The organism is Paenibacillus sp. FSL H7-689 (assembly GCF_000517905.1).
Lineage (GTDB): Bacteria > Bacillota > Bacilli > Paenibacillales > Paenibacillaceae > Paenibacillus > Paenibacillus amylolyticus.
The window spans coordinates 692058-870407 of sequence record NZ_ASPU01000015.1; the positions used below are offsets into that span (position 1 = coordinate 692058).

At 45.8% G+C, this 178350-nt stretch carries 174 protein-coding genes, 5 tRNA genes, 2 pseudogenes and 2 riboswitches (1 of these 183 cut by a window edge); of the genes and pseudogenes, 58 read left to right on the forward strand and 123 right to left on the reverse strand.

The annotated features are described in order from the left end of the window. Window positions 1-135, reverse strand: partial view of a carbohydrate ABC transporter permease gene (locus C170_RS14170; RefSeq protein WP_036610522.1) — the start only. The gene continues 738 nt to the left of window position 1, outside the view; 135 of the gene's 873 nt are visible here — the first part of the coding sequence; it begins with the start codon at window positions 133-135; its stop codon lies beyond the left edge, outside the window. A 16-nt stretch (window positions 136-151) separates the two neighbouring features. Next, window positions 152-1009, reverse strand: coding sequence for an ABC transporter permease (locus C170_RS14175; RefSeq protein ID WP_179086446.1), 858 nt, complete (start codon window positions 1007-1009; stop codon window positions 152-154). 276 nt (window positions 1010-1285) lie between these two features. On the opposite strand from C170_RS14175, the gene C170_RS14180 reads away from it, so the two are divergent. The 3 genes from C170_RS14180 to C170_RS14190 all read left to right on the forward strand — a co-directional run bounded on the left by C170_RS14180 (window position 1286) and on the right by C170_RS14190 (window position 6750). After that, window positions 1286-3097, forward strand: a complete 1812-nt coding sequence (locus C170_RS14180) for a sensor histidine kinase (protein ID WP_051447170.1) — start codon at window positions 1286-1288, stop codon at window positions 3095-3097. Between the two features lie 228 nt (window positions 3098-3325). Next, a complete protein-coding gene (locus C170_RS14185; RefSeq protein ID WP_036610525.1) occupies window positions 3326-4936 on the forward strand; it encodes a response regulator transcription factor in 1611 nt (536 codons plus the stop codon). Between the two features lie 134 nt (window positions 4937-5070). Then, on the forward strand, window positions 5071-6750 hold the full coding sequence (locus tag C170_RS14190) for an ABC transporter substrate-binding protein (RefSeq protein ID WP_036610528.1): 1680 nt from the start codon (window positions 5071-5073) through the stop codon (window positions 6748-6750). 105 nt (window positions 6751-6855) lie between these two features. Here the strand turns inward: C170_RS14190 and C170_RS14195 are convergent, their stop codons facing one another. The 3 genes from C170_RS14195 to C170_RS14205 form a co-directional block, all read right to left on the reverse strand. Next, on the reverse strand, window positions 6856-7455 hold the full coding sequence (locus tag C170_RS14195) for a hypothetical protein (protein WP_155985069.1): 600 nt from the start codon (window positions 7453-7455) through the stop codon (window positions 6856-6858). Between the two features lie 192 nt (window positions 7456-7647). Further along, complete coding sequence (locus C170_RS14200; protein ID WP_036610534.1) at window positions 7648-7956, reverse strand: hypothetical protein; 309 nt, start codon at window positions 7954-7956, stop codon at window positions 7648-7650. A 31-nt stretch (window positions 7957-7987) separates the two neighbouring features. After that, window positions 7988-8173 carry a hypothetical protein gene (locus tag C170_RS14205; RefSeq protein ID WP_036610538.1) on the reverse strand — a complete coding sequence of 62 codons (186 nt, stop codon included), beginning with the start codon at window positions 8171-8173 and terminating at the stop codon, window positions 7988-7990. 164 nt (window positions 8174-8337) lie between these two features. Between C170_RS14205 and C170_RS14210 the strand changes: the two genes are divergently transcribed. Beyond that, window positions 8338-8589, forward strand: a complete 252-nt coding sequence (locus C170_RS14210) for a helix-turn-helix domain-containing protein (RefSeq protein ID WP_036610541.1) — start codon at window positions 8338-8340, stop codon at window positions 8587-8589. A gap of 1258 nt (window positions 8590-9847) precedes the next feature. Here C170_RS14210 and C170_RS14215 read toward each other — a convergent pair. The 7 genes from C170_RS14215 to C170_RS14245 form a co-directional block, all read right to left on the reverse strand. Continuing rightward, on the reverse strand, window positions 9848-11602 hold the full coding sequence (locus C170_RS14215; RefSeq protein WP_036610544.1) for a hypothetical protein: 1755 nt from the start codon (window positions 11600-11602) through the stop codon (window positions 9848-9850). A 320-nt stretch (window positions 11603-11922) separates the two neighbouring features. Further along, window positions 11923-15015, reverse strand: a complete 3093-nt coding sequence (locus C170_RS14220) for a type III restriction-modification system endonuclease (RefSeq protein WP_036610546.1) — start codon at window positions 15013-15015, stop codon at window positions 11923-11925. Window positions 15016-15028: 13 nt separating this feature from the next. Beyond that, complete coding sequence (locus C170_RS14225; RefSeq protein WP_036610549.1) at window positions 15029-15706, reverse strand: DUF4145 domain-containing protein; 678 nt, start codon at window positions 15704-15706, stop codon at window positions 15029-15031. A gap of 2 nt (window positions 15707-15708) precedes the next feature. Then, window positions 15709-17592 carry a site-specific DNA-methyltransferase gene (locus C170_RS14230; RefSeq protein ID WP_200868502.1) on the reverse strand — a complete coding sequence of 628 codons (1884 nt, stop codon included), beginning with the start codon at window positions 17590-17592 and terminating at the stop codon, window positions 15709-15711. After that, window positions 17592-18206, reverse strand: coding sequence for a DUF4391 domain-containing protein (locus tag C170_RS14235; RefSeq protein ID WP_036610552.1), 615 nt, complete (start codon window positions 18204-18206; stop codon window positions 17592-17594). The genes C170_RS14230 and C170_RS14235 overlap by 1 nt, the downstream gene beginning before the upstream one ends. Then, window positions 18203-21433: a helicase-related protein gene (locus C170_RS14240; RefSeq protein ID WP_036610555.1), complete on the reverse strand. Its 3231-nt coding sequence runs from the start codon at window positions 21431-21433 to the stop codon at window positions 18203-18205. Before C170_RS14240 ends, C170_RS14235 begins: the two co-directional genes overlap by 4 nt. Window positions 21434-22104: 671 nt before the next feature. Continuing rightward, window positions 22105-22356, reverse strand: coding sequence for a hypothetical protein (locus tag C170_RS14245; protein ID WP_036610558.1), 252 nt, complete (start codon window positions 22354-22356; stop codon window positions 22105-22107). A gap of 205 nt (window positions 22357-22561) precedes the next feature. Here C170_RS14245 and C170_RS14250 point away from each other — a divergent pair, with 205 nt between their 5' ends. Then, on the forward strand, window positions 22562-23509 hold the full coding sequence (locus C170_RS14250; protein WP_036610561.1) for a hypothetical protein: 948 nt from the start codon (window positions 22562-22564) through the stop codon (window positions 23507-23509). Between the two features lie 87 nt (window positions 23510-23596). Further along, entirely contained in the window at window positions 23597-23974 is a 378-nt protein-coding gene (locus C170_RS14255) for a hypothetical protein (RefSeq protein WP_036610564.1), read from the forward strand. A gap of 970 nt (window positions 23975-24944) precedes the next feature. On the opposite strand, the gene C170_RS14260 is transcribed toward C170_RS14255, so the two are convergent. From C170_RS14260 to C170_RS14305, 10 genes and pseudogenes are all read right to left on the reverse strand, one after another. Further along, on the reverse strand, window positions 24945-25280 hold the full coding sequence (locus tag C170_RS14260; RefSeq protein WP_036610568.1) for a hypothetical protein: 336 nt from the start codon (window positions 25278-25280) through the stop codon (window positions 24945-24947). Between the two features lie 104 nt (window positions 25281-25384). Continuing rightward, window positions 25385-26020: an AAA family ATPase gene (locus C170_RS14265; protein WP_036610570.1), complete on the reverse strand. Its 636-nt coding sequence runs from the start codon at window positions 26018-26020 to the stop codon at window positions 25385-25387. 80 nt (window positions 26021-26100) lie between these two features. After that, window positions 26101-26331 (reverse strand): hypothetical protein, encoded by a 231-nt coding sequence (locus C170_RS14270; RefSeq protein ID WP_036610572.1) that lies wholly within the window; start codon window positions 26329-26331, stop codon window positions 26101-26103. 171 nt (window positions 26332-26502) lie between these two features. Next, window positions 26503-26904 (reverse strand): annotated as a pseudogene (locus C170_RS14275) (DUF4279 domain-containing protein). 134 nt (window positions 26905-27038) lie between these two features. Next, the gene (locus tag C170_RS14280; RefSeq protein ID WP_155985072.1) at window positions 27039-27368 is read right to left on the reverse strand and encodes a hypothetical protein; all 330 of its coding nucleotides are present in this window, start codon (window positions 27366-27368) and stop codon (window positions 27039-27041) included. Between the two features lie 262 nt (window positions 27369-27630). Continuing rightward, window positions 27631-27939, reverse strand: a complete 309-nt coding sequence (locus C170_RS14285) for a hypothetical protein (RefSeq protein WP_036610576.1) — start codon at window positions 27937-27939, stop codon at window positions 27631-27633. A 131-nt stretch (window positions 27940-28070) separates the two neighbouring features. Further along, a complete protein-coding gene (locus C170_RS14290) occupies window positions 28071-28757 on the reverse strand; it encodes a hypothetical protein (protein WP_036610579.1) in 687 nt (228 codons plus the stop codon). Between the two features lie 278 nt (window positions 28758-29035). Then, window positions 29036-29527, reverse strand: a complete 492-nt coding sequence (locus C170_RS14295; RefSeq protein ID WP_036610581.1) for a GNAT family N-acetyltransferase — start codon at window positions 29525-29527, stop codon at window positions 29036-29038. 145 nt (window positions 29528-29672) lie between these two features. Beyond that, window positions 29673-30278: a hypothetical protein gene (locus C170_RS14300; RefSeq protein WP_036610583.1), complete on the reverse strand. Its 606-nt coding sequence runs from the start codon at window positions 30276-30278 to the stop codon at window positions 29673-29675. Window positions 30279-30607: 329 nt separating this feature from the next. Then, window positions 30608-32329 (reverse strand): helix-turn-helix domain-containing protein, encoded by a 1722-nt coding sequence (locus C170_RS14305; RefSeq protein WP_036610586.1) that lies wholly within the window; start codon window positions 32327-32329, stop codon window positions 30608-30610. Window positions 32330-32632: 303 nt separating this feature from the next. Between C170_RS14305 and C170_RS14310 the strand changes: the two genes are divergently transcribed. From C170_RS14310 to C170_RS14325, 4 genes are all read left to right on the forward strand, one after another. Beyond that, window positions 32633-32761, forward strand: coding sequence for an epipeptide YydF family RiPP (locus tag C170_RS14310; protein WP_036610589.1), 129 nt, complete (start codon window positions 32633-32635; stop codon window positions 32759-32761). A 271-nt stretch (window positions 32762-33032) separates the two neighbouring features. Next, complete coding sequence (locus tag C170_RS14315) at window positions 33033-33980, forward strand: YydG family radical SAM peptide epimerase (RefSeq protein WP_036611077.1); 948 nt, start codon at window positions 33033-33035, stop codon at window positions 33978-33980. After that, a complete protein-coding gene (locus tag C170_RS14320; RefSeq protein WP_036610592.1) occupies window positions 33977-34723 on the forward strand; it encodes a hypothetical protein in 747 nt (248 codons plus the stop codon). The genes C170_RS14315 and C170_RS14320 overlap by 4 nt, the downstream gene beginning before the upstream one ends. A 19-nt stretch (window positions 34724-34742) precedes the next feature. Next, a complete protein-coding gene (locus C170_RS14325; protein ID WP_036610595.1) occupies window positions 34743-35378 on the forward strand; it encodes an ATP-binding cassette domain-containing protein in 636 nt (211 codons plus the stop codon). A gap of 774 nt (window positions 35379-36152) precedes the next feature. On the opposite strand, the gene C170_RS14335 is transcribed toward C170_RS14325, so the two are convergent. From C170_RS14335 to C170_RS14350, 4 genes are all read right to left on the reverse strand, one after another. Continuing rightward, window positions 36153-36479: a hypothetical protein gene (locus C170_RS14335; RefSeq protein ID WP_036610600.1), complete on the reverse strand. Its 327-nt coding sequence runs from the start codon at window positions 36477-36479 to the stop codon at window positions 36153-36155. A gap of 45 nt (window positions 36480-36524) precedes the next feature. Next, complete coding sequence (locus tag C170_RS14340) at window positions 36525-37301, reverse strand: IucA/IucC family C-terminal-domain containing protein (protein ID WP_036610604.1); 777 nt, start codon at window positions 37299-37301, stop codon at window positions 36525-36527. 1 nt (window position 37302) lies between these two features. Then, entirely contained in the window at window positions 37303-38343 is a 1041-nt protein-coding gene (locus C170_RS14345; protein WP_036610608.1) for an ABC transporter substrate-binding protein, read from the reverse strand. 136 nt (window positions 38344-38479) lie between these two features. Continuing rightward, complete coding sequence (locus C170_RS14350) at window positions 38480-38773, reverse strand: hypothetical protein (protein WP_036610612.1); 294 nt, start codon at window positions 38771-38773, stop codon at window positions 38480-38482. Between the two features lie 158 nt (window positions 38774-38931). Here C170_RS14350 and C170_RS14355 point away from each other — a divergent pair, with 158 nt between their 5' ends. Next, on the forward strand, window positions 38932-39303 hold the full coding sequence (locus tag C170_RS14355) for a hypothetical protein (RefSeq protein WP_036610614.1): 372 nt from the start codon (window positions 38932-38934) through the stop codon (window positions 39301-39303). Between the two features lie 51 nt (window positions 39304-39354). On the opposite strand, the gene C170_RS14360 is transcribed toward C170_RS14355, so the two are convergent. The 11 genes from C170_RS14360 to C170_RS14410 form a co-directional block, all read right to left on the reverse strand. Beyond that, window positions 39355-39939, reverse strand: coding sequence for a chloramphenicol phosphotransferase CPT family protein (locus tag C170_RS14360; protein ID WP_036610616.1), 585 nt, complete (start codon window positions 39937-39939; stop codon window positions 39355-39357). A gap of 47 nt (window positions 39940-39986) precedes the next feature. After that, entirely contained in the window at window positions 39987-40337 is a 351-nt protein-coding gene (locus tag C170_RS14365; protein ID WP_036610618.1) for a hypothetical protein, read from the reverse strand. A gap of 88 nt (window positions 40338-40425) precedes the next feature. After that, window positions 40426-40992, reverse strand: a complete 567-nt coding sequence (locus tag C170_RS14370) for a histidine phosphatase family protein (protein ID WP_036610621.1) — start codon at window positions 40990-40992, stop codon at window positions 40426-40428. Window positions 40993-41040: 48 nt separating this feature from the next. Next, window positions 41041-41520, reverse strand: coding sequence for a hypothetical protein (locus C170_RS14375; protein ID WP_036610624.1), 480 nt, complete (start codon window positions 41518-41520; stop codon window positions 41041-41043). 115 nt (window positions 41521-41635) lie between these two features. Then, window positions 41636-42280: a DUF3885 domain-containing protein gene (locus C170_RS14380; RefSeq protein ID WP_036610627.1), complete on the reverse strand. Its 645-nt coding sequence runs from the start codon at window positions 42278-42280 to the stop codon at window positions 41636-41638. A 138-nt stretch (window positions 42281-42418) separates the two neighbouring features. Continuing rightward, window positions 42419-42748 (reverse strand): DUF3024 domain-containing protein, encoded by a 330-nt coding sequence (locus tag C170_RS31335; protein WP_051447171.1) that lies wholly within the window; start codon window positions 42746-42748, stop codon window positions 42419-42421. A gap of 306 nt (window positions 42749-43054) precedes the next feature. Then, complete coding sequence (locus C170_RS14390) at window positions 43055-45097, reverse strand: B12-binding domain-containing radical SAM protein (RefSeq protein ID WP_036610630.1); 2043 nt, start codon at window positions 45095-45097, stop codon at window positions 43055-43057. Window positions 45098-45699: 602 nt separating this feature from the next. Continuing rightward, on the reverse strand, window positions 45700-47580 hold the full coding sequence (recQ, locus tag C170_RS14395) for a DNA helicase RecQ (RefSeq protein ID WP_036610632.1): 1881 nt from the start codon (window positions 47578-47580) through the stop codon (window positions 45700-45702). Window positions 47581-47936: 356 nt separating this feature from the next. Then, window positions 47937-48230, reverse strand: coding sequence for a hypothetical protein (locus tag C170_RS14400; protein WP_036610634.1), 294 nt, complete (start codon window positions 48228-48230; stop codon window positions 47937-47939). After that, entirely contained in the window at window positions 48227-50173 is a 1947-nt protein-coding gene (locus C170_RS14405) for an ABC transporter ATP-binding protein (protein ID WP_036610636.1), read from the reverse strand. The genes C170_RS14400 and C170_RS14405 overlap by 4 nt, the downstream gene beginning before the upstream one ends. Continuing rightward, on the reverse strand, window positions 50166-51986 hold the full coding sequence (locus tag C170_RS14410; RefSeq protein WP_036610639.1) for an ABC transporter ATP-binding protein: 1821 nt from the start codon (window positions 51984-51986) through the stop codon (window positions 50166-50168). The genes C170_RS14405 and C170_RS14410 overlap by 8 nt, the downstream gene beginning before the upstream one ends. Before the next feature lie 114 nt (window positions 51987-52100). Here C170_RS14410 and C170_RS14415 point away from each other — a divergent pair, with 114 nt between their 5' ends. Beyond that, entirely contained in the window at window positions 52101-52994 is an 894-nt protein-coding gene (locus C170_RS14415; protein WP_036610642.1) for an AraC family transcriptional regulator, read from the forward strand. 23 nt (window positions 52995-53017) lie between these two features. Further along, the gene (locus tag C170_RS31030) at window positions 53018-53542 is read left to right on the forward strand and encodes a DUF5412 family protein (RefSeq protein WP_051447172.1); all 525 of its coding nucleotides are present in this window, start codon (window positions 53018-53020) and stop codon (window positions 53540-53542) included. A 350-nt stretch (window positions 53543-53892) separates the two neighbouring features. Here the strand turns inward: C170_RS31030 and C170_RS31490 are convergent, their stop codons facing one another. The 6 genes from C170_RS31490 to C170_RS14445 all read right to left on the reverse strand — a co-directional run bounded on the left by C170_RS31490 (window position 53893) and on the right by C170_RS14445 (window position 59655). Beyond that, window positions 53893-54015: a hypothetical protein gene (locus C170_RS31490; protein ID WP_256721311.1), complete on the reverse strand. Its 123-nt coding sequence runs from the start codon at window positions 54013-54015 to the stop codon at window positions 53893-53895. A gap of 148 nt (window positions 54016-54163) precedes the next feature. Next, window positions 54164-55294, reverse strand: coding sequence for a glycosyltransferase family 2 protein (locus tag C170_RS14425; protein WP_036610646.1), 1131 nt, complete (start codon window positions 55292-55294; stop codon window positions 54164-54166). 451 nt (window positions 55295-55745) lie between these two features. Continuing rightward, complete coding sequence (locus C170_RS14430; RefSeq protein ID WP_036610649.1) at window positions 55746-56492, reverse strand: class I SAM-dependent methyltransferase; 747 nt, start codon at window positions 56490-56492, stop codon at window positions 55746-55748. Further along, entirely contained in the window at window positions 56479-57882 is a 1404-nt protein-coding gene (locus C170_RS14435) for a nucleotide sugar dehydrogenase (protein ID WP_051447173.1), read from the reverse strand. The genes C170_RS14430 and C170_RS14435 overlap by 14 nt, the downstream gene beginning before the upstream one ends. A 75-nt stretch (window positions 57883-57957) precedes the next feature. Then, window positions 57958-58947, reverse strand: a complete 990-nt coding sequence (locus C170_RS14440) for an SDR family NAD(P)-dependent oxidoreductase (RefSeq protein ID WP_036610652.1) — start codon at window positions 58945-58947, stop codon at window positions 57958-57960. A gap of 18 nt (window positions 58948-58965) precedes the next feature. After that, window positions 58966-59655, reverse strand: a complete 690-nt coding sequence (locus C170_RS14445; protein WP_036610656.1) for a glycosyltransferase — start codon at window positions 59653-59655, stop codon at window positions 58966-58968. 312 nt (window positions 59656-59967) lie between these two features. Between C170_RS14445 and C170_RS14450 the strand changes: the two genes are divergently transcribed. After that, a complete protein-coding gene (locus tag C170_RS14450; protein ID WP_036610658.1) occupies window positions 59968-60678 on the forward strand; it encodes a GT-D fold domain-containing glycosyltransferase in 711 nt (236 codons plus the stop codon). A 217-nt stretch (window positions 60679-60895) separates the two neighbouring features. Here C170_RS14450 and C170_RS14455 read toward each other — a convergent pair whose 3' ends face one another. Then, on the reverse strand, window positions 60896-61303 hold the full coding sequence (locus C170_RS14455) for a hypothetical protein (RefSeq protein WP_036610660.1): 408 nt from the start codon (window positions 61301-61303) through the stop codon (window positions 60896-60898). 190 nt (window positions 61304-61493) lie between these two features. Between C170_RS14455 and C170_RS14460 the strand changes: the two genes are divergently transcribed. The 14 genes and pseudogenes from C170_RS14460 to C170_RS14525 all read left to right on the forward strand — a co-directional run bounded on the left by C170_RS14460 (window position 61494) and on the right by C170_RS14525 (window position 72869). Further along, window positions 61494-62642, forward strand: coding sequence for an RluA family pseudouridine synthase (locus tag C170_RS14460; RefSeq protein ID WP_143781089.1), 1149 nt, complete (start codon window positions 61494-61496; stop codon window positions 62640-62642). Window positions 62643-62714: 72 nt separating this feature from the next. Then, window positions 62715-63293 (forward strand): DUF1273 domain-containing protein, encoded by a 579-nt coding sequence (locus tag C170_RS14465; protein ID WP_026081201.1) that lies wholly within the window; start codon window positions 62715-62717, stop codon window positions 63291-63293. Between the two features lie 167 nt (window positions 63294-63460). Further along, entirely contained in the window at window positions 63461-64276 is an 816-nt protein-coding gene (gene speD / locus C170_RS14470; RefSeq protein ID WP_036610662.1) for an adenosylmethionine decarboxylase, read from the forward strand. Between the two features lie 182 nt (window positions 64277-64458). Beyond that, window positions 64459-64869, forward strand: a complete 411-nt coding sequence (gene flgB, locus C170_RS14475) for a flagellar basal body rod protein FlgB (protein ID WP_036610664.1) — start codon at window positions 64459-64461, stop codon at window positions 64867-64869. A gap of 148 nt (window positions 64870-65017) precedes the next feature. Next, a pseudogene (locus C170_RS14480) lies at window positions 65018-65506 on the forward strand (GNAT family N-acetyltransferase); the annotation flags it as partial. A 159-nt stretch (window positions 65507-65665) separates the two neighbouring features. Next, complete coding sequence (locus C170_RS14485) at window positions 65666-66118, forward strand: NUDIX domain-containing protein (RefSeq protein WP_036611088.1); 453 nt, start codon at window positions 65666-65668, stop codon at window positions 66116-66118. 18 nt (window positions 66119-66136) lie between these two features. Then, a complete protein-coding gene (locus C170_RS14490) occupies window positions 66137-67000 on the forward strand; it encodes a helix-turn-helix domain-containing protein (RefSeq protein ID WP_235200765.1) in 864 nt (287 codons plus the stop codon). A 69-nt stretch (window positions 67001-67069) separates the two neighbouring features. Continuing rightward, a complete protein-coding gene (locus C170_RS14495; protein WP_036610665.1) occupies window positions 67070-67597 on the forward strand; it encodes an ankyrin repeat domain-containing protein in 528 nt (175 codons plus the stop codon). Between the two features lie 439 nt (window positions 67598-68036). Beyond that, on the forward strand, window positions 68037-68552 hold the full coding sequence (locus C170_RS14500; protein ID WP_036610667.1) for a sigma-70 family RNA polymerase sigma factor: 516 nt from the start codon (window positions 68037-68039) through the stop codon (window positions 68550-68552). Continuing rightward, the gene (locus C170_RS14505; protein ID WP_036610669.1) at window positions 68549-69883 is read left to right on the forward strand and encodes a DUF4179 domain-containing protein; all 1335 of its coding nucleotides are present in this window, start codon (window positions 68549-68551) and stop codon (window positions 69881-69883) included. The genes C170_RS14500 and C170_RS14505 overlap by 4 nt, the downstream gene beginning before the upstream one ends. Window positions 69884-69980: 97 nt before the next feature. Next, the gene (locus tag C170_RS14510; RefSeq protein ID WP_036610671.1) at window positions 69981-71024 is read left to right on the forward strand and encodes a S66 family peptidase; all 1044 of its coding nucleotides are present in this window, start codon (window positions 69981-69983) and stop codon (window positions 71022-71024) included. Window positions 71025-71089: 65 nt separating this feature from the next. Beyond that, window positions 71090-71395 (forward strand): hypothetical protein, encoded by a 306-nt coding sequence (locus C170_RS14515; protein ID WP_036610673.1) that lies wholly within the window; start codon window positions 71090-71092, stop codon window positions 71393-71395. Window positions 71396-71630: 235 nt separating this feature from the next. After that, window positions 71631-72392 (forward strand): threonine/serine exporter family protein, encoded by a 762-nt coding sequence (locus tag C170_RS14520; RefSeq protein WP_036611092.1) that lies wholly within the window; start codon window positions 71631-71633, stop codon window positions 72390-72392. Window positions 72393-72410: 18 nt separating this feature from the next. After that, window positions 72411-72869 carry a threonine/serine exporter family protein gene (locus tag C170_RS14525; protein WP_036610676.1) on the forward strand — a complete coding sequence of 153 codons (459 nt, stop codon included), beginning with the start codon at window positions 72411-72413 and terminating at the stop codon, window positions 72867-72869. Between the two features lie 130 nt (window positions 72870-72999). Here C170_RS14525 and C170_RS14530 read toward each other — a convergent pair whose 3' ends face one another. The 10 genes from C170_RS14530 to C170_RS14575 form a co-directional block, all read right to left on the reverse strand. Next, window positions 73000-73545 (reverse strand): DUF2569 domain-containing protein, encoded by a 546-nt coding sequence (locus tag C170_RS14530; RefSeq protein ID WP_036610678.1) that lies wholly within the window; start codon window positions 73543-73545, stop codon window positions 73000-73002. 111 nt (window positions 73546-73656) lie between these two features. After that, window positions 73657-75525 carry a transglycosylase domain-containing protein gene (locus C170_RS14535; protein ID WP_036610681.1) on the reverse strand — a complete coding sequence of 623 codons (1869 nt, stop codon included), beginning with the start codon at window positions 75523-75525 and terminating at the stop codon, window positions 73657-73659. Beyond that, complete coding sequence (locus tag C170_RS14540; RefSeq protein WP_036610683.1) at window positions 75519-76259, reverse strand: hypothetical protein; 741 nt, start codon at window positions 76257-76259, stop codon at window positions 75519-75521. Before C170_RS14540 ends, C170_RS14535 begins: the two co-directional genes overlap by 7 nt. A 99-nt stretch (window positions 76260-76358) precedes the next feature. Beyond that, window positions 76359-77492: a sensor histidine kinase gene (locus tag C170_RS14545; RefSeq protein WP_036610685.1), complete on the reverse strand. Its 1134-nt coding sequence runs from the start codon at window positions 77490-77492 to the stop codon at window positions 76359-76361. Window positions 77493-77547: 55 nt separating this feature from the next. Next, entirely contained in the window at window positions 77548-78252 is a 705-nt protein-coding gene (locus tag C170_RS14550) for a response regulator transcription factor (protein WP_026081203.1), read from the reverse strand. Between the two features lie 29 nt (window positions 78253-78281). Further along, the gene (locus C170_RS14555; protein WP_081745937.1) at window positions 78282-79235 is read right to left on the reverse strand and encodes an aminoglycoside phosphotransferase family protein; all 954 of its coding nucleotides are present in this window, start codon (window positions 79233-79235) and stop codon (window positions 78282-78284) included. Between the two features lie 107 nt (window positions 79236-79342). Continuing rightward, the gene (locus tag C170_RS14560; RefSeq protein ID WP_051447174.1) at window positions 79343-79801 is read right to left on the reverse strand and encodes a DinB family protein; all 459 of its coding nucleotides are present in this window, start codon (window positions 79799-79801) and stop codon (window positions 79343-79345) included. A gap of 277 nt (window positions 79802-80078) precedes the next feature. Beyond that, entirely contained in the window at window positions 80079-81020 is a 942-nt protein-coding gene (locus C170_RS14565; protein WP_036610690.1) for a YwqG family protein, read from the reverse strand. 149 nt (window positions 81021-81169) lie between these two features. Further along, window positions 81170-82459, reverse strand: a complete 1290-nt coding sequence (locus C170_RS14570) for an ammonium transporter (protein ID WP_036610695.1) — start codon at window positions 82457-82459, stop codon at window positions 81170-81172. Further along, window positions 82456-82875, reverse strand: coding sequence for a hypothetical protein (locus C170_RS14575; protein ID WP_036610699.1), 420 nt, complete (start codon window positions 82873-82875; stop codon window positions 82456-82458). The genes C170_RS14570 and C170_RS14575 overlap by 4 nt, the downstream gene beginning before the upstream one ends. Before the next feature lie 286 nt (window positions 82876-83161). Here C170_RS14575 and C170_RS14580 point away from each other — a divergent pair, with 286 nt between their 5' ends. Continuing rightward, on the forward strand, window positions 83162-83653 hold the full coding sequence (locus tag C170_RS14580) for a DinB family protein (RefSeq protein WP_036610702.1): 492 nt from the start codon (window positions 83162-83164) through the stop codon (window positions 83651-83653). A 116-nt stretch (window positions 83654-83769) separates the two neighbouring features. Here C170_RS14580 and C170_RS14585 read toward each other — a convergent pair whose 3' ends face one another. After that, the gene (locus C170_RS14585; protein ID WP_036610704.1) at window positions 83770-84273 is read right to left on the reverse strand and encodes a GNAT family N-acetyltransferase; all 504 of its coding nucleotides are present in this window, start codon (window positions 84271-84273) and stop codon (window positions 83770-83772) included. A 337-nt stretch (window positions 84274-84610) separates the two neighbouring features. Then, on the reverse strand, window positions 84611-85711 hold the full coding sequence (locus tag C170_RS14590; protein WP_051447175.1) for a peptidoglycan DD-metalloendopeptidase family protein: 1101 nt from the start codon (window positions 85709-85711) through the stop codon (window positions 84611-84613). Between the two features lie 220 nt (window positions 85712-85931). Here C170_RS14590 and C170_RS14595 point away from each other — a divergent pair, with 220 nt between their 5' ends. The 3 genes from C170_RS14595 to thrS all read left to right on the forward strand — a co-directional run bounded on the left by C170_RS14595 (window position 85932) and on the right by thrS (window position 90923). Next, a complete protein-coding gene (locus C170_RS14595; protein WP_036610705.1) occupies window positions 85932-86693 on the forward strand; it encodes a response regulator transcription factor in 762 nt (253 codons plus the stop codon). Beyond that, window positions 86690-88450: a sensor histidine kinase gene (locus tag C170_RS14600; protein ID WP_036610706.1), complete on the forward strand. Its 1761-nt coding sequence runs from the start codon at window positions 86690-86692 to the stop codon at window positions 88448-88450. The genes C170_RS14595 and C170_RS14600 overlap by 4 nt, the downstream gene beginning before the upstream one ends. 472 nt (window positions 88451-88922) lie before the next feature. Next, window positions 88923-90923, forward strand: coding sequence for a threonine--tRNA ligase (thrS, locus tag C170_RS14605; RefSeq protein ID WP_235200766.1), 2001 nt, complete (start codon window positions 88923-88925; stop codon window positions 90921-90923). A gap of 12 nt (window positions 90924-90935) precedes the next feature. Here the strand turns inward: thrS and C170_RS14610 are convergent, their stop codons facing one another. Beyond that, window positions 90936-91799, reverse strand: a complete 864-nt coding sequence (locus C170_RS14610; RefSeq protein ID WP_036610707.1) for an SDR family oxidoreductase — start codon at window positions 91797-91799, stop codon at window positions 90936-90938. A gap of 104 nt (window positions 91800-91903) precedes the next feature. Here C170_RS14610 and C170_RS14615 point away from each other — a divergent pair, with 104 nt between their 5' ends. Together C170_RS14615 and C170_RS14620 are read left to right on the forward strand one after the other, a co-directional pair. Further along, window positions 91904-92446 (forward strand): hypothetical protein, encoded by a 543-nt coding sequence (locus tag C170_RS14615; RefSeq protein WP_036610708.1) that lies wholly within the window; start codon window positions 91904-91906, stop codon window positions 92444-92446. 56 nt (window positions 92447-92502) lie between these two features. Then, window positions 92503-93234, forward strand: coding sequence for an MBL fold metallo-hydrolase (locus C170_RS14620; protein WP_051447176.1), 732 nt, complete (start codon window positions 92503-92505; stop codon window positions 93232-93234). 577 nt (window positions 93235-93811) lie between these two features. Here the strand turns inward: C170_RS14620 and C170_RS14625 are convergent. Continuing rightward, window positions 93812-95023, reverse strand: a complete 1212-nt coding sequence (locus tag C170_RS14625) for a PQQ-dependent sugar dehydrogenase (protein ID WP_036610713.1) — start codon at window positions 95021-95023, stop codon at window positions 93812-93814. 261 nt (window positions 95024-95284) lie between these two features. Here C170_RS14625 and C170_RS14630 point away from each other — a divergent pair, with 261 nt between their 5' ends. Further along, window positions 95285-96373 (forward strand): M24 family metallopeptidase, encoded by a 1089-nt coding sequence (locus C170_RS14630; RefSeq protein ID WP_036610714.1) that lies wholly within the window; start codon window positions 95285-95287, stop codon window positions 96371-96373. 290 nt (window positions 96374-96663) lie between these two features. Here the strand turns inward: C170_RS14630 and C170_RS14635 are convergent, their stop codons facing one another. From C170_RS14635 to C170_RS14645, 3 genes are all read right to left on the reverse strand, one after another. After that, window positions 96664-97017, reverse strand: a complete 354-nt coding sequence (locus tag C170_RS14635) for a hypothetical protein (protein WP_036610715.1) — start codon at window positions 97015-97017, stop codon at window positions 96664-96666. 203 nt (window positions 97018-97220) lie between these two features. After that, complete coding sequence (locus tag C170_RS14640) at window positions 97221-97904, reverse strand: queuosine precursor transporter (protein WP_036610716.1); 684 nt, start codon at window positions 97902-97904, stop codon at window positions 97221-97223. Window positions 97905-98278: 374 nt separating this feature from the next. Continuing rightward, the gene (locus tag C170_RS14645; RefSeq protein WP_036610718.1) at window positions 98279-99676 is read right to left on the reverse strand and encodes an L-cystine transporter; all 1398 of its coding nucleotides are present in this window, start codon (window positions 99674-99676) and stop codon (window positions 98279-98281) included. Between the two features lie 352 nt (window positions 99677-100028). Between C170_RS14645 and C170_RS14650 the strand changes: the two genes are divergently transcribed. Beyond that, window positions 100029-101729 carry a methyl-accepting chemotaxis protein gene (locus tag C170_RS14650; RefSeq protein ID WP_036610720.1) on the forward strand — a complete coding sequence of 567 codons (1701 nt, stop codon included), beginning with the start codon at window positions 100029-100031 and terminating at the stop codon, window positions 101727-101729. Between the two features lie 126 nt (window positions 101730-101855). On the opposite strand, the gene C170_RS14655 is transcribed toward C170_RS14650, so the two are convergent. From C170_RS14655 to cobD, 11 genes are all read right to left on the reverse strand, one after another. Beyond that, a complete protein-coding gene (locus C170_RS14655) occupies window positions 101856-103400 on the reverse strand; it encodes a cobyric acid synthase (protein WP_051447203.1) in 1545 nt (514 codons plus the stop codon). 125 nt (window positions 103401-103525) lie between these two features. Further along, the gene (cobS, locus tag C170_RS14660) at window positions 103526-104416 is read right to left on the reverse strand and encodes an adenosylcobinamide-GDP ribazoletransferase (protein ID WP_036610726.1); all 891 of its coding nucleotides are present in this window, start codon (window positions 104414-104416) and stop codon (window positions 103526-103528) included. Next, window positions 104413-104973 (reverse strand): bifunctional adenosylcobinamide kinase/adenosylcobinamide-phosphate guanylyltransferase, encoded by a 561-nt coding sequence (cobU, locus tag C170_RS14665; protein WP_036610730.1) that lies wholly within the window; start codon window positions 104971-104973, stop codon window positions 104413-104415. Before cobU ends, cobS begins: the two co-directional genes overlap by 4 nt. Next, complete coding sequence (gene cobT / locus C170_RS14670) at window positions 104970-106091, reverse strand: nicotinate-nucleotide--dimethylbenzimidazole phosphoribosyltransferase (RefSeq protein WP_051447204.1); 1122 nt, start codon at window positions 106089-106091, stop codon at window positions 104970-104972. Before cobT ends, cobU begins: the two co-directional genes overlap by 4 nt. Before the next feature lie 45 nt (window positions 106092-106136). Continuing rightward, on the reverse strand, window positions 106137-106949 hold the full coding sequence (locus tag C170_RS14675) for an ABC transporter ATP-binding protein (protein ID WP_036610732.1): 813 nt from the start codon (window positions 106947-106949) through the stop codon (window positions 106137-106139). Then, window positions 106946-107992 carry a FecCD family ABC transporter permease gene (locus C170_RS14680; RefSeq protein WP_036610733.1) on the reverse strand — a complete coding sequence of 349 codons (1047 nt, stop codon included), beginning with the start codon at window positions 107990-107992 and terminating at the stop codon, window positions 106946-106948. Before C170_RS14680 ends, C170_RS14675 begins: the two co-directional genes overlap by 4 nt. Continuing rightward, window positions 107989-108987 carry an ABC transporter substrate-binding protein gene (locus tag C170_RS14685; RefSeq protein WP_036610734.1) on the reverse strand — a complete coding sequence of 333 codons (999 nt, stop codon included), beginning with the start codon at window positions 108985-108987 and terminating at the stop codon, window positions 107989-107991. The genes C170_RS14680 and C170_RS14685 overlap by 4 nt, the downstream gene beginning before the upstream one ends. A gap of 412 nt (window positions 108988-109399) precedes the next feature. Continuing rightward, window positions 109400-109549, reverse strand: a riboswitch (cobalamin riboswitch). A 146-nt stretch (window positions 109550-109695) separates the two neighbouring features. After that, a complete protein-coding gene (locus C170_RS14690; protein WP_051447177.1) occupies window positions 109696-110382 on the reverse strand; it encodes a histidine phosphatase family protein in 687 nt (228 codons plus the stop codon). After that, window positions 110373-111353 (reverse strand): adenosylcobinamide-phosphate synthase CbiB, encoded by a 981-nt coding sequence (cbiB, locus tag C170_RS14695; RefSeq protein WP_036611103.1) that lies wholly within the window; start codon window positions 111351-111353, stop codon window positions 110373-110375. The genes C170_RS14690 and cbiB overlap by 10 nt, the downstream gene beginning before the upstream one ends. A 37-nt stretch (window positions 111354-111390) precedes the next feature. Continuing rightward, window positions 111391-112233: an adenosylcobinamide amidohydrolase gene (locus C170_RS14700; protein WP_036610736.1), complete on the reverse strand. Its 843-nt coding sequence runs from the start codon at window positions 112231-112233 to the stop codon at window positions 111391-111393. Continuing rightward, window positions 112230-113381: a threonine-phosphate decarboxylase CobD gene (cobD, locus tag C170_RS14705; protein ID WP_036610738.1), complete on the reverse strand. Its 1152-nt coding sequence runs from the start codon at window positions 113379-113381 to the stop codon at window positions 112230-112232. Before cobD ends, C170_RS14700 begins: the two co-directional genes overlap by 4 nt. Before the next feature lie 189 nt (window positions 113382-113570). On the opposite strand from cobD, the gene C170_RS14710 reads away from it, so the two are divergent. Together C170_RS14710 and C170_RS14715 are read left to right on the forward strand one after the other, a co-directional pair. Further along, window positions 113571-114575, forward strand: a complete 1005-nt coding sequence (locus C170_RS14710; RefSeq protein WP_036610740.1) for a lipoate--protein ligase — start codon at window positions 113571-113573, stop codon at window positions 114573-114575. 241 nt (window positions 114576-114816) lie between these two features. Then, window positions 114817-115620, forward strand: a complete 804-nt coding sequence (locus C170_RS14715; protein ID WP_036610742.1) for a Cof-type HAD-IIB family hydrolase — start codon at window positions 114817-114819, stop codon at window positions 115618-115620. A 327-nt stretch (window positions 115621-115947) separates the two neighbouring features. Here C170_RS14715 and C170_RS14720 read toward each other — a convergent pair whose 3' ends face one another. Continuing rightward, a complete protein-coding gene (locus C170_RS14720) occupies window positions 115948-117474 on the reverse strand; it encodes an NAD(P)/FAD-dependent oxidoreductase (RefSeq protein ID WP_036610744.1) in 1527 nt (508 codons plus the stop codon). Window positions 117475-117630: 156 nt separating this feature from the next. Between C170_RS14720 and C170_RS14725 the strand changes: the two genes are divergently transcribed. Further along, window positions 117631-118200: a TetR/AcrR family transcriptional regulator gene (locus C170_RS14725; protein WP_036610746.1), complete on the forward strand. Its 570-nt coding sequence runs from the start codon at window positions 117631-117633 to the stop codon at window positions 118198-118200. Between the two features lie 64 nt (window positions 118201-118264). Here C170_RS14725 and C170_RS14730 read toward each other — a convergent pair whose 3' ends face one another. Beyond that, window positions 118265-119203, reverse strand: a complete 939-nt coding sequence (locus tag C170_RS14730) for a DMT family transporter (RefSeq protein ID WP_036610747.1) — start codon at window positions 119201-119203, stop codon at window positions 118265-118267. 120 nt (window positions 119204-119323) lie between these two features. Here C170_RS14730 and C170_RS14735 point away from each other — a divergent pair, with 120 nt between their 5' ends. Continuing rightward, complete coding sequence (locus C170_RS14735) at window positions 119324-120745, forward strand: aminotransferase-like domain-containing protein (RefSeq protein ID WP_235193757.1); 1422 nt, start codon at window positions 119324-119326, stop codon at window positions 120743-120745. Window positions 120746-120894: 149 nt separating this feature from the next. Here C170_RS14735 and C170_RS14740 read toward each other — a convergent pair whose 3' ends face one another. The 11 genes from C170_RS14740 to cysT form a co-directional block, all read right to left on the reverse strand. Further along, window positions 120895-121521 carry an ABC-2 transporter permease gene (locus C170_RS14740; RefSeq protein WP_036610749.1) on the reverse strand — a complete coding sequence of 209 codons (627 nt, stop codon included), beginning with the start codon at window positions 121519-121521 and terminating at the stop codon, window positions 120895-120897. Beyond that, window positions 121514-122380 carry an ABC transporter ATP-binding protein gene (locus C170_RS14745; RefSeq protein ID WP_036610757.1) on the reverse strand — a complete coding sequence of 289 codons (867 nt, stop codon included), beginning with the start codon at window positions 122378-122380 and terminating at the stop codon, window positions 121514-121516. The genes C170_RS14740 and C170_RS14745 overlap by 8 nt, the downstream gene beginning before the upstream one ends. Before the next feature lie 5 nt (window positions 122381-122385). Continuing rightward, window positions 122386-122760, reverse strand: coding sequence for a GntR family transcriptional regulator (locus C170_RS14750; RefSeq protein WP_036610760.1), 375 nt, complete (start codon window positions 122758-122760; stop codon window positions 122386-122388). Window positions 122761-122987: 227 nt separating this feature from the next. Continuing rightward, a complete protein-coding gene (gene clpP / locus C170_RS14755; protein ID WP_036610761.1) occupies window positions 122988-123569 on the reverse strand; it encodes an ATP-dependent Clp endopeptidase proteolytic subunit ClpP in 582 nt (193 codons plus the stop codon). Between the two features lie 18 nt (window positions 123570-123587). Further along, complete coding sequence (locus tag C170_RS14760) at window positions 123588-124460, reverse strand: RNA polymerase sigma factor (protein WP_036610763.1); 873 nt, start codon at window positions 124458-124460, stop codon at window positions 123588-123590. A 118-nt stretch (window positions 124461-124578) separates the two neighbouring features. After that, window positions 124579-125385 carry an MBL fold metallo-hydrolase gene (locus tag C170_RS14765; RefSeq protein ID WP_036610765.1) on the reverse strand — a complete coding sequence of 269 codons (807 nt, stop codon included), beginning with the start codon at window positions 125383-125385 and terminating at the stop codon, window positions 124579-124581. Between the two features lie 283 nt (window positions 125386-125668). Beyond that, window positions 125669-126115 (reverse strand): hypothetical protein, encoded by a 447-nt coding sequence (locus C170_RS14770; protein ID WP_036610767.1) that lies wholly within the window; start codon window positions 126113-126115, stop codon window positions 125669-125671. 157 nt (window positions 126116-126272) lie between these two features. Continuing rightward, the gene (locus C170_RS14775) at window positions 126273-127337 is read right to left on the reverse strand and encodes a sulfate ABC transporter substrate-binding protein (RefSeq protein ID WP_036610768.1); all 1065 of its coding nucleotides are present in this window, start codon (window positions 127335-127337) and stop codon (window positions 126273-126275) included. Window positions 127338-127362: 25 nt separating this feature from the next. After that, entirely contained in the window at window positions 127363-128427 is a 1065-nt protein-coding gene (locus C170_RS14780) for a sulfate/molybdate ABC transporter ATP-binding protein (protein WP_036610770.1), read from the reverse strand. A gap of 1 nt (window position 128428) precedes the next feature. Then, on the reverse strand, window positions 128429-129226 hold the full coding sequence (locus tag C170_RS14785) for a sulfate ABC transporter permease subunit (RefSeq protein ID WP_036610772.1): 798 nt from the start codon (window positions 129224-129226) through the stop codon (window positions 128429-128431). Beyond that, window positions 129223-130038, reverse strand: a complete 816-nt coding sequence (gene cysT, locus C170_RS14790) for a sulfate ABC transporter permease subunit CysT (protein ID WP_017689978.1) — start codon at window positions 130036-130038, stop codon at window positions 129223-129225. The genes C170_RS14785 and cysT overlap by 4 nt, the downstream gene beginning before the upstream one ends. Window positions 130039-130383: 345 nt before the next feature. Between cysT and C170_RS14795 the strand changes: the two genes are divergently transcribed. Beyond that, window positions 130384-130785, forward strand: a complete 402-nt coding sequence (locus C170_RS14795) for a secondary thiamine-phosphate synthase enzyme YjbQ (RefSeq protein WP_036610775.1) — start codon at window positions 130384-130386, stop codon at window positions 130783-130785. Window positions 130786-130975: 190 nt separating this feature from the next. Here C170_RS14795 and C170_RS14800 read toward each other — a convergent pair whose 3' ends face one another. From C170_RS14800 to tkt, 5 genes are all read right to left on the reverse strand, one after another. Continuing rightward, window positions 130976-131578 (reverse strand): TetR/AcrR family transcriptional regulator, encoded by a 603-nt coding sequence (locus C170_RS14800; protein WP_036610783.1) that lies wholly within the window; start codon window positions 131576-131578, stop codon window positions 130976-130978. Window positions 131579-131583: 5 nt separating this feature from the next. Beyond that, window positions 131584-132216, reverse strand: coding sequence for a YigZ family protein (locus tag C170_RS14805; protein WP_036610785.1), 633 nt, complete (start codon window positions 132214-132216; stop codon window positions 131584-131586). 175 nt (window positions 132217-132391) lie between these two features. Then, a complete protein-coding gene (locus C170_RS14810; RefSeq protein WP_017689982.1) occupies window positions 132392-133747 on the reverse strand; it encodes a glucose-6-phosphate isomerase in 1356 nt (451 codons plus the stop codon). A gap of 236 nt (window positions 133748-133983) precedes the next feature. Further along, window positions 133984-134301, reverse strand: a complete 318-nt coding sequence (gene ppnP / locus C170_RS14815) for a pyrimidine/purine nucleoside phosphorylase (protein WP_017689983.1) — start codon at window positions 134299-134301, stop codon at window positions 133984-133986. A gap of 372 nt (window positions 134302-134673) precedes the next feature. Beyond that, window positions 134674-136716 carry a transketolase gene (gene tkt, locus C170_RS14820; protein WP_036610788.1) on the reverse strand — a complete coding sequence of 681 codons (2043 nt, stop codon included), beginning with the start codon at window positions 136714-136716 and terminating at the stop codon, window positions 134674-134676. A 437-nt stretch (window positions 136717-137153) separates the two neighbouring features. On the opposite strand from tkt, the gene C170_RS14825 reads away from it, so the two are divergent. Then, window positions 137154-137633, forward strand: coding sequence for a hypothetical protein (locus C170_RS14825; RefSeq protein ID WP_051447178.1), 480 nt, complete (start codon window positions 137154-137156; stop codon window positions 137631-137633). Window positions 137634-137707: 74 nt separating this feature from the next. Here the strand turns inward: C170_RS14825 and purU are convergent, their stop codons facing one another. Then, the gene (gene purU / locus C170_RS14830; protein ID WP_017689986.1) at window positions 137708-138601 is read right to left on the reverse strand and encodes a formyltetrahydrofolate deformylase; all 894 of its coding nucleotides are present in this window, start codon (window positions 138599-138601) and stop codon (window positions 137708-137710) included. A 42-nt stretch (window positions 138602-138643) separates the two neighbouring features. After that, window positions 138644-139750, reverse strand: a complete 1107-nt coding sequence (locus C170_RS14835) for a deoxyribonuclease IV (RefSeq protein ID WP_036610791.1) — start codon at window positions 139748-139750, stop codon at window positions 138644-138646. Window positions 139751-139920: 170 nt separating this feature from the next. Here C170_RS14835 and C170_RS14840 point away from each other — a divergent pair, with 170 nt between their 5' ends. Both C170_RS14840 and C170_RS14845 read left to right on the forward strand, forming a co-directional pair. Beyond that, window positions 139921-140388, forward strand: coding sequence for a DUF2621 domain-containing protein (locus C170_RS14840; protein WP_036610792.1), 468 nt, complete (start codon window positions 139921-139923; stop codon window positions 140386-140388). 159 nt (window positions 140389-140547) lie between these two features. Beyond that, complete coding sequence (locus tag C170_RS14845; protein ID WP_036610794.1) at window positions 140548-141459, forward strand: TIGR01777 family oxidoreductase; 912 nt, start codon at window positions 140548-140550, stop codon at window positions 141457-141459. A 12-nt stretch (window positions 141460-141471) separates the two neighbouring features. Here C170_RS14845 and C170_RS14850 read toward each other — a convergent pair whose 3' ends face one another. From C170_RS14850 to C170_RS14925, 16 genes are all read right to left on the reverse strand, one after another. Further along, window positions 141472-143199 (reverse strand): DUF6382 domain-containing protein, encoded by a 1728-nt coding sequence (locus C170_RS14850; protein ID WP_162158973.1) that lies wholly within the window; start codon window positions 143197-143199, stop codon window positions 141472-141474. A gap of 94 nt (window positions 143200-143293) precedes the next feature. Continuing rightward, a complete protein-coding gene (locus tag C170_RS14855; protein WP_036610798.1) occupies window positions 143294-143809 on the reverse strand; it encodes an A24 family peptidase in 516 nt (171 codons plus the stop codon). An 11-nt stretch (window positions 143810-143820) separates the two neighbouring features. Continuing rightward, a complete protein-coding gene (locus tag C170_RS14860; RefSeq protein ID WP_051447179.1) occupies window positions 143821-144852 on the reverse strand; it encodes a hypothetical protein in 1032 nt (343 codons plus the stop codon). A 29-nt stretch (window positions 144853-144881) separates the two neighbouring features. Then, the gene (locus tag C170_RS14865) at window positions 144882-146999 is read right to left on the reverse strand and encodes a hypothetical protein (protein WP_051447180.1); all 2118 of its coding nucleotides are present in this window, start codon (window positions 146997-146999) and stop codon (window positions 144882-144884) included. A 91-nt stretch (window positions 147000-147090) separates the two neighbouring features. Beyond that, on the reverse strand, window positions 147091-147765 hold the full coding sequence (locus tag C170_RS14870) for a TadE/TadG family type IV pilus assembly protein (RefSeq protein ID WP_036610800.1): 675 nt from the start codon (window positions 147763-147765) through the stop codon (window positions 147091-147093). Continuing rightward, a complete protein-coding gene (locus C170_RS14875) occupies window positions 147749-147937 on the reverse strand; it encodes a Flp1 family type IVb pilin (protein ID WP_036610802.1) in 189 nt (62 codons plus the stop codon). The genes C170_RS14870 and C170_RS14875 overlap by 17 nt, the downstream gene beginning before the upstream one ends. A gap of 11 nt (window positions 147938-147948) precedes the next feature. Next, complete coding sequence (locus C170_RS14880; protein ID WP_051447181.1) at window positions 147949-148818, reverse strand: type II secretion system F family protein; 870 nt, start codon at window positions 148816-148818, stop codon at window positions 147949-147951. A gap of 12 nt (window positions 148819-148830) precedes the next feature. Further along, window positions 148831-149574 (reverse strand): type II secretion system F family protein, encoded by a 744-nt coding sequence (locus C170_RS14885; RefSeq protein WP_051447205.1) that lies wholly within the window; start codon window positions 149572-149574, stop codon window positions 148831-148833. Window positions 149575-149614: 40 nt separating this feature from the next. Further along, entirely contained in the window at window positions 149615-150919 is a 1305-nt protein-coding gene (locus C170_RS14890; protein WP_036610807.1) for a CpaF family protein, read from the reverse strand. Further along, window positions 150916-152133 (reverse strand): nucleotide-binding protein, encoded by a 1218-nt coding sequence (locus tag C170_RS14895; RefSeq protein WP_051447182.1) that lies wholly within the window; start codon window positions 152131-152133, stop codon window positions 150916-150918. Before C170_RS14895 ends, C170_RS14890 begins: the two co-directional genes overlap by 4 nt. 160 nt (window positions 152134-152293) lie before the next feature. Continuing rightward, a complete protein-coding gene (locus C170_RS14900) occupies window positions 152294-152677 on the reverse strand; it encodes a VOC family protein (protein ID WP_036610809.1) in 384 nt (127 codons plus the stop codon). A gap of 145 nt (window positions 152678-152822) precedes the next feature. Beyond that, a complete protein-coding gene (locus C170_RS14905) occupies window positions 152823-153686 on the reverse strand; it encodes a DUF6612 family protein (protein ID WP_036610810.1) in 864 nt (287 codons plus the stop codon). 99 nt (window positions 153687-153785) lie between these two features. After that, a complete protein-coding gene (locus C170_RS14910) occupies window positions 153786-154208 on the reverse strand; it encodes a thiol-disulfide oxidoreductase DCC family protein (RefSeq protein ID WP_036610812.1) in 423 nt (140 codons plus the stop codon). Window positions 154209-154395: 187 nt separating this feature from the next. Beyond that, window positions 154396-154674, reverse strand: coding sequence for a hypothetical protein (locus C170_RS14915; protein ID WP_036610814.1), 279 nt, complete (start codon window positions 154672-154674; stop codon window positions 154396-154398). Window positions 154675-154773: 99 nt separating this feature from the next. Then, a complete protein-coding gene (locus C170_RS14920; protein WP_036610816.1) occupies window positions 154774-155019 on the reverse strand; it encodes a zinc ribbon domain-containing protein in 246 nt (81 codons plus the stop codon). Between the two features lie 210 nt (window positions 155020-155229). Continuing rightward, window positions 155230-155649, reverse strand: coding sequence for an organic hydroperoxide resistance protein (locus tag C170_RS14925; protein WP_036610819.1), 420 nt, complete (start codon window positions 155647-155649; stop codon window positions 155230-155232). Between the two features lie 400 nt (window positions 155650-156049). On the opposite strand from C170_RS14925, the gene C170_RS14930 reads away from it, so the two are divergent. Continuing rightward, window positions 156050-157345, forward strand: a complete 1296-nt coding sequence (locus C170_RS14930) for an Nramp family divalent metal transporter (RefSeq protein WP_036611122.1) — start codon at window positions 156050-156052, stop codon at window positions 157343-157345. Between the two features lie 104 nt (window positions 157346-157449). Here the strand turns inward: C170_RS14930 and C170_RS14935 are convergent, their stop codons facing one another. After that, a complete protein-coding gene (locus C170_RS14935) occupies window positions 157450-158133 on the reverse strand; it encodes an HAD family hydrolase (protein ID WP_036610821.1) in 684 nt (227 codons plus the stop codon). Window positions 158134-158373: 240 nt separating this feature from the next. Next, window positions 158374-158772 (reverse strand): hypothetical protein, encoded by a 399-nt coding sequence (locus tag C170_RS14940; protein ID WP_235193755.1) that lies wholly within the window; start codon window positions 158770-158772, stop codon window positions 158374-158376. A 115-nt stretch (window positions 158773-158887) separates the two neighbouring features. Then, a riboswitch (cyclic di-AMP (ydaO/yuaA leader) is annotated at window positions 158888-159063 on the reverse strand. Window positions 159064-159434: 371 nt separating this feature from the next. On the opposite strand from C170_RS14940, the gene C170_RS14945 reads away from it, so the two are divergent. After that, the gene (locus tag C170_RS14945; protein WP_036610823.1) at window positions 159435-159914 is read left to right on the forward strand and encodes a glutathione peroxidase; all 480 of its coding nucleotides are present in this window, start codon (window positions 159435-159437) and stop codon (window positions 159912-159914) included. A 147-nt stretch (window positions 159915-160061) separates the two neighbouring features. Here the strand turns inward: C170_RS14945 and C170_RS14950 are convergent. Beyond that, window positions 160062-160144: transfer RNA gene (locus C170_RS14950), tRNA-Leu, on the reverse strand. A gap of 443 nt (window positions 160145-160587) precedes the next feature. Here C170_RS14950 and C170_RS14955 point away from each other — a divergent pair. From C170_RS14955 to C170_RS30080, 3 genes are all read left to right on the forward strand, one after another. Further along, the gene (locus C170_RS14955) at window positions 160588-161289 is read left to right on the forward strand and encodes an urease accessory protein UreF (protein ID WP_162158974.1); all 702 of its coding nucleotides are present in this window, start codon (window positions 160588-160590) and stop codon (window positions 161287-161289) included. Window positions 161290-161555: 266 nt separating this feature from the next. Continuing rightward, the gene (locus tag C170_RS14960; RefSeq protein ID WP_017690011.1) at window positions 161556-161759 is read left to right on the forward strand and encodes a hypothetical protein; all 204 of its coding nucleotides are present in this window, start codon (window positions 161556-161558) and stop codon (window positions 161757-161759) included. A gap of 27 nt (window positions 161760-161786) precedes the next feature. Then, the gene (locus C170_RS30080; RefSeq protein WP_051447184.1) at window positions 161787-162422 is read left to right on the forward strand and encodes a hypothetical protein; all 636 of its coding nucleotides are present in this window, start codon (window positions 161787-161789) and stop codon (window positions 162420-162422) included. Between the two features lie 30 nt (window positions 162423-162452). Here C170_RS30080 and urtE read toward each other — a convergent pair whose 3' ends face one another. The 5 genes from urtE to urtA all read right to left on the reverse strand — a co-directional run bounded on the left by urtE (window position 162453) and on the right by urtA (window position 167349). Next, the gene (gene urtE, locus C170_RS14970) at window positions 162453-163148 is read right to left on the reverse strand and encodes an urea ABC transporter ATP-binding subunit UrtE (RefSeq protein ID WP_036610826.1); all 696 of its coding nucleotides are present in this window, start codon (window positions 163146-163148) and stop codon (window positions 162453-162455) included. Beyond that, entirely contained in the window at window positions 163126-163935 is an 810-nt protein-coding gene (urtD, locus tag C170_RS14975) for an urea ABC transporter ATP-binding protein UrtD (protein WP_036610827.1), read from the reverse strand. Before urtD ends, urtE begins: the two co-directional genes overlap by 23 nt. After that, window positions 163898-164989 (reverse strand): urea ABC transporter permease subunit UrtC, encoded by a 1092-nt coding sequence (gene urtC / locus C170_RS14980; RefSeq protein WP_051447185.1) that lies wholly within the window; start codon window positions 164987-164989, stop codon window positions 163898-163900. The genes urtD and urtC overlap by 38 nt, the downstream gene beginning before the upstream one ends. 21 nt (window positions 164990-165010) lie before the next feature. Beyond that, on the reverse strand, window positions 165011-165916 hold the full coding sequence (urtB, locus tag C170_RS14985) for an urea ABC transporter permease subunit UrtB (RefSeq protein ID WP_036610830.1): 906 nt from the start codon (window positions 165914-165916) through the stop codon (window positions 165011-165013). Window positions 165917-166098: 182 nt separating this feature from the next. Continuing rightward, the gene (urtA, locus tag C170_RS14990; protein ID WP_036610839.1) at window positions 166099-167349 is read right to left on the reverse strand and encodes an urea ABC transporter substrate-binding protein; all 1251 of its coding nucleotides are present in this window, start codon (window positions 167347-167349) and stop codon (window positions 166099-166101) included. Window positions 167350-167610: 261 nt separating this feature from the next. Here urtA and C170_RS14995 point away from each other — a divergent pair, with 261 nt between their 5' ends. From C170_RS14995 to C170_RS15020, 6 genes are read left to right on the forward strand one after another with little or no spacing between them, the layout of a single operon-like run. Further along, the gene (locus C170_RS14995; protein WP_036610841.1) at window positions 167611-167913 is read left to right on the forward strand and encodes an urease subunit gamma; all 303 of its coding nucleotides are present in this window, start codon (window positions 167611-167613) and stop codon (window positions 167911-167913) included. Between the two features lie 17 nt (window positions 167914-167930). Then, window positions 167931-168320, forward strand: coding sequence for an urease subunit beta (locus C170_RS15000; RefSeq protein ID WP_036610844.1), 390 nt, complete (start codon window positions 167931-167933; stop codon window positions 168318-168320). Next, window positions 168317-170035, forward strand: a complete 1719-nt coding sequence (gene ureC, locus C170_RS15005) for an urease subunit alpha (RefSeq protein WP_036610857.1) — start codon at window positions 168317-168319, stop codon at window positions 170033-170035. The genes C170_RS15000 and ureC overlap by 4 nt, the downstream gene beginning before the upstream one ends. A 33-nt stretch (window positions 170036-170068) precedes the next feature. Continuing rightward, a complete protein-coding gene (locus C170_RS15010) occupies window positions 170069-170764 on the forward strand; it encodes an urease accessory protein UreF (protein WP_081745939.1) in 696 nt (231 codons plus the stop codon). A 33-nt stretch (window positions 170765-170797) separates the two neighbouring features. Continuing rightward, entirely contained in the window at window positions 170798-171517 is a 720-nt protein-coding gene (ureG, locus tag C170_RS15015; RefSeq protein WP_017690021.1) for an urease accessory protein UreG, read from the forward strand. Further along, window positions 171423-172394, forward strand: a complete 972-nt coding sequence (locus C170_RS15020; RefSeq protein ID WP_162158975.1) for an urease accessory protein UreD — start codon at window positions 171423-171425, stop codon at window positions 172392-172394. The genes ureG and C170_RS15020 overlap by 95 nt, the downstream gene beginning before the upstream one ends. Before the next feature lie 108 nt (window positions 172395-172502). Here C170_RS15020 and C170_RS15025 read toward each other — a convergent pair whose 3' ends face one another. The 4 genes from C170_RS15025 to C170_RS15040 form a co-directional block, all read right to left on the reverse strand. After that, entirely contained in the window at window positions 172503-172928 is a 426-nt protein-coding gene (locus C170_RS15025; RefSeq protein WP_036610863.1) for a helix-turn-helix domain-containing protein, read from the reverse strand. A 169-nt stretch (window positions 172929-173097) separates the two neighbouring features. Continuing rightward, a tRNA-Leu gene (locus tag C170_RS15030) sits at window positions 173098-173180 on the reverse strand. Window positions 173181-173197: 17 nt separating this feature from the next. Next, a tRNA-Lys gene (locus C170_RS15035) sits at window positions 173198-173273 on the reverse strand. Between the two features lie 106 nt (window positions 173274-173379). Beyond that, a tRNA-Glu gene (locus C170_RS15040) sits at window positions 173380-173451 on the reverse strand. A 306-nt stretch (window positions 173452-173757) separates the two neighbouring features. On the opposite strand from C170_RS15040, the gene C170_RS15045 reads away from it, so the two are divergent. Together C170_RS15045 and C170_RS15050 are read left to right on the forward strand one after the other, a co-directional pair. Continuing rightward, entirely contained in the window at window positions 173758-174534 is a 777-nt protein-coding gene (locus C170_RS15045) for a DeoR/GlpR family DNA-binding transcription regulator (RefSeq protein WP_017690024.1), read from the forward strand. 4 nt (window positions 174535-174538) lie between these two features. After that, window positions 174539-175435, forward strand: a complete 897-nt coding sequence (locus C170_RS15050) for a Cof-type HAD-IIB family hydrolase (protein WP_036610865.1) — start codon at window positions 174539-174541, stop codon at window positions 175433-175435. Window positions 175436-175499: 64 nt separating this feature from the next. Here the strand turns inward: C170_RS15050 and C170_RS15055 are convergent, their stop codons facing one another. Together C170_RS15055 and C170_RS15060 are read right to left on the reverse strand one after the other, a co-directional pair. Beyond that, window positions 175500-176171: an MgtC/SapB family protein gene (locus C170_RS15055; protein ID WP_051447186.1), complete on the reverse strand. Its 672-nt coding sequence runs from the start codon at window positions 176169-176171 to the stop codon at window positions 175500-175502. Window positions 176172-176493: 322 nt separating this feature from the next. Next, window positions 176494-177153, reverse strand: a complete 660-nt coding sequence (locus C170_RS15060; RefSeq protein WP_051447187.1) for a flavin reductase family protein — start codon at window positions 177151-177153, stop codon at window positions 176494-176496. Between the two features lie 107 nt (window positions 177154-177260). Here C170_RS15060 and C170_RS15065 point away from each other — a divergent pair, with 107 nt between their 5' ends. Continuing rightward, a complete protein-coding gene (locus C170_RS15065; RefSeq protein WP_036610871.1) occupies window positions 177261-177959 on the forward strand; it encodes an ArsR/SmtB family transcription factor in 699 nt (232 codons plus the stop codon). Between the two features lie 221 nt (window positions 177960-178180). On the opposite strand, the gene C170_RS15070 is transcribed toward C170_RS15065, so the two are convergent. Further along, window positions 178181-178269, reverse strand: a tRNA-Ser gene (locus C170_RS15070). Between the last annotated feature and the right edge of the window lie 81 nt (window positions 178270-178350).

The following is a 178350-nucleotide window of genomic DNA, read 5'->3' on the forward strand; positions in this document are numbered from 1 at the left end:
ATTTGCAGGTGCGGATGCGCTAAGTGATACCATGAGCAAGTGATACAAAGGCAGCAAGCAGAGCAGTGAAAGGATGGTCAGGAACACATTGTTGAATATGCTGAATATGCGGTAAGGCATCGTTTTATGATACATTCGTTTGTCATCCTTTCTAGAAAATTCGATATCCGGCGAATCGGTAAGCCAGTCGGTACGAGATCACAATCAGGATCAGGCTGATGACCGATTTGAACAGATTCACAGCGGTAGCGAAACTGAACTGCCCACTAAGCAGACCTTCTCTATACACAAACGTATCGATAATATCTCCTTGTTGATAAATTAACGGACTATATAAGTTAAAGATCTGGTCAAAGTTGGCGTTAAGCACATTACCCAGTGCCAGCGTTGCGATTACGATTCCAATGGGAATCAGTGCCGGGATGGTAATATACATCGTTTGCTTCCAGCGTCCTGCACCGTCCACCTCAGCCGCTTCATACAGAGCCGGGTTAATGCCGGACAATGCCGCGAGGAAGATGATTGTGTTGAAACCAAACTCTTTCCAGACATCACTCGCAATAATCGTGAACCGGAACCAGCTGCCATCCCCCAGGAAGAAGATCGGCTTGATACCAAATACGGATACCAGGAACTGATTGACAATACCCGTCTGGGCCAGAATATCGATCAGGATACCGGATAACGTTACCCATGACAGAAAGTGTGGTAGATACACGAGCGTTTGAATCGTTCTTTTCAGCGCCATCTTCCGTACCTCGTTTAGCAATAAGGCGAAGACAAACGGAATGATCAGATTCATGACAATCTTCGTGCAGGCAAAAAATAGCGTGTTCCACGTAATTTGCAGGAAGTAATCATTTTCCCACATGTACCTGAAGTGCTTTAGTCCTACCCATTCGGAATTGAAAAATCCCAGTGCAGGTTTATAATCCTGAAATGCCATCAAAATCCCGGACATCGGAATGTATGAAAATATAAAGACCATAATGGCCGCCGGCAACACCATGAAGTGCAGAATCCATGGCTGTTTATAGCGTTTTTTTCTCTTTTTATCCAGCTTGTTCCCAACGTTTGCCTGCGGAACCCGCTTACCCTCCAATTTAGCCTCCATAGCACTGCTCCTGTTCCCAAAAAAAGTTTTTGTGTGTGATGGGGTTCTCTGATATAAATAGTATCAAGCCATACTGAGGTCTGCTATATAACATTGTTAGGCTTGATAGTGTTTTGTTAGGGCCATCCTAGGAAGAGGTTAATTTACACACGAATTTAAAGGAGACTTTTCATGTATATATGGAAGCGCTTAATGCCTTTTCAAAATAAAACCAGATCCCGATTCAGTCTATTCGCCAAAATAAACTTGTTAATTGTGGTCTTATTCATCCCCATTCTGATCATGTACACCTACTCGAATAACGTCACCTATGATGTCGTCAGCAAAGAATTGCAGATCTCCAACACAAAACAGCTCACGTTTCTGTCCAGTCAGATCGACTCCCGTATCAATCAGATGATGGATTTCAGCCTGATTCTCTCCCGAGATCCGAATGTCAGAGCCTTCAACGGCCTGAACATGTGGGATGATCGATATGACCGGATGCAGACCCGTTATGTGATTCAGGAGAAAATGACGCTTCAGACGAGCGTTACCGATATATGGCCTACCCGATATGCGGTGTATTCACAGCAGAATGAGGATGTCATCGCCAACTACAATCGAACTACCGGATATGATGAGGCGTATTTGAAAAAAAATATGAGCGGACAATGGACCTATGGGGACCAAAGTGCCGAATCACAAGATGAGATGAAATCCTTCTACTGGTTCTTTACGGACTCCCTTGCCCAACCAGGAATGCTCACTGGAAGCAATCTGGTGATTGAAGCCAGCTTCAGCTATGAGAACATTCAGAATATGCTGGATACGTATAAAGCCGGCGGACAAGGTGATCCTTTCTTATATCACAAAGGAAATGCACCCATTCTGAATCGCAGCGCGGACAAACAGTTATCCGCAGCACTCACTCAGTATCTGGATACGCACTCGCCAGAGGATACCACACAGGACGTGGTCGAACTGAACGGAAAGAAATATCTGGTTAGCTCCGTGAAGTCCACCTATCTGGATTGGCATCTGGTTGACGTCATCCCGCTGTATCAGATTTTGAAACCCATCTCGCTCAGTCAGAATCTGTTCTACACCTGTATGATTTTGCTGCTGGTGGTGGGTATCTCTGCGTCAATCCTGCTGTACCGAAATGTTCAATATCCGATCAAAAAGCTGATCAAAGGTTTACGCCGTGTAGAGCAAGGGGATTATTCTGTCCGACTGTATAGCAAAAACCAGAATGAGTTCTCATTCCTGTTCCGCCGATTCAACGATATGTCCCATCAGATTCAAGATCTGATCGAAAATGTATTCCATGAGAAAATTAGAGCCAGGGAAGCTACGCTGAAGCAATTACAGGCGCAGATCAATCCGCATTTCCTATATAATTGTCTTGGTTATATCATCAACATGGCCCAAATGAAGGACGAGCAAGCCGTCGTCTCCATGGCGCATAACCTAAGTGCGTATTATCGCTACACCACCCGTATGGAACGGGAGACGTCGTCGCTACAAGAAGAGATCAAGCTGCTGATCAACTATCTGGATATCCAGAAGCTGCGCAATGGTCGCATTGAGTATCACATCGATATCCCTGAAGATATGCTTGCCCAGTCGGTGCCACGATTAATGCTTCAACCGATGGTCGAGAATTCCGTCATACACGGCGTGGCGAAGTCCTATTCATCCGGGGAAATCCGAATTACCGGGGAGCGCTTGAATGGTTTTGGCCGAATATACATCGACGACGATGGTCCAGGCCTAAGCCCGGAACAGTACGAAGCGCTAAACTTGAAGATGCAGGAACCTTTACAAGAAGAAATGGGCTGCGGCCTTTGGAATACGCACCAACGAATCACGCACCTGTTCGGCAGTCATTCCTACCTCCTATTCGGCCCATCCCCACTTGGCGGATTCCGAACCGAAATCATCTGGGAGATACCAAAAGAGGACACAGATTCCGATAAAGGTAGTACAGATATGAATTGATATCGATACTAACGATAAGTTGACATTTGATTTTGAACAAACCATTTACACGTGAACGCAGAGGACAGAAAAAACCTGAAGAAACGAAGTGTTCGCCTTTACCCCCAGATTTAAACCTTATAAAATTCATTCAATAAATCTGGGGATAACAGCGATCGGAAGGTTATTCTGTCATCGGAGTGGCAAGTGTAAATATGCCTTAGTTCAACCACCAAGGGAGACATTATAATGCAAATGATGATCGTAGACGATGAAGCACACTGGGTCGATAACCTGTCCATGACCAAGCCATGGCACACGCTGGGGATCGAACATGTGCATAAAGCATACTCGGCACACGAAGCACTACAAATGATCGACACCCACCCCATCGATATCGTGATCTCGGACATCCAGATGCCCGAAATGACAGGCATAGAACTAATCGAACGCATCCGCATCCGGGACAAAAAAATAAAATGTATTCTGTTATCCGGGTATTCCGAATTTGATTACGCCAAAAAAGCCATCCAGTTCGAAGCCGTAGACTATCTGCTGAAGCCGCCCACTGACGATGAATTAATGGGTGCTGTGCAGAAAGCCATCGATCAATTGAACAACGAATGGGAACTGGTCAGCTCACTGACACGAACGCAGTTTACATTGCGCGAGAATCTCCCCCATTTGCGAGGACGACTGCTCCTTGGGACTTTGCAAGGACAACGAATCGCCGCTGCCGAATGGGAGCGGAAACTCGCCAATTATGATCTCCCTTTTCACACCGGGGATGCCGCGTTAATGTTGGTTCGTTTGGAAGAAGAATTCGGACACTATGACAGCAATGATCAGACCCTGATCGAATATGCGATCATCAATATGGCGGAAGAGATTATGGGTGAGTTTATAGAGGTGTGGGGCGTCAAGGAGGAGCACGGATATCTGGTGTTTTTGCTTCAGTTGAAAGAACGGAAAGGCGATATTGGCAAAGAAACCATTCTGGAGAAGCTGTCCATTCAGCTTCAATCCAAAGTAAAACAATTTCTGAAAGGCTCCCTCTCCATCGTTATCACCGAGTGGTTCACCTTTCCGGATCAGCTCTACGATCGTTTCCGTCAGGCTTCCGCTTACTTCCGGCAGATCGTTGGCGATGAACGCGAATTTGTCATGCGTGTCAGCGATGTCGAGACACCTGCGGCACAAGGTCCCTTGGATGTACTGTACACCCCACCCACCTTTATTAGTTTGCTAGAGAGCGGACAGTGGGATGCCGCCGAAGAGAAAATACGCGCGGTCTGCGCGGAACTGGATGAGAAATGGTCGGAATCATGGGAGCATTGCATGGAGGCAGGTTTTCTTATTACGGCTTCATTCACCAATATTGCCCACCGGAACAAGCTGACTCTGACCACTTTAATGGGAAATGATGTCGAGGGTTTGCAAAGTGGGGAAGTTTTCGCTACCATCAGCAAATTGCGGAAATGGTCGCTCAGTGTGCTGGGCAAACTCAAGGAAGGTACGTCCAACGAGATCAAGGACATTCGTTCCGAGTATGTGAAGAAGATTCAGGATTTTACAGATAAGAACCTGCATCTGGATGTGTCTTTGCGTGTACTGGCTGACCATGTCAATCTGCACCCGACGCATTTGTCCAAGATCTATAAGATCGAAACGGGCGAAGGTATCAGTGATTATATCTCGCGCCTGCGTATGGATCGGGCCTGCCACAAGCTGGTGACGACCACCAAAAAAGTGTACGAAATCAGCATGGAAATTGGCTATATGGACCCGGCTTATTTTATCAAAGTGTTCAAGCGTCAATTCGGCGTTACGCCGCAAGAATATAGAGACCAGCATAAATAACATGACTGAAAACCGAATTTTTTGAACTTTCACTAATAGAGTCCTATCAAAACTAAAAAACTCATATAGATGCACTCCCGCACAAATTGGTACAGTTACACTGTAAAGATCATACACCGTAGGGGGATTGAACAATGATCAAATTCAAAAAAACATGGTGGTCACTGCTCATGGTTATCGCGCTCATCACGATCACTGCGTGCGGCAGTGGCGAGACAGCCAGTGACAATGGTAATAATACGCCGGGAACTGTCGGCTCAGCTGAAGCAGAAGCTGCTTTTGCTAAAGGAAAATATGACCCACCCATCGAGTTCAGTTCGGTATTAATGCCGAAGAAATACGTGCAAGGAGATACCAAAGAAAATAACGTGCACGATCGCTGGATGCTCGAAACGCTGGGTATGAAACATAAAGATACCTGGTATCCGGCCAATGACGATCAATACAGACAAAAGCTGCAACTGGCAATCGCCTCTGGTGAGAAACTGCCTGATTTCGTTACCGTACCCACCAATGCGGTACTGACGAATCAGCTGATCGACTCCGGTCAATTCATCGCTATCGATGAGTTGTTCGACAAGTACGCGAGTCAGACTCTGAAAGATCACGCAGCAGCACATCCTGAACTGTGGTATCCGTTCACCAAGGACGGCAAGAAATACAATATGCCGATCATGGAGTACACCGATAACGACGATACACTGCTCTGGCTCCGCGAGGACTGGATGGAGAAGCTGAACCTGGAAGCTCCGAAAACCATCGCAGACCTTGAGAACATCATGGACAAATTCAAGAACGAGAACCCGGACGGTCTGTCTCCAGACAAAGTATTCCCGCTGGCGATCTCGCTGAAAAATAACACCAACACCTGGATGGGTCAGCTCGACTGGTTGTTCGGTGCATACGGTACAATCGAGGAGCAATGGAACAAAGACGCAAACGGCAATCTCGAGTACGGCTCCGTTAACCCGGGTGCCAAACAAGCTCTTGCCAAGCTGGCTGAATGGATGGATAAAGGTTATATCCACGCTGACTCCGCTCTGTGGGACGAAGGAAAATCCGCTGAAAGCTGGACAGCTGGCAAAGCGGGCATTCTGCCTGGCGCAAACTGGGTACCGGACTGGCCTGCACCTGACCTGCTGAAGAATGTACCGGGCTCTAAGTATAAAGCTTACCCTGTTCCAGCTGGCCCAGACGGCAAGATCGGTACGAAGTGGCAGAACTCTGGTGTCAACGCAAGTATCATGATCAACAAGGATGCGAAGCATCCAGAAGCAATCTTCTTGTACTACAACTACTTGCTCGATAACCTGGCTAATCCGGCTGCGGGCAGTGAGTATGAATACGGCTTCGCCAAAGGTTACGACTGGGATATCATTGACGGAGAACCGACCAGTGACAAAGAGAAGATCAAAGACTTCTCCAACGAATTCCCTTTCCTGACCGGCCCGGCACGTATCCCGGATCTGTACATGAAAACACTCGTGAAGCTAGCCAACGGCGAGAAGCCTGAAACACCGTACGAGAAACAAATGGCCGAATTCCGTAAACCGGAAAACTGGTATGCAGGTAAAGTCGTTATGTCCCAGATCGACGTCCGTAAACAAAACTACTTTACTGGCGCTGCAACACCAACCATGGTATCCAAATGGAACCTGCTCCGCCAGTCCGAGATGGAAACCTTCAATAAAATCATCTACGGCAATCTGCCAATTGATGCCTTTGACCAATTCGTCGCCAACTGGAAATCCAATGGCGGAGATCAGATCACACAAGAAGTGAATGAATGGTTTAAGTCGGTGAGTGCGAAGTAAGAGTTGAAAAAGTTACACATGTCAAAATAAAAGAATTAAAAAACAAGCCGAAGCGTGCATTGCCATCGCTTCGGCTTGTTTTCTATATCTAGTTAACCCAACACTTCAAAATACAGCAACTTTAACAGAATCCGTACCCATAATTCGGTTTCCATTTTTCTCTTCTGATCCGACCTCAATACCAATTTTTAATGACTCAGAGGGGAACATTCCCTTTTGATCTGGACTTAACTCGATCACAATCGTTCCAGTGCCTCCGCCATTTGCTATGTAATTTCGTTCTCTCCCAATCTCAATCATCGTGCGCCATGAAGACTCATCAGAAGAATTCATCCAGGTGGATACATACTCAGCGGGCTTTAACTTCGATTGATGTTCAGGGTAACTGCTGGTGATGCTGGAGACACTCCATTGATCTGGGATATAAAATGCAACACCACCCCAGTCAGCGGGGTCAATCTCTACATGTGCTACTATTTTGATATGATCAATTTGCTCGTTCTTACCTTCAACAAATATCGATCCTTCTGTCATTGTCTTTAATTTCGTTGATTTAGCATCCAGATCAAAGTTTTTGACGTGAATGATATTGCCATTAACCACTGGCTCATTGGCTTCATTTATATTGGTATTCAAAAAAAGTAGAACAAACACAATCGCAATAAACATAAAAAGCAAGATTAAGTATTTAGATCTTTTTTTCATATAACCCATACCTCACTTCTGCCTTTGTTTGTTTAAGCTTAACACATACTCAAAACCATCCTTTCCTTAATTTAGAATTTGGAAAAGTAGAGCATTAAAACCGGAGCCAAAGCGATGGATTCACGCTTCGGCTTCGGTTTTTAAGTTAAAATCTAGGCAGCTTCCCCTGACTTATGGGTTCGCCTTAGTGGATCAAGCCTCTGTATCGGTCTCCTCTGACATCGACTTCGACTGACCCAGCAAGGATACTGTGATCTGAATGCCATCTCGTAGTCCCTGCATATACAACCGCTCATTTTCTATGCCTTTGCTGACAATATAGCGATTCTCCCACTCGATATATTCAGGTGTCTGCTCAACATCTTTACCTGCAAACAAAACTTCAAACGCTTCGTCTGTTCTCCCACGTACTCGACTCAGTTCAGGATCATGTTCTATCCGGACAGTCACCTCATCCAACCTTGCTTGAATCGCTCGTTGCACCCACGGTGGAAAATTCATTGCTTCTCCTCCCCTATATGTACCGTACTCATCACCGTACCACTCGACTATGCTTCGCCCTCATTTCACTAACTCGTGCCACCAGTTCGTCCACCCTTCGGCTCTGTTCCTGAACCTCAGGGTTCTCCCACAACGGAATCGCTTGCTTCAAGGATGCCTCACCAAGCTGATTAAGCTTGCGCCGTTCCTCTTCCAATAAGTCAAGCAACCGGCTCATACATCCACCTCTCTGATGGGTCTAAACTGCATCATGTTCTGTTAATGCTAGACGTGAGCAGTCATTTTTAATGCGAATATCGGTTTATTTTATTTTAATTCGATATCCGCATTAAAACAACCATTATTTCTCATACAATTTGGTTGAAATGAGGGGTGTACATAATGAAGCATAGACAAGAACCACCTGGCGACAAAAATATTATCGGTTCCCGAGTCGTAGCTATCCGTAAAAGTAAAGGAATCAAACAAAGAGAATTCCTAGCCAAATTGCAAACATTGGGCTTGGATATCAGTCAGACCAGTCTTTCACGATTGGAGGGGCAATATCGTCTCGTTCAAGATTATGAAGTGGTGATGATTTCTAAGGCTTTAGAAGTATCTGTGGGGTATTTGCTTGGGGAAGAAAGTGATTAAGAAACAACTAGACTAAGATCACCTTAATCTTGTCTGTATCCTTACGCTTGCAATGGAAGTTCGCATGTTAATATATCGCCTTGATTAGTAATAACAATTTAATTTTATTAGAATTATCTTTACATCAAATTTAGATTAACGATATTCGATATTTGTTTTCAAACAAAAAAGATATCTCCTAGATTTTATTCACATAACAAACGAAAGTAAAAACACCCCGAAGGATGCTAAACAAATTTTAAATGATTTAAGATAGTTGGCTCTATAATGGTTTAATTTCTTCCTTTTCCTTAGCGATGTTATTCTCAATTTCCTTGTTGGACAAGCCCGGATAGCCTCTTATACGTTCGAGTTCTTAAACACGATATTTCTTAGAAGCAATATTTGAGACCAACACTTGTCTTCCGTTAGAATGGCTTACCATTTTGCACCCCTCTCTACAAACATAGTTCGGCAAAAATATATTTTATCCTTTATGTGAGTCATGCTAGGTGTCAGATGCTTACTATTCTAAAATGTAAGATTTTTTGAAACGAAGCTCTCAAGAATATAATAATCAACTTACAAGTTATTTTGAAAACTTTGAGAGAACTCTTGGCGGGCCACCGTGAACAGATGCACTAGCAATTCCACCAGCAAGAGCTCCTTTAAAATCAAACGGTTGGGCTATGGGAGGCTACTGTTGGAAACCTTAGGAGGATATAGTTGTCAAAGGAGTGAGTCTACTCTCAGCTCTTGGCACTTTCAGTAGGAGGAACAGCAGCCGCAGCGTCGTTTGTCGCAGCAATCGGTGGGCCAATAACAATCGGAATTGCACTTGCGGCCCTAACATGGCTAGCTGTTAGTTCACTTATTGGAGACGGCTGAAAAAAAGATTGGCCAAGCAGGTTTGTTAAACTCTTCTCAGATAAAGAAATAGCTTCACAATATACGGAGGGAATAAACAATTACTGAAACGATACAAAACGCGCTATTGAAGAAGCTACCTCCTCAATTATTAAGGAACTAAAAGATTACTTGGACGAACAGGAGGCACTGCTTAACTCCTCTGATCCAGTTCTTTTAGAACAACGTAAGAATAAGGTAATAGACTACAAGTTTTTTCATACCTTAGGAGGATGATCTTTAGAACACTCATAAAGTTAAAAGAAACCACACAGCGTCACTGAAGTGCTCTGCCGAGTGGTTTCTTTTAACTTGGATATATCTTTATTTCTCTTAGAATTTCACTCTTCTAAGATCGGTTAGAATATGTCACCTAATTCGTAAACAGTCTTCTAACATCGGAGCTTTCAAGGATATTGCAGAACTCATCGAGTATAAACGATACCGCGGTCTCCAAAGGTATACTTGTAGGCACTCCTAGCTCTCTTGTACTGTATATCGCTTTCTTTGCAGAGCCTCTTGGCACAATCACATAGTTCTGGACTGTTGCATAAATGTCAACGAAATTTCGATATAATATAAAATTCAAAGCCTTTTTAATAAGACTAGTTTGCTTATCTAATGATATATTGTTTAACGATGATGTAATGATGTTTATCTCAGATACTTTTTCAATGAGGTGGTCAATTGCTCTTTTTGATGATACAGCTAGAACAGCAGTAGGCGCATAACGCAAAACACCATTTCTAGGAGTTGTGATTCCGCCTCTTGGTCCCAGAACTTCATAGTTTGAGTCAACTATTAAATCACATAAATGTTTGCTAGTATACGCCTCTAACTGTGGCCTTACAATTCCAGTATCTACACCATCTAAATCATATTTCCCTAAATCTTGAGTGATCAAATTTATTATATATTGTTTATTAGACTGTATATATTTAGTAATACCATCACTTACTACTCGATCCATAAACTTATGGAGTTCAGTAATCATCTCCAACACCTGACTCATGCACGCCATACTAAACAATTTATATAAATTGTAATCTTCAGAAAATATATCAAATACAGTATCATTGACTGTACTAGCCGAAGTTAAAGAAGCTGAATCAGGTACTAAAAACTCCATTCTTTTCTGATCAAAATACGAGTCCTTAAACATATATTGATTCTGCTTCAAATAAGTAATATTTAAATCATTCAATAACTTCAAAGTTGTCTGAAAGTTATCCAATTCATAGTTTGGAAATAAATTGTTTTTACCATTCTGAATTGTTTGAATAAGCTCTACCGTTTCTTCGACATTGGTAGGTGTACCTTGGACCTTACAAGCTAGAGGAAGAACTTCACTTCTTCTAATAAGAAAAATGGGGACTGACTTAAAAACATTCTTAAGCGTATCTTCATAAATTTGAAGAATATTATTTGTATAACCGTCACGACTACAAAAAAATAATACTCCACTTAATCCATCAAGCCCTAAATCACTTAACGATCTAATGTTGGTAATCTTGGTTCCATCTTCTTGCTTTTTAAGCGCTAAATCCATAAGACCTCTAGTATCTCTCATGTATAAGTCAATCTCTAGCTCGTCAAGGACATTAGCAAGATTTTCAGCCGCCTCAACTAAAACAGTAATCTTTTTTATATATTCATCAATGCCTTCAGTATTTAATATTTTCGCTAAATCCTTTGGAGTTATGCTCTCTTGAAAACGGTCTAACATTTCTCGTAGCTTTACTTCAAAGTTTTCATTTTCATTAATGGCCTGCAAGTTCAGTATTTTATATATTGGATTTTTCTGAACCTCATCATTAAATTGTTCGAAACTTGAAAAATCATTTGATTTTGCTATAGCAGAGATTCGAAATTGAATATCTTCAATCATTAAATCTTGCTCTTCTGAGGTTAAGGAGGAGATCAAATGATAATCTACAGTAACTTTTGTCCTATTCTTGTCCCCCAGAAACAGTGTAATAATCTTTTCAAGTTTTTTTACTAACGATGTAATAAACGATGTTTTTCCAGCTTTCGTCAAACCAAGTGCTGCAATTATCAATTTCCGTCTCTTTCTTCGCTCCTGACGATTCATAGCTACGTTCTCAAATTGCGGGACCACTTTATTCATTTCCTTACATACCTCCATGAAATAAAGTCAGCACCTGGCTAAACAAAAAAGACCTTGCCATAAAACGACAACGTCAAGATTCCTGTCATTTCGCCTGCACATAAGTATCAATTTCTTATATGCCACATTTCTCAAATAGTCCATGTGGGGCACCGCTATCCTCACCATACCAAATAAAACCAAAATTAGCAAGGAGCTATTGTAAATAAAGAATCCATACAACAGCAAAGGAGAAACGAACGAAAGAAATTCCCGTTTCTCCTCCCTCACCCAACATATAGTACATAATATAGACACCAATTATAGAAGGGTAAATTACATTATTGTATTTTTTCCATAATGTTCAGTAGGCTTTGATAGCTGTCTATATCGTGGTATTTAACATTCTCGGATGATATTTCATTAAATAGCTGCTTAGCACAAGCAATCTTAGCTTGCTCGATAGGACGGAGATTCAGGCTATCCATCGTCCCTTTTGTTTCAGCGATGAAGAAGATATGCTTTACAGTACCAGCATTAAATGCAATAGCCCAATCCGGCGAATAATTACCTACGGGAGTAGGAATTGAAAAGCCTTTTGGAAGCTTAGCATAAACGCATACTTCCTCCGCTCTTTCCATATCCTCAGCAAATTTACGCTCAATACTTTTTTCTGCAGATCCATCTGTAAACACATAGTCCTGAATATGTTTTCGTGCACGCAACGCCTTGGTAAAATCCCCACCCTTCTCAGATGTAAAGATTGAACTGTCATAGCAATCTTCTGTGCGATTATAGGTAATATGTTCCACAATCATAGTCGCCTTTTGCTCTTTTATCAGTCTGACTGCTTTTGAGATAAACTCTTCTGGGTTATAACGGAACATCGCAAATATGGGTTTTTCCAGACCAGCCAAAATAGCGGCAGTAGTACGCCGCGTCAACGTAGCACCTTCTGCAATTTTTCCTATCAAATCATACTTGATTTGACTAACTTGAGCATTTTTAAGTGTTTCTGTTCGACTTCTTTCGCCAGTAAAGCTGTCACCACGTTCTACTGCATTTTCATCTATGTCTCGCGTCTGACGACCAACAGTCACAGTATACTGAAGACGGGTCACAAACATTTTATCATTTACATGTTTAACTGCTTTTTCAACTAGTTCCGAACTGTCAAACTGCACGGTATACGCATACTGATGATTAATATAACCCCACAACGTTTGAAACTCTTTTTTGTAGAAGTTATCGTTTAACGGATTTTCCAGGATTTTCGTTTGATTACCGTTAGTTATCATATCTTTTAACACGCTATCATCAAACACACTTTGCACGAGCAGATGGATTCCCTCTGTCATTAGCACAAGTGCCTCTGGCAACGATGCCAAACAGTGATTCTGCTGATCAGCACGGTAGATATCGGTTACGTTATCTTCATCATCAATATAATCGTTTTTTAGCAAATAACGATAAATATCTTTAGCCTGCTTTGCATCCAATACCACCGGCTGCTCGCCAAACATGATAGTTTTCCCAATAAAAAACTCTTGTGTTGCCTTAGATGGACGGTCGTAGAGATCTTCTCTGATCTTCTTTTGCAAATCAGTAACAAACTGACGATAACTTTCACTTGCAATAACAGTTAGCATATTGATGTCATGCACGCTTGCACCACAAAACTGTTCGTCCATGCGATCACCATTCTGATTTACCGCAAGACGTAAACCGCGCCCCACCTCCTGCCGCTTTTGCGTAGTGCTGTCACTGTGTTTCAGAGTGCATATCTGAAACACATTGGGATTGTCCCAACCTTCACGAAGTGCAGAGTGAGAAAAGATGAATCGCACTGGCTCATTAAAGCTCAACAGTTGTTCCTTGTTTCTAAGGATTAAATCATAAGCAGATGTATCATCGCTTTCATCGCTTCCACGTTTAACACCGCTATCTATCTTACGTCCTTTTTTATCAATACTGAAATAGCCAGCATGAACCTTGGCTTCGTTACTACATTTTTCCTTTAGATATCGTATATAAGGCGTATCTTCAATAGTAATGTAATCATTCAGAATAGAAAGGTACTCGTGCTCAAAAATTGAGCCATATTCCGAATTGATTTCGTGTCCTTCTCCATCGTAAATACGATATTTTGCTACTTCATCAATAAAAAATAAAGATAAGGTTTTGATGCCAAGCTCAAAATTACGTTTTTCTTTTTCAAAATGCGATATAATTGTCTCACGAATTTGAATGCGACGCATGTCCCTCTCGGAAACATCACCAACTACCTCACCGCGGGCAATACTTTCTCCGTTTGTAAAGGTAACGATACCACGAACAGGATCAACTTCATTAATTAGAAATCCTTTGTATTGCTCCATATTGTTAGAAACTTCATATAAATCATCATCCACACCAAGAATTCTGGTTTCACGATTTATAGATTTTTGATATTTAATTTCCAACTCTAGTTTTACCATAGGCGGCTTTTTAGGTGAGATTATTATATTTTCAAGAAAAAGATACTTGTCTGTTCCACGAAAGTTTTTCACCTCAAAACCTTTTACCTCAATTTTTTTCACCAACCTTTTATTGTAAGCATCCAGTGCATCCAACACGTAAACCAAGTTATGATGTTGAAGATGAGTGGCCGAATAGTTGAGACAAAAAAGAGGATTAAATTCACCTAGCGCTGCCTGCGTCTTGTCCCCCCCCATCTTTTGCGGCTCATCTAAAATTACGATCGGTCGGTTGGCTTTAATAACATCAATGGGCTTACGAGAACCAAATTCGTCCAAATTTTCATATATACGGCGTGCATCTGCACCGCGGGCATTAAATGCTTGCACGTTGATAATCATCACATTAATTCCAGCGTTAGAACTGAAGTTATCCAGCTCAATCAGGTTTTTACTATTATAAATGAAAAAACGGGCTTTTTTGCCGTAATACTCCATGAAGTGCTCCTGTGTAATCTCAAATGACTTTTTCACACCCTCACGAATAGCAATAGAGGGAACAACAACGATAAATTTACTCCATCCATATAGCTTATTCAGCTCAAACATTGTTTTGATATATACATAAGTTTTGCCCGTGCCGGTCTCCATTTCGACATCGAGAGAGCAGCGCCCCATATGCTTTACTAAAGATTCCGACTGTTTAATATTATTACGTACCTGCATATTACGAATGTTGAGCAAAAGCTGCTCGTCCGATAGTTGAAGACGGGCGTTCTCAAAACCGCGCCCAATTTCATCTTCCGTTACAATTTCAGATTCTGCAAAAAGATTAATTTGTTGTGGTTTCTCATTCTTAGATATACCAAGATCACGAACATAGCGAACCCTTTCTTGATAAGGTTGGCCTGAAAAAATGTTAACCACACTGTTCACTGCATCAGTTTGGTAGGGTTGTATCTTAAATTGAAATTGCAAATAATTCACCTTCTCACTTTTTCGGTGTAACACTTTGTATGTTCTTTTCCATTTGCTCTTCCTTCTTAGGCTGCACAAAAATATGTTCAAATACCAGCTCTAATGCTTCCAATAATTTGTCACAATCTTTACGATTAATTCTAATTAAATCATCATTTTCATTCTTCTTGTGATGAGCAACTGCATTTCCTGCGCCAACAATATAACGCATCGCTTTTTCTGTTAAGTTAGGTACAAATCCATTATTTATATATTCTTCAACCTTTTGCGACAAATTAAATTTTGTACATCCACATTCATTTTGTAAAATCATTTCCAATATTCTTCTGCATACAAGGGCGCAAGATTTAGGACTAATCTCCTTTACCCACGATGCCTCGTTATACTCATTCATATACTTAGCTGGAACATACTTGATCTTTTTTGGAGGTTCATCTAAAGGGTAGATATATTTATCAGCTATTCTATTTTTAACCGCAGTGGTTTCTTTTCCATCGGAACCATAATGCTTTGATGTTAAAAAAATACTAACTTTTCCACATTCGTTACATACATAGCTTTCGATCTCAGCTCCTTGACTAAACACACTTATGTTTAGACGCTCGCCTTCATGAACATGAGAAAATCCATCAACATACACGAGCTTTCCACAAAAACGGCATGTAAACTTTTTCCTTACATACTTCTCCACATTTACAGTACCTTCCTTATAGTTGTAGGGCTATAACTAGCAAAAATCTGCTCGAAATTTGTAGCGGTGCTATCAGAAGAAAGGGAGCTGTCTCGCATAACGAAGTAGTAGGGCTTCCGTTTGGCAATTTCAGTGACCACTTCATCAGTTACGTTATCATCAAAACATGCCAATAAATAGCCATCCGCAACGAAAAACACTTTTTTACTACCAATTACAGCTTCTTCTATTTTGGATGAGAGAAGTACACCCAAATCTAACATCACCTGAAACAGCAGGTCTTCTGGGGTTCTATCTGGCTTGATGTTGTCTGCTAAATCCCACAGTGCAGCCTGCTCGATCTTAGTAGGATTATAGTACACATCCTCCATATTTGTAGAATCAACTTTTAGTGTGCGAAAACCTCCATCAAATTTGACCTCAGGATTTTTTTTGCGAATTTTATTTGCAGCGCGGCGGATACGCTCCTTTCCGATTTCGCAAATATTTTTATAGCCTGCTTTGTAGGCTTCGCTTTTTTCCTCTGTTTCTTCCGGTAATTGAACCATGATAAACTTACGATTGCCATCGTCTTCAGCGTTAAGCTGCATGACTGCATCGGCTGTGGTAGCAGAACCAGAGAAGAAATCAAGGACGATAGAATCTCTTTTTAAATTAGCAATTGTTAATATTCGGTTTAGTAGTTTAGTCGGTTTAGGCCCATCAAAGTATCCTTTATCATCAAATAGTTTTTTGACTTCTTGTCGCCCTTCTTGATTATGTCCCACTTCTTCATACTTCCAAAGCGTCATTGGAACTATGCCATCTTGAACCTCTGTCAAAAACTTTTTTACTGCTGGAACATTATGACCTTTTTCTCCAAACCAAATTCTATTATCAGCAACTAATTTTTCGAAATTTTCTTTAGATGTATTCCAGCACCTCCCTTGAGAAGGAGTTACAACCCTTCCACTAGGGGTTGTTATAGGATAATCATAAGCTGAAGAGTAAGACTTCACTGTCATATCAGCAGCTTTCCATACACCACGAGGGTCATTATCTCGGTTAGTATATCTGCTATTCATTTCATCACTACGAGCTAACAATTGCGGACGCCATATACTTTTGCACTTTGCATATAACAGAATATGATCATGATTGTCGCTCAACCATTTTGCATCATTGGCAGGCGCATACTTCTTTTCCCAAATAATATTTGCTACAAAATTATCCGTACCAAATATCTCATCAGCGGCTTTTCTCAAGTTTTCCACTTCATTATCATCAATACTAATAAAGATAACCCCGTCATCGATTAGCAAGTCCTTCGCAAGCTTGAGCCTTGGATAAATCATATTTAGCCAGTCAGTGTGAAAGCGGCCATTAGTACTCGTATTTTTAACAAGACGGTTACCTTCATCATCATAATCACCACTGTGCTCCATGTACTTTTCAGCACTTTCTGAAAAATCATCTTCATATATAAAATCATTGCCAGTGTTATAAGGTGGGTCAATGTAAATCAATTTAACCTTACCCAAATAGGTTTCTTGCAGTAGCTTGAGGGCATCCAAATTATCGCCTTCGATATAGAGATTCTCAGTGTTATCAAAATCTACACTCTCCTCCCGACAGGGGCGTAGGGTTTTGGCAATCGGAGCGTTGGCTGCCAGAATGCTCTTTCGCTTTTCCGGCCAAGTAAACTGATAACGTTCAGTAGGCCCTTCCACCACTACATCAGATAGCTCTTGACGCAGCATGTCAAAATCAATAGTGTACTCGATAATGGGAGTTCCGTCTTCGCGGTGTCCCTTAACCACTTCTGTCTTACAGTTAGGAAATAAGGCTGCAATTTTTTCTATATTTTCATTCACTTTATTAGAACTATGCATTTTCAACTTGTCCATTATGTGATGTCCTCCAATTCCTTCTTCAACTTCAGCAATCGCTGATACAGCTCAAATTTCCTTTTGGACTGTTTCTCTGCTCGAGTCAGGCGCTCGATTTTCTCGATTTTCCGTTGTAGACGTTGCTGTGTTTCTTGACGTCTTAGGCGCATATCAATATTTCCCGACGTTTGGGTGGGCTTGATTTGCAATGCAATCTGTTCAAGAAACCCCTCCCAAACCACCTCTAGATTTATGCCACGGGCTTGCAGGGTTAGCTCCTCTTCTGGCTGCCATTGGGTTTGATAGAGCTTACTGTAATAGATGGAAAGGCGTACCTGTCCTGCATAACGCAGAAGAAAGATCATTCGATGAGAATTCTGGCGAGCAATAACCTCGAATAATCGAGGATCAGCATCACGCTTTTTTAATTCTACAATAAGCAGTAAAATTTCGTCCACCGCTTCACAAAGCTCCAAATTGAGCGTTTGCGCTGTAAGAGAATACTCCAAAGTAACTCGCTGGAGGTCAGATACAAATTTTCCTTTTAATTCACCAGATAGATTTAGATGTTTATAAAATGCTTCTTTAGGAAGAATACGATTTACTTTCGCAGAAGAAGGAAACGAGATCACGAAATCACCACCATAAAACAAATCAGCTCAAAATCGTGTAGACCTGTCACACTACCAGAAAGAAAAGTTGTCTGTCCTTTCCCAAAGAAACTATCAAGGTCAACTTCCTCTTTAACATTTATAATATAGGAAATGGCTTGCTCCAATAGTTGAGATACACTTTGCATATCTCGACCATCCTTTGTGAGATGATTAAAAGTGTTACAGACATCTAATTCTGGAGTAGTTTTCTCACGTGAAAGGTGCCTCATGATGTCTAATGTATCCTTTGGTTGCAAGTGATTACAAATCACCTCACCATCATTACCCATATACACCATATAAAACGGATGTAACCGATTTTGACTTTCACTATTAACTCCATGGTTTATATTCTTGAGTACAAAAATGACGCCAGGTTTATCTCCCCGTACTACAGCATGAATACCAAACGGTGTGTGGTCGATGTCTGGATTCCCTCTCAGATATGCCAACAAATCCATGCGGAATTCGTTAAGGCCCAAATCCAAAATCGAGAGGCTAGAGTTCATTTCCTCCAAATCTACAACTTCGTTCTGCAGCTTTTCCAACTGTTGTCGTCGATACTGTAGATCTCCTTTCTCTTCCTGATTGATATAGTCATCATCGCCAGTAGAAGTCATGATAGATATTTTCATTCGTGCTTCTACTCTCTCTTTCAAATTTATATACTCATCCAACGTTAAATCCGGCCAGAAATTAACAAGCTGAATTAGCCTATTTTTACTGCCTATACGGTCAATGCGCCCAAAGCGCTGAATGATGCGCACGGGATTCCAATGAATATCGTAATTAATTACATAATCGCAATCCTGAAGATTCTGTCCTTCAGAAATACAGTCGGTAGCAATTAGTACATCAATCTCATCGCTATTGTTTGGCATAACCAACGCCTTTTCCTTAGACACAGGAGAAAAGCAGGTCAGTATGCTATTAAGGTCTGCTGGAAAACGTGGGAGGGTCGTCTTCCCATCCACACTCCCATTAATCAGTGCGGTATTAATTCCATATTCTTCTTTTACAAATTTACTAACATTCTCATAAAGATATTGAGCCGTATCAGAGAAAGCTGTGAAAATAATTATTTTTCGGTTACCTTTATTGATCGGATGATCAATTTTCCTCTGCACAACACCAAAAAGCTCGTTAAGCTTATAGTCGTATTGAGTCGTAATATCCTCAATCATGAGAATTAAAAGCTCAAGTATGTCAAGATCGGCTTTTAAATCTCTCTGCCATGAAAGATAATCCATGTCACGTAGATCAATCTTAAACTTTTTGCCCACATTGAACATATCATTATTTTGATCATCAAGGTCAAAATCTTTCCCTTCTGCAACATCCTGAACCGTAATTTGGGAGCCTGGTATGAAAGCTTCTATCTGCTGTAGAGTATCAGAATACAGGTTATGAATACGTTGTATAGTAAGTTTGAAAGAATGCACAGAACTTTCCATACGTTTCAATAAGTTAATACTCATTAAGCGACGGATTCCTTGTTCACGTCCAGTTTGAGAAATAGTCCGTGCATGCTCAGAGTCTGGGTCTATGTATTTACTCAGCTTGCTGGCAAGAATATATGTTGATGGTGTATATATGGACAAATTTAATTCCGCAATCTGTAAATAGACTTCCTGATAATTGATAGCATTGACCTTATCCGTTAATTTAGGACGTACAGAGATTGGCTTATTTCGCTCTGGAAAGCTACCAATCTCACTCGTATCATAATAACGCTGGATATGTTTACGTGAACGAGCAATAGTTACACTGTCAAGCACCTCGAAAAAATCAAAATCAAGGCGTGATAATAGCTCATTTGTTGTGCGTTTTTCTATCGGCAACCGACTCCAAGCATTATAGATTTTTTGTGCATTTCGGAAAATAAGGTCTATGTCCGACTTGGTATTAAGTTTATCATTAATTTGTTCAGAATAGCCTTCATAGGCGAGGGCTAATTGATTACGCAGATCATAAAAACGATTATTAACCGGAGTAGCCGAAAGCATAAGAACCTTGGTTTGCACACCGCTACGTATTACTTTGTTGAGCAGTCGCAAGTAGCGATTCTCCTTCTCGTTATTTTTGCCGCTCAGTTCGCCACCATTACGGAAATTATGACTTTCATCAATGACAACTAGATCATAGGCACCCCAATTTATAAGATCAATAGGCAAACCAATCGCAGTATCGCCTCTCTCACGTGATAAATCCGTGTGATAGAGAACATCATATCGGAGTCGATCCTTTGCCAAAGGATTGGTAATCAATTGTCCACGATAAGTCATCCAATTGTCTTTCAACTTTTTCGGACAAAGAACAAGTACACTTTTATTACGACTTTCATAGTATTTGATTACTGCCAAGGCAGTGAAAGTTTTTCCTAACCCTACGCTATCAGCTAGAATACATCCATTGTATTGTTCCAATTTATGAATAATTGCAAGAGCTGCGTCCTTCTGAAAATTATATAACTTCCCCCAAACAATGCTCTGTTTAAATCCAATAGCCTCATTTGGCAATACTTCCTCCGAAATATCATCAAGAAATTCACTGAAAATATTATAAAGTGTCATGAAATAAATTAACTCTGCGGGATTTTCCTGATAAACAGCAGAAATGCTCTCAATGACTTCTTCAGTGACATCTCTTAGCTTCCCATTGTCATTCCATACCTGATTAAATAACTCAAGAAATTCTCCGCTACCAGGATGTTCTGTGCGAATGACCATATTGCTAATGTTATTTCCACGTTCACTACCAAGATCTACAGTAGTAAAACTATTTACTGGTGCATAAGCAAACTTCTCTGATTCATTCTCTACACTTACAAAGTTATTCATACTGTCCTTTGTAACGTTAGACCGAAATTTCACTTTATTACGAATCCATGTTGCACATTCTTTCGCAATAGCCTTCTGTTTTAACTCATTACGCAATTTTATTTCAAATTCAGTACCATAAAGACTTTTTTCTCGACCAAGGCGCGGAATATAAAACTCTCGCTTTTCCTTTTGAGTTTTCTCTGCTATAAAAGTAGGCGAAGTAAAGATGAACCTCAACTCTTCAACAGATTGCAGTTCCTTCTTCAGCTCCTGGTATGCATAAATTGAAAAACAGGCTGCCGCAACAGAAATGCGACTGCCAGGAATAATGGTTTTAATCAAGTCATCTTTTACGATTTCCGTTGTATTGTTTAGTATTTTCACAGCTATACCTCCGCAAAGTACATGTGAGAAATTATCTTGCAAAACCTCTTCTGTTGGAAATTGCTACACACTTTCCATTATATCATAGGACCAAGTAATCAATCATAATTAATGCAAATAAGTCTGTCATCCAATAGATCGAAGAACTTAGTAGCGCATTAGAGAGGACGCCCATAAATCACCTGCTTATCCCCATTAAACCAATTCCGATAAACCACCTGCCCACGGCTGTAAGAGGCATCGACTACCTTGCCATCCCCTGATAAATACCTACATGCGTTATATCCATAAAACGACCATTGCGTTCATAGCTCCAAAAAAACAAATCACCCGGAGCTAAATTTTCATATTGAATTGCAGGATTATGAGCTACAATATAACGTGCCTGTTCTGCCGCAGTACATGGCAACTGAATATTTAATTTAATTGCTTATAAACCCACTGTACAAGGTAGCTATAATCTGTTTAGCGATTCATCCCAGCCTTGGGCAAGCTATGTGGGTCACCCAATTGGGTCAATGCCATTTTGACAGCCTCTACTCCATGCTCCCCCTCTGGCAAATTTCGATAAACCAAAGCAAACTGCTCTTGAGATAAGCCTGTATCACTGTCCTAGTCTAAAATGCAAACATAAAAGGTCTAAACTCCTTTGAAAGCAGTTCCTCCATAAGTTAATTTTGATCGTTTGCAAATGAATATTCTGCTGCTTGCTCCTCAGCTGTCCGGCTTGTAATCGTAATATAGAAAACAGTTTCATACGTTGTAACCGTTTTATTTTTTAAGCTTCCATCCTCATACTTAATCTTTTCTAAATGGTATTCAATTTGATTCATATCCCCAAAGACAGAGCGAATCACCTCTTCAAGGTCTGCATCAATTGTGACCAAATCCATCCCATTATCACCGTCCAGCGCAATCTTCACTGCAAAGACTGCTATGCCCCAAGATAGTTCAGTTCTTCATGATCATTTTTTGGAATAATAATCCTTTTTTTTGGTTTTTTATATTAAATACATCATGATTCTATGTTATGCTTTTTATGTTAATCAACAGATAAATTGGAATTTTTTTTGTAGTTAAAGCTACGTATTTATAGCGAGCGACCAAAATAGAGGGAGATGACAAGCAGTGAAAATCAAAGAAGTAAAACAAGCTATAGCCAAATCAATTGATAAGATAGTAACCGACAAAGTATTATTTAATGGATACATTAGCCAAACTGACTTAATTGCACAAATTGTGTTTGAAAAACTAATCGGTCATTACCGCAATAAGTTGCCCACAGCAGCGTTGTATCATCACGCTGTACAATCGAAACCGGACTATGAAGATATCGAACCAGTATATGAGCGAAAAAAGAGAATGAATAATAAGATGCTTAAAGAACGTGAAAGACTGCATAAAGATTTAGGTTTGGAATTTGAACGAAATGTTATACCACAGGAGGGGTATCAGTACACCTCGTTGCAGATGCAGCAAATAAATAATTACGGATCTTTGTCAATCGTTGTGGCGCTTCAGGAAGGCCGTATGGCCGACAGCAGAAAGATAAGCAGAGCAAGATTTAGAGAGATTTTCTGTGACTACGACAATTATGTGCAAGATCTAATGAAGAGGTCAGGACTATCACCTGAGCAGACAATTCGCAACGCGATTGATTTCTATGATATTCAAAATCGCATGAAAATAGAAATGACATATGATCTGGTTGTGACAATGCAAAAGTATGGATTCGAAGAGTATCCCTGGCTGCCAGCATCATACTTTGTGCAAGGTTTTCGCAACGAGACAATGTTCCTCCAAAATCGTCTCCTTCTTAAACAAAGGGATTGGATCCCTTATGTATTCGGAGATATGATAGAGGAATCCGAGAAGGCAAGAGATATTCTGTATACTATTCTATTGGTAAAGAAGATTACCATGAATGACTTAGACGAATTCGAGTTCGAGCTTGACGAAATGGCTTCCTTCGTTCAGGAAGAATACAACCCCTTCACAGTTTTTACAGAACAGAAAGACTGGAGCGACGGGCGGATTGACTTAGCTAGGAAGATACTTAAGGCTTTTTGGGGATAGTAACAACTAGCATCCGGTTTTTCGTTCTATGGGATTCGAATGCCTCTATAATATAATTCAAGCAAATACTAAAGGAGGTTTCATCCCATGAGTAAGCAAAAGAAACATAAACAGTGTACAGTGAAAAGAATTGAGTATGTGCCGTCGGAGCAAAAAGAGGTGCAAGGAAAATGGCAGTCAATACAAAAATACCTCAAACAAGACTTCTATGTAAAAGAGGACCGAAATGGATACTGGCTCCTCATAAAGGCCTCGAAGGTGATTGTTACGATCAGCAGTCCGGCAGGTGTCGAGAACTTGAATATGAAAGGACATATACTAGATTTTTACAAAAAACAGCGACTCACCGATAAAAGGGTCGAGCAATTCACCCAGGAAATTCGTGATGAGAAAATAGCGATTTTCCTAGACTCAGACGACAATTCATACTTGATTAAGAAAACCAGTACTTCCATTGCAACATAAAAGGTTATATATAAATTCATTCTTCAAGAAACTTCAGTTCTTTGGACCAACTATCTACATTCGTGAAGCCGTCAGCCCATTTGGGCTCACGGCTTGGTTAATTTTATCTGGTGCAGATAAGAAACGCGAAAATTTTCCAAAAGGTGGAACCAAGAAAGCATTAACGGTTCAATGAGCGATTCATATGGAGTTGCACTGTAAATACTTTGCATCTTTCGCTACTTCTAATGCTAGAAATCACACACTTGAATACCATTTAAATATGAATTTGCTTTAAATCTCAGCTTCGTATAAATAAAAAAAACATGTTCGTGCATCTCGTTTTTCACTTATCTATTTTCAGCATCTGGTTCGCATATCTTAGCTGAGAAAATTCAAGTTATGCGAAGACAGAGCCACAAAAACGAAGTGGAGAAAGCGGGGGAATTCTTGCACATCAGGAGATTCGGGAATTTCTGAGGGAGCAAAAAATGGTTCGCATAATATTATGTTATAGGATGTATCTGGCCTCTTCGAATCTTATCTTCAAGTGTGGTTCTCCCTTGGTCTCTTCTATTTACGATTTTGTTTATTAATTTCGCTCTAATTTATTACCCTTCTCATTCACTTTACTATTTCAGCTGCTCTATCAGCATTATCTTCAAAATCTATTTTTTTCAAAAACCCTTGATATAATTTCATAATTATTTATCAAGTAATCTGCAATCCAGATTCTTCCTTGTTTAGATGTATAATAAACATTATTGTCTATCTCACAGACACAGTTCTGAGCCCATTTAATAACAAAGTTAGGTTCTTCAATTCCAAGAAAATATAAAGGCTTTAATGCATCTTCATCAATTGAATTTTAAGATCAGGCCTGTGTAACAATGATGCAAAATAATAGAGAAATATCCCGTAGCAGCTCATTCACAGTTGTAGCTAGGCAGGAATTTATCTACACACTAAATTATTTCTTCGCTAGAGGAATTTAGGGGTTTTCTTTATCTTTCAAGAGACTCCAATCAATCATTTCACCTATCCATTTTGGCGTGATGATCTCATCGCTCCATTTCGGTGTTAATACTCTCCTGTATCCTATATATTCTGTTGTCCAGCCTTCAAATTCTTCTCCGATGATGACTATAAATGGGGGCTTGTTCTTAATACTGTGTTGTCCCACTTCATAAGTGACGATTAACTTCTTATCCTCAGAAACGATATGTAATTTGATTATTCCTTCATCGTCAATATCCGGTTCAACATACCAATAAAATAATCGATTGGAGCGAACGATTTTACGTTTATATTTTTTTCTTACGCCCATAACGCACCTCGTATATTTCTTTTTCTTTGATCGCAGTATTTGGTCAGTTATCCAAGACACAGCTAGAATAGCTTTGAGATCTGATATCAAAAGCCACACTAAGATTAAGGAGTAGTACTCTTGTAAAAATCAATTACTCTATCAAAGATTTCGATCTCGCGTTTTTTTATGTCCGGTAATGTCTCGCTATGCTTTACAATATGATGTATATTATCTGCTACAGTCTCTGCTTTATGAATCCCTACATATCCTGGTACCAGTTCATTAAGATAATGGAAATATCTCATTTGAGGTTCAATCATGCGTAGATGTTTATCAAAATTTCTTCTAGATCTTGTCTGATCCATCTCCTTTCGCTTGCGCAGCTCATCTTCTTCAGCCCAGAATAGTACATAAGCATCCGGTAATGATATTTCATTCTTCAATAACTTCTCTCTAAAAAAGTTCGCTGTTTCATCTAAAGATAGGTGCTCATAACCATATATCCAGCTGTACCAAATCTTAAATACATCGCCATCCAAAATCACATACTCATGTTGTTGATTCTTCTCATATGCTATATGCCATCTATCGATTTGTCTCTCCAGCAACCACATCATAAGTTCCTTACCGTCAAGTTGAGGAGATTCAAAAAGAAGCCCTGTTTCTGGAACAATAAATGCATCATATTGTGTAGCGAACTGCTGACAAGTGGTACTTTTACCTACAGAACTGGCACCTTCCAGACAAATTATCGTCATTCAATTACCTCCAGATATTACTCACCAATGATTAATCAACCTTCACTGGCTCTTAAGCGATCATGTTGAATTTCATTAGACTATGTACTGTAGATTTCTTTGATCTTTAGCCAAGTTTCATACCAGAATGTTTTTCGTTTAAGAGGTTTTATTACCTTAATCTCGACTTCTTTTCGTTTCAAATAAACCGTGCCATCCACTTCAATGAGTCTATCGCCAAATGAAAATACAATATCCTTGCAGTCTTTGTGATAATGGGTCTCTCTTGTTTCTGACCACTCCGCTTTTTCAATAGAATGTCGTTTTCTCATTATTTAAAATCCTCCTTTAAGAGAAATACCACTATTTACAACAAAAAGGAAGCCTCTCCCACATCATAAACACTTTGTTATCCGATATTGATGAGCCCTAAGGTTCGTTTATTCCTACATAATGTTATCTGATGTCCATTCCTTGGAAGCGTGTCTTACAAACTTTATTTCTTATTCTAATTCTTCATTATATGGATTTGCATATAAATCAACATCAATTTCAGCATGAATCATATTAACAAATTCAATAAAATCAGAATCGAAATAAAGAGCAGGCGTTTTCCCCTCTTCTATTCTAATTACAATGAAAAATTTTATTCTTAATTGATGTTCAATCCGAATCGAGTTGATCTCTTTTACTTTGTTTCTTAACATATCGACTACTTTTATTAATTGGTGATTTACATCTAATGATTCTTCATAATCCGTACCTAATGTCCATTATGTTTCTTTTATTCGATGCTTTTTGTTAATTATGTCGCCTTTGTAAGCCGTATTGGTAGGTTCGATTCTAAGTATTGAAGTTACATGATTCGGATCGAATTCATCCCCAAATAAACAAAAATAGGCCATCACTTTGGTTTTGTCTTTCAGGAGTTTCACCTCTTTAAGAATTGATGTAAGGATCTCGCCTACTCCAACTCTTCTAATACAATTGCATATAACCTTTGGTGTTTACGAGCCCGAGAACCCTAACTGACCAGTAATTATTCTTTCATCCATTGATGTGATTCGTGTAGTTTACCAGTTTCATAAAAATACTTTAGCACTTCAAGCATGGGTATTAATTCTATACAAATGTTATCGCAATAATTTCCTAACTGACCACCAATAACTAGAGAAATTTCACTATTTCCCTGCTTATCATTCATAAGCGTATATATATGTTCATCAATTGTAATAGACACTACAAAATATTCCGGTCCGCCTCCAACTAGTGCTGAACCTGTGTCTGTTACCTCAAAAAAAACTAATGTAAATTTATCTCCATCGAGTTTTCTCAAAAAACGTAAACTGTCTGCCCATGTAGGTTTCATAACTATCTCTTCATTAAATGTGGTCCCATTCCGTTCATCAATACTAATAGAGTTTATCATTTTTTCTTTTTATCCTTTTAGATCATTTTATTGGTTTATATCCTCCAACTTAAATGCTTCACTATAGATGCTACGCAGCTCAGTTGAGTTATCAAGACACTGAATGGGCTTACCATTGATGATCTGCACCAACACATCCAGACACTTATGCCACCCAGCGGCGGTATTCACTGCCTATGAATCTCACACCCTCGTTCATTCATCACATATATCCATCTTCAGGTTCACCAACATCAAAACCCAACACTTTTGTCGCTTCCAACTTAAATGTTTCTATCCAGGCATTCCAATCATTATCATCCATCTGTGCATAAAATGATAATCCACTAGGCTCAACGGATGCTTCAATGAAGACATCATCCTCTTCAGTTCCAAACCAATATGGAATTCCACTTTTATAACCAATCCACCCTGGCATAGTCTCATATACTTTAGAAACTTTATCCCACACCTCATCAGGCAGATCATACCTTATATTTAGGTTGCAATTATGAGAGTTTATGTTGTTCATTTACATTCTCTCCTTCTACCTTAGAAGTATATTAAAATTCATCCTCTATTTTTATGTAAAGTACTACAACTCTTTCACCACTTGCTCAAAGTTGTATCTCTTGGTCTTTATATACTATTTTCGTTTATCGTTTACCAAATATCTTCTCCCTTTAAGATTTCTTTTGTGGGCTGGTCTACAGCTAACCAAGTAGAAATATCCTCTTCTATTTTTCTCTTCCAAGCTATTAAAAAATGTCCTTGGCATATCTGGTGGGAATCAATCTCTGTCATAGATACTTCAATGCCTTGATCAGAATGTAAGACAAAACTACACTTCTCAAAAGCAAAGTTCAAAGCAAGAGATTTAGGAGTCCTATCACCTTGGTTTCTTTTTCCCATTATCAGTGGTTCTTCTTGTGTTCCTATGTGTAAGCGGTACTGTTCATTCTCATATTCGACAGCTTCAAGATTTTCTCCCGTGTCAGATCCGTAATCTTCCCAGCTATATCCCTCTTTCCACAAAGCAGAAAAGCTACAAGTGCTTATCTGATGATATGCATTGGGTTTGATTCTAAATACGGCTCCCCAGCATTCGTCTACTTCCTGAGGTGAAGAAAGATTATGGTTCAGATTACAGAGCACTAACTCGCAATCAAACGAGTCGTAGTAATACTGGTAGAGTGATCCGCCATGTTTGAGCTGAGAACAGTGAGTAGGAAGATAACATTCGCCAGAGGCAGCAAGTGAAAGTTTAATTGTTCCAAGAGGCGTATATATTGAAGGTTTTATAAGATCAGTACCTTGATTTAAGGCTTCTTTTCCACGAAAAAGCTTCATTATGTCCCTCCTTGTAGTCTTTCACTTAAGCGTCCAGAACTAAACATAAGCGGTTTTAGGAAAAAAACTCTTTTTGAATTTTGATTTATTAATTTCTGGAATGTTCCAGCATCACGACGGCCCCTTTAGATAGCACTTATCTTAGGGATGGATGTGCCTGCTTATCCATTCCACAGAAATATTACGGGCAGATCAAGGGGCACAAGCCCCTGCGTGGGAATATGATATTATACGAAACTACTATTAATATAATTTGAACTTGTATATTCTGAAATTTTTCAAGTGGCCCTCTTGCTATCGCATAAGACTACAGAGGTCTCAATTTGTCTTTCTGGAACATTCCAATAGGTATTTAATAGCTTTTTCTTCTCATCGGGTGATACCAGTTTAAAACCATTCTTTAAGTAAAATTTCTTAGCCCATTCAGCTGAGTCCCATGTCCCTATTAAGATCGGTTTATTTGTTAAAGCCACCATATGAGATAAAAGCTTCGTACCTATTCCGCTATTCCGTTGGTCTGTTCGTACATATGCGTGTCTAATTAAACATACATCACCCTTATCTTGAATTCCCATAACTCCTAATAATAGATTTTTTTCTTCAAACCCCCAAAATACTACACCATCGTTCATTTCGCACTTTAGCTCTTCCAATGTCATATAAGGCTCATGATACCTATCGTCAGGAATTACTCCTTTGTATGCCTTTGCTGCATCATTAATAATCTGATACATTACATCCGTATCCATGCTTTTACACAATCTAATCACGAAATTGGCCTCCTTATGGTTTGATGTCGTTTCGTAGATGCTAACCCACCACCGGCTTAAAAGCACCTGAAAGGGTGCGGCTACATGAGCACAGTTAGTTGGTGGCGGGGTTATCCGCCTATATCCATAGTCTCTCACGAACTCATTATAGATTATATTTCGTTTTCATTCTTTCATATAACTTATAATCCGTATTTCGATTTACAATCTCTCCTATTAACTCTTTCCACTTATTTTCAATCCACTTAGGACTTTGTTCTTTCAGAATATCCTCGTTAAATTGACTATCGATATACTCCAAATCTTGTTTAAGCACTCCAATATCCTTAATCAGTTGATTTCTCGATTCTTTTTCTAGCGATATCTTATTCGATAAAATGTCGTCTGTGATTTCAACACTTATATACGTATACATATCTTTAAACACATTATAAATTAAATCGGTTGATGATAATTGATCTTCCCTAAAGTCGGAATTCAGAAAGACGAACGATTCTTCACCGACTTTCAAAGATACTGCCACATTTCCTAAGGCATGTATGACTGTTTCCTTGGAAGAGCCGTCCTCTAAGCTTTTTATCACATTATCTAAATTGTACATGGATTCTTTTATACCAATTTGAGTTCCATGATTTAGTTTAACCGCGTAATCAACTTCTTGATTGTCTTTGTACGCTTTGAATTGATAGTTGAAGTACATGCTTATTATCAATCCAACCATTAGTATGATTATTGCAATATTTTTTCTCATTGAATCACCTCCTACTAGTGCCTGAACTACGTATATGATAACCCATATTGTTACAATTGCGAAAGGAAATTGGCGAATAAGGGAGATTTATTAGTTTTCTCAAACCCGTATCCATACGCTCCTACGGGCTTTAAATACGCTGAATATATGCAGGGTTGTACAGAGTGCGAGTATGCAGTGAGTCCTTTATTATAGTAATAAAACAAAAAGGCCCTTCTTCATCCATGGGGAATCCGACGGCCTTCCGATGCTTTTGGAACATATCAACTTTTTGAAAGGTAGCGCGTACCAACTTTCGCTGCAAGCGGGCTAGCGCCAACAACTACCTATCAAGCCAACAACGCCTGTTCAATCTGATCCACTATCCCATTAATACCTGTCGGCCCATAACAGCCGATCCATGTTGCAGCATCTACCGAGTGTATTTGCTGTCGCTCATCCGCATCAAGCATCCCCCAGACACGTTGCTCTGTCGCAGATATCCCATCCTGCATAAGCTCATTACTCAGTAAAAAGTAGTGGCTAGCTTGTACTGCCGGTAATCTCTCAACCGAGATATGATAGGCCGTGTCGGCGGTATCTGCTACAAACAACGGAACGGGCAGACCCAGATCACGGTACAGCACAGCGCCTGTGCGATGAGCAGCAGAATGGACGCGCACGAGGGAATCCAGTGGACGAATCAATGCCACACTTTTCCCTGCCAGTACAGAGGACAATTCCTCGGACAGCAAAGCTGTTCGGCGATGATAATCCGCGATAATCTGCTTAGCCTCGGCTCGCTTGTCTGTCAGTTCACCGAATAGACTCAGGATGGTCTGCCAGTTTTCATTACGCTTGAACATGAGCACTGGAGCGATCTGGCTTAACCATTCATGATGCTGATCATGCACCTCGGTGCAAATAATCAGATCTGGCGCAAGTCGCTCTACCGCCGGAAGATCGGGGTATTCATACGTACCAAGTAATGCTGTATGCTGGAGTCCTGCCCGGAGTGATTGAGGGAACGATAACACGGTACTTCCTAGTCCGACACTTCCTACCGGAGACAAGCCCAGTGCAAGCAAATGATCAGCATATTGAACATCAAGGACAGCGATACGCTGTGGTATTTCGGTGACGGTGTACTCCCCGCGCATATGGCAGATGACTGGACCTTCAGCTGATTCATAGGAAGAAGCTGTGCGATTTTGCAGCAAGGCATTCGCATAGTCTGCATCTCTTCTCGAAGCGGCGGCATGCCGGTAATGTAGCGGTGGGACGCCATTATATTTTTTAAATGCTCTGCTGAAATAATACATATCGCGATAGCCCATTTTGTCCGCAATTTCACCGATGGAGGCATCCGTATGACGCAACATGCGTGAGGCACTTTCCATACGCAGCTGAATGACGTATTCCATCGGTCCGAGCTGCTTCTCCTGTTTGAAGCGGCGCTGCAGCTGTCTTACACTACAGCCCGCCAGGGCTGCCAGCTCTTTTAGCTCCAAATTCTGACGATAGTGCGATGTGATATAAGAAGCGACTACATCCACCATGTCGGACTCCGCTCCCCCTTGACCACGTTCATACTCCATGATCAACTCGTAGATCATTCCTTGGAGCAAAGCGTTGGCATAGAAACGTTCCAGTCCTTCACCGCGGCGCCATTTGGCAACGATTTTTTCGGCGTTTTCGATCCATTCCGCATGGGTTGCCGAGTTTTGAACAAATGACCTGCGCAACGGGTGCTTGCGATATGAAGGTACAACAAGAGAGGCACCCTCTATGGAAGAAGCCTTGTACATAATGACAATATAATGAATGTCCTCTGATCTGGCCGTCAGCGTAAAGGATGATCCCTTCACCACATGACAGGCAAAAGAAGCTCCAATGTGGCAACCCTCGCCATCCATTGCAAGCTCCCCTTCGCCTCCATATGCCAACAGCAGCACATTTGAAGTTAAATCCGTTTCGTGTAAAACGCTGCCTGTCTGCAAAGTACCGCTATACCCGTCAAGCATCTTGATCGTTGTATCACTCCATAGACTTGTCTGTTCTTGCAGCGGCATTTCTCTCATCTCCTGACAATCACATAGGCATAATCATTGCTGTTGTTATTGTAGTTGAGATTCTTTCTCATTGTCAATTTTCGGACTCGGCACACCTCTTCGTCATGCAGCTCAGGCAAAGCAATGGTCAGAACACTATGAGGGAAACGAATATTCAGTTGTTAGGCGAAGATTCAGCAATGTTGATCAAAGTCTCGTTAATCCCCAGCAGTATCCAATCATTTAATAGGTTTCACATATTTTTAACTTGTCTGTATAACAATTACATGTATAATAGTGATAATTAGAAGGAGGTGAATACATATGAAAAAATTAGAGATTAAAGAATTGATTTCTAAATCGGAGAAACTGGCTAAAGTTAATGATTTGTGGTATTTTGTCAGATCTGGAGAGGGTGCTTGGATTGTAGGTTCAGGAGGCGGAAGCAAGTAAAATGTCTTTTCTGAATCTGTGAATTCCATAAAAGCTAAAACTCAAATTAGTGGTTGAGTCATCTAAAGCTCCAAGCTTCTTCATCAATTTTGATACATACAGGAATTACTCATGTGAGCTCTGGCACAATTTGCGCCTGAAGACTGCCAACCACTAATTATGGGGTCTGGCTACTTTATTAGGAATTATTTAGTAGGAATTTCGAGCGACTGTGTATAAAATAACGCTTTTACATCTCACTTCATTTAAGAACGGTAGAAAGGAAATGTTCATGTATAACAATGCGGTCATAAACCTGGGAGCGAAATGTAACGCAGCCTGCGCTCATTGCTGCTTTTCTTGTTCTCCAGCCTCGACTCAGTCTATGGAGCCAAATTACATAAGACAACTTGCCCATGAATTGGCTGAAAATAAAAAAGTAAACTTGATTTCATTCACAGGTGGAGAAATTTTTTTGAACTATCCATTTTTACAAGAGCTATTAGAAATTATAAAACCTCATCAGAAGAGAATCACCCTTATTAGTAACGGCTTTTGGGGTATGAGTAGAAAAAAAACAGAACAGTATTTTAACGACATGGAGTATTACAATGTGACCAATCTAACAATAAGTTATGATGAATTTCATGAACCATACGTTAAAGCAGACGCCATTAAAAATATACTGGAATGTAGCAGAGACTTCTCTAATACGAGCGTGGCGCTAAATATGGCTGTAACAAAAAGTAAAATGTCTAATCGTATATTAGAATATATGGGAGAATCTTTGCTTGGGATCAGAGTGACAAAGTTCCCACTCATGCCAGTTGGAGAAGCAAAACATGAAGAACCGGACAGCTTTCAACATATTTATAAACTCAGTAACGAAAGGAGTTTGCATTGTCCTGGATTTGAAGTCGTGTATCATTTTGATGGTCAAATATATCCTTGTTGCTCGCCAGCGGTATTTGATACCAAATTGCATTTGAGAGAAAGTATGGATCAAACGTTTGACAGAACCATTGAAAAATTAAACGCCAATCTTCTATTTTACATTATGAGAAAGGAAGGGTTTAAATGGTTTATTGATATAGTTCAGAGCAACCCTGAATTTAATCATATTAAAATTCCGGAACAATTTTCATCCATATGTAACATTTGCAATATTTTATTTAAAACGGAAGAGAATATTGATTTGTTAACACCATATATGATGAATTACTACGAGAATATGGTATGAAGCAGTGTTTTACGTTTGAAAACGAAGAATATGAAATTTTTGTAGAAAACGAAGTCTTTGTTAAAGATAAGTGCAAAAAAGAATTTTATAAGACAAGTATTATCCATTTAAATGAAACTTTAAAGGAGCAGTTGACCGAATATAAGAGTAAAATTAATTCTGTGAATTTCACCATTTATATCACAATTTTTTTAATACTACTTGTGTCTAATCTTTATTTTATTCATTTTTTCGGTTATAAATTCCCTGGGTTTGAACATAACCTGAAAAACTATTTCATTTTTGCTTCTTACATGATTTTTAATGTCTTTATTCATGAGCTAGGCCACATAAAATCCATGAATTTTTTTGGGCGGAAGCATAATAAAGTTGGATTCAAAATGAACTTTTATGTTTTTCCTTCTTTTTATGTTCAACTAAACGATATTTATATGTTATCCAAAAAAGAAAAGCTCATTGTTCATTCAGCAGGTATTTACATAAATTTATTCATTATTTTAACGTTCCAGATCATCAATACGTTATTCTTGAAAATGGATATGTTGTCGGTATCATATATTTTCTTCTTTTTAGCATTATTATGGAATGTGATCCCCGTGTTGAACTCTGATGGATATAAAATTTTACTTACACTCCTAAATAAAGATGAATTTGAAAACTCTAAGAAAAATCATTTGATTATTAAAATAATTCAGATTATTGGAGTTTTACTAGCTATACGTTCAGTATTATTGTGGTTTTGAAAGAGGAGGAATTCATGCCATGGTTTTAGATATAAGTGGCTATACGTTAAGAATCAAAAATAATCTCTTGCTTGATCACGCACATTTACATTTTCAACCAGGGAGTGTCAACCATATTGTAGGGAAGAACGGTGTGGGGAAATCCAGATTGGCGAAAGACTTTATTCTAAATAAGAGCGGTTTTTTCCCGAAACAACTATCCTCAAATCTAACCGTAATCTCAAGTTATTCTAATATACCTGAAGATATTTCCGCAAAATTGCTTTTTAAGATATTAATTAAAAGATATGATCGGATGATGTTGGATCAGCTTAGTGATTTATTGAATATTGAAAATATACCATCCAACATTCTCATTAAAAATTTAAGTGATGGACAGAAACAGAAGCTTAAGCTGGTATCATTTCTTTTAGAAAATAAAGAGATTATCATTCTGGACGAGATCACTAATTCTCTTGATAAAAAAACAGTCAATGAGATTCACCAATTTCTTAATATCTATAGCAAGCAGTATTCAAACAAAATCATATTAAACATCACTCACAATTTATCAGATCTCAAAAACATCGAGGGAAGGTACTTCCTCTTTCAAGACAAAAAACTAGTGCAATACGAGGACAAAGATCAACTAATAAAAATATATATTGAGGACTAGTGACTATGATTGAATTTGCAAAAAGCCTATTTAATAAAGTATTTATGTTTCTGGCACTTATTTTTGTATTGTCGTTCTTAATCGGTTGGTTCCTTCCTATTGGAATTGATAAAGTTACATCTCTAAGTTATCGAGAGTATCTCTTCAGTACGTATACTGTGTTTACTCAATTTGGATTTTTAATGTTCTCGTTTATCATTGCATTCTTCGTTAATAAAGAATACTCTAATAAAACCATTCTGTTTTATAGATTATTATCGTATGACAGTCTTAGATTTTTTTTGAATAAAGTTGCTGTACTTTTTATGGAATCGCTTATTTTAATTACAATATTACTTTCATTTGTATCTATGATGTACAAGGATTTTAGCCTGTTTTTTCTTATGGTGTTTTTGTTGACGTCTGTAGTCACACAATATATCCTCATTATTGGGACAATCAGTTTGCTTTCATCTAACATCTTGATGAGTATTGGTTTAAGCATCTTATACTGGATATTAGGTGTCGTTTTAGTAGCTAGTTCTGATAAATTAACATATGTTGCTGTATTCGACGCTTCGAATCTCCTTTATTCCCATATTGACCAAGTGTTTGTACAAGGGAGCAATTTCATTTCTCTAAGTAATGTATTAACGGTTATTGTCTATAATGGTATCTTATTTGTAATGAGTGTTCTGATAAGTAAACTGATGAACAAACGTTGGTTAAAGCTTGGAATTGACTAAAAAGTTGATGTACAAGCTGGATTTTGGGGCAATCTGATATCAACTCTTTTTACACCATTATATGGATAGTCCCATCAAAACATAAAGGTTGCGTATTTCTGAACCCGAACAGTTTTCTGCTGTGATTCCTCTCCGAAACTGATCTGGCCGTCAGCGTGTACGATGATCCCTTCACCACATGACAGGCAAAAGAAGCTCCAATGTGGCAACCCTCGCCATCCATTGCAAGCTCCCCTTCCCCTCCATATGCCAGCAGCACATTTGAAGTTAAATCCGTTTCGTGTAAAACGCTGCCTGTCTGCAAAGTACCGCTATCCCCGTCAAGCATCTTGATCGCCGTATCACTCCATAGACTTGTCTGTTCTTGCAGCGGCATTTTTCTCATCTCCTGACAATAGCAAAGGTAAAGTTGTTGCTGTTGTCATTTTAGTTGAGATTCTTTCTCATTGTCAATTTTCGGACATTTGAGACAATATTCGCCTGACATCTGGTAATAGAAACAGCAGGTAATTCGCTCGCTTTTGGCAACATGCACATTGTCCTTACAATCGGTGAAGCGGGTTAACGGATTCTTCCTCTCACCAAACACTTCCCCGGATGCCACCTGCGTCAGATATGAAAAGTCCTCTCGAATGATCTTACTTTCCTGCTCAGTCTCGGCTTCATCAGGAGCGAATAGTCGGCCGATACGTACCATGATATTCTCCCAGAGAATACTCATCGAAAGTGGCGCAATCGCAGCAAGCGTCTTTAACAGCGGTGTAAGTTGTACTGCAAACATCTCCTCGACCACCTTTTCCCGCCACACTGCCCTGTCTCCCGTTAGTCCTTCAGCCTGAAGTCCATTCACCGCTAGAAAAGGAAATCGTGTGCCGCCCTCATGATCTGAGAGCGCCGGATGATAGAGAAAGCTGTTCTCCAGCTGAAACGAAACATGCTGATGATGAAAAGTCATCGCGGTCACCAGCGGAGCCGTCCACAGATAGCCAATTCGCTTGGCTAACATGGAAGCGGCAACCTTCATGTCAGGAGCATCGATATACTCCTGAAACCAGCTGATGTACTCTCGGCATGCCGCTTCGTCATGCAACTCACTTAGAGCAATGGTACGGACACTATGTTCAGGTGGCTCACCGAGCAAGATCGAATAATCCTCCACTGTCTCTTTCCATAAGTCTGTCGAGAGATATGGGTTCATATTAATTCGATCCGAGCAGGGCTTCCGATGCCTGATCTACAATAAGATTAATCGCAAGAGGTCCGTAATATGCAATCCACAATGTTGAGTTAACGTCATACGTGCGGTTATTTTTCACAGCATCAAGGGACTTCCACACGGGATTACTCACCATCGCCTCTGCCTCTGCCGCAAACAGCTCATCCGACAGCACAAAATAACGATCTGCCCCAATGTCAGGAACCTTCTCCATCGAGATTTCAACGGAGGTATCATCCTTGATCTCTTTAACGAGTTCAGGCATGTTTAAGCCCAAATCATTATACAAAATGCCGCCTGTGCGGTGCTCGATGCCATGGACACGGATACCTTCTTTACGCGGACGAATCAGAGCGACTGTCTCATCTCCCATTTTCTCTGTCAGCTGTGCCTTCAGACCAGCGACTTTCTCCTCATAGGCTATGCGCACTTTCTCTGCCTCGTCCTGCTTGTCTGTAAGTTTAGCCACCGTAGCTAACGTATCACGCCAGTCTTCGTAGAAATCGAGTACCAGGGTAGGTGCAATTTTGCTTACACTCTCATACTGTTTCTCCTGGAAATCCGTCATGATAATCAGATCAGGATCTAGGGCTACAATCGCTTCCAGATTAGGCTCATCCCGTGTACCCAGTACCTGTACGTCACTCGGTTGATCGCCTAAGTATTCTGGAAAATCAGTATTACCTCCAGCGATAACACTGCCTGCCGGCTTCTCGCCAACGGCTAACATTTGATCCAGGAACTTAACATCAAGCACTGCAATTTTCTGTGGTTTTTCGTTTAGAGTGATGTCACCCTTCATACCCTTGATCGTTACGGGAAAAGCTCCGTCCGACTGCGTTTCCGCATTCGCAGGTGTCTCCGCTGGCGTTGCCGCAGATTGTTTACCGCTATCTGTACCTGTTCCGGCACCACAAGCCGTCAGGACAAGAATAAGGGCTAACATCAAGCCCATGAATAATCGTGATTTGTGAGCAGCATATGCCTTGCTTCCGGCAGCCTGCCTCTTTGTTCCTTGATTCATGATGAATCCCCCTTATGTATAATACTGATAATGATTTTCATTATCGAAACATAAAGAGAGTATAAACGATCTCTGCATTGCGTTACCATGTACTTTTGCGACATTTGAGCCGGACTAATGCGACATCGTAAGCCGCTTATCCGCCCTTTAATGTTTCAGTGATATATGCTTGCAGTAGGTAAATGTCTGAAAGAAGCTTTTCTTCTTCCGGTGTATTTCCATACTCCCCTAGCCAGCGCGGTGTGCGGATATGCCACTCGTTAGACATGTATTGTTGTTCATTCCGATACGCTATAATGTGCTCCAAGAAATATTCCAAAGAGCCAAAGGATTGTTTATGACTATCTTTGATAATGGATTGTGTTTTTTCAATGATTGCCTTTAACATGTGTTGGATATGATCTTCTGAATTCTTAGCGTTAATTTCCATCGTGACCTCCCCCTATCTCTACAAAAAAATGAATTAGTATATTATTTAAATGAGCCTAATATTTCTAAACGTTGAATTCTGTTCTGATTAAATACAATAAATCGATGCCCAATGAGTATTGAGACATCGATTCATATCATCTAATTATGAGGTGAATCATGAGTATGCGACCAAACATGAAGTTTAGCATCATTGTTAGCGCAGTTATTATTGTCGTTGTTCCTATTATCATTGGATTTTATATGTTGAACAAGGTTGTCGATCCTGACGAGACAATGGTTACGAGAACTGAAGTTTCTCCTGAGCTTATTACTATAAAAGGTGGATTTGCAGACAGTATTAGCAGATATCACGGCTACTACCTCTCACTTGACAACAATTCACTTTTCATTCAGATTAAAGGCAGTAAACTTCCTATCGGTGGTAGTAAAGACTTCACAATTTCATTTTCTAATACTTATGGGAATGTTGATGATATCTACTTATTAGGTCCTGGCAACGCTAAGAAAAAGATTTGGCCAAATCCCTAACTTTCATTTGAAATATATATCATATGATCTGACGCAATCAGCTGCAGTCTCTTAGTCTCTTCTGCTTAGCTTCCTAAATGCCAAGTATTCCTGATCAGACTTCATATAACTTAATATCTTTTCCGCACATGCAGCTGAGCTAAGCTCTTCCGTATTTACTTCCAGGTCATATTCATCATAGGAGTAGATGTAGTCGAACTGGGAATGGGCAAGTCCAATCTCTCGATCTCCCCTGCTCTGCTCTCTTCTGGTGAGTTCTTCTTTTGAGCACTGCACACCTACAAACAATATCGGATAATCCGATAGTAACTCATAAAAATCATTAAACCACTTGTCATTGCTGATGACTGTATCCACGATGAAATTCAAACCCATCTCCGAAAACAGTTTAATGGTTGCACAGTACAACGAATTGATCGGGTCGAACAGGATATCTGTCATGACATGGTGCTCTACTTCTCTTGTTGGTATCATATCTGGATATGTAGTATCGATAAATTGATCATAATTATGAAGAAATTGATCTACAGATAGATGATGAAACGGAATGTCTCCCTGATTTTTCATTTCCATCGCAATGCTTGTCTTCCCCGAACTTGACGTTCCGTTCAAAAATATAATAATTCCTCGTTCCATATTGATCACCCTTATCATTCAAAATTGGAAAACACTGTTCTGCTGAATTACCACTCTCTCCATTCTTCCGTAATATCTTCATCCTCATGGATGTCTAATCCAGCCAACCTAGCCGCCTTGTCTATAAAATCAGCCAATTCTTCACGTTCCATCGTTTCAATAAAGTAACCATTGGCCTCATTCATTTCATTAAAGGCAACCACCACTTCTTCTACAGCCTTCATCATGCGCTCAGAATCTTGTGTTTCTTGTAATGCTATTAATTGGTGCAAATATGTATCCAGGGCTTGATCAGACTTGAGTAATCTTTCTTCTGTGAAGAGCTCATCTCCGCCTTCAATCATTCTTTCATTCCATAACTTCGTTGGTTTTTGATGAAACAAGTTTTGTAACGTCATTGGAGTCACCCCTCTAAAATTCAATTATATCTATACTTTATCTGTAACCAAAATTATGAACAAGCGTTCTCGCCTATTCACTTTCACCCTATTCGCCCCATAGCCTTGTCACGTTCTCTAATTCCATCTCGTCAAATTGTAATCGATAAATGTCCGGTTTCTTGGTTTGATTCATAAAATCCAATCCGTAACTCGAATCAAAGTAGTTCATCATCAACGTCATTACATGTCCGTGTGTGCCGATCGCCACTTTTTTGCCCTTGTATTCTTCTAAAATCTGTTTCAACATGCCCACTGCTCTATTCTGGCAAACCGTGTTCGACTCGCCTCCTGGCAATGCATAATCAGGGTCATCAAACATTTTCTTCGAAGCAGGCTCAAATTCTTCGTCTGCAATCATATCATCTGAAAAATGCCTTTCCCGCAGATCCTCCATGATCTGAATATCTAATCCTAACGCTGCTGCCACACCTTCTAAGGTTAGAATCGCCCTAGCATAAGGACTTGAGACGATGGAATGTATTCCTTCATTCGTTAAAATTTCCGTTATTCGTTCTGCATTCATCTTGCCCTCCAGGGTAAGCCCCCTCGTTCTTTCCGTTCCTTCCGTATACGGTGACTCCCCATGCCTTACCATATAAACGATGGTCTTCATAGGACCCTCCTTGAATTTCTTCTATCAAAATTTACTGCCCTCTTTAATCTATTTCACTTCTTTATCAAGACTAACGTCAAATGTTGAAGTTATCGATTTTTGTCTAAAATCATTGGGTATCACTTTAATCTCCACGTTTAGATGTATAGATTCAGGCAGATTCATTTCAGTTATATTCTCATAACCAATGAAGTAATAATGCTTTTCGTCCAGTTCTATCAAACCTCCACCTGTTGAGCCAGAAGTTGAAATCAAATGTCCGTCACGATAAAGCTCACAAGCAATATTATATTCCTCCAAACTAAACCCTTTCACTTCATATCCAATCTTGATTTGATTTTCCGTGTAATCAGCATTTCGTAAACTGATCGCACCACCATCCACCATTTGGGTCTGAATTGCAATATTTGCTTCGGGCATCTCCGGTTTCTTTAATAGATAGCCTACTTTTAGGTACCATATAACTCCTAATACAACTACAGCAAGTACAATTATAGCAATAATAATCTTCTTCTCTTTTTTATCCATAATCCATACTCCTTACATCGGAACACTCTTATAGTTTTTTCCAAACCTGTATTTCAAATAATACATAATCCCTGCTCAATCAACATCCGAGAACTGTCTTGGAACATCCACCCCATTATCCTAGAAATACATTGTTAATTCTGTCTCGATCATAATCTAAAATCCAATCGTTATATTCTGTATAGATATCCGTTAGTGCTTGTCTTGATGCTGAAATAACATCGCAACCTCTATCATCATAGATATGAAATATCGTTTTCTGACTTATATTAATGATGTACACCCTATGATAAATCTTTGGCTTAATTCCAACATCATGATTACATATAGCTTTGATTAACTGATTATATTTCAAGTCCTCAACTCTACATTTAGTCCAGTACCTATACATGTTGTTCCTTGGGTCTAGGATGTCATCCGGTTCACAATCCAAACCTGGAAATATCTCAAGTCTTAAGGCTCTAATCGGCCCTTTCTTCTTGATATATTTTCTGTACAGGTTCAATTTCTTCACTTTGTGTTTAGCCTTATCTGCAAAATAAGCTTGAGTTATTAATAGGATTTCATCTTCTTGATCATGAAGAGCCTTAAATAGTTCAACTGATCGATGATACACTTGTTCCATGTAATGCTCCGTATTCGTTCCAAACATCAGAAGATTACCAAGTTCGAATCGTATTGCAACATCCCAATTATAAAAAAGAGGCGGTTCTAAGGTCAGGTTTGGAAAATGCTCTGCGAGATACGTCTTCAGGTCCATTCTGTGGCCTCCAAATTCACTTTAAAGATGAGCGCCAGCTTAAAGAAGGTATCCGTCTCTTCAAAGGTTTGCGGTTTGATATTCAGATCTTTTAATATTAATTGGGTTACTTCCCCCCCCAACGCCTTTTCAGAAAAATTAACCCCAGAACATTCCGTTATGACCTTCGTCCACGATCTTGAGCTGTGTTTCAAAATCTTCGTTCGGATCGATATCATCGATGTAATGCCACTTTCCTTTACTGTCCTGCCAATACACTTTCCATACCTTCTCATCCATTCTGAATTGTGCTACCGGCAATTGTACCCATTTATCGCTTTGAAAGGCTTGTCTTTCTTCAATCAATGTCACATGGTTACCTCTGATTTTATAACTAATCTTCATCTGACTTTTCACATGCTCGGGTACAGCATTCTCGGTGTAATGGTCCATAATCTTTTGAATGCGTTTCTTCGTAAAATCATCCATGTTTTCTAACTATCCTTCCTTGATCCATTTTGTTTTGATTATATCATGTTGATTTCTCCGATTTAAATGATGCTTTACTTGTAAAAGGTAAACCGGAGCGCGGCTTGTGCAATAGCAAGCCACGTGAGGGTGAGGTGCTGCGCCCAATGGGGTTGCACCGCGTCAATGATCGCGGTGCCCACCTTGGTAGCATCACGAGCACAAAGCCGCGATGCACGAAAAAAAGCGCCACGACCGCATAGTCGTGGCGCTTCCTCTTGCTACATGGCACCAATTAGCCATGTAGCTTATCTCAGGCCGCTGCACCTACATGGCAGCGGCTTCTTCTCCCAGCGGCAGCGTGTAATACTGCGCCTGCTGCCCTTCATGCTGCTGGTACACAACGACCAGCAGCGTCCGGCCTTTCGCGGCAAGCGGGCTGGCGCCAGCTAGCACACGCTCAAGCCGGAACGGAAGCACATCCAATACGGTGTGCTTCTGCAGTTCCTTTTCGCCGAGACCAAGGTCGGCGAAAGCACGGGCACCCATGACCGTCTGTGCGGTCATGGCCGAGGTCATCGGCAACGCACGCGAAGCGTTGCCGTCCACCATGTCCGCCGCTCCATCCGCGGCGGACCCTGTTGCGTCGCCCGAAGTGAGCGACGCTGCATCCCCGACTTCGCTGCCGATCACACCCGCCGCATCTGCGGCAGAGTCTTCTCCGGCAGCAGCCGAACTTCCCGCAGCGACACTCGCACCCGTGCCGCTGCTTTCCAACCAAGCCGTGCCTGCGGCGCCGGCAACACGTGGCAGTCGAACGTCTTCTGGACGTTCAGCCAACGTTTTCATATAACCCGCCCACTGGTCTTTCTGAAGCGGATCTTCCCACCAGATTTTGCGTGGTTTGTATTTGTGACCGAGGAAATAGTCCAGCTTCATCAGGCCAAGCACGATATCCATATGCGGCGTATTCCGCGACTCCAGGAAGCTGTGCAGACGAGTGAACAAATCCTCCAGTTGGTGACCAATCTTCTGCCAACCCTGACCTTCCCAGTAATCCCCGAACGCCTGGAAGAAATCAAACGGCGAGTTGAACTCCTGCTCCATCAGATACTTCAGCGTATGGTCCATCCGGTGTGCGTTCCAGTATTTCTCCAACACATCCTCCAGCCGCTTCAGGCGTACGATGTCACTGAACGGCAACACGTCACTGCCCAGAATCTCATACGGCGCGTGATCCATGTATGTGTAGTTATACTTCTCCGCATCCAGACGCAGACCTGTACCACGTAGCATTTTGAGGAATCCGAGTTGAAGCTCTTCCGGCCCCAGTGCAAACACATCGTTAAACGTTTTGCGGAACGTATTGTAATCTTCCTCCGGCAGTCCGGCGATGAGATCCAAATGCTGGTCGATTTTCCCGCTGGCTTTTACCTTGTTCACGGTCCGGCTCAGCTTGGTAAAGTTCTGGCGACGTTTCACCAGTTCATTGGTCGGATCATTCGTGGACTGAACCCCGATCTCGAACCGGAATGTGCCCGGCGGCGCATTCTCTGCAAGATAGTCCAGTACTTCGGGACGCATAATATCCGCCGTAATTTCAAACTGGAACACCGTCCCCTGATGATTCTCGATCAGGAATTTGAACATTTCGAGCGCATAATCCCGCTTGATGTTGAACGTCCGGTCCACAAACTTAATCAGCTTTGCGCCCTTCTCAATCAGGTACAGAATGTCCGACTTCGTCCGCTCAATATCGTAATAGCGCACGCCGACCTCTATACTGGACAGACAGAACTGACAACTGAACGGACAGCCCCGACTGGTCTCAAAATAAACAACCCGTTTCCCAAGCTCCGGGATATCCTCATCAAAACGGTGCGGTGATGGCAGATCGTTCAGATCCGCTTTCGGGCGTCCTGGCATGAGAATGACCTCTTCCCCTTTGCGATATGCCAGTCCATAGACAAAGTGGAACTTCTTGCTTCCTTCCAGCTCCATCAAAAGCTGATGCAGCGTCTCTTCCCCTTCACCCATCACGATGAAATCCACATTGGGAATCCGGTTCATCCAATATTCCGTGTCGTAGGACACTTCCGGCCCGCCCAGCAGAATTTTCACGTTCGGCATAACCTTTTTCAGGTTATCAATGACCTTGATCGTCTCTTCAATGTTCCAGATGTAACAAGAGAAACCAATCACGTCCGCGCCGCGCTGGTACAGATCAGACACAATATTCATCACCGGGTCCTTGATCGTATACTCCGCCAGGTCAATATCAAAATCCTTCTCACTGTACGCCTTCAGACATCGCAAGGCCAAAGAGGTATGGATGTACTTTGCATTTAATGTAGAAAGAATAACCTTCATGGTTCACAACCTTTGCCTGGACACCCAGACCATATTTTTTTGATAAAAGGAAAGCTGCACAGCCATCCTGCCCCGGATGCTGTTCATCTAAACCTCTTTTGAACTAGCCATTCCATGTCTCAAGGACATATCCAACTTTTGTCTTTCAAAGAGTGGACACTCTTTTCAAAAAGACATATACACCCCGCCAAACCCAAACCACAACATACAGTATGAAACACACATGATAATACTACATGATGTATACGATAAGGTTAGCCATTTCTAACGCCAATGTCCACCCTTTGAAAGACAATTCGCCACCATTTGTCCACTCTACAGAGACAAGACAACCAACTTCAACCTGTAAAAGACCTCATTCGCATTCCATCCACAATTCGATATCCACATTTTACTGCCTTGAGCCTTTAGGCTTTAGCCTCGAACCTCCTGCCGAACGCTTCCCCCGTATCATGGACGAACCATCGACTTGTATGAAGCATATCCATCAACTTTTTGATCAATTAAGCTTTACGTGTCATGAACTTCAAGACTTGAAATGGCGAATGCAAAAAAATTCTCACTCCATAACGCCAGCTAAACTCGCTCATAATTGATCATACTCACTCATACTCGTAAAACGCATCATCATCTGTATCCACTTCTTCGCCCGATTGCTTCTGGAAAAACTCCAGGAACGGCAGTCCGTACTTGCGGTACTTGACCTCACCGACCCCTTTGATATCCAGCATGTCACGTTCTGTCTGTGGACATACCACACTCATCTCACGAAGGGTCGCATCATTGAAGATAATGTACGATGGCACATGCTCTTTCGCCGCCAGATCTCGCCGGATCAGACGAAGCTGTTCAAATACGGTCTCGTTGACCGCAGATGGCATGGCATCGCGACCACGACGTCCGCCGTAGTTCGTACCCGAAGCCGTTGCCGCTGTCTTGCGGACAACACGCTGCATCACTTCACGCTGGCCTTTGAGCACTTCCACCGCAAGTGGTTGCAGACGAACGACCGGATACTGTCCCTCGGACAGCATCAGATATCCTTCGGATACCATCACGTTGATGATCTCCGAAATCTCACGTTCTGTCCGATTACCCATCACGCCGTAGGTTGGCAGAGAGTTGAATCCATAATCAAGCACCTTTTTGGCACGGGAGCCTTTGAGCACCGAAGCGACCAGCGATACACCATACCGTTCACGCATCCGGTGAATGCAGCTGAATATTTTCTGTGCATCAATCGTCATGTCTACCAACTCGCGGTCGTCCGTACAGGAACTGCAAGTACCGCAAGGTGTATCGTCATGCACCTCACCGAAATAATCCAGCTGCGCACTGCGCAGACAACGCGTTGTGTAACAGTAATCCACCATCTGTTGCAGCTTCCGGTAATCATTTTGTTTGCGGTCGCCGTCCATCGGATTCTGCTCAATCAGGAACTTTTGGGTGATAATGTCTTGTGCCCCGAATAACAGAATACACTGGCTTGGCTCTCCATCCCGGCCTGCACGTCCGGCTTCCTGCACGTATGCCTCCATATTTTTCGGCATGCTGTTATGAATAACGTAACGCACGTTCGACTTATCAATCCCCATCCCAAACGCATTGGTCGCCACCATCACTCGGATATCATCGTACAAAAAAGCTTCTTGGCTCTGGGACCGTTCATCGTCCGTCATGCCAGCATGGTAGCGTCCTGCGGGTAATCCCGCCTGCAACAAACGCTGATGCAGATCGTCCACGTCCTTACGAGTCGCGGCGTACACAATGCCCGGCTCGCTAGCATGCTCGCGCGCATAATTCAGGACAAAGTCCTTCTTGCTCTCGCCGCGCAGCACGCTAAACGCCAGATTATCCCGCCCAAGTCCGGTCACATATGTCTGCGGGTCCTGCAAACGCAGCAACCGCAGAATATCGCCCATGACCTCGGGCGTCGCTGTCGCCGTAAAGGCCGCAACTACCGGCCGCTCCGGCAAACTGTCCACAAACGGCGCTACCGCCAGGTAGCTTGTCCGAAAATCATGCCCCCACTGCGATACACAGTGGGCCTCATCCACGGCAACGCAAGAGATCGGCAAATAGCCCATCTCCTCGCGGAACCAATCCAGCTCCAGTCGCTCAGGCGCGACATAAAGCAACTTCAGCTCACCGCGCTGCGCCGCGCGGATGCGATCATTCACTTCTTTGCCGCTAAGTGTACTATTAATATACGCGGCAGCAATTCCGGCGGTCGTCAACGCATCGACCTGGTCCTTCATCAATGAGATCAACGGGGAGACAACAAGCGTCAGACCCGAATATAACAGAGCGGGGATCTGATAACAGATCGACTTACCGCCCCCAGTTGGCATAATACCCAACGTATCTTCACGTTCCAGCAGACTGGCTACGATCTTTTTCTGTCCCTCACGGAAGTCGGGGTAGCCATAATATTTTTGCAGGAGACCCTGCGCTTCTTCTAATGTAGGTGTTTGCACACTCATGTAAAGACTCCTTACTTATCACCGGTGTTTTTCCACCAGCTTGGTCCGATCCGATTCTGACATCCGAAAGCGGCTCATATCCCGCATCCTTGACAACAAAATGGCGTTCTCATGACTTGTCCGTCAAGCAAACGCCGCTCCCTTTAGTTTAACGGCCCAGCCCCGAATGAGCAACCGCGTTTTACTGTAAAACGTTTGAAGCTTCTTCATTAAAATAAAAACAACCGTCCTGCCCTAGTTGGACAAAACGATTGTTGTAAACTTTTATTCACAACCGACACACTCATATCACGTTAGTGTACCCGTACCCATTCATCTGTTGAAGCTACTATACCTCACAACTTTACAACTTCACTTTAATCTTTCAACGCCTCAACTTCAGACACAGTTATACCACTTGTTTTGGCAATAACTGAAACTTCAATCCCAAATGAGAGCATGTTTTTTGCAATCTCAATTGCCTTTCTTTTTTCCCCTTCTACTAATCCCTTTTCTATCCCCTTAGCTATGCCTTTTTCCGTTGCCCATTCAATCATGGAAGCTTCGTCATGCAAATACTTCTGCCGCTCTTCATACAAACGACGTGCTTCACGATCCTGACTCAAGAACTCCAGCGTATCCATTACTATCTTAACCCCAGATTCATTCATGTTGTATCACCGCCTTTTGCATTCATGCGATAATACAATCCTTTCCTCTGCATCAGTTGTTCATGCGTCCCATCCTCGGCAATTCGGCCATGTTCCATCACAAGGATGCGAGAGCACTGACGAGCTACCTCCATTCGATGTGTGACAAGCAACCCTATGCTGCCTTTCATAAAATTCAGCAAGTGATTCATCACGTTCTGTTCTGTCTGAATATCCAGGGATGACGTTGGTTCGTCCAGAATATACAGATCAGATGACCTCGTAAAGAGCCTAGCAAGCGACAGTCGCTGTTGCTGGCCTCCAGATAGATTGGCCCCTTTCTCATGCAACATTGCTGCGTATTGTCCTTCCTGTGCCTCAATATATTCATGCAAACCTGCCTGCTCTGCCGCAAACTTCACTCTGTCCAATGTAACGTCTGAACTCAGACGAATATTGTCTTCAATCGTTCCTGTGAAAAAAGTTGGTCTCTGTGGCATATACGTCAGTCTGGATTGGTTATCCATCTCTACATACTCTGCAACATGTTTATCACCCAGTAATACGCTTCCGTTTATTGGCTCGATCAACCCTGCACACACTTGGCACAGTGTAGATTTGCCAGCACCGCTGGCGCCAACTACCGCAACCAGTTCACCAGGAACCAGATTAAGCGTAATTTGATCCAAAATCGTCCGACCACTGTTTTCATCTATTACCGTAACCTGTTGAAGACGTAGCATAGCAATTTCGTTCTCTTTATGTGCCCCTTTTTGTGTACTCCCTTGATCTTGGGTACAAATTCCCTGTGCAAGCTCCTCGTGCTTAGTATTGGATGTGTCTGCCTTCTTGTTCTCCGCCAATTTCAACCATGCAGAGATACGTCCAAATGCACCCACGCTGGCTTGCATCTGACTCCACTGGCTGGACAAGCCGAGTACTGGCCACACCACCAGTTCAAACAGCAGACTACTTGCAACAACCATGCCCGGAGACAAAGTTCCCCTAGCCGCTGACAAAGCAATAAGGAACAAAGCTGCCAATTGAGCCAGACCAAACACCGCCATCGCCACATTATCCGACATGCTCAGGGTCATCTGTAACTTAGCCTGAACACGATTCAGTGATTGCTGTTGTGTCCGAAAACGAGCGAGAAACCACGGTGAAGCATTATAAATCTGAATCACCGGTATCCCTTCAACATACTGTTGAATCTGTTCTTGGGACTCGCCTTCCCTGGATTCGACCTCATCGGACAGATGTAGAATTCGCTGATCATACAACCTCGCCGTGAACCAGATTGCCCCTGCACTTACCAAGGCAATAACCGCAACCCATGCATCTGCTCTGTACAAGTATCCCAGCGATAGAGCAATGATGAATACAACCGTAACACCCTCTGCAATAGCCTCCACAACTTCTGCACCATGCTTCGTGTCTTCCTTGATACGAAGCATCACATCCCCGGACTTCTGTCTGCGCACCCAGGAATAGGGCATCCGGTTTAACAGTTTCAACAGATCCATGGACATATCCCGTTGCATCGATTCCTTGAGCCATACCAGCACATAACGATGCATCGCGAGTAAAACGATAAACCCTGACAGAATGGCGATGAAGATCAACGCTGTAGCGTTTAACTGCTCCTGTCCCCCATCATGAATAGCATCCACGAAGAATCCCTGTACAAAGGCAAGTCCCCAATCAAATACCGCATCTGCTGCGATAAAAATGAGCAAGATCGCTACAGCTAATCCATAAGGCTTCATCCAGCGAAAAATAACGGGCCATACCGTTGCCAATGATACAGCTTGTTTTGGGTCATCTGGAACATCACTTTCGTTCATCTGATGATGAGCTTCTATTTCAGACTTTTCATTTATCTCATATGCTCCACTTTTCTCATGACTGCTTTTCATTTCAACGTCATCGGCATATGCTGCATCTTCGATCTTGTTACTCATGCTGTTCCTCCACTCCCGTATCCTGCTCCGCAATATAACTTCGATATCCGTTTGGACGATCCAGCAATTCACGATGAGTTCCCGTATCTTCGACGCGTCCCTTCTGAATATAGATGACCTGATCTGCCCGTTCTATCAGCGATAATCGATGAGTAACAGCAATAACCGTTGTGCCTTCGTCAGCAGTGATTCGGGCAAAGAGATCATTCAACCGTTGCTCATGCCACGGGTCTTGAGATGACGTCGGTTCATCCAACAGAAGAATATCCGGGTTCCTCAGCATCGCTCTGGCTAAACTAATACGCTGAAGCTCACCACCCGACATCGTCCCGCCTTGTGGCTGAAGCTCTGTCCCATAGCCGAGCGATTGACGCATAATCGCGTCATGTGCATACGTCATGTGGGCCGCAACCTTTACTTGATCGGCAGATATCTCCTCTTGTCCAAAAATAATATTCTCTTCCACTGTTCCTGTGAAAATAAAGGCTTGTTGCGGAACATACACCTGATTGACATTCGCTGTCTGAACTTCGTGCATATCCTTCAGTGAATTCTTCTGATTCATGACCTGGATCGAACCAGTAACAGGTGTATCTAATCCGGCTATTAATTTCAATAACGTGGTCTTCCCGCACCCACTTGGCCCCGTGATTACAGTAAGCTTTCCTTTCTTAGCCTCAAAAGAAATATCTGTTAACACTTCTTCTTGCTCCGCATACCTGTAAGACACATGCTGCACGTTGATGCCAGCCGGTTTAGATTGTTTTTCAAGCTGGCCTAAATGCGTATCGGACCGTACATATGTATTTGTACCGGTATTAGCAACCGTGTTCTTTCTCTCCAAATCCAGCACCTCAAAGATTCTGGACGCATGAGAAGCCGAACCAATAAAATCATTCCACAACCCAGATAACGATTCAATCGGACGTGTTAACTGACTGCTTGCTACCAGAAAAGCTGCCAGTCCGCCTACATCCATATGTCCATTCAGGACCTGCATGCCGCCTAGATAGAGAATCAGAATCATGCCACCATACGTGGAGACCCGTCCGGCTGCTTCCGAAAGTCGTTGTAACACAGATACGGACATCGTATATCTGAACACTTGATCCATTCGACCTTTAAATTGATGGTGTACATAACCCGCGAGTCCGTAACTTCGGATCTCAACCGGGGCTTGGATGATTTCAGTCAGTATCTCATCTCTTGACGCTGCGCTGGCATTCAACTGATCATGCTGTCTTTGTAGACGTTTACCAAGTCCTACCGTTACAAGAGGATAGATCAATGTGAATGCAATGATAGCCAACGACAGCGGCAAGTTCACCCAGCTGAAGTAAGCAAAGGCAAGAATCAGCTGAATGATATTTTTGGCGAGTTCAATGCCATGTTGGTTGATCCCCTTCTGTGCTTCCTTGGCTGAAGTCCAGACCCTAGAGGTTAGGTCACCCGTATGATAATGCGCCAGATCACGTGTCTCTGTGTTGCTAAAGGATGAGAGCAGTAGAGACTGCACAGACAATAATGTCTTTTGCTGGAATAACGTCTCGACCCTCGTCATGAATGCGGTTACAATCAATCGTAATACTACAATGCTAACGCCTATGATCAACCCTGAGTAGAGTAACGAAAACTGTGCTTCAGTCGCGCCTTTGACCAGTCTTCGGATCGATTCCAAATAACCGACCTCAATCAGGGAGACCACACATGCGGCGAAAAGTAACAGAATGATGAACATACGGTACTTGCCCGTTAGTGTCCATAATCGAGTTAACATGCCTAACGTTGTATAATTTTTTTTGTCAGCAAACATGGATGCTTTCTCCAATCTTGTCATTAAATTATGTACTTGGTTATGATATCATCGGTGATAAGGAAAAAATGAACATTTATTGCTGTAAGTACTATTAGAAGTAGGGAGATTGATATGCAACATGATCTGCTAGACACATTGGATAAGCTATTCGACTACATAGAAGACCATATTCAAGACAAATTAACGCTGGATCATCTGGCATCTGTGACTCATATATCCAAATTCCACCTGCATCGCATGTTCAAACATGTCAGCGGACAATTGCCTGGAGAATACATTCGCTCACGCAAATTGGCACGCAGCCTGGAGCAATTGGTGAACCTGAATTGGAAAATCATCGATATCAGCGGACATTACGCTTTTGAACATGAACAATCCTACATACGTGCTTTCAAACAAGCCTTCGGCATTACCCCCCTGCAGTATCGCAAACAGGGAGCTGGAGACCTTGAATTTACAGCCCGCATGACTTCGTCCATGATCACAACGCTTCCATATGGATACATTTTCAAACCAACGTATGTACGAAAACCGGCTATGAAACTCATTGGGCAACGGTCCCACATTCGGTATGCAGATAACGAAGAGCACTATGAAGCCAATTCAGCAGGCAACGACTTTTTTGACAAACACTTTCATTCGATTCCTAACGTGCTGCAACCCAACGTATATATCGGATTTACCAATGAAATTAACGAGGATTACAGTACATATCAGCCGTCTGTAGAGGTCACCAGTCTGGATCATATCCCTGAAGAACTGGACGGAATTGAGGTCCCGGCCAACCAGTATGCCGTATTCAAATTTGTCTGTGATTTCCACCCAAGTCTGATCAACATTGATCATCTGGACAGTGTCTGGACATTTATCGATGAATATTGGCAGAGCCATTCGGGGTATGAGAAGAGTGATCCCTACTATTTTGAAAGAATTGATGGCAGTCTGGCTCAGGACCACTACGGAGAGTTGGACATTTATATTCCTGCAAAGCAAATTTCACTGTAAGCTGCATATGGAGGTTCAACCTTATGGACTCAAATACTCAAGCTAATTCAAGTTCATCCAATACAAATTCTCGCAAATCTTGGATACGTAGACACCCTATTCTCACTACATTTACAATATTGATTCTTATACTGTTCGTTGCCGTATTCCTGTATTTCTGGCTCCGTCCATACTTCTCTACGTTTGACCGTTCTGAGAAAGGAGAATTAAGCTATTCCATGCCTTCACGTAATGGTGAGTATACTGCTGAAATTTACGGTGTACCTTACGGTGGTGCGACAGGCGGCGTTACAATCTGGGTCGATGTTAAGAAGACAAATGCACCTGAGGACGCCACAGTAAAAACGATCTATCGTGCCAAGCACCACGGAAATAACCATCTCGAATGGGACAGTGAAAACACACTTCGGATTGAAAACTGGAATGAATATACGGATGAGACCATGACCCTCAATATCGATGACGAAATATATGATGGCTGGGGCTGGGCTTGCAAAAGCTTACGAATGAAGGACAAGTCTGTGCGATGCCCGGCACCCGAAAAGTAAAACATCTTAGCAGATAATATGACGGCTCTGAACACTCGACGACTTATCTTGATGAGTTATCCTCACTGCACCGCATGTCAGAAGTTCCAACGCTCTGTATGCCTTGTGAAAATTTCACCAAATGCTACTATCATTACACCATGGCAAGAGATACACGCGGCACGAGAAGCGTTAAAAGCCCCTCTCACCGACTCTTTCGGTTGAGCGGGGCTGCTCTTGTTCTGCATTTTATCGTTTATTTACTTATACTTCATTGTGGTCTGATATCCTTATTTACTGCCAACTTCGTAGCTATCGGACTTTAAACATATGGCAGCATCATAATTTATCTATCATATCTATTCTACCTCTTAATCTTGTTCTGCTTCTGCTTCTGCTTCTGCTTCTGCTTCTGCTTCTGCTTCTGCTTCTGCTTCTGCTTCTGCTTCTGCTTCTGCTTCTGCTCGCAATTGTGCCTTACACTCTATTTCCACTCAACCCTTATTTTCACTGATAAGCCCTATCGCATCCTACCAGCAACGGATTAGTTTTTGTTGTTATTTCACTTCTACTTCAATCTATTTTCTCTATCTCTACCCCCGCTTCAAACCCTTCTGTCCTCATCTGTCCCAGTTCGTCTCCCTACTTACGCGGTGACACTTCACCACGTTCTTCCCGCTCCTTCATCTCTTTGCGTACCACAACTTCGAGCTTCTGGCGATTGGCAAGCAACCCGAGATCGTTGGGCAAGTACTCACGGGCTTTGGTGTTATGCATCAATGCGTGCTCCCAGTTGCCCAGATGGGCATAACAAAGGGATAAACGGGCATGTGGCAACCATGTGCGGCAGGCCACAGGCACCGGGCGCAGACCCGGATCGCGGCTGCTCACGTCCACCGCCTGCATATACCAGTAGATCGCCGAGACGGGTTCCTGCCGTTCATGAAAACAGGCCGCAATGGCACAGCAGAAATCGGCATGTGGCAGATCATACTGGAACGATTGCAGCAATGCGCCGAGCTTACGGCCCGGCTCACCCAGTCGTTCATAACATTCCGCCAGCCGCGCGCAGGCAATCAGGCGATCCTCGCGGTATCCGCTTGGCTGCTCCAGCAGCTTCGTGTACCCGCGTGCCGCCGCCGCATAACGCTGGCGGTCATAACATTCGCCTGCATAATAAAACAGCAGGCGACCTTGGGCTACGCCCTCTTCGGCGATCCATTTGCGCAGAATGCGCACGTTTCGCGCCGAATGATGTCCCGCTTCGCGGCGATGCGTGACGGCAATATCTGCCGTAATGACCTCGCCCCGCGGGAAGCTGAGCTGCTCGTGCAGCCGGCCATGCCAGCGGCACCCGGCATCCCACTTGACCAGGCGAAGGCGTCGGTCCGTCACAAGTGGACTCCCCTCCGCTCCCTCGGCCAGCGTGTAGTTCAAGATCACAGCTTCCGTCTTCCCCCCGGACGGAAGCTGCTGCTTCAACACCTCCAGCTTCGCCCGTTCCGCGGGCAGCAGCACATCATCCGCATCCAGCCACAGGATATACTCCTGCGTGGCCTTGGCGAATGATTCATTCCGCGCTGCGGCAAAGTCTTCCTTCCATTCATACGTGTAGACATGATCGGTATACTGCGCAGCGATGTCAATCGTGCGATCCGATGAACCGGTATCCACAATGACGATCTCGTCCGCGATGCCGGCAACCGAGTCCAGACAGCGCGCCAGCGTGCGTTCCTCGTTCTTCACAATCATGCACAGACTGATGGTGATCACGTTTTGAGCCCCTTCCTGTCGTACGCGTATTGCGAAATGTCATAACGGGTTTGTTCTTTCATTGACCAGGTACTGGTACTAAGCCACTCCAATTTTCTCTTCAAACTTACGATTAACTTGTAAACCAAGAATCAGCGCTACCACTACAAGAGGCTGCTTTCACACTCATTCTCCCAAATCTCAAAGTTCAATAAAGAATTTATTTCATCTTCACTGTGGCTAACGAACTGAGGCGACGCTATTCGGTGTATTTCAGCCAGTTGGTAAATGTAACGAATCTGAGACCCGCTATTCTCGCAGTATAGGCATCCATTCGTCGTTTATCGCAGCTTTCAGATGAAATAGCGCCGCTGAGATTCGTTACATTTCTCATCTCGTCTAATTCATCAAAATAAGACGTGTGAGATTCGTTAGAATACCCCTGCCCTTGCCACTGTCCCTACCTTCACTGCTACCCTTCCCCACTCTCCTGACGGCGAAGGCGTTTCACCTGCTCCACCGCACTGTCCAGTGCCTTCTTGCGCTGCTTCATTACGCGGAGGTGCTGATGTTCCACCTCGGCAAAATGGACATGATCCAGCTCCATCCACTCCATCAGTTGGTCCAAAGTTGGCGACATATGCAGTTGTGTACTCCGCCGTTTGCGGGCCACGCAACATAGATATTTATGATGAACTTCGAGTTTCAAGACTTCAAAATACGGCATCAGGCACATCGCCAGGCTTCCCGCATAGAAGGTCTGCTTGTGGTCATAGAACGGGTGATACCCATACGGCACAGTCACAACCAACGTCCCATCACCTTGCAACAGCCGATAAATCTGGATCAACAACGTCTCCGGATGAGCAAAATGCTCCAGCACTTCTCCAAGCAGCACAGTATCAAAGGCAGTCCTTACTTTCCATTGCGTAATATCCAGCATTCGAAAATCTACATTATTTCTAACCGGCCGGGATTCTTTGGCAAGCTCAGCTTGCGCATATCGGACACTTTCTTCTTCCAGATCAATCCCTGTCACACGAAATCCTTCACGTGCCAGCAGAATGGACGTAATGCCCTGACTGCACCCGACATCCAGGATGCGTTTGCCTGTCGCCTCACGGCACATCCAGTGGATACGCGTTCTCGTCGCTTCATGAGAATCTTCCGAATTAATCTCGCCGTAATAGCGTTCACTCACTCGATCATGATTGGCCATAGGTTTCTCCCGTTTTCACCCGGTGAACCGGCTGACCCAGCACCACAATATTTCCCCCGAGGCATCCGGCCGTTGCATTGCGTGTATCAAAAATCAACTTTGCATGATCTGCCATCTCCTGATAATTGAATCCCGAATGATCCGTGGTGATGATCACCAGATCAGCTCCTGTCCATAATTCTGGCACCGCTGGACAAGAGTGCAGCACTGTACCATCATCCTTACGGAAGACAGGCACCATTGGATCGGTGAAAACCACATTTGCGCCCGCTGCGCTTAGCAGCCGAAAAACGTCCAATGCTGGCGATTCGCGCAAGTCGTCAATGTCTTTTTTATAAGCCATACCCGCCAGTACAACACGTGCTCCTCGCACAGTTACACCATTCTGCTCCAGCAGCTCCGCGGCACGTTTCACCACTCTCTCTGGCATTTGCCGATTAGTTGCATCCGCCAGCTGGATGAATTGCAGCTCCGATCCCTGACGGTTTGCAGCCCAGGACAGATAGATCGGATCGATTGGGATACAGTGCCCTCCGATGCCGGGACCGGGATAGAATGGCATATAACCAAACGGCTTGGTTGCCGCCGCATTCAGTACTTCCCAGATGTTTACCCCCATCTGTTCACAGGCCGGGGTCAGCTCATTCACGAGTGCAATATTGACACTGCGAAATGTATTTTCGAACAGCTTTGCCGTCTCCGCTACCGTTGTTGAACTAACCGGAACAACTTCGTTGAGGAACGAGCCGTAGAACTGTTTACCATAATTCAGACAAGCGGGTGTGGAGCCACCAATAATCTTCGGGGTATTTTTCACACCATAATGCACACTGCCCGGATCTACCCGCTCTGGAGAATAACAGACGTAGAACTGTTCTCCAGCTCGCCAGCCGTTTGCCGCTTCAATCGGTTGTTTCACGCGTTCCTCCGTTGTGCCCGGATAGGTCGTGCTTTCCAATATAACCAGGCTGCCTTCCTGCAAATACGGAGTCATGCCATCCACCGCGGCCGAGATATACGAGATATCCGGTTGATGCTCGGCAGTCAGCGGAGTGGGCACACAGATTACAATGACATTGGCCTGTGCCACTGCTGCATAATCGGTGCTTGCCGTGAATAACCCAGCCTGCATAAGCGACTGCACAACATCATCTTCTATACCTATGACATACGAATTCCCGGCGTTCAGCTTGGCTACCTTGGAAGTATCGATGTCAATCCCGTGGACTTGATAACCTGCCTGTGCCATCTCTACAGCCATGGGTAAACCAACATAACCGAGACCAATGACAACAGCTTTTAGGGAGCGGTCATTAATATGTTGTATGAGGGTACGTTGCTGTAACTCTTCATTACCTTCGTGCTGGTTGTGTTGATGATTTTCTTCCATTCCTACCACCTCCAAACGCTCCGCCTCCCCTCGGTGGGTGTGTCTGAAAACTCCGAACGAGTTTTGAGACACACCCTAATCGATATAGCCACCTGCACGCAAAAACCGGGCAATCGCTGGTTTGTTCATCATGGCACTGTCCGAGCGATACTCGGAGAAGTTCACATGTGGCAGACTGCTGTACTGATCCGTCAGGCTCTTGTCCTTGTGCTCCGGCAGGATGACATAATACTGCGCATCGTATTGGTACGTACGCGGCGCTTCAAAGGGCGAGATCAGCACTTCATGTAATTTCTCGCCTGGACGTATTCCCGTCACCTTATAATCGAAGGATGGACGACCCGCCTGTTCCAACATGACGGATGCAAGTTCCGTCATCTTGCAAGCTTTCATTTTCATCACAAAAGTCTCTCCGCCCACGGCCGCCTCAGCCGCCTTAAGAAGTAAATGTATAGCTTCGGTACGCGTCAGGAAAAAACGGGTCATGCCTATATCCGTAATGGTCGGGCTTTTGCCTTCATTGATCTGACGACGGAACAAGGGCACGACACTGCCGCTGGTTCCAAGCACATTGCCCCCGCGGATGCAGACAAACCGGGTACCTTCACTTAGCCAGTTGGCACGGATCATCATTTTTTCACCCAAAGCCTTTGTCATGCCATATACGTTAATCGGATCTACCGCCTTATCGGTGGACACATCGATGACTTTGGCAACCTGCATACGTATCGCAGCCCGAATAATATTCTGCGTCCCGATTACATTGGTCTTGAACGCTTCATCAGGTTGGTCCTCGCAGACCGGAACGTGCTTCAGCGCAGCCAGATGGAAGAGCACATCCACACCTCTACATGCATCTTCCACTGCCCGATAATCGCGGATATCCGCAATGATGAATCGCAGACGCGGATCATGATTGAACTCTCGCTGCATCGCAATCTGGGCGTATTCATTACGTGACAGAAGGCGAATCTCAGCCGGGTCCTGCTCCAGCAGTACCTCAGTCAGCTTTTGACCCCAGGAGCCTGTTCCTCCGGTGATCAGAATCGTTTGTCCTTGAATCATGGATGAATCCCTCCCTGATCAGATCATGAATTCGCGTAGTACCTGTGCCATCTCATCCCGGCTTAACCGGTCTTTGGGCGGTACCTTTTTGGTTGAAGTATTGCTCGAATGCACGATGTTGACATAATTGGGCGGAGCAAGCAGCTCGTGCGGAAGTTCAATGACATTGCCATGTGTACCTCTGCCCGGAAGCTTGACCCGGTATCCTGCTGCGTATTCGGCTGTCTTATATAAGTAGACATAGAACTGTGGAGAACGGTGAAACGCTGGGGCCATCTCGTTATTCACACTGTCCCACAGATATCCGTTCTGGTTAATCAATGCCATCGTCTGCTGCTGTGGTTGAATATCGTAGAGCTGTTGAACAAAGGTTTTATGGTATAAATCATCCGAATCCAGACGGGCAATATAGAGTTGCTCCGAACCATTGGCAAACGCCAAAATGGCACGCACACTCTCCATATTGGTTCCAAAACGAATATTGGAAGGAAGCGGCTCCTGACCCGCCAGAATCTCCTGCATTAATTCCCCGGATTCCTTGGACAACTTCACCACTGTGAGGAAATCCTGATTCGTCTGTGCCTTCAGGCAATGCAATGTGAACGTGCGGAAGATGCTCATCCGACGCTCCAGCCATTCCCGCGTTAATCGCTGCGGGTCCATCCCATAATTGTTGAAGTTAATCTCAATCACAACTTTCCTGGACATAACATGCCTCCTCATGAACGCTGCAAGTTCCGTTTGTCGGATACAGACTGTTTTCATAGTTTTGATGCCGTCTTCCTATGAAAATCATCTTCGATCTATCTGATCGCTTACAAGCGACATCTCGCTTGTGAATCCAGCACTCTATATCGTATGAAACGTTGATAGAAGCGGTACCGACAGATGTACTAACTTTCATATAAATAGATTGATATTCAACCAAGGATGGCGCCCTTTGGGTCGAACGTACATATCGTTACGGTAGTCGCAACATAGAATAGAACAGTTCAATTTTCAAAGGAGGCAACCCATCACATGAATTCGATCTATCTTGAAATGGAAGGTGTGCTTGATCAGCTCGAAGCGGCACTTCTGGAACACCGACCGCTGTCTCTTGTAAGAGTCGGTGATGGCGAGAATATCGTCATGTCTCAAGAAACCGTATGGCCCACGGAACAGGTCCTTCAGGAGCGTTGGGCTAAGAAAGCCAACTTAGGGCAAAAGGGACTTCGTCTTCCCAACCCGAAACTACGGGATGAAGTCGCCGCTTCCTTGCAACGTGCCGATATCGTGGGCATTCTTCCTCGTGGTGACAGCACCATCAATGCTCCCGATTATCTCAAAAGACCCCTGACCGACATGGTATTTGCACACTTTGGCATCTCTCCTCCGATGACTTGTCACGCCTGTGTTAATCGGGAACTGGCGCAGAACCCGCGTTTCTGGCAGATGCTTGCAGGCAAGCGTGTGTTACTCGTTACTCGTGAGATTGAGGCTCTGCGTGCCATGCTCGAACGTGAGCCCTATAATCTGAACATTGTGACTGCCCTGCCCTTCGATAGCTATGATCAAATGGATGAAACGCTGCATTGGATTCAGAATAATCAACATACCTTCGACGTCGCTCTCTTCTCCTGTGGCGTCAATGCGGTTATCCTTGCGGAGCGAACAGCTGCACTCGCAGGCAAAGTTGCCATCGACTTTGGCAAAGCCAACAACATCATTCTGAAAGGCCGTGCCAACTGATCCTGGACAGTTTCAAACTTTAGATTCGTGATTTGTATTGAAACGTGCAGATGCTTGTACGGCAAAACCCCCCGACTGCTTAAGCCGGGGGGTTCTTGCTGAGCGCTAGTCGAAACCTATCGATGCATTGTCTTACGTCTCTGGGGTATGAAGCGAACTCTGCCGTCAACAGAAGTGATGACGAAGCACTCTGCCTGTTATATTTCGCCTTTCACTACTAACCGGTGGCTGCAATACCGTATAACATCTCCGGCCCGGTTCTTACTGCTGTGGACACCCCCGAGATGAACGAAGTATACACACTTTCCAATGCTGGTGGTGCAGACAGATCCTGAGCTGTGAACGAATGGAATTCGGCACCTCCGTTCTGTCCAATCGTACCTTCAGCACGGTAGATGATATAGAAAGGATCATATAAAAAACCCCGCACAAGCTCCACAACAAAGGTATCTCCCAGTTCTCCCGTAACACCTACTGTCCCGTTCAACGTAATAATGGGATTCACCACACCCTGCGTCTGTAGACCAATGGTGCCAAAAGCTGTCGGGGATTCTGACAGTGACAAACCGGGCTGTCCTACGGTTGCCGAGTTCATCGAAGTTCTCATATCGAGAAACACGCCCATGAGTAACACCTCCAATGCTATGGGATACCCTATCCTATGAATCTCACTACTCTTATGATTGGATGTATAGCAGATTGTATGAACCTATTTTTATTTGTCGACTGTTAATGGTATATTGAACTGCATAACGAAAATGAACGGATCGTATGCACACAAGCGGTACAGGCTGTTCAGAAGGAGATTACTATTCATGAATAAACGCAAACGTCCAACCAGCAAGACATCGGCCTCGGCCAAGGGGAAATCTTATACAGGTTCATCTTCAGCACGTTCCGGCAAGTCCAACTTCTCATCTGCCAAAACATCAGGTGCTTCCGCATCACGTAATACGGAGGAGAATAAGAAGCCAATAACCGCTAAATCATCGGGTGCACCCAAGAAAGCTGGAGGCAACAAACCCAAAAATGCCAGCGCATCCAAACGACCAGGCAATTCCTACTATCGCAAGCAGGAACCACCACGCCAGTACAAAGTGACCGAACCGGATGAACTGTTGAATTTCCTGTTGCAGCATTTGAAATCAGGACGGAACGCAGTGAAGTCCATTCTGGGTCGTGGACAGGTATCCGTGGATCAGAAGGTTGTAACCAAGTTTAATGAAGCGCTGACGCCAGGTCAGATTGTCTACATTCGAAAAGAAGGTGCAGTCGCTGCTCCATCCTTGACGGGTATTAACATTTTGCATGAAGACGATGATATCATTGTGATCCGCAAGGAAGCCGGACTATTGTCCATTGCCGCTGACAAGACGGACGACCTGACGGCTTATCGCCAACTGACAGAGCATGTGCGCCGCACCAATCCGCTCAACCGGATCTTTGTTGTCCATCGTCTGGATCGGGATACGTCGGGTGTGATGATGTTTGCCAAAAGTGAAGAGGTGCAGCAGAAGCTGCAAAACAACTGGAAGGAAAATGTGCAGGACCGCGTATACGTTGCCCTTGTTGAAGGTTCAGTAGCCAAAGAAGAAGGCACCATCTCTTCCTGGTTGAAGGAAACCAAAACGCTGAAAATGTATTCCAGCTCTCGTCCGAATGATGGACAACATGCCATTACACATTACAAACGTCTGAAGTCGAACCGCGAATTCTCCTTGCTGGAAGTGCGTCTGGAGACAGGGCGTAAAAATCAGATTCGTGTGCATATGGAAGATCTCGGACATCCGATCGCCGGTGACAGAAAATACGGCGCACGCACAAGAGACCTTGGCCGTCTCGGACTTCATGCACGTATACTCTCGTTTATTCATCCCACAACGGATGAGTTAATGTCATTCGAAACGGATATTCCGAAGCCATTCCTGTATCCGTTCCGTGCAGAAACTCCACCTGCGAAATAACTGCACCTCTAATGTGTGCATATATAGAAAATTCACTGATCGATTGATCATACCTGAAAGGAGGAACGGACACTGAAAAACCTGTTAATCACCGGTTACCGGGCACATGAATTGCAGATTTTTGGACAGAAGCATGAAGGTATTCCTTTTATCAAAAAAGCCATCTCCTCCCGCCTCACTCCCCTTGTCGAGGATGGTTTGGAATGGGTGCTGACGCCTGGACAATACGGTGTGGACCTGTGGGCCTGCGAAGTGGTCATTGATCTGAAGAAGACGTACCCACATCTGAAACTGTCGATCATCACTGCCTTTCAGAACCCGGAGGAGCAATGGAAAGAAGACAAGCAGGAGTATTACCGTTCCATCCTCTCGGGTGTGGACTATTACGGTGCGATTAGCAATCAACCTTATATCGGGCCGTGGCAGTTCACTGCACGGGATGACCTGTTGCTGCGTAAAAGCGACGGTCTTCTGCTCGTCTATGACGAAGATGCTGGGGAAGGCAGCCCCCGTTTTGTGAAGGAAAAAGCCGTGAAGAAACAGCAGAACGAGGACTATACAATCATCAGTGTCACTTCAGAGGATATTCAATCTGTAGCTGAGGATGAGCGCATGAACGATATTGCGGACTTCGACGATTCTTCATTCTGATTCCTTGTGGATCAGTATAGTTTGTCAGAGGTCCAATCATGCATAGCTTTCATCAGAGGGGAACCGTATTTTGAATGACGTACATATGTTTTTTTTCGAGGCAGGTTGGGTATAAGTAGTATTATAACTGCGATGATATGTCGTATGGGATAAGGGGAACTGCAACCATGACAATTACGCCAGAGCAGCGCATTCAACTGCATGGATTTAACAACCTGACCAAGTCGCTCAGCTTTAATATGTACGATATTTGTTATACCAAAACCAAAGACGAACGCGAAGCTTACATTGAATATATTGATGAACAGTATAACGCCGCCCGGCTGAGTAAAATTCTGAACAACGTCTCCGACATCATCGGAGCCCACGTGCTGAATGTCGCTCAGCAGGATTACGTGCCTCAAGGTGCGAGTGTGACGATGCTTGTCTCGGAAGGTCCAATCGTGGAGATCCCCGAAGAATCACTTGATGAATCTCCCGGCCCTCTGCCCGATAACGTTGTCATGCAGCTGGATAAAAGCCATATCACTGTGCATACCTACCCTGAGTTTCATCCTAGTGAAGGTATCAGTACCTTCCGTGCGGACATTGATGTCTCCACCTGCGGTGAGATCTCACCGCTTAAGGCGCTGAATTATCTGATTCACTCATTTGATACGGACATTATGACGATGGATTACAGGGTGCGTGGTTTTACGCGGGATACAAGCGGACGCAAGCTGTTCATTGACCATGAGATCGGCTCGATTCAGAATTATATTCCGGATGAGATCAAGAGCAGCTTTGACATGATTGACGTGAACGTCTATCAGGAGAATATTTTTCACACCAAGTGTAAACTGAGGGAATTTGACCTCGACAATTATCTGTTTGGGTACACCAAGGATAAGCTCAGCAAGAAGGAACAACAGGAGATTACAGAATGGCTGAAGCTGGAGATGGACGAGATCTATTACGGCAAAAATATTAATCGTCCCTCTTAAGAGGTTGTTCAACGCTGATCCATGAGGGCAAAATCTAAGACAAGATTTCATGAAGGCAGGGTTCTTCTTATCGGGGGACCTCCGGCATGTGCTTGTCTTTTTCTTTGTTATGTTGACAGTGTGCAACTTTATTTCTTATTATAGAAGTAACTGTACAATCTACAGTGAAGGAGACTGAGCCCGTGATCGAAACGAATACGACAAGACGTAACGAATCACTGTTACAAGCGCTTACTGCACAGCATAATGCCATTACCAACAACATAGCCAATGCAGACACGCCTAACTACAAAAAGAAAACGGTAGAGTTTCAGGAAGAGCTGAGACGTATCGTTGAAAATGGCAAAACAGATCAGCTCGCCATGAAGCGGACTCATGACAAACACTTTCCTATCAGTGATCCCAATTCTTCCATCGTACAGTACCGAATTGTCGAGAACAACGAAACAGCCATGAACAATAACAACAATAACGTTGACATTGACAAGGAAATGGCGAATCTTTCGGAGAATCAGCTCATGTATAACTACATGGTTGATCGGGTCAGTGGACATTACAAAAAAATGAAGAATTTATTGAATGATCTGAAATAATGAATGTACAAGCAGCCCGAAACGGCTGCTTTTTTTTGTTGTTTTTCCCTGAGTGTAGCTCGTTTGGTGCCATTTTTCGGTATCCTCTCCTGTTCGTAGTATAATGGGGAGAAACGATTGATTTCATATCGAACAAAAGAGGTGCAACATGTCTCCACGTCATTTAAATGGTTTTCAAGGTTCCAAAGTCAGATTAGCGGCCCCATGCCCGGAAGATTGCATGCGTCTCTCCCGCTTCACAGATGATTATGAATATTTGCGCAACATGGATACCGATATCGCGATCCCGTTAACGCCGGATGAAACGGGTTCTTCGTCTGTCCGCCGAGACAACGGATTTGAATTTGCATTACGTACACTGGAGGGTAACCGATTCATTGGATTCACAGCCCTCTACCGAATTGAATGGAACAATCGGTCGGCTCGTCTGGCCATTGGTATCGGCGAAGAAAATGATCGAGGTAAAGGCTACGGAAGCGACGCTCTGGCTCTGATTCTTCGATATGGCTTCCACGAATTGAACCTGAACCGGATTGCGCTGGAAGTCATTGAATACAATGAAGCCGCGAGACGTGCGTACCTAAAAGCCGGATTCCGGGAAGAGGGTCGCCAGCGTTCTGCAGTTTTGCGGGATGGCATGCATTATGACCTGATCTCGATGAGTATCCTTGCCGAAGAATGGTCGGCGCAGTCTGGGCTTCCCTTGTCATTCCAGTCTACTCACACTCCTCAATCTGGGGAAATGGACGCGGGTGGTTTTTCACAACGTAATGGGAACGAACAAGCTGCGCTGTCAATGTCGGAATTAAGTTCTGTTCCAAAAGGTGAATCTGAAATTTCACCTCGCATCGGCGTAGGTGCGGTCATCCTCAATGAACGGGGCGAAGTGCTTCTCGCCTGGCGGAATCGCCAGCCCGAGCAGCACACCTGGAGTATTCCCGGCGGGAAAGTCGATCCCTACGAATCACTGGAGACTGCCGTCATCCGTGAAATCAAGGAGGAAGTGAATCTGGATATCGCCATTGACAGTCTGCTCTGCACGGCGGAGACGATCCAGCCACAACAGAAGGAACATTGGATATCCGTGCTCTATTCCACCAAGGTGATTGGCGGTCATGCTCGTAATCTGGAAGAAGGCGGAGCCATTGGTGAGATCGGCTGGTTCCCATTGAATGATCTGCCCTCTCCACTCGCCTGCTTTGCGGTACCTGGGCTGGAAGCTGTGAAGAAGTTATATAACCAGAATTAAGCTTGGAGGTGCTTGCAAGTGTTGGAGATTCCTCTTCCTCGACCTGCACCCTTCATTCTGCATGAATCGAGTTCCGAATTCGATTGGAAAGGCAGCGGCTCGTTATCACTGAAAACATTCCGTAACGGAAAAACGCTATATGAAGCGGGACACGGTCACTACGCAGTCAATAATGAGAACTATCTGCTTCTGAATGAGGGCCAGGAATATAGTCTTCACATTGATTCATCTACTCCCGTTGAATCCTTCTGTATCTTCTTCCCTCCCGGTTATGTCGAAGAGATTGGCCGGAATCTAATTACCAGTGATATTCGGCTACTTGATGAGCCGTATAGTTATTCATCCTCAAGCAAGATGGAGTGGGTAGAACGTACATATGCCATGGATAATCGGCTTGGGGCAGCCCTGAATCATTTGCGGAATTTGTACAGTCCAGACACACTGGATTCCTGGGCAATAGCGGAGCAGCTTCATCAGCTTGCTGTTCACATGCTGGATCTACACCGTAACGTTCAGCAAGAGATCAACGAACTGGATATGATCAGACGTTCAACCCGAGAAGAGTTGTACCGAAGAGTGTATATCGGGCATGAGTATATCTCCGCCTACTATGATCAGCCGTTAACGCTAGAACAGACAGCATCGGCTGCACAACTATCCGTGAATCATTTTCTACGCAGTTATAAAAAGTTGTTTGGTACTTCACCCCATCGTTATCTGACTGAATGTAGACTATTGGCTGCGAAGGGGCTTTTGCTAGATTCGGACAGGTCTGTCACCAATATCTGTTATGATGTGGGCTTCGAGAGCCTCGGTTCGTTCAGTTCATTATTCACTAGACGCTTCCATAGCTCTCCTTCCCAGCTGCGGGCAAAAAGGTGATTATGAAGAAGCACCTCTGAAGAGGAACATCTATAATTACATTATCTCATCAGATGGAGGTATTCCTTTATGAATCATGCAGAACAGATTAATCAACTATTCCAGGCTGCACAGTCTGGAGACATGGCCAACCTGCAATTATTGCTCACTTCTCACCCGGAACTCACCAATACTGAAAATCAGGATGGGTTAACTCCGCTGGGATATGCCTCTCATTATGGACAAGTAGAAGTAGTTCGTCTTCTTCTGGAGCATGGAGCGGATGTTAACGCCCTTTCTCATTCCAAGATTTCCTTTATCCCTTCCAATACTGCACTGCATGCCGCACTTGCCGGAGAACGTTCGTCAGAAGTTATCCAACTTTTACTCGAATATGGGGCATCCACAAGTATTCTGGACAGCGATGGACAATATGCATTGCACTCGGCAGCATTTCATACGGATCAGATCGAACTTATCGAGATGTTACTTCAGCATGGAGCTGATCCAAACGTGCTAAACTCAGCAGGCCAGACCGCACTAGAGATTTCACTTGAAAGTGGTAACACGTCTACAGCTTCATGTCTGCGAGCAGCCGTTACAGCGCATCAGCAATAATGATTAGATAACGTGAGTAATACGCGAATAACCGTCAGGACTCTTTTTGGAGTAGAAAGAGAAGATCTGACGGTTATTTGTTGTCCGATTACATACCTCTATCGGTGAGAGGCTATATAAGTTGAGCTAAGAATATTTACACTTGCCACTCCGATGACAGAACAACCTTCCGATCGCTGTTATCCCCAGATTTTTTTAATTCACTTTTACAAAGGTGAAAATCTGGCGATAAAAGCGAAGTGTATGCTTCCGAAGGAGCTTTCTTTCAGAAAGCTTTTAGCTCCGCTTCTTCAGGTTATTTCTGTCCTCAACGTTCTCATGTAAATACTTCGTTCAACTTCTATAGAAATCCCGATACATTATATTTTTTAAGAAAATAAGAACCGTTTGGAGCCTTACGCGGTCTAATACTCAACATATCCAGGAAAGGAGGAGCCATGTGACCCCTTCTCAGCTCACCATCGCCGCACAAAAAGGGGATGCCGAGGCTTTTGCAGCCTTAATGGAATTACATCAGAGCCAACTGTACCGTATCGCCTATGCCTACCTGCATAACGAAGGTGATGCGCTCGAAGCGATTCAGGAATCAACGTTTAGGGCCTTCCATAAACTCAAAAAATTAAAAGAGCCCTCCTACTTTGGCACTTGGCTCATCCGCATTCTGCTCAACTACTGTGCGGACGAACGCAAACGAAAAAGTCGGTTCAGTCCCGTCACCGAGATTCATGAATCCAGCAGTTGGGATCGTCCTGCGGACCCCGATCTTGCTACGGCCGTATCCACCCTTGACCGGGATTGCAAACAGATTATTATCCTGAGTTATTTCGAAGGTTTCTCCTTAACTGAAGTTGCCGATATTCTCGAAATCCCGACCGGAACCGTAAAATCCCGATTACATCGGGCACTCGGACAGCTCCGTGATCAACTTGAAACGAAGGGAGATGTATCCTCATGACGGATGAACAAAACTCATTCGACACATTGGAAGAACGTCTGAATACTCGAAAGACGGAGTACGAAACCATGCCTGTACCGGATGCTGCCTATCAGGCTGTGCAATCCGGAATCCGCCAGGCTGCCCGTAAGCGAAAGTCCCGGCTGCGCTGGTATATGAGCTCCATCTCGGCAGCTGCCCTCATCCTGTTGTTTACCGGTTGTATCCGCGTCTCTCCCGCCTTTGCGTCCTTTGTGGAGCAATTGCCCGGAATGGAGGGCATTGTGAGTATGATTCGCCAGGACAAAGGATTAATGATGGCGATCGATCAGTCTCTCTTGCAGAAGATCGGTGTCACCGACGAGCATGATGGTACTTCCTTGACCGTTGATGGCATTATCACAGACGAGTCACGTATGGTTATTTTTTACACGATGAAAGGCATGAAAGATCCCGAGAAATTCAACTATGATATTGATCTGCTCGATGAGAACGGTAAAGATCTTCCAGTTGCGTTTACTCACGCTTATCCAACACCTTCACCAGACGAGAATGTGAATGAGAATATGATAGACGTGATCTTCACGGATGGAACCTCTCCTCCTGAAGAGCTGAGCGTCGTGTTTAAGGCCAGAGATACAACGCGTGCAGAAAAGTGGAAAATAACGTTCCCGGTAGACAAGAATCTTACCAAAGGCATGAAAAAGGTCATTCGTGTGAATCAGACGTTAACAGTGGATGGACAGCGTATTGATGTGAATCAGGCTACTATGTATCCAACACGTCTTGTGCTTGATGTAAATTTTGATCCTAAAAATACCAAGAAGGTATTTGGCCTCAGCGATCTTCAACTGGTTGATGAGCAAGGCCGCGCGTGGAGAACAGATACCTCAACCGGTGAGGATGAACGTTCCATTTACTTCGAAAGCATGTACTTCTCCATACCGAAAAAGCTGACGTTACAGGGATCTGGCTTCTCCGGATTGGATAAAGATGAGTTGGATCTTACCCTTGATCTGAAGTCACACCGGATTACAGGTGGACCACCTGGATTGAAGATGCTTGGCAGCAAGGTTGAAGGTAAAAATCTAATTATCGACTTTTCTGTTGCTGGTAGTATGAACGGCGGGTACGTTCTGGCTTTCAATAATGTTACAGACAGTGCAGGGAAATCATATGAAGTTCCTGGCTCCAGTTGGAGTAGTGGAGAGGGAACGGATGACAATCATACGATCGTTTCCTCTACTGTCGAAAATGGAGCCAAGATGCAGGGGAAAATCCAAATGCACATTTCCACCTATCCAATGAAAGTGAAGTCCCCATTCTCGTTGGATATTCCTGTGAATCCTTAATTTTCTACCAGTAGGCTGTGATTATCGCAAATATTCTATATAATGGAAACATTCATTATTACGAGCAATGATGTTCATAGGGAAGGTGTGTTTAGATATGAATCAACGTTCCATCCGTTATCCGCAGCCACTCGCTCCGGGAAATACCATCGGTGTGGCAGCACCCTCCAGCGGTGTTGGCGAATCCCTGCACCATTATCTTGAGGAGAGCAAACGCAATATGGAGCGCCTTGGTTTTGACGTGCTGGAAAGCCCATCGCTCCGCCACAACATCAAATGTGTGAGTGCCTCCAAAGAGGAACGGGCCGAAGAGATGAATGAATTTTTCCGCAATCCAAATATTCAAGCCATTATCCCTCCATGGGGCGGGGAGTTTCTGATGGATATCCTCCCCCTGCTGGATTGGGAAGCTTTGAAATCATTACCGCCCAAATGGGTCATGGGATACTCGGATATCAGTACGTTCCTGTTCGCCTATACCCTGATCACCGGAACAGCATCAGCACATGGCACCAACTATGTTGATCTAAGATCAAACGCCATTGATCCCGTGACTGCGCGCTGGATTGATGTGTTACAGACCAAAGATGGCGGACAGATCACACAATCGTCTTCCACACATTATCAATCGGCATGGAAACCGGAATCTCCTGGTTTTAACCTGGATACACCTTCGCGCTGGAAACAGCTCGGCCACTCGGAAGATGCAGATACCGCTGTGTCGTTCTCCGGTCGGCTGATCGGTGGCTGTATGGATACGATCACTAGTCTGATCGGCACCCCGTATGCACCCGTCCAATCGTATCTGGATCAGTACTGTGCAGATGAAGGAACGATCTGGTATCTGGAAAGCTGTGAGATGAATGCGGGGGATATCTACCGTCATCTGTGGCAGATGAGACAGGCTGGCTGGTTTGCAGGTGTGAAAGGCTTCATGTTCGGCCGACCTGCGGGTTATTCCGATACAGCCGATTTCAATTTTACCGATGCCCTATCCTCTGCACTTGGGGATCTGGATGTCCCTGTACTGTACGATGTGGATCTCGGCCATGTTCCGCCCCAGCTCACCTTTGTGAATGGAGCATTAGGCAAAGTTGCTTATGAAAATGGACGCGGGTGCCTTGAGATGGCGTTTGTGTAATCACCTTTTATAGGCAGATGCATACCTTGAAGTAAGAACTTATTTTGAGGGAAGGGTTGTGCATCATGTCTGAATCCACATCCACGCCATCCACGCGTGTCGTGTATCAAGCCAATCAACCGATGCTTCAATCCGTGCAAAGTGTGCGGAATATGCTTCATCATACAGCTCGGCAGCATATAGGCAAGAAGGTACAAGTCCAGAATATCGATGGGCAAGTGTGGGAAGGTGTCATCATCAGTGCAGACCGGGGAATTTTGTATCTCCAGGTCACCCCAATGCATGGATACCCTGAACCTCGCGCCTTGTTTGGACCAACAATTTTGCCGCTTGTGCTGTATGAACTGTTGGTTATCACACTGTTGATGTAGTGGCATTGTACTTCTATATCCAATCCTGTTCCAAGAAGCTTCGCTCCTGAGATCTTCAAGTCTTGGGAACGAAGCTTTTTTATGGTCTCGGCTATGGTGCGGTATGATTCCTTGCGAGCGTGTGAAGTATGATACAATGGTGTCGCACCACCCCATATCTCATATGAAACGGAGCTTGATCCGGTTGGAATACATACGTCATGATTCATCACCCGTATCACAAGTCGAGACAGGTATGATTGGCAGCAACCCTACTGAACAATCCCGCGTGATTGCCATCTGTCTGCTCGCAGGCAAAATCATGCTGCAAAGCGGTGGTGAAACCTACCGTGTGGAAGATACGATGAAACGTATGGCCGCGGCGCTGGGTTTACCCCATTCGCACAGTTACGTTGTTCCGACAGGCATCTTCTTCTCTGTTGATGCAACCGAACCTGCCAAGCTGATTCGCATCTCCGAGCGTACGACGGATCTGGACAAGGTGTCCGAGGTGAATGCGGTCTCCCGCCGCATCGGACAAGGTGAGCTATCTGCTCAGGAAGCCCATGATCTATTGGTACAGATCGAAGGCAAGCCCTCCTCCTATTCAACGGCTGTGCAGCTTACGGCCGCGGCGTTATCCAGTGGTTGTTTTACCATTATGTTTGGCGGAGGTTGGAGCGACTTTCTTCCGGCGCTGATCTGTGGGGGCATAGGTTATGCAGCCGTTATTGCCTTTCACCGGTTGGTACGGGTCAAATTTTTTGCTGAGCTTACGGCATCCTTTGTTATTGGCTTACTCGCTTTTCTTCTGATCTATATGGGAGTGGGTCATGAACGGGACAAAATCATTATTGGTTCGGTTATGCCGCTGGTTCCGGGGCTGCTGATTACCAATGCTGTACGCGACCTGATGGCCGGACATCTCGTATCCGGATTATCCAAGGGAGCCGAGGCATTTCTGACTGCCTTTGCCATAGGTACCGGTATTGCAGTTGTATTTTCACTTTTTATGTAAGACGGAGGAATGCAGGATATGCTCCATTTTATTGAACAAGCCTTAACCAGTTTTGTCGCTTCAGCCGCGTTTGGAATCATCTTCAACGCACCCCGGCGCATGCTGCTCCATGGTGGATTTGTCGGGATGATCGGCTGGATTATCTATATCGTGCTTGAATATGCAGCGGATGCGGTTCCTGCTACACTTGCAGCGACCATAGCCGTAGGTGTCATCAGCCAGGTATTCTCTCGCATGTTTCGCGCACCCGTCATCATCTTTAGCGTCGCAGGCATCATCCCTCTCGTTCCTGGTGGACTGGCGTATAATGCGATGCGAAGTTTTGTGCAAAATGACTACAGTGCCGCTATGGAGATGGCCGCCAAGGCACTCATGTTATCCGGCGCCATTGCCGTAGGCCTTGTGTTATCCGAGGTATTAAACCAGATGATACGCCGAATTCCCGCCTCACTTCGGGCAAAATCATCATCGAAATGATTATTCTTTTCACATATCAGCACACTTAAGGCCCGTTAGCATACAGGATAAAATCTTGTATATCTACGGGCCTTACGTATCACTATCCTATAGAGCACTATAGTGCAGTGAGACAATCAAAGAAGTCTATCTACTTCACAAACGTATTCTTCACACGTACCGACCTCAGGAAATATGGAATGAAGATACAGCACGTCAGAATGGATCGTATCGTCAAATTAAATGCTGATGTTGGATCGAGCACATGTTGCTCTCTCGGAATCTCAATTCGTGCGATCATAATCCATGTCATGACTCCAATGAATACATTTGCAATGTACAGAATAATCATCATGCGTGGAAACTGTTTCTTTTTCTTATACAGCAGTACGAGATTCACGATAACGAGCATTAGTAACATGACGCTGCTTATGACCCCGAACCAAAGGAGCGGGCGTATCCCTTCAGTATAAAGTTCCGGATCGACACCACGGACACCCTCCCACCTTACCGGATCCATAATGACATTTACCTGCGACATATCCGCGATGAGAAGCACCAGTGCGACCCAAAGCCCAATCTGTATTAAAATAAGCCATCCGCCTAATCCGGAGATGCCAGGACGTTCCGGTCTGATACCACTTTTAGGCTGCAGCGAGCTTGTATCCAATTCCGAGTTCCTATATTTATAGTTCATTTCAGCCTCCTTTTACGATAGAAAGACACATATTATACATTAGAAGCTATTTTCTGTGTTATCCAAGAGAAGGAAAGAACCGTATGAACTATGGTCTCTCTCTCTTGCATTCTATTGGGTAGCACGTCTCATCACTGTTGCGAACAACTCCGCTGCAACACCACTTCCTGACCTCATATAATGATCTTCATCCGTATGATCAAATCCCATCCAGACCGCCGCAGTCCAGTTACTCGTATAGCCCACAAACCACAGATCCCGATTAGCCTCTCTTCCCGCACCAGGTAATGCAGCCTGTGTTGTTCCCGTTTTCCCTGCTACCTTGTGCTGACCTAACTGTGCACGGCTTCCTGTTCCCTGACTGACTACATTTTGCAGCATTCTGGTCATGGCATTCGCCGTACTCGAGGAGATTACCTGCTTATTTTCCGACTTATGAGCAAATATTGTCCGTCCACGGGAATCTGTAATCTCGCGTATCAGATGGGCTGTATTCAACTTGCCATTATTCGCAAACACCGTATAGGCCTGCGCCATCTTCATTGGCGACACCCCCTGATGCACACCGCCCAGAGCAATCGAGAGATTCCTATCCTCTTTCCCCAGTTCAATACCGAGTCTTGCCGCAAATTGATGTGCATCGTTCAGTCCTGTCTCATGAAGCAGCCATACGGCTGGGGCATTGATGGACTTTTGCAGGGCTTGGGACATCGGTATTGAACCGCTGTAACGCCCACCCAGATTGGAAGGTTGATAGTTGCCATATTGCATGCGTTTATCCGGTAGTATACTCTCTGGCTTGAACTTCCCCGACTCCAACGCAGGGCCATATGCAATAATCGGTTTAAAAGATGAACCTGGCTGCCTTGCATCCATAATCGCCCAGTTGATGCCCCCTTTTAAAGGATTACGTCCACCCATCATCGCTTTCACTTCACCGTTGTGCTGGTCGATAATAACCATACTTGCCTGGACCTGCTCGTCTTGGCAATCATCGGGGAATCGGGTAGCGTCTGCAAATGTTTCTTCCATCGCCAGTTGTGCCTGTTCGTCTAGCCCAGTTTGAATAACCCAACCTGCCGATTGAATCTCTGCTTCACTTTTACCTGTGAGCCGAGAAGCCTCCTGAATCACAGCATCCACGGCAGACACATATGCGGGCTCGCTCAAGCCCGGTGAAGTTGTTGCATTCAATACGGTTTCAGGCGGCGTGAAATCGACGTCACGGGCTTGGAGCATCTGCTTTCGTGTAATTAGTCCCTGTTCATGCATTAGTCCAAGGATAACGGCACGTCTTTGTTTGGAAAGTTCAGGATGATCTACTGGATTGTATATGGATGGACCTTTGGGCATTCCAGCTAATGTAGCAATCTGCCATAGTTTCAATTGGTGCATATCCTTAATTCCGAAATACCGCCAGGCTGCCGCTTTTACACCATACTGCTGGCTTCCCATGTAGATCTGATTCAGATACATTTCCAGAATTTCATCCTTGCTATACTTCTTCTCCAGGGCCATCGCAATCGATATCTCATTCACCTTTCGACTCAACGTTTTATCCCCATTCAAATACAGATTTCTTGCCAGTTGTTGCGTAATGGAGCTTCCTCCCTGACTCAGATTCATATGTAAGATGTCTTGCATAATGGCTCTGCCAAGTCCGATGAAATCTAGTCCATCATGGTTGTAGAAACGTCGATCTTCTGTAGCCAAAAAAGCCATCTTTAATAAATCTGGCATAGCGTTCAGTTCAGCATATTCGGAATACCCTTTGGTCTGCGTATGCAACCTCGAAATTTCGGTCCCCTCTGCATTCGTAATAATGGTTGAAGAGGCCACCTGCATGGCCTCTGGACGATTGCGAAGCATTCCTTCGCCATAAGTAATCAGATAGAGATAGAAAAGGGTCAATATCAAAACTACAACCACTGCGGCATCAAAAACGTAATACATCCATCGCTTGCTCACGTGTTTCAACATTCAGGCTCCTTGTGTACCCGTTCAATTGAAACTTCGTGTTCCTGTCTATCTCGTTGTGTAATCTCCAGAGCATGATGAAGCAGCAATGTCTGTTCATACGCCAACTTGACCCAATGCTGAACTTCCATCTCGTCCTGACACCGCCCTTGGATAATCTCATCCAGAGAAGATTGAATACCGTAGAGAGTAAGTTTTATCGGTAGGTCAACCTGTGTAGAAATAGTTTGAGTGTTCTCCTTGTCTTCTTCATTATGTTGCTGAAGGCCGGGTTGCTCATGCTGAATAAACGCTCCCTCTACCTCTCTTCTCTCATGTTTCGGTTCTGATCTGCTCAGCCCTTCCTCATGCAGGAGAAACGTAATTACATTCAGATTGGCAGCAATTTGTCGTAGTTCACCACCACTTAGAACATCAATTCTTCCAGGATTGTGGCCCAATGCAAGTTCGGCTGTTCCGCGTGCAAGTTGACTGAGATCTTCCGCAATCTTCTGGGATCGAATCCAGAAAAAGATCGCAAACATGGCTCCTCCAATGAAGATAAAGAGCGGCTTTGTTCCGATATGATTGATTCCCCAGTTCATCATACGCGTTATCCATGCTGCATCTGGAAGGATGTGATTGTGGGCAAACCGTAGCACGTGATAAACGACAAAAAGGAGCGCTGCGCTCAGTAACGCGCTTGCTCCTCCAATGTATATGTATCTTAGTCTTACTGTACTAAATTGAGACTTCATATTCGGTATCCTCCTCTATACAATAATATGGTAATAGAGGTAGAATACCGAATATTTCTTAATGAGATAGTGGCTAACTTCTTACCAAATTCTTAATTTTTATTCCTCTGAGTAATTACTTGGTGAAGCAGCGGTTACAGGGAAACGGGTAACAAAATCCGTTCTGCCATTTTCACTGTAAGCAACGATACTTCCTCGATGTAATTCAATCATCGATTTGGCAATCGCCAGGCCGAGACCGGTACCTCCCGTATCGCGGGAACGGGATTTATCTACCCGATAGAATCGATCAAATAGATGTGGCAGATCTTGTGCCGGAATCGGATCACCATAATTACTGATGCGGACTACAGCCTCTTTACCTTCAAGGGCCAGCCCAATCTCCATTCGTTTACCTTGCGAACCATACCGAATGGCATTGCTGAACAGATTCTCATATGCTCTTACAAGCTCCCCCGGAGCAGCTTGTATCCATAGTGGGTCTTGCCCGCCGATGATCTTGTAGGTCATGCCAGCATCCTCCAGCATGGGAGCAAACTCTTCAGCCAGCTGCATCAGAAACGAATTCAGGTTCAACGCTTGCAGAGATAACGGAAGGCTCCCGCCACTCACGCGCGTATATTCGAACAAGTCATCAATTAACTTGCGAAGGGTCAAGGATTTCTCATAGGCAATGCTAACGTAATAGCGCATCTCAATCTCATCTTGGTAGCGATCCTTCTCGATGTACTCCAGAAATCCCAGAATAGAAGTGAGTGGTGTTCTCAGATCATGTGATATCCCCGTAATCAGATCGTTTTTGGCAGCAACTGCATTACGCTCTTCCTGAAGCGATAACTGCAATTGTTCAGCCATCTGATTAATGCTTGCAGCGACCACTCCGAATTCATCAGAGGTCTTCACTTCGATGCGATGGGATAACTCTCCTTTGGCAACCTCCTGAATCCCCGCCGTAATTTCATCCAGGACCCGCATCACCTTGCGTGAGAGCAGGAAAAAAAACAGCACAAAACCAAGCACGCCTACCACAATCATCAAAGGCACCGAACCGATATTATTCACCAACCACCTGATCCCTTGGGCTGGAATGGAATAATCCGGATACGTCTGAGCTTCCAGGATGGTCTGCCCCACCTTACTACCCCCGTACAAAATAACTGCAGTTAATATACCGCTCAGCAGAAATGCATAGATAAATTTCCATCGGACTGTATTAATCAACTTTGAATTCATAGTAGGAACTCCCTGAATGTGTTCATGTTACACGACATCCTGTGAATGTACATGTTTATTGCGGTTTGATCATCTTATAACCAACACCCCATACGGTCTGAATAAACTTGGGGTGTTTGCTGTCGAGTTCAATCTTCTCACGAATCTTGCGAATATGTACCATGACTGTATTATTCGACTCCATGAATTCTTCTTTCCAGACTTGACGATAGATCTGTTCCATACTAAGTACTGAACCTTGGTGACGAGCCAGTAATTCAAGAACAGCAAATTCACGCGGAGTCAGACGAACCGGCTGCTCATCCACCCAAACTTCATGTGTATCGGTATTTATGACCAGATCATCAATAACCCACTCGTGCTCTTTGTTCTCCCGACCTTCATTGAAGGTATGATACCTGCGCAGCTGGGATTTCGCCCGTGCGACAAGTTCAAGCGGGTTAAACGGCTTGGTCACATAATCATCGGCACCGATGCTTAGCCCTGTGATTTTATCCATATCCATACTTTTGGCGGACAGCATAATAATCGGCATTTTCTGCTCTTCCCGAATTTTCATACAAGCTTCGATTCCGTCCATATTTGGCATCATGACATCCAGAATAATGAGATCGATCGACTCTTTTTTCAATTGTTCCAGTGCTTCAAGCCCATCATTCGCGGTGAGAATCCGATAACCCTCGTTGCCAAAATAAATTTCCATCAGTTTAATAATCTCCTGCTCATCATCCACAAGCAGAATGGTTGCTGGCTGTGCCACGGCATTATTCCTTTCCCTTCCATAATTCCTTACCTGTTCAAAGTATACCACCGAGGGATGAAACTGCGAAAATCATCGTGATCTTCACGGACACGCTCGATCTTGGCCATCATCTCAAGCGTCTCTTCAGGCTTCACCTGCTGAATCCACACTACAGAAGACACCAGCGCCATAGCCGTATACAGTGAATACAATCTCCAGAATAACTCATCCGGTTCATTGCCATCGAAATAGCCCTGAATTTGACCTATGGAATATGGAATACTGATCTCCGAAGCAAACAAACCCAGCTTCAAAAATTCATGAATGGGATCACCTTGATCATAACGATTAAAATCAATCACTCCTACGAGTTTATCCTGCTTAACGACAAGATTGCTCGGGTGAAAGTCATCATGCTGAAATCCATCTGGACGATTTTTCATCCAACCGAGATGGTCTGCAATAAACGTTAGAATAACATGATCCTCTTTCATCACGATAGGGCACTGTTTATAGCGCTCCACGTAACGTTGATGCTTGGTGCTCTTGCGTATGTACCATGATTCGATCTGTCCCTCCATCGGCAACTGGTGAATCAGCTGTAGCTGCGCTCCTGCTTCCAAACCAACCGCCCACTGCTGCTGTTCATTCAGCTGAGGCAGTCTCTCGGAAGCATCTTCGCCTTCAATGTAGCTAAGAATCATATATCCGTTCTTCTCATCCAATCTACCTGTGCCCAACGTTGCTGGACACAGTACACCTAATTGTTGCATGCTCTGCAAATATTGATATTCCCTTTGCTTCATCCATTCCTCAGCAATATCATACACCCTCACCAGCACATGGCCTTGACCAGGGATAAACATTTTGAATTTAGTATCTGCTGAATAACCCTTCATAACAGGTTCAATCCGCGTGGCCTGACCAAGTTCAGGAATCTGTTTTAACCTGTCAATCAACGTATTGTCCATCGATGCATTCCATGTATCGTGTTGTTCCACGTCCCGAATCCTCCGTTATTTCACGTATGGCGTGTAGTATCGTCGGTCTATTCCCACTTTAACCCATGATATTTCCTATAACATGCTTATATGTATTCTATCCGTTTCTATTTAAAAAGTACTGATTCGGGTTCTTTGCCCGTCAGGGTCAGCATCGTATACAATTGTCCCCTGTGATGATACACATGTCCCATAATCTCAAGCAGCCACTCCAGCCGACTATAGGAAGCTCCCCAGTACGAATCCGTCACATGTAATAACTCTTCCGTGTTAAACTGCCTGTACCGTTGGTATAGATACATCTGGTTATCAATCAGAGCCTGCTTGATCTCACCGAGCGAAAGCACCTGATTCTCTGCATAGAATTGAGCCATCTCTTCCTCCGATGCACCTTCGGAAATATAAACATCCGCTCGGCAGATCACAGACAGATGGGCTAGTAATTCTCCAACAGGTCGTTTACCTTCAATTGGAGTCAAAGCCAAGTCTTCTTCCGACAGCTGATCACATATATCGATTAAAGATGTTACAGCCACGTCAATATGTTTAAACGCAGATTGAATCAACAGTTACACTTCCTTTTTATCCCATTATACAGAACATATGATCGGTTTTCAACCAAGATACCCCTCCTTAATATATACCCCAAATCTATATAAATTGAACAAAACATTTACACAAAACGGAGAAGACAGAAAGGACCTGAAGAAGCGGAGCTAAAAGCTTTCTGCAAGAAAGCTTTAGTTCAATTTATATAACAATCTACGAACAAAAAAAGTCCTTCCTCCTTCATATAGACGGGATTCAGGACATTTTGTTGCCTATTTGTTTTCAAATCTTTGCTCAACTTGAGTATAACGAACAATACGTTTGCTCGAATCGTCCAGCCTCCAAGTCAGACTTGCGAATGAAAAATTGCAGCTCCCCGCAATCCCACCATTGGAAACCAATAGCATCATGCGTATCTATCTTCAACAGTAGCAGCGTATCGGATAGTTCCTGCCGTGTCCGATCCTCATCACCGCCGTAATGTTTGGTCAGCTTCTTCTCACACTCCTGCTCATTATAATCGTACTTTTCTCCCAGTGCGATCTGTAACAAGGCACGATGCTCGGCATCCGGATGCTGCCCGTCAGGGTATCCAAACATCCCACCCCAATTCAGCGTACTTGGATGATTCCAGCTCGACTCGAATTCAAGGTAGCGGTCATACAGACTTACTTCCGATTCGGTCTCATCGGTCTCAAGCCGAAGCGGCGAGAGCTCATTCAGCGCATTGGCGTCAATGTATGCATATGTAGGAAACTCAAGATTAGGCAGCACGGTCACCGAATGTGCAACAAACGGGGCTCCATCCAGCGCGGTATCACCTTCAGGCTCTCGCCTTATCAGGTTATGAGAACTCGGCTCAAAAATCACACGATGTTCAATGGGACAAGCAGATTCATCCGTGCCAATGAAAAAGTATAACATTCCACGTTCAGGCAAAGTCCCGCGCCCATCATTCGGCGTATACGGCGACAAATCCACCAGGTTCAGTTGGGCCAGGAAAGTCATTGGAACTCCTTCTTGTGTTACGGGCCATTCCATGCGACTTGGCAAATCCGGATGTCCACCCACACGTGAGTTTCCTGTTCTGCGATATTCGTCCAGTGTGGATACATCGAGGCGAATTCCCCAGCGGCTTGAGGACAACAGCAGATCGGCAGCAACTCCCAAACCATATTCCTCAAGTGTTTTACGGGCTTTTCTGGTCAGACGTTCACATTGTTCTGGCTTAATCATATAGATCCTCCCCTTTTGACAATACACCTATGCTGAGACATATTCAGGTTCACACCTGTATATTCTTCCGCCCGGACGTCTTTCCCTGCTTCTAGCAAAAAAAGAGACTGACATCCCCTGTCAGTCTACTTCTTTATCCTATATTCCATTTAACGATTTGGATCAGAAGACTTTTCTTGGTAAGCACGCATATGCTCCTCACCGTCCAGGAATTCATGGGCCTGATGGGCTGCCATCACACCATGATAGCTGATATCGAGACCGAGATCTTCCTCTTCTTCTGTCGAACGTACAGGCACAATTTTGCCAATCAACTTTAACCCGATCCAGGTCATGGCGAATCCCCAGATGACCAAGGCTGTAAGGCCAAGTGCCTGAACACCCAGCAACCTCCAGCCGCCGCCCATAAATAATCCACCATCCGTGGCAAACAGACCTACAGCAATCGTGCCCCACATTCCTGATGCGGCATGCACCGGGAAAGCACCAACCGGATCATCAATCTGCCGACGGTCCAGCCAGTTAGTGGCAGCCATCATCAACAAGCCAGATACTGCCCCAATGAATATCGCTGCTACATCACCAACAAAAGCACAGCCTGCCGTAATACCGACCAGTCCCGCAAGCGAACCGTTAATGACCGAGGGTGCATCTGAACGATTGAAGCGGAATAACGTATACAGCAACGTAACCGCACCACCCGAAGCCGCAGATAACATCGTGACAATCGCAATGTGACCAATTCTTACATCCGTCGCGCTGAGTGTACTACCAGCATTAAAGCCAAACCAACCGAACCATAACAGAAATGCACCTACAGATGCCAGTGGCAGATTGCTTGGGAGTGCAATGGCACTTACGCCAAGTGGCGTGTACTTCCCTTTACGTGGGCCAATGATAATCGCAGCAGCCAGTGCTGAGAATCCGCCGAGCGCATGGATGACAGCCGAACCGGCAAAGTCCTGCATCCCCAGCTGACTAAGCCAGCCGCCGCCCCATGCCCAGTGTCCACCAATCGGATAAATGATCGCCGTCATCAATATGATATACAACAGGTAGGCACGGAAGTTGATGCGCTCGGCTACCGCTCCTGAAACGATGGAAATAACGGCAATGGTAAAGGCCGCCTGGAACAACCAGAATGTCTCCAGAGATACCGGTACGTCCAGGTGAGACAAATCCCCATTCAGGAAAAATCCCGTTACTCCCGCAAAACCACCAACGTCCGAACCATACATCAGTCCAAAACCGATCGCATAGAACAGTAACGTCCCAATCGTAATGTCAGCAAATACCTTCATAATAATGTTCACACTATTTTTATAACGCACAAAGCCAGCCTCGAGCAGGGCGAATCCACCCTCCATCAATAAAATCATCGCTGCACTCAGTACGACCCAGACCGTATCAATCCCGGTGCTTAACGTTTCCAAAGTCATGCTTGTACATCCTCCGTTTCACTAAGCTGTCTGAGCTCACGGATTGTATCGGGCGCAAGCTCAATCTCGTCCCGCTCAATGCTGTCCGGATGCTTAATTCGTTCTGCGATCTGATCTAATTCACGTATGCGTCTGCGAATCTGTTCCATCTTGCGAAAACGTTCCTTCACCTGCACCATATACTCCACCGCCTGATGATGGGATGCGGGGCGGCCCGCGAACCATTTGCGTACGGGCGACAACGATTGATAAGCAACCTCTTCCGCTCGACGCTTTTGTTCGAACTGTTCGATCTTCTGCTTGAGCGTTTGGATCTCATTTTCTTTTTTGACCTTCAGCCGTTCGATAAGGTACAATAAATCGGACGATGATATTTGCAATGCTGTATGGTGATACACCTCGTCGATCACTAACATATCATGTCAGGACTCCTTACATATCAAGTTACTTGTACCGATTATAGTTTGCCGGGGTCTGCCCGTCAATCTTTTTTTGGACTTGGAATGGATTTAAATGAACCGTTCATGGAGAACGGCTTTTTTTATTTGGCACAAATTACATCTAACAAAGGATAATGTTGCCTAGGTTCGCATTCACTCTTTCCAATCTCAATGCTTATAGAATAAGCATCCACATTTGGGGTAATGAACATACACAGACTACCCGCATCATAGAACCTATATATAAGGAGAGGATTGTACGATGTTTACTCGTAATGACGATATACGCAACCAAATCTGGGAAGCAGTCTCTGGACTCGAAGAAGAACAATTGAACCGAAAACCTTCACCCCAACAATGGAGTATTATGCAAGTACTACGACATCTGAATCTGATGGAAAATGTAATTGGAAAACAAGCCCGCCTGGCCCTCGAGAAGGAACAGACGGTGTCTGTGGACAAAAAACCATATGAACTATCATTGGACCGCAGCCGCTCCGTCGAGGCACCACCCCATCTTCAGCCTCCAGCAGCGCCTGAAGCACTCGCAGACGTACGCAGTGATCTGGACGAATCTCACCAAGCGTTAAACAACTTTGCATTGGATCATGATCCTGACCTGCTGCGCAGCAAGTCCTTTCCTCATCCCGTATTTGGTGAGATGGATCTTACCCAATGGATTGACTTTACAAGTTATCATGAGGAACGTCATCTGGAACAGATCCAAGAGATTAAACAGCAGCTTGGCGTGTAAGCCCAACCTATACTTTCACATAGCAAAGAATATACATGTACGACAAAAAAACCTCCAATCCTATTAATTTAGGTTGGAGGTTTTCAGTGTTCTTATGTTACGAATAAGAACGACACTTATATTTTTTTGCCCAAAATCGCCAGATCTCTATTCACACCATCCAACACGGCCACTTCGGGATAATAACCCCATTGTTCAAAACCATGCTTGCGCAATAACCCCAGACTCGGTTCGTTATGCCCGAAGACAAATCCAAGAATGGTCTTAATTCCAAGTGCAGGACATGCTGCAAATACCGTTTCGAGCAAACGTCCACCAGCCCCAATTCCGCGGCATTGCTGATCCACGTATACACTGACTTCCACCGTTCCATTATACGCAGGGCGTCCATAGAACGAGCTGAGACTTGCCCAAGCTACCACCTGTCCTGCCTGCTTCATCACCCAAAGTGGACGATGTTCCGGTGTATGTTCTTCGAACCAAGGCAACCGTTGCTCCACCGTCACTGGCTCCAAATCCGCTGTTGCCATACGGCCCTCAATAGTAGAATTATAAATCTCCACAATCCTCGGCAAGTCCTCCAGGCGCGCATATTCAATCTGCACATCTTCCAGTTTCATCGCTATTCCTCCATCATTCCAGATCAAACCTCTAATTATAGAAGATATTATAACGGAGAAGAGAAGTCTTCGTCATCCCTAACATTCTGACAGAGAAATCTGTAAATGTTTAAGTAAACATTTACACGACAACGGAGAGGACAGAACCAATCAGAAGAAGCGAAGCTAAAAGCTTTCTGCAAGAAAGCTACTTCGGAAGCATACACTGCGCCTTTATCCCCGGATTTGCCCCTTTATATAAGGGAATCAATAAAATCTGGGGATAACAGCGATCGGAAGATGGTTCTGACCGCGTAGTAGTCCAGTGTAAATTCAATGCTTTAACTTATATATAGCATTACTCTGGCATTCCCTGTATTGTGTTACCACGAGTGAACTGCTGACTCTGGTCTGCCCAACGAATGTTAATTGAGCGAGATGTGAACAGATCCGGGCCATCCGATACCTGGAAATGCAGATGAGCTTCACTGGAATTTCCCGAATTACCAAGCTCACCGATAGGGTCCCCCTGCTTGAGCTTATCTCCTTTTTTGACCGAAACACTGCCTTTCTTGATGTGCCCGGTGATGCTGTATTCACTGTTGCCATGGTCGATTACCACATAGTTACCAGCCGGTTCTTCCGGATTCATGACACCCGGCACATTGTCCGGTATATCGTTCTTGATCTCGACGACAATACCATCGGCAGCTGCATAAAGTGGTTCACCAAAAGCATAGTAGTTTTCGTTTGCCGTTGCATCACCTTGATAACTGGATTGTTCTTTGGTCCGAACGATATCCAGCGCATACCGCTGGGTTTCATGCTCATAATGATAGTTCGACAAGGCATCATTGCCTCCCCAGAATACGTACCATTCCCCCTTCATCGGCAATTGAAATTCCGTTTTGGTGAATTTGGCATCCGTGTCCTCATGAGCTTGCAGCGGTTGGATCGAGAGACCTTCAATTTGATTTTCTTCGGAAAAATAGGCTCGAATTCCTTTCGTCCCAGTCTGATCCTTCCAGGCCACCTCAGATATTTGATTCATTTTGGCGTCTACCACTTGCTCCCATGATTCAACACCCACCAAAAAAGGATCGGCCGTCGTTTTGAACTGTTCAAGCGTTAACGTCCCCTTCAATTCGGGAGAGAATTGATTATAGATTGCATCCTTTGAACCGTTCATCAGCGTATCTATGAAATTGTCCGGTGTAACCACCGCGCTCACCTCTGAACTTGAGTTCTGCTCCTGATTGGAGTTCTCGCTCGCTTCATTATTGGACGCCTGTTCGGCTGACTGCTGCTCCGCCTGGTCGGAAGTAATGGAGTTACTGTTGCCGCAAGCAGACAATATCACGCAAGCTCCAAGGGTAATCGCAAGCACCTTCCAGCCCTTTTTATTCTGTAATTTTGAATGTGTATTTTGTTCTGATTTCAGATGACCTTCTCTGTTCATTCTCAACATCCCTTCTGTTAATCGTTATACTTTCCAGTTAAGTGTACAGAATGAGTCTTATCCTTCGTCTAACCCCATCTTACATGTAGTTAAACTTGCAACGCCTTTTGAGGTTGTATAATTAAGATTCCGTTAAGATAGCTCGTACGCTATACAGCCTTCTTGGATGGTATGATTAGCAATACACACAACGGAAGGATCAGGAGGTCATTTTTAAACTATGGATAACGTCTCATTACTGCTTGTGGATGATGAACAGGCTATTCTGCATATGCTCAAAACCGTTCTGCTCAAAGAGCAGTTTCTCGATATTGATACCGTTACAACAGGCGAAGCTGCCATCGAGGCATGTAACAACAAGACGTATCATTGCATCGTGCTCGACATCATGCTTCCTGGCAAAAGTGGACTGGAAATCTGTCCTTTTCTACGGCAGGTCACCGATGCGCCCATCCTGTTTCTAACGGCCAAAACAACCGATTATGACAAATTAACCGGATTCGCCGTTGGTGGTGACGATTATGTCGCCAAACCCTTTAATCCGCTGGAAGTCGTTGCTCGAATTAAATCATTACTGAAGCGTTATTTACCATCTAAAAGCGCAGCGATCTCGGATCATGTCCCATCTAACGTAAATACGTCATCTCCCAGCACATCGGAAGGCGTGTACGACTTTGGACGGTTTCAAGTGCTGGAGTGGGCTGGTGAACTTCGTATTGAAGGTGAGTCCGTATCTTGTCCGGCACTTGTGTTCCAACTGTTACTCTTTTTCTGCAAACATCCCAATCGAATTTTCACCAAATCAGATCTATATGAGCGGGTCTGGGGCTCGGAAGCCATTAGTGATGACAATACCGTGATGGTTCATATTCACCGCATTCGGGAGCGCATTGAAGCCGATCCTTCCAATCCGGTGTTTCTTGTTAACGTCCGGGGTCTGGGGTACAAACTGATTCAGCCGGAACATGTGTCACGCCCATGAGTATTCGTCGCAGGTTAATGACCCGGTTTATCGGGATGCTTGCCGGTGCAGTCGTTCTTATCATCCTGCTTGGTTCTGTAGCCACTTACTGGGTCGTGCAAAAGGTAAATGAAGTGAATCTGATCGATGATTTTGCTCTTAACGGTCTGGACCAATTGATTAGTACAGCAGAGATCATGCCGGATGACACCATCCGATATGACCCCGAATTGCTGAAGCAAGTGGACAAAAATCAAGGCTGGCTCCAGGTTCTGGATGAACAAGGTTACGCCATTGATGAATATCACACACCTGCCGATGTTCCTACTCACTATAAACCGGGGGAATTGATTGCATACTGGGAAAGCCAGAAGCCGTTCCCTTATCAGATCGCCATGCTGATCCGGGAGAAGAACGGAAAGGATTTTACCTTGTTATATGGTGAGCGTAACCCGGCCAAGTCCTTAATGAATAACATTCGTTCAAATCTTGCTTTTACCAACGGGAAGCTTAATCTTCAGCCCAACCAACAGGAAGCCCTTCGTACTGCCAATGCTTATCTTCAAATATTGGACCCGTCAGGACGTGAAATTTCTTCCTTCAACAAACCAGCCATGGGCGTACCGACCGAATACACCATTCAGGAACTCGTTCTGCAAGTTCGCTATCCGAGTCGATCCGGCCTGTCTGTTGCAACGTGGTACGACGAACAGAGTGAAACCACTTGGCTGATTAGCATCCCTGTTGATCCGGCGGTGAACAGTGATCAGAACCCCTACAATTTTATTCTGGAACCGGCATTGGTCGTATTGATTGTATCCATCATCATTCTGCTCATTTTGCTTGCCTTCTGGTATGCCAACCGATTCGGTTCACCCATGCTGCATATGCTCCAATGGTTACAGCGTCTGGAACGAGGACATTACGAGGAACCTACCGGAGCCTTTGGAGTGCCTCGCAGTCAGCGTCGTAACGGAAAGTGGAAGCGAAAATACAACGTGTATGCTGAAGTGCTTCGCTCCATGCAGGCCCTGTCTCACACTTTGAAGCAAGATGAAGAACTTCGGAAACAGACCGATTCTCTGCGGGAGGAGTGGATTGCTGGCATAACACATGACCTGAAGACACCCCTCTCCTCCATTCAGGGATATGCTCATATGCTTGAGGCGGATAAGTATAGCTGGACCGCGGAGGAAGTCAGGGAATTCGCAGGCATAATGCTCGATAAGTCCATGTATATGGACAGGCTTGTCAACGACCTTGCCATGACCTATCGATTACGCAGTGGTGGATATCAACCTGTAGTGGAAGAGACTGACGTAAATACATTACTCCGTGATCTGATCCAGCGCGCAGAACGGAATCCGGCATATGGGGAAGGTCGCATCCAATTTCAACCTTCCGAAGTGCCTGTGTATGGACTTGTCCATATTCCGTCGTTTGAACGAATTGTGGATAATCTGACCGCCAATGCCCTTCTTCATAATCCGCCCGAGTCCATCCTGGTTGTCAGTGTGCATTCTGGTAAGCAATCAGATGAATTCAGCATTCAGTTTGCCGATAACGGAAGAGGCATGGACTCCGAGATGGTATGGAAGTTATTTGAACGATACTATCGCGGTACAGATACAGGTACATCTGACGTTGGATCAGGGCTGGGCATGGCGGTAACCAAAGGTTTGATCGAAGCCATGAATGGTCGTATTGAGGTACAGTCCACCCCTGGTGAAGGAACGATCATTCGCTTAATATGGGATGGGCCGTCCGAAACCAATTAAAATGTTCCGCTTGACCTTTCCATTTTCAGTCTATATAATCGACACTCAATAACACCTGTTCCAATATATTAATATTGAATGCAACACATTTCAGAATAATTTGAATGAGTTGATCTAACATATTTGGCGATGACCAGAGACATGATTTCGTTTGCGTGCTGCCCAGAGAGAGAGGGGATTGGTGAAACCTTCTTCAGCGAACGGACCGGAATTACCCCTCTGCAGCCGTGACCTCGAACCTCAGCATTTCGAACTCCCCTCGGATGTTTGGCATGCTGCCAGTAGAGTTCACCGCCTGATCCCCGATAACGGATTCCAATGAGGGTTATGATGTTTTCTGTTCCGGCGGCTGGCCGAGAGCAGGGTGCACCATAACCAAAATTAGGGTGGAACCACGAGCCAAGCGCACTCGTCCCTTTTCCGGGACGGGTGTTTTTTGCGCTTTCATTTTAAGAAATGGAGAGTGGTTCACATGAGCAAACAAGAAAACAGTAACTCAGCAAGCAACAAATCAGGTAACGAATTAAACAGCCAAGCCAATGATCTGCAACAATTAAGTCATTCCATTGAGGTCCGTCTGCAAGGTGGTGCGGTACGTTCTTACGAAGCAGGCATCACTGTAGGTGCGGTTGCCTCATCCATCAGCACAAGTCTTGGAAAACAAGCCATTGGCGGTATTGTAGATGGTCAAAATGTCGATCTCGACTGGGTGCTCAAGCAAGATTGCGAACTTGTTATCGTTACTTTAGAAAGTGCGGAAGGTCTGTATCGTTATCGTCACAGCGCAGCACATGTGCTCGCACAGGCACTCAAACGCATCTACGGTGCAGAACAAGTGAAACTGGGTATCGGCCCAGTCATTGAAGATGGATTCTATTACGATGTTGATCTGGAGCATGCCTTGTCCATCAGTGATCTGGCTGCCATCGAGCGGGAAATGAACAAAATCATTCAGGAAAATCATAAGATTAGTCGCCGGGTCGTTAACCGGGAGGAAGCCCTCCGTATCTTCGGAGAGATCCAGGACCCCTACAAGCTTGAACTCATTCAGGATTTGCCAGAGGATGCCGAACTTTCAATCTATGATCAAGGAGAGTTCTTCGATCTGTGTCGCGGTCCCCATCTTCCATCCACTGGTCGGATCAAAGCGTTCAAGCTGTTGAATGTGGCTGGTGCGTACTGGCGGGGTAACTCGGATAATAAGATGCTGCAACGCATCTACGGCACTGCTTTCCCGAACAAAGCCCAACTGGATGAACACCTGCACATGCTCGAAGAAGCGAAGAAACGGGATCACCGTAAACTTGGCAAAGAGCTTGAACTGTTCATGTTCTCCGAAGAAGCGCCCGGCATGCCCTTTTATCTGCCTAAAGGCATGACTGTTCGCACTGAACTGGAGCAGTTCTCCCGTGAGTTGCAATTACAGGAAGGGTATCAGGAAGTTCGGACTCCTCTCATGATGAACAATCGGCTGTGGGAGCAATCCGGTCACTGGGAGCATTACAAGGACAACATGTATTTCTCGGAAGTGGACGATGCCACTTTTGCACTGAAACCGATGAACTGTCCTGGACACATGCTGATCTTCAAAAATACACTTCATTCCTATCGCGAATTACCGATTCGCATGATGGAATTTGGTCAGGTTCACCGTCATGAATTCTCAGGTGCCCTGAACGGCATGATGCGTGTGCGGACATTCTGCCAGGATGATGCCCATCTCTACGTCATGCCAGAGCAGATCGAGGACGAGATCAATCAGGCAATCTCACTGATCGGGCGTATGTACGATATCTTTGGATTCGAATATAAGATTGAATTGTCCACTCGTCCAGAAGACTCCATGGGATCGGAAGAACTGTGGGATCAGGCGGAACGTGCATTGCAAAATGTACTAGATCGCCGGGGCGTGGAGTATCGCATTAACGAAGGAGACGGTGCCTTTTATGGACCGAAAATTGACTTTCATATCCTCGATGCGTTGAAGCGCAGCTGGCAGTGCGGAACAATCCAGCTTGATTTTCAAATGCCGGAGAAGTTCGACCTCACTTACATTGGCGAGGATAGCCTGAAACACCGTCCGGTCGTGATCCACCGTGCCATCTACGGCTCCATTGATCGTTTCATCGGCATCCTGACTGAACACTATGCAGGAGCGTTCCCACTCTGGCTCGCCCCCGTGCAAGTGAAGCTGCTACCTGTGTCAGATCATTACGCAGACTATGCGCTCCAAGTACAGAGCCAACTCCGGGCTGCGGGCATTCGGGTAGAAACAGATCTGCGTAGCGAGAAGCTCGGGTACAAAATCCGTGAAGCCCAGATGGAAAAAGTGCCTTATTCGCTCGTACTTGGTGAGAATGAGAAAAATGCCTCATCCGCCTCTGTCCGTGCATACGGTCAGGGAGATCAAGGCATCCAACGTATTGAAGCTGTTATTGAAATGATCCAACAAGCTGTGAAGGCAAAAGTCTGAATCACATCCGCATCACAACTTCTCGTCAGGCTTTAGCCCCACCTGTTCTTCGCTCCATGTCCAGAAACGCTCAGCTGAAGCATCATCAACGGCATGTTTCTTCAGCTGCTGCTCTTTCTGTTGATAGAAGTAACGCCCGGTGATGCCGACAACTTCAGGGCTTGTGGCCAGATAAACAGCCGTTCGCGCCCCTTCTTCAGGGGACAGAAAGAATGGAAGTTTACCTGCAAACGCCATAATGCGTGTGCCAAATCCGGTATTGCGATCTACGCCAATACTCGTTCCCACCGCACCAGGGTGTAGACAGTTCACTGTGACAGACGTACCTGACAGTTTGCGAGCCAGTGCACGAGTGAACAGCACGTTAGCCAATTTGGATTGAGCATAACTTTTGATCGGATTATAACCTTTGTGCAGATGTGGATCTTCGAAGTGGATTTTGCCGGCCTTATAAGCACCTGACGAAACGTTCACAACCCGTCCCTGCTTCGCAGCTTTCAGAGGTTCTATCAAAAGTAAGGTCAGCAGGAAATGCCCCAGATGGTTAATACCGATACTTTGTTCGAACCCGTCTGAGGTTTCCTTCCGCTTAACCATCACTACCCCCGCATTATTAACTAGAACGTCAAGGTGATCATGACGCTCGCGGAATGTGCCGGCAAACTGGCGTATACTTTCGAGTGAACCCAGGTCACACAGCATCAATTCAATCGCAGAAGAACCGGACTGACGCACAGCTTCCTGAAGAGCCTCCTGTCCGCGCTTCTCACTGCGGCATGCCATAATTACGCGATATCCTTGCCTTGCAAGTTCAATGGTGGTTGCCAACCCCATACCTGAGTTAGCTCCTGTTACAATTGCTGTCTGATTGGACATGAGGTACTTCCCTTCTGAACCTGAGGTTCCGAAATTAGAGGCGCGACGACGGACAATATGAGATAATGATAGGATCACATCTCGGTTTCCATGGGAGGACAAGTATGCTGACCAAAGAGGATTTTAAAAAAGTTAAAAAACAAGCCAAACTTGAAATCGCACTACTCGAACAGGAATATCAGGAAATCTTGCAGAACGTTGATTCTACGCTGTATGAAAAATACGGTATTTTGGACAAAGAAGAAACACGTGAGCTCACCCGAAAACGCAAAAACCGAAGATATGCTTCACTGGTCATCGAACTATGCGCCATTATTGAACAAATGTTACATCAACTGTACAGAGACGTATATCAGAAAAAGTTTAATTCGACTCAGCTGATGAAAACTCCTGCCTACCGTGCACGCTCCAACATGGAGATTATTCAGGCCGAACTGAGTAAAGAGTTCATTGCTCTGGAACCCGAAAAAGAAAACTTCGCTGAAGCCCTTAGTCTGGTGTTTCAGACGAGGAACAAACTTGTTCATGATAATTTCTCATTTGTCACCATCGTTAAGGACGGCAGTAATGAAGAAGAAACGTTCGAAGCACTACTCCATACGGTAAAAAAATATAGAAAACACTTGAAATATAATCGCCCTGAATAACAACAATCATCGCTAAAAAATATAAGGAGGTGTACCGGACTACGGTCCGGATAACCATGAGCCATCCAACAACTTCGATTACTGTGCTAAATCTTCAGATTCCTACACCTTCCGGGAACAGCCCCATATTCCCCGTCATGCTTCGTGATGTAGATGGCGTTACCCTGGTGGATACAGGCATGATTGGACAATTCGCTGAACTTCAATCCGCATTGGAACAAGAGGGCGTACAGCTCTCGGACGTCAAACGTGTGATTATTACTCATCAGGACATCGATCATATCGGTAACTTGGGTGCTCTGCTGGATGCCATCCCTGATCTGGAAATCTGGGCACATGCCGATGAGATTCCATATCTAACCGGTGAGAAGCCTTTGATCAAATTCACGCCTGAACGTCGTGCTCTGCTGCCCGCGCCCGTTTTGGCACTGGCAGACCAACTGCTCTTGCAGCTGCCTGAAGTGAACATTAGCAGAACTCTGGCGGACGGAGACTTGTTACCCCTTCAAGGTGGTACACAAGTCATTCATACACCGGGACATACACCAGGTCATATCTGCCTGTATTTCGGGGAGCAACAGTTCCTGCTCGCTGCCGATGAACTTCGTGTGGTCGATGATGAACTGGTTGGCCCTGCACCACAAGCGACACCGGACATGCCTGAAGCGCTGCGAAGCCTGAAGAAACTGACCGACCTTAAGCTCAATAAGGTTCTCTGTTATCACGGTGGAGAGTACATGAATGATCCGGCTCAGCGTATTGCCACACTTGCGGAGAGCGCAGAATAGTGAAGAACGCGGACTTGTGAGTATTTTTGGAATGACACAAGCATCCTGTTAACGTTGTTTCTCTTCGTGCGGCATTGTGCGTTGTAGCTCATTCAAGATTAGGATGACACATACATTACAATCAAGGAGCTGTCCCATAAGTCATGAATTTGACGGGGACAGCTCCTTTAATTAATTAACCACGCACTTCTACTACTCTACTGCACTGGTGTTGTTTCGTAACGACTCTCAGACACTCTATACGCAGTATATTGAGTATCAAGTTTTTCTAACGAACTCCAGACACCTTAGTTACTCATTTCATTGGTTTTTCCCCAGGTTTCTAGTGAATTTTGGCGATATAGTGCGGATGAGGTTCGTTACATTCTACGAACGCCACCAAACCTCTATTTAAGGTGCGTCAGGTTCATTAGAAAAATTTTATTTAGAGCGATTCAGATTCAGGGCACTTCAGGGCTTTAGCTCAAGATAAGCGGCAACCGTTCGTTTTAAACTCACTCCATTCGCACCCTTACGGCGAGACCAATCCGGTTCGACTCTGTCCTGCAACACTGATTTTATCTCCCTTGACCCCGACTCAGCTCTCCGGAGTTAGTACAATCAGCTTGTCATCTCCATCTCGTGACGATCCCCGTCCATCCCGATTGTTCGTAAGCACATACAACTTGCCGTCCTCGCCAGCACTCACATTGCGAATCCGGCCCCATTCATCTTCGAAGATGGGTTCCACCTTCTCCACCTGTGTGCCATCTTCCGAAAGAGTAACCCTCAGCAGCTGCTCTCCACGCAGATTTGCAGCAATCAGTGATCCAGCCCAAGGTCCTTCCTCTACAAAAGCTACACCAGACGGCGCCCATGTATCGTTCCCACTATGTGCAAGCGGAGCCTGATATGCGCCATTGTCATCGTCGTCTCCTTCTACCTCGGGCCAGCCATAATTCTCCCCGGCCACAATCCGGTTAATCTCATCATGATTACGCTGACCATGTTCGGTAGAATAGAGGTAACCGTTGTCCGGATTCCATGCCAGTCCCTGTGCGTTGCGGTGTCCCATACTGTATACAGGTGAATTCGGCCATGGGTTGTCTGCTGGGATCGATCCGTCGAGACCTATCCGCAATATTTTACCTCCAAGGCTATCTTCGTTCTGTGACAATTCCGGTTCATAGCGCTCACCTGTCGTGATATAGAGCAACTTGTCCGGGCCAATTTTGATCCGCCCACCGTTATGATTGGTTCCGCCTGGAATGTTACCAAGCAACTCTTGATCTATGACCGCTTTGCCATCATTCACCTTGAGGCGTAACACTCGATTGGCAATGTCGTCGCCTTCCAGATAGGAGTGATATGCATACAGATAACCGTTATCCTCGAAGTCCGGATCAGCCGCAAGACCCAACAGACCTCCTTCACCTTCTTCATTAAACGGGGCTGAGAATTCAATCAGTGGTTCAGGAGCTAGTTTTCCATCCTCAATGACCCGAATAGCACCAGGGCGTTCCGTTACAAACATCCGACCATCAGTCACACTCACAATCTCCCATGGTGCATTCAGCCCTTCAACCAGAACGGAAGCCTGATATGGAATAACCGTCTCTCCCTGCGCTCCACTCTCATTTCCACTTGCTCCGGTGTTACCTCCATTGGCTGTCTGTCCCTGACCTGTTCCTTGCCCCTGAGACGTCTGCTCTGTCCCTCCCGTAAAGGTTTCGCCTGAAGAACATGACGCGGTTAACAGTGCCACACTTAATAATGAAGCATACAGCGGAACGGTTACTCGATTATTCATGATTACATCTCCCTTCGTATATCGTTCTTTTGTATAAAATAAATAAGTCATGCTTTAACGTATTGTTAATGTTTTTTTCTCTATAGTTGAGGTGTTATTATTCATCTGTAAAGCGGTTTCGCCCTGTATTACCCTTCACATCAGCCGCTTAAACCGAGAATTCAAGGTATTCCGAGGCATGAAATCACCACAGTTTGGAATTCCATCATAATCTTTTATAATAGAAGGATAGTATGAATGGAAAGGTGGACAACTACACTTATGAATCAAAACCCTTTATCTCGTCTTGAAGCCGATCTGTCCGGGCAAGGATTGGACGCCATGCTGATCACAGATCCAAAACATATTTACTATTTAACTGGATTTGCGAGCAATCCGCATGAACGCTTCCTAGGTCTGGTTCTCGCACGTGGCGAAGAGCCCCTGTTGATTGTACCTGCGCTCGATGCTGAAGCTGCCGCAGCCGCTTCCTCGGTATCCAACATTGCCACGCACACGGATACGGATAATCCGTACGCTTTGTTTGATCGTTATCAGGGGCGCTTGGGCCGGGTTGGTCTCGAGAAAGAATACGTGACGGTCGCACGTTATGAACAACTGACCGCCGCGCTGGGTGCTGCCAGCTTTGAAGATGTTGGCCCCCTGCTTCGCACATTACGTGTGAAAAAAACACCGGATGAGGTAGCCCGCATTCGCCACGCTATTTATCTGATTGAAGAAACATTGCGTCAAGGACTCTCTCATGTTCGCACAGGCGTAACCGAGATCGAACTTGTCGCCGAGATGGAGTATCAGATGAAAAAGCTGGGTGCCGATGGTCCTTCCTTTGATACCATGGTGCTCACGGGACCCAAAACAGGTCTGCCACACGGTACACCCGGTGAACGGAAACTGCAACATGGTGACCTGTTGATGTTTGATATGGGTGTCTATGCTGGAGGATATGCCTCGGATATCACACGTACATTCGCCTTTGGTGACATCTCACCTGAACTCAAAACCATCTATAACACTGTACTCGCAGCGAACGAAGCTGCTATCCAAATCGTGAAACCAGGCATCACCTGCGCCGAAGTGGATCGTGCAGCACGCCAGGTCACGGAAGAAGCGGGATACGGCGAGCGCTTTATGCATAGAGTAGGCCATGGATTGGGTATCGACGTACATGAGTATCCTTCTCTCCATGGAGAGAATATGGACATCCTGAATGAAGGTACCGTATTCACGATTGAACCGGGCATCTATACCGCAGCAGGCGGCGTCCGTATCGAAGATGATGTAATTGTGACCGAGACGGGTATCGAAGTTCTGACGACATATCCAAAAGAACTGCAAATCCTTAGCGACTAATCCAATTGGATCTATGTCAAAACAGCCCATATACATCAATGCTCAGCCGATATTATGCATCATGAACTAAACTGCACGAAACTGTGCTGAACTGTATCTTCAAAATAATATACTCCTTTCGCGTACGCCTCAGGCCTGTATACAGAAAAAGTAGCAAGTACACACGCGAACGCAAAAATCCCGCAAATCCATGAATATCATGGGTTGCGGGATTTTAATTAATACAAAGCATATCCTAAATTACTCCGTCTGCATTCTACGTAATTTTATTTCTGCTCACTCATTTACCATTAGTCAAACTCATGCGTAATATCCTGCCAAGACTCCAGCTGTGGCAGCTGTTGCTTCCCCCAGTAATCCAGAAACCATTGAATAATCCCAGTCGTATCTGTTGTTCTGCAGCTGTAATGTCGGAAACCGTCCTCGCCTTCCTGCAAACGAATCTCCGCCACCATCTGCCCTGGTTCCTCAAGCGCAGCAGCCTGCATATACATACTTCCCTCCACCAGCTCGGAAGGTACAAGTACTACGAATTCCTGCAATTCCAGATTGGAGATCAACTCCACCAATAACGAGGCATTAATGCTATCATTCTCGTAGGTTGTGCCATTGCTTTCCAGTGTATAACGCAGTGTAGAGTACATGTGCGATTCCCCTTTGTATGAAAATCATCGTTCCTAATGATACACGCTTATAACGACAGGTCGTTTATATTATAACTTTTTCATAAAAATGTAAAAAGGATTTTTCTTGTTTCGGGTCTTTTCTATGAAAAAAACCCTTGCAGAGTCTGAATTACAATTGACTACGCAGAGGGGTTTTTTAAGTGATACTCTTTGAATATTGTCTAAGCCTCATCCTTAAACTTAAAGCTACGTGCAGCATACAGAAACGGCGTTCCAACCGCAGTTAATACAAATTTGATAATATACGTCGTCAGGAAGATTTCCAGCCAAACATCCCAAGGATAGATGAACGCAAACGCGATTGTGCAGAACACCAGTGTATCCACAAATGAACTGATGATCGAACTACCGTTGGTGCGAATCCACAACTGATTGCGCCCTGGGGCCACCTTGCGCAGCCAGGAGTACAATCGTACATCCAGGAACTGACTGATAAAGTAAGCCGTCAGACTTCCGAGTGCCAGACGTGGCAGCAGACCAAACAGCTTCGCCATAGATTCCTGTGCAAAGTCCGTTGGTGCCGGGTCAAAGTACAACACCATCTGCATCAGAACCGTTGTCATGATGAGCGTGAAAAACCCGAACCATACGGCTTTGCGTGCCTCACCTGGTCCATATTTCTCATTAAGAAGGTCACTGGTCAGGTACATGCTGACATACATCGTGTTGCCTAACGTCAGTACAATTCCCATGATATCTATCGTTTTGGTCACCTGAATGTTGGCTATAACCGTAGCCACACCAATCCAGGCATAGAGACCTTTTTTACCGAACAAGCGGTAACACAACAGGAAAAATCCATAAGTTACGAGAACAAAAACTGCTCCCCACCCTAAGTTAAACATAAATACATACACTGCCTTCCTAGTTTTGATTACGCGGGATGGTTACGAACCGCGGTTTGGCTCAGGGCCAAAACATGAATACTCTATCACATTTCTCGTCCCATGAACAGAACTAAATAACTCCAAGTCTGCCTGAGTGACTACGCCCCCTCCTATATTCCTCCCGCTTCCCTCTCGACCATACTAGTTTTTCCTACCTCTATTCCCCTTGCACCGTATATCGAAAAAGAAGACTGCTTCACCACTGTGCACAGCATAGTTTGATTGCCGCAAAAAAACCGCCCTCCGGATTCCTCCGAAGGACGGCTTTTCTCACTTGATTTGTAGACAGCTCTAGCTATCTTAATGTGAGCTTCTATCTAATCCATTCTGTATTAAGCCTGAGCCGCAGAATCCAGCTCACGGCTCTGATCGTTAAACGTGTCCCGATCGTTTTCCTTCAAAATTCTGCTCGTCACGAGTCCTGATGTCATCGACCCGTTCACGTTAAGCGCTGTACGACCCATGTCGATCAGCGGCTCCACGGAAATGAGCAGTCCAACCAGAGCCACAGGCAGATTCATGGTGGACAATACGATCAGCGAAGCGAAGGTTGCCCCGCCGCCTACGCCAGCCACACCAAACGAACTGATCATGACTACGAGGATCAAAGTCACAATGAAGTCCCAGCTCAGCGGGTCGATGCCGACCGTCGGAGCAATCATAACCGCCAGCATGGCCGGATAGATCCCGGCGCAGCCGTTTTGCCCAATCGTAGCCCCAAAGCTTGCAGACAGGTTCGCAATGCCGTCCGATACGCCGAGTTTCTTCGTCTGTGTCTCCACATTCAGCGGGATCGCCGCTGCACTTGAACGGGACGTAAAGGCAAATACCAGTGTTGGCAGCACCTTTTTCAAATACGTAACCGGGTTGAAGCCGGACAGAGAGATAATGATCAGATGAATAATAAACATGATCGCCAGCGCGATATAAGATGCAATCACGAATTTGATGAGCTTTAATATCTCTTCCGCATTGGTTGTCGCCGTTACCTTTGTAATCAGTGCTAGAATCCCGTAAGGCGTAAGCCTCAGCACCAGCGTAACAATTCGCATAACCACCGCATATACCGCATTAACCATACCGCGGAACGTCTCCGCCTGCTGAGGTTTTTTGCGATCCAGTCCAAGAACGGCTACACCGATAAACGCGGAGAAGATAACCACCGCCAGTGTGGATGTACGACGTTCTCCTGTCATATCTGCAAATGGATTCGAAGGAATGAATTCCAACACTTGCTGCGGGATGGTCTGATCCTTCACATCAACAAGCCGTTCCTCCACCTTCTGAATCTGCGCATTCTCCCGGTCTCCTCCTTGAATCTCAATGGAAGTCAGGTTAAAGCCAAGGCTCGTTACAATGCTGACACCTGCGGCAATCGCTGTGGTGATCAACAGAATGGCAATAATGGAAACACTCATCTTGCCGAGATTTTGCTTGCCCTTCAGATTCATAATGGCTGAGATGATCGACACCATGATCAATGGGATCACGACCATTTGCAACAAACGAACATATCCTGAACCGACCAGATTAAACCAATCGACTGATTTCGTAACTACATCAGAACCTGATGTGTACACCATTTGAAGAATAACCCCGTAAACAACCCCCAGTCCCAGACCCGCAAATACGCGTTTCGTAAAGGAGATATGCTTTTTCTGCATCCAGTAGAGGATACCAAGTAAGGCAAGTATAACCACTACATTCAATATGACTAGAAAAGTATCCATTTCTTTAAATCCTCCTCAGGCATGTGTGTAACCGGAGAATATCCGGTTTTCTCTTCTATCTTTTGTACTTCCGACAAAGACATTTTACAATATAACATATAACAAACTATTCTGGTAGGTATTAATTGATATTATGTAATATGCATGTAACAGATTCATCTATTTCTGAAAAAAATACACCAAATCGTGAAAATTGTTCTATTCAACCTCCGGTTAATTTTGTAATATAGGTATATCCGCTTATTCCCAAGTTTTCTCAATGTTCAATCTAGGTCTTTCTTCATTGGTAGATAGGTCTTAGGATTACGGAAAAGCGACAATGTTAATGAACATGACGTGAAAGGATGATCATATGTTTCGTAATCGCACCGTTGCCGGTAAAATCAGAGGCACCTTGTTCCTCGTTCTGCTGGTTGCTTCCCTGTTGTTCAGTATTAGTTTTTACGCCGTATCGATGAATATTATTCAAAGCTACGTGCTACCGCAGTTTGACAAAGTCCTAAACACGTCCATTCAGGATATATACAAGAATACTTCAGCATCCAAAATCCTGCAGGTACAGAGTGGCGGAGCCGGTTCTGAAGGTGCTGCCATGACCGTGGAATCGTACCTGGCAGATAAAGCAAAAGAACATAATTTGGATGCGGCTTACGTCGTTGCTATTCAAGATGGCTCAGCCAAAGTCGTTGTGGCCAACCCTTCTTCAAACATGAAAGCCCAGGACGAGATTAGTGTAGAACCCGCAATGAATGCAGCTATTGAGAACAAAGAAATGGTAATCAGTGAGGTCTACTCCGATTCCTTTGGTGTACATAAAGCAGCCTTTATCCCCATTGCAGGAAGTAACATGATTATGGCTGTGAGCATGGATGCCCAGTTCATTCAAGACAAGATTACCCAGATTTTCTGGTTGTGCCTTGGGATTACAGTATTAGTGTTTGTGCTCGGCTGGCTTATCTCCACTAGTATGATCAAAAGAGTTACCAAACCAATCATCAAGCTCGTCCAACATAGCAAACAAATATCCCAGGGTGATCTGACCGCTGAACTAGAGATCAAAGGTAAAGATGAAATTGCCCAGCTTGCCGCAAGCTTCCAGACGATGACGCATAACCTGAAAGAAATGATTAGCCGTGCCTTGTCCACGTCCAATGAAGTTGTATCAGGCTCCAATGACCTGCTTCAGCGGGTTGAATCGATGTCCGGTATGGTTCGAAACTCCAGCCGCTCCGCAGAAGATGCAGAAAAAGGCAGCATCAGCATTGCGTCAAGCGCATCCGAGAACGCCAGAGCTATGGAAGAAATTACGCAAGGTATCATGCATATTGCTTCTTCTTCTGCTGAAGTGTCTGACCAGATTGGTGAAGCAGCCAACGAGGCAGTTAACGGTAACCGACTGGCTCAGAATGCCATTGAGCAGATGGAGCGTGTAGGCCAGACAGCAAGCGAATCGTTGCGATATGTTGAAACTATGAATGAACGTTCGGTAGCCATCGGCACCATTGTTGCTTCCATTTTTGAAATCACCAAACAGATTAACATGCTGTCACTCAACGCCTCCATTGAAGCAGCACGTGCCGGAGAGCATGGCCGCGGATTCGCTGTTGTTGCTGGAGAAGTTCGCAAACTTGCCGAGCAATCCAAGACAGCCACCGAAGAAATTTCGGATTATCTGGGTACCATTCGTGAAGATGCTGAACGCTCGGTTGATGCCATGAACCGTGTAACCCAGGAGATTGGTTCAGGCACAACTGTTGTTCAACAAGCAGGCTCAGCCTTCCAGCAACTGAATGAATTGATTCAGAACGTGAATCTGACCATTCAGACCGTCTCGGCTTCTACACAACAAGTATCTGCTGGTGCTGAAGAAGTGAGTGCATCCGTTGAAGAAACGGCACAGATTACGACCAAATCCCGTGAAAGCATGTTACAGATTGCTTCAACAGCAGATCTGCAGCTCAGCGAGATGGATTCACATTCCAATACAGTTCGTCATCTGCATGAACAAGCTGTAGAGCTGCAATCCGCTATGAAAAATTTCAAAATAAACTAACAGGTTAACCATTAACCTATCATCACCTGTTTTAAACCTCATTTAATCATAGGATATACAATACCCCCATGTCGCTAACATTCCGTTTCTAGAGAACGGTTTGTCGGACATGGGGGTATTGTTGTTTCACTCGGGTGCCTGAACACCCATAATCTCGTACACACGCTTCATATCCAATGCCAAACGCAACGATTCGGCTACCCGATCAAACTCCATCTCCTTACGTTCATGCGCACTATACGTCTCCTGAAGTGGAGCCAGTCCCTTTCCTGCACGCAAGGCATTCAGCCACGAACGTCGGAATTGATCACTTTCAAACAAACCATGCAGGTAGGTTCCCCACACCCTGCCATCTACTGAGCCCCAGCCTTCTTGGAAAGGTTGACCACCTGGATGCGAGATTTCAAACAACGCGGTTACACGTTCAGGCTCGTGACACTCCGTAACGCCCATATGAATCTCATATCCGTTAATGGGTAATGAAGCATCTGCTACATCTTGCTCACCATACAGACGAATCGGGTGATCAGGCTGCACCCGTCCGGAAGCTCTGACGGTCTGCTTTTCCTGAAGAAACGTTGTCGATAGCGGGAGCCAGCCAAGTCCTTTTGCTTCCTGGATCTGATTCGCCTCCACAGCAAACGGGTCCTTCAGATGACGTCCCAGCATCTGGTATCCGCCGCATATCCCTACAAGCTGAAGATGCTCACGCTCGGTCTGGCTCGCAATTGCCTGCTCCAGCCCAGACTCACGCAGAAATGCCAGGTCACCTATGGTATCCTTCGTACCCGGTAGAAGAATGGCATCCGGACTGCCCAATTCCTCTGGTGAGGTCACGTAACGTACATTCACATCCGGTTCACGGGAAAGTGCGTCAAAGTCTGTAAAGTTGGAAATTCGCGGATATCGGATCACCGCCAGATCCAGCTCGGTTTTGCCGGATTTACCATGACGCATGGAGTCCAGCACCACCGAATCCTCTGCTTCAATCTGAATATCTCTTATATAAGGCAAAACACCTAATACTGGAATGCCTGTCCGTTCTTCGAGCCAGTCGAGTCCTGGTTGCAACAGGGACAGATCACCGCGGAACTTGTTAATAATGAACCCTTTAACTCGCGCCACCTCATGGGGTTCCAGCAGCTCCAGCGTACCTACAATGGAAGCAAACACTCCGCCCCGATCAATATCGGAGATCAGAATCACCGGCGAATCGGCCCAACCTGCCAGATTCATGTTGACGATATCCCGGTCCTTCAGATTGATCTCGGCCGGACTGCCCGCTCCTTCCATCAGCACCACATCATAGGTGTCCCGCAACCGATTCAGCGCATCCATCACCGTCTGCTTTGCTTCAGGCAGGAAATGCTGACGGTAGTCCGATGCACTCATCTGGGCAAAAGGTACACCATGTACCACGATCTGCGAATGCATGTCCCGCACCGGCTTGATCAGGATTGGATTCATATCGGTTGTCGCCTCAATACCACAGGCTTCGGCCTGTGCCCCCTGGGCCCGACCAATCTCCTTGCCATCTTCCGTCACATAGGAATTCAGTGCCATATTCTGTGACTTGAACGGAGCAGGCTTGAAGCCATCCTGCTTAAAAATCCGGCACAATGCCGTTGTGATGACACTTTTGCCCACATCGGAAGCCGTTCCTTGCAGCATCAGTACCGCCGCTGGTTGTGATAGCCTATCTTCCACGCTCTCTCCCCCTGTCTCCGTGTTATATCCAGATCACCTTGCTCCCAACCTCATGCGTAACACTTTCCATACTGCTTCTTACTTCAAAGTTAAAGCCAGAACAGTCCTTGAAGCACGCTCAGCACGGTCAACAAAGCCGCCTCCAGCAGCTCATTCATGGCACCATACGTATCCCCGGTTAAACCACCGAGCCGTTCACTGATCCGGGCAGCCACGAATCGGCCGATATAATAACACGCCACAGGCAGTATAATAACTGCCGCCACCGGGTATAGCCACCATGGCAGTGTTCCCAGACCACTCACCATCGCATCTGCAATCCCCATATCCGGCTTGAAAAGCCACACCGCGGCAAACGTAAGTGCCCCTGCGACCAAGGTCAGGCCCACAGCTGAACTTCGTGCACGCTGGACCTCCTTCCGCTCCCCGAGACCTTTAAACAATACAGCAAGTCCATCATCTTCGCGCGCATTCGGCCAGGCCGACATCGCATACACCATGAACCAGCGGCTCCAGATCATGGGCAGGATCAGCAACGCACCGTACACCCAGTGGCCCCGGGCAATAAAATCAGCGATCAGCGCAGCCTTCATCATCAGAAGCAACACGCAGGCGATCACGCCCATTGCCCCGACACGGCTGTCCTTCATAATCTCCAGCATCCGTTCACGGGTACGATAACTGAGCAAGCCATCCGCCGTATCCATCCATCCGTCAAGATGGAGCCCTCCGGTAAGCCATACCCATAACGTCAAGGTCAGGACGGCAGCCGGAAAGGCCGGAAGCACTGCACCGCTTAAGGCTCCCGCGAGCCAGACACACAGACCGATTGCAGCACCGACCAGCGGATAAAAGACAACACTTTCCCGCAGCAACGGCGGGACAAAATCGATTTGCATTTTGACAGGGAAACGGGACAAAAATTGAAAAGCGGCTGCCGCCGCATGTTTGCGCTGAGGAGCAGGCGTGCCATCCTTCATAAGCGGTACTCCTTGCTTTTTAGTTCAATCGCAATGCCTACGGTCACCAGAAACACTTCACCGCATATCGCCGCAATACGCTGATTCAGTACACCGGCCAAATCCCGATATTTCCTGCCAAGGGCATATTCCGGTACGATCCCATCTCCCACTTCATTTGTAACCAAAACAAGCAAACCGGGATAGGTTCGAATCGCTTCAACCAACGCGTCCAAATGTCCCTGTAACACCTGCTTCTCGTCATGCTCATGCGCTAACAAAACATTTGTCAGCCACAGCGTCAGGCAATCCACCAGAATGGTGGGTGCAGAAGTCCCTGTATGCCCTTCACCCATGCGGCTTATCAAAGCAGGTAGATGTATCGGCTCTTCTGTTGTATGCCACAGATACCCCGATGCCTCGCGCTGATGCTGATGCATCGCGATACGCTCACGCATTTCATCATCGTACGCCTGAGCTGTCGCCACATACCACGCCTCCGAGGAACGCTGCATGCAGAGACGCTCGGCAAAGGAGCTTTTGCCACTGCGTGCGCCGCCTGTCACCAGTACACTCATCGTGAACTCTCTCCTTGCAGGGATGAATCAACCGACGCAGCGGAATCTGGAGCAGGGCTTGTTCCATCCGAGACACCCGCGCTTGCAAAGGTTGCCATCTCATTTAGAATGAGACAGGCTGCGTCAATCAGATGAAGACTGAGCACGCCGCCTGTGCCTTCACCCAGACGCATGTCCAGATCCAGCATCGCTTTCAGGTCCAGTTCACGCAGCAGCGCTCCATGTCCATTTTCGTGGGACGTATGAGAAGCGATCATATAGGCTGTGCTCAGAGGTGCAAGTTGTCTCGCCACCAGCGCTGCCGCGGTAGAGATGAACCCGTCTACAACGACAGGGCAACGATGAGCAGCTGCTGCGAGAATAACCCCTGTGAGTCCGGCAATCTCCAGTCCACCCACCTTGCACAGAACATCCAGTGCATCTTCCGGGTTTGGTGCGTTTACGCTAAGCGCCCGGCTGACTACAGCAGCCTTGCGATGCAAGCCTGCATCATCAATGCCGGTTCCTCGCCCCACGGCGGCAGCAGGTGCAACTCCGGTTAACGCGCTCATTACCGCAGCACTTGCAGTAGTGTTGCCAATTCCCATCTCCCCGGTGACAAACAGCTGTGTTCCCTTCGCCACCTCTGCCGCTACAACTTCGGCTCCTGCAAGGATAGCCCGAACTGCCTCATCCCGGGTCATCGCTGCCCCTCGGGCCATGTTGGCCGTGCCTTTGCGAATTTTACGGGAAAGCAGGTCAGGATGTTCAAGATCGGCATTCACACCGATATCCACACAGATCACACCAGCTCCGGCGTGACGGGCAAGCACATTCACTGCCGCACCTCCAGCGAGGAAATTCAGGACCATCTGCGGGGTCACTTCGGCAGGAAAAGCACTGATGCCCTCTTCCACTACACCGTGATCCGCGGCCATGACAATGACCGCCCTGTGATCAAAACGCGGACGTGCATTGCCAGTCATGCCTGCTAGGCGGATCACCAGCTCTTCCAATTTGCCCAGACTCCCCGGCGGCTTCGTCAACGAATCCACGTGCGCAGAGGTTTCTGCCGCCACTTCCTGATCAGGAGCAGTAATCTTACTTGTTAAATGCTCCAACACCTGTTCATTATTCATACAACCAGCACTTCCTTCATCAAAATATGGGTTGCCCCGTTTCATTTAATCGATGTCCCGCCGCAGCAGCAGTTGAGGTATGGCATGGTCGGGATGAGAGACAATCGCGGGTTTGACGCGAAATATATCCTGGATATTCTCATCGTTGATCAACGTATGAGGTGTACCCTTTCCAACCGCCATGCCCTCACGCAGCGCCAGAATGTGATCGCAAAATAACGCGGCCAGATTCAGATCATGCAGCACAGCCACAATCGTAATGTTATTTCTCTGTCGCCATGCCGATAACAATTCCATGAATTGCAATTGATATTTAATATCCAGAAACGTGGTCGGCTCGTCCAGCAGCAGTAACCTCGGCTCCTGAGCCATAACTTTGGCTAGTGCGACCCGCTGCCGTTGCCCGCCGCTGAGTGCATCCAGCGGTCTGTCCGCCAGTTCTGTCAATCCCAGGTCTTCAAGCACCCTGTCCACCACAAGTGCCCCATCGCCCACTTCCCGCCCCAGCCAGTTCTGGTATGGATATCGCCCCATCTCCACCACGTCTCGCACGGGATAGGAGATGGCTGGTAAGCCATCCTGCTGCAATACAGCGATCATGCGCGATAGGTCCTTACGGCTGTAAGAGCCGATGTCTCGACCATCGATACGAATCTGACCTTCGTTTAACTGTTCCGTTCCGGCAATAAGCTGGATCAGGGTGGACTTGCCACTGCCGTTTGGTCCGACAACTCCCCACCAGTCACCTTCGCCAACATGCCAGTCTACATTGTGCAGTGCCTGATGATTGCCATATGACTTCCCTGCTCCCTTAATGGAGATAAGTGAAGTCGAGTTGGAACTGGTACTGGAATTCATGGCATCATCCCCTTCTGCAACTTTTTGTTCCGGTTCAGCAGGTAAGCAAAGAACGGCGCACCAACAAAGGCGGTGACAACACCGAGCGGAATTTCAGTTGGCGCCAGCAACGACCTTGCGATGGTATCTGCCCACACCATGAAGATCGCTCCACCAATGGCAGACAAAGGTACCAGCAGTCGGTAATCCGGTCCCACCAGCAGTCTTAACATATGCGGGATCACCAATCCAACGAATCCGATGACACCCGATACCGAGACAGCACCTGCGGTCAGCAGTGTGCCAACTGCCAGCACGGACAGCTTAAGCCGGTCCACTCCGATCCCGATATGTGCCGCTTGACGTTCACCCAGTGCAAGCACATTCAACGAGCGTGCGCGGCTCCAGAGAAAGACCAGCCCTAACAGAAAATACGGGAAAAGGATGGCCGTATACGACCACCCACGCAGAGCCAGACTTCCCATCGTCCAGTATATAATTTCATTAATCGTCTGTTTCGACATGGTCGACAGGAAGGAAACAACTGCGCCCAGGAAACTTTGCATGACCACACCAGCCAGAATGAGGCTGTGTGTAGGTATTTTACGCCCTTCACGAGCCAGTGCCATAACAAACCATAACGTGATTACACCCGTCAAAAACGCCACCAGTGGCAACGTCCAGATTCCGATCAGTGCATACTGCAATCCGAAGAAAATCAGAAAGGCTGCACCCACCGAAGCACCGGATGATACGCCCAGGGTGAACGGGTCTGCCAGTGGGTTCCGAAGAACCCCCTGGAATCCCGTACCTGCAATCGCCAACGATGCGCCCACGAGCACGGCAAGCAGTACACGTGGGAATCTGACTTTCCAGATAATCTGTTCGGCTGCCTTATTCCAATCCGGTGTAATCCAATCGCCCACCCAGGGAATTTTGTGAATCAGGATGCCTGCAATATCCCGGATCGGCAACGCTACTGAACCAATGCCCGTGCAGATGAGCACAGTGAGCACCAGCAGCACCATGCCCGTCGTTCCGAACAGGATCAGCTTTTTACTCATTGGAACAAGTCAGGGTAGATCGCTTTGGCTACTTCTTTCAACCCTTGAGTTACACGTGGACCCGGACGACTCAGCAGGTTGGCATCCAGGCCAATAACCGCGTCATTTTTCACAGCCGTAATTTGATCCCAGCCGCTGCGCGCCTTGATGATCTGATCCAGTGTTTTGGAGTTTTCGTCAATTACATCGTTGGCATACAGGATCACATCCGGGTTGGAGGCAATCACGTTCTCTTCGTTAATTTCATACCAACCCTCTTTGTCCGAAGCAATATTGCTACCACCAGCTACAGTGATGAGTTCATCCATGAATTCGCCTTTACCCACAGTCCAGCCCGGGGAGAATTCAACGTATACTTTTTTCTTCTCTTCCGGTTTAACTGCCTTCACCGCTTCGGTTACATCCGTCACGTCCTGTTTCATCTGTGTGATGATCTCCTGAGCTTTTTCCTGATGATCGGTAATTTTACCGAAGGTTTCGATATTATTCATCACATCGTCAATGGATTTAGGATCCGTTTTGAAAATGGTAATGCCCAGTTCGCGCAGCTTTTTCACCGCATCCTCACTCATCGAGATACCTGTGAAGACAATGTCGGCTTCAGCTGCAATGATGGACTCTTCATTGGGCTTAGTGATACCGCCCATTTTAGCTTTGGTTGTTGCCGCTTCCGGATAATCGTCATAGTCGGATACACCAACGATTTGATCGTCCAATCCAAGGGCAAACAGGGATTCCGTCTCAGCCGGAGACACAGATACAATTTTGGCCGGTGCCTTTTCAAAGGTGAACGATTCACCCGTTGCATCCGTAACGGTAAGTGGATATTGTGTTTTGAGGTCCGTCTGCGCCTGGTCTTGGGACTGCTCCTGTGCCGGTTGCTGTGAAGTACCTGTACCCTCGTTCGTTGTTGCATTGCCACATCCGGCCAAAGCCAGTGCGAGTGCCGCTGCACTTAGCAGGGACGCTACGTTTTTCCAATTCTTGAAATTCATTCTGTTATTCTCCCCTTCTCTATTTGTACTATTTTCTTGCATCGTGCTCAAACTCTTACTCCCCATGCCTTGGTGTTCCTGTGTAAGGTTTGAACTGCAATATTTACACGCTAACGGAGAGTGCAGAACCAATCTGAAGAAACGAAGTGTTCGCCTTTATCACCGGATTTTCCCTTTCAAAAAAGGGAATCAAAAAATCTGGGGATAACAGCGATCGGAAGATGGTACTGCAATCGGAGTGACCTCGTGTAAAATTGGTCTCGGTTCATCTTACATGAACAATAAAAAATCCCTAATCCTTACGTCTAAGATCAGGGATGACGTCTCGCATATGGCGATCTGTACATGTTCAACCAAGGGTTGTCCATGCGCATAGAATAGCCCGAAACGCTGTCCTTTCCTCGAAGGAACACCGGTTTGTACGTCCAGGGCAGGTAACCTGACTTACAGGAATCATCCTGTTTTACAGTGGCGGGACCGTGCCGGATTTGCACCGGCTTCCCCATTTCACCCTTGTGTGTTTCATGACTCGTACTAATTTGCCATGAAAACAGCCTTCACACGCGGGACCCTTGGTCGCTGATATGGTAAACCATTGCCGTGTAATTTCTGCATACTACATACTCGTTCAGGCTTCACACCTGCAGCGTATCTGTATCCATGCTGAAGTCACACTTCTGTTGTGATTATAGGGTATATTGTACATCCTTACAACCCGATCGCTGGAAAAGTCACTCTGCTGCCAAACCACTGATTCCCCTGTTGTTCAAGCTGAACCTGAATCACCTGTCCCGGGACGACATGTGTATCCCAGAACCCAAGCCCGGCAATTAGACGGGACAAGGCATACCGGATGACGCCACCATGCGTAACCACAACTATGGTTGGCACTTGCCCCTCATCAACGTGCATCGAAGAACGGCCCTCCAACAACATCTCTTGGAGAAAGGAATCCAACCGTCCGGTAAACTCCTGCCACGATTCCCCTCCGGGCGGAGTGACCTCCTGCGGCGCATCAATCCAGCTTCGGTACACAGGGTTATCCTTAAGCTGATCATACGTCAGCCCTTCCCACTCTCCAAAATCATTCTCACGCAGACGCGAGTCAAACTTCACCTGTGCGCTGGCATCAGGAAGAATCTGTTCCAGCGTCTGTCGGCAGCGAAGCAAATCACTGCAATACACCTCGTGCCACGAAACACCGCTCAATTGTTCATGAAGCGGAGCCAGTTCTTCTTTGGCATTTGGCAGCAGACCGATGTCGGTATGCCCCAGGTATCTTTTTTCCACATTCCACAGCGTTGTCCCATGACGGACCCACAGAATGTTTCGTTTCAGCGGCCCGGGTTGATCCCTATGTACTTCATTGCCTGCATTCTCTTCATTTAAGGCCATAACAGCGTCCCTCCTGCCAGCCACACACCCAGCGTTATGAACACGCATAGTACCACAAAAGCCCCTGCTGACCAGAACATCAGACGTGATGTTTGCACAATATCCTCGGCTTCCATCGGCCGTGTGGCCTCGCCCATGTAGGCACGAAATGAAGCAACGCCGTGATACACGTTATATCCGCCAAGGCGGATGCCCAGTGCTCCAGCCACCGCTGATTCGGGAAAACCACTATTCGGACTTGGATGTAGTCTTGCATCCCGTGCAACTATGCGTGCTGCTCCTTTGGCGTCCAGCTTCATGACCCAGGCACCCACGATTAACAGAATCGCGGTCAGCCGGGCAGGTATCCAGTTCGCCACATCATCTAGACGGGCCGAGGCCCAGCCAAGATGCAGATACTTGTCATTTTTATATCCGACCATGGAATCCAGCGTGTTGACGGCGCGATAAGCCATGGCAAGCGGAGCGCCTCCAATGAGCGCATAGAATAACGGCGATACAATGGCATCCACGATATTTTCGGCAACCGTCTCTACCGTTCCCCGCACAACCTCGGGTTCATCCAGATGCGCCGTATCACGTCCAACAATCATGCCCAGTGAACGTCTAGCCGCCGGCCAATCCTGCTGCTTCAGATAACGATACACTTCCATACCTGCATCCTTCAGCCCTTTTGAAGCAATGGTCGTTGCAATGAGCATCACTTCAGCTGCCGCTGCAATGACAGGATGAATTAGCCCAAGCAGATATAAGAGTCCCCACGTGATCGCAAAAGACCCCCCCGCAATCACAATTGGGAACAACAGCCCGGATCTCTTCAGCCCCAAATCTGTGCGCACACACGAGCGAATGACACGCTCCAAAGCCGAGATGCCTTTTCCCATGCCAATCACGGGGTGGGGAATCCAGCGCGGATCTCCGATACATCGGTCCAACAGGTACGCCAGTATAATAATCCAGGCTCCCGCCATGCCTGTCCAGAACGGCCAGGTCCATAGATGCTCCACCTCAAAAGTCATTTGTTCCTGACCCTCTCTTCCATAACAGTCCGGCCCGAAGGCTTTCCGTTACCGTGTCGTATACCAATCTGCCAATCGCCGCCCCTGCCGTAGTCGCTGTCCCGGAATAAGTAATCATCGGCGGAGGTTCCTCCACTTCCACTGCCTGACCTACTGCAATCACAATGGCGTCGGTTGTGGTGCCGGTAGCGGGCAACCCGTTCTCCGAATCTAGAACACCCGCATCCGCCAGCGCGGCCGCTTTGGCTTCCACCGCCGTCTGTACTGCATTCACCATCGCCCCGCTGGTCATGCGTCCATTCAACCAGAGCATGATGTTAATTGTACCCGGGACATAGGATGGCATCGTCAGATTCCGTGCTGAAGGAGCAGAGCGCTCCCTGCCGGAAGACATCGTCTTATTTCCCGCCGCGTCAAATACCGTTCTCTCCGACCCCGCTCGTGCGGCATTTGATACACCCGCAGTGGTGCAGCACAGAAGGCCAAATTCATCACTTGTATATTCCTGAATGGAGGTATGCTCCAGCCTTACGGCCGTCAATAATCCGGCACATTGATCACGCGGCTCTTGCCATTCGTTCAGCGCTTGTTCGATATCACGCGGCGGATCATCACAGCGGTAATGCCTGTCCACATAGATGTTAAAAATGCGATCCAGTTCAAACATCCCACCGCCATATACCGCACTTGATAGCGCTTGGACAGCCATTGGGCTCTGTGCTTTGATATGTCGTTCATGTGCGGATATGTTCAGTCCCGGCCAGGAAGAGGAAGCATATTCATTCTCGTCTGTTTCTCCATTCGTAAAGTAGTTATAAAACGGGAGTGTCATTGCCGCTTCCCTCCCTGTTCCTCATCTTTCGTCTGATCGACATTCGGATATCCCTTGGTTTCCAGCACGCTGCCCAGCACTTCGAGGAATGTAGCATTGGCATCTTCATCCTTGACCGCGAAACGTACATGCCCTTTGTCAAGCCCCGGATACATGGCACAGCTGCGAATCAGAATCCCTCCTCGCCCCAGCGCCTCCTGCATTGATGCCGCTGTCCAAGGGGCCGGCACACGTGCCAAAATAAAGTTCGCCTCTCCCGGTGTCACCGCACATCCGTACGCCTTCAGACCTTCGATGAGACGCCCCCGTTCCCGCGTGATCTGTGACATGGTCTCCTGTTCGTACCGTTCTCCGCTGCGCAGACAGGCTTCCCCTGCCATGAGCGCCAGACCGTTGACACTCCAGGTCACCTGTTTCTTTGTCATCGCCTGAATGTATTCGGCACGGCCCAAAGCATATCCGAGACGCAAACCCGGAATGGCATAAAACTTCGTCATCGAGCGAATGATGATCACATTAGGATAGTCATTCAGTTGTGCTGCCAGGGACTGACGCCGGTCTACCGGAATAAAATCCATAAAGGCCTCGTCAATGACAAGTACGGTTCCCGTTTCTTCCGCTTTGCGTGCAAGCCTTTTTAATACCTCAAGTGGATATTGTACACCGTTTGGATTGTTGGGCTGGCCGAGGAAGAGCAGGTCTACCTTTTCCATGAGTTGCTCGATGTCCTCGGGTTCCGCTCGCCACGCCAGTTCTTCTCTTCCCTCCGTATGCACAACCTCGGCACCGAATTGTCGTGCCAACGACCGGTACTCCGAAAATCCCGGTTCCACCGTACCCACCTTGCGCGGGGCAAGCCCCAGCAGAATGAGCGCCATGCTTTCGGCTGCGCCGTTGCCCACGGAAATCTGCTCCTGCATCACACCAAGACGCTCGCTCAGCAGTGCTTTGAATCCCCGATGCGCCGGATCGGGATACCGAATCACCGACTGCAATCCTTGCTGTATAGCCTCCAGCACCCCTCCGGGCGGACCGAGCGGATTAATGTTGGCACTGAAATCCAGAAAATCAGCGGCTTCCCTCCCAAATCGTGACGCAGCCGTCTCCACGTCCCCGCCATGTCCGAACACTTCGATATAACCGGTCATTCTTCCGTCATCCTTTCTGTATGTCCTTTTTATTATGGATGGCACGGGAGGTGTGGGTCAATCCTGTTTTCTTTGTGTCCCAACCATAATTCGTTTACAATAGAAGAGGAATTTCGGTTCCTTTTGATATACAAGGTTCACTACATAAGGGACTAGCAATCCCTCACATACATTAATGGAGGAATGACCATGCTGTTTGTAGACAACCAGGGCATTACAGATCCTTCTGTAAACCTTGCCATTGAGGAGTACATTCTGAAGCATCTGCCGATGGAGGATGACAGCTATCTGCTGTTCTACATCAACCGTCCGTCGATCATCATCGGAAAACATCAAAATACGATTGAAGAAATTAATATCGAGTACGTTCAGGATAACGGTGTGCAGGTCGTTCGTCGTCTTTCGGGAGGCGGAGCGGTATATCACGATCTGGGCAACCTGAATTTCAGCTTTATTACAGCGGATGACGGTCAATCCTTCCACAATTTCCGCAAGTTCACCCAGCCTGTGGTTGAAGCTTTGCACGAGCTTGGTGTAAATGCCGAGTTGACCGGGCGTAATGATCTGCAAGTGGGCGAAAAGAAAATTTCGGGCAATGCCCAGTTCTCCACACGTGGGCGCATGTTCAGTCATGGCACATTGATGTTTGATCTGAATCTGGAGCATGTTCAGGCTTCCCTGAACGTCAATCCCGAAAAATTCAAATCTAAGAGCACCAAATCCGTGCGCAGCCGGGTCGCCAACATACGGGATCTGATTGACACCAACCTGACGATTGAGCAGTTCCGCGATGAGCTGTTACGTCACATTTTCAGAATGGAGCCACAAGACGTCCCGCAATACAAGCTGACTGACAAGGACTGGGACAAAATTAAGGAAATTTCCGCTGAGCGTTATAACAACTGGGACTGGAACTATGGCTTGTCTCCGGAAAGTAATGTGAAGCACACTCGCAAATTCCCTGTTGGCATCATCGATCTGCGCATGAACATCAAGGATGGACGCATCGAAGATATCAAAATCTTTGGCGACTTCTTCGGTGTAGGCGATGTGGCGGATATCGAAAATATGCTACGCGGCAAGAGGTATGAGGAAACCGAGGTGCGTACTGCACTTGAGGGCCTGGATGTAAAACATTACTTCGGCAACCTTGAACTGGAAGACTTTATTGGCCTTGTTTTCCTGGAAGAGTAAAATTTAGATGTAAGTATAGTTTTAGAACGAAGTCTAAGATTACACGTTAACGGAGAAGACAGAATTCATCGGGAGAAGCGAAGCCTTCGCCTTTATCAACGGATTTCCCCTTGGGGAGATGGAATCAAAAATCCGGGGATAACAGCGATCGAAAGATGAATCTGTATTCGGAGTGGCCTCGTGTAAAACTTATTTTTTCGTTCGTTAATATAGATACAGATAAAAAAGGAGAGAAACACAGATGAGCTACAAATTGATTGCAATCGACATTGATGACACCCTGATCAACGACAACAAGGAAGTAACCCCTGCTACACAGACTGCACTGGAACAAGCAGTTGCCCATGGTGTAACTGTAACGCTGGCGACTGGACGTGCTTATGCTTCCGCACAAGCACTGGCTCGTCAAACAGGACTTAACGTGCCGATCATTACGTATCAAGGCGCATTGGTGAAAAACCTGCTGGACGAAAAAGTCCTCTATGAGCGTTACGTTCCACAGGAAGCTTCCCGCAAATTGTATGATTACTGCCTGGAGAACAATCTCCACCTTCAAACATACATTGACGACAAGTTATATGCCCGTGAGGAAAACGACAAGCTGCGTGATTATGCCAAATTAAACGGCACCCAATATTACATCGAATCTGATTTCATCAAAGTCATCGAACAAAAAACACCAAAGCTACTTATTATCGATGAGCCAGACTACTTGGATAAGGTTGCCGTTGACTTACGTGAATTGCTCGGACCTCAAGTGCACATCACAAAGTCCAAACCTTACTTCCTGGAAATCATGCACAATGAAGGAACTAAAGGTCACGCCCTGACCTTCCTGGCTGACCATTTCGGTCACCAGCTCAGCGAGTGTATTGCTATCGGCGACTCCTGGAACGACCATGAGATGCTCGAAGTTGCCGGTCTTGGTGTAGCGATGGGAAATGCCATCCCTGCGCTGAAAGAGCTGGCGGACTACATTACGGCAAGTAATAACGAAGACGGTGTAAAAGAAGTTATCGAGAAGTTTGTGTTGAACGCAGAGTAAATGAGATCAACGAACAGCCCAGTCGGCGAATTTCGCCGTACAGGGCTGTTTTTTTGATTTTAAAAATATGTTCATTATCCTATTTAGCGATTATATTTGGTATATTTTTCTGTTATTTTTTATGTTTTGAGAGCAACAATGCGGTAATCAAGGATAATTGTAGTGAAATCGTAATCGCCATAGATAAGATGACACGATTTGTATCTGGGACATCGGCAAAAAATAAAACAATAAAAAATACAATAAATGAGATTACAATGCTAGCTATGAAATTTAAAATTATTCGTTTCATGTTTTGCCTACTTTCACGCACCACGATTCATTGTTTTACTTGCTCATGGCATGCTGGAAAGACTCCAGCAGTTTTTTGATTTGCCCATCAAATTCCAGTTGAAATGACGGAATGATCTCATCTATTCTTTGCTGGAATAACTCCGGATCTTGGACACCAAGCTCTGCTCTTAACTCCATTTCTTCTTCGGAACCGTTGTCGTTCAGGATCATGTTCAGGATTTCACCTTTAAAGTATTCACTTGGAGGAAGGATTAGAGCATTCATCAGGAACTGGGTAAAAAAGAGATGTTTATTATTTTCCTGACTCGCCTTTTTCATCGCCTGCTTAGTAAACAAGTTTATATACTTCTGAGCAAACGCAACCCCTTTCATTCGGGAAGGCCCAACATGTTCGACCCCTTTCCAACGCAGATCGGCCACAGAACTAAGCCACCAGGCTGGTTCAATGGCCTGCTGCATACGAAGCAACACTTGGCGCTCAAACTGCGGCTCAGGATGCATTCGCTGCTCATCCAAGCATTTCCCTATGGTCTCGGCTTCAATTGCAGCAACCGTCATGCCTTGACCATGGATCGGATCGAAGCTGCAGAATGCATCGCCAAGGACAAGTAATCCGGAGGGCCAATTCTCCATCAGTTCAAAATGTTGACGAACAGACTCGGAAATACGGTATCCACGAGGCCCTTGAAAAGGCTCCAGCTGGTCTGCCAACGCTACGATTTCATCCGAAGCAAACAGATGTTTGATTTGCTCTTGGAACTCATCCGGATGGGTTGGAGGATATTCATCTCCTCCTGCGTTGAACAGTAACAGACCAGCGATATCATTTTCAATGCGCCACAACATGCCTGCACGAGTTCCTTGCACAGGATCGGACTCTGTTATCACCGTTCCCCAGTCATTTTGAATAGAGGATGGTATCTTATAATAGCGGGTGCTGTAACCAAGAGACACCTTTAGCACTTCCGGCTCAGGCACGGACAACCCTATCTGTTCAAGCCATCTGATCAATTTGGAAGAACGTCCCGCGGCATCAATAACCATATCTGCTACAAGCATTGCTTCCGGATTATCCCGGCCTCTTTCTTTGGTATACACGCCTGTAATCAAACGCTGATCTTCTGATGCCATTAAACCAGTAACTTCCGTGCTCGTTAAGAAGCTTATATGATCTATGTTCTGGACTCGCTGACGCAATACCCATTCCAGCAGAGCTCTGCTGCTCGATGCAATTTTGAATGAGGAAGCAGCATTCGCTTTATTAACTAATGTACCGTAGCGATTGGCAATCATAAACTTCTCTTCATGTGAAGGAATGGCACCAAGCGCGACCAATTCGTCATTGTATCCGGGAAAGTAATGTTCCAGAATGAGTCCGCCGCGCGGTAATACACGATGTGGATGAAAGGATTGAGGCACACCCTGCCGATTTGCCGGCTCAGAAGGCAATTCATCTCGCTCAATGATACATACCTCATCATAATAATCAGATAACATCCTTGCAGTGATTAACCCTGCAATACCTGCCCCGATCACCACAGCTTTTTTCATGTCGGACATCGCCACTTCATCCTCTCTAATCCATCATATTTTATCTACACTTGTAGCCCTATCAAAAAATTACTTATAATACCAATATACACTTGAAATCTCGTTCCATGTAAGAATCAATGTGTTGATACTATATAGCTAAACTACAATAAGGAACTGATGTAGATGAAAATGATTGATAAAAAGGTGGATTTGAGAGTTACCCGAACTCATAAATTGTTAACGATGGCGCTACTCGATCTGTTATGTGAGAAAGACCAGCTATTCAGCAACATCACAATTAATGAAATATGTGACAAAGCTATGGTTCACCGAACAACGTTTTACAAACATTTCAAGGATAAATTTGCTCTGCTGTCCTCCACCCTATCTTGGGTCCTTCGGGATTATTTACACATGAATGTAGAAGATCGATTACAGCAGCCTTTGCAAAGCATATCTAAAATTCTGTTTGGAAATGTACTGGAGACAATTGTGCAGAACCAACAGAAGGATGAGGGGTTTAACAACTTTTTCATACATTATATCGGAGAGATATTCAGAAGGGATTTTCTGGAATTGAAGAGAAGAGGTAAACAATTTTCACTTCCCATAGAACTTGTTGCCGAGTTTCACTCGGGGGTGATTCGTTTACTTGTGATGTGGTGGATACAACATTTCGAAGAAAATGTTACGGCAGAACAGATGGATGAATATTACTACCTACTGGTTAACGAGAATATCATGTTGAAATAACAAACAGCTCAACCTAAAATCAATGGCTGATTTTGAGATTGAGCTGCATACCTTCAAACTTTACCTATTTTAAAACAGATTCGGAAGCCTGCACTGTCATCCTCGCACGACTTCTTTTCTTCAACCAGCCGCTCACCTTCTCATTCATCGCCAGCAGACCTGAAACGACCAGCACTACACCGATCCATGTAACCCAGCTGACATGCTCACCGTAGACAACAGCACCAAGCCCTACGGCAATGGGTGGTGAAATGTATAACCATGTTGCTGGAAACAACGGGTTGGTACGCGACATAATCCAATAGAACAGACTATGCCCCACCATGGAGCCGATGACAGTCAAATAGATCACCGACGAGACGGCAGGCACCCAGTCCAGAGCAGACATACTCCACGATTCCGTTCCGACCGAGAGCAGGGATAACAGCAGTCCCCCATACATCATCTGCACCGCATTGATCGCTACAGGACTAGCCTCCTTGAACTGATGAATGACCTTTTTGGAGTACAATGCACCTGCTGAATAACAGACCTCCCCCACTAGTACCGCGATACAACCCCACATGAACAGGGAACCTGCACCAAGCGATACACCTGGCAACACAACCAGTACCACACCGGTGAACCCGATCAGGCAGCCCACAATCATACGGGCAGATGTTTTTTGCCGTAACAGCGCCGTCTGCATCAACATAATCATCAGCGGCCCTGTCGCTGACAGAATGGCACCCACACCCGAGCTCACATGCTGTTCAGCCCAATATAATGTGGCAAAAGTGCCGAAGGTCAGCCCCGCTCCTGTTAACAGCATCTCCTTGCGGAACAGGAGCGACCAGCTCACTTTGCCCTTCATCCTCATCCATGCAAACATCAGCGCTCCCGCGATTAAAAATCGCAATCCGGCTGACAGAAAAGGCGGCATGCCTGCCTCTACTCCAATTTTAATAGCCAGAAATGTTGTACCGAAAATAAGACACATAACCGTAAATGCAATCCCCACCATGATAACCACTCCTTTATCTGTTCTCCATCATATCTCATGGTCTACAGAACAGAATGAACAAAACAGAACAGTTTTCTCTCATTAGCTGTTACAATAGAGTTCAAAAGGAGTGTGAGCCGGGTGGGCAGAACCATGATGATGACAGATAACAGCCTGAAATTATATGAGCAAGTAATTCATTATCTCGTTGTACGTATAGAAGCGGGAGAGTGGGCCGAACATGAAAAACTGCCATCTGTACGAAGCCTGTCCGAGCTACTCGGCGTACATCGTCTGACCGTATTCAAAGCCTATCAGGAGTTAAAGGAACGTGGGAGTGTTTATGTTAAGGACAAGTCCGGCTATTATGTCAGCCCAGCGACTCCATTCTCAGTAACGGATCAGGCAGATGATCCCGCCGTGTCTGCCTGGCTGCATTGGGATTCACTTGCACGGGTACAGTCCCTTGAAGCAGAATACCAATTTTCCAAATCGTTAATCGATCCCTCTCTGCTGCCCAACCGGTATTGGGGTGAACTAATGCGTGATCTGCTGGATCAATATCCCCGTTTGCTCGGAACGTATTCCACGATTCAGGGAGATCTGGAATTGCGAAGTGCGCTGGCAAGCCATCTAACGAAAAAAGAACGCTTCTACCTCTCTGCAGACGAAGTGCTCATTACTTCGGGGGCGCAGCAAGCGATTGATGTCATCTCGCGGACGCTGGTCAAACCCGGGGATCGGGTGTTGATGGAACGGCCTACGTATGGACCGGCAATGGAGATTTTCCGCAAACAAGGTGCTCGTCTGATCTTTACGGATATTCACTCGGATGGGTATGATCTGGAGCAGATCGAACATCTGATGAAGAGTGAGAAGCCGCGCCTCTTTTATATGACACCGACCTTTCAGAATCCAACCGGCCTTAATGTTCCAGTAGAACAGCGTAAGCAGTTACCTGAACTTGCAGAACAGTATGGTTGTTTTCTGCTCGAAGACGACAGTACCTATGATATCTATTTTAAGGAGAAACCTCCTGCACCCATTTTCACCTACGATACTACTGGACACACTCTGTACATCCGCAGTTACAGCAAGTATGTTGCACCCGGGCTACGGATTGCAGCCATCATATGCCGCCAGCGATTCATGCCAGGACTACAGGCTGTAAAATCACTGACAGATAACGGATCGCCCCTTCTGAACCAGAAGCTTTTTCTCCGTTATTTTCAGTCAGAACGCATGCATCAGCATCTGTCCAAGCTGCGGACCGCCATCCAGCTACGGATGGAAGTGATGGAACAATCTCTGCTGGAAACGGACTGGACGTGGACCCGGCCGGAGGGCGGACTCAACTTTTGGGTAGAGCTTCCTGAGGGTGTGGATACAGGGAGACTGCTCCACCGATGCATGGAACAATCCGTTGCCTTTGTACCCGGAACCGTATTTGATTCTTCGGATCATTCAGCCAGTCGCAAGCTGCGCCTGTCCTTCTCTTATGCACATGAGCAGCAGATTCGAGAAGGCATGAGCAGGCTCATTACGCTTGCGAAAGAAATGTAACATTTTGATACTCTTGGATTGAAGCCAATCCGAAGAATATCAAGTGCAATTTGTCACTCGTATCGCTGCATCAAAAAAAGTCGCCTTATGGCGACTTTACTTTTGGTGTTCTATAGTATTTACCTTATTTACCTGCACCCGCTCTGTGCTTAGAGGTCTTTTCTTGCAAACAAGCGAATGGTAATGAGATAGGACAGCAAAAACAAACCTATAATGCCTACAGAAACCAATGCCATTGTCGTTGTGGTAATTATACCGTTCTCGTTGGCCATATTCATCAGGTACGCAACGGGTTGCGCCAGTATAATCATGCAGACCATGAATATCGCATTGATGATACCAGCACCTTTTTTGCTAAGTCCGTAGAAAAGAGGCATGTATATGGAAACTAATACAAGCACCATGCCTACGGCAATGACAATATCCCTAAGTGAATAATTCGGCTTGTTCAGTTCAGGATAATTCAGGTTCACAAGCTGGTGAATCCCAAACGACGCGAGTACCCCGAATAACGTATAGATTATAGCAGAAAGGTACTTGGCTTTTACAATCTGTTTGCGGCTAACGGGGAGTGTGACCAGGAAATTGTGATTATGGTTTTTGATATCAATCATGGTTGCCAGCATGACCGAACCAAAGGCTGTGTAGATGCCTACAAAATACATTGACATTTCACTCTTAGGTATAAAGGCGAGACTAAATACCACCAGGTATAACCCAATCGTCCACAGTGAACTTTTTAGTACAATGAAATCTTTACGAAGCAAGTTAAGCATATTTGCGTCCTCCCTTCGCCGTAAAATAAATGAGGTCTTCTAACGTAGGTCTTTGTAAAAGAGCTAACCTGCCAAATAACTGTTCGGCCTCTGCCTTATGATCCGACAATGCTTCAAAACCAACGGCTGTCTCGCGTATTCCGATGAAATGTTTCCGAATGTCGGAATCAAGCAGACCCATATCCCCTTTTACAATCGTATACCTTTCCAGCACATCATCTTTTGCCTCGTTAAACACCAGTTTCCCTTGATTAATAAACGTAATGTAGTCTGCAATACGTTCCAGATCCGTCGTAATATGCGTTGAGAAAATAATAGACCTTGTTTCGTCCTGTATCATATCTGCAAGCAGATCAAGCAGTTCCCGCCTAAACACAGGATCAAGCCCGGATGTCGGTTCATCCATAATCAGCAGATCCGCTTCATGCGACAAAGCTACGGCGAGAGAATACTTAATCTTCATGCCTTTTGACAGATCCTGGATTTTCTTTTTGGGAGACAGTTCGAACTGATCCAAGTAGTCATTGAACGCTTTATTATCCCATTTGGTGTAAAAAGGAGCGATCATTTGTGTCATCTCCCGGATCGTTAGATGCTCATAATAAAAGCATTCATCTGACACAATGCCAAGGCGTTGCTTGATATCAACTTCCTGATTTGGCATCTCACTGCCCAATGTCTTGAGGCTCCCCTTATCGGGCTGGATCAGACCCGTGATCATTTTGATCAAAGTACTCTTTCCCGCCCCATTCGGACCAATAAGTCCCGTGATATACCCTTTTTTCACATCCAGAGATACATTATCTACTTTAAATAAGGGATACGTTTTGGTTACATTACGTAATTCGATAGCGTTCATTATGCTTATTCCTCCTCAACCAACAATGTAAGATGATGGATTACATCCTGTGAACTCATGCCCAGTTCTCTGCTCTCACGAATCACTTCGAGCATCTTTTCTTCCAATTGTTTCATCCGCCGCTCTCGAATAAAGTCCTGATTGGCTCCGGATACAAAGCTCCCTTTGCCTACAACTGAATCGATCAGTTTCTCCTTCTCCAGCTCTTCATAGACACGTTTAGTTGTAATAACACTGACTTGCAGATCCTTGGCGAGCTGCCGAATGGAGGGAAGACTATCTCCAGCAACCAATTCTCCGCTCAAGATGCTCTGTCTGATCTGAGTTAGAATCTGCATGTAGATCGGATCGCTCGAAGCATTCGATATTAAAATGTTAATCTTTCCTCACCTCATTGATGTTACGTAGTTTCCAGTAGGTATAGTGTGTATATATAATATATACACTATACCTACCGATGGTCAATCTTTATTTCACATTATTCTCATTCTGATTCGATCCATAGACACGGGCTAGCTAATCTGGACGACAAAAAGAGGACGTCAGTTTCCTGTTCGTCCTCTTGATTAATCAAGCCCGAAAGGTCATATGACCTCCCAGGCTAATGTTATGTGCTGGATATGACCTTATCCACCAATCCATATTCGACTGCTTCCGCAGCGGTCAGGAAATAGTCTCGATCCGAGTCCTTCTCAATCCGCTCAATCGACTGCCCTGTATGGTCGGCTAACAGCTTGTTAAGACGCTGACGATGCTGAATGATACGGTTAGCATGAATCAGCATATCCGACGCCTGCCCTCGCGTACCGCCATGTGGCTGATGGATCATGATCTCACTGTTTGGCAATGCCATACGCTTGCCTTTTGTTCCACCTACCAGCAATATCGTGCCAAAGCTTGCCGCCATACCTGTACAGATTGTGGAGATATCCGGCTTCACAAATTGCATCGTGTCATAGATCGAAAATCCTGCGGTCACCGACCCACCAGGACTGTTGATGTACATCTGGATGTCCTTCTCCGGGTCCTCTGCAGTCAAAAACAACAACTGAGCCACGATGGCATTTGCCATCTGATCCTCAATTTCTCCAGACACCATAATGATCCGATCTTTGAGCAAACGTGAATAAATATCATAACTCCGCTCTCCGCGAGCTGTCTGTTCCACTACATAGGGTACTACATTCATGTGTGTCGCCTCCTCGGTTTAGGCAACCATGTTGACCGTGTACCCACCTCCATACGACATCGAGTTCATACTAGAAGTGGAGTACCCGTACATCATTGGCTGCATGGATGGAGACGGCAAAGCCTGCTGCAAAATCGTGCCCGCCACAGCCATCGGATCATCAGTCTGATTCAGGCACAGATCAATAATTCGAGCTGTATCTCCATTACGAAATGCCAGCAGATAGCTGCGCAGTTCCTCCCGATTGTCCTCGACTGCGCCTTCCTCATACTGCAATTCAGCGTCCGATTGTTCCAACCTGTGCCTCACTTCAGCTATGGCAGAGCGAGCACGACTTAACGCTGCTTTCACAGCGCCTTCTGTCGTATCCAGCATTTCCGCAGTCTCTGCCGCCCTATAACCCATTAATTCACGTAATACATATATCACTCGCTGCCACGGTGGTAGCGTATTTACAAGAAGTTGTACGGCAGACTCCAATTCCTCGAATCGCCTTTCCTCCTCCATTTCGTGAAGGAGCGGCTTCAAGCTATCCAGTTTATAAGCCAATCTCTCCCGCTGACGTAAGATATCAATCCAGCTGTTGCGAGCAATACGAATCAGATAAGCTTCCCAGTTTATATCTTTATTCATCCCGGAAGTTCCAACCACTCTCGACGACAACACTTTGAGACAGGTCTCCTGAACCAGATCCTCCGTGTCTGGAACTGATTTCGTCAGAGATAGACAATACGCATACAACGAACCCATCAGATCGGGTAGTACGGTATGGATGCTTGGGTTCAATTGATTTTTTCTGTCGTTGCCATTAAATTCAATATTGAATTTATCTTGTTTACCATCATCATGTGGTCTGTTGATTCTGCAATCCACGGACTTCACAAAGGCCATCTTGGGGGCCCCCCTTTGCTGGTTCCTGATTGATTTTGACTTACACTATGTAAACGAAGAACCCCTTGTAAAGGATACGCTCTTCTGAATTTATTTTTGTTACGCTAGTTAAGTTGAGTTACGCATTCGTTTCCAGCTTTAATGTTCCAAGCGGCACCTTCATCCCGGTAAGGGCAATCGTAATACTTCCATCCAGATTATAATTCTGCCGTACATCGACGTCATGAGACATATGTGTAAAATATGTATGACCTGGCTTCAGTTCCCACAGCAGCTCCTGCGCCTCACGCATATCGTACACGGAACGTGTTGAGAATTCCGCACGCTCATGCACAAAGCTTGTTCCAAGCACCAGCAGATCCAGTCCGTGCAACGGCTCTTTCTCGGCATCCTTCAGGTCAATAGCGTCTGAACAATACGCCCAGCTATACCCACCCTGATCCAATCGATAGGCGTACGAATACCCGTTATGTCCATGGCATACTTTCCAGGAATGTACCTTCCAGCCGCCTAGTTCAATATCATCATCCGTTTCCAGAAAGTCCATATGACGACCCAACCAGGGAAACTGTCCCTGAATGGTGGCAATCACTTCACGTGGTGCATACAAACGTCCCTTTACCCCCAACCAGCGGCATGCATCCGCCCATTCCGGCAATCCTCCAATATGGTCAAAATGGGCATGAGTGATGAGCAGCGTATGCACCATGCGCAATCCCTGATCCTCCATCTGTGATCTCCAGTCTGGTCCGCAGTCAATCATGAACTGTTCACCCGCACCATCCCCACCACCGTCAATCAGAACAGAAGAGCGTTTCCGTTTATTCTCTCCCGTAAGCCTCGCCTCTGTACATACGTCGCAATCACAATACACACGTGGAACACCCATCGCATCGCCTGTGCCCAGAAATGTTAGCTGATCCAATCCGCATTCCCCCTGAATTAATGATATGTAGATTGTAATCGTCCACCTCCGTTTTTGCAAAAAAAAGACCATCCCGCTGCAGTTCTCCACTGCAATTCGGGACAGTCTGTGGTCTGACCGTTCACCGTCAGACTTTAATTCCATGCTTCGCTCCATTCGGGAGCGTACGCTTCGTCAGCATGTGATGCAACCTTATAAGCGGGTCATCCGCATGAAGATCAGGCCTTACCTTTTACACAGGCCACGACTAATTAATTCGAGTCACACCCACCTATCGCTGGAATTATACCAGTGCTCGCAGCTTCAATGTCAGTTCCCGACCCGCAGGTACATCCTTCGAATCCGTAATGACCCAGTTCGATGCAAGCCGCTTCGCCAGTACCTCTGCCTGCTCCGGTTTCAACTGTAATCCGGTGATGATTCCTTCACCCACTGTGAAGTCTTTCTCGGGCTGTACCTTGAAGGCTTTCTCCAACCAGATTCCAAGTCCACCACGCGTGTTAAAGGTAATCCGGTAGCCATCTTTTACTGCTGCCTCCAGATTTTCACCATGCTCATCCGCATACGAGAAAAATTCGTTATATCGGTATTCCTCTTCAGACACGGCGTCAAAAGCGGAAACGTCTTTCGCTTGAATAGCTTTTAAAATTTCTTCCTCAGTCATCCCCTTACCGCGGGCCTGCTCCAGTCGAATTGCTGTACTTTGGGATAATTTGATCTCTGCACTCATCCAACTCACACCTTCCTGCTAGTACTATGTAACAATCATGATTCAGTATACCTCTATTATAACCTTTTGGCAGTAAAAAACCTCCATCTCTACTTCCATTGAAATGAAGGTTTAGTATCTACATGCTCGCTTACCTATTCGATTACATCAGCAATACTCATAATCCAGCGAGCACTTGATACCACACGCCGCGTTTGGAGTACAACGTACTGCGTACCTCGTCCCATCCACCCAGATAGTTGATATCAAATAGTCCTTCTGGCGTTGGAAATGTCGACTCCGTCTGTGCAAATACATCCGGATCTACTGAACGAAAACCATGCTTGGCAAAAATACGCTGCGCTTCTGGTGTACGCAGATATGCGACAAAGGCTTCTGCCAGTTCGCGATTTCCATGTTTATCGGCATATTTATTCACCACAACTGCCGGGTTCTCAATCAGGATCGTATTTTTTGGAATGACGATGTCATAATCTACACCTTTGGCGATCCGGGCAAGCAATTCATTTTCATACGTGACGATGACATCACCCACACCATATTCGAATGCCGCCATCGAAGAACGTCCACTCTTGTCCAATGATTCAACGTTACGATGTACCTGTTCGAGAAAAGCCTTGGCTGCGGCAGGATCTTTCTTCCCCTCTTGCTCCTCCGACAGTTTCAATCCGGCACCATAAATGGCATTAATGTCCCATTGTGCGCCTCCGGATGTCTTTGGATTGGGGTACAGTACCTTCACTCCTGGCTTGGTTAAGTCCTGAAAATCACGAATACCGAGCGGGTTGCCCGCTCTTGTGCCCAGAACAACAATTGAACGGGTGATCATGCCCTCATTAGGGGTCTGTTTCCAATCAGAGCTAACCAGATCGGCTTTGACCAACTTCTCGATATCACTCTCCATCGCGAGCAAGGCCACATCAGCCTCGAATCCACCAACGATGGCTCTTGCCTGTGTGCCCGAAGCTTCATAGGATTCTTGAAAGTTAATCGTCTGTCCGGTTTTTGCCTTCCACTCCTCTTGGAACTTGGGTAGCAATTCGCCTACAGCATCTTTCGCTACACTATAAGCACCAATCACCAGCGTATTGGATGAATCGTTACCAGAGGGCTCGTTCTGTTCACTGGACTCCTCCTGCTTGCTGCATCCAGCGGTCATGCAGACGAGCAGAAGCATGAGGGCAACATATAAGAGTATGGCTTTCTTCTTCCTCGTCTGCATGGGCAGCCCCTTTCTTCCACTTGATCTAAATCATCACCGGCATCGGATCTTCCTTCAGTCGGTTCTCAACCACCCAACTGTTGGAGTCATTGAACAGGTATGCACGGTGTACAAGGACTCGAATTTGTTGACCGATCTCCAATGTCGTTTTCTCCAGGGAACGATATGTGATTAACTTATGACCCTGTACATCCACCTCTACCATCCATTCACTGCCGCGGAAATGAAGATGTTTGACTGTGCCTTTTTCCGTAGCAGAAAGCATGGTGAACTCGTTTTTCAAACCGATCTCAATATACTCCGGTCGAATCAGCGCTTTGGTATGTTCACCCTCGACGGCATGTTCGAATCCTTTCAACTGGGAGGCATCCTCCACAACCGTAGACTCCCCGATAAATGTAGCGACAAACGGTGTCTGCGGGTTTTTGTAGATATCCCAAGGTGTGCCCTTCTGTTCCAGACGACCCTGACTGATAATCATAATCTCGTCCGCCACTTCAATCGCTTCATCCTGGTCATGCGTTACAAAAATCGAAGTGATTCCCACTCGCTCAATCAACTCACGCAACCATGAACGCAGTTCCTGACGGATCTTGGCATCAATGGCCGCGAACGGTTCGTCCAGCAATAACAGCTGTGGCTCCGGGGCGAGTGCTCTGGCAAAAGCAACACGTTGACGCTGCCCACCAGATAACTGATGTGGATAGCGCTGTTCGAAACCTTTTAACCCGGTCAATTCAACCAGTTCCATCACCCGATCACGGATCTGGGCTTTTGGCGTCTTCTTGACCTTGAGTCCAAAGGCGATATTCTCAAATACCGTCATATGTTTGAACAAGGCATAGTTCTGGAATACAAATCCGATGCCCCGCTCCTGTGGAGGCAGATGATTCACGACTTTTCCGTGAAAGCGAATCTCTCCGGAACCCGGATTCTCCAGACCCGCCAGCATCCGCAGAATGGATGTTTTCCCACCTCCGCTGGGTCCAAGCAGACCGATCAGATGGCCTTTGGCAATATCGAATGAGACATCTTTTACCGCATGAAAATCACCGAAATGTTTGTTCAGATCACGGACTTCTACATGCATATCAATGCACTTCCTTTCGCTTCTTGGCCCATTCCATCATGAGCAGCAGCCCGACGGAGAAGGTGACCAGCACCAATGCCACACCATTTGCGGCTGCTACATTAAAATTCTCTACATCCTGATACACCAGGGTTGTTGCTGTCTGCGTTTTGTTCATGATATTACCGGATACCACCAGCACTGCACCGAATTCCCCAAGCGAGCGCGCAACCGTCAAGACTAGACCATACACTACCGCCCAGCGGATCGAAGGCCATGTCACACTCCAGAACGTTCTCCAGCCGTAGGCGCCAAGTGTAGATGCGGCCTCCTCTTGCTGAGAACCGAGTTCCTGCAGTACAGGCATAACCTCTCTGACCATCAGTGGAAAGGTAACAAATAACGTCGCGATCACCATACCTGGGAAGGCATAGACCACATTGAATCCAACCCCTTCAAAAAAAGCACCCATAATGCTGTTAGGTCCCAACATCAACACAATCATCAAACCGCCAATGACAGGAGATACGGCATAAGGCAGGTCTACAATGCTGTTTAGCAGCCCTTTTATCCGTTCACTCAGCCATCCGGCACGAACCAGATAAAGAGCCATCATGATGCCAAACAATGTATTTAACAGGGTGACCACCAGAACCACCAGTCCGGTCATCATCAAGGCATGTAACGCCTCAGGACGCATTAACCCTTTCAGGAATCCACCTGCCCCGTCTTCAAATGCGCCAATAAAAATGCGTCCAAGCGGGATGATCAGCAGTACAATAAATACCGCAAACGTCAGTCCGATTAACAGTCGTCTCATCGTCTTCTCCCCCGCATCTGCACCAGATTGATCAGCCAGAGGATCAGGAAGGAGAGCGTCAGGAGCAACACGGATACAGCAGCAGCCCCCGTTGGATTATCACTTTCAATCTCCCCGTAGATAAATACGGAAGCAGTCAGTGTTCTGCCCGGAATGTTACCAGCCACCAGCACAACAGCCCCGAATTCAGCCAGTCCTCTAGAGAAAGCCAACATCCCCCCACTGATCATGCCAGGTGCCATGGAAGGCAAAATAACCTGCATGAACGTGCGAGCCTTGGATGCCCCCATCGTGTACGAGGCCTCTTCCTCGGAAGGATCGATTTCTTCCAGCAAAGGCTGCACTGCACGGATAACAAACGGAAACGTGACAAAGGTCATCGCGATAACAATGGCGGGCTGGTGAAATACAATCTCAAATCCCATGGATTCTGCCAGTTTCCCGATGGCACTGACCGGACCCAAAAGCAGCATAATCATCAAGCCGCCCACCGCTGTTGGCAGTGCAAACGGGAGATCAACCAGACTGTTGAGAAACGATCGGCCCACAAAGCGATATCTTGTCAGCACCCAGGCGATCATCGTGCCCAAAACCACATTAATCAGCGTGGCAATGACGGCCAGCCGAATGGTCAGCAGTACGGCTTTCCACGCGATGGGGTCCATAATGCTCTGAACAAAGTTGCTCCATCCTTCAGAGAAGGAATTGACGTACACACCGATGATTGGAAGTACAATAAGTACGATAAAATATAACAATACGGTACTGCGGAATCCCCAAGTCCATCCCTTATGACGAAGAACGGTATTCATTGCTGCGTTCCCTCCCAGCCTCCGGCTTTAACTCCGGTCGGCAGTCTTCCTGGATTTAATACGACATTTTTCCTAAGTTGGATGATATTACTTTAATATTATTCCCATTAGTCTACTTGGTTTTGCTTTTCTGATACTTTACCAGTTTGCAGTGCTAATCGTCAATGCTTTTATTGAATATAATTGGGCCACATATGAGATCAATTAATAAAATCACTTCAGGTTATTTCTGACCTCTCCGTTATTGTGCGATTCACATATCCGTCTTCATATGTGGTTTGTTTGGTATGTAGTGGTTAAGGTACAATCGAGGGTAAGAACAGAGATGATAAGGAGTGATCTAACATGTTACACAAGAAGAATATATCCACTTCGACACGAGATGAAATGAAGGATATCACATGGGACGTAAAGCAGGTTGTCCAGAGTAGCGGGGTGCAGAATGGGACGGTCCTCATCTACTGTCCACATACGACGGCGGGGATAGCCATCAACGAAAATGCAGACCCGGATGTGAAACACGATATCTTGTTGCGCCTGGACGAAGTGTACCCTTGGGAGCACCCCGAGTATCGACACGCCGAAGGCAATACAGCCTCTCACCTCAAATCGATCACAACAGGACCATCACAGACGGTGATTATTCACGAAGGCAGGCTGCTGCTCGGCCGCTGGCAAGGCATTTACTTTTGCGAATTCGATGGACCACGTGAGCGGGAGTACTTTCTCAAAATCATGGAAGGTTAGTTGGGTCCAATAGACCTGCCACCAACTCGTTCATTTTTTGCAAACACAAACAGGCGGTCCACCCTCATTCCGGGTCGGAGCCGCCTGACTTGGTCTACTGCGCATATTAACTTTCGCGAGACAACGTTATAAAGAATTAAAGTTATGACAAATCACCGCCCTGAAGTGTAGGGGTGCAACAACAGCGCCATTATTGGTCGCCAGACTGCTGACCCAGATTGCGGCACAGCACTTTGACATGAGACAGCGCAGACGATTCAATCTCCACAAACGTTAAACGGTCCTGAATGTAATAAGAAATGAATCCGTGCATAGCCAAAAATAGCGTACGCGGTACCCTTTGAATATCCTCTTCCGTACAGTTCGCTTCATTCATATACTGCCTTATAATCGATGCAAACAATTCGAAGCAACGCCCCTGTTCGGTACGACAATAAGACAACAGTTCTTCGTCCCTGATCATAAACATAATTTCGTATTGGTATGGATTCTCCAGACCAAAGCGAATAAACTCCATCATAATGTGCTCTACCTTGCTCACATCATCACGAACCGGCCTGACCATGGCTTGCAGCAGCAAATGCCCCAGATGATTAAAATCTTCAACCACGATGGCATAGAACAGCTCTGCCTTTTCCTTAAAGTGATAATACAGCGACCCATGACTATAGCCCAGATGCTGGCCGATGCTTCGCATCGAAATGGCGCGGTATCCTTTGGTAATAAAAAGGTGCCTCGCCGCCTCCAGTATCCGCTCCCTCGACAACTCCTGTTCGACTGCTCTTCTAGCCATATATTTTATTCCCCTTCAATAAAATAAAGCCGCTGTCCCTCCGTGATCCGGGATTGCCCTTGCGTCAAATCCGTGATCCAGGCTACAAAAGCCTCGGTTTCACTATCCGGCGGAAGACAAGTCAACGTAACCTTATCGGTGAATCCAGTTTCACCTGTACGGACTTCCCGGCTTCTTAACTCATTTTCCACTTTACCCAGCCACGTATAATCCAGTTCAACAAACACTTCACGATGCAGTACGTTGGTAATGGCTTCTCCGGCTTCAATGGCTGCTACAGCTCCATCCGTATAAGCACGAATTAACCCGCCAGCTCCAAGCATAATTCCCCCGAAGTATCGCGTAACCACAATTGCCACATTTTTTAATTTCTGATTTTTGATCACTTCAAGAATGGGTTTCCCTGCTGTTCCGCTGGGTTCACCGTCATCGGATTGCTTCTGGATCTCGTCCCGCTCCCCAATCATGTATGCAGAGCAGTTATGAGTTGCATTCCAATGTTTTTTCTTGATCTCATCGATGAAGGCAACAGCCTCTTCCTCTGTCGTGACCGGCATAATATGACCGATAAATCGCGACTTCTTGATTACAATTTCCAGATTGCCCGGTCCTCGAACCGTGCGATAACGTTCAATCATCCTAAATCCAACTTTCTGATCTTTTCCTGAGTCCATTTTACAAGAAAGCAGTTCACCGCGCGAACGCGGACGAACTGCCCTGGTTATCTACATCCGGGAACCCTGCCCTTACACGAACAGTGATTCCCGGTTAGATTTACATTACCTTATTCAACTATATGAGCAAACTAATGAATTATTCGGAAAGTCTCGCTTCGAGCGCTGCTTTCTCTTCTTCAAAGCCTGGTTTGCCCAGCAATGCGAACATATTTTTCTTGTAAGCTTCCACGCCTGGTTGGTCAAATGGATTGACGCCCAGCAGGTAGCCACTGATACCGCATGCTTTTTCAAAGAAGTATACCAGATATCCGAAAGAATATGGAGTCATATCTGGAATGTTCACAATCAGGTTTGGTACTTGACCATCCGTATGTGCAAGCAGTGTTCCTTGGAACGCTTTTTTGTTAACAAAGTCCATAGTTTTGCCTTCAAGGAAGTTCAAACCATCCAGATCGTCCGGATCGGATTTGATTGAGATATGCTCAGCAACTTCAGTAACTTGGATAACAGTTTCGAAGATATTCCGGCTACCTTCCTGGATGAATTGACCCATGGAGTGCAAGTCTGTAGAGAAATCAACGGATGCAGGATAGATCCCTTTGTAATCTTTACCTTCACTCTCTCCAAACAGTTGTTTCCACCACTCGGACACGAAGTGCAGGGATGGCTCATAGTTTACAAGGATCTCAGTGCCTTTGCCTTTGCGATACAATGCGTTACGAACAGCAGCATATTGATATGCTTCATTCTCAGCTACGTTCGGGTTGCTGTATTCTTTGGATGCGTCAGCCGCACCTTGCATCATTTCTTCGATGCTGATACCCGCTGCTGCGATTGGCAGCAAACCTACAGCTGTCAGAACGGAGTAACGTCCACCTACATCATCCGGGATAATGAAAGATTCGTATCCTTCTGCATTTGCCAGTTCTTTCAGTGCACCACGTGCTTTGTCTGTTGTAGCATAGATGCGTTTGCGTGCTTCTTCTTTACCATATTTCTCTTCCAGTGCTGCACGGAAGATACGGAAAGCAATTGCCGGCTCTGTTGTTGTACCGGATTTGGAGATAACATTGACGGAGAAATCTTTGCCTTCAACCAGATCCAGCAAATGAGTTACATATGTGGAACTGATATTGTTTCCTGCAAAGTAGATTTCAGGCGTTTTGCGTTTGTCTTTTGGCAGATTGTTATAGAAAGAGTGAGTCAGCATTTCGATCGCTGCACGTGCACCCAGGTATGATCCACCGATACCGATAACGATCAGTACTTCGGAGTCGCTTTGGATTTTGGCAGCCGCTTTTTGAATGCGAGCAAACTCTTCTTTGTCATAAGCCGTTGGCAGGTCAATCCAGCCCAGATAATCGGAGCCTGTTCCTGTTCCGTTGTGAAGCTGCTCATGAGCCAGACGAATCGGTTCTGCGAAATAATCCACTTCGTGCTGATTTACAAATTGCAATGCCGTGCTATAGTCAAATGTCACTTTTTTTGCCATGATCTCAAAAACCTCCTGATTTCGATTATAGTGCGTGTTCAAACTTTGTAATCAAAAGCGGACTTTTTGAACAACCTCTTATATTATGTCCGTATTCCATTCTAAACAACTTGCCTTAAGGATACTTCAAATCCACGGGGCTGACAAGCTTGCAGCTCGAACTTTGTCGTTAGAATTCAAGAAGCAAAAAGGGTAAACCGAATCCGCGGGTTGCGGTTCTGCTTACCCTTCTTATGTTATTCCGCCGGGTACGAGCAGACGTAGTCAGTAACGCTGCGTATCTCCAGTTTGAATTTGGATTCGGCAGGCACGTGGAACGTAGCTTGACCTTGAATCTCTTGCCACTCTTCTTCACCGGGAAGCAATACTTTCAGATCTCCGGACAGAATCTCCATAATTTCACGGGAATCCGTACCGAACTCATAACTGCCTGGAAGCATGATGCCCAGAGTCACTTTGCTGCCATCCCCCAAAATAACCGTTCTGCTGGTTACTTGACCATCATAATAAATGTTGGCCTCTTTCACTACACTGACTTGATCGAATTGTGACATGCGTACCCGCTCCCCTGAAGTTAATGAAAACAAAAGGCAAAACAGATCAGGGCGATAACGAGTTACCGCCCATGCTCTGCGGAAATAACTTACTGCCATGGATCAGGACAGCATGATGCCCTCCCAACCATAGCAGTGCTTATGAAGCTATAAGTGCGTGTTCAAAAAGTCAGGTTTTCAGTACCGAGAAGATGGGATGAAGCTAGAAATGGAGTAGCGGAGCGTAGGAGAAAACTACGTGAGCAACTACAATGTTTCCGAAGGAAACATACTCCGTAAGCATATTCTTATTCGGCTGAATCCCATCTTCGACGCTGATGATGCCGTGAGGCATCCTTCGTAATCAAAAGCAGACTTTTTGAACAACCTCTATTACAGCAATGCTTTTACGCGGCTAACCACGTTATCCACTGTAAAGCCGTATTCTTGGATAACACGGTCGCCAGGCGCGGAAGCACCAAATGTGCTGATTCCGAGAATGTCACCTTGATCGCCAACATATTTCTCCCAGCCCATTGGATAAGCCATTTCGATTGCAAGACGAGCTTTAACATCCGGAAGAAGAACGGACTCTTTATAAGCTTTGTCTTGTTTCTCGAACAGATCCCAGCTTGGCATGCTGATTACGCGAACTTGGATGCCTTGTTCTGCAAGTGCTGCTTGAGCTTTAACAGCCAATTGCACTTCAGAACCTGTAGCGATAATTTGTGCTACCGCTTTGCCATCTTTTGCATCAGAGACAACATAAGCACCACGTTTCACGTTCTCACGTGAACCTTCAACCGTACCTTCCAGGATCGGCAGGTTTTGACGAGTGAGTACAAGTGCAACCGGGTTGCTCTTGTTCTCAAGCGCGTAAGCCCAAGCAGCCGAAGTTTCATTACCATCAGCCGGACGAATAACCGTCAGGTTAGGAATGATACGCAGGGATGCCAATTGCTCGATCGGTTCGTGCGTAGGACCGTCTTCACCAACAGCGATACTGTCGTGAGTCAGAACATACGTTACAGGCAATCCCATCAGGGCAGCCAGACGAACAGCCGGACGCAGGTAATCGGTAAATACGAAGAACGTACCTCCGAATACTTTCACACCGCTGTGCAGTGCCATACCGTTCATTGCTCCAGCCATACCGAATTCACGGATACCGAAGTAGATGTTACGGCCGGAGTAATCTTCAGGTGTGAAGTTCTCCAGGTTGTTCAAGTGAGTCATTGTGGAGCTTTCCAAGTCAGCAGATCCACCTGTCAGTTGTGGCACGTTGTGTGCCAGACCGTTCAGAGCGTTACCGGATGCTACACGAGTGGAAAGAGCTTTGTCTGTTGCTGCATATTTAGGAAGATCACGGTCCCAACCTTCTGGAAGGTCGCCGTTAATCGCTGTTTCGAATTGAGCTGCCAGCTCAGGGAAAGCTTTTTTGTACTCGGCAAATTTCTCGTCCCAAGCTTTGTTAGCAGAGATACCACGATCTTTCACTTGTGCAAAGTGATCGCGAACTTCAGCTGGTACGTGGAAGTTTTCTTCGTAAACCCATTTGTAATACTCTTTAGTCAATTTGGCTTCGTCTGCACCCAGTGGAGATCCGTGAGTACCGCCGTGGCCGCCTTTACCTTGTTTGTTCGGGCTACCATAACCGATAACCGTTTTAACTTCGATCAGTGTAGGACGCAGTGTATCTGCTTGACCTTCCTGAATTGCTTTTTCGATTGCAGGCAGATCGTTACCATCTTCAACGCGCAACACTTGCCAGCCATAAGCTTCAAAACGCTTCGCGATGCTTTCGGAAGAAGACAGATCCAGTTTACCATCCAACGTGATGTCATTGGAGTCGAACAACATGATCAATTTGCCCAGGTGTAAACGTCCAGCCAGGGAAGCTGATTCATGAGATACGCCTTCCATCAAGTCGCCATCACCACAGATTGCGTAAGTGTAGTGGTCAACTACGTTGAATTTGTCTTTATTGTATGTTGCGCCCAGTTGAGCTTCAGCCATCGCCATACCTACAGCCATTGCAATACCTTGACCCAGTGGGCCGGTTGTTGCATCAACACCTGCAGTATGTCCGAATTCCGGGTGACCCGGAGTTTTGCTTCCCCATTGACGGAACTGTTTCAGTTCTTCCATTGGAAGATCATATCCGCTCAGGTGCAGCAAGCTGTACAGCAACATGGAGCCATGTCCTGCAGACAGGACAAAACGGTCCCGGTTAACCCAAGTTGGGTGGTCCGGGTTATGAGTCATCGTTTTTGCAAAAAGTTGGTACCCCATTGGAGCGGAGCCCATAGGCATACCCGGATGTCCGGAATTTGCCTTCTCAATTGCATCAATCGCCAAAGTACGTACGGTAGTAATCGACAGGTTGTCGATTGTAGTGTTCTCGTCCTTTTGAATCGCTTCGTTCTTGTCAGTCATGGTTTGTCCTCCTCATGTCTTTAGATAAGTCGGGTGCGCAAGCGAATCCCTCTCATCATACAAGCAAACCGAATTTCACAATAAGTGAATCCGCTTGAGTGTTTCATTTTGACTTATTCACTTTTGTATTGTATCACTTGGCGTGAAGCTTTTCCATAACCTTCTTTTAGAAGTTCGTGAAAAATTGGTGGTTTGTGATGAATAATCCTTGTCCTATCAAGCAAAAATCGTACTGTACAAGGTACTAAATTCCAAAAACAGACTTAAGGAGCCTCGCAAATCCATCGCATGAAGTATAACCTTTAACCTGAAAACCATGCATTTTTTAGATATTCATCCTCAATTCACATATAATGTTCCTTAATATGGATTACAAAATTCGGGCTGTGGTTTACTTTTTTCAGATGTACACGCGTCAATCATAGGAGGTCTCGATCATGCCAGATCCTGCTGCTCACCCATCAACATCGGCAAAACACTCATTACCCTGGATATCCGGTATTTTAACGGGAATTCTCTCGGGAGTTGTCCTGGGATTTTTCCTCAAAATGATTCAGGCCATCACAGGTGAACAAGTATATACTCTGCTGCTGAATATTGATTTTGTGCCTGGTCTTCCGCCAACCTTACCCGAATTCATTGAATTTGCTTTGCATCTCATCGTGTCCGTTGTCATCGGTATCTTCTATCTGTGGTGGGTAAGGCATTCAGGCCGCCCTATGATCAAAGGAATTTTACTTGGTGCAGTCTCGTCCTTGCTCTATATCCCACTCTCTCAATTGTCATCACGTGTGCCAGACCTGTACGATGTGTCCGCCATCCTCTACTGGATTGTAGGACATCTGCTGTTTGGTATTATGCTTGGCTTGTGCGGAAAGTATATCAACACAACAAAAAAAGCGACTCCCATTTCGTAAACGAATTGGGGTCGCTTTATTGTTAGTCTATTACGTGGTTCCGAATCAACCTTGCACAGTATTAAAGCGTGAGCTTAAAATACAACGGTTTTATTTTCGTGAACAAGAACACGGTCTTCGACATGCCATTTCACGGCACGTGCGAGCACAACACGCTCAATGGTACGTCCAATACGCTTCAGCTCGGTTACATCGTCCCCGTGGCTTACACGCTGCACATCCTGTTCAATAATCGGGCCGCCATCCAGTTCTTCCGTAACATAGTGCGCTGTCGCACCGATAATTTTGACACCGCGGTTGTACGCCTGCGCATACGGTTTACCACCCACGAAGGCTGGCAGGAACGAATGGTGAATATTAATGATTCGATTGCGGTAATGCTCAATGAACATCGGAGAGATAATCTGCATGTAACGAGCCAGAATGATCACATCCACATCGTTGCCGATGACGTCCAGTTGGCGCTGTTCCGCTTCTTTCTTCGTATCTGCTGTAACTGGGATATGATGATATGGAATGCCAAATGATTCTACATAGTCCTTCATGTCCAGATGGTTGCTGACCACAAGCGCAATATCTGCATCCAGGTCGCCTGCCTGCCATTGCCACAACAATTCAACCAGACAGTGATCTTCTTTGGACACAAAGATAGCCAGTTTCTTCTTGCGGCTGACCGCAGATAACGTCCATTCCATCTGGAAACGGCTTGCTACTTCTGCAAAATCAGCTTCCAGTTTCGGCAAATTGACCAACAATTGCGGAAGATCAAACTCAATCCGCATAAAGAACATGCCGCCAGCAGGGTCCATTGTATACTGGTCCGACTGAACAATGTTTGCACCATGCTGGTGCAGGAAATGAGATACGGCAGCTACAATTCCTGGACCATCCGGACAGGAAATAAGCATGCGCGCACGATCGGCGCGGTTTTTAGAATCAGGGCGTACTTGTTTAGCGTGGATCTCCATCGGGTTATTCTTCCTCCTTCAATTAAGCCATGACCTGCGGGATTAACCCGCAAGCCATGCAATCAAGCGATGATTCAGTTGTTCTTCATTCAAATGCGGGAATAGTGCAGCTTCAGTCACCATGTCATAGAGGCGTTCCAGCGGTTCGCGCGGATCTGCCTTTTTGGCTTTGGCATCATTTTTGAGCAACGTCCACACATCCAGAATATACGAACGAGACTCAATCTCTTTACCTTTGAAAAAGTGTTGCAACTGTTCTACTTCTGTCAGGAAATCCTGGCCGAATCGACCGGCAACATCCCCACGAAGCAGCGCAATCTCCACCTCATACATTGGACGCTGTGTCTTGGCCTCTTTACCAATCCAAGGTGTCTCCAGAATAAATGGACGTCCTTGAAGCTTCTCATGGTTGACGATGCGGTTAATCGCTTCAAACCCGATCCAGCCAGAGCCAGTTGGTGTATGACGGTCCTTATGCGCACCCACAGCATTCTTACTATCATTAATATGCATTACGGCAATGCGGTCAAGTCCTACCGTACGATCGAATTGTTCCAGTACACCGTCAAAATCATTAACGATATCATATCCGGCATCATGAATGTGACATGTATCCATACACACAGTCAGGCGCTCGTTATATGTTACTTTCTCGATAATCTGAGCGATCTCTTCGAAACTGCGACCCATCTCCGTACCTTTGCCAGCCATGGTTTCCAGAGCGATGTTCACATCTGTGTCTTTCACACCCTCCAGCACTTCATTCAATCCTTCTGCGATCCGTCCGATCCCATAGTGGGCATCTTTGTCTGTAAATGCGCCGGGATGTAATACGATGTTTTTCACACCAATAGCATGTGTCCGACGAATCTCTTCCTGAAGGAAATCTACAGCCAGTCTAAACGTATTATCTTTGTATGAGCCAAGATTAACAATGTACGGTGCATGGACAACGATATCTTCCATTCCACCCTCTTGCATGGCAACCTTGCCTTCCTCAATATACATGGACTCAATTGGCTTGCGACGTGTATTCTGTGGTGCACCCGTATATATCATAAACGAACTGGAACCGTACGAGGACGCTTCCTTCGTTGCACTCAATAATCCCTTGTCCGAAAAGGACACGTGGGAGCCGATTTTCAGCATTATTGATCCCCCTTATTCTGAATTATCCCTTATTCTAACGCGATTATCGAAATAAATCTAGAAATGCGCTATAATTCGGGATAGAGGCTATTTTTTACAGCTAATATGTGGAACATGGGTAGGCGGAATCCGTCTTTCCGTGAAAATCAATGAACCGAGGTGACTCCGCAATGATTTTCGACTCCTACGCGATAATACTAAACAGCTATTCCCCCAGCAATTGGTTTATGAATACGATCGCATTCTGGACTTTTTTATTGCTAGGCAGCATGTGTATCGGTGGATTTTTCATGATGCGCAAGTTTTTGAAAGTGCTACCAAAAGCAGACGGAAAGTCCAAACTGGATTGGCAGAATTATTGGGTTGAAGCCAGCCGTCACTTATGGACAGATGAAGCCAAAGCTTTTTTGGATCAACTAGTGGAGCCTGTGCCCGGGCCATTTCGTGACATCGCCAAACATTCCATTGCTGCAGAGATCGGTAAGATTGCAGTCGAAGACAATGCCACGGAAGTATCGAGAGATCATTGCATCAAAGGATACATTATTGCCACACCGAAGCGGGATAATAAGTTTTTGGTAAAATTTTTGGAGAAAAACAAAATCGATTATTCCCCTTATCAACATTTGATTAAATAAAATAAAAGATGAGTTAAGTGGCATATAGATTTGGTTAATTAGATACAGATATGCTCCGTCAGGTAAGTTGTTCCCAACAGGCATTGCTTACCGTACGGGGCTGTTTGTCGATCCAACGGTATGTATCAGCGCAGTGAAATTACAGAGAGGATGTTTGATATGAAAATTGCCATTTGTGGAGGTACCGGATTTGTAGGAGGAGCACTTGTAGATTACTGGTTGCAAGCCGGGCACCATGTGAAAGTTATTACACGAAAACTGCCTGACTTGCATAATCCAAGTAAAAATCTTACATATATATCGTGGGAACAAGTCGAAGAACAACCTCACTTGTTGGAAGGTATGGACGCTCTCGTTAACCTTGCCGGAGAAACGCTGAATCAACGATGGACAACCAAGGCGAAGCTGGAGATTGTTGAATCCAGAGTCACGACCGTAGCGCGGGTAGCCCGATTGGTAGAATCCCTGGAACAAAAGCCGGAAGTCGTCGTTCAGGCTTCTGCCATGGCCATCTATGGAACCTCTCCTAACGAAACCTTTGACGAGAGCAGTCCGCAAAAATCAATGAATTTTCCGTCCCGGGTCTCGGAACAATGGGAAGTTGCTGCAGATGCAATCAAAAATGTAAGACTCGTTAAAATCCGGGTAAGTCTGGTTCTTGGACATAAAAGAGGTGCTTTTCCATTGATGAAACTTCCTTATATGCTGGGTGTTGGTGGCAAGATCGGCAGTGGCAAGCAATGGACTAGCTGGATTCACATTATGGATATCGTAAGACTCATTGATTTTAGCATTCAAAATAAACAAGTGTCAGGTCCGGTCAATGCTTCCTCACCGAACCCTGTTACCAATGATGAATTCGGTCGTACGGTCGGTAAAGTGTATCATCGCCCTCACTGGTTCCCCGTACCCAGCTTCCTGATTAAAACTTTGGTCGGAGAACTATCCGTTGTCGTGCTTCAGGGGCAGAGAGTCATTCCGCAAAAAGCTCTCGACCACGGATTCCAGTTCACCTTCCCAACCTTAACCCAGGCACTGGAAGATCTGAAACACCGCGGCTTATCTGACTGATTGAACTATGCCTTATCCAACCGACCGATAAGTGTAAACAGATTCTGCAAGTGTAAATGTGTCTCCATCCGCCAATGGATACTCCTTATACGGAGCAAGAATATTGCCCTGAAGAATGGTTCCATTGACGGAACCCAGATCCTTAATCACATAGCCCGATTTGTTCCGGCTCAATTCCACATGAGCACGGGACACACCGGTCGCTGTGTCCACCCACTGAACCATGTCTGCTGATCTTCCGATGACAAAAGATGCTCCTTGCACATCCATCCGTTCATGTTGCTCACTGCTTCCCGATCTTCGTTCAAGATAATAAGACGCCATCACCGGGCCTGCCCCTGTAACATTACTTCCACTCAGATTCTGCAAATTCACGGTTGCCTCTGCAACTGCATCCTGTCGAATTAGCTCTGAAGTTGAAGCTACCGTTTCCACATGGCGTTGAACGAACGGTGGTTCGGAGTGTTCAGATGCCATATGCAAATTTTGAAAACGGGAATGCTCGCTACCACCTTCTGAGGCGGATGCAACCGTTTGGTTTATGCGTTCCACTGGCCTTTCAGCTGCATTCCAGCGCCAACTCTCCTGAAATTGCTCCTCTTCATCATCCGTCTGCTTACCTTTGTTCTTACCTAAATTGAATGAAAAAGACCGCTTATTCTCTGAGGCATTATGAGGGCTTCCTTTACGCTTCCACGTCCATCCTGCTACACCAAGCAAGCCAAGGCTGAGTACCATACACAGGATCATCTGCGTCTGTCCCGGTTGCTCCATGTAAATAAATCTCCATACCAATGCCATGGCAACCATACAGCCCAATATGATATAAGTTACTTTGGAAGATCCGGGCTTTTCCTCCACTTCCATATCAACACGCTCTAGCGAATCATACGAGTTACTTCCTTTCTTATCCATACCGTTTGAACTCTCTAATGGAACTTGCTCAGGTGAGCGCCTGCCTGGAAAGGTTCGAGATCTCACCGGAATGTCTTCAACCTCGAATTCACTTGTTTTCTGCGGCTGACGGAAATTTAGTTGCGGCCCCACAGGAGCATTTTGAACGGGAGCACCAAGTTGATATGGCCGAGAAGTACCAGTGGCTAGCCTGCTATCTCGCTCAGAAATCGACGAATGAAGATCACCTCTTGAATCATTGGGTGTGTCCAAAGTTCTGGACGAGAGAAATGCTGCGCCTCCTCCATTCTCTTGCTCGTCAGCGTATAACTCCAGCAGAAGCTCGCGCAACTGTCTGATATCCCAGCGTTCGTTGTCACATAACTGCAGAACACGCTGAATGCCTTCTCCCTGCAGTTCCTGTACATGTGCCATCAGCCTGATCACTAGCTCACGGAATTGCTGAGGCGTTGGATCAACTTCAACTGTATCCATGATTGGAACATATACTATCCCAAGCTCACCCTGTTCGAATGAACCGTTAATGAACAAAGACTCTTCCTGGATCAATAATTTACGAGGCTCCAACATATACTGTCGGCATTCCGTGAAGGCATCGGCTAGTTGGAACAACAAACCATACAGAACACGCAATTTGATTTTGCTTGACTTTAACATCTGAGATAACATCTTGTACCCTGATATGTCGTACTGCAAAGTTACATTTCGATCGACTTCCCGAATATGAACAGGAAGAAGTCGCGGAATCTGATTGGAGGACAACATCCCCATCTGTACACGGCTCAATTCCTCCATCCGTAACCCGTCTGCTTTCTCCAAAACCATGAAAGCCCCACCATTACGAATAAAATCTCTCGTTAGTCCATACATGCCAATCCTCTCTTTCCATTGTTATTCTCAAATTTCTCGATTCCTTTTTTTAAGGGAAAAGTCCTGAGACAAGGACCGTGATAAACCCGGGCAATACGGCCAGCATAAACGGAAACTTCAATGTCTTCTCTTTGTTTACCAGCTTGAGCGAACCGAGCATAAAAAAACCTGCAAGACTACCTGCCATGCCTCGAATTCTCTTCGCTGAATCTTTACGGAATAGAAGTATCACTAGACCAATTGCGCCCGCGTACAAAACGGAGTAAATAATGACATGCATGCCAAAAGCAAGTCCCGTCCATGCGCCAATCCCACCAAACAATTTCACATCTCCTGCCCCTACGGCTCCAATCGCATACATCAGAAACAAAATGCCAAAACCTGCTGTAAATCCAGCGGCTGAAAACAAGAAACCATCCCAACCTCCCCATATGATATGGGCCAATACGCCAGCAACAGTCACGGGTAAAGTCAATCGATTTGGAATTTTCATTGAACGAATATCTGTAATAAAAGCTGCAATGACGTATATGCCACAGGCAATATAAAACCACTCCACCTCCATCATTCCCTTCCTTATTTTCTGGAGGCCACGGTAAACGTAGTCTCCGTCTTGGCACCGTCCCCTGTCTCGACAACAAAACTCCATGTTCCTTCTGTTGTCCGAGTACCAACAAACCAATTCCATTCAATAATTCCATTCTCATCTGCGGTGGCCCAGCCGATGTGCTTCGCAGAACTTTCACCTGACTTGTAAAATATCGTTAAGTTGGCTGTCGCTCCTGGTTCTACCTTCACCTTGATCGTTGCATTGTTGCCTATGTATGCCGGGTCAGGCTTCGACAGTACCGTTGCTGAACCCGCAGTATCCCCGTCTCCTGCGCTGCCATCTGATCCTTCTCCGGTATCTCCAATCCATACCCGTTCTGCCGCAGCAGCCTGAATCCGAAGTGGTTTACTGAGAAAGGGGACTTTTATAGGCAATTCATAACTCAGTTCAAGTCGGAAGTATGGATTTGTTTTGTTTTTGAGATCTGGTATCGAAATACCATTCACATGAACACGTTCCATATTAAGCAGCGTTGGCTCGATAAAAGGTTGAAGCAGCGGTTTTACCGTGGGATCAAGTACGGTTTCCAAGACGGATGTTTTGATCTCCTGTAGTGGCTGTTCACCACTGGCGGCCGCTGAACGTACCCAATCACTTAAAGGCTCGGGTAGAGAAGAAGCATAACCTTCTGCCCATTCCGTCAGTGATAACTCTGGTATCTTCCAGCCCCCTCCTGAACCTTCTCCGCCGGCAGAATCAGAAGGTGTGAATGCAAGGGATACGGGATATATTTTCGTTGACAATTGCTTCACCGCTTCACCCGCCGTGCTCTGTAACGCTGTGGAGATTAGAGTCATTTGCACTATGAAGATGAGAAACATGATAAAGAATAGAAAGACAGGTAACACCAGTGAAGCTTCCAGAACCATGCTACCCTGTTCCTTTTTTGGAGAACATATCTGCTTTTTGAGAGACTTCAAACGCTGCAATCTGATTATTCGTGTTAAACGAATCTGCTTTTGTGCGCTTTCTTTTTCATAATGTTGCTGCTTATCCATAATCCCTCCACCGAAACGATCCTAATTATTCAATAGGAATAATCCGCCTTCCGCTCAATGAAAAATCGCCCATCTTCAACCTGATCCTCACTACCCATAACTGCACCTATGCTTTTAACCACCCCTGGTAAAAACCACAGTTTGATGCTACTACGCATGTTACCCGAAGCATACGTCTGTTTCTCATCTGGATTCACACCAGTATTCAATCGAATTAGCGCCAGCATTCTGGACATTTTGCGTTCATTGTTACTATGCATCAATAGGAACAATCGGAGATGGTCCCTGTACGTCAGTTTGACTTTGATATACTTGGACAATTCCACACTGCCCTCTTTTGCTAGTTTCATCATATCCGCGATGGCGTTTGTAATCCCGTATAAGATTGCCGCCGATAATACCAGAAGTGGGTTCCCAAGCTTGCTGTGCTCAATTAACCCTTCTGCCGTCCGAATAGCCAGCCGCATCCCAAATATCTCCGCATATGCCGCAGCGATATTACCCGAAGGATTATGAAACCCGTAGACGATATACTCCAGTTCCTGATTCTCCAGTTTGAAAACATCACCAGCATCTCCATCACCTTCAGTCCAGGTAAATAACTGACCAAAATCCATGGAATTGAAATAGGCTAAAGCATATTCATTCTGAAATAATTCGTCGCCAAGACTGTCCAGCAGACCGGACATCCCGCCAAACAAACTGTCCATCCCCTTCATGGCATCGCCACCAGAGTCATAGGGGTCACCCGCAATCTCTGTCTTTTGGGCTTCCTCACGACTAGCCTCATTAAAAGAAATATTAGCGTTGTAATATTCCTCCAACTGTTTGAAAGCGTCCATGGAACCCGAACTTCCATTCTTAATCTGCGACAAGATTCGTTTGACTTCCTTCAATTTCCCTTTGGATTCTTTGTCATTCGCTTTGCGCTGGGCATCCGACCCACGACCACTCTCCAGCTGCTGTTTACTCTGTTGGATGAGATTGGCAGGACCACTACGTACATAGGTGTCCATATATCGTTCCGTAACCTGACTTGCCTGTCTGACCGCCGGTTTAATCGGAACACCGCTCATGGCCGTGACACTGCGAAGCTGTGTATTCAATTCCATGTTGTCTCTTCTGACGTTAGAGAAGTCCGAATTCTGGGAAACAACCCGTGCCTTCAACTGATCAAATAGGCTATCTGCCCTCACAAGCTCCGAAGCAAGAGAACGTGTGCTTTTAGTTTCACTGCCTGATCCAGTAGATGCAGGACTCGTCCCAGGCAAATTCGAGTTGCCGACGTTGTCATAGCTCGCATTCTGCGAACGGTTCTCCCCCTCCGCGATCACACGTTTCATTTCCTCATTAATCTTGCGTGCTTCTTCGATTTTGGACTGTGCTTTCTCCAGCTTCGTTTGATGGGCCTGTAACGCGGGCTGTATGATCATGCTGATGCCTGTCACCACATTACCAACACCAGTCCGATAACGAGCCAGTTCCAATATGTATTGTTGCTCTCTGAACGGCAGTCCCTCATCCGCCTGTTTCTTGTTCAGATAATCTGCATAACGTGCAGCTGCCTCGGCAGCTGTCTCTGGTGTATCTTCCAGCATCTCTTCATAGATGGCCGGTGAAGGCGGGTCCATGATCAACTTCGGAAGATTCTTCAGTTTCTCCGCGGATTCCGTCTGATTGGCAATGGCTTCATCCAGTAATTCTTCACGTTTGTCATATAACTTCTGTAATTTTTTCAGCAAGTCTACCGTGTGCGCGGCTTCCTTCATCTCATCCGATATCGGTTTGAACCGATTGATCACTTCAAGGGTAAAATCAACCGGAGCCCGATACTTCATATCCTCCTGAATCTGGCGATTAAATATATCGTATCTGCCCAGTTCACGCTCCATGCTCAGCGAAGTTGTATCCCACTGGATATCCAGAATGGGGAATCCATCTTTTACAGCTGAAGGCTTCACGCTATCATTCAACACTTTAGCCATAATTGCATCCCCACTGCTGTCCCCATACCCGAATAAACCATACTCCCGGAGTGATGTGTCATAGGCTGACATGACGGATCTCATCGCAGCATGAGTCATGCGTTCGGTCTGCACCTTGAATGCCGCTATACGAGCGTAATCAATAAATATTGCGACAAACATATAAACTCCGGCCAATATTAATATTAAAAAAAGGGTTACGGCTCCCGACTCACCGTCTTTTTTTCTAAACAGCTCCGCCCTCCTCCTTTTCTCACTTTTTGCTTTTGCCAAAATGCTGCACAACCTGTCCGGCTTCTGCCGCTGTACTGGTCGCCGCACCGCCTTTTCCTTTAAACTTGGCTGCGTAATACCGGATTAAATCTACCGTTCGAATGAATTCAACCGGTTCAACAACTGCGGACGATCCTTGAGTGAGGACACGGTTACCTGAATCGAACAAAAAAGAAGGAAGAGGCAAAGAAATTACTTGTTCCAGCTTGGTTGTTACTTTCCGCTGAATCAGAGAATTCTGATACTCAATCGTTCCTTTCATGGCTGAGGGCATCTGTTGCACCGCTTGTGCTAACTTCTGTTCCAAGAGACTTCCACCTTCTCCAGCAGGTATAGAAACGCTAACCTGATTATCCGCTCCCGCCCAGCCAAACAGCGCGCCAAGCATACGATCATCCGTCAGTCTCCAGTACAGATTGTCATGTTCTCCAGCGACAAATTCACCCGTCATCCCCTGTTTGTGGCTGTTGTCCCAGCTATAGGTTGCACGTTCCGAAGCAGCATAGGCATGTTGATTCAAGAATGTCTCTTGATACATGTACATGGTGAAAAAAAGCAATAACACAAGAATAAACAGCACAACAGGGAAGATCAGGGAAGCTTCAACGGTGAAGCTCCCTTCTTCCTTTTTGAACTTGTTATTCGAAAAATTCATTACTTTTATTACTCACATTAGTTAACAGTCTCTCTACCAACGTCTTAATTTGGTTTTTAAAAATCAAAGCAATAATGATAATAACCCCGATGATCAGAATCAGCTCCAACGTGCCGAGCCCGTCCTCTTCCTTCCAAAATACGTTTACCTTGTTCTTCAATACTTCCATCATCCCAATTCCTCCTACATATTCATCATCATAAAAGCAGGTGCCCCGATCATGACCACAATCGTAAAAAAGATCAGTACCATCGGAAACACCAGTTTGGAAGAAGCCTGTTCTCCCTTCGCCCGACTGACAGCCTTGCGTTTCTCCCACAACACATGTGACAGATCCCGCAGCGCCAATACAAAGTCACCTCCCCCACGTCGGAAGTTCAGCAGCACTGTTGTCGTAAAAATCGTCACTTCCTGTACACCGCAGCGGCGACTGAACTGTTCAAATGATTGTTGAAACGAGTAACCATTATTCCAATCTCCCACCATCTTTCTGAGTTCGTTGTACAGCGGATGATCCCGTTCCCCCTGGCTTGTGACACAGTGAACGATAGCACGTTGCACGGTCTCCCCTGCGCCAACCAGCAGTACAATTCGGTTCAGCAGCTCAGGCAGTTCCATAAGAATATCCTGGTCTCTTCGCTGCACCTTTGTATTGAGGTCTTTGTAGAGCGCAAAAGGCAACGTTGCACCGAGCGCGAGCCCACCCACCATACCTCCGATGCCCATATCTCCAACGAGTGATAACAGGCAGCCCACCAGCAGCATGAGCCATGTATAAGTCAACATTTCAGCGCAATACAGCATCGTTTTCTCTCCGCTGTGCTGTATGCCGTACATTTTCTGAATGGCATGTTGCATTCGAAACATGAGCACTGGCAATCTGCGTCCAATCTCGAACTTGTCCAATATAAACAGGAAGGGATCATGCAATTTTTTCAGTCGTAATCCTTCCATATCCAGCTTGCGCAGATGCCGGTAGGTCTGCCCCCGGGTTCGATCCAGCACCAGCCATCCCGCTCCGAGCATCCCTGCGACTATAACGGGAAGCAGCATCGTTTCAGCTCCTTATACTTTGATATCCATAATGCGATTAATCCACAGATAACAGCAGGCGAGTACTACCAATGCTCCACTAGAGATGAGGTACCCCATCCCGCTATATAACGGCTCCATAAAGTCCTTGGCGGTCAGATTGAGGAATATCAGAAAAATAAATGGAGCGGCAAACATCACCTTTGATTCGAACTTTTTCTGCGATACCGCGACCATAATATCCTGCTGAATGTCCAGCTTCTCACCAATCACCGCAGAGGTACGACGCACAACCTCAACCAGATCCCCGCCAGTTCGTTTGCACGTAATGAACACATCTGCAAAGTTCGTAATATCTTCAATCTGCGCCCGATCCGAAAAATCCTGTAGTGCCTCTTCAATTGGTTGTCCATACTCCATCCGTGTCCGCAATATCGTGAACTCACGAATCAGATCGGTATCCGCTTCCGGGTTCAACATCCGCAGATCCTCTACGGATTCCTTGAATCCATTTTCCACCGATTTTCCTGCGGCAAGTGCCGAAGATAATGCATATAATGCTTGCTTAAAATGTAAACTGAGTGTCATTCTTTTTCGTTCCAACAGCACTTTAGTCCAATGTTTTGGTACCCATATGCAACCCATAGCCAGGATCGCTCCAGCCAACCAGTGATGGTAGAACAGAATTCCGATGCCAAAAAACAGCAGACCACTAATCAGCATACAGACCATTCGTTGTCTCCGGGAAAGCGTATATACGGTGTAATCCGTCAACATCTGTCTGGCTTCACCCAACAGTAATCACCTTCCATTGGCTTTAATTCACGTTGTTATCTGATGAATCTATATCAACACTATATTGTTCTATGTATTCATCCAGCCATTCCCCGAGCCCAGCCATCTGAATTTTATCCACCTGATTCAACCTTCCAACCTGTACTAACCCGCCAATAATTTTGCCTTCACGCTCTTCTTGTTCCTGGAAACGAAACAGTGGATTCAGCATAACCTCACCGTCCTGCATGCCAATCACTTCACTAATCTCTGTCACCCGCCGTGAGCGGTCTCGTAGCCGGGACAGATGTACAAAAATATCGATTGCTGAACTAATCTGCTGCCTTACAACCGCAATAGGAAGATCCGCACCGCTAAGCACCATCGTTTCGAGTCTGCTGATCATGTCCGAGATAGTATTGGCGTGCCCAGTTGATAAGCTTCCATCATGTCCTGTGTTCATGGCCTGTAACATATCCAGCGCTTCTGCGCCCCTGACTTCCCCAATCACAATCCGGTTCGGACGCATCCGTAAGGAAGATTTGATCAGATCCCGAATAGATATCTGTCCCTTGCCTTCGGTGTTTGCATTCCGCGTTTCCAGTGATACCAGATTGGGTACCGTAACAATCTGTAACTCAGCCGAATCCTCAATGGTAATAATCCGCTCATCGGCAGGGATGAACTGTGATAATGCGTTCAGAAAGGTCGTTTTTCCCGATCCGGTTCCACCTCCAATGAAGATGTTGTATTTGCTCCGTACCAACTGCTGCAATAATTCTGCCGCCTCTTCATGCAGGGCACCCTTCTCAATCAGATCGGACATCTTCATCGGTTCACTGGGAAATTTACGAATCGTCATCGTGGGGCCTTTCAAAGCAATAGGCGGCAACACGATATTGACCCGGGAACCATCCTTTAAACGGGCATCTACGATTGGAGAAGACTCATTCACAATCCGGTTTACCCCGGACACAATCATCTGGATAATATCCTCGAGCCGTTCCCTTGACTCAAATTCAAGGGTGATCTGGCTGACTTCACCTTCCTGCTCCACAAAAATCTCCTTGTGACTATTGATCATAATCTCCGTAATATCGGGATGATCCACAAGTGGCTGCAAAATATCCAATCCACGAAAGGAGTCAAATAATCGCTGTACCAGCGTATGACGCTCTCCTGAGGTCAGATCATCCAGCTTCGGGTCGGTGAGAACTTTGCGTTCTATCCCCTGCCACAGTTCATCATCTCCTGCGGAAGAGGTTAAATCGAGGCCAGCCCTGACTTCCCTGCGCATCATCTGAAACTGTTCTTCACGCTCCAGTATTCTATTGGATGAATCCGTCATAGTGCCCACCGATCCTGCTTCTGAATTCGTCCTGTCTGCTTCAATTCTTCTTCGCCATCTTGTACCAGCATGGCACATAATCTCTTCACTTCACGTTGGAAGATCGGAGAACTAAGCATGACTTCCTCCTGACTGAGTTGCTTCCAAGAAGGAATATAGGGCAACACTGCATCCAGATGCAGATCAGGGCGTGGGAGTACATTGACGACATTGTCCCGATATTTGTTAACCACAAAGCGTGAACGCTCGAGCATACTTTCATACAAATCTGGCTTCGTACGCTCAGCATGCTGTAACCATTGTCCCCAACGATGCATGGCAGATATATCATCCTCAACCAACCAGACAAATGCATCTGCTGCATCCAGCACCCCTTCACTGCGCCCATCCCAACCGGAATCCCCATCCAGAATCAGCACGTCATACTGTCCACAATCCGTTAAATAATGAAGCAGATTCGACGTATCCTCACGAGTCATTTGCAACAGTTCTTTCCGATTCGATAATGGCCAGAACACATCGGATTTCAACGCTTCATGCCGGACCACATATCCATCTACGCCCTTCGATTGTACCTGTAACTGCTTGCCGGATTCCTTCCTGCCCACCTTCAGATCGTATAACAGGCGGGACAATCCCGTCTCCGCATCCGGGTGACGCTGCCCACTTCTAGTTAGTCCCTTTTCCAGAAACGGGAGCGCACTGTCCAGCGTCTCCAGATTCAGATAGAGAACAGCATAACCTGCAAGTCCCAATTGCTTCGCCATATGCAGGGCCACTGCCGTTTTGCCACTTCCACCCGAAGCGGATACTACACCGATGGAGAGAGTCTCTTGCCCTGGATGGTGAACCTTCTTACGGCGTGGCTGCCGGCAAGCATGCATCACAGCATCCAGCAAAGCAGGCAAGGGTTGGTATTTCATCAGCCGCTTGGCCTCATCCACCTCTTCCATCCCTTCACTAAGCATTAGCCAAGGTACACCTGATACTTCTCCCCCGTTATTCAGCCAGTCATTCAGAAACTCCGGTTCCGCAATAACCAGATCCGGTAATTCTCGACCTTCTTGCTCTTTCATGTGATCCCTGAACGAATCCTCTTGGGAGAATGCCGTGAAACGCACATGAAGACCAGATGAATTTCCCTGTACATAATCAAGCCAAGCGCTAATGTAATCCCTATCCTTTGAAACCAGAACAACCTTCAGTACAATCAATTTTTCCTTCCCTCCCTGTCAAAAAGCACAAAAAAGCACCGTCCAATAACCGCATGAATATGCAGTATATGGACGGTGCTTCCGTCACGTGCTATGAATGTATGGATAATATAGCATACAATTTCTGGGGGAGCAAGGGATTTATTCTAACCCTTTTTCCTTAAGAGTTGTACGGTGAATCGAACTCAATAATGTTACGGTCCGGATCAAGTACAAAAATCTGCGCGAATCCAGCTACACTGTCAGGTCTCGCTTCATACTCAATTCCCTGCTGCTCCAGCCAGGCTATAGTCTCTGAATAACTGGTGACCCAGATCGCAAAGTGACCGTCTGTAGTATCAATCCCAGCCTCACGTAACGTGTGACCCTCCGGATGCTGAAGCAGATGAAGCTGCTGGCTGCCGATAGCGTACCATGTACCCGTGGAGCGGAAGGCTGGACGTTCAATCTCCTGCATGCCTAATAACCCCGAGTAGAACTTCTTCGCGATTTCCAGATCACGTACAGCCAGACTAACATGGTGGATGTGTGCATATTCAATCATCTTTTATATCCCCCTCTCTACTTCAATATGACTATACTATAACACCTTGAACCCTGACCATAATCTCCGCTAAACAGAAAAACACCCCTGATTCTAATCCGGTAAACCTCTCGGCTCACACAGATCTAGTTCAGAGGTGCCTGTTTTACTTAGCGCTATCCAATGCTTCTTGTGGAATCTTGATCTCTTCCACTTGATCGTGGTTAGAAAATGTACTGTTCATCTTCATGTCCATTGTCATTTTCTGCCCATTCTGTTCCATCTCCATGACCATGTTTACATCCGTACCTGCAGGCAGATAGGTTTCCTTGTTAATCATATATTTCATCTTCATGCTTGTAATATTCATTTGTTCAAGCATCGCTTGGGTCTGGGCATTCGATCCGTTTTGCTCCATCACGGCTTTGGCCAGTTCCTTTACGTTATCACCGGATACATCAGCGTTAATGACATAATTGTCGCCATCTTCTGTAACTTCGGTGTCTTCCTCAATCTTTTTGAACTGATCCAATTCACCTTCTGGATTCATGCTTGCTTTCATCTGCTCCACCAATTCTTTGGTTTGAGCTTCAGGAATTTTAACCCATTGTTCTCCCACTTGTGAATAGATCATATCTGAAGTGATGTATTGCTTTACATTCTGCGCTTCCTGCCCAGACATTTCCATTTTCATCTCTTGGTAGATCATCATTGGATCTTTGATGATATCCATTTTGAGCGATGTTTTAACCTGTTGATCCTGTGACTGTTCACCAGCATCCAGTTTCAGATTCTGATCAATGTTTGCTTCAGTTGTGAAGCTTTTCATTTCTTTGGTTGCTGCATTCGTTTTGGTAATCAACTCATCCAGGGTAGGGATCTTTGTTTCCTGCTCCGCAGGTGTATTACCCTCATTAGATGTTTCATTGTTGGTCGCTGGCGGCGTTGCCGTGTTGTCTGTGTCGTTTCCGCATGCTGCCAAGCTTACTGCTAATAATGCCCCGATAATTAATGTAGTCCACTTCTTCAAGTTGTTTTCCTCCCAAAATAGATATGATCTGTAGTCATTACCCAATTATTTCCGCTATTAATCATCAAATTTGGATACAATGTGTCGCACGAGACTTTTTCACAGAAATCGATCTTTGATCTCCGGTGTAGGCAACATACACGCTTCATCCTTGCCAAACCAGCGATAACGGTTGCGAGCAACCCAGTTATAGACTGCATTACGAATAAATTTCGGTATGATGATGAACACATATAACAACGGATAAGGAAACTTTAGACCCTTAGCCAATCGCAGTGCGGCGGTTGAACGTGTATAGTATTTTCCATTTTCAATCAGAACAAAGGTGTCCATACTGTCTGTCGACAAATTTCCCTTCGCCAGCAGTTCCTTGGCTACATCCGATTGAAGCGATGCAAAATGATATTTTCCTTCCGGGTCACGCTTGATAATCCATTTGGTTAAGCCCTGGCAGAAGTGACAGACACCATCCACCAGTACGATCGGATGTCCCTGATGCACATCTGTTTGATTTGCTGTCATATTGGCTGCCTCCTATTGTTGCGGTTAGAGTAACTTACCCAATCTGGGCCATCTTGTTCACTAATTCTAAATTTATTTCTAGAGGTAGTTCAAAAAGAATGAACACCGCTCTTTTTGAACACGCATTAATGGGAAATAAAAGAAAAAGAGCGCAGGCATTGTGCCCACGCTCGTATCTGTCCGACAATTACTCCGTAACTGCCTTTTCCATCCATTGGTCATCGATCATCTGTTGATGCAGGTCACTTGCCCACTGGTCCATACATTTGCAAATGAAATCTTTGCGACATACTGGACAAGGGGTTTTCTGCAGACGGCTGATATTGGTCATCTTCCATTCCGGGGAACGGGTGTAGAATACACGGCATTTTGTACCGTCTACCAAATTCATTTTGAATTCATACAATCCGTCTTCCTTGTTACCATAAGCTAATTCTAAATCTGCAATACGCGGTCTATAAGACATGGATATCACCTGTTTAATTCAAATTTGGTTCATGCAATGACACTACTCAGTACTAAGTTATATTAAAGAAAATTCAGATCAATGTCAACTCGCGCATGTCTACCCGCCAAACAGAATATCCAGAATCGTCCCTACCTGTCCCTGTTTTTTCCCTTTCAAGACATCCGGATCAAATACTTCAACATACCCGCAGGAAGCACAAGCCACGAACAAGTAGTGATTATGCTGTATATCAAACATCTTACTCAGGCCTGCTCCTGACATGGAAACTTCCTTAATGTTACAATCCGTACCCCTGCATTTTGTGCACACAAATCGCCGCTCGATCATCTCTTCAATACTCATCTTCGTTCCCCCTTTATGGAATGTGTAGCATGAAGTGAGAGTGCAATTATGTAAAATAGTACGCGATCTGGCATCTAATCTCCTGCATCATGTCCTTATATGATAATCAACACAAAACCCTGCCGATTGCCAGCAGGGCTTTGTAGTCGAACATCAGGTATCTGGGATACCCTGCTCTATATGTTCCCTTTACTTACCAGGAGTCAAATCTTAAACTACGTTTAATACAACATCAATGTTGCCGCGTGTTGCTTTGGAATATGGACAGAAATCATGCGCCTTGCGGGCCAGTTCCTCTGCTTGACTGTGATCTACACCAGGCATGCTAACGTCCAGACGAACAGACAGCTGGAAACCGTCATCCGCAGGGTCTTTACCAATGGATACGTTACTTGTAACGACCACATCCTCCAATTTCACACCTGCTTTGCGTGCTACATTGGCAAGGGCACTTTCATAACATGCTCCATATCCAGCGGCAAAAAGTTGCTCAGGGTTAGTACCTTCACCACCGGAGCCACCAAGCTCTTTTGGCATTTTCAGATCATGCTTAAGCACGCCATCCGAAGAAGTCACCGAACCTGTACGTCCACCTTTAACTGTCGCTACTGCTGTATATAAAGCTTCCATTCAGAATCTCTCCCTTATCCATATAGTTTTTTACTGCCTTCCTTTCAATTTAAACTTCTGGCTCATTTTGAAACGCAATTTTGTATCTTTATCAGCTTTTACAACTTTATTATTTTCATGCATTTCAATGCCATGGCTGTATTTTCCCTAAGGTTGGGTAATATACGAAGGGGCATATTCAAGCTACAACCGAAATTTTGTGCTGATACATAAAAGTTGCACTAGACAAAAATAATTGAAGGAGTACAATGTAACAATAAACATAAAAATTTAGATATATCATGAGCGGTTTGTACCGCATCAATATCTCCAAATCAATAATTCAAAGTCAGGTGATTATCGTATGAGTAAAAAAAATCCGTTCAACGCTCCTTCAAGAGAATCATTGTCTACTGCGGGCATGACCCCTTCCCTTGGAGAAGCACATAGTTCCATGAAAGTTCCGCAGAATGCTGCATGGTGGAAGAAATTCCTCGCCTTTGTAGGCCCAGGATACCTTGTTGCCGTAGGTTACATGGACCCGGGGAACTGGGCAACAGATATCGCAGGCGGCTCGCAGTTCGGGTATACCTTGTTATCCGTTATCCTGTTATCGAACCTGATGGCCGTTGTCCTTCAGTCGCTGGCTGGCAAGCTCGGTATCGTCACTGGACGGGATCTGGCTCAAGCCTGTCGTGAACGATTCAGCATGCCTGTTGTTATGATGTTATGGATTCTGTGTGAGCTTGCCATTGCAGCTACCGATCTGGCTGAAGTCATTGGTTCTGCCATCGCATTAAAACTGTTATTTAACATCCCCATGTTATACGGCGTTATCATCACCGCAGTTGATGTACTCCTGATTCTTGTTCTGCAAAACAAAGGCTTCCGCGCTTTGGAAACTCTCGTCATTGTGCTGATGGCAACCATCGCCCTCTGCTTCGGGATTGATCTGTTTCTGGCAAAACCGGATATGGGCGGTGTTCTCCATGGTTTTGTACCAAATGTTGAGATTCTGCAAAACCCGGCCATGCTCTATATTGCCATTGGTATTATCGGAGCAACCGTGATGCCGCATAATCTGTACCTGCATTCTTCCATTGTGCAGACCCGTCAGATCGAACAGACACCACAGGGCAAAAAAGAAGCCATTCGGTACTCGACCATGGATTCTACGATTGCGCTGACACTGGCCCTGTTCATCAATGCAGCCATCCTGATTGTATCTGCTGCTGTATTCCACAGTGCTGGTATGACGCAGGTTGCTGAGATCGCTGATGCCTATCATCTGCTGACACCTCTATTAGGTACTACGGTTGCAAGTATTCTGTTCGGTGTGGCGCTGTTAGCATCAGGTCAGAACTCTACCCTTACAGGTACACTCGCTGGGCAGATCGTTATGGAAGGTTTCCTGAACATTCGAATTCCGGCATGGCTACGCAGACTGGTCACACGTCTGATCGCCATCATCCCGGCGGTAATTGTGACAGCCATTGCAGGAGAACATGGCACAGAAGAACTGCTCATTTTGAGTCAGGTCGTGCTGTCGCTTCAATTGCCCTTTGCTGTAATTCCCCTGGTGATGTTCACAAGTGATAAAAAAAGCATGGGTGCATTCGCCAACAAATTGTGGCTCAAAATCATCTCATGGGTCATTGCCGCGATTATCGTTGTGCTGAATGTATATCTGATCATTCAGACGATCCGGTTGTTCTAATCTCATTTTAATTGGCTAAATACTAAAAAGGCTGATCAACTCCGGTATTTTATACCCAGTTGATCAGCCTTTATTGTTGCAATCCAATAAACAACCATCTGAATCTAATCCTGATTTGGCATCAGTAACGGCAGGAGTTGATCCAATGAATCAACAGTCCAATCCGCACGGTTGTCATCCGATAGTTCTGGCTGGAATCTTCCGTAACCCTGCATAATTCGAATCGTACGCATGCCCAGATTCCGAGCAGGTATAATGTCGTTATCGATCCGATCTCCGATCATGACGGCTTCCTCCGGTTCACAACCGGCCTGCTTCAAGGCCACAGCGTATAACTCAGGGTCTGGCTTGGACACTCCTTCTTCAGCCGAACATGCCAGAACATCAACATACTTCCGCAAGCCGTAGCTCTCCAGTCTCTCTTCCGTTCCAGGACTCTGATTGGCAATAATGCCAATGCGATAATGCCGTGACAACTGCTGAAGAACGGAATCTGCTGAAGGAAAAGGACGTTCAAGATCTTTTTGAAACTTCAGCTTGTCCTGAATCTGTTTCTGATGCCCCTCGTCTTCAACAAATGTGCGAATTGCCACTCTCATAGGCCATTGCTCATATTTTCGGTAACAGTTCGCGAACAGTTCGCGTACCGCCTCAATCTTCACCGGATACCCCAAAGCACAAGCTTCACGGACAAACTGTCCGATAATATCATCAACCGGCTCCCATTCATCCACCAGCGTATCTCCAACATCAAAAAACAACCATTTCAATCCACCTACATCCGGCACGCCAATTCCTCCTTGTAAGCCACAGGTGATTCCTGATCCTAATCTAAAAGTTCGTGTTCAAAAAGTCTTGAACTACCTTTAAAACCATAAAAAAGAAGACTCACCATCCTGCATGAGTCTCCTCAAACTTCCGTTTATCGATGAATCAATTTCATAATACCTTGAGTAAATTCTGAAATTGATTCTAATACATTCAATTATAACAGGCACCTTACACCTGAGCAATCACAAGCTATGGCATTAACCATTGAGGAGAAAGCCAACTTCCCCATTGAGCGAATATACAATCCGGTCTGCGCCCATGCCCCGATAGATGCCCTTAGGATGACTCTGCTCCGTAATGACGCACAGGGATTTCGATGTCCATGAACGGCAGATCTGTAAATAACGACAGGTCAGATTCAGGCTGTTCTCGAAAATAAACACGTTGCCTACGCTGCCCTGCGGCAAAAACCATTTTTGAGCTGCAGCCGTATTCATGCGAATGACATGTTCTACTCCGATTCTACGGAGTCTGCGCTCTTCCCCTGCACTGTTGGTTAGAACGGCAAACGGCATTTTTTTGTACATCAGCAATTTGATAAATTTGCGTCCTGCTTCATTTGGAGCAGTCACTAAGATCATCTCAGTATCCATCATTCGTTCCTCCCTTGGCGTGAAAAGACAACAAAAAAGAAGCGTGGGGGACCAAGGCCTCCCGAACGCTTCTTAAATAACCCATGGCGAAAACACCATGAACCAGCGTACGGCTTGTTGCCTCTCCCTTTAACGCTTACGAGGTTAGCTGACGGATTCGGGCGCGAGAGTCGCCCTATTTCCGGCTGTCACCGGAAAATTCACCCCATGAATGCCCACTGTCCTGGACAGCGCATTCCGTTGGTTCCCCCGTTTCCCATTCATTAATGAATGGAAACTCAGCGATTAAAACATCGTTCGTATATCTTAAGGTAAGATCGAGCGATATTATCGTTTGTTTCGTTTTTCAAGTACATTTTAGTTTAAATTGAAATTACGTTATGAATCATACACCCGTGCCATGTCGGTGTAAAGTCCGCCCAGATCACCAAATCGGCAGATTTTTGCCAATTCCTATCCATAATAACGCTTACAACAAAGTTATACTCTATCTATCTCTTCAAGGCTATCTAATTCTCACTCTGGCGTAAATCACTTCGCAATTCATTCACGTATTCTGCACAACTTGCCTGTTTTGATTCTTTTAACACCATATTAGTTTTGCAATATTTAATTGCAACCAATATAATAGAAGATATAAGAGTAAATAAATGGAGGCGATTTAGATGACAGTCTACGATTACAAAGTGAATACCCTTCGCGGTCAAGAAGTTGAAATGTCCGACTACCGTGACAAAGTGCTCCTGATTGTGAATACGGCAAGCTCATGCGGCCTTACCCCTCAATTCAAAGGTCTGCAAGAATTGCAAGACAAGTTTCAAGATGCTCCATTTGAAGTGCTTGGTTTCCCAAGCAACCAGTTTGCACAGGAAAAAGGATCTTCCGACGATATTGCCGAGTTCTGTCAGATGAATTATGGCGTGAGTTTCCCCATGTTTGAGAAAATTGATGTGAACGGCTCAAGCGCTCACCCTCTTTTCCAACACCTTAGCACAGAGGCTCCTGGCCTGCTCGGCTCCAAAGCAATCAAATGGAATTTCACCAAATTCCTCGTGGATCAGAACGGACAGGTCATTAAACGTTATGCTCCCAAAACAACACCGGACAAGATTGAAGAAGATATCAAGAACTTACTTCAAAAATAATACACAGGCCACCCGTAGCCGGAAGGTAGAGCAACATTCCTCCGGTAATGGATGGCCTTTTTTCAACCCAGATGTCATACTGTTCGAAAAAGACAAAAAAAAGAAGCTTCCCATTAATGGAAAGCTTCTTTTTAATCGTTCATATGATGCGGTCGAGAGGACTCGAACCTCCACGGGCATACGCCCACTACCCCCTCAAGATAGCGTGTCTGCCATTCCACCACGACCGCATGTCGTAAATAATCGGCAACAGAATTGATTATACCGGGTTCAGAACTAAAAGTAAAGTATTTTTTAATACTTCTTTTTCAGCTAGGCATTTTCATCAAAAATCGCATAATCTCGTCATCTTTACCCATGAACTGCATATGATTAGATTTGATCCCCTCTTTTTCGGTAAGAGCCGATCTTGTTGATTCATTTATATATAGTCCTTCCTTATATATAGTCCTCCATGAACTTCACCACATAAATAACACAATAAGTTATATAAAATAACACAAATATTAAATTCCAGATTTAATCCATTAATTTCACGGATACTATTGACAAAAAGCGGACATTTATGGGATGATAACTATCATATAATTCGGATTTTTAAACATAAAGCAAACAAAAAGGAATATAAATGTCACTTTAAGTGACATTTAACGAACACAGGAGGCGAATGATTGTGAACCGTGGGAATAAGCTGCTCGATTATGTCAAACTGCTTGATTCCTCTATTCAGGTTGGAGGGTTCACCCATTCCTTCGGCATGGATATCCATATCAGGGAGGGTACCATTCGTAATGCTGAAGATCTCGAATCATTCATGCGTTGTCAGTTGCATCCGAGCATCGTTCGTCTTGAAGGTATGGCCATCAAAGGCATCTATACCGCAGCAGATCACAAGGATACATGGCGGATAGCTCTGATCGACAAGCTTGTCCATGTTCAGCGAACCCCTGGAGATCTCAGAGAACAAGCTGCCGCCATGGGTAAACGATTGATCAGACTCGCACGCGCTCTGCACCCCTGGATTGAATTCAGCCAGCTCGAACAGATCTTTGCCAAATACGATTCGGTTGGCTGCCTCTCCACTGTTCATGCCTGGATTAACCACCACCTCGACATCCCGGTCGAAGAGGCGGTCCTTGGTTACCTGCATTCAGCCATGAATGCCTGCATAACCGAAGCCTCCAAAGTCATTCCCCTGAACAACGATACAACCAAGGATCTGATGGTCCGCCTGGCCACAGATCTGGAGAATGAATGGAAGACCGTCAGCGCCTCGGCTGCGGATGGACTGGCACAGCCAACCTCGATGTCCATGAAATCGTTTTTCCCCAGTTTCCATATGCTCGGAGCTGGACTTCATGCCTACAGGGCCTAATCCTCTTCCTCCTCATGCCTGCTCCCCTTCATTCAAAAAAATTAAAAAACACGCGGCAACCTCCTTGCCGACGTGTTTTTTGTCATTTTATTTGTTTTATTTACGTATTTACGCCATTTATAATCACAAAATACACTTTTTTCCGTCTTTTTTAATTGTTAGATGACGAATTTACGTATATAATAAAACATACAGCTCGCATTTCTATATATTCTACATGAAGAAAGGGCGGCTGAATACTACATTCTAACCAGGGGTGAACCCTTTTGAACAAGAAAAAACCAGTTACTCCGTTCGGATGGGCCATCAAACGACGGCTAACCGAACTTCAAGTGGACCAGAAGACCTTTTGTGAACAGCATGGCATCCCACCCTATCGTTTATCCAATCTCATTCACGGCACACGCAAAGCAACCCGATTCAGGCACCTGGTCGCTGATATTTTGGACATTCCAGATGAACTGAGATAAGATTTCTGCCAAAGGAGGGTCTCATCCATGAGACATGTTACATCCGATCTGGAGAGGCTGTCGTTCCAGTCCATACGTCACCAGCTCATCATCGTTGATGACAATTGGATTATCCAAAGTTGTAACCGTGCCTGGCAACAGGGACTCGGTCAATGCTCACCAAACCCGGATATACACAGTAGTCATAGACATTACCTGCATCTGACGGAAGCCTGGGCAAAACGAAGCAAGAACGCTAACATGGCACTTGTCGCACAGAATTTGAAAGAACGCGGAATACCCTTTAATCGAAATCATACATATGACATCTGCGTGTATACTATATACAACGAAAAGAGGTGGTTTCGTGTAGAACTCACCCCTCTATCTTATTCAAATTCAATTCTGGATACCGATCTCGCTTTAATTGCACACATGGATATTACCGAACAAAGAAAGACAGAACACCAATTGAAAAAGGCATTGTCTGAAGTGCGCACATTGCGCGGACTACTGCCTATTTGCGCCGTCTGCAAACAAATCAAGGACGAAGAGGAACACTGGAACTCCGTTGAGAGTTATCTGGAGAAGCATACCCACGCCGAATTCACCCATGACATCTGTCCGGAATGCATCCGGCGGTTATATCCGAAATACTCGAATATCCTGGACAAGCGTTCCTGAAACCTTTCTCCACTCGCCGACTAACTACAACTATACGGAGAGATGATGTTCAAACTGCGACATATCCAGCTCTTGCGGTGTCCCATGCAGGGTTATGGTTCCTTTGTCCATGATATAGATGTAATCTGCGGCACTTCGTACAAAATCGATACTCTGCTCTACCAGCAGAACCGAGAGGTTCCCCTTTGCCTTGAGCTGCAAAATAACCTGCCGAATGTCCTCCACGATAGAAGGCTGGATGCCTTCTGTCGGCTCATCCAGTAGCAACAACCCTGGACGCGAAGCCAATGCCCGGGCGAATGCCAACTGCTGCTGCTGTCCACCACTCAGATCCCCGCCCTGCCGTCCATACATCGTAGCAAGCACTGGGAACATCGCCAGTACATCCTCCGGGAACGTTTTTACTCCCGGTGCACTTGTCTCCAGACCGAGCAATAAGTTTTCTTTCACCGTAAGCTGCGGGAAAATCTCCCGCCCCTGCGGTACATAACCAATCCCTTCCCGTGCCCGCTTGGCTGAGTCCAAGGTGGATAACTCCTGATTTTGCCACTGAATACTGCCCTTGCGTGATTTGAGCAGCCCCATTAATGTTTTCATCAACGTTGTTTTCCCTACACCGTTACGACCCATCAGACACACCACCTGTCCGGGCTGTACATCCAGGTTCACACCACGAAGCACATTGCTTTCCCCGTAGCCGGATTCAATTCGTTGCAACGACAGCATGGTCATCCCTCCTTTTGCCCAGATACACTTCTGCCACTTTCGGGTCTGCCTGTACCTCCGCCATCGTACCTTCCTTCAGCAGTTTCCCTTCATGCATCACCGTTACCTTGGCTGCGAACTCTCGCACAAACTCCATATCATGCTCCACCACCACAACCGAGCGCTCACGCGCAATCTCTTGCAGAAGTCGCCCGGTCTTGTGTGTTTCTTCATCCGTCATGCCTGCGGCTGGTTCGTCCAGCAACAACACACGTGGCTCCTGCAGAAGCAACATGCCAATCTCTAGCCACTGCTTCTCCCCATGTGATAACGCTCCTGCACGAGCATCAACGCGGTCTTGCAGACCAATCTGGAGGGTAACATGCTCCATGGCAGCACTCATTTTCCCATATCGACGAATACCGATGGCTTGCAAAGGGGAACGGCGAGTCTCCCCCGCCAGCGTCAGATTCTCCTGTACCGTCAGACCTGCAAAGATCGATGGCGCCTGGAATTTGCGTCCCACACCTTTGCGAACAATCTGGTGCTCCTTCAGTCGTGTTAATTCCGTGCCATCCGCCATCTTCACCGAGCCGGACATGGGTTTTGTTTTGCCACATATCACATCCAGCATCGTTGTTTTCCCAGCACCATTGGGTCCGATTAAAAAATGCAGGTCATGTTCATGCAGCTTCAGATTCATGCCTTTGACAGCAACGAACCCACCAAAGGCCACCGTAATATCCTCGGCTACCAACACCGCTGATTCCTCAGTAGACTTTAGGTTTTTCCCGAGTGACTTGGACATGCGCACTCTCTCCTCTCCGCTTCAGCAAGCGAACGACATGACGATACACACCTACAATACCGTTTGGCATGAACAAAACCACCGTTACAAAGAGCCCACCAATGACAAACAGCCACCCTTCGGGATAAGCCTCACTAATGCCTGTTTTGGCTGCATTCAGCACCACTGCTCCGATGACCGCTCCAATAAGCGTACCGCGACCACCCAATGCAACCCACAGGACCATCTCAATGGAGGGTACAATCCCCATCATCGATGGCGAGATAATACCCACCTGAAGTACAAACAACATGCCCGCGATGCCTGCAAGCGCACCGGAAAAAGCAAAAGCCAGCGTTTTATATCCTGCCGGATCATATCCGAGGAATCGCACCCGATTCTCTCCATCACGCGCAGCTTCGAGCACTTGACCGAACCGACTGTTCACCATTCGACGACAGAGCATATAAGCGATCACCAGAACAGCAAGCGTTATATAGTAGAGAGCAATCGTCGTTCCAGCGGAATGAAGTGTAAAACCAAAGATCGAATTATATCCGGTGATGCCATTTGTCCCACCCGTCCATTCCTGTTTACCAACAAAGAGTGTTACCATAATAAGAACCAAAGCTTGAGTCAGGATGGTAAAATAAACACCGGTAATCCGGTTGCGGAACGTAAACCACCCCAGAGCAAAGGCAAGCAATGCTGGAAGGGCTATCCCCAATAACAGCGCCACCGGGAAAGAGCGAAATGGTTCCCAGAACCACGGCAGACCACTGAGACCACTCCATCCCATGAAGTCAGGAAGCGTTGCTCCACTAGCCTGAAGCTTCAGATACATCGCCATCGCGTACCCACCCAGACCAAAGAACACCCCATGCCCAAGACTTAGCACACCCCCATATCCCCAGATCAGATCGAGACCGATGGCCAGGATTGCTAGCGCCAAAAACTTGGCTAACAGACTCAGACGAAACTCCGTGGAGATTAGTGGAGCAAGACACATCATGATCAGTACAACCGCCCAGATGATTCTCATTTTCAGACTGCCAGTCTTGAGTAATGCCGACATGAACTAACCCCCTTTTTCACGTTAATCGAGACTCCGTGTGCGCATCGCGACCAATCCGCGTGGTTTCCATTGCAGGAAAGCAACGATACATACAAACACAAGCACCTTGCCAATGGAGGCAGAGGTATAGGTTTCGAACAGCGTGTTGAACATACCAATCCCCAATGCACCACACACGGTTCCAACCAATTTCCCAACGCCACCCAGAACAACGACCATGAACGCATCCACAATATAATACGTACCAAGCGAAGGACCAATCGGACCAATGAGCGTTAATGCACAGCCAGCAATTCCGGCAATTCCCGAACCAATCGCAAAGGTCATGCCATCCACCCGCCGGGTCGAAATCCCAAGACACCCCGCCATGCTCCGATTCTGCATCACAGCCCTCATTCGTCTTCCGGAAGATGTTCGATAGATATAGAGATACATACACAGCAGCACCACCGCAACCAGTGCGATAATGAAAATTCGTTTATACGGAAATACAATACCATCCGAGATCGCCAATCCCCCATTGAGCCAAGCCGGACTGGATACTCCCACGTTTGGCGCTCCGAATATCGTACGGGCCAGTTGTTGCAGCATCATGCCTACACCCCATGTCGCCAGCAGACTGTCCAGCGGCCTGCCATATAGATGCCGGATCAGCACCACTTCAAGCAACCAGCCAATCAGAGCCGCTACAATGAACGCAATCGGCAGAGCCACAACAAAGTAGGCACCAAACCACGCCGCTGGAGCATAGGACATGAACAGATTTTGTGTTACATATGTTGCATATGCACCGATCATGATCAGTTCACCGTGAGCCATATTGATGACATTCATCAGCCCAAACGTTACTGCAAGCCCCAATGCAATCAACAACAGAATTGAACTGATACTCAGACCATTGAACATCTGCAGGATAAACATATCCATCGCTATCCCCTCCTCCATACCGTGACTCTCGATATTTCACATGAATTCAATTATGGGCAGTAACATTTTCCACATCACAGTAACGCTTTACCGCGATACGGTAAGAGGATGTGTTGTCACACCCTCGTTTATGTTTCAGCTGCTTTGAAGCGAGTTGCCTGTTTTATTGCGAGGTTTCTATGTTATTTAGCGCTGAGGGTTGCTCCCCATTCATACGTTTTCAGATAAGGGTCCGGCTTGACAGGCTCACCAGAATTCCACAATTCCTTGAACTGCCCATCCTCCTGCACCTCACCGATCCGTACGGTTTTGTAGATATGCTGATTCTCTCCATCCACGGTTACCTTACCTTCCGGGGCATCAAACTCCAGACCCTTGGCAGCTGCCTTCACCTTCTCCACGTCGGTTGATCCTGCTTTTTCCACCGCCGCCTTCCAGAGATAAACCGCCACATATCCCGCTTCAATCGGATCAGCTGTCACTCGATCAGCACCGTATTTTTCTTTATACTTGGCAACAAATGTTGCATTCTCAGGTGTATCCGTTGTCTGATAATAATTCCACGAAGCCAGATGCCCCTTCAATACGTCTGCGCCAATACCACGGATTTCTTCCTCCGCCACACTTACCGAGAGGGTCGTCATCTGATCCGAGGAGATTCCGGCATCCTTCAATTGTTTGAAGAAGGCCACATTGCTATCTCCGTTCAGCGTATTGTATACAATATCCGGCTTCGCAGCTTTGATTTTGCTAATGATGGTACTGTAATCGGTATGGCCCAGCGGTGTGTATTCTTCACCCACTACTTCGCCGCCTTCTGCTGCGAGTTGTGCCTTAATGACCTGATTGGCCGTTTTTGGGAATACATAATCTGAACCGAGCAGATAAAACGTCTTGCCCCTGTTCTCCAGTAACCAGGTTACGGATGGAACGATCTGTTGATTGGTTGTTGCTCCTGTATAAAAAATATTTGGCGACGATTCCAATCCCTCATATTGCACCGGGTAAAACAATAAACCTTTATTCTGTTCAAACACCGGGAGCATAGCCTTCCGACTTGCAGAGGTCCATCCACCAAATACAGCAGCGACCTTATCCTGTTGCAGTAACTTTCCAGCCTTCTCCGCAAAAGTAGGCCAATCCGAAGCGCCATCCTCAATTACAGGCTCAATCTGTTTACCCAAAACTCCGCCCGCGGCGTTGATCTCTTCAATGGCAAGCATCTCCGCATCTTTAACAGATACTTCACTGATCGCCATCGTTCCGCTGAGAGAGTGAAGAATGCCAACTTTAATCGGTTCACCGGATGTAGCCGGCTCTCCTGTACCACCTGAACCCGAAGCTTCAGGCGGCGCAGTGCCCTCCACACATCCTGTCATCACAATGACCGCACCCAGCAAAATACTCCATAACTTGACCGACCTCTTCTTCAATAGCCTACACTCCCTTTTTTTAGTCTATTGACGAACATTAAGGTCATTTGCGTCCGAAATGTTCGTTGATCCAAATTATGGAGGGTTCCTCTCTTCATGTCAATATAGCTTACATAATTTTATTTCATGCCTACTCGTTTCATGCATACTGCTAATATGCCTTGAAGCTTATTGACAAAGGATTCACCCTGTGTGAGTATATTTAACATACAATATGATCCATGAACATATCAGACATTATAAGCGAAAGGTCGGATTGCCTTGCACTGGACTGAGCAGGAAAAAGAAAAACTCCTGATTACCGTGGCCGCTAACCTCTCCCGTGAACGAAGAGCACGCGGACTCAAGTTAAATGTTCCCGAAGCCATCGCCTTGTTGACCTCCGAACTGATGGAACGAGCACGGGATGGAATGAGTGTTGCCGAATTAATGAGATACGGAGGCACCATCCTGACACGTGAAGACTGTATGGATGGTATTCCCGATATGATTCCTGAAGTACAGGTAGAAGCTACATTTCCTGACGGTACAAAACTGGTTACTGTACATGAACCTATACGCTGAGAAAGGCAGGAGAAACCATGATTCCTGGTGAATACCGTTTGAAGCCAGATGACGACATCATCTGTCATCCGGATCGTTTAACCCTACGACTCCTTGTCCTTAACCGCGGCGACCGCCCCGTCCAAGTCGGCTCTCACGTTCACTTCTATGAAGTTAATGCAGCACTGGACTTTGATCGCACGTCAGCTTTTGGACATCGCCTGCACATTCCGGCAGGCACCGCAGTTCGCTTCGAACCCGGTGAAGAGAAACCGGTTGAACTCACAACCTTTGGCGGCAAACGCCAGATTCACGGGTTCAACGGATTAACCGAAGGCTCTGCGGATCAAGCCCCCGATCCAGTGAAACTGGAGGCATTCCTGAAGACGTTCTCCCCTCCCATACAAGATGGAGGTGAACCTTCATGAAACGAATGAGCCGTGAACAATACGCGTCCATGTTTGGACCAACAACCGGCGATGCCGTAAGACTTGCGGATACCGAACTATGGGCAGAGATTGAACATGATTATGCCGTATATGGAGATGAGAGCAAGTTCGGGGGCGGCAAGGTTATCCGCGACGGGATGGGCCAGTCTACCACTGCTCTGCGAAGCGACGGCACCCCTGATACTGTCATCACTAACGCTATCATTATCGATCATTGGGGCATTGTAAAAGCGGATATCGGCATTCGAGATGGTCACATCTGCGCCATTGGCAAATCCGGTAACCCGGATACAATGGATGGTGTTCATCCCGCACTGGTCATCGGTGCTTCCACCGAAATCATCGCCGGTGAAGGCATGATTGTAACCGCTGGCGGCATTGATACCCATATTCATTTCATCTGCCCACAGCAGATTCAGACTGCGTTATCCTCCGGGGTCACGACCATGATCGGCGGGGGAACAGGACCAGCAACAGGAACCAAAGCCACCACCTGCACACCAGGAGCCTGGCACATCCACCGGATGCTGGAGTCCGCAGAAGCTTTTCCCATGAACATCGGTTACCTTGGCAAAGGCAACAGTTCCAGTACCGCACCTTTAATTGAACAGATTGAAGCTGGGGTAATCGGCCTGAAGCTACATGAAGATTGGGGCACTACCCCGAGCGCTATCGACGCTTGTCTGACTGCCGCCGGGGAACATGATGTTCAAGTGGCTATCCATACCGATACATTGAACGAAACCGGATTTCTCGAAAACACCTTGGCTGCAATCAACGGCCGGACGATCCACACGTACCATACGGAAGGCGCTGGTGGCGGACACGCACCGGATATTATCCGGGCCGCTGGGGAGTCCTACGTTATCCCCTCATCAACCAACCCAACACGACCGTACACACGCAACACTGTAGAAGAGCATCTCGATATGTTGATGGTGTGTCATCACCTGGACCCTTCCATCCCGGAAGATGTCGCTTTTGCGGATTCGCGGATTCGTCCCGAAACAATCGCAGCCGAAGACATTTTGCATGATCTTGGCGTGTTCAGCATCATCAGTTCCGATTCTCAAGCCATGGGCCGAGTGGGCGAAGTCATTATCCGCACCTGGCAGACAGCCGACAAAATGAAAAAACAGCGCGGCAAACTTGAGCTCAACCCGAATTCTCCCTCCGATAACGATCGGATCAAGCGATATGTCGCCAAGTACACTATCAATCCAGCTATCGCTCACGGAATCGGTCATCTCGTCGGTTCGGTGGAAGTTGGCAAGCTGGCAGATCTAATCATATGGAAACCGGCTTACTTCGGTGTTAAACCCGAGATTGTCATTAAGGGTGGCATGATCACATTTGCCCAGATGGGTGATCCCAATGCGTCCATCCCGACACCTCAGCCGGTATTTGGCAGACCGATGTTCGGAGCCTATGGTAGCGCCATTGCCAGCGGATCGATCACCTTTGTCTCCCAAGCCGCAGCAGAAGCAGGGATCAAAGAGTCATTGGGCCTGAAAAAGCGGGTTGAACCCGTTAAAGGCTGTCGCTCAGTCAGCAAAAAAGACATGATTCATAACGACGTCACCCCTGTCATTGAAGTCGATCCTGAAACCTACGAGGTACGCGCCGACGGCGAGCTACTCACCTGTGAACCCGCAGACGAGTTGCCTATGGCACAGCGGTACTTTATGTTCTGATAGGAATACGGATTAGCTGATAAGGGGGCACTCATGATGAACAGTGGCACGAAGCTACTCCGTTATGTTCAGCTGCTGGATTCGGCCCTGCCCATCGGTGGTTTCTCCCATTCCTTCGGTCTGGAAGCTTACACGCATGATGGCACCGTGCAAAATACCGCGCAGCTTGAACAGTTTATTCGCAGCCAGCTTCATTCCAGTCTTGTACGACTAGATGGTCTTGCCATCAAAGGCGTCTATCAGGCGATAAAACAGCAAGATGCCGCTCTACTTGCCCTGTATGACAAACGTGTCCACGCCCAGCGCTCCCCTCGGGAACTCAGGGAAAGCGGCCACAAGATGGGAAAACGACTGCTCAAGCTGGCCCGTTCACTCTATCCATGGATGGACTTTTCCCTAATTGATGAGGCTATCCGGGAACATGGCGCGTATTGCGGCATCACGACCATTCAAGGTTATATTAACTATCAATTGGAGATTGAATTGGATGAAGCCGTTACCGGGCATCTGTATACCTCAGTGAACGCTTATGTGAACAGCGCACTTCGCCTGCTGCCCATCGGACAAACCGAAGCGCAGATGTTGATTCAGAAACTGCTTGATGATATCGAAGCGGAATGGGCTCTCTTGCGGGACAATGACCCGGAAGATATGCACAGCTTCGGAATCGCCCAGGAAATCTACGCCATGCGGCATGAGACCTTACCCGCGCGGCTGTTTATGTCTTAACATCAACTTTTATATAACCAAGGAGGAATTGTTATGTGTGGAGGAGCTAATCATACGCATCATCCGGAGTGGGAACGTAAGGCATTTGATCGGAGTCGTCCGATGCGAATTGGAATTGGTGGACCGGTAGGTTCAGGTAAAACAGCCCTTGTGGAGAAGCTGTCCAAGGCACTACGTACACGTTATAGTCTTGCTGTCATCACCAATGACATTTATACCAAGGAAGATGCCGAGATTTTGCTGCGTCAGAACGCACTGGCACCAGAGCGTATTATTGGCGTCGAGACAGGCGGATGCCCGCACACGGCTATTCGTGAGGATGCCTCCATGAATTTCGAAGCGGTTGACGAGTTGATCGAACGCTTCCCGGATCTGCAACTGATCTTCATCGAGAGCGGCGGCGACAATCTCTCCGCTGCATTCAGTCCGGAACTGGCTGATGTGTTCATCTATATTATCGACGTTGCTCAAGGAGAGAAACTCCCCCGCAAAGGCGGTCCCGGCATAACGCGTTCAGATCTGCTGTTAATCAACAAAACCGACCTCGCCCCTTACGTTGGTGCAAGCCTGGAAGTTATGAAAAATGATACCGAACGGGTACGCGAAGGCCGCCCTTATGTCATGTCTAATCTAATGAGCGGTGAAGGTGTATCCGAGATTGTCCACTGGCTTGAACATCAATATATGGATGACGATGCTTCCGCTGCACATCTGCATTCACACAGCCATGAACATGGCACTCACTCGCATTAATTCATCTTCTGTCCCCACGGGAACAGAGATAAATGGGAATGAAAGTGCAGGTGCGCCCGTCACACGCCGCAGCGAGCTTCGGGCCACCTTTGCCTTTCAAGGCGACCGGACTGTCATGACTGATCGTTATTACAGCGCACCACTCCGGTTTAGCCGATCCTTTCGACCTCCCGGAGGAGGAACCGAATTATGTGTGTACACGTCAGACGTCTCGCCTGGAGTCCTTAACGGGGATCTTTATCATTCCGAGTGGGAATTAGGCGAAGGCACCCATGTCATGCTGAGCAGCACATCCGCTACCCGACTTCATCCTACACCTTCCATTCCCTCATCTGTTAATCATCACTTTCGGTTGGGAAAAGGGGCCACGCTGGAATACTTCCCTGAATGCGTCATTCCCTTCAAGGGAAGTTCTTCTTCGCTCACTGTAACCTTTGAGCTGGAAGAACAGGCAATCCTGGCCTATGCAGATATCTGGTCTGCCGGACGGATTCATCGGGGAGAAGCGTTCCAATTCGAGCGTTACCGCAGCTTGACGGAGATATGGCAAGGTGAACAACTGGCTGTCTGGGATCGATTCGGACTCGAACCGGATACCGATGATCCCAAACACTCAGCGTCTCTCCTTCACTACACACATACCGCTGCGTTATGGATGATTGCCCCAGGTCTTGGTACTGCGGAGTTGGAGCAAGTCAGATCTGCGCTGCCACCAGATGGGCGAATGCTCGCAGGTGCAAGTTTGCTGGCAACCGGAGGCATCGGCGTACGACTCCTTGGCATGGCAGCTTGGGAACTTCAGGAGCAGTGTCTTCAGATCTGGAACACACTCCGCCCACATCTGCTGGGCAAAGAAACTCTTGTCTTTCGTAAATAAGGGCATCAAGCATAGTTAACACCAAAAAACCTCTGAACTGTCTCCGAGTGTGTTCGGATTAGTCCAGAGGTTTTTGTACATTCAGTCTATGGATGTTGCTCATATCACTTACGCTTCGTTTTCCTCAGAATCGTTCTCTGATTTGTTCTCAGGTTTATAGCGATAGTCGCCAGCATCCTTACTTTCCTTGGATTTACGGTAACGGGTGAACTCAATATATTCGCTGATAAAAGACTGTTCCACAGTCGATAATTCACTTTCTTGGCAATTCAATTGCCGCAAAACGTCAAAAAAATAATCCTCCCGTTTTTCCCGAACCATCGCTTCCTTCGATGGACGCCCAATCATGAGCCAGTCGAGGCTCACATCAAAAAACGAAGCAATCTCAATTAATTTATTCGTACTCGGAATAGACTTGCCACGTTTCCAATCACCCAGATTGCCTGTGCTAATCTTCAGCTGTTGGCAGAAAGCCTTCTTGGTCATTCCTCGTTCGGCAATCAGGTGTTCAATTCGCTCATAGATCGACTGCATACAAGAACCGCCTTCCAACCGTAATAATCAACTCATCTGCTTGAATTATACCACATTATTCCTGAATGCTCAGCCTTTATATGCCTGGAATAGGATGAGATATATCGTATAACACAAAGATAGACTCCCATGAATGATCATAGAAGTCTATCTTATGTTGTTGCTGTGATGCGGTCGAGAGGACTCGAACCTCCACGGGTATACACCCACTACCCCCTCAAGATAGCGTGTCTGCCATTCCACCACGACCGCATATTCAATTGTAAAAATGGTGAGCCATGAAGGGCTCGAACCTTCGACACCCTGATTAAAAGTCAGGTGCTCTACCAACTGAGCTAATGGCTCTTGCTGTAAACTTCACCGGATGTGCCATGCTTCATTTTTGTCTATAAGAGCAATGACTTTGAGGATTACTCATCGAAAATGTAGATCTCATGAGGTGGTGAAGATATGACCCGTAGGGGATTCGAACCCCTGTTACCTCCGTGAAAGGGAGGTGTCTTAACCCCTTGACCAACGGGCCTTAATAACAAGTTGTCTTTCTTGGCGACAAGAATGAGTATACCACAGGACAATTTGAACTTGCAATACTTTTTTTGAAATTTATTTTTCAAGCCTTTTTGCCCATTGCATACTCTTCTTCAGAGCCCCGTTATTAGCCACCTCCCGTTCATGCCAATGTCATCCCCGTGCAGGAACAATGTAAACCATCCATCAAAACACTTATAAAAACTTACGTTCACTTATAATATTGCAAATCACATTAAGAATACTTATAATTAAAGTATCAGTATAAGTACGGTCATCCATACACTCGGAGGTGACATGTTTGTTTCAAGAAGAACGAATGCAGCTCATTGTTGAACATCTACGCAAACACAATCGCATCTCAGCCGATGATATTGTCGCCTTGTTTGATGTATCACGGGATACTGCACGCAGGGATCTGATTAAGCTTGAGGAACAGGATGCCATTATCCGAACACGTGGCGGCGCGATTCTCCCCCCTCCTCCGCAAGAATTCAGATCCTACAAAGACCGTTTACTCGATGTATCTGAGGAAAAGAGGGCCATCGGCAAACTCGCTGCGGCCATTGTAAGGCAAGGCGAGATCATTATTCTGGACTCTTCCACGACTGTGCAGGCCTGTGCCGAGAACTTAAACGGCAAATCCTGTACCGTCATTACCAATTCGATTCATTCCGCTGATCTTCTCTCCAATCACACTGCTGTCCAGATTCGTTTGCTCGGAGGCAAAGTAGATAAGGAACAACGTTATGTCTACGGTACCTCTGTTATCGAGACCCTCTCCCACTATTATGTAGATAAAGCCTTTATCGGAATTGGCGGTATCACCATGGATGGCTTCAGTGCTTCCGAAGAGGAAGGGAAAATTAAACACCAAATGATGAAAGCTGCCAAGAAAGTTGTTGTTCTTGCAGATCAATCCAAGTTTGATAGACGTTATGGTTATCGTTTTGCCGACTGGTCGTTGGTGGATGTATTGATTACGGATCAATGGCCAACCAAAGAATGGCTTGTTTTTCTAGCCGAACAACAGGTTGAGATTCTCATTCCTGAACCAACAGATGATAAGGAGTTGTAAATATATGAAATTATTTGCCACAGATTTAGATGGAACTTTGTTGAACATAGATAGCCAGATTAGCCCGGAGAATGCCGCAGCCATCCAAAAGGCCCAGCAATCCGGTATGAAAGTTACCATTGCAACAGGACGTGTCTATTCCGATGTTGTGACCATCAGCCGCGAAGGCGGAATTAAAACCCCAATTATCGGCTCCAACGGAGCGACAATTCATGATGCAGACGGTGAACGTTTATTCCATCTTCCGCTCGAGCGTGACACAGCAGCTTCCGTCATGCAGTGGCTGGAAGATCATGATGTCTATTATGAGGCTTCAACGCAACAAGGCATCTATGCCCCGCGTAGCAGTCATGAGACCTTGCTCGCCGAGATGGAACGTGTTCTTGGTTCAAACCCTGGTGAGGACATTGCACGCATGATTCGCTCCATCAAGAAACACTATGACAAAAAAGACTACCACCGCGTAAACAGCCATCTCGAAATTCCGGCAGAAGCCTACATCTATAATATTATGGCCTTCTCCATGAATCCGGACAAAGTAAAGACAGGACGAGAATACTTCGCTTCCCGATCCGATGTCGCCATGGTTGTATCCTTTGAGCATAACTTCGAAATGCAGCACCCGGACGTCTCCAAAGGTAATGCCCTTACCAAACTGGCGGCTCACCTGAACATCTCCATGGAGGATACAGTAGCTATTGGCGATAACTTCAACGATGTCTCCATGTTAAAAATGGCTGGACTCGGCATCGCCATGGGTAATGGCGAACCCGAAATCCAGGCATTAGCCAAAGCCATAACGCTGACCAATGTGGAGCATGGTGTTGCCCATGCCATCGAGTGCCTGCTTGAAGGTAAACCGGTATCCCGCCCAGAAACGATTGTCGGGGAAGGTCAGTAATTGGACCCATACTGAATTAAGTACTGAACCTGCATGATCACCTGTTGATCCATGCAGGTTCTCTTCATTTTAACTCCGAAGATCGAACGTGAGGCACGTCCTGTAACAAAATAATCAGTTGCTCGCCCCGGTATGAACCCGGTAGTTGCAACGTGAACTCAAGCACAGTCTCTTCCACGGAGTCTGTGCTTGTTTGCTGTTCAGTCTTAAATCCGATGACCGAGATCTTCTCCTGTCCCAGCAGTGCCAAAACAGTCTTCAGGGCCTCTCCCTCATTTTGCAGATGGATGGTTAACGTCTCTGTTCGAGCGGATACCAGCCAGCGTGTAGGTCTATGCAGTAACATCTGTGCCACGACAATAAGCAGTGTCACGCCCGCACCCGTCCAATACAGACCTGAACCCACAGCAAGTCCCATGCCTGCCGTAGCCCATATGCCAGCTGCTGTGGTCAATCCCCTGACCGTGTGACGCTGTGTGAAGATCATGCCCGCTCCAATGAACCCCACACCACTAACAACTTGTGCAGCGATCCTTGAAGGGTCAAGGGACAGATTGTCCCAGCCAGCCTGATCCTGGAATCCGTATTTCGATACAATCATCATCAGGGCAGCACCAACGGCGACCACAAAATGAGTACGGATTCCCGCTTCTTTCATTCGATTCTTGCGCTCATATCCGATTAGCACACCACATATTCCAGCTATGAGTACACGCATCAAATATTCCACTTCCATGCACATCACCTCTTTCATTATGTATATGCTTACATGAGTCTATCTTTACTATTACCCAATCTTTCACTGACTATATAAGTTGAACTAAAGATTATTTACACTGCACTACGATGACAGAACAACCTTCCAATCGCTGTTATCCCCAGATTTTTTCGATTCCCTTTTCTCAAGGGAAAATCCGGTGATAGCGTATGCTTCCGATGTAGCTTTCTTTCAGAAAGCTTTTGGGCGAGCGCTTCGCTTTTTCAGGTTTTTTTTCTGTCCTCTCCGTTATCGTGTAAATGATTAATTCATCTTATATAATAAAAAGCCTCCACTCAGGTCAATTCTCTGCCCGGAAATTTTCCCCTTGTCTCTTGCCCAATCCGAAATAATGTCTGAAATTATATATCAGCGGATGCCATTCCTCTGGATTAATTTTGTTCGGTCCAGATATTAGTCTTGTGTGCGCGTGTACCTTCAACGTTTTCACTTCAACAATCGCCATGAACGGTGTATGTTCGGGAATACGTATGTGTTGTACAGCCGCTTCAATCTGGAGCGGACATTCAACTATTTTATCTGGAGCCACCTGAACCGAGCATTCAGATGTCAGTCCAGCTACAGTGAATTTATCAGGACAATATTCATAGCCCATCTTCCTTTTCTCCTCAGGAACCGGGGTAACTCCCGTATAACGACCCAATGCCTCAACCTTTTTCCACATGGTCGCGTCCGGCAGATTAATTACACACTCCGGGTGTCGACTCAGATTTTCATAGGCTTTGCCCTGTGTACCTAGACCGAGAACCAGACAATCCCCCAGTGCCCAAGACGAGGATAATGGTGACAGGTTGGTTGATCCATCCTCATTTAATGTGCTCAGCAGCACTACAGGCGTACCATAATATAAAATACTGGGATTAATCGTCTCATGTTGAATCACTTCTTGACTCGCGGACAACTGCTCTGTAGCGAAGTCCTGTTTCGTTATCTTTTTCATCCTGTACCTCTCCTGTTCCCATTCCAATGCTTTATAAGCTCAATCTGACCCCTATGGGACGATACAACTCGATTGTAATACAGTAATAGTTCAGGTATGATCGAAGTATGAATGTATATCCGAATATTACTGTTATTGCGTCGTTAATCGCTGATCCAAGCCGCGCTATTTTTCTGTCATCCTTACTGGATGGCCGTGCGTTGCCCGCAGGAGAGCTTGCTCATATGGCAAGTGTCACTCCCCAGACGGCAAGCAGCCATCTAGCTAAACTCGTAGAGGGAGGATTACTCGAAGTTGAACAACAAGGGCGCCACCGATACTACCGTCTTGCAAACAAAGAAATTGCTAATCTGATTGAAAGCATGGCCAGTATTGCTCCGCCTGTACAGATCCGCTCTCTCAAACAATCCGATCAGCTTCAACAACTGAGTCATGCACGGACCTGTTATGGTCATCTGGCCGGGAAATTGGGAATCTCACTCTGCGAAGCCTTAGTACAGAAGGGGTATCTTGCAGAGCCCGAAGAGGCACACAGCAAGGATTATCAAGTTACAGAGAAAGGAATACAGTGGTTCACTACGTTTGGAATTAAACTTCAGATGAAGCCAGGATCACGCCGGGCCATCGCTCGCAAATGTCTGGATTGGAGCGAACGCCGTCATCATCTCTCAGGTATGCTTGGGGAACAACTCAGACATCGGTTAGCGGAACTGGACTGGATTCGTCAAAAAACAGGAAGTCGCTCTGTCGAAGTAACGGAAGCAGGCAAGAAAGGTTTATACGAGATGTTGAGCATTTCACTTTAGGCTGAAGCGTACACCAGGGATAAGCAAAGATCAGTAAACGCAAAAAATCCCCTTCACACTGACCGTTAACCGGTCTAATGTGAAGAGGATTTTTTGTCTATCTGGACGGAGAAAGAGGTGTACTCTCACTTCGTTCGAGACTGCGAAGTATTGCTAACGAAGCTTATGCTCCGACGAACCTTTAGGGTTCTCATCCCTTTGCAGAGAAGTTTAATTCAGAACGGAGAGAGAGGGATTCGAACCCTCGCACCGCTTACGCAGTCTAACCCCTTAGCAGAGGGTCCCCTTATAGCCACTTGGGTATCTCTCCAAGAAATGGCTCCCCGAACAGGGCTCGAACCTGTGACAACTCGATTAACAGTCGAGTGCTCTACCAACTGAGCTATCAGGG

Coding starts and splice junctions, on each gene's coding strand:
- C170_RS14175 (WP_179086446.1), bottom strand. CDS start 1,009: ATGGTGTTGCCGGCGGCCATTATGGTCTTTATATTTTCATACATTCCG.
- C170_RS14180 (WP_051447170.1), top strand. CDS start 1,286: ATGTATATATGGAAGCGCTTAATGCCTTTTCAAAATAAAACCAGATCC.
- C170_RS14185 (WP_036610525.1), top strand. CDS start 3,326: ATGCAAATGATGATCGTAGACGATGAAGCACACTGGGTCGATAACCTG.
- C170_RS14190 (WP_036610528.1), top strand. CDS start 5,071: ATGATCAAATTCAAAAAAACATGGTGGTCACTGCTCATGGTTATCGCG.
- C170_RS14195 (WP_155985069.1), bottom strand. CDS start 7,455: ATGAAAAAAAGATCTAAATACTTAATCTTGCTTTTTATGTTTATTGCG.
- C170_RS14200 (WP_036610534.1), bottom strand. CDS start 7,956: ATGAATTTTCCACCGTGGGTGCAACGAGCGATTCAAGCAAGGTTGGAT.
- C170_RS14205 (WP_036610538.1), bottom strand. CDS start 8,173: ATGAGCCGGTTGCTTGACTTATTGGAAGAGGAACGGCGCAAGCTTAAT.
- C170_RS14210 (WP_036610541.1), top strand. CDS start 8,338: ATGAAGCATAGACAAGAACCACCTGGCGACAAAAATATTATCGGTTCC.
- C170_RS14215 (WP_036610544.1), bottom strand. CDS start 11,602: ATGAATAAAGTGGTCCCGCAATTTGAGAACGTAGCTATGAATCGTCAG.
- C170_RS14230 (WP_200868502.1), bottom strand. CDS start 17,592: ATGGACAAGTTGAAAATGCATAGTTCTAATAAAGTGAATGAAAATATA.
- C170_RS14255 (WP_036610564.1), top strand. CDS start 23,597: ATGAGTAAGCAAAAGAAACATAAACAGTGTACAGTGAAAAGAATTGAG.
- C170_RS14260 (WP_036610568.1), bottom strand. CDS start 25,280: ATGGGCGTAAGAAAAAAATATAAACGTAAAATCGTTCGCTCCAATCGA.
- C170_RS14265 (WP_036610570.1), bottom strand. CDS start 26,020: ATGACGATAATTTGTCTGGAAGGTGCCAGTTCTGTAGGTAAAAGTACC.
- C170_RS14270 (WP_036610572.1), bottom strand. CDS start 26,331: ATGAGAAAACGACATTCTATTGAAAAAGCGGAGTGGTCAGAAACAAGA.
- C170_RS14280 (WP_155985072.1), bottom strand. CDS start 27,368: ATGAAACCTACATGGGCAGACAGTTTACGTTTTTTGAGAAAACTCGAT.
- C170_RS14285 (WP_036610576.1), bottom strand. CDS start 27,939: ATGAACAACATAAACTCTCATAATTGCAACCTAAATATAAGGTATGAT.
- C170_RS14290 (WP_036610579.1), bottom strand. CDS start 28,757: ATGAAGCTTTTTCGTGGAAAAGAAGCCTTAAATCAAGGTACTGATCTT.
- C170_RS14300 (WP_036610583.1), bottom strand. CDS start 30,278: ATGAGAAAAAATATTGCAATAATCATACTAATGGTTGGATTGATAATA.
- C170_RS14305 (WP_036610586.1), bottom strand. CDS start 32,329: ATGCCGCTGCAAGAACAGACAAGTCTATGGAGTGATACAACGATCAAG.
- C170_RS14310 (WP_036610589.1), top strand. CDS start 32,633: ATGAAAAAATTAGAGATTAAAGAATTGATTTCTAAATCGGAGAAACTG.
- C170_RS14315 (WP_036611077.1), top strand. CDS start 33,033: ATGTATAACAATGCGGTCATAAACCTGGGAGCGAAATGTAACGCAGCC.
- C170_RS14320 (WP_036610592.1), top strand. CDS start 33,977: ATGAAGCAGTGTTTTACGTTTGAAAACGAAGAATATGAAATTTTTGTA.
- C170_RS14325 (WP_036610595.1), top strand. CDS start 34,743: ATGGTTTTAGATATAAGTGGCTATACGTTAAGAATCAAAAATAATCTC.
- C170_RS14335 (WP_036610600.1), bottom strand. CDS start 36,479: ATGCCGCTGCAAGAACAGACAAGTCTATGGAGTGATACGGCGATCAAG.
- C170_RS14340 (WP_036610604.1), bottom strand. CDS start 37,301: ATGAACCCATATCTCTCGACAGACTTATGGAAAGAGACAGTGGAGGAT.
- C170_RS14345 (WP_036610608.1), bottom strand. CDS start 38,343: ATGAATCAAGGAACAAAGAGGCAGGCTGCCGGAAGCAAGGCATATGCT.
- C170_RS14350 (WP_036610612.1), bottom strand. CDS start 38,773: ATGGAAATTAACGCTAAGAATTCAGAAGATCATATCCAACACATGTTA.
- C170_RS14355 (WP_036610614.1), top strand. CDS start 38,932: ATGAGTATGCGACCAAACATGAAGTTTAGCATCATTGTTAGCGCAGTT.
- C170_RS14360 (WP_036610616.1), bottom strand. CDS start 39,939: ATGGAACGAGGAATTATTATATTTTTGAACGGAACGTCAAGTTCGGGG.
- C170_RS14365 (WP_036610618.1), bottom strand. CDS start 40,337: ATGACGTTACAAAACTTGTTTCATCAAAAACCAACGAAGTTATGGAAT.
- C170_RS14370 (WP_036610621.1), bottom strand. CDS start 40,992: ATGAAGACCATCGTTTATATGGTAAGGCATGGGGAGTCACCGTATACG.
- C170_RS14375 (WP_036610624.1), bottom strand. CDS start 41,520: ATGGATAAAAAAGAGAAGAAGATTATTATTGCTATAATTGTACTTGCT.
- C170_RS14380 (WP_036610627.1), bottom strand. CDS start 42,280: ATGGACCTGAAGACGTATCTCGCAGAGCATTTTCCAAACCTGACCTTA.
- C170_RS31335 (WP_051447171.1), bottom strand. CDS start 42,748: ATGGATGATTTTACGAAGAAACGCATTCAAAAGATTATGGACCATTAC.
- C170_RS14390 (WP_036610630.1), bottom strand. CDS start 45,097: ATGAAGGTTATTCTTTCTACATTAAATGCAAAGTACATCCATACCTCT.
- recQ (WP_036610632.1), bottom strand. CDS start 47,580: ATGAGTGTGCAAACACCTACATTAGAAGAAGCGCAGGGTCTCCTGCAA.
- C170_RS14400 (WP_036610634.1), bottom strand. CDS start 48,230: ATGAATGAATCTGGGGTTAAGATAGTAATGGATACGCTGGAGTTCTTG.
- C170_RS14405 (WP_036610636.1), bottom strand. CDS start 50,173: ATGAGTAACAAGATCGAAGATGCAGCATATGCCGATGACGTTGAAATG.
- C170_RS14410 (WP_036610639.1), bottom strand. CDS start 51,986: ATGTTTGCTGACAAAAAAAATTATACAACGTTAGGCATGTTAACTCGA.
- C170_RS14415 (WP_036610642.1), top strand. CDS start 52,101: ATGCAACATGATCTGCTAGACACATTGGATAAGCTATTCGACTACATA.
- C170_RS31030 (WP_051447172.1), top strand. CDS start 53,018: ATGGACTCAAATACTCAAGCTAATTCAAGTTCATCCAATACAAATTCT.
- C170_RS14430 (WP_036610649.1), bottom strand. CDS start 56,492: ATGGCCAATCATGATCGAGTGAGTGAACGCTATTACGGCGAGATTAAT.
- C170_RS14435 (WP_051447173.1), bottom strand. CDS start 57,882: ATGGAAGAAAATCATCAACACAACCAGCACGAAGGTAATGAAGAGTTA.
- C170_RS14440 (WP_036610652.1), bottom strand. CDS start 58,947: ATGATTCAAGGACAAACGATTCTGATCACCGGAGGAACAGGCTCCTGG.
- C170_RS14445 (WP_036610656.1), bottom strand. CDS start 59,655: ATGTCCAGGAAAGTTGTGATTGAGATTAACTTCAACAATTATGGGATG.
- C170_RS14450 (WP_036610658.1), top strand. CDS start 59,968: ATGAATTCGATCTATCTTGAAATGGAAGGTGTGCTTGATCAGCTCGAA.
- C170_RS14455 (WP_036610660.1), bottom strand. CDS start 61,303: ATGGGCGTGTTTCTCGATATGAGAACTTCGATGAACTCGGCAACCGTA.
- C170_RS14460 (WP_143781089.1), top strand. CDS start 61,494: ATGAATAAACGCAAACGTCCAACCAGCAAGACATCGGCCTCGGCCAAG.
- speD (WP_036610662.1), top strand. CDS start 63,461: ATGACAATTACGCCAGAGCAGCGCATTCAACTGCATGGATTTAACAAC.
- C170_RS14485 (WP_036611088.1), top strand. CDS start 65,666: ATGTCGGAATTAAGTTCTGTTCCAAAAGGTGAATCTGAAATTTCACCT.
- C170_RS14495 (WP_036610665.1), top strand. CDS start 67,070: ATGAATCATGCAGAACAGATTAATCAACTATTCCAGGCTGCACAGTCT.
- C170_RS14505 (WP_036610669.1), top strand. CDS start 68,549: ATGACGGATGAACAAAACTCATTCGACACATTGGAAGAACGTCTGAAT.
- C170_RS14510 (WP_036610671.1), top strand. CDS start 69,981: ATGAATCAACGTTCCATCCGTTATCCGCAGCCACTCGCTCCGGGAAAT.
- C170_RS14515 (WP_036610673.1), top strand. CDS start 71,090: ATGTCTGAATCCACATCCACGCCATCCACGCGTGTCGTGTATCAAGCC.
- C170_RS14520 (WP_036611092.1), top strand. CDS start 71,631: ATGATTGGCAGCAACCCTACTGAACAATCCCGCGTGATTGCCATCTGT.
- C170_RS14525 (WP_036610676.1), top strand. CDS start 72,411: ATGCTCCATTTTATTGAACAAGCCTTAACCAGTTTTGTCGCTTCAGCC.
- C170_RS14530 (WP_036610678.1), bottom strand. CDS start 73,545: ATGAACTATAAATATAGGAACTCGGAATTGGATACAAGCTCGCTGCAG.
- C170_RS14535 (WP_036610681.1), bottom strand. CDS start 75,525: ATGTTGAAACACGTGAGCAAGCGATGGATGTATTACGTTTTTGATGCC.
- C170_RS14540 (WP_036610683.1), bottom strand. CDS start 76,259: ATGAAGTCTCAATTTAGTACAGTAAGACTAAGATACATATACATTGGA.
- C170_RS14545 (WP_036610685.1), bottom strand. CDS start 77,492: ATGAATTCAAAGTTGATTAATACAGTCCGATGGAAATTTATCTATGCA.
- C170_RS14565 (WP_036610690.1), bottom strand. CDS start 81,020: ATGATTAAGCCAGAACAATGTGAACGTCTGACCAGAAAAGCCCGTAAA.
- C170_RS14570 (WP_036610695.1), bottom strand. CDS start 82,459: ATGACTTTGGAAACGTTAAGCACCGGGATTGATACGGTCTGGGTCGTA.
- C170_RS14575 (WP_036610699.1), bottom strand. CDS start 82,875: ATGTTAGTGATCGACGAGGTGTATCACCATACAGCATTGCAAATATCA.
- C170_RS14580 (WP_036610702.1), top strand. CDS start 83,162: ATGTTTACTCGTAATGACGATATACGCAACCAAATCTGGGAAGCAGTC.
- C170_RS14585 (WP_036610704.1), bottom strand. CDS start 84,273: ATGAAACTGGAAGATGTGCAGATTGAATATGCGCGCCTGGAGGACTTG.
- C170_RS14590 (WP_051447175.1), bottom strand. CDS start 85,711: ATGAACAGAGAAGGTCATCTGAAATCAGAACAAAATACACATTCAAAA.
- C170_RS14595 (WP_036610705.1), top strand. CDS start 85,932: ATGGATAACGTCTCATTACTGCTTGTGGATGATGAACAGGCTATTCTG.
- C170_RS14600 (WP_036610706.1), top strand. CDS start 86,690: ATGAGTATTCGTCGCAGGTTAATGACCCGGTTTATCGGGATGCTTGCC.
- thrS (WP_235200766.1), top strand. CDS start 88,923: ATGAGCAAACAAGAAAACAGTAACTCAGCAAGCAACAAATCAGGTAAC.
- C170_RS14610 (WP_036610707.1), bottom strand. CDS start 91,799: ATGTCCAATCAGACAGCAATTGTAACAGGAGCTAACTCAGGTATGGGG.
- C170_RS14615 (WP_036610708.1), top strand. CDS start 91,904: ATGCTGACCAAAGAGGATTTTAAAAAAGTTAAAAAACAAGCCAAACTT.
- C170_RS14620 (WP_051447176.1), top strand. CDS start 92,503: ATGAGCCATCCAACAACTTCGATTACTGTGCTAAATCTTCAGATTCCT.
- C170_RS14625 (WP_036610713.1), bottom strand. CDS start 95,023: ATGAATAATCGAGTAACCGTTCCGCTGTATGCTTCATTATTAAGTGTG.
- C170_RS14630 (WP_036610714.1), top strand. CDS start 95,285: ATGAATCAAAACCCTTTATCTCGTCTTGAAGCCGATCTGTCCGGGCAA.
- C170_RS14635 (WP_036610715.1), bottom strand. CDS start 97,017: ATGTACTCTACACTGCGTTATACACTGGAAAGCAATGGCACAACCTAC.
- C170_RS14640 (WP_036610716.1), bottom strand. CDS start 97,904: ATGTTTAACTTAGGGTGGGGAGCAGTTTTTGTTCTCGTAACTTATGGA.
- C170_RS14645 (WP_036610718.1), bottom strand. CDS start 99,676: ATGGATACTTTTCTAGTCATATTGAATGTAGTGGTTATACTTGCCTTA.
- C170_RS14650 (WP_036610720.1), top strand. CDS start 100,029: ATGTTTCGTAATCGCACCGTTGCCGGTAAAATCAGAGGCACCTTGTTC.
- C170_RS14655 (WP_051447203.1), bottom strand. CDS start 103,400: ATGCTGCAAGGAACGGCTTCCGATGTGGGCAAAAGTGTCATCACAACG.
- cobS (WP_036610726.1), bottom strand. CDS start 104,416: ATGAAGGATGGCACGCCTGCTCCTCAGCGCAAACATGCGGCGGCAGCC.
- cobU (WP_036610730.1), bottom strand. CDS start 104,973: ATGAGTGTACTGGTGACAGGCGGCGCACGCAGTGGCAAAAGCTCCTTT.
- cobT (WP_051447204.1), bottom strand. CDS start 106,091: ATGAATAATGAACAGGTGTTGGAGCATTTAACAAGTAAGATTACTGCT.
- C170_RS14675 (WP_036610732.1), bottom strand. CDS start 106,949: ATGAATTCCAGTACCAGTTCCAACTCGACTTCACTTATCTCCATTAAG.
- C170_RS14680 (WP_036610733.1), bottom strand. CDS start 107,992: ATGAGTAAAAAGCTGATCCTGTTCGGAACGACGGGCATGGTGCTGCTG.
- C170_RS14685 (WP_036610734.1), bottom strand. CDS start 108,987: ATGAATTTCAAGAATTGGAAAAACGTAGCGTCCCTGCTAAGTGCAGCG.
- C170_RS14690 (WP_051447177.1), bottom strand. CDS start 110,382: ATGGCCTTAAATGAAGAGAATGCAGGCAATGAAGTACATAGGGATCAA.
- cbiB (WP_036611103.1), bottom strand. CDS start 111,353: ATGGCGGGAGCCTGGATTATTATACTGGCGTACCTGTTGGACCGATGT.
- C170_RS14700 (WP_036610736.1), bottom strand. CDS start 112,233: ATGACACTCCCGTTTTATAACTACTTTACGAATGGAGAAACAGACGAG.
- cobD (WP_036610738.1), bottom strand. CDS start 113,381: ATGACCGGTTATATCGAAGTGTTCGGACATGGCGGGGACGTGGAGACG.
- C170_RS14710 (WP_036610740.1), top strand. CDS start 113,571: ATGCTGTTTGTAGACAACCAGGGCATTACAGATCCTTCTGTAAACCTT.
- C170_RS14715 (WP_036610742.1), top strand. CDS start 114,817: ATGAGCTACAAATTGATTGCAATCGACATTGATGACACCCTGATCAAC.
- C170_RS14720 (WP_036610744.1), bottom strand. CDS start 117,474: ATGTCCGACATGAAAAAAGCTGTGGTGATCGGGGCAGGTATTGCAGGG.
- C170_RS14725 (WP_036610746.1), top strand. CDS start 117,631: ATGAAAATGATTGATAAAAAGGTGGATTTGAGAGTTACCCGAACTCAT.
- C170_RS14730 (WP_036610747.1), bottom strand. CDS start 119,203: ATGGTGGGGATTGCATTTACGGTTATGTGTCTTATTTTCGGTACAACA.
- C170_RS14740 (WP_036610749.1), bottom strand. CDS start 121,521: ATGCTTAACTTGCTTCGTAAAGATTTCATTGTACTAAAAAGTTCACTG.
- C170_RS14745 (WP_036610757.1), bottom strand. CDS start 122,380: ATGAACGCTATCGAATTACGTAATGTAACCAAAACGTATCCCTTATTT.
- clpP (WP_036610761.1), bottom strand. CDS start 123,569: ATGAATGTAGTACCCTATGTAGTGGAACAGACAGCTCGCGGAGAGCGG.
- C170_RS14760 (WP_036610763.1), bottom strand. CDS start 124,460: ATGGCCTTTGTGAAGTCCGTGGATTGCAGAATCAACAGACCACATGAT.
- C170_RS14770 (WP_036610767.1), bottom strand. CDS start 126,115: ATGAGTGCAGAGATCAAATTATCCCAAAGTACAGCAATTCGACTGGAG.
- C170_RS14775 (WP_036610768.1), bottom strand. CDS start 127,337: ATGCAGACGAGGAAGAAGAAAGCCATACTCTTATATGTTGCCCTCATG.
- C170_RS14780 (WP_036610770.1), bottom strand. CDS start 128,427: ATGCATGTAGAAGTCCGTGATCTGAACAAACATTTCGGTGATTTTCAT.
- C170_RS14785 (WP_036610772.1), bottom strand. CDS start 129,226: ATGAGACGACTGTTAATCGGACTGACGTTTGCGGTATTTATTGTACTG.
- cysT (WP_017689978.1), bottom strand. CDS start 130,038: ATGAATACCGTTCTTCGTCATAAGGGATGGACTTGGGGATTCCGCAGT.
- C170_RS14795 (WP_036610775.1), top strand. CDS start 130,384: ATGTTACACAAGAAGAATATATCCACTTCGACACGAGATGAAATGAAG.
- C170_RS14800 (WP_036610783.1), bottom strand. CDS start 131,578: ATGGCTAGAAGAGCAGTCGAACAGGAGTTGTCGAGGGAGCGGATACTG.
- C170_RS14805 (WP_036610785.1), bottom strand. CDS start 132,216: ATGATTGAACGTTATCGCACGGTTCGAGGACCGGGCAATCTGGAAATT.
- C170_RS14810 (WP_017689982.1), bottom strand. CDS start 133,747: ATGGCAAAAAAAGTGACATTTGACTATAGCACGGCATTGCAATTTGTA.
- ppnP (WP_017689983.1), bottom strand. CDS start 134,301: ATGTCACAATTCGATCAAGTCAGTGTAGTGAAAGAGGCCAACATTTAT.
- tkt (WP_036610788.1), bottom strand. CDS start 136,716: ATGACTGACAAGAACGAAGCGATTCAAAAGGACGAGAACACTACAATC.
- C170_RS14825 (WP_051447178.1), top strand. CDS start 137,154: ATGCCAGATCCTGCTGCTCACCCATCAACATCGGCAAAACACTCATTA.
- purU (WP_017689986.1), bottom strand. CDS start 138,601: ATGGAGATCCACGCTAAACAAGTACGCCCTGATTCTAAAAACCGCGCC.
- C170_RS14835 (WP_036610791.1), bottom strand. CDS start 139,750: ATGCTGAAAATCGGCTCCCACGTGTCCTTTTCGGACAAGGGATTATTG.
- C170_RS14840 (WP_036610792.1), top strand. CDS start 139,921: ATGATTTTCGACTCCTACGCGATAATACTAAACAGCTATTCCCCCAGC.
- C170_RS14845 (WP_036610794.1), top strand. CDS start 140,548: ATGAAAATTGCCATTTGTGGAGGTACCGGATTTGTAGGAGGAGCACTT.
- C170_RS14850 (WP_162158973.1), bottom strand. CDS start 143,199: ATGGTTTTGGAGAAAGCAGACGGGTTACGGATGGAGGAATTGAGCCGT.
- C170_RS14855 (WP_036610798.1), bottom strand. CDS start 143,809: ATGGAGGTGGAGTGGTTTTATATTGCCTGTGGCATATACGTCATTGCA.
- C170_RS14860 (WP_051447179.1), bottom strand. CDS start 144,852: ATGGATAAGCAGCAACATTATGAAAAAGAAAGCGCACAAAAGCAGATT.
- C170_RS14865 (WP_051447180.1), bottom strand. CDS start 146,999: ATGTTTGTCGCAATATTTATTGATTACGCTCGTATAGCGGCATTCAAG.
- C170_RS14870 (WP_036610800.1), bottom strand. CDS start 147,765: ATGAATTTTTCGAATAACAAGTTCAAAAAGGAAGAAGGGAGCTTCACC.
- C170_RS14875 (WP_036610802.1), bottom strand. CDS start 147,937: ATGATGGAAGTATTGAAGAACAAGGTAAACGTATTTTGGAAGGAAGAG.
- C170_RS14880 (WP_051447181.1), bottom strand. CDS start 148,818: ATGCTGCTTCCCGTTATAGTCGCAGGGATGCTCGGAGCGGGATGGCTG.
- C170_RS14885 (WP_051447205.1), bottom strand. CDS start 149,574: ATGTTGACGGATTACACCGTATATACGCTTTCCCGGAGACAACGAATG.
- C170_RS14890 (WP_036610807.1), bottom strand. CDS start 150,919: ATGACGGATTCATCCAATAGAATACTGGAGCGTGAAGAACAGTTTCAG.
- C170_RS14900 (WP_036610809.1), bottom strand. CDS start 152,677: ATGATTGAATATGCACACATCCACCATGTTAGTCTGGCTGTACGTGAT.
- C170_RS14910 (WP_036610812.1), bottom strand. CDS start 154,208: ATGACAGCAAATCAAACAGATGTGCATCAGGGACATCCGATCGTACTG.
- C170_RS14915 (WP_036610814.1), bottom strand. CDS start 154,674: ATGTCTTATAGACCGCGTATTGCAGATTTAGAATTAGCTTATGGTAAC.
- C170_RS14920 (WP_036610816.1), bottom strand. CDS start 155,019: ATGAGTATTGAAGAGATGATCGAGCGGCGATTTGTGTGCACAAAATGC.
- C170_RS14925 (WP_036610819.1), bottom strand. CDS start 155,649: ATGGAAGCTTTATATACAGCAGTAGCGACAGTTAAAGGTGGACGTACA.
- C170_RS14930 (WP_036611122.1), top strand. CDS start 156,050: ATGACCCCTTCCCTTGGAGAAGCACATAGTTCCATGAAAGTTCCGCAG.
- C170_RS14940 (WP_235193755.1), bottom strand. CDS start 158,772: ATGATGGATACTGAGATGATCTTAGTGACTGCTCCAAATGAAGCAGGA.
- C170_RS14945 (WP_036610823.1), top strand. CDS start 159,435: ATGACAGTCTACGATTACAAAGTGAATACCCTTCGCGGTCAAGAAGTT.
- C170_RS30080 (WP_051447184.1), top strand. CDS start 161,787: ATGAGACATGTTACATCCGATCTGGAGAGGCTGTCGTTCCAGTCCATA.
- urtE (WP_036610826.1), bottom strand. CDS start 163,148: ATGCTGTCGTTGCAACGAATTGAATCCGGCTACGGGGAAAGCAATGTG.
- urtD (WP_036610827.1), bottom strand. CDS start 163,935: ATGTCCAAGTCACTCGGGAAAAACCTAAAGTCTACTGAGGAATCAGCG.
- urtC (WP_051447185.1), bottom strand. CDS start 164,989: ATGTCGGCATTACTCAAGACTGGCAGTCTGAAAATGAGAATCATCTGG.
- urtB (WP_036610830.1), bottom strand. CDS start 165,916: ATGGATATGTTTATCCTGCAGATGTTCAATGGTCTGAGTATCAGTTCA.
- C170_RS15000 (WP_036610844.1), top strand. CDS start 167,931: ATGATTCCTGGTGAATACCGTTTGAAGCCAGATGACGACATCATCTGT.
- ureC (WP_036610857.1), top strand. CDS start 168,317: ATGAAACGAATGAGCCGTGAACAATACGCGTCCATGTTTGGACCAACA.
- C170_RS15010 (WP_081745939.1), top strand. CDS start 170,069: ATGATGAACAGTGGCACGAAGCTACTCCGTTATGTTCAGCTGCTGGAT.
- ureG (WP_017690021.1), top strand. CDS start 170,798: ATGTGTGGAGGAGCTAATCATACGCATCATCCGGAGTGGGAACGTAAG.
- C170_RS15025 (WP_036610863.1), bottom strand. CDS start 172,928: ATGCAGTCGATCTATGAGCGAATTGAACACCTGATTGCCGAACGAGGA.
- C170_RS15050 (WP_036610865.1), top strand. CDS start 174,539: ATGAAATTATTTGCCACAGATTTAGATGGAACTTTGTTGAACATAGAT.
- C170_RS15055 (WP_051447186.1), bottom strand. CDS start 176,171: ATGGAAGTGGAATATTTGATGCGTGTACTCATAGCTGGAATATGTGGT.
- C170_RS15060 (WP_051447187.1), bottom strand. CDS start 177,153: ATGAAAAAGATAACGAAACAGGACTTCGCTACAGAGCAGTTGTCCGCG.
- C170_RS15065 (WP_036610871.1), top strand. CDS start 177,261: ATGAATGTATATCCGAATATTACTGTTATTGCGTCGTTAATCGCTGAT.